Origin of the sequence: Pseudomonas sp. MYb327 (assembly GCF_040438925.1) — a bacterium.
Taxonomy (GTDB): domain Bacteria; phylum Pseudomonadota; class Gammaproteobacteria; order Pseudomonadales; family Pseudomonadaceae; genus Aquipseudomonas.
Window position 1 is genome coordinate 5,728,645 of record NZ_CP159258.1, and the last position, 226,792, is coordinate 5,955,436.

A 226,792-nucleotide genomic window follows, 5' to 3' on the forward strand; every position below is an offset into this window, starting at 1 on the left:
GAACAGCGACGCATAGTTGAAGGTGTACTCGCCGGTATCGAAGACTGGAATGTCTTCCTGGTCCTTCTCCGGGACATAGAGGTAGTACAGGCGCGGCTCAAGGGTCTGGCGATAGTTTTTGCCAAACCATTGAGTGTTGCGATCGAAGTACAGGCCGCTGTCGATGCTGGCGATCGGTACGCCACGGTTCTGGTCACGGCTATAGGTACCGTTGAGTCGGTCGCCCTCAGGACCCTGGGCTGCGATTTGATCTTTACCGAGACTGTCCAGATCCAACTGGTACTGCGTGTACTGGTACTTGAGCGTTGGTTTTACGAAACCGTACGTCCAGTCCAGCGGCAGGCTGACGGCTGGCGCAAGGTTGAGGCGATCGCCGGTGGCACGAGCCAGGCCTTGAACGTTAGTGTCCAGGCGTGGTTCCACTTCGCCGTCTTCATTGGTGAAGCTGCCTTTTTGCAGATCCCGGTCAAACCGTACGAGCTCGGTGTTGTACGCGAAATCCAGGCCACCCGGATGATAAGGCAGTGCACCATCGAAGGTAATCTGCGGCAAACGGTCATATGGCGTGATGTTCGACACGGTCGCCAGTTGGTAGGCCTGGGCGTTCACACGGGCGGTATAGTTGTCGCCACGGTAGGTGACGGCGCCCTGCTGGTTCACATAGTCAGTGCTTTTTACGCCAATCTGGTCTGTCTGCAGATCCTGGAAGTAGTAAGGATCGCTGATCTTGGTGTAATCGACTTGCGTCAGTACGCGCGAATCGAGACCGCCCTTGTGCTGCCAGTTGTACATGTATCGGGTTTTTTCGTAATCAGTCTGCTCTTTGCGATCGTCGTTCTCGTCGTTGAGGTACGCGGCACCGAACTGACCTTCGCTGGATTTGGTCAGGTAGCGGAACTCACCTTCCATCAACAAACCGCGATCGCTCATGTAGCGCGGGTACAACGTGGCATCGTAGTTCGGCGCCAGGTTGAAGTAGTACGGGGTGACCAGCAGGAAGCCGGTATCGCTGCCGGTGCCGATGGTCGGCGGCAGGAAACCGGACTGGCGACGGTCGTCGATCGGGAAATAGATGTACGGCGTGTACAGGACTGGAATGTCCTTGACCCGCAGTGTCACGTTGGTTGCGGTACCGAAGCCGGTCGCCGGGTTCAAGGTGATGTTGTTGCCCTTGAGTTGCCAGGCGTTGCTGTTCGGTTCGCACGTGGTGTACGTACCGTCCTTGAGGCGGATGATCGCGTTTTCGGCGCGTTTGGCGTACAGCGCGTTACCGCGGATACGGGATTTGTGCATCACGTATTCGGCGTTATCGACCTTGGCTTCGCCGGTGTCGAGTTGCACGTCGGCGTGGTCGCCCACAATCAGCGCACCATTGTCGCGAATACGGACGTTGCCGCTCAGTTCGCCACGGCTCTCGGCCTGGTACAAGCTGGCTTCGTCGGCTTCGACCTGCATGCTGCCCTGGCGCATGACGACGTCACCCGCCAAAGTCGCGACTTGCTCATCCTGCTTATAGCGGGAGGCTTTTGCGCCGATAAAGGTAGGTGCATCACTTTTATTCGTCTTGTCATTCATGCCAGGACGAATCGGTTCGATATAGGAGCCAGAGCAATAAGGACCGGTTTCTGCCAACTGGGCTGCGGTAAGCTGTTCGCGCGGAACCCAGTCGAGGTGACTGTAGTCTTCGCTACGAGACTTCATGCCGCGGCCTTTGGCTTCGGTGACCAGTGCAGGCTTGGCGCCAGTGTCTTCGCTGGAGCCAGCCTCGGATGAGGTCTCGCCGGTTGCGCTGACTGCGCTGCCCTCATGGACAGGGCGCGGTGGCAGTGCCGCCGCTGGCGATTTTGGGGCACAGTCCCAGGCACCCGAAGCAGAGACTGAGCAGTCATACTGTTCCGCGGCGACCACGTAGGAAGTGGCTAGAGGTTGCAAGGCCAGCAAACTGCCGGTTACCAACAACGGAAATTTTTTACGAAACGCGGGGGATTTCAATGCCATCTTATTAGTCCGGGCTTCCTGCGTGCCATCTGCCCGCGGTGTGGGCCGCACGCCTCTCGATGGTCTGAAAAAGATGCTGGATAATAAAGCATGACCCGCTTGACGGCTAGCGCCGTCGGAGACCCTTGCAATGCCTGACCAAGATGTACGTTTGCAACACCTGAAAGTTTGGCTCGATGAGCAATTGGCGATCCTTTTTGCAGAACAGGGTTGGGGTGCCATACCCCCGGCCACGTTGACCGCGGCCAGTAGCGACGCGAGTTTTCGGCGTTATTTCCGTTGGGAAGGCGCGGGCAGAAGTTTCATCGTAATGGATGCGCCACCGCCTCAGGAAAACTGTAAACCCTTCGTGGATATCGCTTTTTTGCTGGCGAAATCGGGAATAAATGTTCCGAAAATTTATGCCGAAGACCTTGAGCGCGGGTTTCTTTTGCTCAACGACCTGGGCAACAAGACCTATCTGGACGTAATCGACAGCGAAAATGCCGACGATTTGTTCAGTGATGCGCTGCAAGCACTGTTGGCTTTTCAGCAGTTGCCGATGGTTGCGCCACTGCCAAGTTATGACGTGGCGTTGTTGCGCCGCGAACTGGAACTGTTCCCCGAGTGGTACGTGAAGCGTGAACTGGGTATCGAGTTCGATGCGGCGCAGCAAGTGCTCTGGCAGCAAGTCAGCGATTTGCTGATCGACAGCGCCCTGGCGCAGCCGAAGGTCCTGGTGCACCGCGACTACATGCCGCGCAACCTGATGCTCAGCGAGCCGAACCCCGGCGTGCTGGATTTCCAGGACGCGGTCTACGGCCCGGTGACCTACGACGTCACTTGCCTGTTCAAGGATGCTTTCCTCAGCTGGCCCGAAGAGCGTGTGCGCGGTTGGCTGGAAAGCTACTGGCAACAGGCTTCGGCGCTGAATATTGCGGTGCAGCCAGACTTCGAAGATTTCCTGCGCGCCAGCGACTTGATGGGTGTGCAGCGTCACCTGAAGGTGATCGGTATATTCGCGCGCATCTGCCATCGCGACGGAAAACCGCGTTACCTGGGCGATGTGCCGCGTTTCTTTGCTTATATAGATGCAGTCATCGCCCGTCGTCCTGAACTGGCCGAGCTGGATGTGTTGCTGGCCAGTCTGCGCGCTGGAGTAAAGGCATGAAGGCGATGATTCTGGCGGCGGGCAAGGGTGAGCGCATGCGCCCGCTGACCCTGACCACGCCCAAACCGCTGGTTCGCGCCGGCGGGGTGCCGCTGATCGAGTATCTCCTGCGTGCGCTGGCCGCTGCCGGTTTTACCGAGATCGTGATCAACCATGCCTGGCTCGGTCAGCAAATCGAAGATTATCTGGGCGATGGCTCGCGCTATGGCGTCAGCATCCAGTACTCGCCGGAAGGGGAGCCGCTGGAAACCGGCGGCGGGATTTTCCGCGCGTTGCCATTGCTGGGTGATGAGGCCTTCGTGGTGGTCAATGGTGATATCTGGACCGATTACGACTTCTGCGTGCTGCATCAACCGCTAGTGGGCCTGGCTCACCTGGTGTTGGCGGACAACCCGGCCCATCACCCTGCCGGAGATTTCCAGCTGATCGACGGACTCGTTCGCGACGGCCAATCGGGAACAGCTACGCTCACCTACAGTGGCATCGCGGTGCTGCATCCGCAACTGTTCGAAGGTTGCTCGGCCGGGGCATTCAAGCTGGCGCCGTTGCTGCGGGCCGCGATGGCGAATGGGCAGGTATCCGGCGAGCGAATGAACGGGCTGTGGGTCGATGTCGGCACGCACGAGCGCTTGGCTGAAGCTGAAACTCTGATTGAAGCGAGACGCTGAAATGCTGTGGCCAGGGACTCTTGTTGGAGCCGGAGCGGGTTTTGCCATTGCCAGCATTCCGGGGGCCATGTTGGGTGCGTTGCTGGGGCAGGCGCTGGATCGGCGCATGCATCTGCAGAGTTGGGCGCACCTGCTGGAAAAGCTCGGTGGTCGCCCGGCGCTGCGCAACGATGAATTGCTGTTTGTGTTGCTCGGAAGGTTGGCCAAGTGCGACGGTCGGGTGATGGAAGGTCATATCCAGCAGGCACGCCAGGAAATGCGCGCGCTGGATATGAGCGAGTCAGCCCAGCGCCGGGCGATCGCCGCCTTCAACCGCGGCAAATCGGGCAATGACCGGCTGCGAGGATATTTGCGGCGCCTGAGTGCTCAACCCCATGCGGCCGAAGGCGTTCTACGCGCCTGCTGGCGGATGATCTGGGCAGACGGTCGGGCTGGCAATCGTGAGCGCGAGCTGATCATTCAGTGGGGCAAGTGGCTGGGTTGGTCGACGCATCAAGTGCGGGCATTGGCGACCGACTATGAGCCGCAGAAACGGTCCCTGGCCAACAAAGGCGCAACCTATCAAGACGCCATGCGGCTTTTGGGCGTGTCGGCCACCACGGAGCCGGTACAGATCAAACGCGCCTATCGCCGCCTGCTCAGTCGCCATCACCCGGACAAGATTGCCGGCAGTGGTGCGACGGATTCGCAAGTTCGCGAGGCCACCGAAAAGACGCGCGAACTGCACAGTGCGTATAAGTTGATTCGACAGCGGCGGGATTTTCGCTAGCCGGGAAGTGTTGTATTGCCAGTGATTAAGCTATCGCCGGCAAGCCAGCTCCTACAGGTTTTGTGTCGTGCTCGCCGCTTGCGGCAATCAAGGAACCTGTAGGAGCTGGCTTGCCAGCGATGGGCGCAACGGGTTCTGTCAGTCAGACGCATTCTGCGGATTCAACCAACCCCGCACCCGCCGAACCAACTGCTCCTGCTGGGCCTTGGAATTGCCCGGCAATGCCTTGAGTGAAACCTGGCTGAACGCCGACGCCTTCAAGCGTTTGCTGGCCTGTAGCCGGGCCAGCGCCGCGTTGCGATCCAGCGGTTTGTCCATGTAGAAAATGTCTGCAACAGGCAGCTTCAGCGTTGGCGTCAGTTCATCCAGTTCGGGCTTCGCTTGAACCGGTGTCTGCGCCGCGACCATGACAAATCGTTCGACCTGCGATGTCTGTTTTTCACTCAAATAACGCGCGGCCCAGTAAGCGCCAGTGCCATGCCCCAACACCACAATGCTGCGAGCACTTTGCTGTTCGGCGAATGCAATGGCCGCGTCGATGCGGGCGAAAATGCGCTCGGCATCAGCCTTGGACTGTTCTTCGCTGGTTTCGGCGACGGCCTTGTCGGCCACATCCGCTTCCCCGCCGGCTGCCTGCTCGATGGGCGCGGCGGTGGTCGAGTCCTTGGTGCTGACGTCCGGTGTTTTCGGCGCCGGTGGCGCTTCGACGACGCGGGGCGCAATGGCATCGCTTTGCAAGTCCGGCAAGGTGATACTCAAACTGCTCCATTCGGCGTCAGGCAAATTGCGCCGCAGCGGGCCGATTGCTTGAGGCCAGTCAACGGTTTCGCCAGCGCCGGGGATGATAATCACCGCACCTTTGGGTTCGGCGGTATTGGCCGGTTTCCACAAGGCCAGGAAGGTGTCGCTGCCTGCTTGCAGCTGTTGCTGTTCATTGGCCGGGATTTTTCGTTCGAGTGCTGTCGCTTCTTCCTGACTACGCTCAGGCAGCGGCTGGCGTTCGAGTGGTTTCTCTTCGGCAGTTTTTTCCGCGGCGGCAGGCGCCGGGGCGGCGGCCTCGACGGAAAAAGCGCATGGCAGGATCAGCGACAGGCACAATGCTGGCAGCGCCAGGCGGTAGACAAGGGGCATCGGTTATTCCAGGCCAGAAGTTATTCCGGCAGCCTAATGGGTTGGTCAGTATTTGTCAGTGTGTGAGAGTTCGATGATGCGTTTTCGCTGCCTGTGGGTTATCGGCTGTTTGTGGTTTCCCTTGATGGGCTGGGCGGCGGCCGTGCCCCCAGCGCACGTCGCAACGTTGTCGCCCAAGCAACAGCAATGGCTGGCGCAGCAGGGCGAATTACGCGTCGGGCTGGTGTTGCAAGCGCCTTATGCGCAATACGATCGGCGCTTGCAGCGTCTCTCCGGGGTCAACGTCGAGCTGATGAAATGGTTGGCCAAGGCGCTCAAGGTCGAGCTGAGCTGGCGTAACTTTCCTGACCTTGAACAACTGGAAGCCGCTGCGCGTGCAGGTGAAATCGACATTGCGCCGGGCATGACCCAAACCCCCGGTGGCCTTCGTCTCTGGCAGTTTTCCGATCCGTACATGCGCGTGCCGCAACTGGTGGTCAGCGACCAGAAAAGTACCGGTGCGGTTGAACTGGAAAAACTCGACAGCCAAACCCGCGTCGCCGTGCGCATGCCCAGCGCCACCGCCGATTACCTGCGCGGCAATTATCCGCACTTGAACCTTCAGGGCGTGCCTGTTGAGCGTCAAGCACTGCAACTGCTGTTGAGCCAGCAAGCCGGTTATGCCGTGGTCGATGAAGCGCAATTGGGGCGTCTGTCGGTCGAACCTGAGTTTGCCGGGCTGGTGGTGGTTGGCGATATCGGCTTGCCGCAATTGCTGCGGGTGGCCACTCGGCGTGACCGGCCGGAGCTGGCCGGTATTGTCGAAAGTGCATTGCGGGCGATCCCGGCCAAGGACCTGGAGCAACTGCACAGTCAATGGCTGCAACCCAAGTACCCACGACTCAGTGAGTCGCCGGGCTTCTGGCAAAACCTTTGCCTGCTGTTGTTGGTGCTGGCGCTGAGCAGCATGGCCATCGTGTTCTGGCAACGCCGCCAGCAGCACAGCCTGGAGCAGCGATTGGCGGCGGCACAGGAAGACATTGCCTTGCGTGCCGCCAGCGAAGAAGCGTTGCGACTGACGCAATTTTCCATCGATCAGAGCACCGTCGGCATTCTTTGGGTCAACTGGGACAGCCATGTGCGCTACGCCAACCGCGCTGCCGAAACCATGCTGGGCTATGGGCCAGGCGGGATCATCGATCGGCCATTGATCGACTTCGAACCGGGCCTGCACATGGATCGTTGGCTGAATCTGTGGAAAAGCGCCAGGGCCAGCGACGACACGCCGCAAAGTTTCGAAACCAACTGCGTGCGATTCGATGGCAGCATTCTCCCAGCAGATGTTTCGTTGAGCTTCCTGCGTTTTCGCGACGGCGAGTACCTGGTGGTTTACCTCACCGATGTCACCGACCGCCGCCGCGCCTTGGCCGCGTTGCAGGAAAGTGAAGCGCGGTTGCAGGGAATCGCGGCGAACGTGCCCGGCCTGGTTTTTCGGCTGGAGCGCGCGCCGGTGACAGGTCAGATCGACTTTGCCTACATCAGTGAGGGCAGCGAGAGCCTGGTCGGCTATGCGCCGGCAGTCCTGGCCCATCGCGACAAAGGCCTGCGCAGCCTGGTGCATCCTGACGACAAAGCCAGCTATCACCAGACCCAGGACCATGCGTTGGACACTGACAGCGACTGGTCCTGGCAAGGGCGAATCCTGACGCGCCAGGGCGAACAGCGCTGGGCGGAAATCAAGGCGATTACCCGGCGGCTGGAGGACGGTGCCTATGTCTGGGACGGCATTGTCTGGGACATCAGCGAGAGCAAACGCATCGAATTGGAGCTGGCCAGTTCCCGGGAGCAACTGCGTGAACTGTCCGCACACCTGGAAAGCGTGCGCGAAGAGGAAAAGGCCCGCATCGCCCGGGAAGTCCACGACGAGCTGGGTCAGATGCTGACCGTTCTCAAGTTGGAAACTTCCATGTGCGAATTGGCCTACGCGCAACTTGACCCTGGTCTGAACGAGCGATTGCACAGCATGAAGCGCTTGATCGCGCAGTTGTTCCAATTGGTGCGCGATGTGGCGACGGCATTGCGCCCGCCGATTCTGGATGCCGGGATCTCCTCGGCCATTGAATGGCAGGCCCGTCGGTTCGAGGCGCGCACGCAGATTCCTTGCCTGGTGCAGGTGCCGGACAATTTACCGGTGCTCAGCGATGCCAAGGCGATCGGCCTGTTTCGCATCCTTCAGGAAGCACTGACCAATGTCATGCGCCATGCCCAGGCGCATACTGTCGAACTGACACTGGCGCTGGAAGACAACGAGTTGTGTCTGACCATCAGCGATGATGGCGTAGGATTTGTCCCTGTTGCTGGCAGGACAACCTCCTTTGGGGTGGTCGGAATGCGCGAGCGTGTGTTGATCATGGGCGGGCAGTTGTCGCTTGAAAGTGAGCCGGGGGAGGGCACGACCCTGATTGTGCGCGTGCCGTTGGATGAGGAGAAGTAAGTGATCCGTGTACTGGTAGCCGAAGACCACACCATCGTCCGCGAAGGCATCAAGCAATTGATCGGCCTGGCCAAGGACTTGCTGGTGGTAGGGGAGGCGAGCAATGGCGAACAGTTGCTCGAAACCTTGCGCCACGTGCCCTGCGAAGTGGTGCTGCTGGACATCTCCATGCCCGGCGTTAACGGCCTGGAGGCGATTCCACGGATTCGTGCGCTGAACAATCCACCGGTGATTCTTGTGTTGTCGATGCACGACGAGGCGCAAATGGCGGCGCGAGCGCTGAAGGTCGGTGCTGCGGGCTACGCGACCAAGGACAGCGATCCGGCACTGTTGCTGACCGCCATCCGCCGGGTGGCAGCGGGCGGGCGCTATATCGATCCGGACCTTGCCGACCGCATGGTCTTCGAAGTCGGCCTGACCGATTCGCGGCCGTTGCACTCGTTGCTTTCGGAACGTGAGTTTTCGGTGTTCGAACGCCTGGCCCAAGGCGCAAACGTCAACGACATCGCCCAGCAATTGGCATTGAGCAGCAAGACCATTAGCACCCACAAGGCGCGGTTGATGCAGAAACTCAACATCACTTCGTTGGCTGAGTTGGTGAAATACGCGATGGAACACAAACTCCTCTGAGTACACTGAATCTCCCGTAGGAGCAGCTTGCTGGCGATGGCGTCATTGAGATCGCCATCGCCAGCAAGCTGGCTCCTTCAGGTTTCGTGGTGGCATATCCATTTGCGACACCTCAAGACATTGCTTTTGCCTGTGCTTGCGGCTTGTAGCTGCAAGCTTGCCACTGCCGTTATCCAATCCCGCCATCCTTGTAGGGCAATCCCTACCCCCAAACTTCCATCCTGCTGAGGCGATTCTCTCTTGCCCCCCGATTTGCGCGGTCGGCAGCGTCCACTAGGCTTAGTCCACAGCAGTCATCAATAACAAAGGTGTGGGTATGAGCCAGGTCGATTCAAGTGCAGGGGCCAATGATGTTCTGGTCAGCTTTCGTGGAGTGCAAAAGAGCTACGACGGCGAGAACCTGATTGTCAAAGACCTCAACCTGGACATTCGCAAAGGCGAATTCCTCACCTTGCTCGGGCCGTCCGGCTCGGGCAAAACCACCAGCCTGATGATGCTCGCCGGTTTCGAAACACCGACTGCGGGGGAAATCCTGCTGGCCGGGCGGGCCATCAATAACGTGCCGCCGCACAAGCGCGACATCGGCATGGTGTTCCAGAACTATGCGCTGTTCCCGCACATGACTGTCGCCGAAAACCTGGCGTTCCCGCTGACCGTACGCGGGCTTAACAAAAGCGACGTCAGCGCCAAGGTCAAAAAAGTCCTCAGCATGGTGCAGCTCGATACGTTCGCCCAGCGTTACCCGGCGCAACTCTCCGGCGGCCAGCAGCAGCGCGTTGCACTGGCCCGGGCGCTGGTGTTCGAGCCGCAACTGGTATTGATGGACGAACCTCTCGGTGCTCTCGACAAACAGCTGCGTGAACACATGCAGATGGAAATCAAACACCTGCACCAGCGTTTGGGCGTGACCGTGGTTTACGTGACCCATGACCAGGGTGAAGCGCTGACCATGTCCGACCGCGTAGCGGTGTTCCATCAAGGCGAAATCCAGCAGATCGCGCCACCGCGCACGCTCTACGAAGAGCCGAAAAACACCTTCGTCGCCAACTTCATCGGCGAGAACAACCGTCTCAATGGCCGTCTGCACAGCCAGACCGGCGACCGCTGCGTCGTCGAATTGGGCCGTGGTGAAAAAGTTGAAGCGCTGGCGGTGAATGTCGGCAAGACCGGCGAGCCCGTCACCCTGTCGATTCGTCCGGAACGCGTGAGCCTCAATGGTTCCAGCGAGTCCTGCGTCAACCGCTTCTCGGGAAGGGTGGCGGAATTCATCTATCTGGGCGACCACGTCCGGGTTCGCCTGGAAGTCTGTGGCAAGACCGACTTCTTCGTGAAACAACCGATTGCCGAGCTCGATCCCGGGCTGGCGGTGGGTGATGTGGTACCGCTTGGCTGGCAGGTCGAACACGTTCGCGCGCTCGATCCACTTCTAGAGGCGAACTGATCGCCCCGGCTTCAACAACACCAACCCTGCACGTGGAGAGAACAATAAATGTTGAGATCCCTGAAATTCACCGCTCTGGCACTGGGCATGATGGGGGCAGCCAGCGCAATGGCGGCTGGCCCGGACCTGACCGTGGTGTCCTTTGGCGGGGCGAACAAGGCTGCGCAAGTCAAAGCCTTCTACGCACCGTGGGAAGCGGCAGGCAACGGCAAAATCGTGGCAGGCGAGTACAACGGTGAAATGGCCAAGGTCAAGGCTATGGTCGACACCAAGAGCGTGTCCTGGGACCTGGTGGAAGTTGAATCGCCAGAACTGTCCCGTGGTTGCGACGAGGACATGTTCGAGCCACTCGACCCGGCGCTGTTCGGCAAAAACGAAGATTATGTCAAAGGCGCTATCCAGCCATGTGGCGTGGGTTTCTTCGTGTGGTCGACCGTGTTGGCCTACAACGCCGACAAGCTGAAAACCGCACCGACCAGTTGGGTGGATTTCTGGGACACCAAGCAATTCCCGGGCAAGCGTGGCCTGCGTAAAGGCGCGAAGTACACCCTCGAATTCGCTCTGATGGCCGACGGCGTTGCGCCGAAAGACGTCTACAAAGTGCTGGCCAGCAAGGATGGTCAGGACCGCGCGTTCAAGAAACTCGACGAACTCAAGCCAAGCATCCAGTGGTGGGAAGCCGGCGCGCAACCGCCGCAATACCTCGCTTCCGGCGACGTGGTCATGAGCTCGGCCTACAACGGCCGTATCGCTGCCGTGCAAAAAGAAAGCAACCTGAAAGTGGTCTGGAACGGCGGCATCTACGACTTCGACGCGTGGGCGATTCCGAAAGGCCTGGACAAGGCGCGGGCAGACGCGGCGAAAAAATTCATCGCCTTCTCGGTACAGCCACAACAGCAGAAGACCTACTCGGAAAACATCGCCTACGGCCCGGCCAACACTCAAGCCGTCCCGTTGCTGTCCAAGGATGTCCTGAAAGACATGCCGACCACCCCGGAAAACATCGCCAACCAGGTGCAGATCGATGTCAGCTTCTGGGCTGACAACGGCGAGCAACTGGAACAGCGCTTCAATTCCTGGGCTGCGAAGTAATAGAGGGCTCGCCCTCCTGTGAGGGCGGGCTTTTGTGGCGAGGGAACTTGGTCCCGCTTGAGTGCGCAGCACTCACAAAATGGGTATTGCCACCACACATTTGGGGCCGCTTCGCAGCCCAGCGCGAGCAAGCTCCCTCGCCACAAAGTTCGCACCCACATTATCGATTGATCAAAGATTTCCGGAGTACGCCATGGCTATCGCCGTTCCCGTGACCACGGGCACTGACCCCACCTTGAAGCAGCGGCTCAAGCACGCCGAGCGGGTCAACCGCTGGAAAGCCCAGGCCTTGATCGCGCCATTGGTGCTGTTCCTGCTGCTGGTGTTCCTGGTGCCGATTGCGGCGCTGCTCTACAAAAGCGTCGGTAACCCGGAAGTGGTCGGCGGCATGCCGCGCACCGTGACGGCCATTGCCAGTTGGGACGGCCGCGGCCTGCCCGCTGAACCGGTTTACAAAGCCGCCAGCGAAGACCTCGCTGAAGCGCGCAAGAATCAAACCCTGGGCGATTTGTCCAAACGCCTGAACATGGAGTTGGCCGGCTACCGCAGCCTGCTGACCAAAACTGCACGCGCCCTGCCGTTCGCTACTGAACCCACCTCTTATAAAGAAGCGCTGGAAGGTCTCGACGAACGTTGGGGCGACCCAGCCTATTGGCAAGCCGTACGCCGCAACACCAGCAGCATCACGCCGTACTACTTGCTGGCCGCCGTCGATCACCGCATTGATGACCTTGGCGAACTGGCCCCGGCGACACCGGATCAGGCGATCTACCTGGACATCTTCGCCCGCACCTTCTGGATGGGCCTGATCATCACCGTTATCTGCCTGGTGCTGGCGTACCCATTGGCTTATCTGCTGGCCAACCTGCCCTCGCGGCAAAGCAACCTGCTGATGATCCTGGTGCTGCTGCCGTTCTGGACCTCGATCCTGGTGCGCGTCGCAGCGTGGATCGTACTGCTGCAATCGGGAGGGCTGATCAACAGCGGCCTAATGGCCATGGGCATAATCGATAAGCCGATCGAACTGGTGTTCAACCGTGTCGGCGTCTACATCTCGATGGTGCACATCCTGTTGCCGTTCATGATCCTGCCGATCTACAGCGTGATGAAAGGCATCTCGCCGACCTACATGCGCGCCGCGATTTCCCTCGGCTGCCACCCGTTCGCCAGTTTCTGGCGGGTGTACTTCCCGCAGACCTATGCCGGTGTCGGCGCCGGGTGCCTGTTGGTGTTCATCCTCGCCATCGGCTACTACATCACCCCGGCGCTGCTGGGCAGCCCGAACGACCAAATGGTCAGCTACTTCGTCGCCTTCTACACCAACACCAGCATCAACTGGGGCATGGCGACGGCACTCGGCGGGCTGCTACTCCTGGCGACGGTCGTGCTTTATCTGATTTACAGCTGGCTGGTGGGCGCCAGTCGCCTGCGCCTGAGCTAAGGGGAGAACGAAATGCTGAGTCCTTACATGTCGCCCATTGAACGGGTGTGGTTCTACAGCTTGCGGATTCTCTGCGGCTTGATCCTGTTATTCCTGATCCTGCCGGTGCTGGTGATCATTCCGCTGTCGTTCAACTCTGGCAGCTTCCTGGTTTACCCGCTGCAAGGTTTCTCGCTGCAGTGGTATCACGATTTCTTCGCTTCGGCGGAGTGGATGCGCGCCTTGAAGAACAGCATCATCGTCGCCCCGGCGGCGACAGTGTTGGCCATGGTTTTCGGTACGTTGGCGGCCATTGGCCTGACTCGCGGCGACTTTCCCGGCAAGCCGTTGGTGATGGCGCTGGTCATTTCTCCGATGGTGGTGCCGGTGGTAATCATCGGTGTCGCCAGCTATCTGTTTTTTGCGCCGCTGGGGTTGGGCAACAGCTTCTTCTCGCTGATCGTGGTGCACGCCGTTTTGGGTGTTCCGTTCGTGATCATCACCGTGTCCGCGACCTTGCAGGGCTTTAACCAGAACCTGGTGCGCGCTGCGGCCAGTCTCGGTGCTTCGCCGCTGACGGCGTTCCGCCGGGTGACTTTGCCGTTGATCGCGCCTGGGGTGATTTCCGGTGCGCTGTTCGCCTTCGCCACGTCGTTCGATGAGGTGGTGGTAACCCTGTTCCTCGCCGGCCCCGAGCAAGCGACGTTGCCACGGCAGATGTTCAGCGGCATCCGCGAAAACCTCAGCCCGACCATCGCCGCTGCGGCGACGCTGTTGATCGCCTTCTCGGTGATCCTGCTGCTGACCCTGGAATGGCTACGCGGCCGCAGCGAAAAACTGCGTACCGCGCAGGTCTGACACCACACCCTGCAGGAGCCGGCTTGCTGGCGAAAGATGCAACGCGATGTATCAGGTGCACCGCGTTGCGCCATTCGCCAGCAAGCCGGCTCCTACAGGGGAGATGCGAAAGCCGGGCTGGGTCATTCATGCCCTGAATGGCAGACAACCCGCAATCCCCAGCTAATATTGTGCCCAGCTCCCACATCTATAAGAGGCTGCGCACATGAGTCTTTCCTCTTTCAAAATCGCTCACAAACTGATCACCGGCGCCGGGGCCATCGAGCAACTGGCGGCGGAACTGACACGCCTGGACATCGACAACCCGCTGATCGTCACCGACGCCGCCCTGGTCAAATCCGGCACGGTAGAGCTGGCGCTGGCGCAATTGGGTGGTCGCAGCTACGAAATTTTCGACCGCGTGTTGCCGGACCCGGAAATCGCCATCGTCGAAGACTGCATGCGGGTTTACCGCGACGGCGGTCATGACGGATTGATCGGCCTGGGTGGCGGAAGCGCCATCGACATCGCCAAAAGCGTGGCCGCGTATGCCGGTTACCACGGCGCTCTGGAGGATTTGTTCGGCATCGATCAGGTCCCGCGCAAAGGCCCACCGCTGATCGCCATCCCGACAACCGCCGGCACCGGCTCGGAAGTGACCAATGTGGCGATCCTCTCCGACAAGGTCGCGCAGTTGAAGAAGGGCATCGTCAGCGACTATCTGCTGCCGGACGTGGCGCTGGTCAGTCCGCAAATGACCCTGACCTGCCCGCGCGGTGTCACCGCCGCCAGTGGTGTTGATGCGCTGGTGCATGCCATCGAATCCTATCTGTCAGTCAATGCCTCGCCGATTACCGATTCCCTTGCCATTGGCGCGATCAAGCTGATCGCCAAGGCGCTGCCCAAGGCCTACGCCAATTCGTCCAACCTGCAAGCCCGCGAAGACATGGCCACCGCCAGCCTGATGGCCGGCATGGCGTTCGGCAATGCCGGGGTTGGCGCGGTGCATGCGCTGGCGTATCCACTGGGCGGGCGCTTCAACATTGCCCATGGCGTCAGCAACGCCTTGCTGCTGCCTTATGTCATGACCTGGAACAAGATGGCCTGCGTTGAACGCATGCAGGATATTGCCGAGGCCATGGGCGTAAAGACCGCTCATCTGAGCGCCAATGAAGCGGCCGACAAAGCCGTGGAGGCGATGACCGAATTGTGTGCGGCAGTGGAAATCCCCTTGGGCCTGCGCAGTTTCGGCGTTCCGGAGGATGCCATTCCGGCCATGGCTGTTGAAGCCGCCGGCATCGAGCGCCTGATGCGCAATAATCCGCGCAAACTGAGCGCTGTCGATATCGAGAAGATCTACCGAGCGGCCTACTGATCATCGCGGTCACAGTGCGCGCGACAAAGCATGAGGCTACAATGCGCGCCATCGTGATTCTGCTCAGAAAAGGTGCGTCATGCAGCCCTTCGTAATTGCTCCGTCGATTCTCTCCGCCGACTTCGCCCGCCTGGGCGAAGAAGTGGACAATGTCCTGGCCGCCGGCGCCGACTTCGTGCACTTCGATGTCATGGATAACCACTATGTGCCGAACCTGACCATCGGCCCGATGGTCTGCTCGGCGCTGCGCAAGTACGGCATCACCGCGCCGATCGACGCGCACCTGATGGTCAGCCCGGTGGACCGCATCGTCGGCGACTTCATCGAAGCCGGCGCGACCTACATCACCTTCCACCCGGAAGCCACGCAGCACGTCGACCGTTCCCTGCAACTGATCCGCGAAGGCGGCTGCAAGTCGGGCCTGGTGTTCAACCCGGCGACGCCGCTGGACGTACTCAAGTACGTGATGGACAAGGTCGACATGATCCTGCTGATGAGCGTAAACCCGGGCTTCGGCGGGCAGAAATTCATCCCGGGCACCCTCGACAAACTGCGTGAAGCACGGGCGCTGATCGATGCTTCCGGTCGCGACATCCGCCTGGAAATCGACGGCGGCGTGAACGTGAACAACATTCGTGAAATCGCGGCAGCAGGTGCTGACACCTTCGTCGCCGGTTCGGCGATCTTCAATGCGCCGAACTATCAGGAAGTCATCGAGAAGATGCGTTCCGAACTGGCGCTGGCTCGCCCATGAGTGGCTTTGAGCAGCTGTTCCCGGGGCGTTTGCCGCGTCTGGTGATGTTCGATCTGGATGGCACGCTGATCGATTCGGTCCCCGACCTCGCGGCGGCTGTGGATAACATGCTGCTCAAACTCGGGCGCCAACCTGCCGGCATCGAAGCGGTGCGTGAGTGGGTGGGCAACGGTGTGCACATGCTGGTGCGCCGGGCGTTGGCCAATCACATCGACGCCGAGGGCGTCGATGAGGTCGAAGCCGAGCATGCCCTGGAATTGTTCAACGGCTTTTATGGGGCCGGTCACGAACTCACGGTGGTTTACCCCGGCGTGCGCGACACCCTCAAGTGGCTGAACAAGCAAGGCGTGGAGATGGCGCTGATCACCAACAAGCCGGAGCGCTTCGTCGCGCCGCTGCTGGATCAGATGAAGATCGGCCGCTACTTCAAATGGATCATCGGTGGCGACACCCTGCCACAGAAAAAACCCGACCCGGCCGCGCTGTTTTTCGTGATGAAAATGGCCAACATCCCGGCGTCGCAATCGTTGTTCGTCGGCGATTCGCGCAGCGATGTGCTGGCGTCGAAGGCGGCGGGGGTCAAGTGTGTGGCCCTGAGTTATGGCTACAACCACGGTCGTCCGATTGCCGAAGAGTCGCCAGCGCTGGTGATTGACGATCTGCGCGAGCTAATTCGCGGTTGCCTGGACCCGGCCGCTGAGATAACGTTGGCCGACGCTGTTCAACTCCCTTCTGGAAACGCCATCGTGGTGGTCACTCGCAAACTCTGGATGAAAGTCATCAAGGCCCTGGCCCGCTGGCGTTGGCGCGCCTGACTTGATCCTGGCCGGTAAACCGGCGCGTTTGCATACCTGACTGTTACACCCTCAAGCCACGAGGCACCTCATGATCCGCGAAGAATTCCTGCGTTTGGCCGCTGCCGGCTACAACCGCATCCCGCTTGCCTGCGAAACCCTGGCCGACTTCGACACGCCGCTGTCGATTTACTTGAAGCTGGCCGACGAGCCCAACTCCTACCTGCTGGAATCCGTTCAGGGCGGCGAAAAATGGGGCCGTTACTCAATCATCGGCCTGCCATGCCGCACCGTGCTGCGGGTTCACGATCATCATGTCAGCGTGACCATTGATGGCATCGAAACCGAAAGCCTCGACGTTGAAGACCCGCTGGCGTTCGTCGAAGCCTTCAAGGCCCGCTACAACGTGCCGACCATCGCCGGCCTGCCGCGTTTCAACGGCGGCCTGGTGGGTTACTTCGGTTACGACTGCGTACGCTATGTGGAAAAGCGTCTGGGCAAATGCCCGAACCCGGATCCGCTGGGCGTTCCGGATATTCTGCTGATGGTTTCCGATGCGGTGGTGGTGTTCGATAACCTCGCCGGCAAGATGCACGCGATTGTCCTGGCCGACCCGGCGCAGGACGACGCCTTCGAGCAAGGTCGCGAACGCCTGGAAGAGCTGCTGGAAAAACTCCGTCAGCCGATCACCCCGCGTCGTGGCCTCGATTTCAGCAAGCAGCAAGCGGCTGACCCGGTGTTCCGCTCCAGTTTCACCCAGGACGATTACGAAAAAGCCGTCGACACCATCAAGGAATACATCCTCGCTGGCGACTGCATGCAGGTCGTGCCGTCCCAGCGCATGTCGATCGACTTCAAGGCTGCACCCATCGACCTGTACCGCGCACTGCGTTGCTTCAACCCGACGCCTTACATGTACTTCTTCAATTTTGGCGACTTCCACGTTGTTGGCAGTTCGCCGGAAGTGCTGGTGCGGGTCGAAGACAACCTGATCACCGTGCGCCCGATTGCCGGCACCCGTCCACGCGGGGCCAACGAAGAAGCTGACCTGGCACTGGAAAAAGACCTGCTGTCCGACGACAAGGAAATTGCCGAGCACTTGATGCTGATCGACCTGGGTCGCAATGACACCGGTCGTGTATCGGAAGTCGGATCGGTGAAGCTCACCGAGAAGATGGTCATCGAGCGTTATTCGAACGTGATGCACATCGTTTCCAACGTCACCGGGCAATTGAAGGAAGGGCTGACGGCGATGGACGCACTGCGGGCGATTCTGCCGGCGGGCACTTTGTCGGGCGCCCCGAAGATTCGTGCGATGGAAATCATTGACGAACTGGAGCCGGTCAAACGTGGCGTCTACGGCGGTGCCGTGGGTTATTTCGCGTGGAACGGCAACATGGACACTGCCATCGCGATTCGCACGGCGGTGATCAAGGACGGCGAACTGCACGTGCAGGCCGGTGGCGGCATCGTCGCCGACTCGGTGCCGGCGCTGGAATGGGAAGAAACCCTGAACAAGCGCCGCGCGATGTTCCGCGCCGTGGCACTTGCCGAACAAACCCCGGACAGCTGATTTCGCTGCTAACCCTGTGGGAGCGAGCCTGCTCGCGAAGAGGCCGGCACAGCCAACATTGGTGTAGCCTGATCCACCGCTATCGCGAGCAGGCTCCCACATTGGATTCACCAGCATAAAAAACGCGGCGCCCTTGAAGGCGCCGCGTTTTTTATTCCCGCTTCTTGCTGAATCAGAAGTCCAGCGCAACACCTACGTTGATGCCTTGCTGGGTAAAATCATCATCCTTGCGCAACGTATACCCGCCACGCAGGGCCAGATCGGCCGTCAACTTGTGGCTGACGCCAAGGCTCACGCGGTTCATGTGGGTTTGAGGGGTATAGCCATCCAGCGTGAAGTCGAGGGATGGCAGGCTGTTGAGCGCGATGTTCACGTCCTGAGTGTCATCGTCGTACTCGCGTTCGTAGGCGTATTCGCCAAACACTTGAGTCTGCGGGGTGATCTGGTATTTACCCTGCAGCCCGGCCCCCAGACGTTTTGAATCGCGCTTCTGGTCATCAAAGGTCAGCGCGGTGGAGCGACTGGAGTTTTCCGAGTAGCCGTCGACTTCCACTTTCGCGTAATCGGCGCTGATGAACGGCGACAGGTGCCATTCACTGCCCGGCTGCGCAATGTCATACCCGACGCGTGTGCTGAAAGCCCAGAGATAGCCGTCGGTATCGCCTTTCTCCGCAGCCTCGCCAGCGCCCAGGTCGAATTTGCGTTTGAGATTGTCGTAATCCAGCTTGCCGCCGGTCAGGGCGGCATCGGCCCACCAACGGTTCTGTTGGAACTGGGCGAATACGGTGGCCAGGTAGCTGTTGAGTTTGTAGTCCGAATCGTTGCTGCCTGCCTCTAGATTCTGACGGTAGAAACCTGCCGCAACGCCCACGCGCCAGGCTTCATTGAGGCGATAGCTGCCGCCGATATTCAAGCTATAGCCGTCGCCATCGGCATCGGCGCCGCTGCTTTGGTGATCGACATCCAGATGCTGGCCACCACCGGCGACAATGGCGCGCCATTGGCCAACAGCCTGCCAGTTTTCCCAGTCGGATTGCCATTGGCTGCGCAGTTCATCCTGATGCGCGCGTAATGTGGCGTGAGCCATTTCCGGCAGCAGCGTCAGCTCCCAAGGCGCGGCGAGCAGGGAATAGGCGTAGTCGGAAACCAGCTTTTGCCCAGCTTCGGTCGGATGCACCCCATCGTTGTAAATCAGCTGGCTGGGGTCCGGGGTGGCGCTGTTGATGCCGAAGGTCGCGTTTTCGACGCAGCCGTCACCGCTGAAGCAAGTCGCGGTCAGGTTCTGGCCGGTAGCAAAGCCGAATCGCGCTGGATCGGCGAAGGTTTCCTGCAACAACAGTGGAATGTTCAGCGGAATAATTTCGGCGTCGATCCCTGCGAGGCGCGTGACCAGTTGTCGATTGAACGCGGCGCTCAGTTGCGAGGTTGGCCCCTGCAGAGGAGTGCCATTAATGGCCGGCGTCAACCCCAGGTCAGGCAACAGCCAGACCATGATGTACCGGGCGCCGGCCGTTTGCAGGACCTGAACGCTGTTTGCCAGTCGATCCGCCGCGGCATTCGCCTGGGCACCGCTTTGCACGCGCCCCTGAAGAAAGTCGTTACCGCCGCCGGAGAGGTAATACAGCGCGTTTGGGTCGGCGTGAAAATTAGTGGCCGGCAAGTAACCTGCTCGCGCACGTTCACCAGTAGCGGATAAGGTCGTGATTGAATCGAGGATCTGGTCAGTGCGGTAGCCGCCGACAGCCCAATTGTTGCCATCCGGCAGGCCTTGGGCGGCGCGTGCCGCCGAAGTTGAAGCAGCGGTCTGGTCCGGTGAAAATCCAAGCCTGCCCCCAAGCAGTTGGGTTGAGTTGGCGGAATAGGCTTCGCCGCTGCCGTCCTGATAACTCGGCCCGGTACGGTTGGTGAAGCGCAGGGTTGAACCGGGAGGTCCGCCCGCGTCGGTAAACTGCCCCGCATCGTTGAGGCTGTCACCGAATACGATGAAGTTCGAATAAGGATTGGGTGCCGCGAGAGCCTGGGCGCAGGCCATGGCGAGCAGGCAACCGGCAAGCGGTGCAAACAGCGTCTGTCTGATCATGAGCAAGTCCGTTTGATTATTGTTTTAGTGAGTGAAACGACAGTGCCAAAAAACTATAGAGCCTGATGCCATTCGGCGCGAACCTGCCGAATGTTTCACTCGCTTCCATCACCCCATATTGCACGCTCTGCCCAGCTAAGTTACTGTGCCGAGACGCATAAATGAGACCTTCCCCGTGTTGATCGTCAGCAAACTTCTGGATCAAGTCATCAAGGCACACGCCCGCTGGCGTTGGCGCGCCTGAATCCTTCTGCCGGCCCGGCCGGATCTTTACCGCTTCGCCTTCATTTACTCGCAAGACAGCCCGCTTTGCTTCGCGATTACAGCGATCGCCAAAGTGCAGAACGCTGCGGGTAAATCATTCGAAGGCTGTATTAGTCAGTGAATTCAAGAGGTTCTTAACGCCATGTTGCTGATGATCGATAACTACGACTCTTTTACCTACAACGTTGTGCAGTACCTTGGTGAGCTGGGCTCCCAGGTCAAAGTCGTGCGCAACGATGAGCTCACCATTGCCGAAATCGAAGCCCTCAACCCCGAGCGCATCGTTGTTTCTCCTGGTCCTTGCACCCCGAATGAAGCCGGCGTCTCGATTGACGTGATCCAGCATTTCGGCGGCAAGCTGCCAATCCTCGGTGTGTGCCTTGGCCATCAATCGATTGGCCAGGCCTTTGGCGGCGATGTGGTCCGCGCCCGGCAGGTCATGCACGGCAAGACCAGCCCGGTGTTCCATGAGGACAAGGGGGTCTTCGCAGGCCTGAACAACCCGTTGACCGTCACCCGCTATCATTCATTGATCGTCAAGCGCGAAACCTTGCCTGACTGCCTCGAACTGACCGCCTGGACCCAGCTCGAAGACGGTTCGGTCGACGAGATCATGGGCCTGCGCCACAAGACCCTGAACATCGAGGGTGTGCAGTTTCACCCCGAGTCGATCCTCACCGAGCAGGGCCACGAGCTGTTCGCGAACTTTCTCAAACAAACCGGCGGCACGCGCTAAGGACTTTTCATGAATATCAAGACAGCCCTGAGCCGTATCGTCGAGCAGCTCGACCTCAGCACCGATGAAATGCGCGACGTCATGCGCGAAATCATGACCGGTCAATGCACGGACGCGCAGATTGGTGCCTTCATGATGGCCATGCGCATGAAAAGCGAAAGCATCGACGAAATCGTCGGCGCCGTGTCGGTGATGCGCGAGCTGGCAGACAAGGTCGAACTCAAGACCCTTGACGGCGTGGTCGATGTGGTCGGAACCGGCGGTGACGGTGCCAACATTTTCAACGTGTCGACCGCTTCCTCGTTCGTGGTCGCGGCGGCCGGTTGCACCGTGGCCAAGCACGGCAACCGTGCGGTCTCGGGCAAGAGCGGCAGCGCCGACTTGCTCGAAGCGGCCGGTATCTATCTGAACCTGACGCCGGTTCAAGTGGCGCGCTGCATTGACAACGTCGGCATCGGTTTCATGTTTGCCCAGACTCACCACAGTGCCATGAAGCACGCCGCCGGCCCGCGTCGGGATCTCGGCTTGCGTACCTTGTTCAATATGCTCGGCCCGCTTACGAATCCGGCTGGCGTGAAACATCAGGTGGTGGGCGTATTCACCCAAGCGTTGTGCCGGCCATTGGCCGAAGTCCTGCAACGTCTGGGCAGCAAGCACGTGCTGGTGGTGCATTCGAAGGATGGCCTGGACGAATTCAGCCTGGCAGCCCCGACTTTTGTCGCCGAATTGAAAAATGACCAGATCACCGAGTATTGGGTCGAGCCGGAAGATCTGGGCATGAAGAGCCAGAGCCTGCATGGCCTGGCGGTGGATAGCCCGGCGGCGTCCCTGGAGCTGATTCGAGATGCCCTGGGCAAGCGCAAGACCGAAAACGGTCAAAAAGCTGCCGAAATGATCATGCTCAATGCCGGTGCCGCGTTGTACGCCGCCGACCATGCGAGCAGTTTGAAAGAGGGTGTTGCCCTGGCGCACGATGCGCTGCACACAGGTCTCGCTCGGGAAAAACTCGAGGAGCTGGGTGCATTTACCGCGGTATTCAAAGTGGAGAATGAGGGATGAGTGTACCGACGGTTCTGGAAAAGATTCTGGCGCGCAAGGTTGAAGAAGTTGCCGAGCGCAGCGCTCGCGTCAGCCTCGCCGAGCTGGAAAGTCTGGCCAAGGCGGCCGATGCACCCCGTGGTTTCGCCAAGGCTTTGCTGGCCCAGGCCAAGCTGAAAGAGCCGGCAGTCATTGCCGAAATCAAGAAGGCTTCGCCAAGCAAAGGCGTAATTCGCGAGAACTTCGTTCCTGCCGACATCGCGAAAAGCTACGAGAGGGGCGGCGCGACGTGCCTGTCGGTACTCACCGACATCGATTACTTCCAGGGCGCAGACGCCTACCTGCAGCAAGCTCGGGCAGCGTGCAAACTGCCGGTGATCCGCAAGGACTTCATGATTGATCCGTACCAGATCGTCGAAGCCCGTGCGCTGGGTGCAGACTGCGTGCTGTTGATCGTCTCCGCGCTGGACGACGTGAAAATGGCCGAACTGGCCGCCGTGGCCAAAGGCGTCGGTCTTGATGTGCTGGTAGAAGTCCACGATGGCGATGAGCTGGAGCGGGCCTTGAAAACCCTCGACACCCCGTTGGTCGGCATCAACAACCGCAACCTGCACACTTTCGACGTTAGCCTGGAAACCACTCTCGACCTGCTGCCGCGTATCCCGCGTGATCGTCTGGTGATCACCGAAAGCGGCATCCTCAATCGCGCCGATGTCGAGTTGATGGAAATCAGCGACGTTTACGCGTTCCTGGTCGGCGAAGCATTCATGCGCGCTGAAAACCCGGGGACTGAGTTGCAACGCCTGTTCTTCCCTGAGCGTGGCATTCCGGTCAGCGGTTCTACACTCGACTGACGTCGTCTTCGCAGGCAACCCGACTCCCTGTAGGAGCGGGCTTGCCCGCGATGAGGCCTTCAAATTTCTCCATCACCTCGCGTCTGCCGGAGCAGTACATGCCACTGCCAACTTCCCTGACCATCGAAGCCGGCCTGCAAGCCGAACAGGATTTGCTGGCCTCGGTCTGTGCCGGCAATGCGGAGTTCGGCTTGCTGTTCTGGCAACCGAATGATCAGGCATTGGTGATGCCCCGTCGCCTGAACCGCTTGCCAGGCTTCGAAGCCGCCTGTGAAGTCTCGGCGGCAGCGGGTTGGCCTGTGTTGTTGCGCGATACCGGCGGCGAACCGGTACCGCAATCGGCCACCACGATTAACATCGCTCTGGTATACGCACCACCCCGCAGCGAGGGTGATCTCAATCGCATCGAATCTGGTTACCGTCGTCTGTGCGACCCGATTTGCCAGTTGCTGGATGAACTGGGCGGAACTTCGTCGCTGGGCGAAATCGAAGGCGCCTTCTGCGATGGTCGTTTCAACGTCAATCTCGATGGACGCAAGATGGTCGGCACTGCCCAGCGCTGGCGCCAGAGCCAGGGCGGTCAGCATCCGGTGGGGTTGGTTCATGGTGCGATGTTGATCGATAACGAACGTGAGTCGATGGTCGCGGCGGTCAATCGTTTCAACGAGGCTTGCGGTCTGGAGCAGCGGGTGCGCGTAGAAAGCCACATCGCCTTGCATGAGAAATTCACGGCGCCAGGTGCGCTGGAACGTCTCGATGAGCTTTACCGAAACATGCTGGCGCAGATGTTCAGCGGCTAAGCTTAGCGCGTACCAAAGACCACCATGGTCTTGCCTTTGACGCCCACCAGGTTCCGTTCTTCAAGATCCTTGAGCACGCGACCGACCATCTCCCGGGAACACCCGACAATCCGTCCGATTTCCTGACGGGTCACCTTGATCTGCATGCCGTCAGGGTGCGTCATCGCGTCCGGCTGCTTGCACAGTTCCAGCAGGCAGCGGGCGACACGCCCCGTCACGTCGAAGAATGCCAGGTCGCCGACCTTGCGCGTGGTATTCCGAAGACGTTGTGCGATTTGTCCGCTTAACACGTAAAGAATGTCTGGATCCTGCTGCGACAGTTCGCGGAATTTTGCATAGCTGATTTCCGCAACTTCGCATTCCACCTTGGCACGCACCCAGGCGCTGCGCTGCTGTTCCTGGCCTGCTTGCTCAAACAGCCCCAGCTCACCAAAAAAGTCCCCGTTGTTCAGGTAGGCGATGATCATTTCCCGACCGTCGTCATCCTCGATCAGGATGGTGACCGAGCCTTTAATGATGAAGAACAGGGTCTCCGAGCGGTCGCCGGCACAAATGATGTTGCTCTTGGCCTGATAGCGACGGCGCTGGCAATGCATCAACAGCTTGTCGAGATTCTTGATCTTGGGAGTTGGGGCAATAGCAACCATGGTTGTATCCCGAAAAGACTGCACGGTATGGTCTGGATTTTTATGAATAGCGCAAAACGCGCTAAAGCTGGCTAAGCGCCAGCGAATTGGCGTCAGCTTAACAGACACTTCCTGCAATATTCGAGCATTTACCTACAACGTCGTCGGTTATGTCCTAGGACGGCAAACGCTGTCAATCACGGGGCCTGTGCTAAGCTGGCGACCCTTTTTTATACAGTGGAGTCTTGGCGATGAAGGCACGCATCCAATGGGCTGGCGAAGCCATGTTCCTCGGCGAATCCGGTAGTGGTCATGTCGTGGTCATGGACGGTCCGCCTGATGCCGGTGGCCGTAACCTGGGTGTCCGACCGATGGAAATGCTCCTGCTGGGTGTCGGCGGTTGCAGCAATTTCGACGTGGTCAGCATCCTCAAGAAATCCCGCCAGGCCGTCGAAAGCTGTGAAGCCTTCCTCGAAGCCGAGCGCGCGACCGAAGATCCAAAGGTTTTCACCAAGATCCACATGCACTTCGTGGTCAAGGGGCGCGGGCTGAAAGAGACCCAAGTCAAGCGTGCCATCGAACTGTCTGCCGAGAAGTATTGCTCGGCCTCCATCATGCTCGGCGCCGCCGGTGTCGAGATTACCCACGACTACGAGATCATCGAGCTCGGTTGAATCGACATTCAACTATCATAAAAGCAGTGCAGACTCTGGCGATCCCAAGCTGACGTCTGCATAATGCGCCACTTTTTTCAGGGTAGTGGCTCGTCAGCCGACAGGCCGCGCACCCGAACAGACAACCAAAATCGCCATCGCGAAGAGGTGTTAACCGTCCTACGCAGGTGCGTCGTTCGCATCTGACGGGCATGCTTGATCACGCGGCCGGGCCGCAATACATAGAGAGTTTTTAACGGTGAAAAGCAAACTCAAGCTCCACGGGTTCAATAACCTGACAAAGACCTTGAGCTTCAACATCTATGACATCTGCTACGCGGAAACCCCGCAAGACCAACAGGCTTACGTCGAGTACATCAATAAAGAGTACAACGCCAAGCGCCTGACGCAGATCCTCACAGAAGTTGTCGATATCATTGGTGCCAACATCCTGAACATTGCCAGTCAGGACTATGAGCCGCAGGGCGCCAGCGTCACGATTCTGATTTCTGAAGAACCGGTGACCCCGACCGACAGCCAGATCGAAGAGTCCCCGGGCCCGTTGCCCGAAATCATCCTGGCCCACCTCGACAAGAGCCACATCACGGTGCACACCTATCCGGAAATCCACCCGGACGATGGTATTGCGACCTTCCGTGTGGATATCGACGTCTCGACTTGCGGGGTCATTTCACCGCTTAAAGCGCTCAACTTCCTGATCCATCAGTTCGATTCGGACATCGTGACCGTGGATTACCGTGTGCGCGGCTTCACCCGTGACGTTGAAGGCAAAAAGCACTTCATCGACCACGAGATCAACTCGATCCAGAACTACCTTTCGGAAGACACCCGCGACGCGTATCAGATGACCGACGTGAATGTGTACCAGGAAAACCTGTTCCACACCAAGATGCTGCTGAAGAACTTCGAACTGGATAACTACCTGTTCGGCGACGCCACCAGCAGCCTGTCCCCGGAGCAGCGTGCTCAGGTGACCGATCGCGTGAAACACGAAATGCTCGAAATCTTCTACGCGCGCAACATGCCGAACTAAGACTGCCGAGCACAAAAAAGGCGACTACCTCACGGCAGTCGCCTTTTTTATTCTTAAATGTGGCTCCATGTGGGAGCGAGCCTGCTCGCGAAGAGGCCAGATCAGGTGACCGAAAAGTCAGATCCGATAAGTGCTCTTGGTCATTACCTTGGCCAGCAAACTCATCCCGAACTTCACCGGCGCCGGAAAACGAAAACCGCCAGCCTCCAGCGCACTTTCGGCATGCTGCTCTTCATCGATGCGCATCTGCTCAAGAATTGCCCGGGACTTTTCGTCTTCGGCCGGCAATTGCTCAAGGTGTTCGTTTAAATGCTTGCACACCTGATCTTCGGTCGCGGCGACGAAGCCGAGGCTGACTTTGTCGCTGATCAAACCTGCGACCGCGCCAATCCCGAAGGACATGCCGTAGAACAGCGGATTGAGAATGCTGGTGTGGCTGCCCAATTGATGGATGCGTTGCTCGCACCAGACCAGATGATCGACTTCTTCTTCGGCGGCATGTTCCATGGCGGCGCGCACTTGTGGCAGCTTGGCGGTCAGGGCCTGCCCTTGATAGAGCGCCTGGGCACAGACTTCACCGGTATGGTTGATGCGCATCAGGCCGGCAACGTGCCGGGTGTCTTCGTCGCTCATTTTCGCATCAGGTTGCACGATGGCGGGCGACGGGCGGTACGGTTGGCCACTGAAGGGCAGCAAGGTACGCATCGCGGCATCGGCTTGCAGCAGTAGACGGTCAATCGGCGAGTAGTGACGTTGGGTAGTCATGCTGACCTCCGGGGGGGATCTCGGCGGCCAGTTTAACCCAGTCGGCCGGGGAAGGTTTGCGTTCGGTCATGTGTGAGGTCACCACCAAACCTGTAGGAGCCGGCTTGCTGGCGATGGCGATATCAATGACGCCATCGCCAGCAAGCTGGCTCCTACAAGGGCAGCCTGAGAATCAGCCCGGCGGCCAATGCATCTGGCGCTGACCCAGTACATGCATATGAATGTGATAGACAGTCTGCCCACCGTCTTCATTGCAGTTCATGACAACGCGGAAACCTTTTTCGCAACCCAGTTCCAGGGCCAGTCGCTGGGCTGTGAACAGAATATGCCCGGCCAATGCCTTGTCGTCCTCGCTGAGGTCGTTAAGGGTGCGCACATGTTTTTTCGGGATCACCAGAAAATGCACCGGTGCCTGTGGGGCGATGTCGTGGAAGGCCAGGACCTGGTCGTCCTCGTAAATGATCTTCGCCGGGATTTCCCGATTGATGATCTTGGTGAACAGAGTATCCACAGCTGTTTTCTCCGTTGTTTGGGCTGGCCTGAGTGTACCCATGGGGGAGGTACCAGCCCAGTGTTTTACGGTAGGACAATTCAGCGCGGACAGTGTGCCTTGATGACCATGCCGGCGATTGTCCGGGTCAGCCAGCGCGTACTGAACCGGGGCAGGGCGGCGAACCAGCGGTTACGTCGTCCCGGAATAATGATGGCGCGATTTTTCTCCAGGGCTCGCACGGTATAGAGCGCGACTTCCTCCGGGCTCATCAGCATTTTACTGTTGGCCAGTTTGTCGTTGTCCAATTGCGCGGTGCGGAAAAACGCCGTGCGCGTCGGGCCGGGGCAGAGCACCGATACCTTGACCGCACATTTCTTCAGCTCGACGCGCAGACCTTCGGAAAAGTGCAGCACATAAGCCTTGCTGGCGTAGTAGGTGCTCATCCACGGCCCCGGCTGGAATGCCGCGACCGAAGCGACGTTCAGAATCTGCCCGCCGCCCTGCAAGGCCATGCTGTTGCCGATGGCGTGGCACAAACGGGTCAGCGCCAGAATATTTACTTCGATCAAGTCCTGCTCGGTCATCCAGTCCTGCGCCAGGAATGGGCCGCAAGTACCGATACCGGCGCAGTTCACCAGCAGATCGATCTGCCGGTCACCTTCTTCCAGCTCCAGGAGGAATCCGGATAGCCGCAGTGGCTCGCCCAGGTCGCAGGCGCGGAACAACACTTCCACGCCAAAACGTTGGGTTAGTTCAATTGCAATACTTTCCAGCTGATCACGTTGTCGGGCCACCAGAATCAGGCTGCGGCCGCGCCGGGCCAACGCTTCGGCCATGGCCAGGCCGATACCGCTGGAGGCACCAGTGATCAGAGCGTAACGGGTCATGCAGTTCTCCATCGCAACAGCTCCGCGCCGCGACGCAAGTGTCACGGGCGGGGAGCGCTGTTCATTCTTTCGCAGAGTCTACAGGGGGCTGGGCTTCTTCGGCTGAATCGTCAACGGAATTTACTGGCGGATCGATCTCGACTTCGATCTCGTCGGTGGTGACCGAGCCGCTTTGGTAGCTGCTTTCAAGGGTGTTCTCGTATTCGTCCTGAATGGCCGAGATACCTCCCGCCATTGCGCCGGCGATCAGCAACGCGATCAATACGACCCACAACGACGACAGCACCTTGACCGCCGTGCTGTTGGGCGGTGGCGGGGCGCCATAGCGATTGGCGAGGTTGGTTCCCGGCATGAGCAACAGCAGCAACGGGAAGAAACTGCCCACGAACGGCACAAGGTTCAGTAACCAGAGCCAGCCGGACCAGCCGATATCATGCAAGCGTTGAACGGTGATCAGGATGCTGGCGATCAGGAAGACCACGCACAGGATGAAAGCCAGAATACCGCCGATGATCAGGCCGGCGGTCGAGTCGGTGCTGACGAGGGCCAGGCCGACCAAGGCGAAGACAGAAACCACAGCAATCGTCACCAGGCTCAACACCATCGACCATGCGAGGAAACGCAGGCGCCCTATACGGCCTTCGACATCGAATGGCTTGAGCGTTGCGTACTCGGGCAAGTGCTCGCCGACATTGGCTTGTGGCGGTGCATAGGGGGATTCGGATTGTGCTGCGATGGTAGCTGGAGCGTGTTCGTGAATATCGGACAGCTTTAGATCGATCGCGGGCTCGAGCTCTACACGGGCATCGATGCCGGTGTTCTTCAGTGCTTGAAGGTAGGTTTGTGCGTCGTCCTGTGACAGATCACGTTTGAGCGCGACCGATTTGCCGCTGAACAGTCGCTCGACGGCGGCGACATCGCTTTTGTACAACGCGGCGAGATTTAATTTGGCGGTGCCGATATCAACGCCTGGCAATAGCGTGCCGTCGAAGACGATCTTGAAACGGTTTTCGCTCATTGCCGAGGCATCCTTGTCGCGAGTGTTGAATCATTGAAGTGTAGGGCCAGTCAGGCGCACATGGCCCGGGTTTGTTTCAGCGAGGCCAGCGCTTGGGCAGTCGCGCCGCGTGCTCCAGTGCCTGACGGTATTCGGCGTCGAGGCGCGCCACCAACTGATCGACGCTCGGCAAGTCATCGATTTCACCGACACCCTGGCCCGCGGACCACACAGTTTTCCAGGCTTTGGCTTCATCACTGATGGGTTTGAGCTTGGAACCGAAATTGACCTCACCCTTGTTTTGCAGCGCTGCCATGTCGAAACCGGCGGCTTCCAGGCTCTGGCGCATGAAGCTCGCAGGTACACCCGACACGGCTGGAGTATGGATGATGTCTGCGGCTCTGGCCGTCAGCAGCATCTCTTTGTAGGCGTCAGGCGCATGACTTTCGGTGGTGCCGATAAAGCGCGTGCCGAAGTAGGCAAGGTCCGCACCAAGCAATTGCGCGGCGAGAATTTCGTGACCGTGATTCAGGCACCCGGCCAGCAGCAAAGTCTTGTCGAAGAACTGACGGATTTCGGCGATCAGCGAAAACGGGCTCCAGGTCCCCGCATGCCCACCCGCACCGGCGGCAACGGCGATCAAGCCATCCACGCCAGCTTCGGCGGCTTTTTCGGCATGACGACGGGTTGTCACGTCGTGGAATACAAGGCCGCCGTAGCTGTGGACCGCATCGACCAGTTCCTTTACTGCGCCGAGACTGGTGATCACGATCGGCACTTTGTGCTCGATACAGATCTCCAAGTCCGCCTGCAGCCGTGGGTTGCTGTTATGGACGATCAGGTTCACCGCGTACGGCGCGGGGTTCTCCAGTGTCGCCAGTCCCTCTTCGATCTCTTCCAGCCAGGCCTTGAAGCCACTGCTCTCGCGCTGATTCAGCGCGGGGAAACTGCCAACCACGCCATTACGACAGCAGGCGAGCACCAGTTGCGGATTGGAAATCAGGAACATCGGCGCTGCCACCACGGGCAAACGCAAACGTTGTTCAAGGAGAGCGGGCAGCGACATTGGAAGTACCCCGGTGAGTGGTGTCTATTGGATTTAGAACGGCCGAACGACGACCAGAATTACGATTGCCAGCAATATCAGAACCGGCACTTCATTGAACCAGCGATAAAAGACATGGCTGCGGGTGTTTTCGCCACGGGCAAAACGCTTCACCTGGGCGCCACACATGTGGTGGTAGCCGATCAGCAAGACCACCAGGGTCAGCTTGGCGTGCATCCAGCCACCCTGGCTGAAATAGGCGCTCGGGTTAAGGCTGATCAACCAGCCGCCGAAAATCAGCGTGGCGATCATCGAAGGGCCCATGATGCCGCGATACAGCTTGCGCTCCATGATGCTGAAGCGTTCTTTGCTGACAGTGTCTTCGCTTTGCGCGTGGTAAACGAAGAGTCGCGGCAAGTAGAACAGGCCGGCAAACCAGCAAACGATGCTGATGATGTGAAGCGCTTTGAGCCACAGAAAAAGCATTTTTAGTTATTCCCTAATTCACGGTAGCCCGAATAGTAGAGGCTTGAGCGCCCGCACGTCACCTTGACGGTTGTCGCAGGGGCGCGCGGCCCCTATTATCGACGGCTTTCCAGTGGGTTCGTTGAGGGCAGGTTTATGGTCAAGGTCGGTATCGTCGGCGGCACGGGTTACACAGGTGTCGAACTGCTGCGTCTGTTGGCACAGCATCCGCAAGCTGAAGTGGTGGTCATCACTTCCCGATCCGAGGCTGGCCTGGCTGTGGCTGACATGTACCCGAACCTGCGAGGCCACTACGATGGCCTGGCGTTTAGCGTTCCAGACATCAAGACATTGGGCGCTTGCGACGTGGTGTTCTTTGCCACGCCGCACGGTGTGGCCCACGCTCTGGCAGGTGAGTTGCTCGCAGCCGGGACCAAGGTCATCGACCTGTCGGCTGACTTCCGCCTGCAAGATGCTGATGAGTGGGCTAAATGGTACGGCCAGCCGCACGGTGCGCCGGAATTGCTGGACGAAGCGGTCTACGGCCTGCCTGAAGTCAATCGCGAGCAGATCAAGAAGGCGCGCCTGATTGCGGTGCCGGGTTGCTATCCGACCGCTACGCAACTGGGTTTCCTGCCTTTGCTTGAAGCCGGTCTTGCGGATACCAAGGTCTTGATTGCGGATTGCAAATCCGGTGTCAGCGGAGCCGGTCGTGGCGCTGCTGTAGGTTCGCTGTACTCCGAGACGTCGGAAAGCATGAAGGCGTACGCCGTGAAAGGTCACCGTCACTTGCCGGAAATTCGCCAGGGTCTGTGTCGCGCAGCGGGTAAGGATGTCGGCCTGACTTTCGTTCCGCACCTGACGCCGATGATCCGTGGCATTCACTCCACGCTGTATGCGACCGTTGTGGATCGCTCGGTGGATCTGCAGGCGTTGTTTGAAAAGCGTTACGCCAACGAACCGTTCGTCGACGTCATGCCTGCCGGCAGCCACCCGGAAACCCGCAGCGTGCGTGGCGCCAACGTGTGCCGTATCGCGGTGCATCGTCCGCAGGATGGGGATCTGGTGGTGGTGCTGTCGGTAATCGATAACCTGGTCAAAGGTGCTTCGGGTCAAGCGGTGCAGAATATGAACATCCTGTTTGGTCTGGATGAGCGCCTGGGTCTGTCCCACGCCGGCATGCTTCCATAAGGCGTCATCGCGCACAGCAAAAAGGCCCGTCGAACGGGCCTTTTTGCATTCCGGGTCGGCGATTGGATTGGTTGATATACCATAACAATAGTTGACCGCTTTTCTAGGAGAAGCGGATAATGCGCGTCATCACGCAATATGACGGCGTAACGCCGGGAGATAGTCAGCATGAGCGTCGAATCCTTCACCCCCACGGCTTTGCAATTCACCCACGGTGCCGCGCACAAGGTGAAGAGCCTGGTCGATGAAGAGGGGAATGATCGCTTGAAGCTGCGCGTATTTGTTACGGGCGGCGGTTGTTCAGGTTTTCAGTACGGCTTCACCTTCGATGAAGAAGTGGCCGATGACGACACCATCGTCGAGCGCGAAGGTGTGAGTCTGGTAGTTGATCCGATGAGCTTCCAGTACCTGGCGGGTGCCGAGGTGGATTATCAGGAAGGTTTGGAAGGTTCGCGTTTCGTCATCAAGAACCCGAATGCGACCACCACCTGTGGGTGCGGTTCTTCGTTCTCGATCTGATCAGCGAGTCCATACAACAAAACGCCGCATGGCTTTCGAGCTCTGCGGCGTTTTGCTGTCTGGCGGATTCAGGCGGGGTAGATGGCGCCGAGTACGCGCAAGCCGCGGGCGCCAGTAACGCTCGGGCGATTGGCTGCGATACCTTCGAGGCAGCAATGGGCCAGCCAGGCGAAGGCCATGGCTTCGACCCAGTCGGGGTCTACGCCGTACGTCGCTGTGCTGCTGACTTTCGCGTTCGGCAATAAGTCGCTCAAGCGCTTCATTAGCGTGGCATTGTGCGCGCCGCCGCCGCAGACGAGCAGTTCTCGAGTGTCAGATTGGGCGCTTTGTAGCGATTCGACGATGGTCAGTGCGGTCAGCTCCAGCAGCGTTGCCTGCACATTTTCGGCAGCGAAGCGGGGTAGCTGTGCCAGGTGTTGCGTCAGCCATGGCAGGTTGAACACTTCCCGGCCGGTACTCTTCGGGCCTTTAGTGACGAAGAATGGATCGCTGAGCAGTTCTTTCAGCAGGGCTGGTTCAACCTTGCCGCTGGCGGCCCATTGGCCGTCACGATCAAAGTTGTCGCCGCGTACCTGGTGAATCCATGCGTCCAGCAACACATTTCCCGGACCGCAGTCGAAGCCCGCAACCGGTTGGCCTGGTTCGATCAGGCTGAGGTTGCTGAAGCCACCAACGTTCAGAACGGCACGGTTGCCGGTGCGCTCTTCAAACAAGGCTTCGTGGAAGGCTGGGACCAGCGGAGCGCCTTGCCCACCGGCGGCGACGTCGCGACTGCGGAAGTCACTGACCACGGTGATGCCAGTCAGCTCGGTCAGCAGTGCCGGATTGCCAATCTGCACTGTGAACCCGCGTGCCGGTTCATGGCGAATGGTCTGGCCATGACTGCCAATCGCGCAAATGTCTTCGGCTTTGAGGTGCTGTTGATCAAGAAGGGTATGAATGCCCTGTGCGGCCAATTTCACCCAGTTTTGCTGGGCGATGGCGGAGCGGGCAATCTCGTCCGGACCGCTGGCGCACAAGCCAAGCAGCTCGGCGCGCAGGGATTCGGGCATGGGGATGTAATGTGTGGCGATCAACCTGATCGCCGGAGCTATCTCGACTAGCGCGATGTCCAGGCCATCAAGGCTGGTCCCGGACATCACACCGATATAGAGCGCCATGGCTAGCGCTTCGAAGCCAGCATGGTGGATTTTTCTTGATCCATGCGCGCCATAAGCGGCTGACTCTGTGCGAGGAAACGAGCGCGTTCGGCCTTGGAAATCGGATCGGCCATCGCCACTTTCTGGCCCAGTGGGTCGACGTGAACGCCGTTGACCTGGAACTCGTAGTGCAAGTGCGGACCGGTGGAAAGGCCGGTTGTGCCGATATAACCGATCACCTGGCCTTGCTTGACGTTGCTACCGGTCTGCACGCCTTTGGCGAAACCCTGCATGTGGCCATACAGCGTGCGGTATGTGCTGCCATGCTGGATGATCACAGTGTTGCCGTAACCGCCCCGACGCCCGGCCAGCAAAACCTTGCCGTCACCGGCAGCCTTGATTGGCGTGCCGCGTGGTGCTGCGTAGTCAACGCCTTTGTGGGCGCGGATCTTGTTCAGGATCGGGTGTTTGCGGCCCATGGAAAACTTCGAGCTGATTCGAGCGAAATCCACCGGAGTACGGATGAATGCCTTGCGCATGCTGTTTCCGTCAGCGGTGTAGTAACTGCTGTTGCCTTGTTTGTTGGTGTAACGCACTGCGGTGTACGTCTTGCCACGATTGGTGAAACGTGCGGACAGGATCGGGCCGTTGCCGACCGCTTTGCCATTGACGACTTTTTGCTCATAGATCACGTCAAACTCGTCACCTTGGCGGATGTCCTGGGCGAAGTCGACGTCATAGCCAAATACGCTGGCCATGTCCATGGTCAGGCTGTGCGACAGGCCGGCGCGAGCGGCGGACTGCGACAACGAGCTGTTGATCACGCCATGAACATAAGCGGAGCGAATGGTCGGCTTGGCGGTAATGCGGTTGAACGTATAGCCCTTGTCATTCTTGGTCAGAGTGATGGTTTCGACGTCGCTGACCTTGCTGTGCAGATTGGTCAACTGGCCGTCGGGACTCAGTTCGAATTCGAGTTTCTGCCCGTGCTTGAGCTGGCTGAACTGCTTGGCCTGCTTGTCGCTGGCCAACACTTCATGCACAGAAATGGCTGGAAGACCGACTTTCTCGAAGAGTGTGGAGAGGGTATCGCCCTTGGCGACGGCCACTTCCCTGTGGTTTGGCGCCTTCTTTTCTTCAGTGGCCGGTGCAGGTGTTAGTGCTGGTGTGGCTTGAGCGGTTTCCTGAGTGTCTACTGCGCTGTTGTCGATCTGCGCGAATGGAGAAGCAGCTGGCTCATTTGTGGCTTGGACAGCCTCAGCAGCGTCTTGATCTTGTGTCAGTTGTTCAGCAGGGCTTTCCAGTTCAAGACTCAGGGTCGTTTTTTTTGCTTCAACATCACTGGAAGGGAATACCAGAAGCGCCAGGCTCAGGAGGGCAGCAATGCCACTCGCTGCGAGCAGGTGGGTCTTCGGGTAAAGCGGAGGCGCTTTAGACGATTCTTTGGTCATAAGTAGTGTTTTGACTTTGAAAAAGGAATTGGAAAAGATGAATGACATGATGAAGATGAAATAACTGTATAAAATATAACCAAATCCTCCCTGAAGCAAGTCCGCGGACACTCTGCCGGCGGATTGGCGTCATTGCGCCGGCCAAACTTTGTATTTGACGCGTGATCTTGTATGGTTGGTCCCCTTTGAATTCGAGCCTTGCGGGTCTGTTATGAAGTCGGTTGAAGAGCAGCTAGCGCTGATTAAACGTGGTGCGGAAGAACTGTTGGTCGAGTCCGAGCTGATCGAAAAGCTCAAGCGTGGCCAGCCGCTGCGTATTAAGGCCGGCTTTGACCCGACCGCCCCGGATTTGCACTTGGGTCATACCGTGCTTATTAATAAGCTGCGTCAGTTCCAGGAGTTGGGTCACCAGGTAATCTTCTTGATTGGCGACTTCACCGGGATGATCGGCGATCCGAGCGGCAAGAGCGCGACGCGGCCTCCGTTGACTCGTGAGCAGGTTCTCGAAAACGCTGAGACCTACAAAACTCAGGTTTTCAAAATTCTCGATCCGACCAAGACCGAAGTGGCATTTAACTCCACTTGGATGGATCAGATGGGGCCGGCCGACTTCATTCGCCTGACTTCGCAGTACACCGTGGCCCGCATGCTCGAGCGCGATGACTTCGACAAGCGCTACACAACCAATCAGCCAATCGCCATTCACGAGTTCCTCTATCCGCTGGTACAGGGCTACGACTCGGTTGCCTTGCGCGCAGATGTCGAGTTGGGTGGTACCGATCAGAAGTTCAACCTGCTAATGGGGCGTGAGCTTCAGCGTGGTTATGGTCAGGAAGCTCAATGCATTCTGACCATGCCGTTGCTAGAAGGTCTGGATGGCGTGAAGAAGATGTCCAAGTCGTTGGGCAACTACGTCGGTATCCAGGAAGCTCCGGGCGTGATGTACAGCAAACTGGTCTCCATTCCGGATGCTCTGATGTGGCGTTACTTCGAGCTGCTCAGCTTCCGCTCCATGGATGAGATCAATGCGTTCCGCGCTGACGTAGAGGCGGGTGCTAATCCGCGTGACATCAAGATCAAGCTGGCTGAAGAGATTGTTGCTCGTTTCCATGGTGAAGAGGCTGCGGCTAACGCTCATCGTGCGGCGGGTAATCGCATGAAGGACGGCGAGCTGCCAGACGATCTGCCTGAGATTTATTTGACTGCTACTGAAGATATGCCGATCGCTGCTGTTCTTAATAAGGCGGGCCTTGTGAAGAACTCGGCTGTGGCTCGGGATCTGCTCGGTTCTGGTGGTGTGCGTATAGATGGTGAGGTTGTCGATCGCTCCTTTATATATGTGCTGGGCGCTACCCATGTTTGCCAGGCAGGGAAGAAGGCATTTGCGCGTATTACGCTCAAATCCGAATAAACCTGAAATAAGGGGTTGACGGCGAATTTTAGAAGCCTATAATTCGCCCCACTTCCGGCGCAGTAGAAACGGAAAACTCCTTGGTAAACAATGAGTTAGGCAGTTTTCGGCAGCAGGTTGCTTCAGGTCATCGAAGCCAAAAGGAAGTTGAAAAAGAGGTGTTGACAGCAGCGTGTAACGCTGTAGAATTCGCCTCCCGCTGACGAGAGATCGACAGCGCAAGTGGTTGAAGTTGTTAAGGATTCCTTGAAAACTTCTGAAAATAATCACTTGACAGCAAATGAGGCTGCTGTAGAATGCGCGCCTCGGTTGAGGCGAAAGCTCTTAACCAACCGCTCTTTAACAACTGAATCAAGCAATTCGTGTGGGTGCTTGTGGAGTCAGACTGCTAGTCAACAGATTATCAGCATCACAAGTTACTCCGCGAGAAATCAAAGATGTAACCAACGATTGCTGAGCCAAGTTTAGGGTTTTCTCAAAACCCAAAGATGTTTGAACTGAAGAGTTTGATCATGGCTCAGATTGAACGCTGGCGGCAGGCCTAACACATGCAAGTCGAGCGGATGAAGAGAGCTTGCTCTCTGATTCAGCGGCGGACGGGTGAGTAATGCCTAGGAATCTGCCTGGTAGTGGGGGACAACGTTTCGAAAGGAACGCTAATACCGCATACGTCCTACGGGAGAAAGCAGGGGACCTTCGGGCCTTGCGCTATCAGATGAGCCTAGGTCGGATTAGCTAGTTGGTGAGGTAATGGCTCACCAAGGCGACGATCCGTAACTGGTCTGAGAGGATGATCAGTCACACTGGAACTGAGACACGGTCCAGACTCCTACGGGAGGCAGCAGTGGGGAATATTGGACAATGGGCGAAAGCCTGATCCAGCCATGCCGCGTGTGTGAAGAAGGTCTTCGGATTGTAAAGCACTTTAAGTTGGGAGGAAGGGCAGTAAATTAATACTTTGCTGTTTTGACGTTACCGACAGAATAAGCACCGGCTAACTCTGTGCCAGCAGCCGCGGTAATACAGAGGGTGCAAGCGTTAATCGGAATTACTGGGCGTAAAGCGCGCGTAGGTGGTTCGTTAAGTTGGATGTGAAAGCCCCGGGCTCAACCTGGGAACTGCATTCAAAACTGACGAGCTAGAGTATGGTAGAGGGTGGTGGAATTTCCTGTGTAGCGGTGAAATGCGTAGATATAGGAAGGAACACCAGTGGCGAAGGCGACCACCTGGACTGATACTGACACTGAGGTGCGAAAGCGTGGGGAGCAAACAGGATTAGATACCCTGGTAGTCCACGCCGTAAACGATGTCAACTAGCCGTTGGGAGCCTTGAGCTCTTAGTGGCGCAGCTAACGCATTAAGTTGACCGCCTGGGGAGTACGGCCGCAAGGTTAAAACTCAAATGAATTGACGGGGGCCCGCACAAGCGGTGGAGCATGTGGTTTAATTCGAAGCAACGCGAAGAACCTTACCAGGCCTTGACATCCAATGAACTTTCCAGAGATGGATTGGTGCCTTCGGGAACATTGAGACAGGTGCTGCATGGCTGTCGTCAGCTCGTGTCGTGAGATGTTGGGTTAAGTCCCGTAACGAGCGCAACCCTTGTCCTTAGTTACCAGCACGTTATGGTGGGCACTCTAAGGAGACTGCCGGTGACAAACCGGAGGAAGGTGGGGATGACGTCAAGTCATCATGGCCCTTACGGCCTGGGCTACACACGTGCTACAATGGTCGGTACAGAGGGTTGCCAAGCCGCGAGGTGGAGCTAATCCCATAAAACCGATCGTAGTCCGGATCGCAGTCTGCAACTCGACTGCGTGAAGTCGGAATCGCTAGTAATCGCGAATCAGAATGTCGCGGTGAATACGTTCCCGGGCCTTGTACACACCGCCCGTCACACCATGGGAGTGGGTTGCACCAGAAGTAGCTAGTCTAACCTTCGGGAGGACGGTTACCACGGTGTGATTCATGACTGGGGTGAAGTCGTAACAAGGTAGCCGTAGGGGAACCTGCGGCTGGATCACCTCCTTAATCGACGACTCAGCTGCTCCATGAGCTCCCACACGAATTGCTTGATTCATTGAAGAAGACGAAAGAAGCAGCCCGAAATTGGGTCTGTAGCTCAGTTGGTTAGAGCGCACCCCTGATAAGGGTGAGGTCGGCAGTTCGAATCTGCCCAGACCCACCAATTTTGTGTGGGAAACGCCTGTAGAAATACGGGGCCATAGCTCAGCTGGGAGAGCGCCTGCCTTGCACGCAGGAGGTCAACGGTTCGATCCCGTTTGGCTCCACCACTACTGCTTCTGTTAGTAAGAAAGCTTAGAAATGAGCATTCCATCGCTGTGATGATGAATGTTGATTTCTAGTCTTTGACTAGTTCGTTCTTTAAAAATTTGGGTATGTGATAGAAAGATAGACTGGACGTTACTTTCACTGGTAACGGATCAGGCTAAGGTAAAATTTGTGAGTTCTCTTAGTTGAGAAATTCGAATTTTCGGCGAATGTCGTCTTCACAGTATAACCAGATTGCTTGGGGTTATATGGTCAAGTGAAGAAGCGCATACGGTGGATGCCTTGGCAGTCAGAGGCGATGAAAGACGTGGTAGCCTGCGAAAAGCTTCGGGGAGTCGGCAAACAGACTTTGATCCGGAGATGTCTGAATGGGGGAACCCAGCCATCATAAGATGGTTATCTTGTACTGAATACATAGGTGCAAGAGGCGAACCAGGGGAACTGAAACATCTAAGTACCCTGAGGAAAAGAAATCAACCGAGATTCCCTTAGTAGTGGCGAGCGAACGGGGACTAGCCCTTAAGTGGCTTTGAGATTAGCGGAACGCTCTGGAAAGTGCGGCCATAGTGGGTGATAGCCCTGTACGCGAAAATCTCTTAGTCATGAAATCGAGTAGGACGGAGCACGAGAAACTTTGTCTGAATATGGGGGGACCATCCTCCAAGGCTAAATACTACTGACTGACCGATAGTGAACTAGTACCGTGAGGGAAAGGCGAAAAGAACCCCGGAGAGGGGAGTGAAATAGATCCTGAAACCGTATGCGTACAAGCAGTGGGAGCCCACTTTGTTGGGTGACTGCGTACCTTTTGTATAATGGGTCAGCGACTTATTTTCAGTGGCGAGCTTAACCGAATAGGGGAGGCGTAGCGAAAGCGAGTCTTAATAGGGCGTCTAGTCGCTGGGAATAGACCCGAAACCGGGCGATCTATCCATGGGCAGGTTGAAGGTTAGGTAACACTGACTGGAGGACCGAACCGACTACCGTTGAAAAGTTAGCGGATGACCTGTGGATCGGAGTGAAAGGCTAATCAAGCTCGGAGATAGCTGGTTCTCCTCGAAAGCTATTTAGGTAGCGCCTCATGTATCACTGTAGGGGGTAGAGCACTGTTTCGGCTAGGGGGTCATCCCGACTTACCAAACCGATGCAAACTCCGAATACCTACAAGTGCCGAGCATGGGAGACACACGGCGGGTGCTAACGTCCGTCGTGAAAAGGGAAACAACCCAGACCGTCAGCTAAGGTCCCAAAGTTATGGTTAAGTGGGAAACGATGTGGGAAGGCTTAGACAGCTAGGAGGTTGGCTTAGAAGCAGCCACCCTTTAAAGAAAGCGTAATAGCTCACTAGTCGAGTCGGCCTGCGCGGAAGATGTAACGGGGCTCAAACCATACACCGAAGCTACGGGTATCACTTAGGTGATGCGGTAGAGGAGCGTTCTGTAAGCCTGTGAAGGTGAGTTGAGAAGCTTGCTGGAGGTATCAGAAGTGCGAATGCTGACATGAGTAACGACAATGGGTGTGAAAAACACCCACGCCGAAAGACCAAGGTTTCCTGCGCAACGTTAATCGACGCAGGGTTAGTCGGTCCCTAAGGCGAGGCTGAAAAGCGTAGTCGATGGAAAACAGGTTAATATTCCTGTACTTCTGGTTATTGCGATGGAGGGACGGAGAAGGCTAGGCCAGCTTGGCGTTGGTTGTCCAAGTTTAAGGTGGTAGGCTGGAATCTTAGGTAAATCCGGGATTCTAAGGCCGAGAGCTGATGACGAGTTACCCTTTGGGTGACGAAGTGGTTGATGCCATGCTTCCAAGAAAAGCTTCTAAGCTTCAGGTAACCAGGAACCGTACCCCAAACCGACACAGGTGGTTGGGTAGAGAATACCAAGGCGCTTGAGAGAACTCGGGTGAAGGAACTAGGCAAAATGGCACCGTAACTTCGGGAGAAGGTGCGCCGGTGAGGGTGAAGCATTTACTGCGTAAGCCCACGCCGGTCGAAGATACCAGGCCGCTGCGACTGTTTATTAAAAACACAGCACTCTGCAAACACGAAAGTGGACGTATAGGGTGTGACGCCTGCCCGGTGCCGGAAGGTTAATTGATGGGGTTAGCTAACGCGAAGCTCTTGATCGAAGCCCCGGTAAACGGCGGCCGTAACTATAACGGTCCTAAGGTAGCGAAATTCCTTGTCGGGTAAGTTCCGACCTGCACGAATGGCGTAACGATGGCGGCGCTGTCTCCACCCGAGACTCAGTGAAATTGAAATCGCTGTGAAGATGCAGTGTATCCGCGGCTAGACGGAAAGACCCCGTGAACCTTTACTATAGCTTTGCACTGGACTTTGAATTTGCTTGTGTAGGATAGGTGGGAGGCTTTGAAGCGTGGACGCCAGTTCGCGTGGAGCCATCCTTGAAATACCACCCTGGCAACTTTGAGGTTCTAACTCAGGTCCGTTATCCGGATCGAGGACAGTGTATGGTGGGTAGTTTGACTGGGGCGGTCTCCTCCTAAAGAGTAACGGAGGAGTACGAAGGTGCGCTCAGACCGGTCGGAAATCGGTCGTAGAGTATAAAGGCAAAAGCGCGCTTGACTGCGAGACAGACACGTCGAGCAGGTACGAAAGTAGGTCTTAGTGATCCGGTGGTTCTGTATGGAAGGGCCATCGCTCAACGGATAAAAGGTACTCCGGGGATAACAGGCTGATACCGCCCAAGAGTTCATATCGACGGCGGTGTTTGGCACCTCGATGTCGGCTCATCACATCCTGGGGCTGAAGCCGGTCCCAAGGGTATGGCTGTTCGCCATTTAAAGTGGTACGCGAGCTGGGTTTAGAACGTCGTGAGACAGTTCGGTCCCTATCTGCCGTGGACGTTTGAGATTTGAGAGGGGCTGCTCCTAGTACGAGAGGACCGGAGTGGACGAACCTCTGGTGTTCCGGTTGTCACGCCAGTGGCATTGCCGGGTAGCTATGTTCGGAATAGATAACCGCTGAAAGCATCTAAGCGGGAAACTAGCCTCAAGATGAGATCTCACTGGGACCTTGAGTCCCCTGAAGGGCCGTCGAAGACTACGACGTTGATAGGTTGGGTGTGTAAGCGCTGTGAGGCGTTGAGCTAACCAATACTAATTGCCCGTGAGGCTTGACCATATAACACCCAAGCAATTTGATCCTCCTCGTTGAAAAGACGAACGAGACCAGATTGCGGTGTGTGAAGACGAAACGAACCGAAAGTTCGACGCTTACAAAACACCGACCGCTGTCACATACCCAATTTGCTGAAGCGAGGCCATCTGGTCACGACTCAGTACCCGAATTTCTTGACGACCATAGAGCATTGGAACCACCTGATCCCATCCCGAACTCAGCAGTGAAACGATGCATCGCCGATGGTAGTGTGGGGTTTCCCCATGTGAGAGTAGGTCATCGTCAAGATTAAATTCCGAAACCCCAATTGCGAAAGCAGTTGGGGTTTTGTTTTGTCCGCAGGAAAAACTGACTCTCCGGTTTTCTATGCAACTGTCCGGGGCGTAGCTATCATGCGGGCCTCATTGTGAGGCGAGACTTGCATGCTGACGTTGTTAAAACTTCTTAAAGATGGCCGATTCCATTCGGGTCAGGCGCTGGGCGCTGCCCTGGGCGTCAGTCGCAGTGCTGTCTGGAAGCAACTCCAGCAGCTTGAGGCTGAACTTGGGTTGTCCATTCACAAGGTGAGGGGGCGGGGCTATCAATTGGCGGCGCCCTTGATGTTGCTGGATCCGCAGGAGATAGGCCGCCTAGCGCCATCCTGTAATTGGCCTGCCCTGGTTTTTGACTCGATAGACTCCACAAATGCAGAAGCACTGCGTGCCATAAATTATGGCCAGCCCTCGCCCTTTATCGTGGTTGCCGAGCGCCAGACGGCGGGTCGCGGGAGGCGTGGGAGGAGATGGGCGAGTCCATTTGCAGAAAACATCTATTACAGTCTGGTGCTGCGCATAGACGGTGGGATGCGTCAGCTGGAGGGGTTGAGTCTTGTTGTGGGGCTTGCTGTCATGCAAACGCTACGTGGGCACGGTGTCTCTGCAGCTGGATTGAAGTGGCCTAACGACGTTTTGGTGGGCCAGAAGAAGATTGCCGGAATTCTCCTTGAGTTGGTAGGTGATCCCGCTGATGTGTGCCATGTGGTGCTGGGTGTCGGAATCAATGTAAACATGCAGCTAACCGATGAGGTGGATCAGCAGTGGACTTCCATGCGGCTGGAGTCCGGCAAGATGTTCGATCGCAATAAGCTGGTCGCGGAGCTTGGACTGACGCTGCAGAAGTACCTGGAGCGCCATCAAGTGAGCGGATTTTCGGCAATCCAGTCAGAGTGGGAGCAAAATCATCTGTGGCAGGGGCGTCCGGTGTCATTGATCGCCGGCGTTAGCCAAATAGACGGTGAGGTGCTAGGCATCGATGGTCAAGGAGCCTTGCGCATGAAGGTGGATGGTGTGGAAAAAGTGTTCAGTGGTGGCGAGCTGAGTCTGAGGTTGCGCGATGATTCTTGAGCTCGATTGCGGTAATAGTTTTATTAAGTGGCGCGTGCTTGAGGCGAATGCTCATTCGGTGCTTGGTGAAGGCGTAGTCGATTCGGATCGAGCGTTGCTGGATGGCTTGAATGGGCTAAAAGGCCTTGCTCTGAAGTTTTGTCGATTGGTGAGCGTTCGGACTGCTGCAGAAACAGCTGAACTAACCGATTTGCTGAGGGCGTCCTTCAGTATTTCGGCAATCTGTGCGATCCCGGCGCAGGAAATGTCTGGCGTGCGCAATGGTTATGAGGAATTCGAGCGCCTGGGGTTGGATCGCTGGCTCGCGATGCTTGGTGGTTTTCATCTCGCTGGCGGTGCCTGCCTTGTGCTTGATTTCGGCACCGCTGTTACCGCTGACTTCGTTGCTAGGGATGGCGAGCACCTGGGAGGTTTCATCTGTCCTGGTATGCCGTTGATGCGCAATCAGCTGCGTACGCATACTCGCAAGATTCGTTACGGTGATCTCGCGGCCGAGCGCGCGCTGGAAAGTCTAGTTCCGGGTCGTACGACTGTCGAGGCGGTCGAGCGAGGCTGCCTTCTGATGCTTCAGGGCTTTGTGATAACTCAGCTGGAGCTTGCGCGCAGCTACTGGAGTGACGATTTCGCGGTGTTCCTTACCGGCGGCGACGCCGCTCTGGTTTCAGGCATCGTGCCGCAGGCGAGGGTGGTTCCGGACCTGGTATTCATTGGTTTGGCTATGGCGTGCCCTTTGTCTTGAGGTCCTTATGCGTTGGTTGTTTTTGCTTCTGCTGGTTCTCAACGTTTTTTATTACATCTGGCATCAGCAGGAAGCTCCGTTGCGCGCGAAAGACGTGACGCCTTTAAGTTTGTATCGGGGTTCCCAGCAGGATATTCGCCTGTTGAGCGAGGCGCCTGATTCAACTAAGGAAAAAGCCAAAGCTGCCCAGATTGATGCCGGTTGCCTTTATGTGGGTGGTTTAGCGAGGCAAGATGTAGCTCGGGGGCTTGAGCGCCGATTGACTGGCATGGATGTAAAATTTCAGTCGTTGCCCAAGGGCGGCTCTGAATCGGGCGGCTACTGGGTGCGCGTGGCCCCGGAAAGCAGGCGTTGGCTGGACGATTTGCAGTTGATAAACCTTTCTAAAGAATTCAATGAGTTAAAACATAAAATAATGCCTTGCGAGGGGGTTGCACCCATCGAATAGTTTGCATAGAATGGCGCCCGCTCCACAGCGAAGACCTGAAACGGTTAGCGGTGTGAGGCAAGGTCAATGCAGCTAAGCTCAGGTTTTTAATGAGAAAAATGCTTGACAGAAGGCTGGCATGATGTAGAATGCCGGCTCGCTTAGGAGGGGTTCCCGAGCGGCCAAAGGGATCAGACTGTAAATCTGACGTCTACGACTTCGAAGGTTCGAATCCTTCCCCCTCCACCATTTTTAGCGAGAGCTGCAAGCCTCGCGGGTATAGTTTAGTGGTAGAACCTCAGCCTTCCAAGCTGATGATGCGGGTTCGATTCCCGCTACCCGCTCCACGTTTGCAGGTTTTGCGCAGTGTTGCGCTCTTGTAGCTCAGTTGGTAGAGCACACCCTTGGTAAGGGTGAGGTCAGCGGTTCAAATCCGCTCAAGAGCTCCATATAACAAGGCAGATATGAAAATATCTGCCTTTGTTTTAGGTGGTTGTAGTTGCGCCTCATTGTGTTTTTGAGGTTCGCCGATGTCGTAAGTGGCGGTGTTGCAGCTAGGGTTGCCTAGTAAGTGTTGTAAAGTCTTTTTCGGGTCGGCATAATGGTCGGCCTGATTTTGTTTTAGGTCAGTAGCTCAATTGGCAGAGCGACGGTCTCCAAAACCGTAGGTTGGGGGTTCGATTCCCTCCTGACCTGCCAGATTCACTTGGTGTGTCTGGCTTTCTTTTCACAGGATCTTCATAGATGACTCCTAAAGCTGAAGCTCAAGGCTCTCGTTTCGATCTCCTCAAGTGGCTAGTAGTGGTCGCTCTGGTGGTTGTTGGCGTTGTTGGCAATCAGTACTTTTCTGCTTCGCCGATCCTGTACCGTGTACTCGCATTGCTCGTCATTGCTGCTGTAGCTGCCTTTGTAGGCCTGCAGACCGCCAAGGGCAAGTCTTTCTTTGTACTGGTTAAGGAAGCGCGCACCGAAATTCGTAAAGTCGTGTGGCCAACTCGCCAAGAAACCACGCAGACCACATTGATCGTAGTGGCTGTTGTTCTGGTTATGGCGTTGCTGTTGTGGGGTCTTGATTCCCTGCTCGGCTGGCTTGTCTCCTTGATTGTCGGCTAAGGGTGTCCCGTGGCTAAGCGTTGGTATGTTGTGCATGCTTACTCGGGTTACGAGAAGCATGTCATGCGTTCGTTGATCGAGCGCGTAAAGCTGGCTGGCATGGAAGATGGCTTCGGCGAGATTCTGGTTCCCACTGAAGAAGTGGTTGAAATGCGTAACGGCCAGAAGCGCAAAAGCGAACGCAAGTTCTTCCCTGGCTATGTGCTTGTCCAGATGGATATGAATGAGGGTACTTGGCACTTGGTCAAGGATACTCCGCGCGTGATGGGTTTCATCGGTGGTACCGCTGATAAGCCTGCGCCGATTACTGATAAAGAGGCAGAAGCGATTCTGCGTCGCGTCGCTGACGGTAGCGATAAGCCTAAGCCGAAGACGTTGTTCGAGCCGGGCGAGTCGGTACGCGTTAACGATGGTCCGTTTGCCGATTTCACCGGTACGGTAGAAGAAGTTAACTACGAAAAGAGCCGGATCCAGGTCGCAGTGCTCATTTTCGGACGCTCTACTCCGGTAGAGTTGGAGTTCAGTCAGGTCGAAAAGGTCTAGCTGAGCAAGCATCCCAACCCCGCAGCCTTAGGCTGTGGGGTTTTGTCGTCACTGGGATAAACGCGCAAGTAACCGGGGAGCCTTTCGAGGCGTTTGAACCCGTAATTGGAGTGCCTCATGGCCAAGAAGATTACCGCTTACATCAAGCTGCAAGTGAAGGCCGCTCAGGCTAACCCAAGCCCACCTGTTGGTCCTGCTTTGGGTCAGCACGGCGTGAACATCATGGAATTCTGCAAGGCTTTCAACGCCCGTACTCAGGGTCTTGAGCCAGGTCTGCCGACTCCAGTGATCATCACTGTCTACAGCGACCGTAGCTTCACTTTCGAAACCAAATCCACCCCTGCTTCGGTTCTGCTGAAGAAAGCGGCCGGTCTGACCAGCGGTTCCGCTCGTCCGAACACCGTTAAGGTTGGCACCGTGACTCGTGCTCAGCTGGAAGAAATCGCGAAAACCAAAAACGCGGATCTGACTGCAGCTGATATGGAAGCAGCCGTGCGTACCATCGCCGGTTCTGCTCGTAGCATGGGCCTTAACGTGGAGGGTGTGTAATGGCTAAGCTGACTAAGCGTCAAAAGGCTATCGCCGGCAAAATCGAAGCAGGCAAGGCCTACAACTTTGTAGACGCTGCTGCCCTGCTGGCTGAGCTGTCGACTGTCAAGTTCAGCGAGTCGTTCGACGTTGCTGTGAACCTGGGTGTTGACCCGCGTAAATCCGACCAGGTTGTTCGTAGCGCTACTGTGCTGCCACACGGCACTGGCAAGACCGTTCGCGTTGCTGTGTTCACCCAGGGTCCAGCTGCTGAAGCCGCTCTGGCTGCCGGCGCTGACCGTGTAGGCATGGACGACCTGGCTGCCGAAATGAAAGGCGGCGACCTGAACTATGACGTAGTTATCGCATCCCCGGATGCAATGCGCGTTGTAGGTCAGTTGGGTCAGATCCTCGGTCCACGTGGTCTGATGCCTAACCCTAAAGTCGGCACCGTAACTCCAGACGTAGCTACCGCGGTTAAAAACGCCAAGGCTGGTCAGGTTCGTTATCGCACCGACAAAAACGGCATCATCCACACTTCCGTTGGCAAGATCGGCTTCGACGCCGTCAAGCTGAAGGAAAACGTTGAAGCCCTGATCGCTGATCTGAAGCGTATCAAGCCAGCTTCCTCGAAAGGCATCTACGTTAAGCGCGTTACCCTGAGCACCACTATGGGCCCAGGTCTGGTCATCGACCAAAGCTCGCTCGACGCGTAAGACACCGATTGGCGCAAGCGATTGCGCCAATTGAAAAAATTGGGGTCCCTGCCTGGCGGGGGCTATCCAAGACCGTAGGCGACGAAAGTCTTAAACCACAAGCCTACGCAGATGGTGCTCCCGGTTCCTTACCGAATCAGACACCAAAACGACATCCGGTTTCGACCAGATGAAACGGTAACAAGCAGGAGTTAAACCCGTGGCAATTAAACTCGAAGACAAGAAGGCCATCGTCGCTGAAGTCAACGAGGCTGCCAAAGTCGCTCTGTCCGCTGTCGTGGCTGATGCCCGTGGCGTAACAGTAGGCGCGATGACCGGACTCCGTAAAGAGGCTCGTGAAGCTGGCGTTTACGTACGTGTTGTACGTAACACCCTGCTCAAGCGCGCTGTTGCTGACACTGAATTCAGTGTCCTCAACGACGTGTTCACTGGCCCTACCCTGATTGCATTCTCCAAAGAACATCCAGGCGCTGCTGCCCGGATCTTCAAAGAGTTCGCAAAGGGTCAGGACAAGTTCGAGATCAAGGCAGCTGCGTTCGAGGGCAAGTTCCTCGCAGCTAACCAAATCGACGTACTGGCAACTCTGCCGACCCGTGACGAAGCAATTTCTCAGCTGATGAGCGTGATTCAAGGCGCTACCAGCAAATTGGCTCGTACTCTGGCGGCAATTCGCGACCAGAAAGAAGCTGCTGCAGCCTAAGGCTCGTCAACTTCTCGCGTTTTTTGTTTTTTTCGATGGTCGCGTAGGCCGTCCCCAATATCAGGAATTAGATTCATGTCTATCTCTCAGAACGATATCCTTGAAGCAGTTGGCAACATGTCCGTAATGGAAGTTGTTGAGCTGATCAAAGCTTTCGAAGAAAAATTCGGTGTTACCGCTGCTGCTGCATCGGCTGGTCCAGCTGCTGCTGCCGCCGTTGTTGAAGAGCAAACTGAATTCAACGTCATGCTGACCGAAGCTGGCGAGAAGAAAGTTAACGTGATCAAGGCTGTACGTGAACTGACCGGTCTGGGCTTGAAAGAAGCCAAGGCTGTAGTTGACGGCGCGCCTGCCATGGTTCTGGAAGCTGTTGCCAAAGACGCAGCTGACAAAGCCAAAGCAACTCTGGAAGAAGCAGGCGCTAAAGTCGAGCTGAAGTAAGCATCGACTTTGCTCCTCCAGCCCGAGCGTTAAGCGACAGGCTGATGGCTGGTGGCTCTTGCCACCGGCCTTTTTCCGTTATTGGCAGCCGACTGGGTCGGTGCTGATAACGAGCTGTAACCACCCGATGTGGTGGCGCAAACCATGGGGTTTGCACGATTTTCTGGCTGCTCCCGTCGGGAGGGGCCAAACAAGCAGGTGACCAAGCTGGGGAACGCTGATGGCTTACTCATATACTGAGAAAAAACGTATCCGCAAGGACTTTAGCAAGTTGCCGGACGTCATGGATGTGCCGTACCTCCTGGCCATCCAGCTGGATTCGTATCGTGAATTCTTGCAAGCGGGAGCGACTAAAGATCAGTTCCGCGACGTGGGCCTGCATGCGGCCTTCAAATCCGTTTTCCCGATCATCAGCTACTCCGGCAATGCTGCGCTGGAGTACGTCGGTTATCGCCTGGGCGAACCGGCATTTGATGTCAAAGAATGCGTGTTGCGCGGTGTAACTTACGCCGTACCTTTGCGGGTAAAAGTGCGCCTGATCATTTTCGACAAAGAATCGTCGAACAAAGCGATCAAGGACATCAAAGAGCAAGAAGTCTACATGGGTGAAATTCCCCTGATGACTGAGAATGGTACCTTCGTAATCAACGGTACCGAGCGTGTAATCGTTTCCCAGCTGCACCGTTCCCCTGGCGTGTTCTTCGACCACGACCGTGGCAAGACGCACAGCTCCGGTAAACTGCTGTACTCCGCTCGCATCATTCCTTACCGCGGTTCGTGGCTGGACTTCGAGTTCGACCCGAAAGACTGCGTGTTCGTGCGTATCGACCGTCGTCGCAAGCTGCCTGCATCGGTACTGCTGCGCGCGCTCGGCTATACCACCGAGGAAGTGCTGGACGCGTTCTACACCACCAACGTATTCCACGTTAAAGGCGAGAGCCTGAGCCTGGAACTGGTGCCTCAGCGCCTGCGTGGTGAAATCGCGGTCCTGGATATCCAGGATGACAAAGGCAAGGTCATTGTCGAGCAGGGTCGTCGTATCACCGCTCGCCATATCAACCAGCTGGAAAAAGCAGGGATCAAAGAGCTGGAAGTGCCTCTGGACTACGTTCTGGGTCGCACCACCGCCAAGGTCATCGTGCATCCGGCTACCGGCGAAATCCTGGCAGAGTGCAACACCGAGCTGAACACCGAGATCCTGGCGAAAATCGCCAAGTCTGGCGTTGTTCGCATCGAGACTTTGTACACCAACGACATCGACTGCGGTCCGTTCGTCTCCGACACGCTGAAGATCGACTCCACCAGCAACCAACTGGAAGCGCTGGTCGAGATCTATCGCATGATGCGTCCTGGCGAGCCGCCAACCAAAGACGCCGCCGAAACCCTGTTCAACAACCTGTTCTTCAGCCCTGAGCGCTACGATCTGTCTGCGGTCGGCCGGATGAAGTTCAACCGTCGTATCGGTCGTACCGAGATCGAAGGTTCGGGCGTGTTGTGCAAGGAAGACATCGTCGCGGTACTGAAGACCCTGGTCGACATCCGTAACGGTAAAGGCATCGTCGATGACATCGACCACCTGGGTAACCGTCGTGTTCGCTGCGTAGGCGAAATGGCCGAGAACCAGTTCCGCGTTGGCCTGGTACGTGTTGAGCGTGCGGTCAAAGAGCGTCTGTCGATGGCTGAAAGCGAAGGCCTGATGCCGCAAGACCTGATCAACGCCAAGCCTGTGGCTGCGGCGGTGAAAGAGTTCTTCGGTTCGAGCCAACTGTCTCAGTTCATGGACCAGAACAACCCGCTGTCCGAGATCACCCACAAGCGTCGTGTCTCTGCACTCGGCCCTGGCGGTCTGACTCGTGAGCGTGCCGGCTTTGAAGTCCGTGACGTACACCCTACGCATTACGGTCGTGTTTGCCCGATCGAAACGCCGGAAGGTCCGAACATCGGTCTGATCAACTCCCTGGCTGCTTATGCGCGCACCAACCAGTACGGCTTCCTTGAGAGCCCGTACCGTGTGGTTAAAGACGCTCTGGTCACCGACGAGATCGTGTTCCTGTCCGCCATCGAAGAAGCTGATCACGTGATCGCTCAGGCTTCGGCCACGATGAACGACAAGAAAGTCCTGATCGACGAGCTGGTAGCTGTTCGTCACTTGAACGAATTCACCGTCAAGGCGCCGGAAGACGTCACTTTGATGGACGTATCGCCGAAGCAGGTAGTTTCGGTTGCAGCGTCGCTGATTCCGTTCCTCGAGCACGACGACGCCAACCGGGCGTTGATGGGTTCGAACATGCAGCGTCAAGCTGTACCAACCCTGCGCGCTGACAAGCCGCTGGTAGGTACTGGCATGGAGCGTAACGTAGCCCGTGACTCCGGCGTTTGCGTCGTGGCTCGTCGTGGCGGCGTGATCGACTCCGTCGACGCCAGCCGTATTGTGGTTCGTGTTGCTGATGATGAAGTTGAAACCGGTGAAGCCGGTGTCGACATCTACAACCTGACCAAGTACACCCGCTCCAACCAGAACACCTGCATCAACCAGCGTCCGCTGGTGCGTAAAGGTGATCGGGTTCAGCGTAGCGACATCATGGCCGACGGCCCGTCCACCGACATGGGCGAGCTGGCACTGGGTCAGAACATGCGCATCGCGTTCATGGCATGGAACGGCTTCAACTTCGAAGACTCCATCTGCCTGTCCGAGCGTGTTGTTCAAGAAGACCGCTTCACCACGATCCACATCCAGGAACTGACCTGTGTGGCCCGTGACACCAAGCTTGGCCCAGAGGAAATCACTGCGGACATCCCGAACGTGGGTGAGGCTGCACTGAACAAGCTGGACGAAGCCGGTATCGTTTACGTAGGTGCTGAAGTTGGCGCAGGCGACATCCTGGTTGGTAAGGTCACTCCGAAAGGCGAGACCCAACTGACTCCGGAAGAAAAACTGCTGCGTGCGATCTTCGGTGAAAAAGCCAGCGACGTTAAAGACACTTCCCTGCGCGTACCTACCGGTACCAAAGGTACTGTCATCGACGTACAGGTCTTTACCCGCGACGGCGTTGAGCGTGATGCTCGTGCACTGTCGATCGAGAAGTCCCAGCTGGACGAGATCCGCAAGGACCTGAACGAAGAGTTCCGCATCGTTGAAGGTGCTACTTTCGAGCGTCTGCGTTCCGCTCTGGTCGGCCACAAAGCCGAAGGCGGCGCCGGTCTGAAGAAAGGCCAGGACATCACCGACGAAGTTCTCGACGGTCTTGAGCATGGCCAGTGGTTCAAACTGCGCATGGCTGAAGATGCTCTGAACGAGCAGCTCGAGAAGGCTCAGGCCTACATCGTTGATCGTCGCCGTCTGCTGGACGACAAATTTGAAGACAAGAAGCGCAAACTGCAGCAGGGCGATGACCTGGCTCCAGGCGTGCTGAAAATCGTCAAGGTTTACCTGGCAATCCGTCGCCGCATCCAGCCGGGCGACAAGATGGCCGGTCGTCACGGTAACAAAGGTGTGGTCTCCGTGATCATGCCGGTTGAAGACATGCCGCACGATGCCAATGGCACGCCGGTCGACGTCGTCCTCAACCCGTTGGGCGTACCTTCGCGTATGAACGTTGGCCAGATTCTCGAAACCCACCTGGGTCTCGCGGCCAAAGGTCTGGGCGAGAAGATCAACCGTATGATCGAAGAGCAGCGCAAGGTTGCCGAGCTGCGTAAGTTCCTGCACGAGATCTACAACGAGATCGGCGGTCGTCAAGAAAGCCTGGATGACTTCTCGGACCAGGAAATCCTGGATCTGGCTCAAAACCTGCGTGGCGGCGTTCCGATGGCCACTCCAGTGTTCGACGGCGCCAAGGAAAGCGAAATCAAGGCCATGCTGAAACTGGCAGACCTGCCAGAAAGCGGCCAGATGCAGCTGACTGACGGCCGTACCGGCAACAAGTTTGAGCGTCCGGTTACCGTTGGCTACATGTACATGCTGAAGCTGAACCACTTGGTAGACGACAAGATGCACGCGCGTTCTACCGGTTCGTACAGCCTGGTTACCCAGCAGCCGCTGGGTGGTAAGGCACAGTTCGGTGGTCAGCGTTTCGGGGAGATGGAGGTCTGGGCACTGGAAGCATACGGTGCTGCTTACACTCTGCAAGAAATGCTCACAGTGAAGTCGGACGATGTGAACGGCCGTACCAAGATGTACAAAAACATCGTGGATGGCGATCACCGTATGGAGCCGGGCATGCCCGAGTCCTTCAACGTGTTGATCAAGGAAATTCGTTCCCTCGGCATCGATATCGATCTGGAAACCGAATAACACGTGACGCGAATCGAGAGCGGGGCAGGATTGCCCGCTCTCTGCTCCGCCAGGAGGAAAGGCCTTGAAAGACCTACTGAATTTGCTGAAAAACCAGGGTCAAGTCGAAGAGTTCGACGCCATCCGTATCGGATTGGCATCGCCTGAGATGATCCGTTCGTGGTCGTTCGGTGAAGTTAAAAAGCCGGAAACCATCAACTACCGTACGTTCAAACCTGAGCGTGACGGCCTGTTCTGCGCCAAGATCTTTGGCCCGGTAAAGGATTACGAGTGCCTGTGCGGTAAGTACAAGCGCTTGAAGCACCGTGGTGTGATTTGCGAGAAGTGCGGCGTAGAAGTTGCGCTGGCAAAAGTTCGTCGTGAGCGCATGGCGCACATCGAACTGGCCTCGCCAGTTGCCCACATCTGGTTCCTGAAATCGCTGCCGTCCCGTATCGGCTTGCTGATGGACATGACTCTGCGTGATATCGAACGCGTTCTCTATTTCGAGAGCTATGTCGTTATCGATCCAGGCATGACCACCCTTGAAAAAGGTCAGCTGCTGAACGACGAGCAGTACTTCGAAGCGCTGGAAGAGTTCGGCGACGATTTCGATGCCCGCATGGGTGCCGAAGCTGTTCGCGAGCTGCTGCACGCTATCGACTTGGAACACGAGATTGGCCGTCTGCGTGAAGAAATTCCGCAAACCAACTCCGAAACCAAAATCAAGAAGCTGTCCAAGCGTCTGAAGTTGATGGAGGCCTTCCAAGGTTCCGGCAACCTGCCAGAGTGGATGGTGCTGACCGTTCTGCCGGTTCTGCCGCCAGATCTGCGTCCACTGGTCCCGCTGGATGGCGGTCGCTTCGCGACTTCCGACCTCAACGATCTGTATCGTCGAGTGATCAACCGTAACAACCGTTTGAAGCGCCTGCTGGATCTGTCCGCTCCGGACATCATCGTGCGCAACGAAAAGCGTATGTTGCAGGAAGCTGTCGATGCACTGCTCGACAACGGTCGTCGTGGCCGCGCTATCACTGGTTCCAACAAGCGTCCTCTGAAATCCCTGGCTGACATGATCAAGGGTAAGCAGGGTCGTTTCCGTCAGAACTTGCTCGGTAAGCGTGTTGACTACTCTGGTCGTTCGGTAATTACCGTAGGCCCGACCCTGCGTCTGCACCAGTGCGGTCTGCCGAAGAAAATGGCTCTCGAGCTGTTCAAGCCGTTCATTTTCGGGAAACTGGAAATGCGTGGTCTCGCGACCACCATCAAAGCTGCCAAGAAGATGGTCGAGCGCGAACTGCCTGAGGTTTGGGACGTTCTCGCTGAAGTGATCCGCGAACACCCGGTTCTTCTCAACCGTGCACCGACCCTTCACCGTCTGGGCATCCAGGCGTTTGAACCGGTACTGATCGAAGGTAAGGCTATCCAGCTGCATCCTCTGGTCTGTGCTGCGTACAACGCCGACTTCGACGGCGACCAAATGGCCGTGCACGTACCGCTGACGCTGGAAGCCCAGCTGGAAGCGCGTGCGTTGATGATGTCGACCAACAACATTCTGTCGCCAGCCAACGGTGAGCCAATCATCGTTCCGTCGCAGGACGTTGTATTGGGTCTGTACTACATGACTCGTGAAGCGATCAACGCCAAGGGCGAAGGTCGTGTGTTCGCGGATCTGCAGGAAGTTGACCGTGTGTTCCGTGCCGGCGAAGCCGCACTGCACGCCAAGGTCAAAGTGCGGATCAACGAAACCGTCAACGACCGTGATGGCGGCAGCGTGACCAACACCCGTATCGTCGACACCACTGTCGGCCGTGCGCTGTTGTTCCAGGTTGTGCCAAAAGGTCTGTCGTACGACGTCGTCAACCTGCCGATGAAGAAAAAGGCGATCTCCAAGCTGATCAACCAGTGCTACCGCGTGGTTGGTTTGAAAGAGACCGTGATCTTCGCTGACCAGTTGATGTACACCGGTTTTGCTTATTCGACCATTTCCGGCGTTTCCATCGGCGTTAACGACTTCGTTATCCCGGATGAAAAAGCCCGCATCATCGGTGCTGCCACCGACGAAGTGAAAGAGATCGAAAGTCAGTACGCCTCCGGCCTGGTAACCCAGGGCGAGAAGTACAACAAAGTGATCGACCTTTGGTCCAAGGCGAACGACGAAGTTTCCAAGGCGATGATGGCCAACCTCTCGAAAGAGAAAGTCATCGACCGTCATGGCGTCGAAGTCGACCAAGAGTCTTTCAACTCGATGTACATGATGGCCGACTCGGGCGCACGGGGTTCTGCTGCGCAGATCCGTCAGCTGGCCGGTATGCGTGGCCTGATGGCCAAGCCGGACGGCTCCATCATTGAAACGCCGATTACTGCGAACTTCCGTGAAGGTTTGAGCGTACTTCAGTACTTCATCTCCACTCACGGTGCTCGTAAAGGTCTGGCGGATACCGCGTTGAAAACGGCTAACTCCGGTTACCTGACTCGTCGTCTGGTTGATGTTGCACAAGATCTGGTTGTAACCGAGATCGATTGCGGCACCGAGCACGGCCTGCTGATGACTCCGCACATTGAAGGCGGTGACGTTGTAGAGCCGTTGGGTGAGCGCGTATTGGGTCGTGTTATTGCCCGTGACGTATTCAAGCCAGGTACCGAGGACGTCATCGTTCCTGCCGGCACTTTGGTAGACGAGAAGTGGGTCGAGTTCATCGAGCTGAACAGCATCGACGAAGTGATCGTGCGTTCGCCGATCAGCTGCGAAACCCGCTACGGCATTTGCGCCAAGTGCTACGGCCGTGACTTGGCTCGTGGTCACCAGGTGAACATCGGTGAAGCTGTCGGCGTAATCGCTGCACAGTCGATCGGTGAACCGGGTACCCAGCTGACGATGCGTACGTTCCACATCGGTGGTGCGGCAAGCCGGACCTCCGCAGCTGACAGCGTTCAGGTGAAGAATGGCGGTACCGTCCGTCTGCACAACCTGAAGCACGTTGAACGAGTGGATGGTCACCTGGTTGCTGTGTCCCGTTCCGGTGAGCTGGCGATCGCTGATGACTTCGGTCGTGAGCGTGAGCGTTACAAGCTGCCGTACGGTGCTGTAATTTCGGTTAAAGAAGGTGACAAGGTCGACGCTGGCGCAATCGTGGCCAAGTGGGATCCGCACACTCACCCGATCGTTACCGAAATGAAAGGTACCGTGACCTACGTGGGCATGGAAGAAGGCATCACGATCAAGCGTCAGACTGACGAATTGACCGGTATGACCAACATTGAAGTACTCGACGCCAAAGACCGTCCAGCTGCCGGTAAAGACATCCGTCCTGCCGTGAAGATGGTCGACGACAACGGCAAGGATCTGTTGCTGCCAGGCACTGACGTTATCGCTCAGTACTTCCTGCCAGCCAACGCCCTGGTCGGTGTGGCGGACGGTGCGAAGATTGCGATCGGTGATGTTATCGCTCGTATTCCGCAAGAAACTTCGAAGACCCGTGACATCACCGGTGGTCTGCCGCGTGTTGCCGACTTGTTCGAAGCTCGTCGTCCGAAAGAAGCGTCGATTCTGGCTGAAGTCAGCGGCACCATCGCGTTCGGTAAAGAGACCAAAGGCAAGCGCCGTCTGGTTATCACCCCGAACGACGGTAGCGATCCGTATGAAGAGCTGATTCCGAAGTGGCGTCACCTGAACGTCTTCGAAGGCGAACAAGTGAACCGTGGCGAAGTTATCTCCGACGGTCCAAGCGATCCACACGACATCCTGCGTCTGCTGGGTGTGAGTGCGCTGGCCAAGTACATCGTTAACGAGATCCAGGACGTTTACCGTCTGCAGGGCGTGAAGATCAACGATAAGCACATCGAGACCATCCTGCGTCAGATGCTGCGTAAAGTTGAAATCGCTGAATCCGGCGATTCCAGTTTCATCAAGGGCGACCAGATGGAATTGACTCACGTTCTGGTAGAGAACGAGCGTTTGAGCGGCGAAGACAAATTTGTCTCCAAGTTCACTCGCGTTCTGCTGGGTATCACCAAGGCGTCGTTGTCCACCGAATCGTTCATCTCGGCGGCTTCCTTCCAGGAAACCACCCGCGTATTGACCGAAGCGGCGGTAACCGGCAAGCGCGACTACCTGCGCGGCCTGAAAGAAAACGTGGTCGTGGGTCGTCTGATCCCGGCTGGTACCGGCCTGGCTTATCACAGCGAGCGTAAGCGTCGTCGTGATGCAGACAAGCCGTTGCGCGTAAGCGCCAGTGAAGTGGAAGCTGCACTGACCGAAGCGCTGAACTCTAGCGGTAACTGAGTTCTGCGATAAATGAGCGTGGGGCCCTGGCAGCTCCGTTCATCGAATCGAGACAATTTGTCGAGGTTGGATGAACGGGGAGGTCGGGGCCTTGCCTTGACTGGGGACAAGATCCTCTTTAGACTCTTGTACCCCTAAATTTGGCAGGGATTCATTCCTGCCATTTTGCTTTTCTTGCAAGACAATAGCGTCGCAAGACAACAGTGGAGCTAGTAGATGGCAACTATCAACCAGCTGGTACGTCAGCCGCGTAAGCGTATCGTCGAGAAATCCGACGTACCTGCGCTGCAGAACTGCCCGCAACGTCGTGGCGTGTGCACCCGTGTGTACACCACCACGCCGAAAAAACCTAACTCGGCACTGCGTAAAGTATGCCGTGTGCGTCTGACCAACGGTTTCGAGGTTTCCTCGTACATCGGTGGTGAAGGCCACAACCTGCAAGAGCACAGTGTGGTACTGATCCGCGGCGGTCGTGTAAAAGACTTGCCAGGTGTTCGTTACCACACCGTTCGCGGTTCTTTGGATACTTCCGGCGTTAAAGGTCGTAACCAGGGTCGTTCGAAGTACGGTACCAAGCGTCCGAAGTAATGGCTGCTTGCTGTTAAAAACTGATTTCTATTTTTCTGAGTCGATAAGAGTAAGGTCGGAGGCGTCCCGTAATGGGCACCGATTCCGAGCGAACCTGAAGACCGTTTGAGGGCTTATCCATGCCAAGAAGACGCGTAGCAGCCAAGCGCGAAGTGCTTGACGATCCAAAATACGGAAGCCAAATTCTGGCCAAGTTCATGAACCACGTAATGGAAAGCGGCAAGAAAGCCGTTGCCGAGCGTATCGTTTATGGCGCGCTGGAAAAGGTTAAAGAACGCAAGAACAGCGACCCCCTGGAAATCTTCGAGAAAGCTCTCGACGCCATCGCTCCGCTGGTCGAAGTAAAGTCGCGCCGTGTAGGCGGTGCTACTTACCAGGTTCCGGTTGAAGTTCGTCCGTCCCGTCGTAACGCTCTGGCAATGCGCTGGTTGGTAGACTTCGCCCGGAAGCGTGGCGAGAAGTCTATGGCTCTGCGTTTGGCTGGCGAACTGTTGGACGCTGCCGAAGGTAAAGGTGCTGCAGTTAAGAAGCGTGAAGACGTGCACCGTATGGCTGAAGCTAACAAAGCTTTCTCGCACTACCGCTTCTAATTTTAGCGTCACTAATTTTGCGAGGGCTTTATGGCTCGTACTACACCGATTAATCGCTACCGTAACATTGGTATCGTTGCTCACGTGGATGCTGGTAAAACCACCACCACCGAGCGCGTCCTTTTTTACACTGGCAAAAGCCACAAGATGGGCGAAGTGCATGATGGCGCTGCGACCACCGACTGGATGGTTCAGGAGCAGGAGCGTGGTATTACCATTACTTCTGCTGCCATTACCGCCTTTTGGCAGGGTTCTGCGAAGCAGCACAAGGACCAATACCGCTTCAACGTTATCGATACCCCGGGCCACGTAGACTTCACTATTGAAGTTGAGCGTTCCCTGCGCGTACTCGACGGCGCGGTGGTAGTGTTCTGTGGTACTTCCGGCGTTGAGCCGCAGTCCGAAACCGTATGGCGTCAAGCCAACAAATACGGTGTTCCACGTATCGTTTACGTGAACAAAATGGACCGTGCCGGCGCGAACTTCCTGCGCGTGATCGCTCAGATCAAGCAGCGCCTGGGTCACACCCCGGTGCCTATCCAGTTGGCTATCGGTTCCGAAGATAACTTCCAGGGTCAGATCGATCTGATGACCATGGAAGCGGTTTACTGGAACGATGCTGATAAAGGCATGACTCCACGTCGCGAAGCTATCCCTGCTGAATTGCAGGAACTGGCTGAAGAGTGGCGCAGCAACATGGTTGAGGCTGCGGCTGAAGCCAGTGAAGAGCTGATGAACAAGTACCTCGAGGGCGAAGAGCTCTCCATCGAGGAAATCAAGGCCGCTCTGCGTCAGCGTACTATCGCTGGTGAGATCGTTCTGGCTGTTTGCGGCTCTTCCTTCAAGAACAAGGGTGTTCCCCTGGTTCTCGACGCCGTTATCGACTACCTGCCTGCTCCTGTCGACATTCCTGCTATCAAGGGTTCCAACCCTGATAACGAGGAAGAAGAGATGGAGCGTCATGCAGACGACAACGAGCCGTTCTCGGCTCTGGCGTTCAAGATCGCTACCGACCCATTCGTGGGTACTTTGACCTTCGTCCGCGTTTACTCGGGCGTGTTGGCATCCGGCGACGGCGTGATCAACTCGGTTAAAGGCAAGAAAGAGCGCGTGGGTCGTATGGTGCAAATGCACGCAAACGCCCGTGAAGAAATCAAGGAAGTACGCGCTGGTGACATCGCGGCCTTGATCGGCATGAAGGACGTCACCACTGGTGAAACTTTGTGCAACGCTGACAAGCCAATCATCCTGGTTCGCATGGACTTCCCGGAGCCGGTTATTTCGGTTGCCGTTGAGCCTAAGACCAAGGATGACCAGGAAAAAATGGGTATCGCTCTGGGCAAGCTTGCTCAGGAAGACCCGTCTTTCCGCGTCAAAACTGATGAAGAGACTGGTCAAACGATCATCTCTGGCATGGGCGAGCTGCACCTGGACATCCTGGTTGACCGGATGCGCCGTGAGTTCAACGTCGAAGCCAACATCGGTAAGCCTCAGGTTTCGTATCGTGAACGCATCACGAAGAATTGCGAAATCGAAGGCAAGTTCGTTCGTCAGTCCGGCGGTCGTGGCCAGTTCGGCCATTGCTGGATCCGTTTTGCTCCTGCTGACGAAGGTCAGGAAGGTCTGCAATTCGTGAACGAAGTAGTGGGTGGTGTGGTTCCTAAGGAATACATCCCGGCTATCCAGAAGGGTATCGAAGAGCAGATGAAGAACGGCGTAGTTGCCGGCTATCCGCTGATCGGCCTGAAGGCTACCGTGTTTGATGGTTCTTACCACGACGTCGACTCGAACGAGATGGCGTTTAAGGTGGCTGCTTCCATGGCGACCAAGCAACTGGCCCAGAAGGGCGGTGGTGAGTTGCTTGAGCCGATCATGGCGGTAGAGGTTGTTACGCCTGAAGACTATATGGGTGACGTGATGGGCGACCTGAACCGTCGTCGCGGCATGATTCTGGGTATGGAAGATACGGTTTCCGGTAAGGTGATCCGTGCTGAAGTTCCGTTGGGCGAGATGTTCGGTTATGCGACCGACGTTCGTTCGATGTCCCAGGGTCGCGCAAGCTACTCTATGGAATTCAAAAAATACAATACGGCTCCGTCGCACATCGTCGAAACCGTTACCAAAAAACAAGGCTGATTCAGTCCTTTAGGCAAGGAGTTAATTGTCGTGGCTAAAGAAAAATTTGATCGTTCCCTACCGCACGTCAACGTTGGCACCATCGGTCACGTTGACCACGGTAAAACCACTCTGACCGCAGCTCTGACTCGCGTTTGCTCCGAAGTTTTCGGTTCGGCAATCGTTGATTTCGATAAGATCGACAGCGCTCCAGAAGAAAAAGCTCGTGGTATCACCATCAACACCGCGCACGTCGAGTACAACTCGAAGATCCGTCACTACGCTCACGTTGACTGCCCAGGTCACGCTGACTACGTGAAGAACATGATCACCGGTGCTGCCCAGATGGACGGCGCGATCCTGGTTTGCTCGGCCGCTGATGGTCCGATGCCTCAAACCCGTGAGCACATCCTGCTGTCCCGTCAGGTAGGCGTTCCGTACATCGTGGTTTTCCTGAACAAGGCTGACCTGGTAGACGACGCTGAGCTGCTGGAACTGGTTGAGATGGAAGTTCGCGACCTGCTGTCCACCTACGACTTCCCGGGCGATGACACTCCAATCATCATCGGTTCGGCTCGTATGGCGCTGGAAGGCAAAGACGACAACGAAATGGGCACCACTGCCGTTCGTAAACTGGTTGAAACTCTGGACAGCTACATCCCAGAACCAGAGCGTGCTATCGACAAGCCATTCCTGATGCCAATCGAAGACGTATTCTCGATTTCGGGTCGTGGTACTGTTGTGACCGGTCGTATCGAGCGCGGTATCGTTCGCGTTCAGGATCCGCTGGAAATCGTTGGTCTGCGCGACACTACCGTCACCACCTGCACCGGTGTTGAAATGTTCCGCAAGCTGCTCGACGAAGGTCGTGCTGGCGAGAACTGCGGCGTTCTGCTGCGTGGCACCAAGCGTGACGACGTTGAGCGTGGTCAGGTTCTGGTTAAGCCAGGTTCGGTTAAGCCGCACACCAAGTTCACCGCAGAAGTTTACGTTCTGAGCAAGGAAGAAGGCGGCCGCCACACTCCGTTCTTCAAAGGCTACCGTCCACAGTTCTACTTCCGTACTACTGACGTGACTGGTAACTGCGAGCTGCCAGAAGGCGTTGAAATGGTAATGCCAGGTGACAACATTCAGATGACTGTTACGCTGATCAAAACCATCGCGATGGAAGACGGTCTGCGTTTCGCTATCCGTGAAGGCGGTCGTACCGTCGGCGCTGGCGTCGTAGCCAAAATCATCGAGTAATCTCTTTTTTGAGATGGCTTTGATGCTTTGAAGAAGCCCCCGCTCAGCGGGGGCTTTTTTATTGGGTTGACACCTATCTGGGGCGTCTATAGAATTGCGCCTCCTTTTAACGGGCGTATTGCGCCCGGTGGGAATAGCAGCCGGAGTCTGAAATCCAATGCAAAATCAGCAAATCCGTATCAGGTTGAAGGCTTTCGACCATCGCCTGATCGACCAATCAACCCAGGAAATCGTGGAAACCGCGAAACGTACTGGTGCTCAAGTGCGTGGTCCAATTCCACTGCCTACCCGTAAAGAGCGGTTCACCGTTCTGGTCTCCCCGCACGTCAACAAAGACGCGCGTGACCAGTACGAGATCCGTACTCATAAGCGCGTTCTGGACATCGTCCAGCCAACGGATAAAACCGTTGACGCACTTATGAAGCTTGATCTTGCGGCCGGTGTGGAAGTGCAGATCAGCCTCGGCTAAGACTCGGTCTTAGTCGTGTAACGCTCTGAAATGGGCGGCCATAGCGGGTGAAAGCCCCGTACACTCATGAGGTTTACAACATGACTATTGGTGTAGTCGGTCGTAAATGCGGTATGACCCGTATTTTCACCGAAGAAGGTGTCTCCATTCCGGTCACGGTCATTGAGATCGAGCCGAATCGCGTCACCCAGTTCAAAACTGAAGAGACCGATGGCTATCGTGCAGTGCAAGTCACTGTCGGCGAGCGTCGTGCTTCGCGTGTAACAGCAGCTCAGGCTGGCCACTTCGCTAAAGCGAACGTTGCCGCTGGTCGTACCGTAATGGAATTCCGCCTTGAAGAAGGCGAGTACCAGGCCGGCGATCTGATCAACGCTGAAATCTTCGCCGCTGGCCAACTGGTTGATGTAACCGGTCAGTCCAAAGGTAAAGGCTTCCAGGGTACGATCAAGCGTTGGAATTTCCGCGGGCAAGATAACACCCACGGTAACTCCGTATCCCACCGCGTTCCAGGCTCTATCGGCCAGTGCCAGACTCCTGGTCGTGTATTCAAGGGCAAAAAAATGTCCGGTCATATGGGCGCTGAGCGCGTGACCGTGCAGTCCCTCGAAGTAGTGCGCGTGGACGCTGAACGCAATCTGTTGTTGGTCAAGGGCGCTGTTCCTGGCGCTACTGGCGGCAACTTGGTTGTACGTCCAGCAGCCAAGGCTCGCGGTTAAGGGGAAGCTGACATGCAATTAAATGTAAATGACGCTCAAGCGATCGAAGTTTCCGAACTGACATTTGGCGGCGAATTCAACGAGACGCTGGTTCACCAAGCAGTCGTGGCCTACATGGCCGGCGGCCGTCAAGGTAGCAAGCAGCAAAAGACCCGTTCCGACGTTCGTGGTGGCGGTAAGCGCCCATGGCGTCAGAAAGGTACTGGCCGCGCTCGTGCCGGTACTATCCGTAGCCCAATCTGGCGTGGCGGCGGTACCACTTTCGCAGCTCGTCCTCAGGATCACTCTCAGAAGCTGAACAAGAAGATGTATCGCGCAGCAATGCGTTCCATCCTTGCTGAGCTGGTGCGTACTGATCGTCTGGTCGTGGTTCAGGATTTCGCCGTTGAAACGCCGAAAACCAAAGACCTGCTGGGCAAACTGAACAACATGAGCCTGACCGACGTTCTGATCGTGTCGGACGCTGTTGATCAGAACCTGTACCTGGCTGCTCGTAACCTGCCACACGTAGATGTACGTGACGTGCAAGGTTCCGATCCAGTTAGTCTGATCGCATACGACAAGGTGTTGATCACCGTGTCGGCCGTGAAGAAATTCGAGGAGCTGCTGGGATGAACCAGGAACGCGTATTTAAAGTTCTGCTTGGCCCGCACGTTTCCGAGAAGGCTACGGTTCTGGCAGACAAGAAAGGCCAGTTCGTTTTCAAGGTTGCTACTGACGCAACCAAGCTGGAAATCAAGAAGGCCGTCGAAAGCCTGTTCAGCGTGAAAGTAGAGCGTGTTACTACCCTGAATGTTCTGGGTAAGAGCAAGCGCACTGCTCGCGGTCTGGGCAAGCGTAATGACTGGAAGAAGGCAGTTATCTCCCTTCAGCCAGGCCAAGATCTCGATTTCAGCAGCAGTGCTGAGTAAGGAAGGGGTGCATCATGGCAATCGTTAAATGCAAACCGACTTCCCCTGGCCGCCGTTTTGTGGTCAAGGTGGTCAACCAGGAGCTGCATAAAGGCGCTCCTCACGCACCGCTGCTCGAGAAGAAGTCGAAGACTGGTGGTCGTAACAACAATGGCCGTATTACCACTCGTCACATCGGTGGTGGTCATAAGCAGCATTACCGTATGGTCGATTTCCGTCGCAACGACAAAGATGGCATCGTCGCCACTGTCGAGCGTATCGAATACGATCCAAACCGTACTGCTCACATCGCACTGCTCTGCTACGCAGACGGCGAGCGCCGCTACATCATCGCCCCTAAGGGTGTGAGTGCTGGCGACACGCTGATCGCAGGTGCCCTGGCTCCAATCAAGCCAGGCAACGCTCTGCAACTGCGCAACATTCCAGTCGGTTCTACCGTACACGGCATCGAACTGAAGCCAGGTAAGGGCGCACAGATCGCTCGTTCCGCTGGTGCTTCGGCTCAGCTGATCGCTCGTGAAGGCGTGTACGTTACCCTGCGTCTGCGTTCCGGTGAAATGCGTAAAGTCCTGGCTGAATGCCGTGCGACCCTGGGCGAAGTCTCGAACTCCGAGCACAGCCTGCGTTCGCTGGGTAAAGCTGGTGCCAAACGCTGGCGTGGCGTTCGCCCAACCGTTCGTGGTGTTGCCATGAACCCGGTTGACCACCCACATGGTGGTGGTGAAGGTCGTACCTCTGGTGGTCGTCATCCGGTATCGCCATGGGGCTTCCCGACTAAGGGCGCGAAGACTCGTGGTAATAAGCGTACCGACAAAATGATCGTCCGTCGTCGCAAGTAAATAGAGGGATACGACAGTGCCACGTTCTCTGAAAAAAGGTCCTTTTATCGATCTTCACCTACTGAAGAAGATCGAAGTGGCGGCGGAAAAGAATGATCGCAAACCGGTGAAAACCTGGTCGCGTCGTTCGATGATCCTGCCACAAATGGTCGGTCTGACCATCGCAGTACACAACGGTCGTCAACACGTCCCAGTTCTCGTTAACGAAGACATGGTCGGCCACAAACTGGGCGAGTTCGCCGGTACCCGCACTTATCGTGGGCACGTGGCAGACAAGAAAGCCAAGCGTTAAGGGGTTAGGAAATGGAAGTAGCCGCTAAGTTGTCGGGCGCTCGAATCTCCGCCCAGAAAGCCCGCTTGGTCGCCGACCAGATCCGCGGGAAGAAGGTGGGCGAAGCGCTCAACCTGTTGGCTTTCAGCAGTAAGAAAGCCGCCGAGATCATGAAGAAAGTGCTGGAGTCGGCCGTAGCCAACGCCGAGCATAACGAAGGCGCAGACGTTGATGACCTGAAGGTCAGCACCGTTTTCGTCAACGAAGGGCGTTCGCTGAAGCGCATCATGCCACGTGCCAAAGGCCGTGCTGATCGCATCGTCAAGCGGTCTTGCCATATCACTGTCAAGGTTGCTGACAAGTAACGGAGTCGAAGAGATGGGTCAGAAAGTACATCCCATTGGCATTCGCCTGGGAATCGTCAAGGAGCACACCTCCGTCTGGTACGCAGACGGTCGGACTTATGCGGACTACTTGTTCGCTGATCTGAAGGTGCGTGAGTATCTCCAAGACAAACTAAAAAGCGCGTCCGTAAGCCGTATCGATATCCATCGTCCGGCACAAACTGCACGTATCACCATCCACACCGCTCGTCCAGGTATCGTTATCGGGAAGAAAGGTGAAGATGTTGAGAAACTGCGTCAGGACCTGACCAAGCAAATGGGTGTGCCTGTGCACATCAATATCGAAGAGATCCGCAAGCCGGAACTCGACGGTATGCTGGTTGCGCAGAGCGTAGCTCAGCAGCTGGAGCGTCGCGTAATGTTCCGTCGCGCTATGAAGCGCGCTGTACAGAACGCAATGCGCATTGGTGCCAAAGGCATCAAAATCCAAGTGAGCGGTCGTCTCGGCGGTGCTGAAATCGCACGTACTGAATGGTATCGCGAAGGTCGTGTGCCATTGCACACCCTGCGTGCCGACATCGACTATGCCAACTACGAAGCTCACACCACTTATGGTGTGATCGGTGTAAAGGTTTGGATCTTCAAAGGCGAAGTAATTGGTGGTCGCCAAGAAGAACTGAAACCACAAGCACCAGCGCCTCGTAAAAAAGCTGCTAAGTAAGGGGTACGCCAAATGTTGCAACCAAAGCGTACGAAGTTCCGCAAGCAAATGACTGGTCACAACCGTGGCCTGGCATTGCGCGGTAGCAAAGTCAGCTTCGGCGAGTTCGCGCTGAAGTCTGTTGCTCGTGGTCGTCTCACCGCTCGTCAGATCGAGTCAGCGCGTCGTGCTCTGACCCGTCACGTAAAACGTGGCGGCAAGATCTGGATCCGTGTATTCCCGGACAAGCCGATCTCCAAGAAGCCTCTCGAAGTGCGGATGGGTAAAGGTAAGGGTAACGTGGAGTACTGGGTTGCCCAGATTCAGCCAGGCAAAGTCCTGTATGAAATCGAGGGTGTTTCTGAAGAGCTGGCGCGTGAGGCTTTCGCCCTGGCTGCTGCAAAGCTGCCGCTCGCCACCTCCTTTGTTAAACGGACGGTGATGTGATGAAAGCGAATGAACTTCGTGAAAAATCCGCACAGCAGCTGAACGAGCAACTGCTCGGCCTGCTGCGCGACCAGTTCAATCTGCGTATGCAGAAAGCAACTGGCCAGTTGGGGCAGTCTCATCTGCTCTCGCAAGTTAAGCGTGACATCGCTCGCGTGAAGACTGTGCTCAACCAGCAGGCAGGTAAGTAATCATGGCTGAAGCCGAAAAAACTGTCCGTACGCTGACTGGCCGTGTTGTCAGCGACAAGATGGACAAAACCATCACCGTTCTGATCGAGCGTCGCGTTAAGCACCCGATCTACGGTAAATACGTTAAGCGTTCGACTAAGCTGCACGCGCACGACGAAACCAATCAGTGCCACATCGGCGACAAAGTCACTATTCGTGAAACTCGTCCTTTGGCCAAGACCAAGTCTTGGGCGCTGGTTGATGTTCTCGAACGCGCTGTGGAAGTCTAAGGACTAGGGGTCGGAGAAATTATATGATTCAGACTCAATCCATGCTCGATGTGGCCGATAACAGCGGCGCTCGCCGCGTTATGTGCATCAAGGTGCTGGGTGGCTCCCATCGTCGTTACGCTGGTATCGGTGACATCATCAAAGTTACCGTGAAGGAAGCAATTCCTCGCGGTAAAGTGAAAAAAGGCCAAGTGATGACTGCTGTTGTAGTCCGCACTCGTCACGGCGTACGCCGTGCTGATGGCTCCATTATCCGCTTTGATGGCAACGCTGCTGTTCTTCTGAACAACAAGCAAGAGCCGATCGGCACCCGTATCTTTGGGCCAGTGACCCGTGAACTTCGTACTGAGAAGTTCATGAAGATCGTCTCGCTCGCCCCAGAAGTGCTGTAAGGAGATCCGACATGCAAAAGATTCGTCGTGACGACGAGATCATCGTGATCGCCGGCAAAGACAAAGGTAAGCGCGGTAAGGTGCTTAAGGTTCTCGCTAACAACCGTCTGGTTATTGGTGGTCTGAACCTGGTCAAGCGTCATACCAAGCCTAACCCGATGTCGGGCGTGCAGGGCGGTATCGTCGAGAAAGAAGCTCCGCTGGATGCTTCTAACGTCGCCATTTTCAACGGCGAAACCAACAAGGCTGACCGCGTTGGTTTCAAAGTAGAAGACGGCAAGAAAATTCGTGTCTTCAAGTCGACCCAAAAAGCGGTTGATGCTTGAACACTGCTAGGTAGATGAGACCATGGCACGACTAAAAGAGATTTACCGGAAGGAAATTGCTCCGAAACTTAAGGAAGAACTTAAGCTTTCGAACGTAATGGAAGTTCCGCGCGTTACCAAAATCACCCTGAACATGGGTCTGGGCGAAGCGATCGGCGACAAAAAAGTCATCGAGCACGCTGTTGCTGACCTTGAAAAGATCACCGGCCAGAAAGTCGTTGTGACCTACGCTCGGAAATCCATCGCTGGCTTTAAAGTCCGTGAAGGTTGGCCGATCGGTGTCAAAGTGACCCTGCGCCGTGAGCGTATGTACGAGTTCCTGGATCGTCTGCTGTCGATCTCCCTGCCTCGGGTTCGCGACTTCCGCGGCCTGAATGCCAAGTCCTTCGATGGTCGTGGTAACTACAGCATGGGCGTGAAAGAGCAGATCATCTTCCCGGAAATCGACTACGACAAGATTGATGCTCTCCGCGGTCTGGATATCACCCTGACCACCACTGCCAAGAACGATGATGAAGGCCGCGCTCTGCTGCGTGCGTTCAAATTCCCGTTCCGCAACTGATTGGAGTAGGACCATGGCCAAGATGAGCATGAAAAACCGCGAGCTGAAGCGTCAGCTCACGGTTGCCAAGTACGCCAAGAAGCGTGCAGCACTGAAAGCAATCATCGTTGATCTGAACGCAAGTCCAGAAGCACGTTGGGAAGCTACAGTAGCTCTGCAGAAGCAGCCACGTGACGCAAGCGCTTCGCGCATGCGTAACCGCTGCCGCCTGACTGGTCGTCCACACGGCGTTTACCGCAAGTTCGGCCTCGGCCGTAACAAACTGCGTGAAGCGGCAATGCGTGGTGACGTACCTGGTCTGGTTAAAGCCAGCTGGTAAGTACTGTCAAAGTCTCGGTGTTCAGGTTCGCAAGATCCTGACCACCGGTGGCCTTGAATCTGAATCAAGCCCCTTTTGGGGCTTGATTCATTTCTGGGGTGTGTCTAGAATACCCGGCTCGCCTGAGCCCGTGTTTTATACGCTCGGAGATTCTCGGCGACACGTAGTAGCCGCAAGGCTAATTTTTCTGTATTAGGAGCGTCTAGCCCATGAGTATGCAGGACCCGTTAGCGGACATGCTAACTCGAATCCGTAATGCCCAGATGGCTGAAAAGTCCGTCGTAAGCATGCCATCTTCTACTTTGAAGGTGGCTGTTGCCAAAGTCCTGAAGGACGAAGGTTACATTGCGGGTTATCAGATCAGCAGCGAAATCAAACCACTGCTGTCTATCGAGCTGAAATATTTCGAAGGCCGTCCGGTTATCGAAGAAGTGAAGCGCGTTAGCCGTCCAGGCCTGCGTCAGTACAAGTCCGTCGAAGATCTGCCGAAAGTTCGTGGCGGTCTCGGTGTGTCTATCGTCTCCACCAACAAGGGTGTGATGACTGATCGTGCTGCGCGCGCTGCCGGTGTCGGCGGCGAAGTTCTTTGCACTGTGTTCTAAGGGGGGATAAGCATGTCTCGCGTCGCTAAGAACCCCGTTAAGCTGCCAGCCGGTGTCGAAGTAAAATTCGCAGGCCAACAGCTTTCGGTGAAGGGTGCCAAGGGCACTCTCGAACTGAACATCCATTCGTCCGTTGAGATCGTTGAAGAAGCTGGTGAGCTGCGTTTCGCTGCTCGCAATGGCGATCAACAGACTCGCGCAATGGCTGGTACCACTCGTGCGTTGGTAAACAACATGGTCCAAGGCGTAAGCCAAGGCTTCGAGCGCAAGCTCCAGCTGGTCGGTGTTGGTTACAAAGCGCAAGCTAAAGGCACAGTGCTGAACCTGGCTCTTGGCTTCTCGCACCCAGTGGATTACGAACTGCCGGAAGGCATCACCGCTGAGACTCCTAGCCAGACCGATATCCTGATCAAGGGCATCGACAAGCAGCTGGTAGGTCAAGTGGCCGCCGAGATCCGCGACTTCCGTCCACCAGAGCCGTACAAAGGCAAAGGTGTGCGCTACGCGGACGAAGTCGTCCGTCGTAAAGAAGCCAAGAAGAAGTAGGGCATAGCAAATGACCGACAAAAAAGTTACTCGACTGCGTCGCGCTCGCAAAGCACGCCTGAAAATGCACGAACTCGAAGTCGTGCGTCTCTGCGTGTTCCGCTCTTCGCAGCACATCTACGCCCAGGTCATTTCGGCCGACGGCAACAAAGTCCTGGCATCTGCCTCGACTTTGGATAAAGAACTGCGTGATGGCGCCACTGGCAACATCGACGCGGCCACTAAGGTTGGCCAGCTGGTCGCTACGCGTGCTAAGGCCGCTGGCGTCTCGCAGGTGGCTTTCGACCGCTCTGGCTTCAAGTACCACGGCCGCGTTAAAGCGCTGGCTGATGCTGCTCGTGAAGCTGGGCTGGAGTTCTAAGTTATGTCAAATAACGACCAAAAGCGCGACGAAGGCTACATCGAGAAGCTGGTTCAAGTTAACCGCGTAGCCAAAACCGTTAAAGGCGGCCGTATCTTCACTTTCACCGCGTTGACCGTGGTTGGTGATGGTAAGGGCCGTGTTGGCTTCGGCCGTGGCAAGTCGCGTGAAGTGCCTGCTGCGATCCAGAAGGCAATGGAAGCTGCTCGCCGCAACATGATCCAGGTTGATCTGAACGGCACCACTCTGCAGTACGCAATGAAGTCCGCTCACGGCGCTTCGAAGGTGTACATGCAGCCTGCTTCTGAAGGTACCGGTATCATCGCTGGCGGCGCAATGCGTGCCGTTCTCGAAGTTGCTGGCGTTCAGAACGTTCTGGCCAAGTGCTACGGCTCGACTAACCCGGTAAACGTGGTTCACGCCACTTTCAAGGGTTTGAAAGCAATGCAGTCTCCTGAATCCATTGCCGCCAAGCGTGGCAAAAGCGTCAAGGAGATCTTCTGATCATGGCTACCGTTAAAGTAACGCTGATCAAAAGCATGACCGGCCGCATCCCTAACCACAAACTGTGCGTTAAGGGTCTGGGTCTGCGTCGCATCGGTCACACTGTAGAAGTCCAGGATACTCCCGAGAATCGCGGGATGATCAACAAGGCTTACTACATGCTGCGTGTCGAGGGTTAATCGATGAAACTCAATGATCTGAGTCCAGCGCCGGGTTCCCGTCGCGAAAAGCATCGTCCGGGCCGTGGTATCGGTAGTGGTTTGGGTAAGACTGGTGGCCGTGGTCACAAAGGTCAAACCTCCCGCTCCGGTGGCACCATTGCTCCAGGCTTTGAAGGCGGTCAACAGCCGCTGCATCGTCGCCTGCCGAAGTTCGGTTTCGTTTCCCTGAAAGCCATGGACCGCGCAGAAGTGCGTCTGTCCGAGCTGGCTAAAGTGGAAGGCGACATCGTCACCGTGCAGTCCCTGAAAGATGCCAACGTGATCAACGTCAACGTTCAGCGTGTGAAAATCATGCTGTCCGGCGAAGTTACTCGCGCTGTAACCATCGGAAAGGGAATCGGCGCCACCAAAGGTGCGCGTGCGGCTATCGAAGCAGCTGGCGGCAAGTTCGAGGAATAAATGGCTAAGCAAGGTGCTCTCTCTGCGCTCGGCAAAGGCGGTATGTCTGAACTCTGGGCTCGTCTGCGTTTTCTGTTCCTGGCGATTATCGTCTACCGAATAGGCGCACACATCCCGGTTCCAGGTATCAACCCGGACCGACTCGCGGACCTGTTTCGACAGAATGAGGGGACCATTCTTAGCTTGTTCAACATGTTTTCCGGCGGCGCGCTGGAGCGGATGAGCATCTTTGCGCTGGGGATCATGCCGTACATTTCGGCATCGATCATCATGCAGCTGATGACCGCCGTCAGCCCGCAGCTGGAGCAGTTGAAGAAGGAAGGTGAAGCTGGCCGTCGCAAGATCAGCCAGTACACCCGCTACGGCACTGTCGTCCTGGCTCTCGTCCAGGCCATTGGCATGTCCATTGGTCTGGCGGGGCAGGGCGTAGCGTTCACTGGTGACTTTGGCTTCCATTTCGTCGCGGTATCCACTTTTGTGGCTGGTGCGATGTTCATGATGTGGCTGGGTGAGCAGATTACTGAGCGTGGTGTTGGCAACGGTATCTCGATGTTGATTTTTTCGGGTATCGTCGCCGGTCTTCCGAGAGCGATCGGGCAGTCTTTCGAGTCTGCGCGTCAGGGTGATATCAACATCTTCGCCCTAGTTGCCATCGGTTTGCTGGCAGTAGCGATTATCGGTTTCGTGGTGTTCATTGAGCGTGGTCAGCGTCGTATTGCTGTTCACTACGCCAAGCGTCAGCAGGGCCGAAAGGTCTTCGCTGCGCAGACCAGCCACTTGCCGCTGAAGGTGAACATGGCCGGCGTTATTCCGGCTATTTTCGCGAGCAGCATTTTGCTGTTCCCGGCTTCGTTGGGTGCCTGGTTCGGCCAGTCTGAAGGTATGGGCTGGTTGCAGGACATCTCGCAGTCGATCGCTCCTGGTCAGCCGTTGAATATTCTGCTGTTTAGTGCAGGGATTATTTTCTTCTGCTTCTTCTATACGGCGTTGATGTTCAATCCGAAAGACGTAGCGGAAAACCTGAAGAAGTCCGGTGCCTTTATTCCGGGCATCCGTCCAGGTGAGCAGTCTGCGCGCTACATTGATGGCGTTCTGACTCGCTTGACCATGTTCGGTGCTCTTTACATGACGGCCGTGTGCCTGTTGCCCCAGTTCCTGGTGGTTGCAGCCAACGTACCGTTCTACCTTGGCGGGACCTCGTTGCTGATCGTCGTCGTGGTTGTGATGGACTTCATGTCCCAAGTACAATCGCACCTCGTTTCGCACCAGTACGAATCCCTGATGAAGAAAGCCAACCTGAAGGGTTACGGCAGCGGCATGCTGCGCTGACCCATAAGGTTCGAGGAGTTGGTGATGAAAGTTCGTGCATCGGTGAAAAAGCTGTGCCGTAACTGCAAGATTATTCGCCGCGAAGGTGTTGTTCGAGTAATTTGCAGCGCGGAACCGCGTCACAAACAGCGCCAAGGCTGAGTGTGATTGTGCTTCAAGCCCGGTAGCTAGTGCGCTACCGGGTTGATTATTTGTTATTACAGCGATATTATCTCGCGCCCTATTTCTTGGCTTCCGGGGCGTAGGTAGCTGTCAATTGGAGTCCCACTGAATGGCCCGTATTGCAGGCGTTAACATTCCAGATAACAAGCATACTGTTATCTCGCTGACCTACATCTATGGTGTTGGTCGCACTACTGCACAGAAAATTTGTGCAGAGACTGGGGTAAACCCAGCAGCAAAGATCAAAGATCTGAGCGACGAGCAAATCGAACAGCTGCGTGGCGAAGTGGCGAAGTTCACCACTGAAGGTGACCTGCGTCGCGAAATCAACATGAAAATCAAGCGCTTGATGGACCTCGGTTGCTATCGCGGTCTGCGTCATCGTCGTGGTCTTCCAGTACGCGGTCAGCGTACCAAGACCAACGCGCGTACCCGTAAAGGTCCGCGTAAGCCGATCCGCAAGTAATCGCCCCAGCGAATCGACAGGAAAATTATCATGGCAAAACCTGCTGCTCGTCCTCGTAAAAAAGTTAAAAAGACAGTGGTTGATGGCATCGCCCACATCCATGCATCTTTTAACAACACCATCGTGACCATTACCGACCGTCAAGGTAACGCTCTTTCCTGGGCTACCTCCGGTGGTTCGGGTTTCCGCGGTTCCCGCAAGTCCACCCCGTTTGCTGCTCAAGTAGCTGCTGAACGTGCTGGTCAAGCTGCGCTGGAATACGGCCTGAAAAACCTCGACGTAAACGTCAAAGGTCCAGGTCCAGGTCGTGAATCCGCAGTTCGCGCTTTGAACGGCTGTGGCTACAAGATCGCCAGCATCACCGACGTGACGCCAATCCCGCACAACGGGTGCCGTCCGCCGAAGAAGCGCCGCGTGTAATCCAGGAGATTGTAAAGAATGGCTCGTTACATTGGTCCAAAATGCAAACTCGCTCGTCGCGAAGGCACCGATCTCTTCCTGAAGAGCGGCGTGCGCGCGATCGAATCGAAGTGCAACATTGAAGCAGCACCTGGTATCCACGGCCAACGCCGCGGTCGCCAGTCCGATTACGGCACCCAACTGCGTGAAAAGCAGAAGGTCCGTCGTATCTACGGCGTTCTCGAGCGTCAATTCAGCGGCTACTACAAAGAAGCTGCTGGTAAGAAAGGTGCAACCGGTGAAAACCTGCTGCAACTGCTCGAATGCCGTCTGGACAACGTTGTATACCGTATGGGCTTTGGTTCGACTCGTGCCGAATCCCGTCAGCTGGTATCGCACAAGTCGATCAGCGTAAACGGTCAAACCGTTAACGTTCCGTCCTACCAGGTTCGTGCTGGTGACGTGGTTGCTGTTCGCGAGAAAGCAAAAAACCAACTTCGCATTGTCCAAGCTCTCGATCTGTGTGCCCAGCGTGGCCGCGTAGAATGGGTAGAAGTAGACACTGAGAAGAAGTCGGGCGTTTTCAAGAACGTTCCAGCTCGCAGTGATCTGTCCGCCGACATCAACGAAAGCCTGATTGTCGAGCTCTACTCCAAGTAAGGGCTAGAAAATAGGTGCATCCATGCAGATTTCGGTAAATGAGTTCCTGACACCTCGCCACATTGATGTGCAAGTTGTCAGTCCAACCCGCGCCAAGATCACTCTCGAGCCTCTCGAGCGTGGTTTTGGCCACACCCTGGGCAACGCGCTGCGCCGCATCCTGTTGTCCTCAATGCCCGGCTGTGCAGTAGTCGAGGCCGAGATTGACGGTGTGCTCCACGAGTACAGCGCCATCGAAGGTGTACAGGAAGACGTAATTGAAATCCTGTTGAACCTTAAAGGTCTGGCTATCAAGCTGCACGGTCGTGACGAAGTTACGCTGACCTTGTCGAAGAAGGGTTCGGGGGTGGTTACCGCTGCCGATATTCAGCTGGATCATGATGTCGAGATCGTTAACCCCGATCACGTAATCGCTAACCTGGCGTCTAACGGCGCCCTGAACATGAAGCTAGTAGTAGCTCGTGGTCGTGGTTATGAACCGGCCGACTCGCGTCAGAGCGATGAAGACGAAAGCCGCAGCATTGGTCGCTTGCAGCTTGACTCTTCGTTCAGCCCGGTTCGCCGTATCGCATACGTGGTGGAAAACGCCCGTGTCGAGCAGCGTACTAACCTGGACAAGCTGGTTATTGATCTGGAAACCAACGGTACTCTGGATCCTGAAGAGGCTATCCGCCGCGCTGCAACCATCCTGCAACAGCAGTTGGCTGCGTTCGTCGACCTCAAAGGTGACAGCGAACCAGTGGTAATCGAGCAAGAAGACGAGATCGATCCGATCCTGCTTCGCCCGGTTGACGATCTGGAACTGACTGTACGTTCGGCTAACTGCCTTAAGGCGGAAAACATCTACTACATCGGTGACCTGATTCAGCGTACCGAAGTAGAGCTGTTGAAGACTCCGAACCTTGGCAAGAAATCCTTGACTGAAATCAAGGACGTTCTGGCCTCCCGCGGTCTGTCCCTCGGCATGCGCCTCGACAACTGGCCGCCTGCAAGTCTTAAGAAGGACGACAAGGCGACTGCCTGATCGTCGTAATCACCGAACGTAGTGTTTGGTAAGGAATGAACCATGCGTCATCGTAAAAGTGGTCGTCACCTGAGCCGCACCAGCTCGCACCGCAAGGCCATGTTCCAAAACATGGCGGTGTCGCTGTTCGAGCACGAGCTGATCAAAACTACTCTGCCAAAAGCTAAAGAACTGCGCCGCGTTGCCGAGCCGCTGATCACTTTGGCCAAGACAGATAGCGTTGCTAACCGTCGTCTGGCTTTCGACCGTACTCGTTCGAAAGCTATCGTTGGTAAGCTCTTCAACGACCTGGGCAAGCGTTACGCTACCCGTGAGGGTGGCTACCTGCGCATCCTCAAGTGCGGTTTCCGCGCTGGCGACAACGCGCCTATGGCGTACGTCGAGTTGGTTGATCGTGCTACTGCTGGCGAAGCTGTATCCGCCGAGTAAGACGTCAGTCTGAAACAAAGGACCGGGCCTAGTGCCCGGTTTTTTGTGCCTGTTTGAAAAGCGATCAAACGTGCGTGCAGTTTAGTTTTTATCTATCGATTGACATTAGTCAATGAATTAGAGCATGTCATCTCGATCATCAATACTTCCTTTCAGCCGATTAGCCGGCAGTTCAAGACTGACAAAGGAAGAGATCGCATGAGCCAAAATAAAACGCTTACAACTGCCAGTGGCGCTCCTGTCGCCGATAACCAGAATTCCCGTTCCGCCGGCCCTCGAGGCCCCCTGCTCCTCGACGACTTCCACTTGATCGAGAAGCTCGCACACTTCAATCGTGAAAACATTCCTGAGCGTCGTGTACACGCCAAGGGTTCGGGGGCTTACGGTACGTTTACCGTGACTCGCGATATCACCCAATACACCAGCGCCAGGTTGTTTGAGTCTATCGGCAAGCAAACTCCAACCTTTCTGCGGTTCTCCACTGTCGGTGGCGAACGCGGCTCGGCTGATACCGAGCGCGATCCTCGTGGCTTTGCGCTGAAGTTCTACACCGAGGAAGGCAACTGGGACATTGTTGGCAACAACACGCCGGTGTTCTTCATTCGTGATCCGCTGAAATTCCCGGACTTCATACACACTCAAAAGCGCCTGCCGCAAAGCAACCTGAAAAGCGCCCAGGCGATGTGGGACTTCTGGTCGCACTCTCCTGAAGCGTTGCACCAGGTCACTATCTTGTTTTCGGATCGCGGCATTCCCGATGGCTACCGTCACATGCACGGGTTCGGCAGTCACACCTATAGCTTGATCAGCGCCAAAGGCGAACGTCACTGGGTCAAGTGGCACTACAAGACCCAGCAAGGGATCAAGAATCTGGCGCCAGCAGACGCCGCACGCTTGGCCGGTACAGATCCTGATTACGCACAGCGTGATCTGTTTGAGGCTATTGAGCGCGGCGACTACCCGAAGTGGCGTGTGTGCATACAGATCATGAGCGAGGCCCAAGCCGAAGCGCACTACGAGAATCCGTTCGACGTGACCAAAACCTGGTCGCAGAAAGAGTTTCCGCTGATCGAAGTCGGTGTGTTGGAGTTGAACCGTAATCCGCTCAATTACTTTGCCGAAGTCGAACAAGCTGCCTTTGGTCCGAGCAACATGGTGCCGGGTGTAGGACTGTCGCCAGATCGCATGTTGCAAGGTCGTGTTTTCGCTTACGCCGATGCGCACCGCTACCGTGTTGGCACCAACCACCAGCAACTGCCGGTGAACGCGCCTCGCAGTCCGGTAAACACTTACCAACGCGATGGCTCAATGGCGTTTGGTAGCAACGGCGGTGCGGCACCGAACTACGAGCCGAACAGCCACGTGGACTCGCCTAAGCAGGCGCCTCGTTATGCCGAGCCTGGGTTGGCTTTGAGCGGCGCTGCGGATCGCTATGATCATCGTGAGGATACCGACTACTACAGCCACGCCGGTGCACTGTTCCGGTTGATGAGCGATGATCAGAAAAAACTACTGGTCAGCAATATCTCCGGCGCAATGGCAGGCGTATCAAGCGATGTGGTCGACCGTCAGTTGCAGCATTTCTACAAGGCCGATCCGGCGTATGGAGAAGCAATCGCAACGCTGCTCAACGTACAGCTTAACGAAGTCTAAATGAGAAGCAGAACCGCCCTTATTTGGGCGGTTTTTACGTTATTTAAACTATTTTTCTCAGAATATCTTCGCTTTTATCGCGCAAACGAAGTGACCAATCCGTCGTCGTGGTTCAAACTACAGACTTTCAAGCAGGGAGATGTAGGGCGATGCAAGGCCACCCAGACGTAATCGATTACCTCAACACATTGCTGACCGGCGAACTGGCCGCGCGCGATCAATATTTCGTCCATTCGCGGATGTATGAGGACTGGGGTTTCACCAAGCTCTACGAACGAATCAACCACGAAATGGAAGAAGAAGCAGGGCACGCCGACGCGCTGATGCGCCGGATCCTCATGCTTGAAGGCACTCCGCGTATGCGTCCGGACGACCTTGATGTTGGGACTACGGTGCCGGAAATGCTCGAAGCGGATCTACGTCTTGAGTACAAAGTCCGAGCAGCGCTGTGCAAGGGCATCAAGCTCTGCGAGCAGCACAAGGACTATGTCAGTCGCGAAATGCTGCGGGTCCAATTACATGACACCGAAGAAGATCACACTTACTGGCTCGAGAAGCAGTTGGGCCTGATCAAGTTGATTGGTCTCGAGAATTACCTGCAATCCCACGCCTGATTGCTCGGATACAACAAAGCCCCTGTCACTGATGAGGTGACAGGGGCTTTTTCATGGCCTGGATTCAGGCCCTGTCGCGTTCCAGCAGCGGCTTGAGGTAGAAGCCGGTGTGAGATTGCTTCATCTCGGCGACTTCTTCCGGCGTGCCGACAGCAATGATCTGCCCGCCTTTGGAACCACCTTCCGGCCCGAGGTCCACCAGCCAGTCGGCGGTCTTGATCACGTCCAGATTGTGCTCGATGACCACCACCGTGTTGCCGTGGTCGCGCAGTCGATGCAGGACGTCGAGCAATTGCTGGATATCCGCGAAGTGCAGGCCAGTCGTTGGCTCGTCGAGGATGTATAAGGTCTTGCCGGTGTCGCGCTTGGATAGCTCGCGGGACAGTTTCACCCGTTGAGCCTCACCACCGGACAGTGTCGTCGCCGATTGTCCAAGCTTGATATAGGACAGGCCGACGTCCATCAGTGTCTGGAGCTTGCGAGCCAGTGCCGGTACCGCGTCGAAGAACTCCCGTGCTTCCTCGATAGTCATCTCGAGAGTTTCGTGGATGCTCTTGCCCTTGTATTTGATTTCCAGGGTTTCGCGGTTGTAGCGTTTGCTCTTGCACACGTCGCACGGCACGTAGATGTCCGGCAGGAAGTGCATTTCCACCTTGATCAGGCCATCACCCTGGCAGGCCTCGCAGCGTCCGCCCTTCACGTTGAAGGAGAAACGCCCCGGACCGTAACCCCGGGAACGGGATTCCGGCACGCCGGCGAACAGTTCGCGAATCGGCGTGAACAGCCCGGTGTAGGTCGCGGGGTTGGAGCGCGGTGTGCGACCAATCGGACTCTGGTCGATGTCGACGACCTTATCCAGATGCTCCAGGCCCTTAATGCTGTCGTGAGCGGCAGCCTCTAGCGTTGTGGCACCGTTCAGCGCCGTGGCACTCAGAGGAAACAGCGTGTTATTGATCAGCGTCGATTTGCCCGAGCCGGACACCCCTGTCACGCAGGTCAGCAGGCCGATCGGAATATCCAGGTCGACATTGCGCAAGTTGTTGCCGCGGGCGCCCTTGAGGGACAACGACAACTTTTTGTTGCGCGGTGTGCGCTTGGCCGGAACTTCGATCTTCACTCGCCCTGACAGGTACTTGCCGGTCAGCGAGTCAGGGTGTGCCATGACTTCTGCCGGCGTGCCTTCAGCAACGATATGTCCGCCGTGAACGCCGGCACCCGGGCCGATATCCACCACATAGTCAGCCAGGCGAATCGCGTCTTCATCGTGCTCGACGACGATCACCGTGTTGCCGATATCGCGCAGGTGCTTGAGGGTGCCAAGCAAACGGTCGTTATCGCGCTGATGCAGGCCGATGGAGGGTTCGTCGAGGATGTACAGAACGCCCACCAGGCCGGCGCCGATCTGACTGGCCAAACGAATACGTTGAGCCTCGCCACCGGACAAGGTGTCCGCGCTACGATCCAGCGACAGGTAATCGAGGCCGACGTTGACCAGAAACTGCAGGCGCTCGCGGATTTCCTTGAGGATCTTGTCGGCAATCTCGCCACGGCGGCCAGTGAGTTTCAGCCCGCCGAAGTAATCACACGCATCGCCGATGGGCAGGTTGGTCACTGCCGGCAGGGTTTTTTCCCCGACCCACACGTGCCGCGCTTCACGCCGCAGGCGGGTGCCGCGACAGTCAGGGCAAGCCTGGGTGCTGAGGAACTTGGCCAGCTCTTCGCGCACCGAGGCCGACTCGGTTTCGCGGTAGCGGCGTTCCAGGTTCGGCACGATGCCTTCGAACGGGTGCGAGCGTTTGACGATATCGCCGCGGTCGTTCAGGTATTTGAAATCAACGTTTTTCGAACCGCTGCCATGCAAGATTTGTTTCTGCTGATCGGCCGGCAGTTCATTGAATGGCACTTCCAGGCTGAATTTGAAGTGCGAAGCCAGCGAGCCAAGCATCTGGAAGTAATAGACGTTGCGCCGGTCCCAGCCGCGAATCGCGCCTTCGGCCAACGTCAGTTCGCCGTTGACCAGGCGCTTGATGTCGAAAAATTGCTTTACGCCCAGGCCATCGCAGGTCGGGCAAGCACCTGCCGGGTTGTTGAAGGAAAACAGCTTCGGTTCGAGCTCGCTGATGGCGTGGCCGCAAATCGGGCAGGCGAAGCGTGCGGAGAAGATCATTTCTTCGCCGGGCTCGTCGTCCATCGGCGCGACCAGAGCGATGCCGTCTGCCAGCTTCAGCGCGGTCTCGAAGGATTCGGCCAGACGCTGTTGCAGGTCAGCACGGACCTTGAAGCGGTCGACCACGACGTCAATCGTGTGCTTCTTCTGTTTGTCGAGCTTGGGCGCTTCGTCCAGCTCATACAGCTTGCCGTTGATCCGGGCACGCACAAAGCCCTGGGCTCGCAGTTCTTCGAAGACTGAAAGGTGTTCGCCTTTGCGCTCGCGGATTACCGGGGCCAGCAACATCAGTTTGCTGCCCTCCGGTTGCGCGAGGACCAGGTCAACCATTTGGCTGACGGTCTGCGCTTCCAGGGGAATGTCGTGATCCGGGCAGCGCGGAATGCCGACGCGTGCATAAAGAAGGCGCAGGTAATCGTAGATTTCGGTAATGGTGCCGACGGTCGAACGCGGGTTGTGCGAGGTCGACTTCTGTTCGATGGAGATCGCCGGCGACAGGCCTTCGATGGTGTCTACGTCGGGCTTTTCCATCATCGACAAGAACTGCCGGGCATAGGCCGACAGCGATTCAACGTAGCGGCGCTGGCCTTCGGCGTACAGCGTGTCGAATGCCAGGGAAGACTTGCCGGAGCCGGACAGGCCGGTGATGACGATCAGCTTGTCCCGTGGCAGGGTCAGGTCGATGTTCTTCAGGTTGTGGGTTCGAGCCCCACGAATCAGGATCTTGTCCAAGGTGGCCTCGCTCGGCGGGCGTCGAAAACGTAGGAGTATACGGCCAAATACTGGATGGATGCACACTATCGAATAATGTCATTACAGCCTTAGATGAAAGCTCTGTCATCTAGCGCGGCAAAGCGTCGCGATATACCCCGCCAATCGATGGGACTGGTAGAATCGCCGCCGGTTCACATGAGGTTTTTCCATGCACGATCCCCACAGCGAACGCATGAGTGGCAGCGAGACCCGCGCGGCGAGTGGTCTGGCCCTGGTGTTCGCCTTCCGTATGCTAGGCATGTTCATGGTGTTGCCGGTGTTGGCGACCTATGGCATGGACCTGGCGGGCGCGACCCCGGCCCTGATCGGGCTGGCGATTGGCGCTTATGGCCTGACCCAGGCGATTTTCCAGATTCCATTCGGCTTCATTTCCGACCGCATCGGCCGCCGCCCGGTGATCTACCTCGGTTTGATCGTCTTCGCCCTCGGCAGCGTGCTCGCGGCCAACGCCGATTCGATCTGGGGCGTGATCGCCGGACGAATCCTGCAAGGTGCCGGAGCAATTTCTGCAGCGGTCATGGCGTTGCTGTCAGACCTGACCCGTGAACAGCATCGGACCAAAGCCATGGCCATGATCGGCATGACGATTGGTCTGTCGTTCGCTGTCGCCATGGTTGTCGGACCGCTGCTGACTCGCGCGTTTGGCCTGTCCGGGTTGTTCCTTGCCACCGGCGGCATGGCCTTGTTTGGCATTGTGATCGTGATGTTCATGGTGCCGCGCTCCACGGGGCCGTTGCAGCATCGCGAATCCGGCGTGGCGCGCCAGGCTTTGATCCCGACGCTCAAGCATCCGGACTTGCTGCGCCTGGACCTCGGCATTTTTGTGCTGCACGCGATGCTGATGTCGAGCTTCGTCGCTTTGCCGCTGGCCCTGGTCGAAAAAGCCGGGCTGCCCAAGGAGCAGCACTGGTGGGTGTACCTGACCGCGCTGCTGATTTCTTTCTTCGCCATGATCCCGTTCATCATCTACGGCGAGAAGCGACGCAAAATGAAACGAGTTTTGCTCGGCGCCGTCGTGACGCTGATGCTCACTGAGCTATTCTTCTGGCAGTTCGGCGACAGCTTGCGGGCTCTGGTGATCGGTACGGTGGTGTTCTTTACCGCGTTCAATCTACTGGAAGCTTCGTTGCCATCGCTGATCAGCAAGGTTTCACCGGCAGGCGGCAAAGGCACGGCGATGGGGGTTTATTCCACCAGTCAGTTCCTCGGATCGGCACTGGGCGGGATCCTCGGCGGCTGGTTGTTCCAGCATGGCGGTTTGTCGGTTGTGTTCCTCGGTTGCGCCGGGCTGGCTGCACTTTGGCTGGTCTTTGCTGTTACCATGCGTGAACCTCCCTACGTGACAAGCCTGCGCTTGCCGTTGTCGCCCGAGGCAATCCGCGAAGCGGGTCTGGTCGAGCGCCTGAAGGCTGTCGTAGGGGTAACAGATGCAGTGATCGTCGCGGATGAAGCGGCGATTTACATCAAATTGGACACCGAACTATTGGATCGCACCACCCTTGAGCGCCTGGTGAACAACCCGGCCGAGGCAGCGTGCGTAGCCTAGGAGAACGTAATGGCCCGTGGGGTTAACAAAGTCATATTGGTCGGCACTTGCGGCCAGGATCCTGAAGTTCGTTACCTGCCGAATGGCAACGCCGTGACCAACCTGAGTCTGGCGACCAGCGAACAGTGGACCGACAAGCAAACCGGTCAGAAAGTCGAAAAAACCGAATGGCACCGTGTGTCGATGTTCGGCAAGGTTGCAGAGATCGCTGGCGAATACCTTCGTAAAGGTTCGCAGGTCTACATCGAAGGCAAACTGCAGACCCGCGAGTGGGAAAAAGACGGTATCAAGCGTTACACCACTGAAATCGTGGTCGACATGCAAGGCACCATGCAATTGCTGGGTGGCCGTCCTCAGGGCGAGCAACAGGGCCAGGGCGGTGGTAACTACCAGCAATCCGCTCCGCGTCCGCAGGCTCAGCGCCCAGCACCGCAACAGCAGCCACAGCGTCCAGCGCCTCAACAAGCCGCGCCGCAACCGGCTCCGGATTTCGACAGCTTTGACGACGATATTCCGTTCTAAGCAACTGCTTCCCCGAACGGCATAAAAAAGGCCCGTAGCGCTCAACCGCTACGGGCCTTTTGCTTTTTCAGATTCGATCAGCTTTTGGAAAACGCCAACATATCCGCATTTACCTGTTCCTTATGCGTATCCGTCAGTCCATGGGGTGCCCCGGGATAGACGATCAATTCGGCATGTTCGATCAGGCGTTTGCTCTCCAGCCCGGCCGCTTGGATCGGTACGATCTGGTCGTCATCGCCGTGGATGATCAGGGTCGGCACATCAAACTTCTTCAGGTCTTCGCGGAAATCGGTTTCCGAGAACGCCTTGATGCTGTCCAGGGTGTTCTTGTGGCCGCCCATCATGCCTTGCATCCAGAACGAGTCGATCAACCCTTGCGAGGCTTTGGCGCCTGGGCGGTTGAAACCGAAGAACGGGCCTCCGGCGATGTCTTTGTACAGCTGCGAGCGGTCGGCGATGGAGCCGGCGCGGATGCCGTCGAAGACTTCGATCGGCAGGCCCTTCGGGTTGGTATCGGTTTTCAGCATCAGCGGTGGTACGGCGGAGATCAGCCCTGCTTTCGCCAGACGGCCGGTGCCGTGACGGCCAATGTAGCGGGCAACTTCGCCGCCGCCCGTGGAGAAACCGAAGAGAATCACGTCCTTGAGGTCCAGATGCTCAATCAGTTCCGCCAGGTCATCGGCGTAGTGATTCATGTCATTGCCGTCCCACGGCTGGCTGGATCGGCCATGGCCCCGACGATCATGTGCGATGGCGCGGAAACCGTTGTTGGCGAAATGCAGCATCTGCGATTCCCAACTGTCGGCGCTCAAGGGCCAGCCGTGGCTAAACACCACCGGTTGTCCGCTGCCCCAATCCTTGTAGTAGAGGGTGTTGCCTTCGCGAGTCGTCAGAGTAGCCATGTCGATCATCTCCAATGAAGTAGCGTGAATGAGGCTTTTTAACGGGCAAGGAATTCGTCGGTGGACACCACGTTGGCGTAGGCAAAGCCCAAGGCCGACATGAAGGCCGCATGAACATGCGCCGCCGGAACGGTCACGCCGTTGAATTCCAGGTCACGGGAGGCACAGGCATCGTGTATCACCGTGACGCTGTAGCCGAAGTCGTTGCCGGCGCGGGTGATGCCATCGACGCACATGTGGCTCATGCTGCCGACGACCACCAGTTCCTCGATGCCTTGCTCGTCGAGAATGGACTTTAGTTCGGTTTCGCGGAAAGAGTTGACGAAGTGCTTGAGCACCACCGGCTCGTTGCCTTGATTGAGCACTTTGGGGTGCAGCTTGGCGCCGTCGGAGCCCGGAGTGAAAAAAGGTGCGTCTTCGGAGGTGAATTCGTGGCGGATGTGCACCACCGAATCACCTGCGTCACGAAAGGCTTTGAGCAGACGAACGGCGTTGTCTGCGGCGGCATCGGCGCCGACCAGCGGCCACTTGCCTTGAGGGAAGTAGTCTTTTTGGATATCGACTACGATGAGTGCTTGCTTGGCCATGACTGTTTCCTCGAAGTGCGGGTTGGTGTGGAATGAAGTATTGGCCCTGGCAAACCATCCGTGGATTGGCCGCACCGACAATAGAAGGGGGAAAACTGACAATGGACGCACAGAGGGCAGTCGCCGAGCTGGGCGTGTTGATCTATCCCGGCGCGCAGATGGCGGCGGTGCATGGGTTGACGGACCTGTTCGGGGTGGCCAACCGAATCGCCGCCGAGCATCAGGCGGCGCGCTTGCCGTTGTTGCGGGTCAGCCATTGGCAGGTCGATGGCGAGCAGACTCCGAGGCGGGTCTACGACAGCCATCCTGATAAGGACGGCGCATTGGTGGCGGTGCTGATTCCGCCGTCGATTGCCGGGTTCTCCGAAGGTCAGGCACCACAACCCCTGCTGGGCTGGCTTCGCCAACAACACGCCAGCGGGGCAACACTTGGTGGTGTCTGCGTGGGCTCGCTGTTGTTGGCCGAAAGCGGTCTGCTTGACGGTCGCAGCGCCACCACTCACTGGACGTCCGCGAAGACCTTTGCCGAGCGTTACCCGGCGATCAAGCTCAAGGCCGATACGCCCATCGTCGACGACGGCGACTTGATCACCACTGCTGGATTGATGGCGTGGTCCGAGTTGGGATTACGTTTGGTGGATCGTCTACTGGGGCCGAGCATCGCCACCGGCACTGCGCGGTTCCTGGTGGTGGAGCACAGCGACAGCGCCAGCGAATGCGGCAGCAACTTCGCGCCGATTCTCAGCCATGGCGACGCCTCGATTCTCAAGGTTCAACACTGGCTGCAAGGCACCGGGGCCACTGACGTTTCGCTGCCGGCCATGGCCGAGCGGGCAGGGTTGGAGGAGCGTACGTTTTTGCGACGCTTCCGCGCGGCGACCGGCCTCAAGCCCACCGAGTACTGTCAGCATCTGCGGGTCGGCAAGGCTCGGGAAATGCTCGAATTCACCAACGGCACTATCGACCACATCGCGTGGACCGTGGGCTATCAGGACCCGGGGGCGTTTCGCTCGACGTTCAAGAAAATCACCGGGCTGGCGCCGAGTGATTATCGGGCGCGGTTTGGGGTGATGCCGAGTGCATTGCCCCGATAGAGCCATCACCACAAATCCCCTGTGGGAGCGAGTCTGCTCGCGATGGCGGCGTGTCAGGCAACGTACATTGCTAATGTGTTGACCTCATCGCGAGCAGGCTCGCTGCCACACAAATGAAATAGCTTTGAATCGTGCAAAATGCCAGAACGTCCAAGGGGGTCGTGCAGAATAAAACAGGCGCGGTGCCACTACCTTTTCCGCAACTGACTGATTCGCCGTCCGTTTTCTTCGATAGGCGGTTGGCCTGAACCCTGCACCCCATCAGCTACATTCATTCAGCGATCATTGAAGGGGGACGCATGACCCCAACAAGCCGCAAGAAACTGGTTGTCGCCCATTCGGTGCGCCCCGGTGCACCGCAACACGAAGTCGAAACCAATCGCGCGCTGGCCCGCTGGCTGGCGCAAATCCTCGGGCTCAAATTCGGCGGCAGTTACGATCCGCAGCTGCATGGCGGACACGACATCTATCTGTTGCCAACCCAGACACTGGTAGGCGCCGTTGCTGCCCGCGAGTTGGGCGTCAAAGGGCCTGGGGATTTATGGGGCGGTTATGTCGAACATGACTTCATCTGCACCAAAGCCATCACCCACGGTTTATTGAACAGGCATGCCCACGCACCGCAAGGCTGGGCGCCTTTATTTTCCGAGCGGGTGCGCTTGGTGGTGCTCGACGGTCTCAGTGTTTTTTCCTACGAGGATGCGCGGCCAGCAGCGGAACATCTGCTCTACAGCGGTCCGATCCGAATGAAGCCGATCCATGCCTGCGCAGGGCGCGGTCAGGAAGTCATCAACAGCCTCGACGAGTTCGATGAAATTCTCGCCCGCCCCGAAGCGCAAACGCTGTTCAACGAAGGCGTAGTGTTGGAGCAGGACTTGGACCAGGTAATTACCCACAGCGTCGGGCAGAGTTTCATCGGCGATAAGGTGCTGAGTTACTGCGGTGATCAATACTTGACCAAAGACGCTCACGACGAAGAGGTCTATGGTGGTTCCAACCTGCTGGTGGTGCAGGGTGGCTACGATGATCTGCTGACGCTGGACCTGCCTGACGATGTACGCCTGGCGATTCAACAGGCCCAGGTGTTTGACGGCGCCGCCGATGAAGCCTATCCCGGTTTCTATGCCTCACGGCGCAATTACGACATCGCCCAGGGTGTCGCCAGCGACGGCCAGCAACGCAGCGGCGTGCTCGAACAATCCTGGCGCATGGGCGGTGCGAGCAGCGCTGAAGTGGCGGCCTTGCAGAGTTTCGTCAACGATCCGCGGATGCGCGCGATTCGCGTGTCTTCGGTGGAAACCTACGTCGATCAGCCGCTGCCGGCAGACGCCATCGAGGTATACCGCGGGCCGGCAGAAAACAGTGAATTCCTCCTCAAGTACGTAACGGTCAAATCCTATGACGGCTAGAAGCGAAAGCATTCAAATCGACATCGACGATGAACAAATGAGCGGGACGTTTCTCAGTCCAAAATCAAAAGTCCCCGGCGTGCTGTTCGTGCACGGTTGGGGCGGCAGCCAGGAGCGTGATCTGGAGCGGGCCAAAGGCATCGCCGGGTTGGGTTGCGTGTGTTTGACCTTCGACCTGCGCGGGCACACCGGCGGTACGGGTATTCCGCTGACCCGCGTGACCCGCGAAGACAACCTGCGCGACCTGCTGGCGGCCTACGACCGCTTGCTTGCGCACCCCGCGCTGGATACCTCGGCCATTGCTGTAGTCGGCACCAGTTACGGCGGTTATCTGGCTTCGATCCTCACATCACTGCGCCCGGTGCGCTGGCTGGCGCTGCGCGTGCCGGCGTTGTATCGCGACGATCAATGGCACACGCCCAAGCGTGATCTGGACAAGCTCGATCTGCGCGATTACCGCAGCACGCTGGTGCGCGCCGATAGCAATCGGGCGCTGCATGCCTGTTCGCAATTTACCGGGGATGTGTTGTTGGTGGAGTCGGAAACCGATGTCTACGTCCCCCATGCGACCATCATGAGTTACCGCGCGGCGTGTCAGCAGACGCACTCGCTGACGCACCGCATCATTGATGGGGCTGACCATGCATTGAGTGAACCCGTGTCACAGCAGGCCTACACCTCGATCCTGGTGGACTGGATCACGGAAATGGTGGTGGGCGAGCGGTTGAGCATCATTCAGTCCAAGTGATTTTGTGGTGTTCTTTTGGACACCTTCGCGAGCAGGCTCGATCCCACAAGGGCTCGGCGGAGTGTGTAGATCTTGAGTTCACTACTGGCCCAGTATTGGGAGCGAGCTTGCTCGCGAAGGCGTCAGATCAGGCACTGCTCATCACTTGGGTTTCTTCGAAATCCGCAACGACTTGGCCTTGGCCTCCACCAGCAGGTACATCACCAGCGTGATCAACAGCGGCAGCAGAAAATAGATCGCCCGATACGCCAACAACCCCGCCACCAGGCTGCCTCTTGATGCTTCGTGTTGCAGCAGCGCCACGAACACCGCCTCCAGTACACCGAGCCCGGCCGGAATGTGGGTAATGACCCCGGCAATCGCACTGATCAGCAACACGCCCAGCACCAGTGGATAGTCGAGTTTGCTCGGCAGCAAAGTGAAAATCACCGCCGCCATCAACGACCAGTTCAGCGCCCCGAGGGCCAGTTGCAGGATCGCCATGCGCAGCGACGGAAGGTTGATTTCAACCCCGCGAATCGCCCATTCCCGACGCTTGGAAAACTGGCACGCCGCCAGATACCCCGCACTCAGCAACAGCAGTAACACGCCCACCGCCTGCAACGCACCGCTGCTCAGTTTCCAGCCCGGCGGCATGCGCACCAACCCGCTGCTGAAAACCGCGCCGGCAATCATCATGTAGCCAAACCAGTTGGTCGCCAGGCTGAGGCCGAGGATCTTCGCAATGTTGGCTTTGCTCACTCCTAACCGAGAATACAGCCGATAACGCATGGCAATGCCGCCGACCCAGGCGCTCAGGTTGAGGTTGAAGGCGTAGCTGATGATGCCCACCGGCAAGATCTGTTTCCACGTCAGGTCCTGGCGGATGTAGGTGCGGCCAATCAGGTCGAAACAGGCATAGACCAGAAAACTCACCAGGGTCAGCCCGGACGCGATGATCAAGGTGCGCACCTTGAAATCGGCCAAGGTGTCGAACACTTCGTTCCATTCGATGCGCTGGGCGAACATCGTCAGCAGCACGATCAGCGCCAGGAAAAACAGCATTGTCAGCGGTCGTTTCCAGCGGCTCCAGCGCGACTTGGCCGGGTGCTCGGCGTGGGGCGCCGCGTGGGCTTCAGTGCGGCTCATGTTGTTTGCTCCGGGTCGGTGGGGTGAACGCTTTCAGACGTGGTTTGTGCGCGGGCAACCAACCGGCCCAGGCCGGAAAATGCCGCAGGAAGTGAAACACCAGAAAACCCACGGTCATGTGCCAGATTCGCCCGCGCGGAGCCTTGTCCACCGACATGGATTTGCAGTGGTTGTCACTGAGGTCTTCGAGGCGATCGAACAGTACCCGGTTGAACCCACGGTCGCGGATCAACACGTTGGCCTCAAGGTTCATCGACAGGCTCAACGGGTCGAGGTTACTGGAGCCGACGGTGCTCCAGTCTTCGTCCACCAGCGCGACTTTGCCGTGCAGCGGCCGCTCGCAATATTCGAAGATTTTCACCCCGGACTTGAGCAGGTAATCGTAAGTCATGCGCGCCGCCAGTTTGGCCACCAGCATGTCCGGCTGACCCTGCAGAATCAGGCGGACATCCACTCCGCGGCGCGACGCGTTGCGGATTTCCCGCAGCAAGCGATAGCCGGGGAAAAAGTAGGCGTTGGCGATGACCACGCGCCGCTGCGCCGTGCGCAACGCCAGGCGATAAACCTCTTCGATGTCGGTCGAGTGCTCGGCGTTGTCGCGGTACACCAGCCGCACCTGGCCATCGTGATCCGTCACGGCCAGTTCCGAGCGCCGTTGCCGACGCCGTTGCCACCAGTATTTGGCGCGCGCCGGGCGACCGCATTGCAGCAGGGCAAAGTGATGAATGTCGGCCACCGCCGGACCTTCTACTTCAACCGAATAATCCTGCTTGGCCTCGGGGCCGAAATCGGCCAAATGGTCGGCGGAAAAGTTGATCCCGCCGATGAACGCAATCGTTCCGTCTACGACCACGATTTTGCGGTGCAGGCGGCGGAACCAGTTGGTACGAATGCCCAGACGTTTCGGTGCCGGGTCGAACATCTGTAGATGCACGCCGGCACCGCTCAGGTCATTGAGATAAGCGGTGGTCAATTCTCCGCAACCAAATCCGTCGAAGCTGGCGGTGACCCGTACGCCCCGTTGCGCCGCTTCGATGAGCACTTGCTTCAATTCATCACCGACCTTGTCCTCGAACACAATGAAGGTTTCCAGGAGGATTTCGGTCTTGGCCTGGCGCATGGCCTCGAACACCCGGGGAAAATAGGCTTCGCCGTTTTCCAGCAGTTCGACCCGATTGTTGCCTTGCCAGCCGTACTCGACGTCAACCGGCGCCGGCTCGCTGATGGGCGGCGCGGCAATCGTTTCCACCGTGGTTTTTTCCATCGACGGGATACTCATAGTTCGATCTCCACCGACAACGGTGCGTGATCCGAAAGGTGGGACCAGGGTCGGGTCGTCAGCACTTGCGGACGGCTGGCCTTGAGGTTGCGCACGTAGATACGGTCCAGACGCAGTGCCGGCAATCGTGCGGGGAAACTGCGCGCCGGTTTGCCATGGTGTTCGGCGAACACTTCGCGCAAACCGCAGGGCTTGAGCAGGGCGTCGGCGCGCTGGCGCCAGTCGTTGAAATCACCGGCGATCACCACGGGGGCATCGCTCGGCAGTTCTTCCAGGCGACGGGCCAGCAGCTTGAGTTGTTCGGAACGGTGCGTTTCGCGCAATCCCAGATGGACGCAAATGGCATGCACCTCCGGACCATCGCCCGGCAGGCGCAACACGCAATGCAGGATGCCGCGATTCTCGTGGCCGCTGATGGACACATCGAGGTTGTCGTGGCGCACGATCTGGAATTTCGACAGCAATGCATTGCCATGATCGCCCGCCGGATACACCGAGTTGCGCCCATAGGCGAACTGCGGCCACAGCGTGTCGGCGAGGAATTCGTACTGCGGCATCGCCGGCCAATTGTCGTAGCGCTTTGGGTGCTGTTCGTGGGTGCCGTGGACTTCCTGCAAAAACACCACGTCGGCGGACACGCTGCGGACCGCTTCGCGCAGTTCCGGCAGGATGAAACGCCGGTTGAGTGCCGTGAAGCCCTTGTGGGTGTTGACGGTCAGGACCGTAAAACGGTGCACCGTGGTCTCGATGGACGCTTGCTCGTCGGTGGTGCCAACCGGCTCGGAAATGCTCATGGCAGCACTCCTTCGGCAACCGGCTTGCCGGGTGCGGTGAGCAGGTCTTTGTCGAGGTCGAAACGCTCCAGGAGACTCCGCGCATCAAAGGGCGCGCGGACCTTGATGTCGTTATCGAAATAGCAGAACACTTCTCGCGATTTGCGCACCCGGGGTTTCAGTCGAGGTGCTATCAGATGCGGGTCACCCGGTTGGCGCCCGTGGTGCCAGGCTTCAATCCGCTCGGCCCAGCGCTTCAGGGCCTGAGGGGTGTAGCCGCTGGCGTAGAGCTCCTCGGCGCCGTGCAGACGCAGATAGACGAAGTCGCTGGTGATGTCTTCGCGATACGGCCATTTACCGGCAGTGTCAGCGATCACCAGCGCTGTGTTGTAGCGTTTGAGCAGACGCACAAAGGCCGGGTCGATGAAGCTTTCGTGGCGGATCTCCACGGCGTGGCGCAGTGGCGTTTTCTTGCCCGCCTTCAGGCTGGCGTGGCCGTTTACGTGTGAATCGTGCTGGCGGGCGAGGGCGGCGGCTTGTGCAGTATCGTGGGGCAATTGTTCGAGGAAGGTTTCGAACAGCTCGGCATCGAATTTGAAGTTGGGCGGAAACTGCCAGAGGATCGGACCGAGTTTTTCCTTGAGTTCCAGCACGCCCGAGGCAAAGAAATTAGCCAGGGGTTTGTGGATGTCACGCAGACGCTTGATGTGGGTGATAAAGCGCGGGGCTTTGACGCTGAACACAAAGTGCGCCGGGGTTTCGGCGTACCACTGGGCGTAGCGTTCTGGCCGTTGCAGGGCGTAAAACGATCCGTTGATCTCAATGCTGTTGACCGCCCGCGAGGCGAATTGCAATTCGCGCTTCTGGGCCAGGCCCTTCGGGTAGAAATCCCCCCGCCAAGGCGTGTAGCGCCAACCTGAAATACCGATGTGAATCGCCGCCATGTCCCCTCCCGTCTGACCGCCCTGTGATCTTTTGATGACTGTGGGGCGGGGGCGAAAGTTTCGGCGAGGCTACGGACGGTACGTGTTTCAAATATCACCGCAAACCTTGTAGGAGCCGGCTTGCTGGCGATAGCGGCCTATCCGTAGCATCAATGTCGAATGTGCTGCCGCCATCGCCGGCAAGCCGGCTCCTACAGGGGATCAGTGGCCGGTGACGATGCGGGTTGAGCCTTGGGAATAGACCGGGCCGAGGCGATCCAGCCGACCGCTCCACGCGGTCAATGCCAACGCCACCAACACCACCAGTCCGCCGATCCAGGCGGTATGAATCAACCCCATGTGCGCGACGATCAAGCCGCCACCCCACGCTCCGCCAGCAATGCCGAGGTTGAACGCGGCGATATTCAGGCCGGAAGCCACGTCCACAGCCTGCGGCGTGTGATGTTCCGCCTGGCGCACCACATACACTTGCAGCCCCGGCACGTTGCCGAATGCCACGGCGCCCCAAACCAGCACGGTGGCCAGTGCCAGCCATGGGTTGGCGGCGGTGAAGGTCAGGACAAACAGCACGGCGGCGAGCAGGGCGAAGATGATTTTCAGGGCGCTGATCGGGCCGCGTTTGTCTGCCATTTTGCCGCCCCAGATGTTGCCGACAGCCACAGAAACGCCGTAGACCAACAGCACCAGGCTGACGGTGCCGGCGCTGAAACCCGAGATGTCCTGAAGGATCGGCGCCAGAAACGTAAACGCGATGAACGAACCGCCGTAACCGACCGCCGTCATGGCGTACACCAGCAACAGGCGGGGTTGTTTGAGTACTTGCAATTGCTGCAACAACGAAGCGGGTTTGCTGTGGGCGATGTTTTTCGGCACGTAGAGCAGGCTGCCGATAAAGGCGATTACACCCAGCGCCGACACGGCGAGGAAGGTTTCACGCCAGCCGAAATGCTGGCCGATAAAAGTGCCCAACGGCACGCCGGTGACCAGTGCCACGGTCAGGCCGGTGAACATGATGGCGATGGCACTGGCGGCTTTTTCCTTGGACACTAGACTGGTGGCGATTGTCGAGCCGATCGAGAAAAACACCCCGTGGGCCAGGCCAGTGACAATTCGCGCGAAGATCAGCGATTCGTAACCTGGCGCTTTCCAGGCCAACAGGTTGCCGAGGGTGAACAGCACCATCAGCGACAACAACAGCAATTTGCGCGGGACCTTGCCGGTCAGCGCGGTCAGCACCGGGGCGCCAACGGCGACGCCCAGGGCATACAGGCTGACCAAAAGGCCGGCGGACGGCAGGCTGACACCGAGGTCGGCGCCTATGGTCGGTAACAGGCCAACGATGACGAACTCGGTCGTCCCGATGGCAAAAGCGCTGAGGGTCAGCGCGAGCAAGGCAATGGGCATGGCTGCAACTCCGGTGGGTTGATTCGATGGAGCGCAGTGTCGAGGTTTGGGTTGTGCGGAAAAATACCGGGATGAGCATTTGATATTTGCGTTTAGATCAAATATTGCAGGGACGCTGGGAGTGCTGTGGCGATCGAACTTGCTCCCGCTGGGGTGCGAAGCGCCCCCAAATGAGTCTACTCAGACACACTGCATGCAATTGTTTTGCGACTGCTTCGCAGTCGAGCGGGAGCAAGCGCCCTCGCCACAAAAGGCCATGCCATCCGATCATCGGTGGGCTATCAGCGAACTTGCCCGGCATTTCCCGATCAGTTCCTTACAGTCTTGTCCAAAGGAGCGGGTACGTTGATCAAGCTCAAGACCGCAATGCTATTGGGAGCGCTGCTGTTTTTCGGCAGCGAGGAACTGGAAGCGGCGGCGATACCGGGAGTGCCGGCAGCCACCACCGCCGCGACACCGCCGGCTCATCCTGAACCGCTTGTACAAGGCGGGTTGCTGGGCGCCATCAGTTCGAGCATCGATGGCATCCAGAACAAATTCAATCTCAACAAGGACCTGCTCGACGCCTGGCGTTTGCGCGCTGACCGTGCGGCCGATGAGGTGGATCAACTGGTCAATCGTCCATCGACCCGTTCGAGCTGGAGCGTCGCCGGGGATTTCCTGCTGCTGACAGCGGTGTGGGTGGGTGTCTTCGGCCTGCTTTGGATGATCGGGAGATGGTTGGCCGAACGCCTGTGTCGCCATCGCCTGCTGCTCAGTCGAGAGCGTGGGCAGGCGCTGCTGGGTTACGTCTTGCCTTACAGCCTTCCTGCGGTAATCAGCCTGCCGCTGACGATTTATGCCAGTCAGTTTTTGCCTGTTTCGGCCGGTCGCGCGCTGGCGTTGTGTTTGGCTTATGCCACCAGCAGTGGCGTGTTCGCCGCGTCGTTGGTGATGTCACTGATGGTGCTGTTCAACGTCGGGCACAAGCGCCGGGCGGTGCAGATCATTCGCCAGGACAGCCCACGGCCGCTGTTCGCAATCGGCTTCCTCGTGGCCCTGAGCGATGCGCTGACCAGCCCGCAGATCGCCCATCAGTTGGGCAACAACCTCACCAGCAGCATCGCCGTGTTCACCGGGTTGGCCGCCTCGATTTCCTTTGGTTTGCTGGTGATCCGCATGCGCCGTCCGGTCGCCCATGTCATCCGGATTCTGCCGCTGGCCCAACGTCGATCGCAGCCAGCGCTGCGCGAAACCCTGCGGATTTTTTCCGGGCTCTGGTATTGGCCGATTCTGTTGATGGTGCTGGTCTCGATCATCAACCTGATCGGCATTGGCGACGACAACCAGCAAGTGCTGCGCAGCGCGTTGTTTACCACGGTGTTGCTGATTGCGACGGTGTTCCTCAGTACCACGCTGCACCACTTGTTCAGAACCCGCAACGAGTCCGACGTGCGCCGCAATGGTGCCTACAAAGAACGCTTTCTGAGCCTGTCCCACGCGTTGCTGCGCATCGCCATGGCCGTCGTATTCATCGATATTCTCGGGCGAATCTGGGGCGTGTCGTTGTTTGAATTCGCGGTAAGCAATGCGGTGGGCCGGGCGATCAGTGATTCCCTGAGTCATATCGGACTGATCTTTCTGGTGACCTGGATGGTTTGGGTCGTGCTCGACACGGCGATTCAGGAAGCCCTGAAACCGCCGGCCAACAAACGCTCGGCGCGCCAGCCGAGTACGCGGATAAAAACCATCCTGCCGCTGCTGCGCAACGCAATCAAAATCATCCTGGTGGTGATCTGTGCGATCACCACCATGGCCAATCTTGGGATCAACGTTGCGCCGTTCCTGGCCGGTGCCGGGGTCATCGGTCTGGCGATCGGTTTCGGTTCCCAGCAACTGGTGCAGGACGTGATTACCGGGTTGTTCATCATCATCGAAGACACCCTGTCCATCGGCGACTGGGTGGTGCTCGATTCCGGGCATGCCGGTACGGTCGAAGGCCTGACCATCCGCACCTTGCGCCTGCGCGACGGCAAGGGTTTCGTGCACTCGGTGCCGTTCGGTCAGATCAAGGCTGTCACCAACCAATCGCGGCAGTTTGCCTACGCGTTCTTTTCGGTGCAGTTCACCTACGACACCGATGTCGACAAGGCCATCGAACTGATTCGCGAGGCCGGGCACTCCATCAGCGACGACCCGTTTCTCAAGTACAACCTGCAAGGGCCGCTGGATGTGTTCGGCGTCGACAAAATGGACCTTAACGGCGTGGTGCTGACGGCGCAGTTCCGAACGGTGTCGGGCGGGCAATATGCGGTGAGTCGGGCGTTCAACCAGCGTTTGAAAAAGCTTGTGGATAACAGCCCGTGGGTGCATTTCGCGCAGACTTATCCACAGCAGGTTTTGATGCCGAGGCAGCATGAGCCGTTGCAGGATGGGGCGGCTGAGCCGGAGCATGGGGCGGTGTTGATGCCGGAGCGGCCACGTCCCCAATAACAACCCGATTCCTTTGTAGGCGCTGGCTTGCCAGCGATAGCGGTACGTCAGCGACATAAATGTCGAATGTGCCGACGCCATCGCTGGCAAGCCAGCTCCTACAGGTGATGGTGTTGAATCAGCTTGTTGCGTAAATCCAGGCTGGCCTGCTGATCCAGTTCCAGCCAAAAATGCGGCTGACCCGCAATCTGCGCAGCCGCCGGCAACCCATCGCGGTAGATCAGCCTATTACTCGCCAGCGCTGGCACTTTCACGCCGGGTAAAAGGGTTCCGGCAAGGTTCAACGGATCGACCCCGCACACCGCGATCAAACTCCCGTCATGGGGCCGACGGCGTACTTCGCGCAGCAGTGGAATCGCCTCGGGTAACGCGAATTGCTCGCCCGCCAAACCACTGACAAACCGCCCCCCGCGAATCTCACCTCGCGCCTCCAGTCGATGGAACGTGCGCAACAACTCGCGCCAGCTTGGTAGCCAGTCCGCCTCGCGCTCCAGCAAGCGCCAGAACACCACGCCGTAGCGGCGCAGCAGCGTCATCGCGATGTGTTCCAGGGTGTCGATGGGCGTGGGCGCCGGGCGTTGGTCATCCACAACCGGTGCGACAACACCGCGCCGCAACAACGCCCAGCGCCCGGCATCGTCCATGCCGCCGACAAACGCCCCGCGCCCACGTCGACTGCTTCGTTGCTGGCGTTTGCTGGCCGGCGTGATCAGCGCCCGCAGGCCGGCAAAGCTGTCGGCATTGACCAGCCCCGCACCCACCAGTTCCTGCAAGGCGATTTCCAGTTCCGCGCGCAACAGATGCGCCTCGTGAATCAACTCGTCAAAAAACAATGCACCGTGCTGGCTAAGCGCAGCGTGGACCTTTTGTGTTTTTGGCGACAACTCGCTGACCGGCGTCTGCTCGGTCAAATCGCTCCAGAGCCCGACCTGATTGCGCGGCAGCAACAGAATCGGCGTGCTGCGCAGGGCCGTGCCGGCACTTTTGTTGCGCGCGGTGAGGCGGGTCCAGACCAGTTTGCCGCTGCGGCACAGTTCATCCAGCCAGGTCGGCGAATAATCCTTGATTCGCGCCGGCAAGATGTCGCTGTCCCAGGCTGACGCGGCGGCAGGGAAGCCCTCGAACTGCGCAATGATCGCCGGCAACACCGCGTTGCCCTGGCCGCGCGTGGTGCTGGACAGGTGCTGCCAGTCGAACAGAAAACGCATGAAATCCTGCAACGCCACCGGCTCGATTTCCCGGCGCAGGCGCTTGACTGTGTAGCGGTGAATCCGCGCTAGCAGATGGCGTTCGCACCACTCATCTTCCTGGCTGCCCGGCGTGAAACGGCCGCGTAGCACATAGCCTTCGCGCTCAAGTTGAGCCAGTGTCCGGGTGACCTCTGTCGTCGGCAATTGCAGCGGTTCGGCAATCGCCTTCAGTGGCAGTGGACCAAACGCGCTGAGCCGGGCGCGAATCACTTCGAGCACGGCATCGTCCGCTTGCCAGGCTTCATCGAATCCCGGCAACGCCTCCAGCGGCGGCGACAAAACGTCCTGTGGATAAATCGCCCGCAGGCAAGTCAGCCGTTCCCGCGCCAACCAAAGTGAATGGTTGATGCGGCAGGCACGGCCGCTGTCGGCCAGGGTGTTCAACCAATCGAGCCAATGGACGTTGGCGCTTGCTTCGGCCTCGGTGATGCACGCCAGGCTCATCAACGCCTCGTGCATTTCATCGACACTGCTGGGCGCTGGCCAGGCTTCCTCGCGCACGGCGGCGATGGCATCGGCATCCAATGCGCCGAGGTCGTCGGTGGATTGCGGGTCGCTCCAGCGCCGGTTGATAACGGCTTGCGTCCGGCGCTCTTCCAGCGGCGCATCGTCAAGAAAGGTATAGGGCCGAGCGCTGAGGATTTCCGCCGCCAGCGGCGAAGGCGCGGGCAGGTCGCGGCTGATCAGCCGGACCTCGCCGCGCTCCATGCGCCGCAACAACGCCAGCCAGCCTTCGCTGTCCATCGCTTCGTGCAGGCAATCGTCGAGGGTTTGCTCCACCAACGGGTGGTCGGGAACCTCCCGTTCGCCGACGAGGTTTTCCACGCAGGCGATCTGATCGGGAAACACGCTGGCGATCAAGTCTTCGCTTTTCATCCGCTGGATCTGCGGCGCGACTTTGCGCCCGCCGGTGTAGCGCGGCAACGCCAGGGCCACGCCGGCATTCCAGCGCCAGCGCACGCCGAACAGCGGTGCGTCGAGCACAGCCTGGATCAGCGTGTGCTCGGCGCTGTTGCTGTGCAGGTAACGCCAGATGTCATCCAGTTCAAAGCTGTGGCTGGTGGAGAGCGACAGGACGATGGCGTCTTCGCTGGCGGCGGCCTGCAATTCGAAGTTGAAGGTGCGGCAAAAACGCTTGCGCAGGGCCAGTCCCCAGGCGCGGTTGATGCGGCTGCCGAACGGGCTATGGATGATCAATTGCGTACCGCCGGACTCGTCGAAAAAACGTTCCATCAGCAACGTGTCTTGCGAGGGCAGGGCGCCGAGGGTCTGGCGCGCACGGGCGAGGTATTCGACCAATTGTTCGGCGCTGGCCAGGTTCAGTCCGAGGGTTTCTGTCAGCCAATCGAGGCTGGGTTGCAAGTTGCCTGGCGTGGCACCCAGCAATTTATCGAGATGCGCTTGCAAGCGGGCCACGGCAAACGACAGCTCGGCACTGCGTCCCGGCGCTTCACCGAGCCAGAACGGAATGGTCGGCGGTTGACCGTGGGCATCTTCGACTCGAACCTTGCCGGTTTCGACCCGCAGGATCCGGTACGAGGTATTGCCCAACTGGAACACGTCGCCAGCGATGCTTTCCACGGCGAAATCTTCGTTGACGCTGCCGATGTTCAGCGCTTGCGGTTCCAGCAACACGCTGTAGTCGGCGTTGTCCGGAATCGTCCCGCCGCTGGTCACGGCCGTCAGTTTCGCGCCCCGGCGACCGCGCAGAGTGCGGCTTACGGCGTCGCGGTGCAGGTAAGCGCTGCGGATGCCCTGGCGCCCGTTGTAGCCCTCGGCGAGCATTTGTAGCAGCGCTTGATAGTGCTTTTCGTCGAGCGCGGCGTAGGGCGAGGCTTGGCGGAACAGTGCGAGCAGCGCGTCCTCCGGCCATTCCTGGCAACTCACTTCAGCGATGATTTGCTGCGCCAGTACGTCCAGCGGTGCTTCGGGAATCAACAGCGTGTCGAGTTCGCCCCGGCGCACGCAGTCGAGCAGGGCAGTGCACTCGATCAGGTCGTCACGGGTGGTGGCGAACAAACGGCCCTTGGGCGTGCCGCCGACCTGGTGACCGGAGCGGCCGACCCGTTGCAGAAATCCGGCAATTGAGCGCGGTGAGGCGATCTGGCAAACCAGGTCGACGTCGCCAATGTCGATGCCCAGTTCCAGAGACGCCGTGGCGATGAGCACTTGCAGATCGCCGCGCTTGAGCCGTTGCTCGGCGTCCAGGCGAAACTCCTTGGCCAGGCTGCCGTGGTGCGCGGCCACCGCTTCTTTGCCGAGGCGTTCGCTCAGGTGACGGCTCAGGCGCTCGGCGAGGCGGCGGGTGTTAACGAAAATCAGCGTTGTCTGGTGTTCGCGGGCGAGGGTGGCGAGGCGGTCGTAGACCAGTTCCCAGACATCGTTTGCCATCACCGCCGACAACGGCACGGGCGGCACTTCGATGCCCAGGTCTCGTGGTCGGGCGTGGCCGATGTCGATGATCTCGCAAGGGCGATCACGACCGACCAAAAAGCGTGAGACCGCTTCGATGGGTTTTTGCGTGGCCGACAGGCCAATGCGCACCAACGGTTCGGCACACAGCGCTTGCAGGCGTTCGAGGCTCAGGGCCAGGTGACTGCCGCGTTTACTGGCGGCGATGGCGTGGATTTCATCGACAATCACCGTTCGGGTGGTTTTGAGCATTTGTCGACCGGATTCCGAACCGAGCAGCACGTACAGCGATTCCGGGGTGGTGACCAGAATATGCGGCGCCGTCTTGCGCATCGCCGTGCGGTCTTTTTGCGGGGTGTCGCCGGTGCGCACGGCAGTGGTGATCTGCAAGGGCGGCAAGCCCATGCCGTGCAGTTGCCCGGTAATGCCGGCCAACGGATTTTGCAGGTTGATCCGGATGTCGTTGGACAGCGCCTTGAGCGGCGAAACGTAGACCACCAGGGTTTCGTCCGGTAATCCGTCAGGCTGATCTTCGGGATGGGCCAGGCCACGGTGAACCAGGTCGTCAATCACGGCGAGGAACGCGGTGAGGGTCTTGCCGGAACCGGTGGGAGCGGCGATCAGGGTCGAGCGTCGCTGGCGGATCAACGGCCACGCCCGGGCCTGCGCGGCGGTCACCGTCGCGAAGGTGGCGCTGAACCAGGCGCTGACGGCGGGGTGGAAGCCGCTCAGGGCACTGTCTGCGGGGATGGGCAGGTTCATGTGCTGATTTATGCGGGCGGGGGGCGCAAGTTGCAAGTACCGCTCGGTTGTCACAACTCACTCTCCACAGGGGCTGCATTGAAATCCCGCACATCTACACTTTACGGATGACGGTTGCGCACTAAACCCGCAAAATGCAACGATTCCGGCATCTATCAACGACAGCGCCCGCAAGCGTTGTCGACAAAGCCATTGTTTCAATCAGACTGGGCCTGCTGACTCTATGCGAATGCGCCTTATGTTACTGGGCGGCGGAAATGCCCTTGGGCAGGCGCTGATTCGCCTCGGTGCGGAGGAAGACATCGGTTTCCTCGCCCCCCGCCCGCCGCAAGACGGCTGGGATGCCGCGAGCCTGACGCAACTGCTCGACGACACCCGCCCGGACGCGTTGATCAACCTTGCCTACTATTTCGACTGGTTCCAGGCCGAGGCGGTCAGCGAACAGCGTCTGGCCGGGCAGGAGCGGGCGATCGAGCGTCTTGCCGAACTGTGCCAGCATCACAACATCGTTCTGCTGCAACCTTCGAGCTATCGCGTGTTCGACGGCTCCCGCGCGACCGCCTACAGCGAAAAAGACGAACCAGTGCCGCTGGGCCTGCGCGGTCAGGCCTTGTGGCGGATCGAACAGAGCGTGCGCGCCACATGCCCACAGCATGTGTTGCTGCGTTTCGGCTGGCTGCTCGATGACAGCCCCGACGGCACCCTCGGGCGTTTTCTCGGCCGGGCGGAAAATCCGGAAGAGCTGCTGATGGCCGACGATCGTCGCGGCAATCCGACTCCGGTGGACGATGCCGCCCGGGTGATCATTTCCGTGCTCAAGCAACTCGACTGCGCCGCGCCGTTGTGGGGCACCTATCACTACGCCGGGCATGAGGCGACGACGCCGCTGGCGTTGGGCCAGGCGATCCTCACAGAAGCGCGCGCCCTGCATCCGCTGGCCATCGAAGCGCCGACCGCCCAGGCCCACGCCGCGCGGCCGGACGCCTCCGAAGAACCGCAACACGCGGTGCTGGCCTGCAAGAAAATTCTGCATACTTTCGGGATCAAGCCGCGCGCCTGGCGTGCAGCGCTTCCCGGCCTACTGGACAGGTTCTATCGACATGGCTGAGCGCCCCGTTTTAATCACTGGCGGTGCCGGTTTCATTGGTTCGCACCTGACCGACGCCTTGCTTGCCAAGGGCCGTTCGGTGCGCATTCTCGATGACCTGTCGACCGGTAAGCGCAGCAATCTGCCGCTGGGCAATCCCAAGGTTGAACTGATCGTCGGCGACGTCGCCGACGCGGCGTTGGTCGCACAAGCGATGCTCGGCTGTAGCGCTGTGGCGCACCTGGCGGCAGTGGCCTCGGTGCAGGCTTCGGTGGACGACCCGGTCAAGACCCATCAGAGCAATTTCATTGGCTCGCTGAATGTCTGCGAGGCCATGCGCCAGACGGGTGTCAAGCGTGTGCTGTTCGCCTCCAGCGCGGCGGTCTATGGCAACAATGGCGAAGGCGAGTCGATCAACGAAGACACGCCCAAGGCGCCGTTGACGCCCTACGCGTCGGACAAGCTGGCCAGCGAGCAATACTTCGATTTCTATCGGCGCCAGCATGCACTGGAACCGGTGATTTTCCGCTTCTTCAACATCTTCGGCCCGCGCCAGGATCCTTCCTCGCCGTATTCCGGGGTGATCAGCATCTTCAGCGAACGCGCGCAGAAAGGCCTGCCGATCATTGTGTTTGGTGACGGTGAACAGACGCGGGACTTTGTCTACGTCGAGGATCTGGTCGATTTGCTGGTGCAAGCCATCGAGAAACCCCAGGTGGAAGAGGGCGCGGTCAACGTCGGCTGGAACCAGGCGACCAACCTCAAGCAAATGCTGGCAGCCCTTGAGGTAGTGGTCGGCAAACTGCCGCCGGTGAGCTACGGCCCGGCGCGCTCCGGGGACATCCGTCATTCGCGGGCGGACAACCGGCGTTTGCTGGAACGCTTTGACCGACCACAGCAGACGCCGATGAGTGTCGGGCTGGCGCGGTTGTTGGAAAAATAGAAAAAGGCGCCTGTTGCAGGCGCCTTTTTTGTTGCTGATCGTTCCTGCATTGAGCATGCAACGATCAATTCACCACCACGTGAATCCTTAGAACTTGTAACCCAGACCGACCATGTAGATGAACGGATCGACGTCCACGTTCACCCGTGCCCGAGTACCTGGTGCTACGGCGTCGTTTTCCACGGTCGCGCGGGTGTCGATGTCGATGTAGCGCATTTGGGCGTTGAGCATGATGTTATCGGTAATCATGTAGTCCGCACCAACCTGGAACGCCATGCCCCAGGAGCTTTCCGCCTTGAAGTTGCTGAAGCCGGCGGCGCTGGCTTCACTGCCGACGTGCTCGTCGTAGATCCAGGTGTAGTTGATACCGGCGCCGACGTACGGCTGGAACGCGGACTTGTGGTCCAGCGGGTAGTACAGAACGCTGAGGGTCGGTGGCAGGTGTTTCAGCGTACCCAATTTGCCGTTGGCCGCGCTCAGGGCGGTGCCCTTGAGTTTCACGTCATGCTCGAACGGCGTGGCCGCGAGCAATTCGATCCCCCAGTTGTTGGTGATCATGTAGGCCACGTTCAGACCCAGTTGCGTGTCGCTGCTCATTGTCGCCTTGCCACCCAGATCGGCTCCGCTCAGAGGACCTTGATCGACCTTGACGGTGGAGCTATCAGCTTTCGGGTTGACGGTAATGGCGCCGGCACGAAGGATGATGTCACCGGCCTCGTGGGCGTGCGCGAGCGGGGCCGCGAGCGCGAGGGAAAACAGCGCGGCACCGAGCAAGGACTTGTTCATGGGGGCTCCAAAGGACGTTAAAAATTTTGATGTCCAATGGTAAGGCTGCTAACGATTCGGTCTTTTGACCCAGCTCAATGAAAGTGGGATGGGCTGGATTTTATGGCGTTTCTGATGACCTCATCGCTAGCCTGATAAAACAACACATGACTGCCGGATTCACTCCGGCAATTCATACACGTAAATTTTGTCCGCCTCCATCTGATACCCGGCATCCGCCAACTCGCTGGTGGACGGTTTGACCTGCATCGCGCCTTCGATCCAGTACGGCTGATACAACTCGTCGAGCTTCACGCCGACTTCGCTTTTGACGTGCACGATCTGGTTCGACGGTGGTGGCGGTACGTGGATGCAGGCACCGAAATACGGCACCAGCAGAAACTCCGTGGTGCGACCTTCCTCGCTTACTTCCAGCGGCACGATGTAACCCGGCAAACGAATATTCTTGCCATCGAGAGCTTTGACCACCGGCGCATTGGGCATGTCCTGCCTGGCCGCTGGCGCCGATTCGGCGGACAGGGTGTCACTCATCTTTGACATGTCGTGCAGCGGCGTCATGTTCGGCACTTCCGCCGGGGCGTCCGGCGGGATCATTTCCGACCAGGTCAACTCTTTCGGCTCGGCCGCCCACAGGGGCAGGGCGACCAGCATCAACAGCGCGAGCAGAGCGCGGGGCATTTTCAGCGTCCTCATAAACGGATCGACAGGCCATCGGCCAAAGATTGGCGATACGCGCGCCAGGCCGGTACGCTGCCCATCAGCAGCGCGGCGATCAGGATGCCACCGAGCAGCGTCCATTCATATTCGCTGGGCCAGGCCAGCGGTAAAAACAGGCCGTAATTGGCTTGCACATAACCCTGGGCCGCCGCGATGCCGACATAGAGTAACGCCACGCCAGCGACCACGCCGGAGAGCGCCAGGGCAAACGCCTCCAGCACCAACAACGTCGCGATGTGCCACGGTCGCGCGCCCACTGAACGCAGAATCGCCATCTCGCGCCGACGTTCATTGAGGCTGGTGAGAATCGCCGTGAGCATGCCGATCAACCCGGTCAACACCACAAACAGCGAGACCACGAACAAGGCTTTTTCCGCGGTGCTCATCAAACTCCACAACTCTTGCAGCGCCACGCCGGGCAGGATCGCCAGCATCGGTTCGCCACGGAATTCGTTGATTTCGCGCTGCAGGGCAAAGGTCGAAATCTTGTTGTTGAGGCCGAGCATGAACGCGGTGATCGCTTGCGGCGTCAGGTCCATGTTGCGCGCCTGGTCGGCGCTGACCCGGCCCTCGCCTCGGGCCGGCACGCCGTTGTGCCAGTCGATGTGAATCGCTTCCATGCCGCCGAGGCTGATGTGCAGCGTACGGTCCACCGGCGTTCCGGTGCGTTTGAGAATGCCAACCACGGTGAACGGTTTGTCGTCGTGCTTGACCAGGCTGATCGCCGCCACGCCGTGGGCCAGCACCAGTTTGTCGCCGAGCTTGTAGTGCAATGCTTCGGCCACTTCGGCGCCGAGTACCACCTCGAACGGATCGGTGGCGAAGGCGCGACCATCGGCCAATGCCAGATGTTGCTGACGGCCATATTGGTAATGCTCGAAGTAGGCCTCGGTGGTGCCCATCACACGATAACCGCGGTGGGAATCACCGAGTGACATGGGGATCGCCCACTTCACTTTCGGGTTGTTGGCGAAGTGTTCGAAGCTGTCCCAACGGATGTTGTTGGTGGCGTTGCCGATGCGGAACACCGAGTACAGCAGCAGGTTGACCGAGCCGGAGCGGGCGCCGACGATCAGGTCGGTGCCACTGATGGTGCTGGCGAAACTGGCCTTGGCTTCGGTGCGCACACGCTCGACGGCCAACAGCAGGCAGACCGACAGCGCAATGGCGAATGCGGTGAGAATCGCGGTGAAGCGGCGGTTAGCCAGACTGGCCATGGCTAGACGAAACAAATACATCTCAGACCTCGGACGGGGTGGCGGCGCGATTGAGATCGGCCAGCGACAGGTGACGATCGAACAACGGTGCGAGGCTCTGGTCATGGCTGACAAACAGCAAACTCGACCCGGCTTCACGGCATTCGGCAAACAACAGGCGAATGAAGTTTTCGCGGGCGTCGTAATCCAGAGCCGAAGTCGGTTCGTCGGCGATCACCAGTTCCGGTTGGCCGATCAGTGCGCGTGCGGCGGCGACCCGTTGTTGCTGGCCGATGGACAGTGAATCGGCACGGCGGCTGAGGATGTCTTCATCTTTCAGGCCCAAATGGGCGAGCAGGGTGGCAGCGGCCTGCTCGATGCTGGCGTGGCGCTGGATCGCCCGTTTCGCCCGCAACTTGGAAAAGTGGCATGGCAGTTCAACGTTCTCCCGCACCGAGAGAAACGGCAGCAAATTGAACTGCTGGAAGATGTAGCCGGTGTGATCGACGCGGAAGTGGTCGCGGGCACCGGCGGAGAGTTCGGTCAGTTCCTGGCCGAGCAGGCGGATGCTGCCGCGATTGGGTTTCTGCACACCGCCGAGGAGGCCGAGCAGGGTGGTCTTGCCGCTGCCGCTGGGGCCTTTGAGGAACAGGGTTTCGCCCGGTTCCAGGCGAAACGCCGGGATGTCCAGCAACGGCGGGTGACCGGGCCAATTGAAGCCCAGGTCGGACAGTTCGATGAGTGCTTGGGTCATGGCGCGGTTTTCACAAATGTTGATGACCTGTGTAGGAGCCGGCTTGCCGACGATAGCTTCGACGCGGTCTGTACATTGAACTGCGTATCGTCCATCGCCAGCAGGCCGGCTCCTACGGGAGAGGGTGATTTCAGAATTTCAGGCTGGCAGCCTTTGATGTCACTTCAACACCCTGCTGCCCGCTCGGGCCGATCAGTTGTAGCTGAATTTTCTGAGTGGCCGGGAAAGTGTTGAAAATATTCGCCAGATCCAGGGTATTCAGCGCACCCGGCGTGGCGCAGGTGAAATGGTAATGGGCGTGGATTTCGCTGTGGTCGTGATGATGCTCATCCTTGGCATCTTCGTCGTGATCGTCATCGGCGTCCGGTTTGTCGCCGAACAGTGGGCTCTCCAGTTCCTGACTCGATACCACGCAACCAGCGGCCTTCGGCAGGTTGAACAGCGCCAATGGTTTCTCCAACTGCGCGCGAACGGCGGCGACCTTGGCTTGGTCGGCATCGCTGGTGGCGACGTGTTCGAAGCCCACCAGGTTCATCGCCGGGCTTTCCAGTTCAATTTCCAGGGTCTGACTGTCCAGCGCCGCGTTCAGGCGGCCGACGCCATGTTCATGGGCGCTAAGGCTGCCGTGCTCATGGTCGTGATCATGCTCGTCAGCGGCGTGGGCGACAGCCAGCGGCAACAAGGCAAATGGCAAAGCGAGCAGCAGACGGCGCATGGCGAATCTCCGGACATAAAATGAAAAAATTGTTATGTAATCTTATAACGTAAGTGCGGAGAGTTTGACCGTCTGCTTGGCGTTGCACAAGTCCCATGGGAGCATGCAGGTCAGAAATGTGCGGGAGCAGACCTATGTTGCGAATTCGCGGAAGCATCGGCGAGTGGCCGGTGGATTTGACACTGGAAATGGATGACGCCGACTGGGCGCGGTTCGGCGCACAGTTGCAGGTGGAAAAAACCGAAGTCAGTGCGACGCCAACACCCAAACCGTTGAATCAGGATGACGCGCTGTGGCAGATCGCCAGGGATTTGCTGCGCAAGGCGGGGCAGTTGAGCGGGCCGGATCTGCTTGATCAACTGGAAGGGCTGACCGGTAGCGCGGCGGCCGGCAAGCGGCTGTTGGTGCGTCTGCGCCACAGCCCGGACGTGAAGGTGGAAAGCGGCGCAGATACGCCGATCTACCGCTGGTTGTAGGAGCCGGTTTGCTGGCGATGAACGATGACGCGGTTCACCTGATGGAGCGCAGCGTCTGCATCGCCGGCAAGCCGGCTCCTACAGGTCACGATCAGTACAGCGCAGCAAACAACTTGCGACGGTACGTGGTCACCAACGGGTGGTCGTTGCCCAGCAGTTCGAACACCTGCAGCAAGGTCTTGTGCGGCAAGCCTTCGCTGTAACTGCGGTTGCGGATAAATAGCTTGAGCAAGCCATCCAGCGCGGCGTCGTACTGCTGGCGCGCCAGTTGCTGAACCGCCAGTTGATAGACCGCTTCATCGTCCAGTGGATTTTTCGCCAGACGCGCTTTCAGGTCGGCGGCATCCGGCAGATCCTTGGCCTGACCCAGAAACTTGATCTGCGCCTTGGCACCGGCCAATGCTGCCTTGTGTTCATCACTCTTGACCGCGTCGAGCACCGCTTGCGCCTCGCCCAGTTCACCGCGTTCGGTGAGGCAGCGGGCGTAGAGAATCAGCGCCTTGGCGTTGGTGTTGTCTTCGCCCAGCAGCACTTTGAGGATGGCTTCGGCGTCGGCAAAGCGACTGTCATCGAACAGTGCCTGAGCTTGTTCGAACGGATCGGCGGCGGCCGGTGGCGGCATCTGCACGTGAGGTTCAAGCAACGCCCGTACCGCCGATTCCGGTTGTGCACCGGCAAAACCGTCGACCGGCTGACCATCCTTGAACAACACCACGGTCGGCAGGCTGCGAATGCCAAAACGGGCGACGATGTCTTGCTCGACGTCACAGTTGACCTTGGCCAACAGCAACTCGCCCTGATAGCTCTCGGCGATGGTTTGCAGCATTGGCATCAGCACTTTGCATGGCGCACACCATTCGGCCCAGAAATCCACCAGCACCGGTTTGTGAAAAGAGTTCTCGATCACCGACTGGTCGAAATCGGCTGTCGTGGCGTCGAAGATGTACGGCGTTTCCTGACTCATGAGCAATCTCGTAAAAGCGTGAATGGGGCAACTATACGGCTAGCCGCGCCGCGCGTGGTAGAGGCTCACATGCCGAAACTCTTGCGGCTCGGCCAGATCCGGCAAGGTCATCGCTTCCAGCATTTCAATGCGTTGATATAGCGGATGGCGAAAATCCCTCACCCGCGAATCGGCCACCAAGGCTTCCTTGCCACGACTCAAGAATTCATCGAGTAACGGCAGGTTTGCCCGGTCGTACAAGACATCGGCCACCAGGATCAGATCAAAGCGATCGTCCTCGGCGAAAAAGTCACTCGAATAGCTGAACTGCACATCATTGAGTTCGGCGTTCGCCCGACACGCGGCAATCGCCAGTGGGTCGAGGTCGCAGGCCACTACTTCCAGTGCGCCAGCCTTGACCGCAGCAATTCCCGCGACGCCGGAACCGGCACCGAAATCCAGCACCCGTTTGCCTTTGACCCATTCCGGGAATTCGGCGAGATAACGCGCCACCGCCAAACCACTGGCCCAGCAGAAAGCCCAGTACGGCGGCTCATGCAGAATCCGCCGGGTTTCTTCCGGGCTGAAGGCGCGGTCCATGTTGTCACCGTCGATCAGCCACAATTTCAAGTCGGTCCCCGGCAGCTCACATGTCACCAGCCGTGCATCGCCGAGCAATTCACCCAAGGCCTGTTGCAGGTCGAGCGGTGCACTCATGGGGCTTTGACGAATTGCAGTTGGCCCAGGGCCTGGGTGGTCGGTTGGCTGATCACCTGCGACGGCAGGTGCAGGATCAACTGGCCGGACTGGCTGGCGCGGCCACGCAGTTCTACGCGGGCACCGGCCGGGAAGGATTCCGGGTTGAAGCGCAGGTGGAACGGCAGAATCTGATTGGTGCCGATCAGGCTGGAGCTGGCGAGCAATTGTTGCGGGCGGTCTTTTTCGTCGATCACCAGCAATGCCAGTTCGACTTCGGCACCGGCCGGCACGCCTTGCAAGCTGCCGCTCAATTCACGCTGATACGCCGGCAGCGGACCGAGGTTGGCCGATTCCCTGGCTTTCTTTTGCGCCTGTTCCGGCGCGGGGCCTGGTTTCGGCGGCTGAGGCTTGGGTGCATCGCTGCTGCAGGCCACCAGCAGGCTGAATACGCTGAGCAAAACGAGCGGTCTTAGGGACATTTGCGGCTCCGGCAAGACATGATCCATATATAGCCAGTCTGTATACCGCAAACCCTATGGCTTGTCTTGCCACGGGGATGCGCTACCATGGCCCTCCCTTTTTTTGTTGCCTGCCACCATGCACTGTCCCTTCTGCGGTGCCAACGACACCAAGGTCATCGACTCGCGTCTGGTCGCCGAGGGCGAACAGGTGCGCCGCCGGCGTGAATGCCTGGCCTGCGGCGAGCGTTTCACGACGTTCGAAACCGCTGAACTGGTGTTGCCGCGCCTGATCAAAACCGACGGCAGTCGCCAGCCGTTCGACGAAGAAAAACTCCGCGCCGGCATGCAGCGTGCGCTGGAAAAGCGCCCGGTGAGTGTCGAGCGCCTCGAATCGTCGCTGGTGCACATCAAACACAAACTGCGCGCCACTGGCGAACGCGAGGTCAAATCCCTCGTGGTCGGCGAATTGGTGATGGCCGAGCTGCAAAAGCTCGATGAAGTCGCCTATATCCGCTTCGCTTCGGTGTATCGCCGCTTCCAGGACCTCAATGAGTTCCGCGAAGAGATCGATCGCCTGGCCCGTGAACCGGTGAAAGAATGACCACCTCCCCGGAACAATCCATCCTCGATGCCCATTACATGGCCCGCGCGCTGGAACTGGCGCGCAAAGGTCATTACACCACGCACCCTAACCCTCGGGTCGGATGTGTGATTGTGCGTGACGGGCAGATCGTCGGTGAAGGCTGGCACGAGCGCACCGGTGAACCCCATGCCGAAGTCCATGCCTTGCGCGCCGCTGGCGACAAGGCGCGGGGCGCCACGGCCTACGTGACGCTGGAACCTTGCAGCCACCACGGCCGCACGCCGCCCTGCGCCGATGCACTGGTGAATGCCGGCGTGGCACGGGTGGTGGCGGCGATGCAGGACCCGAACCCGGAAGTCGCCGGTCGTGGTCTGCAACGCCTGGAACAGGCCGGCATCGCCACCGAAAGCGGCGTGCTGGAAGGTGAGGCGCGCAAGCTCAATCAAGGCTTCCTCAAACGCATGGAACACGGTTTGCCGTTCGTGCGGGTCAAGTTGGCCATGAGCCTCGACGGTCGCACGGCCATGGAAAGCGGCGAAAGCCAATGGATCACCGGTTCGGCCGCGCGTTCGGCGGTACAACGCCTGCGCGCCCAGGCGAGTGTGGTGCTGACCGGCGCCGACACGGTGCTGGCGGACAACGCCCGTTTGACCGTGCGTGCCGATGAACTCGGACTGGATCCCGAGCAAACCGCCCTGGCCATGAGCCGACCGCCGTTGCGCGTGCTGATCGACGGCCGCCTGCGCGTGCCGCTGGATGCGCCGTTCTTCAAGGCCGGTCCGGCGCTGGTCGCCACTTGTGTCGCGGTGGAAGAGCAGTACGCCAACGGCCCGGAATGCCTGATCGTGCCTGGCTACGACGGCCAGGTCGATCTGCATCAACTGCTGATTGCACTTGCCTCCCGAGGGGTCAACGAAGTGCTGGTCGAGGCCGGTCCGCGTCTGGCCGGTGCGTTTGCCCAGCTCGGGTTGGTGGACGAGTTCCAGATTTTCATCGCCGGCAAGTTTTTGGGCTCCTCGGCGCGACCGTTGCTGGATTGGCCGCTCGCGCAAATGAAGGATGCGCCGGAACTCAAAATCACCGAAATTCGTGCGGTTGGCGATGACTGGCGAGTCATCGCCATTCCTGTGCCAGTAGCGAGCGTATAATTCCCGGCCATCGCTACAGCGCTGGCTTTGTTCTCGAGGAGAACCTCATGTTTACCGGCATCATCGAATCCATCGGCAGTATTCGTGCATTGACCCCAAAGGGCGGTGATGTACGGGTTCACGTCGAAACCGGCAAGCTCGACCTGAGCGACGTCAAATTGGGCGACAGCATTGCGGTCAACGGCGTGTGCCTGACCGCTGTTGAATTGCCGGGCAACGGCTTTGCGGCGGACGTCAGCCGCGAAACCCTCGATTGCACCGCCATGAACGACCTGAAAAGCGGCAGCCCAGTCAACCTCGAAAAGGCTTTGACACCGACCACTCGCCTCGGCGGGCATCTGGTCAGCGGTCACGTCGATGGCGTGGGCGAAGTGGTTGCCCGCACCGAGAACGCCCGTGCCGTGGAATTTCGCATCCGTGCGCCGAAAGAACTGGCCAAGTACATCGCCCATAAAGGCTCGATCACCGTCGACGGCACCAGCCTGACCGTGAACGCGGTCGATGGCGCCGAGTTCCTGCTGACCATCATTCCGCACACCTTGAGCGAAACCATCATGGCGTCGTACCAGCCAGGTCGCCGGGTGAACCTGGAAGTGGACTTGCTGGCCCGTTACCTGGAGCGCCTGTTGCTGGGCGACAAGGCCGCAGAGCCGACTGCCGGCAGCACCATTACCGAAAGCTTTCTGGCCGCCAACGGCTACCTCAAATCCTGACTCCAAGGGGGTGCCTAGTGGCGCTCAATAGCATCGAAGAACTGGTTGAAGACATCCGCCAAGGCAAGATGGTCATCCTCATGGATGACGAAGACCGCGAGAACGAAGGCGACCTGATCATGGCCGCCGAGTGCTGCAAACCCGAGCACATCAACTTCATGGCCAAGCACGCCCGTGGCCTGATCTGCATGCCGATGAGCCGCGAGCGCTGCGAACTGCTCAAGCTGCCGTTGATGGCGCCGCGCAACGGTTCCGGTTTCGGCACCAAGTTCACCGTATCGATCGAAGCGGCCACCGGTGTGACCACCGGCATCTCCGCCGCCGACCGTGCGCGCACGGTGCAGGCCGCTGCCGCCCGTGATGCCAAGGCTGAAGACATCGTCAGCCCTGGCCACATCTTCCCGCTGATGGCCCAGGCTGGCGGTACGCTGGCTCGCGCCGGTCACACCGAAGCCGCCTGCGATCTGGCGCGCATGGCCGGTTTCGAGCCGAGCGGTGTGATCTGCGAAGTGATGAACGACGACGGCACCATGTCCCGTCGCGCCGAACTGGAAGCGTTTGCTGCCGAACACGACATCAAGATCGGCACCATTGCCGACCTGATTCACTACCGGATGATCCACGAACGTACCGTTCAGCGGATTGCCGAGCAGCCACTGGACAGCGAACTGGGCCAATTCAACCTGGTGACCTATCGTGATTCCGTGGAAGGCGACGTGCACATGGCGCTGACCCTGGGCAATGTCTGCGCCGAAGAACCGACCCTGGTTCGCGTGCACAACATGGACCCGCTGCGCGACTTGCTGATGGTCAAGCAACCGGGTCGCTGGAGCCTGCGCGCCGCCATGGCTGCGGTCGCCGAGGCGGGCAGCGGCGTGGTGTTGTTGCTCGGTCACCCGCTTGACGGCGACGTGTTGCTGGCGCATATCCGCGAAACCGCCGACCACGCTGCTGTGAAAAAACCGACTACCTACAGCATTGTCGGTGCCGGTTCGCAGATCCTGCGTGACCTCGGTGTGCGCAAAATGCGTTTGATGAGCGCACCGATGAAATTTAATGCGATATCCGGTTTCGATCTGGAAGTTGTAGAATACGTGCCCTCCGAATAATGACCGGTTGTTTCCAGCATTGTTGACATAGATTTATTGTGGCGAGGGAGCAAGCTCCCTCGCCACAGTTTGTAATCAGGCAGCAATGCGGATTTTTCCGGCCGTGAATTCGTGGCTAATATCACTGAGGGACGCGTACGAGACGCGTCCCGGCTCTTTAAGAGATCTAACGAATGACCCTGAAGACCATCGAAGGTACCTTCATCGCCCCTAAAGGCCGCTACGCTTTGGTAGTGGGCCGTTTCAACAGCTTCGTCGTTGAAAGCCTGGTCAGCGGTGCAGTTGATGCCCTGGTTCGCCATGGCGTGAGCGAAAGCGACATCACCATCATCCGTGCGCCTGGCGCCTTCGAAATCCCGCTGGTTGCGCAGAAAGTCGCTCAGAAGGGTGAGTTCGCGGCGATCATCGCTTTGGGCGCAGTCATTCGTGGCGGTACTCCGCACTTCGAATACGTCGCGGGCGAATGCACCAAGGGCCTGGCCCAGGTGTCCATGGAGTTCGGCGTTCCGGTCGCTTTCGGCGTCCTGACCGTTGATTCCATCGAGCAAGCCATCGAACGTTCCGGCACCAAGGCCGGTAACAAAGGTGCCGAAGCTGCCCTGTCCGCTCTGGAAATGGTCAGCCTGCTGGCGCAGTTGGAGGCCAAGTGATTAGCGACGAAAGCGATCGTTTCAACCCGCGCGATCCAAAGCCTGCGGACGCCGGCAAGCCATCGAAAAGCGTCAAGCGTCGCGAAGCCCGTCAGCTCGCGACTCAAGCGCTGTACCAATGGCACATGGCCAAGCAGTCGCTGAACGAAATTGAAGCGCAGTTCCGGGTCGATAACGATTTCAGCGATGTCGATGGCGCTTACTTCCGCGAAATCCTTCACGGGGTTCCGCAGTTCAAGACTGAAATCGACACCGCGCTCACGCCATGCCTGGACTTGACCATTGAAGAGCTGGACCCGGTTGAACTGGCGGTTCTGCGCCTGTCGACCTGGGAACTGCTCAAGCGCGTCGACGTGCCGTACCGCGTTGTGATCAACGAAGGTATCGAACTGGCCAAGGTCTTCGGTTCCACCGATGGCCACAAGTTCGTCAACGGCGTACTCGATAAGCTGGCCCCGCGTCTGCGTGAAGCTGAAGTGAAGGCGTTCAAGCGCTAACTTGCGCTTGAACTGCCATTGCCATGGGCGAGTTTGAGCTGATCCGCAATTTCTTCGCCGCCGCGCCTTGTGCGCAGGGCGGCGAAGGCGTTGCCCTCGGGATTGGCGATGACTGCGCCTTGCTGGCTGTTCCTCCCGGGGAGCAGTTGGCGATTTCCACCGACACCCTCGTGGCCGGTGTGCATTTCGCAGATCCTTGCGACCCGTTTCTGCTCGGTCAGCGCTCGCTGGCCGTGGCCGTCAGCGATCTCGCCGCCATGGGCGCCACTCCCGTTGCCTTTACCCTTGCCCTGACCTTGCCGACGGTGACCGCCGAATGGCTGGATGCCTACGCCCGTGGGTTGAACCGCATGGCGCAAAGTTGCGGCGTGGCATTGGTGGGTGGCGACACCACTCGGGGGCCGTTAAGCCTGACCATGACTGTTTTCGGCCGAGTGCCGTCCGGGCAGGCACTGACTCGTAGCGGTGCGCAACCAGGCGACTTGCTGTGTGTCGGTGGCGAACTGGGCAATGCTGCCGGCGCGTTGCCGCTGGTGCTCGGTGAGCGCAGTGCCGAAGCCGCCATCGCCAATCCGCTGTTGGCGCATTACTGGTCGCCGCAACCGCAACTGGGCCTCGGCCAGGCGTTGCGCGGCAAGGCGACTTCGGCGCTGGATATCTCCGACGGCTTGCTCGCGGACTGCGGGCATATCGCGCTCGCGTCGAAGGTCAGCCTTCAGGTGGACATTGAGCGCTTGCCGTTGTCGAAAGCGTTGGTTGCCTTCCTCGGCCACTCGGGCGCACAAATCGCAGCCCTGAGTGGTGGCGACGATTACGTGCTGGCCTTTACCTTGCCATCCGTCGAGCTCCCGTCGTTGCTGGTTAATGGCTGGCCCGTTCATGTGATCGGGCGGGTAGTCAGCGGGCAGGGCGTGACACTGTTGGACGCCGCTGGACAAGACATCACCCCGCAAACCCGGGGCTATCAACATTTTCGGGAGACACCGTGACAGATCATCCCAAACAGGTCCCGGCGGAATTTGTACCGCCGTCGGTCTGGCGCAATCCATGGCATTTCCTGGCGTTTGGCTTCGGCTCGGGCATCTTGCCAAAGGCACCGGGCACCTGGGGGTCGTTAGTTGCGCTACCCTTCATCCCGTTGTGGCAGATGTTGCCCGATTGGGGCTATTGGCTGATGCTGGGCATCACCATGCTGTTCGGCTTCTGGCTGTGCGGCAAGGTCGCCGATGATTTGCGTGTGCACGACCATGAAGGCATCGTCTGGGACGAAATGGTCGGAATGTGGATTACCCTGTGGCTGGTGCCGGAAGGTTGGCAGTGGTTGCTCGCGGGATTCCTGGTGTTCCGCTTCTTCGATATTCTCAAGCCATGGCCGATTCGCTGGATCGACCGGCATGTGCACGGCGGTGTCGGGATCATGCTCGATGACGTATTGGCCGGAGTGTTCGCATGGTTGGCGATGCAAGGGCTGGTGCGGATTTTCGCCTGACCAGAGAGGGTTTGGGGCGTTAAGTGGGAGAACTAGGGATGGCTCTACGCGGTTTGATGGTGATGGTGTTGGCCTTGTTTTGCTTCTTCGCTCAGGCGAGGGATGTCGCGCCGACGCCTTCCGTGATTCACCTGGCCAGCGAGGACTGGGAAGACTACACCGCTGCCGACGGTCATGGACTGGCCTGGGACGTGCTGCGGCAAGTTTTCGAGCCGGCGGGCGTCAAGCTGGATATCCGCACTGAGCCCTACGTGCGCTCCATGGGCCTGGCCGAGCGCGGCGAAGTGGATGCCTGTGTCGGTTCCTATCGTGACGAGTCGGATGAGTTGCTCTACCCGCACTGGAACTTCGACACCGATCACATCTATGCCCTTGGCCTGTCCACAGGTCCGGTGCCGACCCCGGAAACCCTGGGTAATTATCGACTGGCCTGGGTGCGCGGCTACGATTACCAGCATTACCTGCCCAACATTCGCCGCTATAACGAAGTGCTGCGGCGTACCGGCATTGTCTCAATGCTGATGCAAAATCGCGCCGATTTTTACATTGATGCGTTGACTGAAGTCGATTACGTCGTCAATCGGGCGAAGGATCCATCGCAATTGCGTCGAACCCATATCGCTGAATTGCCGCTGTATCTGTGCTTTGCCAAGACCCCGCAGGCCCGCACGCTGATGGCGATGTTCGACCAGCGCATGGAGGAATTGGTCAAAAGCGGCGAGCTGAAGCCGATTTTCGAACGCTGGAAACAACCCTATCCATTTGAAGAGCATTAACGCGGATTTTGTGGTCGTCGGCGATTACCCTTCGTGGGAGCGAGCGGACATCAAACTTTTTGATAGTTATCGCCGATAATTCAGCCTAAGCGTCGTCAGGAACCTGCTGTTACAATGCCGGCCTGCGAATCTTCAGACTCTTTAGATCAGGAGCACACCGGTGCCTGTCGTTTTTGTCGCCGCTTCCAAGCTGCCAACGCCTTTTGCGCAATTCACCATGCACGGCTTTCTCGATGAAGCCACCGGCCGCGAGCACGTTGTGCTGAGCCTGGGTGAGATCGCCGACGGTGCCCCGGTACTCGGCCGATTGCACTCCGAATGCCTGACGGGCGATGCCTTGTTCAGCCAGCGTTGCGATTGCGGCTCGCAACTCGAAGCTGCGTTGCAGGCCATTGCCCGTGAAGGTCGTGGCGTATTGCTGTACTTGCGTCAGGAAGGCCGTGGCATTGGCTTGCTGAACAAAATCCGTGCCTATGAATTGCAGGATGGCGGTGCCGACACCGTTGAAGCCAACGAACGTCTGGGCTTTGCCGCCGACCAGCGCGACTACGCCATGTGCCTGCCGATGCTGGAGCACCTGGGCGTGAAGTCCCTGCGTCTGATGACCAACAACCCACGCAAGGTCAAAGCCTTGACCGATATGGGTATCGTGGTCGCCGAGCGTGTGCCGCTGCACACCGGCCACAACCCGCACAACAAACTCTACCTGGCGACCAAGGCCAGCAAACTCGACCACATGATGGGCAACGAACATCAGGGCGAGGTAGGCCGGGCGTGACCCGTGGTCAGGTGCGGCGGCGACTGTCCGTCAACTGGTGGCAATACCTGGCGCTGGCCTTGTTGCCGCTGTTCGTGATCAACGGTGTGTTCGGCCAGGGCGAAGCCATTTTGCCGGTGCTGGCGATGCCGTTGTTCATCGCCGGTGTCGCTTCGATGTTTGTCAGCCTGAAGTTTTTCGGTGGCTACAAGCATGCGCTGATCACCACTCAGAAAGCCCTCGATACCCCTGATGAACCCGCCGCGTGGATCAGCCTGGCGGCCAAGCGGCGCACGGCGTTCCTGGCTGCCGGTTTGCCGGCGTGGATCGGTGCGCTGGCGGTGTTTGTCGGCCTTGAAGCGGTGCCATTGTTCTTGCTGGCGCTGTCGACCACGGTGCTGTTCTACCTCTACCGTATTCCGCGTCAACTCGGTTGATGCGTCCCGTCTGGCTGGCGGTTTTGCTGCTGGCCCTCAGCGGCTCGGCAGCCGCGGTCGAACGGGTGGTCAGCCTCGCGCCTTCTCTCTCTGAAATCGTCGTTGAACTGGGTTCGGCCGACCTGTTGGTGGGCGTGCTGGATGCCGGTGAACGTCCTGCACAACTGAACAACCTGCCTTCCGTTGGTCGTTACGGTCAATTGGACATGGAGCGGCTGCTTAGTCTGAAGCCGGATTTGCTGTTGCTCTGGCCCGGCAGCGTCGGACCGGCTCAGCGTGAACAACTCAAGCGCTTGAATATTCCGACCTACGTCGCCGAGCCGCACAACTTCGAACAGCTCACAGCACAGATCGAGGCGATAGCCGCGCAGCTCGGACGGGCCGAGCGTGGGACTTCACTGGCGACGGATTTGCGTCAGAGGCTGGATGAACTGCGGCAGCGCTATCGTCGGGATCAGCCGGTGCGGGTGTTCTATCAGGTCTGGGATCGGCCGCTGTACACCGTTGGCGGCGGACAGATCATCAGTGATGCGCTGGAAGTGTGCGGGGCAAAGAATGTGTTTGCCGATCTGACGTTGCCGGCACCCCAGGTCAGTGTGGAGGCGGTGTTGCAGCGCAATCCCGAGCTGATTCTGGCCAGCGACCAGACCCAGCTCGATACGTGGAAAGCCTGGCCGCAGGTGGCGGCGGTGAAGCAACAGCAATTGCGTTTAGTGACGGACAAAGGACTGGAGCGGCCGAGTGGGCAGATGGTAGAAGCGACTGCCAAGCTTTGCCAGTTGATTGCGCCCGATCGCTGAGACCCAGGCGCCTGCTCGCGATGACGTCTGTCGAGACACCGCAAATTTCAACTTAAAGCTCCGGCGTCCACGTCACCCCGAACATCCACGCCCGACCTTCCTCGCGATACCCATACTGGCTGCCTTCATGGCTGTACAGCGCCCGGCTGTATTCCTTGTCCAGCAGATTGTCGACCTTGAGCTCCAGGCTGATCTCACGGTTGAGTTCCCAGCTGCTGCGCAAACCCAGCAACCCATAACCACCCAATGGTTGCTGATTGTTCAAGTCGTCATAGCTGCTGCTCACCGCTTGCCAACTGGCGCCGAGGCCCAGCCGGTCGAACTGTCGATCCAGGTCCCAGCTCAATGTACGACGTGCACGACGGGCCAGGGTATGGCCGGTGTCGCGGTCCCGAGGGTCGATGATCGCCACGCCAAGGTTGCTCTGCCAGCCGAGCAGTTCCTGCTTCAACGCCGCTTCGAAGCCATTGATCCGTGCCGAGGCAACGTTCTGCGGGCGTGAGTTGCTGCCGAAGATGATCGCGTCTTCCAGATCCGTTCGGTACAGCGAGGCTTCCAGGCGACTGTTTTCGGTCAACTGGCTGCGCCATTGCAGCTCGTAACTTTTCGAGGTTTCAGGTTTCAGGTCGGGGTTGCTGAAGTCCGGGTAATACAAATCGTTGAATGTCGGTGCACGGAAGCCTTCGCTGTAGCTCAGCAGTACGTCGTTGTTCATGTTCAGTGGCAGGGTGAGCGTGCCACTCCAGCTATTCTGGCCGCCGAACTGCTGGTTCTGATCGCGGCGCAGACCCAGTTCGGTGGAGAAGCTTTCCGCCTGATAACGATGCTGGATAAACGCCGCGCGGTTCCAGCGGCTGTCCTCGTCGAAGTCCGTGGTGCTGTTGACCCGGTCTTCGTACCAGTCGCCGCCGAGGATCAAGCTGTTGCTTTCGTTGAGCGTCAGATCGTTCTGCCACGTCACCGAGTCGCGGTAGGTGTCAAACACGCTGCGCTCATCGCTGAGCTTGTCGAGGGTCTTTTCGCGGTTTTCGCTGTGGCCGAGTTCGATACGCGATTTCCACGCGTCGTTGATGCGGGCATCGACGTAGCTGCTGACGCTGCTCACGTCGAACTCGCTATAGGGCTGCTGCTGGACGGACTCGAAGGTGTCCAGGTCGAAGCGCCCGAACGGGTTGTCGAACTCGCTTTTGCCGCGGTTATCCAGCAGGTTGGCGCCGATTTCGATGTCATCGCTGAGTGCATGACTCAGGCTCAGGCTCAGCGACTTGTTGCGGTACGCGTCGTGGTCGCCGTCGCTGGGGTACGACTCGTGGGTGCGATCGATGCCGGCGGTTTCATCGAGGCTGGCGCCGAGGTTGAACCGGGTCTGCTCATCGCCACCGGACAAACCAAAGCTGCGTTCCCAAGTCTGGTTGCTGCCAAATCCTATATGCAGACGTGGTTGCAGGCCTTGTTCGCCGCCACGCCGGGTGAAAATCTGGATCACCCCGCCAATCGCATCGCTGCCGTAAATCGCCGAACGGGAACCGCGCAACACTTCCACGCGCTCGACTTGTTCGATGTTGATGTGTTGCAGGTTGCTGTCGCCCGACGTCGAATTGCCGATCCGCTGGCCGTCCACCAGCACCAGGCTTTGGGCTGACTGAGTGCCACGGATATAAACCCCGGGCAGGCTGCCACGGCCACCGGTTTGCGCGACTTGCACACCCGGGACTCGACGCAGCAGATCCGTGACGCTGTTCGGTTGCAGGCGGTCGATGTCTTCGCGGGTGAACACGGTGTTGGCGGCGCTGCTGTCGTTGCGAGCTTCGACCTGGCGGTTGGCGCTGATCAGCACGTCCGGCAGCTTCAGGGCCTGGTCGCGTTCGAAGGTGTCGGCCAGCAGTGGACCTGACGGCAGAAGGGTCAGCGTCAAGACGATGCGAAGGAAATTCATAGTTTTATCGTAAAAGCGAAAGAGTACATCGTCCCTGTAGGAGCTGGCTTGCCAGCGATGGGGCCCTTGAAGACGCCATCGTCGGAACGCCGCCCGCAGCAAGCCGGCTCCTACAGGTGTGAAATCGGGTTTACAAGTTGAGCAGTTGCAGACGTTCGCGAATCGAGGCTTCGATTCCGGCCTCATCCAGCCCGCACTCGGCCAGCATCTGCGCAGGTTTGGCGTGCTCGACATAGAGGTCCGGCAAGCCCAGGTGCAGCATCGACTTGAGTATGTTTTCGCGAGCAAGGAACTCGCTGACCGCGCCACCCGCACCACCCATGATCGCGTTCTCTTCGACCGTCACCAGCAACTCGTGGTTGGCGGCCATTTGGCGAACGAGCTCTTCATCCAGCGGTTTGACGAAGCGCATGTCGACCACGGTCGCATCCAGCGTCTCGGCGACTTTCAGCGCTTCGGCCAGTTGCACGCCGAATACCAGCAGGGCGACTTTGCTGCCCTGACGGCGAACCACGCCTTTGCCGATCTCGATTGGCTCGAGGTTTTTCTCGATAGTCGCGTTTGGACCGTTGCCTCGCGGATAACGCACAGCCGCTGGACCTTCGTACAGGTGACCGGTGGTGAGCATTTTGCGCAGTTCGTTTTCGTCGCTCGGGGTCATCACCAGCATGCCGGGGATGCAGCGCAGGAACGACAGATCGAAGCTGCCGGCGTGAGTCGGGCCGTCTTCGCCCACCAGACCGGCGCGGTCGATGGCGAACAGCACATCGAGGTTTTGCACCGCCACATCGTGAACAAGCTGGTCGTAGCCGCGTTGCAGGAACGTCGAGTAAATCGCCACTACCGGTTTTGCACCTTCGCAGGCCATGCCGGCGGCGAGGGTCACGGCATGTTGCTCGGCAATCGCCACGTCGAAATAGCGCAACGGGAACCGTTCGCTGAAGGCCACCAGGTCGGAGCCTTCTTTCATCGCCGGAGTGATCCCGACCAAGCGCGGATCGGCGGCTGCCATGTCGCACAGCCATTCGCCAAACACGCCTGAATATTTCGGCCCGCTGGCCTTTTTCGGCGCGGCGGCAGGAGCGTCCAGCGGTTCGAGTTTGGTAATCGCGTGGTAACCGATCGGGTCGACTTCTGCCGGGGCGAAGCCTTTGCCTTTCTTGGTGACGATGTGCAGGAATTGCGGGCCTTTCAGATCGCGCATGTTGCGCAAGGTGGCGATCAGGGTCGGCAGATCGTGGCCGTCGATCGGGCCGATGTAGTTCCAGCCCAGTTCTTCGAACAGGGTGCCGGGAACCAGCATGCCTTTGGCGTATTCTTCGGTGCGACGGGCGATTTCCCAGGCGCCGGGCAGGCGCGACAGCACTTTCTTGCTGCCTTCGCGCATGCTCGCGTAGGTGCGGCTGGAAAGAATCTTCGCCAGGTAGTTCGACAAACCGCCGACGTTGCGTGAAATCGACATGTCGTTGTCGTTGAGGATCACCAGCATGTTGGCGTTCACTTCCGGCGCGTGGTTCAGCGCCTCGAAGGCCATGCCGGCCGTCAACGCGCCGTCGCCGATCACCGCGATGGCCTTGCGATCACTGTTTTGCAGGCGGGCGGCAATGGCCATGCCCAGCGCTGCACTGATCGAAGTGCTGGAGTGGCCGACGCCAAAGGTGTCGTACTCGCTCTCGGAGCGACGCGGGAAAGCGGCAATGCCGTCCTTCTGGCGCAGGGTGCCCATGCGCTCGCGACGACCGGTGAGGATCTTGTGTGGATAAGCCTGATGGCCGACGTCCCACACCAGCCGGTCGTCCGGCGTGTCGAAGACGTAATGCAACGCGATGGTCAGCTCGATCACGCCCAGGCCGGCGCCGAAATGCCCACCGGTCTGGCCGACCGTGTAGAGCAATTCCAGGCGCAGCTCATCGGCCAGGGTTTCCAGCTCGGCTTCGCCTAACCGGCGCAGGCCGTCCGGCGTGTTCGCGCGGTCGAGCAGGGGCGTGGTCGGGCGCTTGCGGGGAATCTCATGAAACGTCGTGGGCATCAGGCGAATCGTTATAGGTATAAAAGATGCGGCAGTTTACCTGATGGATCGCACCCTGCCCACGCATAGGTCTTTTTTGGCGGATACGCCGTCAGCTGCGGCGCTCGACGATATACCGGGCCAGATCGCGCAACGGCTCGGCCGCCGCGTCAAACGGTCGCAGCGCGTGCAACGCCTGGTCGCGCAGTTCCAGGGCGTAGGCCTTGGCAGCGTCGAGGCCGAGCAGGGCCGGGTAGGTCGGTTTGTCCCGGGCGATGTCGGCGCCCTGGCGTTTGCCGAGGGTTTCGGTATCGCTTTCGACGTCGAGAATGTCGTCCTGGACCTGGAACGCCAGACCGATGGCCTGTGCATAACTCTGCAGGGATTTCAGTTCGTCTTTCTCGGCACGGCCGCTGGCCAGGGCGCCGAGTTTGACGCTGGCCTCGATCAATGCGCCAGTCTTGTGCCGGTGCATGTATTCGAGTGCCTTCTGATCAAGCTTCAGACCAACCGAACCCAAGTCGATGGCCTGACCGCCCACCATGCCCGCCGGGCCGGCCGCCAACGCCAGCGCACTGACCATTTGCAGGCGAATCTCCGCGTCCGCATTGCTCAGGCGCGGGTCGAGCAGGGCGCTGAACGCCAGGCTCTGCAAGCCGTCACCGGCGAGGATCGCGCAGGCTTCATCGAATTTTTTGTGGGTGGTGGGCTGGCCGCGACGCAAATCGTCATCGTCCATTGCCGGCAAATCGTCGTGAACCAGAGAATAGGCGTGGATCAGTTCCACTGCGCAGGCTGCGCCGTTGGCTTGCTCGGCCTTGCCACCCAGCGCTTCGCACGCGGCATAGGCCAGCAACGGACGCACGCGCTTGCCGCCGTTCATCACGCTGTAGCGCATGGCTTCGTACAGGCGCGCCAGCTCAGGGCCCGGCGCGGTGAACAGGGTTTCCAGGGCCGCATTGACGCGGGCCTGGCTGGTCGCCGAATACGCTGCAATCATTCTGGCTGGTCCGCGTCGAAGGGTTCCTCGGCCAACTCGCCATCACGCTCGAGCAGCACCTGAACCTTTTGCTCGGCCTGAGCCAGCGCCGCCTGGCAATCGCGGGTCAGACCGATGCCTTGCTCGAAAGCGGTCAGCGAGTCTTCCAGCGACAATTCACCATTCTCCAGACGCTCGACCAGCGTTTGCAGGTCAGCGAGGGATTGTTCGAAATCCAGTGCAGCTTTTTTGCGGGCCATGGCGGCGATTTCCGGTTGACGTTAAACCGGCGCGACACTAGCAGATAGGGGGTTTATGGGCAAATGAGCGGGGTGATTTGGCGGCTAAACCCTGTGGCGAGCGTTGCCCGCGATTATGGTGTCGAGTCATCTGGATAGTGGATTTCATAGCGCGTACTGCGCCCACCACCTGGCAGGCGTTGCAGGCATCCCTTATCCAGCAGTTCGGCCAGATGACGGGTCGCGGTTGCCTTGGATACCTTCGCCACGGCTTGATACTGAGCCGCGCTGATCCCGCCTTCGAATCCGCGCTCCCCGCCATCCAGCAGGCGATTGAGTACTTTGGTCTGCTCGATCGACAGTTCAGATTCGCGGTGCGCTTGCCAGAATCGCGCTTTGCCCAGCACCGACTCGATCCGCACCATTGCCTGTTGCAGGCTGCTTAGTAGGGTTTGCAGAAACCATTCGAGCCATTCAGTAGCGTCCAGATCGGCTTTTTGGCTGCGTTCAAGTACACGGTAATAACCGGAACGATCATCGAGAATGCTCGCCGACATGGCGCAGAAGCGAATCGCCTGGGCCTCGCCTTGTGCCAATGCCAGGTCGGTGATGGTGCGCGTCAGGCGTCCGTTACCATCATCGAAGGGGTGCAGCGTAACGAACCAGAAATGCGCGATACCTGCGCGCAACAGGGGATCGAGTCCTGCTGCATTGCGGCTGTTCTCGAACCACGTGAGGAAGGTGTCGAGTTGTCGCTCAAGGCCCTTGCGAGGCGGCGCTTCGAAGTGCACGGTCGGCCTGTCCAGACGGCCGGAGACCACTTGCATCGGCTCTTCGCCACGCAAAGCACCAACACGGATGCTGCGCGCAGCGAGATCGGAATTTTGTTCTGGGAACAGCCACTCATGCCAGTCCAGTAATCGGTCAAGCGTCAGCGGGGCGGCGAAATGCTGCGTGGCATCTAGCATCAGTTGCGCGAGGCCCTCGCTGCGTTTGCTGACGTTGTCTGCCTCGTTGAGTTCCAGCCCCAATCGCCGAGCCAATGAAGAGCGAACCGAACCGACATTCAGCTGTTCACCTTCGATCGCGGACGAAGTGACGATGTTTTGCAGCAACGCATCCAGTTCACTTTGCGCGCTCAGCGAACTGCCCACAGAACGGGCCATACCCATTAATCGCCCTTGCGCTTGGATGCACTCGCGCAGCAAGGGTGCCAAGCGCTCGGCATTCCAGGTGAAGTCCGGCCAGTCAGGCTGCTGCCATATCCATTGATGTGTCATGAACGGGATGCTCTTAAAGGTTGAGCCGATTGGAAAGTCTATTCGGCTCATTTTGTGAGCCGAATATGACGCTTATTCGGCTCACCGTCCACCACGCGTCGTGAAACCCTACGCACTTTGAGGCACCCGCGATTGTTAAAAAACACCCGACTGGCTAACCTTCGCGCCAACGACGACCCGACAGTCACGGGTCTTTCAGACGAAACGCAGTAGTCGCATCTGTAACGCGCCGAGGATCGGGCGCAAGGTTTCGTCAGGCATGGCAGGAGGCATCACATGCGCTCATTTCTTTTGCTGCTGATCGGGTTGGCTTGCATGCCGGTTCTGGCCGAGCCGAGCACCGATATGTCGGAACCGGTAGGCGGCTGGCGCTACAACGGCCTGCTGGATCGCACGGAGAACCCGCGAGTCGCCTATCCCACGCCGCCCATCGACCGGGGCGTACAGCGCAATCGCACGATGATCGAAGGGCAGCTCAAGGCCATCGGCCCTCAACGTGGCCCCCATACGCTGGCGGTCAACGGCAATCCGCTGAACCTGTACACCGACGACCAGGGGCGTTTCGCCCGGCCGTATGCGTTCGGTGCCGGTTCCAATAGTGTCGAAGTGCGCAGCGCAGAAGGCCAGTCGCTCAAGCGGGTTCAATTCTATGAAGCCAACAACCTGCGCACGCCTGCGCGGATTCGCGTGGTGCTGGGTTGGGACGACCCCAAGGCCGAGCTCGACCTGCACATCGTTACGCCTGACGGCCAGCATGCGTTCTGGGCTCATTCGGCGCTGACCAACGGCGGCGGCCTCGATCCGGACGGCGTCGATGGTCCCGGCCCGGAAATGTTCACCATGACCGCGCCGTTGCATGGCACCTATCTGGTTTACGTCAACTACTGGGGCAACTTTGGCAGCGGCGGCTATAACTTCGATGAGACCAGCAACCAGAACGAGGTCATCACCTCGCAGATCAACCTGGTGCTCAACGAAAACACCGTCGACGAAAAACGCGAAACCTTCATCGTGCCCCTGCGCGCGATCGGTGATCTGCTGCTGGTCAAGACTTTCAACTATTGAGCATCCCGCACCACGGATGACATCGGGTTTTGTGAAATGAGCGATAACACTGTTTCCCCGGCTGCCGAAACACCGAGCGCCAAACCGTCCCGCCGTTGGCCGGCCATTGTGATCGGGCTGTGTCTGGTCGCGGGCGTGGCCGCTGGCATGGGCTGGCTGATGCAAAAAAGCAAGGCGCCGGCTCCACAACTGGCGGCGGAAAAACTCGGCATGCGCCGCCCCGATGGCTTGCTCGAAACCCACTCCTTGAGCCAATTGCCCAAGGACTTGCTGGCGGTGCCGTTCCTTAAGGAAACCCTCACCGAAGATTTCGTCTTCTATTACGAAACCCACGCCGATCGCCTCGGGCTGATCGGCAGTCTGCGACGGATCATCTACGAGCATGACTTGAAGCTGCAGGACAGTCTGATCGAGCAGCTCTTCGATCAACCGGCGGACGTGGCGCTGTGGCGTGGCGCGGATGGACGGCTCAAGGATTTCCTGCTGGTGATGGATCGCGGCGGGCTGGCCAAGGTTTTGGAGCCGCTGGCGAAAGTGGCGCTGGATGATTCGCAACTCAGCAAAGTCGCTGACGTCAAAGTCGGCGCCGATGACGTGCCGCTCTATCAACTCACCTACAACGCCAGCAAGGCGCTGCTGTTTGCCTCCCATGGCGACAAACTGGTGGTGCTGTCGAATCCGACCAAACTCTACGACCCGCAAAGTGGCGCGACGCAGGAGTCGGGCAGCGTCTCGACTCAGGCCATCGCCGCGTTGCTCAACGGCGACAAACTATTCCCCGAAGCCTTTGGCCTGCAACCCCGTGCGCCAGAGGTGAAGCAACGGCTGTCGGTCAACGCCAGTGTATTGGCCATGGGTTACCAACGCTTCATCCCGAACTTCGCCGGCCTGCGTTTCGACATGGACGACAAAGGCTGGCACAGCTACCTCGCCATGGATGAACTGGATGATCAACCGGACTTCGATTTCAAACCGATCTGGCAAGCCATGCCCATGGGGGCCAGCGCTTGCGTGGCCCTGCCGCTGGCCGCTGAACAACAGAAGCCGCTGCTGGTGAAGCTCGGTGCGCAAGAGCCCGTGGCCCAGGCGCTGACCGCTCACATGGCCGGTGCTGCCGGTCTGTGCTGGTACGCCGATTCGCGGCTGTACACGCCGCTGTTGGTGGCCAGCCTGAATGACAAGGACAGCGCCAGACTCGATGGCGATCTGGGCCAGTTGTTCGGCTCGATGGTCGGCGCCTATGAAGCCAAGGTTGATGACCATGCGTTTCCGGTGATCGAGAAGCAGGACGGAGAAAATCATCAATGGCAGCGTCAGGTCAGTTCGAATTTCGGCCCTTACAAAGCCGTGGATGCTGAGAGTCCCGACGCAATTACCGGCAAGGCCTTCATGCGTGTGAGCCTGGCGCGCCACGGTTCGACGCTACTGTTTTCCCTCGACGACAAGCTTGTCGACAAAGCCCTCGGCACCCTCGACAAACGCTTCCCGCCGATGGCCGACGTGGTGCCGAAAGACCTGCTGATGCCGGTCTACTTCGGCCCGGATTCCATGGCGCAGTTGATGCAGCAGGAAACCCTCGACAGCCTGCCCCAGGACATGGAACCGGTGTTCTACAACGCCGCGCAAACCTACCTGATCCCGAAATTGCGCAAGCTCGGCGGTTACGGCAAATACGCCCTGACCTTGCCCGAAGGCAGCGAGCCGGATGGTCATTGGCAATGGCTGCCGCTGGAATGGAAAGCGCTGTGAAGGCACTGATCCGAAGCCTCGGCCTGTTGGCGTTGCTGCTGGGCAGCCGCGCGTTTGCCGTGGATACGCCAGCGCTTGACCCGCAGCAGTCCCAGGTGTTCCGCGCCTGGTTCGTGCGCATCGCCCAAGAGCAACTGAGTCAGGGCCCGAGCCCGCGCTGGTATCAGCAGGACTGCGCGGGTCTGGTGCGCTTCGCCGCCAACGAAGCGCTGAAAGTGCATGACGATAAATGGCTGCGCAGCAATGGCCTGTCCAATCGCTACCTGCCGCCAGAGCTGCAACTGAGCGACACCCAGCGCGGCCTCGCCCAGCAATGGCAGCAGGGCGGCGGCAAGGTCGGGCCGTATGTCAACGCGATCAAATTGATCCAGTTCAACAGTCATCTGGTCAGCCGTGATGTCTCTCAAGCACGGCCTGGCGACCTGATGTTTTTCGATCAGGGCGACGACCAGCATCTGATGATCTGGATGGGCCGCTACATCGCCTATCACACCGGCACCACCACACCCACCGACAACGGCATGCGCTCCGCAAGCCTGCAACAACTCATGACATGGAAGGACACCCGATGGATACCCGATGCAGCCAACCCCAACTTCATCGGCGTTTATCGACTGAATTTTCTCTCCCAATGATCGGTGCCCGCATGTTGCGTTTCCTGCCTCTGCTGCTGGTTTTGCTGCTGCCATTTTCGACGGTCAGCGCCGAAGACACGGTCGAGCCGAGCGGCTACACGCCGGTGGCCGGTGAAAGTTTTTTCCTGCTGGCCGACAGCAGTTTCGCCAGCGACGAACAGGCGATGGTGCGCCTCGAAGCACCGGGTCGCGACTACCGCCGATTCCGCATGGAACCCTATGGCGGCGCCGACATCCGGGTGTATCGCATCGACAAACCGCTGGACTTTCTCAAGCGTCAGAAGAACTTGCACCGGGTGGTCAGTGACGGCCAGTTCAAGGGCGAAGGCCTGTCCAACACACTGGCGTATCTGTGGGACAACTGGTACCGCAAATCCCGTCGGGTGATGCAGCGGGCGTTTAACTACGAGTCGCGCAAACAGGTCACCGAAGAAGTGCCTGAGCTGAAGATGGGCGCCGCCATGGCTGCGCCAACACCTTACGATGCGCAGCCACAATTCGCGTTGATTCCGGGCCTGCCGGTGGTCAGTCAGTTCCGCTATCCGCTGTGGCAAGCCAAACCGATCCAGCCGCCCGAAGGCGTGAACCTCGCCGGGTCTTCCAGTGAGTTCGTCAGCGCCGCGCCGGGCAACGTCTACATCCCGTTGGGCAACCTGAAACCCGGTCTGTACCTGGTGGAAGCGCTGATCGGCAAGTACCGCGCGACCACCATGGTCTTCGTCTCCAACACCGTGGCCGTAAGCAAGATTGCCGGTGATGAACTGCTGGTGTGGGCCGCGCGTAAACACGAAGGCAGCTCGGTGCCGAAGGTCAATGTGCTGTGGACCGATGGCCTCGGCGTAATGAGCAGCGGCGCCACCGATACCGATGGTTTGCTGCGCCTGAAACATGTCAGCCCAGAGCGTTCGTTCGTGATCGGCGAGGATGAAGAGGGCGGGGTTTTCGTCTCGGAAAACTTCTACTACGACAGCGAAATCTACGACACCAAACTCTATGCCTTCACTGACCGGCCGCTATATCGGCCGGGGGATTGGGTATCGCTGAAAATCGTCGGGCGCGAATTCAAGAACGCCCGCGACTCGGTACAGCCAGCCGCTGCCGACGTCAATGTCACGGTGCTGGACGCGACCGGCACGGCACTGCAATCGCTGGCGCTGAAACTCGATTCCAAGGCCGGCGCTCAAGGTCGTTTCCAGTTGCCCGACAATGCGGTGGCGGGCGGTTATGAGCTGCGTTTCAACTACAAGGATCAAGCCTACAGCAGCGCCTTTCGCGTGGCCGAGTACATCAAGCCGCACTTTGAAATTTCCCTGAACCTGGCCAAGCAGGATTACCGCACCGGCGAACCGCTCAAGGGCAGCCTGGTACTGCTATACCCGGACGGCAAACCGGTGGCCAACGCCAAGTTGAGCCTGAGCCTGCGCGCCCAACAACTGTCGATGGTCGACAACGAATTGCAATATCTCGGGCAGTTTCCGGTGGAGCTGACCAGCACCGAACTGACCACAGACGTCAAAGGCAACGCCACGCTCGATCTGCCGGCTGCGGAGAAGCCGAGCCGCTACATGCTGACTGTGTTCGCCAGCGATGGCGCGGCGTATCGGGTCAAGACCACCAAGGAAATCCTCATCGATCGCGGTGCGGCGAATTTCCGCTTGAGTGCGCCGCAGCGCTTCAGTGCGGTGGGCGACAAGGTTGCGTTCAGCTACGTCGGCGAAGGTGAGAATCTAGCGGTCAGGCCGGGAAGCTACGGCTGGGTACGCCTGGAGGACCAGAGCACGGGTGAAGGCAAACTGGCGGCGACCGATAAAGGCTTCACACTGGCTTTCGATCGCCCCGGCACGTACAACCTGACGCTCAGGGATGAACACGGCCGAACCCTTGGTGCGACCGGTCATTCAGTCACCGGCGACGGCGTCAAAGCGGTACCCGGCACGGTAGAAATCGTCTTCGACAAACCCGAGTACAAGACCGGCGGCGAAGCGCTGGCGCTGATCACGTTCCCCGAGCCGATCAGCGACGCATTGCTGTCACTGGAGCGCGACAAGGTCGAGGCCACGGCGCTGCTGTCCAAGGGCGGCGACTGGCTGAAGATGGAAAAACTCAGTGACACTCAGTACCGCGCACGCATCCCGGTGAAGGACAGCTTCGCACCGAACCTGACGTTTTCGGTGCTGTACACCAAGGGCGGCCAGTACAGCTTCCAGAACGCCGGGATCAAGGTGGTCACGCCGCAAATCGACGTAGCCATCGCCACTGATAAAGAGACCTATCAACCAGGCGACACCGTGTCGGTGGACCTGACCACGCAGTTCGCCGGCAAACCGATCCCGGCGCACCTGACGGTCAGCGTGGTCGACGAAATGGTCTACGCGTTGCAACCGGAAGTCGCGCCGACCATCGACCAGTTCTTCTACCATCCGCGCCGCAACAACGTGCGCACCAGCGCCAGTCTGTCGTTCATCAGCTACGACGTCGCACTGCCGGGCAGTCCCGGCGCACCGGGCAAAGCCAACCGCAGTGAGCGCGGTGTGAAGGTGCTGGAGCGGCCGCGTCGCGAAGACGTCGACACCGCCGCGTGGCAGCCAGAGCTTGTAACCGACGCCAATGGCAAAACCCGTTTCACCTTCAAGATGCCGGACTCGCTGACCCGCTGGCGCATCACCGCGCGAGCCATCGCCGATGACGGGCAGGTCGGGCAGAAGAAGCAGTTCGTGCGCTCGGAAAAGCCGCTGTATCTGAAGTGGAGCGGGCCAGGAAAATTCCGCTCCGGCGACAAACCGGACCTCGGTGTGTTCGCTTTCAGCCAGGCGCAAAACCCGGTCAAGGCTGAGCTGGTGATTCATTACGCGGGCAATGAACAACGTGTCCCTGTCACGCTCAACGGCGGCATCAACTACATCCCTCTACCGGCGTTTGCATTGACCAGTGGCGAGTGGACCGCCGAACTGGTGCAGGACGGCAAAACCGCCGATGCCCTGGCCGTGCACCTGACCGCGACCGGCGAAGGTTGGCAGGTCACGCAAAGCCAGAGCCTGGACGTGGGCAGCGGTGATACGCCGCTGACGTTGCCGGCGGACGCCTCGGACATTCGCCTGCGACTGGATGACAGCCCGCAAGCGCTGTTCCGTTCCGCCCTCGATGATCTGCTGAGTTACCCCTATGGCGGTGTCGAACAAACCGCCAGTCGTTTGCTGCCGTTGAGCATCGCCTATCCAGCCTTGTCGTCGAACCCGCAAATCCGCGACCGCTTGCGCCTGATCATTCAGAACAGCCGCTTGCGTCTGGTGCAAATGGCCGGGCCGTCGGCGAGTTTCACCTGGTGGGGCATGGACGGCGAGCCGGACGCGTTCCTCACCGCTTACGCCTACTATGCCGACTGGCACGCCAGCCAAGTGCTGGAACTGAACCTGCCGCCGGAGCATTGGCATCGGGTGCTGGAGGTCTATGCGAAACAGGCGAAGAACACGCCGCTGTTGCAGAGGGCGCTGATCCTGTCGTTCGCCAAGCAGATGCAATTGCCGGTGAACACTTTGCTCAGCGGATTGATGGACGACCTGGCGAAAGCAGGCGAGGGTAATGCTGCGAATCTGATGGACGATGGCGACGACAGTCTCGTCATGAGTGATCCGGATTCTGCGCTGGGTCTCGCCGCTGCCCATATGTTGACGGCGTCCTTGGCCAGGCAGTCGAAGGTCGCTCTGCCAGAGGCGTTCAACCGGCAACTGGCCGATGCCCAACAGCGTTTGGCCGTCAGCTCGCAGCCGTTTGCCGAGGCCTTGAACCTGTCCCTGCAACCTTTCGATCAGGCCCGTGCGCAAGCGTTGCTACAACGCTTGCTGCCGCAGCAATCGACGCTGGAACGTGCGTTGGCACTGACGTGGTTGCAACGCAGCATCGAACAGGCTTCACCCACCATCGCACTGGCGCCGGGCGCCAGCTGGAAGAAAAACTATGGCGATACCGGCGAGATGTATTGGACCTGGCAAGGGGCTGAGCCTGTACCAGCGATGTTGTCGCTGACCGGTGTGCAGGAGCGTCCATTGCGTGCCGCGTTGAGCTACAAGACCCGGCAACCACCGGTTGATCCGATGGCCGTGACCATCACCCGTCGCCTGTCGCGTCTGGTGCCGGGCGATGAAGCCTTCACCTTCAAACTTGAAGCGGTCGGCACTCAGCCGTTGTCCAGCGACAGCCTGTATCTGGACGAAGTGATCCTCACCAGCAAAGCCGCAAAACCGCTGCGCTATGGCCTGCTCGAAGTGCCGCTGCCACCGGGTGCCGACGTTGAGCGAACCACTTGGGGTATCAAACTGATGGGCAAGGCCGGCACCGAACCGACCGCACTCGAGAAAGCGCGATTCGAGCCGGGGCAACTGGCCTATGCCGTGCCGGTGGATGCGCTGAGCGGCGAGTTGCGATTGCGGCATCTGGTGCGTTTCTCGCAGAAAGGTCAGTTCAACCTGCCACCGGCGCGCTTCACGCAGGTCTACGCGCCACAGCATCAGGCGCAGGAACAGAAACCGGCGCTCGGTCAGGTCACGGTTCACTGACATGATCCGGCCTCTGGTCTGTTTGCTGCTGTGTTTGATCCCTGCGCTGGCCACCGCGCAGGACGAGCCGCTGCGACTCGGCTTTAAAGGTGAGCTGCTGTCGTTGAGCCGAACCCAGGTGATTTCACGCGAGCCGTTGCCTGCTGACTTGCAGGCGCCGTTGGGCAGTTTGTGGAAATTGTTTGTGTACGGTTGGCTGGTGGATAGCGGCGCCCATGAGCAGCCTTACGAATGTCGCGGCCAGTCCAGGGAAGAGGTTTATTGCTGCACCGCGGGTGGCAAGATTGAGCGCGATCAGGCGTTAGTGAAATCCTGCGGGTTGTATTTTGAGCCGGCACGTTTGGGCATTACCGACGCTGGCTGGCGCACGTATTGGCAAGCGCGACAGGCGCCGGAGTGGTTGCAGGATTTGCTTTCGTTGCAGCCTTCGACGCGCGTGTCGGTGGCTGACTTGTTACAGGCGCTGGCGTTGATGCCCGCCCAGGATCAGGCGCGACGCGTATTGCTCGATGTGGTGTTGAACGCCGCTGACGGCAATGTCGTCGGCGAACTCGGTGGCCGATTACGGGTGAAGACCTGGAGCTGGTTGGGGGATCAGGATTCATCGTCGCGTCAGGGCGGCTTTGCCGGTTGGACAACGGATGGCACTCCGATATGGGCGGGAGGGCGCGGAACCAGTCAAATGGTGCTTCGTCATTATGCTGCTGCGTTGGCAACGGTGTTGCCGACAGATTGGCCAGCGGATACGGGGCGTTGTGTCGAAGTCGGACTGTTTTCCCGCTATCCGGTTCAGCGCGTTCTGGCAGGAGAGCGTGTGGTTTCTAACGGGCCATTGCAGGGCGACTATCGCGTCGAGTTCGCCAACGGTAACCGGCTCGATATCCACAGCAGCGGCGAGCTGTATTTGTTGAATGACAAGCTCGTCGCCCGGCTGGACCGCGAAGAGTACGTTGCCCGCGTGCTCCAGCGCGAAGCCAGACCGGTACCTGCCGAAGCCGCCAAAGCCCTGGCCGTGGCCATTCGCACCTACCTCCAGCAAAACGCTTCACGCAGCGGCGAATGCCTGAGCATCGACGACAGCAGCAGCCGTCAGCGCGTCGCTCCACGCCCGGCCAGCGCCGAAGCCCGAAACATCGCGGCATGGACCAGCGACCTGGTCCTTGCCGGCAGCACCGTCACCTATCACTCCGACCAACCGGCCCCGGACAAACTGTCCTGGCAGCAAGCAGTCGAACAAGCCAGCGCCGGTCAACGCTACGACGCCATCCTCCTGCACGCTTATCCGCGCGCGAGCCTCAGCCGCTGGGACAATCCTGTCGCCTCCTGCGAAGCACTGCCCAGCGCGCAAGACTGGCTGAAAAAGCAGCGTCGGAGCTGGCGCCCACGGCTGGACATCGAAACCGGTTACAACGAAGTCCGCACCTTCGCCGTATGCCGCCTGACTTTTGGACGCCCCTATGTCGACCGCGAACGCCAGCGCATTTACGTGCGCGGCGTGCTCTCGCTGCAAGACCGCCTCGACCTGACTCACGAATACCTGCACCTGGCCTTCGAGGCACACCCCAACGGCCAGGATGAAACCTACATCGAAGGGCTCGCCCGCCACCTTTTGCTGGAATAGACCATGACACTTCGTTATCCACCGGTCTTGCTGTTGCTTTGCACGTTCGCAGTGTTATCGCCGGCAATGGCCGCCGACAGCGTCAAGCTCGATACGCCTTTAGGCGGCTGGCGCACCGGTGCGGCCGAAGGTGAAGGCGAAAACTTCCGCCAGACCGTCAACTACCCTGCCTCGTCCGTGAACACCCCGGCAGGCCAGGCCAACACCGCGCGCATCGCCGGACAGATCAAGGCCTTGCCCAAGGCTGAAGAGCCCGGTCGGTTGATTGTGAACGGTGTCAGCATGCCGCTGAAAATCGACCCGGCGGGCCGCTTTGATCGCCCGTTTTCATTCCCCAGCGGCAGCAACAGCGTCGAAGTCCGCAGCGCCGATGGCCAACAACGCCGTCGTGTTCAGTTCCTCAATGCCAGCGGTGGCGCAACACCGGCCAAATTACGCGTACTGCTGGCCTGGGACAGCGATGGTACTGATCTGGATCTGCACCTGATCACCCCCGACGGCGCCCACATCTGGTACGGCGACCGCGTCGCGCCAAATGGCGCAGCACTCGATGTCGACGTCACCACCGGCTACGGCCCTGAAATCTTCGCCATGCCCGCGCCGATCAAGGGGCAGTATCTGGTCTATGTAAACTACTTTGGGGGTGGCTATCGCAGTGATGAAGAGGGGCAGGAAGAGGCGGTACAACCGCTGACCACCGCGCAGGTGACGGTGATCACCGAGGAAGGGACGCCGAACGAGAAGATGCAGACGTTTCTGGTACCGATGCGAGCGGTGGGGGAGTTGACGTTGGTTAAGGGGTTTAGTTATCCGTGAGGGTAACTGACGGGTCACTTTTCTGTGGGCATTAAAAAGCCGGCTTGTGGCCGGCTTCTCGGGGACTGGCTTGGTTCATTTTTGGTAAACCGCGCCAGCCTTCAAAACGTACACCCGGATCTTGCGTCCGGCTGTGGGACTCGGCGAGAAAATCATCTGCCTTGTCGGTGCGATCGGAGCCGCGGGGCGGGTCGATGCAAATGTGGGGCGCAGCATACTGATTTTTTGGGGGAATTCCCAGCTTGGCGTGCGATGAACACGGCTCGGTACTACAGGAATGGCACCTCGGGCCTGCGTTTGTTCAGCGTCGACCACCAGAACACCCAACCCAATACCCTGATGTTTTCTTCCTCAATTTGTGCGGGTCTAAAGACCTCATCCGGGTATTCAGCATTATTGTGGCTGCGCATGCGCAGCGAGTTGCCCGGTACGCGGTGCAGGTATTTGATCCGCAGCATGCCGTCATGCTCGATGGCATAGATCTCGCCGTCGATAATTTGCGTAAGTCCGCGATCAATGGCGAGTATTGAACCATCTTCAATTTTTTCCGCCATGCTGTTGCCGATCATGCGGGCGCAGATGGCGTCTGCGTGGTTGATTTCCAGGGAGTCGAGGTCTCTGCGGGGGAGGCGGATGGACTGTCCGGGGTCTTTGATGACATGGGTTTTGTTGGAATCGGGTGTGATGACTGTTTCTTTATAGAAGGGCAATTCGACGTCGGTCGGTTCGATGACCCTGTAGTTGCCGCGGATTGCCTGGGCGTCGAAGGTGTTGCCGGCATCGTCGAGCAGGCGCAGTTCTTTCGAATTCCTCGGACCTTCACCAACTTTCAGCCACTCACTGTTTACAGATAGGCGTCTGGCGACCTCTTCCATTTGGTAGTGGGGCACGCCTCGGGTGTACCAGTTGTGGACGTTTTGTGGCTTCTTGATTTTCAAGAACTCGGCAAATTCCGTCGTCGTGATATTCGCCTCTTCGAGGAGCATTTTGAATCGCGCACCGCAGGTTTTGTTCTTTTTCATAAACGCGAGTCTACCCGCGCGGCATAAGGCTTTGATTCAACGAGCCGTTCAAATTTCGAGGGAAATTTAAGACTGGATGTAAGACGCCAAGGTCGGAAATTAAACAAGAAAAAACCAGTACGACCCGGGGTTAAACGCAGTGTTTATGATGCTTTCCAGGCGCCCACAAAAAACCCCGGATAAACCGGGGTTTTTCTTTAGGCTTATAGCTTGAAGCTAGCCGCTGCTTAACCTTTATAGGCAGCAACCGACTTGGTGATCGCTTCGCGGGCGGCGTCTGCGCCGGCCCAGCCTTCGATCTTCACCCATTTGCCTTTTTCGAGATCTTTGTAGTTCGCGAAGAAGTGCTCGATCTGCTGAATCAGCAGCGGCGGCAGGTCAGTGTATTCCTTCACGTCGACGTACAGCTGGGACAGCTTGTCGTGTGGAACGGCGATGACTTTGGCATCGCCGCCGCCGTCGTCGGTCATGTTCAGGATGCCGACTGGACGGGCGCGGATCACGGAACCTGGGGCAACCGGGTAAGGGGTCACGACCAGTACGTCGAGGGGGTCACCGTCGTCAGCCAGGGTGTTCGGGATGTAACCGTAGTTGGCCGGGTAGAACATTGGGGTGGCCATGAAACGGTCAACGAACAGGCAATCGCTGTCTTTGTCGATTTCGTATTTGATCGGCGCGTGGTTGGCCGGAATCTCGATCGCGACGTAGATGTCGTTCGGCAGGTCTTTGCCAGCCGGAATCTTGCTGTAGCTCATTGGGCGTTGCCCCCGTTAGTTGACCAGAAACACTTGGCCGGATTGACCAAAAAGTGGCGGCGATTATAGGCATATTCCTACGTCGACGCCACGTACCAGAGGTCGTGTAGACCTTAGTCCTGTGCCTGATAGACCGGGTTCTCGGCGAGAAGTTGCCGTAGCCTCGCCAACGGGTCCTGGCGATAGAACAGCTTCAGTTGCTCATAGACCTGTGGATAAGTCTCGTGCAGCAGATCCGGGGCGCTGAAGAAGTATTCGCTGGTCACCGCGAAGAACTCTGCAGGGTTTTCGGCGGCGTAGGGGTCGATGGCCGTCTCGGCGTCCGGATTGCGGTCCAGTTGCCGGTCAAGATCGTCGTAGGCTTCTTGCATGACTTTGGCCCAGTCGCTGACCCGCATGTCGGCGTGCAGCGGCGGCAGGCCGTTCGCATCGCCGTTGAGCATGTCGAGTTTGTGCGCCAGTTCATGAATAACGAGGTTGTAGCCTTCCCAGCTGCCGCTGGCCATCACACCCGGCCAGGCCAGGATGATCGGACCCTGCTGCCAGGCTTCACCGCTATGCTCGCCGTCCCATTCGTGCTCGACGCCGCTGGCGTCACGATGACGCTGGGGGCTAAGGAAGTCGTCGGGGTAAAGGACGATTTCGTGAAACCCCTGATACCAGTTCAAATCACCGAGATGCAGCAGGGGTAATTGCGCTTGGGCCGCCAGCAACAGGCGTTGCTCCTGATGCAGTTCGACGCCGGGCAGGGCGGTCAGGTGTTTGTCTTGCAGGAACAGCACGCACGCTTCGCGCAGCCATTGGTCTTCGGCGGCGGTGATGCCATCAAGGAAACTCAGGTGCTGGCGCACCCGTTGCCACGTGTCGTCGGCAATCGGGTGTTTGGCCAGGGTGCGCTGGCGGCGCCAGGCGCTCAGAGACCACATGGTGAATCAGCGGGATTCGGCTTTGGAGTTCGAGCCGCCGAAGCGGCTGCGGATCACGCCGATGATCATCGGCACCAGTGACAGCAGGATGATGCCAACGACCAGCAGCGACAGGTTGGACTTGATGAACGGTACGTTGCCAAAGAAGTAACCGAGGGTGACCAGCCCGCCGACCCACAGAATGGTGCCGAGGATGCTGAATGCGAAGAAACGCGGATAGGGCATTTTCGCTACGCCGGCGACGAACGGTGCAAAGGTTCGAATGATGGGCAGGAAGCGCGCGAGGGTTACAGTTTTGCCGCCGTGCTTTTCATAGAAGTCGTGAGTTTGTTGCAGGTAATCGCGGCGGAAGATTTTCGAATTGGGATTGCTGAACAGACGTTCGCCGGCCGTTCGTCCGACGACGTAATTCGTACTATCACCGAGAATCGCCGCCAGCATCAGCAGGCCGCCGAGTAATACCGGGTCCATGCCACCGCCGGCCGCTACGGCACCGGCGATAAACAGCAGCGAGTCACCCGGGAGGAACGGCATGACTACCAGGCCGGTTTCACAAAAAATCACCAGAAACAGAATGGCGTAGATCCATGGCCCGTAGTTGGTGACCAGCAAATCGAGGTAAACATCGAGATGCAGGACGAGATCGAGCGGGTTGAAATCCATGGAGGAGCACCTGTGATGACGGCCCGACTCGGCAGGCCTGTGCGGATGACTTCGAGTAAGCCTACAGACGGGTGTAGTTTTTCTTACAAGCCGGGAAGGTCGGCATTATACGGGGAGGCTAGTGAAAAGCGCGTCGAGTTTGTAGCGGGGAATGTCACTCGGATCGACGGTGGGCATCGCGTGTTTTGTAGGAGCAAGCTTGCTCGCGAAAGCGGTCTTGCATTCAACAGGTGTGCTGTGTGACATACCGCAATCGCGAGCAAGCGTGCTGCTACCGCTTGATGTGGATCAGAGTTCGTCGCTGATCGGCAACACGTAGTTTTTGAATTCGGTATCTTCCTTGAACCCGATGGATTCGTAGGTTTTCTGAGCGACTTCGTTATTGCTGCTGGTGGAAACGCGCATGCGCACGGCATTGGTTTCCTTGGCCATTTTCTTCGCGGTGCGGATCAGGTTGTCGGCCACCAATTGGCGGCGGGCGTCTTCGGCGACGTAGATGTCGTTGAGAATCCACACGCGTTTGAGCGAAAGCGACGAAAAGCTCGGGTACAACTGACAGAAACCCATCAGTTTATTGCTGTCGTCATCGGACAATGCCAGGTAGATCACCGATTCCTTGCGACGCAGGCGTTTCTCGAGGAATGCCCGGGACGAGTCCGGATACGGCAGGGAGCCATAAAACTCGCGATATTTGACGAACAACGGGGTCAGCAGGTCCAGGTGTTCGAGGGTCGCTTGAATAATCCGCATGGTAGGTCTCGTCTCAAGTGGCTGTCTTCACGTGCTCTGACGGCAATAGGTACTCACTGGCAGCCGTGCGTCGATCCTGCCTGAAAGTGGAACGAAAGTGCAATGCGGAAGCGATTCACACATCCGGCGGACTGAGTAGGAAATTACCTTTCATGTCTGCACCTGCGTCTGACTCCAGCGTCTGAACCTGCGCTTCGTCTTTCAAATTGACCCCAGACAGCTGACGCCGACAGGCTTCTCGCATCAAATACAGCAAGCGGTGTGTCGCCATGCCATAACTCAGGCCTTCGAGGCGTACATTGGAAATGCAGTTGCGGTAGGCATCCGTCAGTCCGACCTTGGGATTGTAGGTGAAATATAAACCCAGGCTGTCCGGCGAACTGAGGCCCGGGCGTTCACCGATCAGGATCACCGTCATTTTTGCGCCCAGCAGTTCGCCAACCTCGTCGGCGACCGCAACGCGGCCCTGCTCGACCAATATAATCGGGGCCACGGACCAGTGTTCGGCGCCAATCTGTTCCTCCAGACGCGCCAGAAATGGCAGCGTATGGCGATGAACGGCCAGCGCGGACAAACCATCGGCGACCACGATAGCCAGATCGACCCCGCCAGGATTGGCAGAGGCGTATTCGCGCAGGGCTTGTGCCGACGCAGCGCTTAACTTTCGCCCCAGATCGGGGCGCTGCAGGTAACTGTTCCGATCTATCGCCGCACTGTGCAGCAAAATGCTTTGCCGACCGCGTTCGGCCAGTTGTGCGCTGAGTGCCACGTGATCGAACGGCAAATGCACCGCATCCCGCGCCTGGGCGTGGGCGTACTGGAAATCCAATTGGGCGCGGGTGGGCATGCTGGTGCCGGTGCGTCCCAAGGCAATTCGCGCGGGTGTCAGGCGTCGCAGTTCCAGCCATGGGTTGTGCGGATCGAAAGGCGGCTTATCCATGTCAACACTCATCCCAGTTGTGCCAAGGCCTGGCGGAAGGCCGGTGGCAGGTTATTGCCAAACAGAACCTTGCCGTCCGCCTGAGTGAAAATGCCCATTTTCGCCAGCCACTGTTCGAACTCCGGCGCGGGCTTCAGCCCCAGCGTTTGCCGGGCATAGAGCGCATCGTGGAACGAAGTTGTCTGGTAGTTGAGCATGATGTCGTCGGAGCCGGGGATGCCCATGATGAAGTTGATACCGGCCACGCCCAGCAGGGTCAGCAGGGTGTCCATATCATCCTGGTCGGCTTCGGCGTGGTTGGTGTAACAGATGTCGCAACCCATGGGCACACCGAGCAATTTGCCGCAGAAGTGGTCTTCGAGGCCGGCGCGGATGATTTGTTTGCCGTTGTAGAGGTATTCCGGACCGATAAATCCTACGACGGTGTTTACCAGGAACGGGTTGAAATGTCGTGCGACAGCGTAGGCCCGGGTTTCGCAGGTTTGTTGGTCTACGCCGTGGTGGGCGTTGGCTGACAGGGCGCTGCCCTGGCCGGTTTCGAAATACATCAGGTTGCGCCCGAGGGTGCCGCGATTGAGGCTTAAACCGGCATCGTAACCTTCCTTCAGAATGTTCAGATTGATGCCGAAACTGGCGTTGGCCGCTTCGGTACCCGCGATCGACTGGAATACCAGGTCCAGCGGAACGCCGCGATTCACCGCTTCAATCGACGTGGTGACGTGAGTCAGCACGCAGGCCTGTGTAGGGATTTCGTAGCGCTGAATGATCGCGTCGAGCATTTCCAGCATGGCGCAGATCGAAGCAATGCTGTCGGTGGCCGGGTTGATCCCGATCATGGCATCGCCATTGCCGTGCAGCAGGCCGTCGAGAATGCTCGCAGCGATACCGGCCGGTTCGTCGGTTGGGTGATTGGGTTGCAGGCGGGTCGAGAGCCGGCCACGCAGGCCCAGGGTGCCGCGAAATTGCGTGACCACACGGATTTTCTGCGCCACCAGCACCAAATCCTGTACGCGCATGATCTTTGAAACGGCAGCGACCATTTCCGGGGTCAGGCCGGAGGCGAGCGCACGCAGGACCTGTTCGTCGGCGGCATCGCTGAGCAGCCAGTCGCGAAAGCCACCGACAGTGAGGTGGCTGACCACGGCGAAAGCGTGATGGTCGTGGGTGTCGATGATCAGTCGGGTAACTTCATCGGCTTCGTAAGGAATCACCACTTCTTCAAGGAAATGGCTCAGTGGAATGTCGGCCAACGTCATCTGCGCGGCTACCCGCTCGCCATCGTTGAGTGCGGCGACACCGGCCAGAAAGTCTCCCGAACGCGCGGGGCTGGCCTTGGCCATGACGTCCTTGAGGCTCTCGAAACGGTAGGTCTGAGCGCCGATGGAATGGGCAAATACGGCCATGGGGTGGCGTCCTTCTGGTCTGTTTGCATGTGGTGAAACCAAGGAGTGTCTGTTGCGATCATGCAGAGCCTGTGCCAGAGCGGACAACTATCCTGGTTCTGTTACTTGAAACGACATCGCCGGCAAGCCGGCTCCTACAGGTTTTCGCGGTCTGTAGGAGCTGGCTTGCCAGCGATGGACTCACCTCATTCCAAGAGGGGTTTAGAAGAAGCCCAGCGGATTGATGTCGTAGCTCACCAGCAGGTTTTTGGTCTGCTGATAGTGATCAAGCATCATTTTGTGGGTTTCACGGCCGACGCCGGACTTTTTGTAACCACCGAACGCGGCATGTGCCGGGTACAGGTGATAGCAGTTGGTCCACACACGACCGGCCTTGATGGCGCGGCCCATGCGATAGGCGCGGTTGATGTCGCGGGTCCAGAGGCCGGCGCCCAGGCCGAACTCGGTGTCGTTGGCAATGGCCAGGGCTTCGGCTTCGTCCTTGAAGGTGGTGATGCTCACCACCGGGCCAAAGATTTCTTCCTGGAACACACGCATTTTGTTGGTGCCCTTGAGCAGCGTCGGCTGGATGTAATACCCGCTCGCCAGATTGCCCTCGAGTTTTTCCACCTTACCGCCGGTCAGCAACTCGGCGCCTTCGCCCTTGGCAATTTCCAGGTACGAAAGAATTTTGTCGAATTGCTGCTCGGACGCCTGGGCGCCAACCATGGTGTCGGTGTCCAGCGGGTCGCCGCGTTTGATCGACAGGACTTTTTTCATGACCTCTTTCATGAAGTCGTCGTAGATCGACTCTTGCACCAGCGCACGGGAAGGGCAGGTGCAGACTTCACCCTGGTTGAAGAACGCCAGCACCAGACCTTCGGCCGCTTTCTCGATGAAAGACGGTTCGGCCTTCATGATGTCTTCGAAGAAGATGTTCGGCGACTTGCCACCCAGCTCTACGGTGGACGGAATGATGTTTTCGGCCGCGCATTTCATGATGTGCGAGCCGACCGGGGTCGAGCCGGTGAAGGCAATCTTGGCGATGCGTTTGCTGGTGGCTAGCGCTTCGCCGGCTTCTTTGCCGAAGCCTTGCACAATGTTCAGCACGCCCGGTGGCAGCAGGTCGCCGATCAGTTCGATCAGCACGGTTATGCCCAGCGGGGTCTGCTCGGCAGGCTTGAGCACCACGCAGTTCCCGGCAGCCAGGGCCGGGGCAAGTTTCCAGGCGGCCATCAGGATCGGGAAGTTCCACGGGATGATCTGCCCGACCACGCCCAGCGGTTCATGAATGTGATAGGCCACGGTATTGCCGTCGATTTCGGCAGCGCTGCCTTCCTGGGCACGGATGCAGCCGGCGAAGTAGCGGAAGTGGTCGGCGGCCAGCGGAATGTCGGCGTTGAGGGTTTCACGCACGGCTTTGCCGTTGTCCCAGGATTCGGTGATCGCCAGCAGCTCCAGATTCTGTTCGATGCGGTCGGCGATTTTCAGCAGCACCAGCGAGCGTGCCTGGGCGGACGTGGCGCCCCAGGCATCTGCCGCCGCGTGGGCAGCGTCCAGGGCCTTGTCGATGTCTTCGGCCGTGGAGCGGGGGAATTCCGCAATCGGTTGACCATTCACTGGCGAGGTATTGGTGAAGTACTGACCTTTGACAGGCGCGACGAACTCGCCGCCGATGTAGTTACCGTATTTGGCTTTGAACGAAACGATAGCGCCTTCAGTACCGGGGTGAGCGTAACGCATGATGTTTTTCTCCTTGGCTTTTGTACTTATAAGAGAGGCGCATGTGCGCTTGCTATAAGCGTAGAGCAAAGGTTGGGCCACTGCCGTGCAGGTCAGGCAAATCAAGGCGTTACACGGTTTTTGTCGGACCGGCGGGCGACGCCTGTGACGGTTTCGGTACAGCCCATGTGACACTTTGTACCGTTTGTGGAACAACCCGTGACCGGGCGGTCCGTCGAGCATTGCAATGCGCGCCGGGCTGGAGGATGCTCGGCATCACCTCATGCACGGGTCGCCCAGCCCCGGGGAGAATAATAAGAAATGCACGACAACCATTTGAGTCGCCATGCCCGGCAAGTGTTGACCGTGACGCAGGGGAAAACCCACCTGCACGGGCCTGGCAGTGACCCGTCCATCGCCCGCTCGTGGCTGCGCTGTCTCGAGGATTATCACCTCGACCCGGCGCTGACCATGGCGCCTACGGTGTTGGAGCACGGGCGCGTCCTCGAAAGCCGCGAACGCCTGCAGCAAGTGCTGCACATCGCCGGCCATGAAATGACTAGCCTGCATCAGCAGCTTTCCGGCGCCGGACACGCGGTGCTGCTGACCGATGCACGTGGCGTGATCCTCAATTGTGTAACCGCGCCCGCCGAGCGGAAGATTTTCGAGCGTGCCGGGCTCTGGCTCGGCGCTGACTGGAGTGAGGCCTGCGAAGGCACCAACGGCATCGGTACTTGCCTGGTGGAGCGCCAGGCACTGACCATCCATCAAGACGAACACTTCCGTGGACGCCACACCGGCCTGACCTGCTCGGCGAGCCCGGTTTTTGATCCCCATGGCGAATTACTGGCGGTGCTCGACGTGTCCTCGGCGCGGCATGACGTATCGCGTCAGAGTCAGTTCCACACCATGGCCCTGGTCAACCTGTCGGCGAAGATGATCGAGAGTTGCTACTTCCTGCGTTGCTTCGAGAATCAATGGTTGCTGCGTTTTCATTTGCAGGCCGAATCGGTCGGGCTGTTTAGCGAAGGGTTGCTGGCGTTTGATGGGGAAGGGCGGATTTGCGCGGTTAACCAGAGTGCACTGAACTTGTTGGGACACGTTCGCGGCGGATTGTTGGGTCAACCGGTGGTGGGGTGTTTCGACTGCTCGCTGGACGAATTGCTCGGCCGCGCCAGCGTGAATGCCAGCGCCAGTTGGCCGCTGCGTACCCGGGACGGGCGAGGATTGTTCGCTGTCTTGCGCGGACAACCGCGGCGTGTGCCGGTACCGGTGGTGCCGAGCCCGGTGGTTGAAGAGCCTGCGCCGCTGTCAGGGATTTGCTTGGGTGATGCCGCGCTGCAGGCGGATTTCCGCAAGGCCCTGCGCGTGTATGAGCGGGATGTGCCCTTGCTGATCAACGGCGAAACCGGTTCAGGCAAAGAGGCCTTCGCCAAAGCCGTGCATCGCGCCAGTCAGCGGTCCGCAAAAGCCTTTGTTGCCCTCAACTGCGCGGCCATCCCGGAGAGCTTGATCGAGAGCGAGCTGTTCGGCTATCGCGGTGGCAGCTTCACCGGCGCGCGCAAGGAAGGCATGCGCGGCAAGTTGCAGCAGGCCGATGGCGGGACGTTGTTCCTCGACGAAATCGGCGACATGCCCCTGGCCTTGCAAACGCGGCTGTTGCGGGTGCTGGAGGATCGTCAGGTGGTGCCGATTGGCGGCGAGCCGGAGTCGGTCAATGTGCGAATCATCAGCGCCACGCACCGCAATCTGCTGGAGCGGGTGCAGGGCGGCAGTTTCCGCGAGGATCTGTATTACCGGCTCAACGGGTTGGAGGTTGCGTTGCCGGCGTTACGCGATCGCGGCGATAAGTCGCAGTTACTGGATTTCTTGCTCGCGCAAGAGGCGGGCGGGGAAACGGTGCTGATCGACGGGCCGGCGCGGCAGGCGTTACTGGGATTTGCGTGGCCGGGGAACGTGCGGCAATTGCGTAATGTGCTGCGCACACTGGCGGCGTTGTGTGACGAAGGGCGGGTCGGGCTGGATGATTTGCCGGTGATGATTCGGCAGTTGCGGCCCCTGACCGAGGTGGACACTCCTGTGACTGAACATCCACTGGAGGATGCCGAGCGGCTGGCGTTGCTCAATGCGCTGGAGCAGACGCGCTGGCACATGACGAATACGGCTGAGCAGCTCGGCGTGAGCCGCAATACCCTCTATCGAAAGCTGCGCAAACACGGTATCGCTCGGTAAACCGCGTCGCGGCCATCGCTAGCAGGCTAGCGATGGCGCCGGTATGGGCGAAACAAAGGTGCGAATTTTCCCACCCTAAGCTAACCTGCGGCCATGTTTTACGAGGTCGACTATGCACATTCATATTCTTGGTATCTGCGGCACTTTCATGGGTTCGATGGCGGTTCTGGCCAAAGAGCTGGGCCATCACGTGACGGGCTCCGATGCCAACGTCTATCCGCCGATGAGTACTCAGCTTGAGGCTCAGGGCATCGAGTTGACCCAAGGTTATGATCCGGCGCAACTCGACCCGGCGCCGGACCTGGTGGTGATTGGCAACGCCATGTCGCGTGGCAACCCGGCGGTTGAATACGTGTTGAACAAGGGCTTGCCTTACGTCTCCGGTCCGCAATGGCTGGCCGACCACGTGCTGCAAGGTCGCTGGGTACTGGCTGTGGCCGGTACGCACGGCAAGACCACCACCAGCAGCATGCTCGCCTGGGTGCTGGAGCACGCGGGTATGAGCCCGGGCTTCCTGATCGGTGGCGTACCGCAGAATTTCTCGGTGTCGGCGCGTCTTGGTGGCACGCCGTTCTTCGTTATTGAAGCCGACGAATACGACAGCGCCTTTTTCGACAAGCGCTCCAAGTTCGTTCACTACCGCCCGCGCACGGCGATCCTGAACAACCTGGAGTTCGATCACGCCGATATCTTCCCGGACTTGCCGGCGATTGAGCGGCAATTCCACCATTTGGTACGGACCATCCCGAGCGAAGGCCTGGTGATCCATCCGACCACCGAACCTGCGTTGCACCGCGTGATCGAGATGGGCTGCTGGACCCCGGTGCAAACCACCGGTGCCGGTGGTCAATGGCAAGTCAAATTGCACAGCGAAGACGGCTCGACGTTCGAAGTGATGTTCGAGGGTGTTTCCCAAGGTGTCGTCGAGTGGGACATGACCGGTCAGCACAACGTCGCCAACGCACTGGCCACGTTGGCTGCGGCGCGCCACGTCGGCGTCGTGCCGTCCATGGGCATCGCCGCATTGAGCGCGTTCAAAAGCGTGAAGCGCCGGATGGAGAAGGTCGCGGAAGTCCGTGGCATCACCATTTATGACGATTTCGCCCATCACCCGACGGCCATCGCCACCACCCTTGATGGCTTGCGCAAACGTATTGGTGACGCCCCGTTGATTGCGATCATTGAGCCGCGCTCCAATTCCATGAAGCTGGGCGCTCACCGCGACGGTCTGCCGGAAAGCGTGGTCGATGCCGATCAGGTGATCTGGTACGCACCGGCCAATCTCGGCTGGGATCTGGCGGGCACGGCGGCGCTGTGCACCGTGCCGTCGATAGTCAGCGACTCGCTCGAAGGCATCATCGAGCGCGTAAAAAGCCAAGCCCAGCCGGGCACTCACGTGGTGATCATGAGCAACGGCGGCTTCGGCGGCCTGCACGGCAAGCTCGCCGAGGCGCTGAAATGAACAACGGTCCGGACCGCATCACGCTGGCGATGACCGGCGCTTCCGGCGCTCAGTACGGCTTGCGCCTGCTCGATTGCCTGGTGCGTGAAGACCGCGAAGTGCACTTCCTGATATCCAAAGCCGCGCAACTGGTGATGGCCACTGAAACCGACGTCACCCTGCCGGCCAAGCCGCAGATGATGCAGGCGTTCCTCACCGAATACACCGGCGCCACTGCGGGGCAGATTCGCGTGTATGGCAAGGAAGACTGGATGTCGCCGGTTGCCTCGGGCTCCGGTTCGCCAGCGGCGATGGTGGTGGTGCCGTGTTCCACCGGCACCCTGTCGGCCATCGCCACCGGCGCCTGCAACAACCTGATCGAGCGCGCCGCCGACGTGACGTTGAAAGAGCGCCGACAGCTGATTCTGGTGCCGCGTGAAGCGCCGTATTCGAGTATCCATCTGGAGAACATGCTCAAGTTGTCGAACATGGGCGTGACGATTCTTCCGGCATCGCCTGGCTTTTATCATCAACCGCAAACCATCGACGACCTGGTCGACTTTGTAGTGGCGCGGATTCTCAACCTGTTGAACATTCCCCAGGACATGCTGCCGCGTTGGGGCGAACACCATCTGACCAGCGATGAATAAGCTGCTGATCATTCTGCTGGCGCTACAGCTGGCAGGGTGTGCCACCGCGCGCACACTTGATGCTGCCAAACCGGGGGCGCCAGTGGTGTATTCGGGGACGCGGCTGGATTTGTATGCCATGAACGGCGGCTGTTGCGCCATGGACCGCTTCGGTGCCGAAGCGCCGAGCTATCCGGGTGTCGATCTGCCGGCGAGTGCCTTGCTCGACACGTTGCTGTTGCCATTGTCTTTGCTGACGGTGATTGGCGTGAGTTTTCAGGCGACGGGCGGTTTGTAGCGGCGAACCTGGCTTTTTGTGGAGAGGGAGCTTGCTCCCGCTGGACTGCGCAAGCAGGCCCTCTTTGGGGCGGCTTCGCCACCCAGCGGGAGCAAGCTCCCTCGCCACAAGGTTCGCCGATTATTTGCCTAGTTTCCTGAGCTCATCTGACTCGACAACCCGCATCCCATCCTGTTCTTCCAGCGCCAGCCGCCACATGGCGCGGGCCAGTTGGCAGGCTTCGATGCCGCGATATTTGCCGGGAATCAGGCGGGACAATGGCCCGGCGAACTGCTCACCCAGACGCGGTTCGAGACGATCACCCAGCAGCAGCGACGGACGGCAAATGGTCAGCTGCGGCCAGTTTTGCGCGCGCAAGGCATGTTCCATCTCGCCTTTGACCTTGTTGTAGAAAATCGAGGATCGGCGATCGGCCCCCAGGGCGCTGATCACGATCAGGTGCCTTGCGCCCATCTCCCGGGCGCGTTTGGCGAAAGCCACTACCATGTCCAGGTCCACCGCACGAAACGCCTGTTCCGAACCCGCCCGCTTGATGGTAGTGCCCAGGCAGCAGTAGGCGATATCGACGCGGCCGTTCAGTTGCGGCAGAAATACCGCCGGGTCGCCAACCGGGTTTTCGAGGTGGGGATGTGCGGCCAACGGCCGGCGTGAAGGGGCCAGTACCCGCGAGATCGTGGGCTCGTTGAGCAGGCGATCAAGCAGGTGTTCACCGGTCAAACCGGTGGCTCCTGCAAGCAGTACGTGCTGAGGCGTCAAGTACATAGTGTTTCTCCCTTGATACTGTCAGCTTAGATGTTCTTTGTATCCTTGCCGTCAATGGAGACACTTTGTAGTGCTTTTCGTGCCTGCTGTTTACGCAAAAGCTGCCAGTGGGAGATGACGGTTTTGGGTGCCCATATCTGCGGCTCGGAGGCTTCGAAATTGTCCGCCAGTTCGCGCTCGGCGACATTGGCCCGGGCCAGTTTGAAGGCTTGTTCCAGGTCGTCGGTCTGGTTCAGTGCCTGTGCGAACAGCGCATCGCCGAAGTAGGTGAAATTGGCTTCCTCCGAACAGCCGAAGGACACGCGATCGGCCCGCGAGGCGGTCATGATAAGGGTGCGTTCGTCCTTGAGGGCGGGGATAAAACCACCGGAGTAGCAAGCCGAGATCACGATGATCTTGTCTCGGTTTTTCAGCGGGGCGAGGACCGCTGCGAGTTCGTCGGCCGGCAAGTCGGCCAGTTCCATGCGTGGCTGATCGAGCACCAGTTCGTGTTCGCTGGTGCCGTGGCTGGTGAGGTAGATGAATATCAGGTCTTCCGGGCCGCTGCGTTCCGCCAGGGTCACGGCGGCGCGACGCAGGTTTTCCCGGGTGGCCATCGGGCGGTCGCCGATGTGATCGCGATGATTTACCAGGCGGATCTGGCCAAAGGCGCCGAAGCGGCTGGTGAGCATGTTGGCGACGTAGTCGGATTCGCGCAGGAACACGCTCTGTTTGCCATCGCCGCCCAGGGTCAAGGTGTACAGCTCTACTGCCGGGGTCGACGCGGGCACATTGCTCAGGGCGGTTTCGAGCAATCGGCCCTGGGCCAGCAAACCGAGTTCGAGGGTGTCGGGCAGCAGCTTGCCATCGGCATCGCGCACCCGCTGGCCGTTGACCCACGTACCGCTTTGCACCGTCCCGTCAGTCAGTACCAGGGTGCCGCGCCCGGAATAGCTATCGTTGTCGAACTGGCCGACGTAGAAACTGCCGTCCGCCAGGTTCAGGCGGCCGTGACCGCTGAAGCGCCAGTCGTTGAAGTTACCGATGTAATGACTGCCGTCGGCGCCGATCAACTCGCCCTTGCCGTTTAGCGAGCCTTCCTTGAATTGGCCCAGCCAGACATCGCCGTCCGCGTTCTCGTAGCGACCTTTTCCGTGCAGTTGATTGTTCTTGAAGCTGCCAACGTACATGTCGCCGTCGGCACTGTTGAAGGTTCCGTTGCCTTCCAACTGGCCGTCTACGAAACGCCCGGTGAACTGATTGCCGTTGCCGTCGCTGCGCTGGCCTTCGCCATTCGGTTTGCCGCGGGTGAACTGGCCTTGATAGGCGCTTCCGTCTTCGAGTTCCAGGCGACCGAGTCCTGAATATTGATCGGCCTTGAACTCGCCGCGATAGGTCATGCCGTTTTCTTTGAGGGTGCCTTCGCCGTCACGACGACCGAGTTTGAAGCCGCCGGTGTAACTGCTGGCGCTGGTGGTCAGGCTGCCCTGACCGTCGAACAGGCCCTGATTGAACTGCCCGCGATAGATCTCGCCGTTGCTGCCGTGCCATTCGCCCTGTCCATGCCATTGGCCTTTGTCGAACTCACCGGCGTACCAGCTGCCGTTCGGGTAATCGATACGGCCCTGGCCTTGCAGCAACCCGTTGACCAAGTCACCACGATAGCGTCCGCCGTCCGGCAGGCGGGCGTCGGGGGGCAAGGGCGATTCGCCGTCGCCGCAAGCGGTGAGCATCAGGGTCAAGGCAAGGAGTGCAAGTGAGCGCATAGCGGGATCCGGGCAATTAGGCGACGGAGTATGCCGCAGCTATGTGTCCTTATATAGCCGGTAGAAAGGAAGCAGGCGCGAAACAGCGTGAGCTGTTTCGCAATCAGGCAGGTATCAGACGAAGCAAAGGGACAGCGGCTCAGCAATGTAAGCCGGTTTTTCCGACCCTTCGATTTCGAGGGTGGCGGTGGCCTTGAGCAGCCATTGACCGGGTTTCTTCTCGAAGACTTCAGTCAGCTCGACCTTGAGGCGTACTTTTGAATTGACCTTGACCGGCTGAATGAAGCGAACGCTGTCGAGGCCGTAGTTGACCACCATCTTCAAACCTTCGGGCATGACCAGGATGTCTTCCATCAGCTTTGGAATCAGCGACAACGACAGGAAGCCATGGGCAATAGTGCCGCCAAAAGGGGTTTGCGCGGCTTTGACCGGGTCGACGTGGATGAACTGGAAATCCCCTGTGGCCTCGGCGAACAGGTTGATGCGCTCCTGATCGATGGTGAGCCATTCGGAACGTCCAAGTTCCTTGCCGACATAATCATTGAGCTCTGCAACTGGAACATAGGGCATTGAGACTCTCCTTGGATTCATCGCTTTTATAGTTTTGAGGTGGGGGATTTGACCGCCCGATTTACCACTTTAGATCAACATGGCAAATGGCTCCGGTCAACCGACCATGCTTTTGGCGAATGCCGATCTATAGGGCAGGCGTGCTTATAATGCCCGGGCTAATGCGGGTGACGGTTTTTGCGGGAGACGAAGGATGTTGTTACGAGGTTTGACCTGGCTGGTGCTGTTCCAATTGCTCGGCACGGCGCTCAACCATTTGTTTTTGCCGGTGCTGCCCGGACCGATCATCGGCCTGCTGCTGTTGCTGGTGTACCTGATCAGTCGTGGCCAGGTCGGTGAACCGTTGAGCCTCGCGGCCAGTAGCCTGTTGCGCTACTTGCCCTTGTTGCTGGTGCCACCGGCGGTGGGCGTGATGGTTTACGCCAAGGACATTGCGGCGGATTTCTGGGCCATCGTCGGCGCGTTGGTGCTGTCGCTGTTGCTGTCGATGGCATTCGCGGGAGTGCTGATGCAGCGCATGATCAAGCGCCACGCTCACCATCCCGAGGACAACCAATGATCCTCGACTGGCACGGCGCCTGGACGTCGGTAATTCATCATCCGCTATTCGGTATCGGCATTACCCTCGGCGCATATCAACTGGTGCTGGCGGCATTCGAGAAAACCCGCTGGATCTTTTTGCAACCGGTGCTGGTCTCCATGTTGCTGGTGATCGGTGTGCTGGTGGGCTGCGGGCTGACCTACGTCGAGTACCGCAAAAGCACGGAAATCCTCAGCATCCTGCTCGGCCCGGCCACGGTCGCGCTGGCCGTGCCGCTTTACCTCAATCTGCGGCGGATTCGGCAGTTGTTCTGGCCGATATTTACTACGCTGGTGATAGGTGGCGTGGTCGCCACGGGCATGGGCGTGTTGTTGGGCTGGTGGTTCGGAGCCGAGCACATGATTCTGATGACCATGGCGCCGAAGTCGGTGACCTCGCCGATTGCGATGTTGGTGGCCGAGCAGATCGGTGGTGTCGCAGCGCTGGCGGCGGTGTTCGTGTTGATTACCGGCGTGATCGGGGCGATCTTCGGTCCGAGCCTGCTGACTCGGCTCGGTGTCCACAGTCCCGAGGCCCGAGGCATGGCCCTGGGGATGACCGCCCATGCGGTCGGCACGGCGGTGGCCATGCAGGAAAACGAAGAGTGCGGCGCCTTCGCGGCGCTGGCGATGAGTCTGATGGGTGTGGCCACGGCGGTGTTGCTGCCGTTGGCGGTATCGATGGTGGTGTAAGGGAAATGTCTATGAGTCTGCCGCTTTTTCCGCTGAACACGGTGCTGTTTCCGGGCTGCATCCTCGACTTGCAGATTTTCGAGGCGCGTTACCTGGACATGATCGGCCGCTGCATGAAACAGGGCGGCGGCTTCGGCGTGGTGTGCATCCTCGAAGGCGACGAAGTCGGGATCGCCCCGGCAGGTTATGCGTTGGTCGGGTGCGAGGCGCTGATCACCGATTTCAAGCAGCAGGACAATGGGCTGCTGGGGATCCGGGTGCAGGGCGGTCGGCGCTTTAACGTATTGAGCACTGCGGTACAGCGCGATCAGTTGACCGTCGCCGAGGTCGAGTGGCTGGAGGACGAGCCGGAGCAGCCGCTTCAGGACGAGGATGCCGATCTGGTGGCCTTGCTCAAGGCCTTGGCCGAACATCCGATGGTCGAAGCGCTGAACATGGGCACCGAAGCGGCCGGGCAACAGTCACTGGCCAATCAGTTGGCGTACCTGTTGCCCTTCGCCGAGCTGGACAAGATCGATCTGCTGCAGCTTGATGATCCGCAACAGCGGCTGGATGCCATTCAGGCATTGCTGGATGAGTTGCAGGGGGAGTTGTTTGCCTGAGCAGCATTTGGCAAACATTGAATTGACTGGCCAGCATTGCTGGAAACCGGTGATTTATTTAGTTTGCAGATGCCCACATGAAGTGGCGAATTTCATTGACTAAAAGGAATTAGATTCATGACTCTCTACACCACTGAACGCGCCGCATGGGAAGCCGCTGCGATTGGCTACCTGCTGAAGCACGCCAGCATTGGCCAGTCTTTCGAGGACACTGCAGTCGTCGCGGGTCAGTTAGCTGATGCCCTGATTCTGGAAATGCGTAAGCGTCGCAACGCTTGATCAGCTTTTAGCTTGGCGTGTTTCGATCAAAAAACCCGGCCGATTTGGTCGGGTTTTTTTGTTTTTAACCAAGTCCAATGGTTTCTAAACCGATCGTTAGTAGGCATACCGCAACATCGTATGGGGCAAATGCCGCAATACAAAGAAACCAAACAACGCTACTAACGATGGCAGCACCAACCACCAAACCCGGGGCGGCATGGCATTAAGCGAAGTTTGACGCTGACTCAGCCAGAGGCACGCCGCACAGATACACGCCGCCAGCATCGCCCCCGCCAACACATCCGTCGGCCAGTGCGCACCCAGGTATACACGGGACAGGGCAATCGCAAGCGCCGGCAGGCAGCCCACCAGCAACCAGGTCAAGCGCATCCGTGGCGGTTGTCCGCGACCGGCCAGTACGGCGAGGGTCAGGAACAGTGCGAAAGCACCGGAAGCATGACCGCTGGGCATGCTGTAAGTGGTCAGCGGGTCGCTCAACACTTCAGGACGAACCCGGGCGAAAAAGTGTTTGGTCACGGTGTTGCCAAGCGCGGTGCACAGCAAGGTGCTGCAAGCGAAGATCGCCTGGCGCCATTGGCACGTGATCAGCAGCACTGCGACCAGTAGCGCACTCAATAACAGCATGTTGCGGAACTCGCCGATCAGCGTGAAGACCACGGCCACTTCATCGAGCATTGGACTGCGGTGCTCCTGCACCAGCGTCATCACGCCTTGATCAAGGGCGCTGAGGTGCGAGTAGCCGATAAACAGGCCTGCCAGAATCAGAAAACTCATGCCGGCAATGAACATCGTGGCTTTACGATGCCGACGCAGGCTGCTGGTTGCGCTCAGCCCGATCATTAGCGCGATGCTGGCCGCGACAATCCCGGCTTGCGGCCAGAAACCCTCGGGTAGCGGCAAGCGAATCGCGGCGCCGGTGGCCCAGCCCGGTAGTAGATACGCCACCGACCATCCGGCCCCGGCCAGCAGGCTGACGGCGAAAAAGCGTGGGAAGGGCATGTCGAACATCCCGGCCACCATCGGCAGCATCGGTCGCAGCGGACCGATGAACCGCCCGACCAGCAGGCTGGCGATGCCGTAGCGCTGGAAATACGACTCGGCTCCGGCGATCCATTCCGGGTGATGGCGCAGCCCTGGCAGGCGCCGGATGTTTTGATGGAAATGCCGCCCCAGGAAGTACGAAACGACGTCGCCCAGCACCCCGGCGACAAACCCCAGCAACAGCGTTTCACTCAGTGACAGCGCACCGCTGCCGGCCAGTACCGCCACGGCGAACAGCAATACCGTGCCCGGTACGATCAGCCCGGCAATCGCCAGGCATTCGATGAAAGCCACTATGAATACCGCCGCCGCCAGCCATTGCGGGTTGACCGTCAGCCAACCGGTCACGCTATCGAGCCATGGGCCCATAAAAACAACTCCATTGAATGTTCGATTGGCCTTTGTGGGAGCGAGCCTGCTCGCGATGGCGCAGCTTCAGTCAGTAATGATGCTGAATGTACTGGCCTCATGGCGAGCAGGCTCGTTACCACAGGGGGACCTTGAGCTTCGAGTACCGGGCATTGTCAGGACAGCACAAAATAATCGCGACCTTCGACCTGGCCCCGTCGCACCGGGTTCCGCGTGCAATAGGCGGCGTAAGTCGCGTCGACGAAACGGTACATCAGGTGTTCGTCGCGCCCATGGGGAATGCCCAGGCGCGTGGTCTGGAGGATATGCGCTGGTGTCTGGCCGACGTCTTCTACCAGCAAAATATCATGGTCGAAACGCTTGGCGTCCCAGGCCGGCACCTTCAGGCCCAAGGATTTGCACAACAAGGTTTGCCCGGCACAGAGCTTTTGCGACGGGCGCGGGTGGCCTTGGGCGTTGGGGTTATTCAGCAGCATCTGCGCCAGGCTCGCCGGACCGCTCAATTCGTCGACCCAAGGGTAGGCGGATTTGATCAGCACAGCGTTGCCCGGGCCTTGGGCGCTGAAGTTCAGGGAATCGCCGCCCCGCGCGTAATACATATAGATGTGGCCACCATCCAGAAATAAAGCCTTACGTTTTTCTGTGTAACCGAGCGACGCGTGGCTGCCTTTTTCTGCGCAGTAATAGGCTTCGGTCTCGATGATCCGGGCGCTTAGCCACAGGTCGCCGACCCGGTGGCGGATAACTTTGCCCAGTAAATCCCGGGCCAGAACTTGCGCGTCTCGGTCGAAAAACGCGTCCGGAAGGCCCGTGGGCAGGCTCGTGGCGGACGCTCGAACAGTCAGGTTGGACATGATGAACGGCGTTTGTCAGGGCTGATTGAGTTGTGATGATAACAATTTGCAGCTTAATCACGGCTGAACCTCGGCTAATTGACCTCCATTTCGACCATCCGCCCGTCACCGCTGTTAGTCAGTGGACGCGACAGCTATAATCTGCCGCTTTACTCTTTACCACGACTTGGAAAAGACCACGCCAGATCATGACTGAGCCCGTTCTTGACTACATGACCCGTCTGGGTCGCGCTGCCCGCGAAGCGTCCCGCGTCATAGGCCGTGCCAGCACTGCGCAGAAAAACCGCGCGCTGCAGGCGGCTGCCAACGCGCTGGACGCGGCACGCGCCGAGTTGACCGCTGCCAATGAACTGGATCTGGCGGCTGGCCGCGCCAATGGTCTGGAGCCGGCCCTGCTCGAACGTCTGGCACTGACTCCGGCGCGTATCGACGGCATGATCGTTGGTCTGCGCCAAGTTGCGGCATTGCCAGACCCGGTCGGCGCGATCTGCGACATGAGCTATCGGCCGTCGGGTATCCAGGTCGGCAAGATGCGCGTGCCGTTGGGCGTGATCGGTATCATCTACGAGTCGCGGCCGAATGTGACCATCGACGCGGCCAGTCTTTGTCTGAAGTCCGGCAACGCGACCATCCTCCGGGGCGGATCCGAAGCCATTCATTCCAACCGTGCTATCGCCGCCTGCATCCAGCGCGGCCTGGCCGAGGCTGATCTGCCGGCCGCCGTGGTGCAAGTGGTCGAAACCACCGATCGTGCTGCCGTTGGCGCCCTGATCGCCATGCCCGAATACGTCGACGTCATCGTGCCCCGTGGAGGCCGTGGCCTGATCGAGCGGGTCAGCCGAGACGCCCGCGTGCCGGTGATCAAGCATCTGGACGGTATCTGCCACGTTTACGTGAGTGCGCACGCCGATCTGGCCAAGGCCCAGCGCATCGCGTTCAACGCCAAGACTTACCGCTATGGCATCTGCGGGGCGATGGAAACGCTGCTGGTCGATCAAACCATTGCCAAAGATTTCCTGCCTTCGATGGCTGCCCAGTTCCGCGAAAAAGGCGTCGAGCTGCGCGGTTGCGAACGCACCCGGAAGATTATCGATGCGCGGCCGGCCACTGAAGAGGACTGGAGCACCGAGTACCTGGCGCCGATTCTGTCGATCCGTGTGGTCGACGGGCTGGACCAGGCCATCGAACACATCAACCATTACGGCTCTCACCACACCGATTCGATTGTCAGCGAACACCAGGGCGACACCCGGCGTTTCATGGCTGAAGTCGACTCTTCGTCGGTGATGATCAACACCCCGACGTGCTTCGCCGATGGCTTTGAATACGGATTGGGTGCCGAGATCGGCATTTCTACTGATAAGCTGCACGCCCGCGGCCCGGTGGGCCTCGAAGGTTTGACCTGCGAGAAGTACATCGTGGTCGGTGATGGCCAGCTGCGCGGACAGGAGCCAGTCTGACTTGGGCGACCTCGACCCGTCAGCCCCGGTAACCGCCAGCGCGCTTCGACCTCGACGCATCGGCGTACTGGGCGGGACTTTCGACCCGGTGCACATCGGCCATCTGCGTGGTGCGCTGGAAGTCGCCGAATCGCTGGCGCTCGATGAGCTGCGTCTGACACCCAGTGCCAGGCCGCCTCATCGGAATACGCCGCAGGTGTCGGCGAAAGACCGACTGGCGATGGTCGAGTGCGCGGTGGCCGGTGTGGCGCCGTTGGTGGTGGACGCCCGCGAATTGCAGCGGGACAAGCCGTCCTACACCATCGATACCCTGGAGTTGATGCGTGCCGAAATGGCCGCCGAGACCCAGGTTTTTCTGCTTTTGGGCTGGGACGCATTTTGCGGCCTGCCCACTTGGCACCGCTGGGAAGAGTTGCTCCAGCATTGCCATATCCTGGTGTTGCAACGCCCGGATGCCGACAGCGAACCGCCGGATGCCTTGCGCAACCTGCTGGCAGCGCGCTCGGTGAGCGACCCGCTGGCCCTCAAAGGGCCGAGTGGACAGATTGCATTCGTCTGGCAGACGCCGCTCGCGGTATCCGCCACCCAGATCCGTCAACTGCTGGCCAGCGGTAAGTCGGTACGTTTCCTGGTGCCCGACGCGGTCCTGGCCTACATCGATGCGCACGGACTTTACCGTGCGTCGAACTGAATAGGAGTGCCTCAAGGCACGTGGCAACAACGTGTATTGAAGCGCCCGAACATACGAGCAAAACGAGTTTTTTATGACGAACAACGAAGTAAACAAAGTTAAGCGCAAAGGCACGTTCAAGAGTGCTCCGCTGCCGGAAAAGGTGCTCGCTGCCGAGCCGCCTAAAGGCGACGAGCTGGTCAAGATCGCTGTAGCGGCCCTGGAAGACGTCAAGGCCCAGGACGTGCTGGTCATCGACGTTCGTGACAAGCAGAGCATCACTGACTATATGATCATCGCCACCGGTACCTCCAACCGCCAGATCGGCGCGATGCTGGACAAGGTCCGTGAAGCGGTCAAAGCCCTGGGCATCAAGCCGCTGGGTGAAGAAGGCAAGGGCGACAGCGACTGGGTGCTGTTGGACATGGACGACGTGATCGTCCACATGATGACCTCCAACGCCCGTCAGTTCTACGACCTGGAGCGCCTGTGGAAAGGTGCCGAGCAGAGCCGTGCCGCCGATGGCAAACACCACAGCCCTGAAGTTGGTCACGAGCATTTCAACAAGCTCAACAAAGACCAGGAATAAGGAACGGCTGTGCGACTGCGACTGATCGCCGTCGGTTCACGCATGCCCAAATGGGTGGAAGAGGGCTGGCATGAATATGCCAAGCGTCTTCCGTCCGAGCTGGCGCTTGAACTGGTGGAAATTCCGCTCAACACGCGTGGCAAGAACGCCGACGTGGCGCGCTTCATCCGTCAGGAAGGCGAAGCCATGCTGGCCAAGGTCGGGCCGAATGAGCGCGTTGTCACCCTCGAAGTCCACGGCAAGCCCTGGAGCACCGAGCAACTGGCGGTCGAACTCGATCGCTGGCGGCTGGACTCGCGCACGGTGAATTTCATGGTCGGCGGCCCCGAAGGGCTGGCGCCTGAAGTCTGTGCCCGTGCCGATCAGCGCTGGTCGTTATCGCCCTTGACGTTGCCGCACCCGCTGGTGCGAATCCTCATCGGGGAACAGCTGTATCGTGCCTGGACAGTGCTGTCCGGCCACCCTTACCACAAGTAGTTCTGCTCTCATGTCCCAACCGATCCGCATCAAGGACCACGAAAAAGACGCCCGTCTGGTGCGTGGCCGCGTCGTGTTCGGGGCAATTGCAGTTGTGACGCTGATTGGCGTGTTGATTGCCCGTCTGTATTTCCTCCAGGTGATCCAGTACGAGTACCACTCGACCCTGTCGGAAAACAACCGTGTGCATGTGCAGCCGATTCCGCCGACCCGCGGGTTGATTTTCGACCGTAACGGCGTGGTGATTGCCGATAACCGGCCGAGTTTCAGCCTGAGCATGACCCGCGAGCGCTCCGGTGACTGGCAACAAGTGCTCGACGTGATCGTCGAAGTGCTGGAGCTGACGCCCGAGGACCGGGTGGTTTTCGAGAAGCGCATGCGCCAGGGACGTCGGCCGTTCGAGCCGGTGCCGATCCTGTTTGAATTGACCGAAGAGCAGATCGCCCGCATCGCCGTGAACCAGTTCCGGTTGCCGGGGGTGGAAGTGGTCGCACAACTGGTTCGTCACTATCCGCAGGGTGCGCATTTTGCGCATTCGGTGGGTTACATGGGGCGGATCAACGAAAAAGAACTCAAGTCTCTCGATCCAGTGAGTTACAGCGGCACCCACCAAATTGGCAAAACCGGCATCGAACGCTTTTATGAGCCGGAGCTGCACGGTCAGGTGGGTTACGAAGAAGTCGAGACCAACGCTCGGGGCCGCGTATTGCGGGTGCTCAAGCGTACCGAACCGATTTCCGGCAAGGACATTGTCCTGAGCCTGGACATCAAACTGCAGGAAGCCGCCGAAGCCGCGCTCGGTGGTCGTCGTGGTGCAGTGGTGGCGCTGGACCCGAAAACCGGCGAGGTGCTGGCGATGGTCAGTCAGCCGAGTTTCGACCCGAACCTGTTCGTCACCGGCATCAGCTCCAAGGCTTATTCCGAACTGCGCGACTCGATCGATCGACCGCTGTTCAACCGCGTGCTGCGCGGTCTGTACCCACCGGGTTCGACCATCAAACCAGCGGTGGCGATTGCCGGGCTGGACGCTGGTGTCGTGACGGCTTCGACCCGAGTGTTCGACCCCGGTTATTACATGCTGCCCAACTACGATCACAAATATCGCAACTGGAACCGCACCGGTGACGGTTTCGTCGACCTCGACACGGCGATCATGCGTTCCAACGACACCTACTTCTATGACCTGGCCCACAAGCTGGGGATCGATCGGTTGTCGGCGTACATGACCAAGTTTGGCATTGGTCAGAAAGTCTCCTTGGACATGTTCGAAGAGTCGCCCGGTTTAATGCCTACTCGCGAGTGGAAGCGTGCGACGCGCCGCCAGGCGTGGTTCCCCGGCGAAACGCTGATTCTCGGTATCGGCCAGGGCTACATGCAGTCGACCCCGTTGCAACTGGCCCAGGCCACCGCGCTGGTGGCCAACAAAGGCATCTGGAACCGTCCGCACCTGGCCAAGACCATCGAAGGCGAGAAGCCGGTGGATGAAAACCCGATGCCGGACATCATCCTGCGTGACCCGTCCGACTGGAGCAAGGTCAACCACGGCATGCAGCAAGTGATGCACGGCGCCCGCGGTACGGCGCGCAAAGCCTCGATCGGTGCGCAATACCGCATCGCCGGCAAGAGCGGTACGGCCCAGGTCGTCGCAATCAAGCAGGGCGAGAAATATGACCGATCCAAGGTTCAGGAGCGCCACCGCGACCACGCCTTGTTCGTTGGTTTTGCACCGGCTGACGACCCGAAAATCGTGGTCTCGGTGATGGTCGAGAACGGTGAATCCGGTTCTGGTGTCGCCGCGCCGGTGGTGCGACAGGTCATGGACGCCTGGCTTCTGGGCCCGGACGGCCGGTTGAAGCCCGAATACGCCAGCCCTATCAGTGCAGAGGCAACCGCCCGTGATGAATAACTTTGATCGCATGCTCTCCAGCGAGGATGTGATGCGTCGACGTGCGACGCTGCTGCAACGTCTGCACATCGACGGCCCGTTGCTGATTTTGCTGCTGACTCTCGCCGCCGGCAGCCTGTTCGTGCTGTATTCCGCCAGTGGCAAAAGCTGGGATCTCTTGGCCAAGCAAGCCACGTCGTTCGGTATTGGCCTGGTGTCGATGATCGTCATCGCTCAGTTCGAACCGCGCTTCATGGCCCGCTGGGTGCCGGTTGGCTATGTGATTGGTGTGCTGTTGCTGGTGGTGGTGGACGTCATGGGGCACAACGCCATGGGCGCTACGCGCTGGATCAACATCCCCGGCGTGATCCGCTTCCAGCCTTCGGAGTTCATGAAGATCCTGATGCCAGCGACCATTGCCTGGTACTTGTCAAAACGTACGTTGCCACCGCAGCTCAAGCACGTCGGCATCAGCCTCATGCTGATTGGCATCCCGTTCATTCTGATCGTGCGGCAACCGGACCTCGGCACTTCGCTGCTGATCCTTGCCGGCGGCGCGTTCGTGTTGTTCATGGGCGGCCTGCGCTGGCGCTGGATTCTCAGCGTGCTTGCCGCTGCCGTGCCGGTCGCCGTGGCGATGTGGTTCTTCATCATGCACGACTACCAGAAGCAGCGGATCCTGACGTTCCTCGACCCGGAAAGCGATCCGCTGGGTACTGGCTGGAACATCATTCAGTCGAAGGCAGCCATCGGCTCCGGCGGCGTGTTCGGCAAGGGTTGGTTGCTCGGCACTCAGTCGCACCTGGACTTCCTGCCGGAAAGCCACACCGACTTCATTATTGCGGTCATGGGCGAAGAGTTCGGTCTGGTGGGCATCTGCGCACTGCTGCTGATCTACCTGCTGTTGATCGGTCGTGGCCTTGTAATTACTGCTCAGGCCCAGACATTGTTCGGCAAATTGCTGGCAGGCAGCCTGACCATGACGTTTTTTGTATATGTTTTCGTCAACATCGGTATGGTCAGTGGCCTGTTGCCGGTGGTGGGGGTGCCGTTGCCATTCATTAGCTACGGAGGAACTTCGCTGGTGACGCTGCTGTCAGCGTTTGGGGTTTTGATGTCGATCCATACCCATCGCAAGTGGATCGCGCAGGTTTGAATAAGGTGAAGAGTTCAATGCAAGTAATGCGTGGCTGGGCGACTCGATACGCGCCATGGGTCGGCCTGGTAAGCATCCTTGGCACCGCGCAGGAAGCGTTGGCCGGCGATTACGAGGGCTCGCCACAGGTGGCCGAATTCGTCGGTGAAATGACCCGCGACTACGGTTTCGCCGGTGAACAGCTGATGGGCGTGTTCCGCGAAGCCGAGCGCAAGCAGTCGATTCTGGACGCGATTTCAAAACCCGCAGAACGGGTCAAGCAGTGGAACGAATATCGCCCGATGTTCATCACCGATGCGCGCATTGCCCGTGGCGTGGACTTCTGGCGTCAGCACGAGGCGGTCCTGGCGCGTGCCGAGCAAGAGTACGGTGTGCCGGCCCAGGTAATCGTCTCGATCATCGGCGTTGAGACCTTTTTCGGACGTAATACCGGCAATTTCCGGGTAGTCGATGCTTTATCGACCCTGGGTTTCGACTATCCTCCCCGTGCCGAATTTTTCCGCAAGGAATTACGTGAATTCCTGCTGTTGGCCCGTGAAGAGCAGGTTGATCCGTTGACCCTCAAAGGTTCCTACGCCGGTGCCATGGGCTTGCCACAGTTCATGCCGAGCAGCTTTCGCGCCTATGCGGTGGATTTCGACGGTGACGGCCACATCAATATCTGGACCAATCCGGACGATGCCATTGGCAGCGTTGCCAGTTACTTCAAACGTCACGGCTGGGTCGCCGGTGAGCCGGTAGTCAGTCGCGCCGATGTACGCGGCGATCAGGCGGATGAAGGTTTGACCACGGGCATCGAGCCGACTAAAACCGTCGGAGAGTTGCGGGCTCTGGGCTGGTCAAGTCATGATGCGCTGCGCGATGATATGCCGGTTACCGCTTTCCGGCTGGAAGGCGACAATGGCCCCGAATACTGGATGGGCCTGAAGAATTTTTACGCAATCACGCGTTATAACCGCAGCGTGATGTACGCCATGGCTGTACATCAACTGTCTGAACAGCTGGTCCAAGCACGGGGCGTCAAGTAATGCGGGCATTGCCTATGAATAAACCCCTGAAGCTGATGGCATTGGCCGCGCTGGCAGTGCTGGTCGCCAGTTGCTCGACCAGTCGCGCGCCGACACAGAAATCCACCACCGCCGTGCGCTCGGCGCCGGGGCTGGACATCAACCGTGCCCACAAGGATGGCGCGCCATGGTGGGACGTCGATGTATCGCGTATCCCGGATGCCACGCCGACCCTGCACACCGGCCCGTACAAGGCCAACCCGTACACCGTGCTGGGCAAGACGTACTTCCCGCTTCAGGAGTCCAAGACCTACGTGCAGTCAGGCACTGCCTCCTGGTACGGCACCAAGTTCCACGGTCAGAACACCGCCAACGGCGAAGTGTATGACTTGTACGGCATGAGCGCCGCGCACAAGACTTTGCCACTGCCAAGTTACGTTCGGGTGACTAACCTGGACAACAACAGGACAGTTATCCTGCGGGTCAACGACCGTGGTCCGTTCTATTCGGACCGGATCATCGATTTGTCCTATGCCGCGGCCAAGAAACTTGGCTATGCCGAAACCGGCACGGCGCGGGTCAAGGTCGAAGGTATCGATCCGCAGCAATGGTGGGCAGCCAAGGGCCGTCCGGCGCCTTTGATGCTCAACGAGCCGCAAGTCGCGCAGAATAGCGCCCCGGTGATCACGGCTTCGGCCGGTACGGTCGAGCAATGGACGCCACCGCCGCAGCAACACGCCGCCGCTGTTGTGCCTGTTCAGATCGATACAAAAAAACCATCCACAGCAGCCTCTGGCCAGTACCTTCAGGTGGGCGCGTTCGCCAACCCGGACGCTGCCGAACTGCTGAGATCCAAGCTCAGCGGGATGGTGAGCGCCCCGGTGTTCATCAGCTCGATCGTGCGCAATCAACAAACGCTGCATCGGGTACGCCTGGGGCCGATTGGTTCGCCGGGTGAAATACAGCAAGTGCAGAACAGTGTGCGCCTGGCCAATCTTGGTTCGCCGAGCGTGGTCACCGAGTAATACGTAGGACTTGTTTGACGGTTCATCTGCGGTCGGGGATGAACCAGGTTGTTGGCTCGTCGAAGAACAAAAGCCCGGCAAGGGTTGCAGAGTGAACGACTGAACACGCGATAACCCGTTAGAGGTTATTTGATTAGTTTTTGCCTTCGGGCAAGTTTCCATTAGCGATTTCGAGAGACGGATGAACATCACCACCTTTGCCAAACGCCTGTGCCTTCTAGTCCCGCTGCTCCTCTCGCCTGCCGCATTCGCGGTCGAGATGATGCCGTCGCCACCGCAACTGGCCGCCAAGGCCTACGTGCTCATGGACGCCAGCAGCGGCAACGTGCTGGTCGAAAACAATGGTGACCAGCGTCTGCCGCCAGCCAGTCTGACCAAGCTGATGACGGCTTACATCGCGACCCTGGAAATCCGTCGTGGCCAGATCGGTGAAAACGATCCGGTAACCGTGAGCGAAAACGCCTGGCGTACCGGCGGTTCGCGGATGTTCATCAAGGTCGGCTCGCAAGTGACTGTCAGCGACCTGCTGCACGGCATCATCATCCAGTCGGGCAACGACGCCAGTGTTGCGCTCTCCGAGCACATCGCCGGCAGCGAAGACGCGTTCGCCGACATGATGAACAAAACCGTTGGCGACCTGGGCATGACCAACAGCCACTTCATGAACCCGACCGGCCTGCCGAACCCTGAGCACTACTCGTCGGCTCACGACATGGCTGTGCTGGCTCGCGCGATCATCCACGAAGATCCGGCTCACTACGCGATCTACTCGCAGAAAGAGTTCTTCTGGAACGGCATCAAGCAACCTAACCGCAACCTGCTGCTGTGGCGCGACAAGACTGTCGACGGCTTGAAAACCGGCCACACCGACGAAGCAGGCTACTGCATGGTGTCTTCGGCCGTGCGTGATGGCATGCGCCTGATCGCCGTGGTGTTCGGCACCAACAGTGAAGTGGCTCGCGCCGCCGAGACCCAGAAGCTGCTGACTTACGGTTTCCGTTTCTTCGAAACCCAGACCTTCTACCAGAAGGGCGCCGAGCTGGCTCAGGCTCCTGTCTGGAAAGGTGCGACCAATCAAGTCAAAGCCGGCCTGGCTGAAGACCTGACCATGACCCTGCCGAAAGGCCAGCTGAAAAAGCTTGCTGCCAGCATGACCATGAACCCGCAACTGGTTGCGCCAATCGCCAAGGGCGACGTGATCGGTAAAGTCGAAGTCAAACTGGACGACAAAGTGGTGCACAGCGCCGACCTGATCGCTCTGGATGGCGTCGAAGAGGGTGGTATCTTCCGCCGCATGTGGGATAGCATCCGTCTATTCTTCTACGGCTTGTTCAACTGATAGTGTGCACCTGCATGGCCCCGCGCTCATCCGGCGTGGGGTTATGCCCGTCGCCACGGCTTACGCTTACGAGGCCGTTACGCCATGACCGATACCGAAGTAAAGGCGCCTAAGATCGAATTCCCCAACGTTGATTACCCGGTTAAGGTGATCAGCGATACCGGCGTAGGCAACAAAGACAAGATCATCGAGATCGTCAAGAAACACGCGACGATCAACCATGACCGTGTGGATGAGCGCCAAAGCACCAACGGCAAATACACCACTATTCAGTTGCACATCGTCGCCACCGACCAGGACCAGCTGTACAACATTAACAGCGAACTGCGGGCTACCGGCTTCGTGCACATGGTGCTGTGATGTCTGGCACGCTGGGCTTTCGCGAGCTCGGCCAGATGGCTTACGAGCCGGTCTGGCATGCCATGCAGCGCTTTACCAACGAACGCGGCAGCGATGCCGCCGACGAGATCTGGCTGGTCGAACACGCGCCGGTTTTTACCCAAGGTCAGGCCGGCAAGGCCGAACACTTGTTGCTGCCGGGAGATATTCCGGTGGTGCAAGTCGATCGCGGTGGTCAGGTGACGTATCACGGGCCCGGGCAACTGGTGGCTTATCTGCTGCTGGATGTGCGCAAGCTGGGATTTGGCGTGCGCGACCTGGTGAGCCGTATGGAGTCGTGCCTGATCGAGCTGCTCTCCAGCTATGGCGTGACTGCGGCGGCCAAGCCGGATGCGCCGGGTGTCTACGTCGATGGCGCGAAAATCGCTTCCCTGGGTCTGCGGATCCGCCACGGTTGTTCCTTTCATGGCCTGGCCCTGAACGTGGACATGAACCTGGAACCGTTTCGACGGATTAATCCCTGCGGCTACGCCGGGCTGGCGATGACCCAGCTGAGCGATCATGCAGGATCGATTGAATTTGCCGAGGTAAGTGCCCGGCTGCGCGCGCAGCTCGTCAAACACCTCGACTATGCTGAGCAGACGACCCTAACGGGCGGAATCGACTGATATGACTACTGATGCAGTGCAAACCATGATCCCGACGCAGGATGTCACCGAGCGTCCGGCCCCGCGTGCCAAGGTTGAAGCCGGCGTAAAGCTGCGCGGCGCCGAGAAGGTTGCACGCATCCCGGTGAAGATCATTCCGACCACTGAACTGCCGAAAAAGCCTGACTGGATTCGTGTGCGCATTCCGGTGTCTCCGGAAGTCGACCGCATCAAGGCGCTGTTGCGCAAACATAAGCTGCACAGTGTCTGCGAAGAAGCCTCCTGCCCGAACCTGGGCGAGTGCTTCTCCGGTGGCACCGCGACCTTCATGATCATGGGTGACATCTGCACCCGTCGCTGCCCGTTCTGCGACGTCGGTCACGGTCGGCCGAAACCACTGGACGTCAACGAGCCGGAAAGCCTGGCCATCGCCATTGCCGACTTGCGCCTGAAGTACGTGGTGATCACCTCGGTAGACCGCGACGACCTGCGTGATGGCGGTGCCCAGCACTTTGCCGACTGCATCCGCGAAATCCGCAAGCTGTCGCCGAACGTGCAGCTCGAAACCCTGGTTCCGGATTACCGTGGCCGCATGGACATTGCCCTGGAAATCACCGCCGCTGAGCCACCGGATGTGTTCAACCACAACCTGGAAACCGTACCGCGCCTGTACAAGGCTGCGCGTCCGGGTTCGGATTACCAGTGGTCGCTGACCCTGCTGCAACGCTTCAAGCAGATGATGCCGCACATTCCGACCAAGTCCGGCCTGATGCTGGGTCTGGGCGAGACCGACGACGAAGTGATTGAAGTCATGAAGCGCATGCGCGAACACGACATCGATATGCTGACCCTGGGTCAATACCTGCAACCGTCCCGCAGTCACTTGCCGGTGCAGCGTTTCGTGCATCCGGACACCTTCGCCTGGTTCGCCGAGGAAGGTTACAAAATGGGCTTCAAGAACGTCGCTTCCGGCCCTCTTGTACGTTCGTCGTACCACGCTGACGAGCAGGCGAAGCTGGTCAAGGCCGAGCTGATGTCGTCCTGATCCACGGCGCGACATGAAAACGCCCGCACGGCTTTAGGCCTTGCGGGCGTTTTTTTGTCCTGGATACGACAACTACCGTATTTTTTGTAATCACCTGGACAACAAACCCTCTTCTGTTTATTCCCGTTCCTGATTACTGTGTGCAGAGGTTTTACGCCAGGGAGATATGGATGACCGCTCGACCGACCCACACCCTTTGCCCTCATGCACCGGTCCCGCTATTGCCGTCAGAAGGGCAGATTGGCGTTATTGCACCGGCCGGTCCCGCTGCGCTGGACACTCGCAAAGCCGTGCAATGGATGCGCGCGCGGGGCTATTCGCTGAAAGTGTTTCCAGGCGTCTATGAGACAAGTGGCTACCTGGCGGGTAGTGATGAAGTGCGACTCAATGACTTGCATGCCGCCTTCGCCGACAGTGAGGTCGATGCGATCATCTGCCTGCGCGGGGGTTATGGCACGCCACGACTGCTCGACCAAATCGACTTCGATCTGCTGCGCAACAACGCCAAGCCTTTCATCGGTTACAGCGATATCACCGCGTTGCACCTGGCAATCAGCCGCTACGCCGGCTTCGTGACGTTCCACGGTCCGCTACTCAACGCCGATTTGTTGGGAAACCGCCAGCCGCCCACCGAGTTTTCTTTCTTCAACATGCTGAGTGGAGAAGTGAAGGCGGGTAGTGTTCTCGCGCACCCGAAGGCTTACCCGTTGACCACTATCGAGCCCGGCATCGCCCATGGGCGCTTGTTGGGGGGCAATCTGTCGATGATCGCCGCGACCATGGGCACGCCTTACGAGATCGATGCCGAAGGCGTGATCCTGTTTATCGAAGACATCAACGAGCCGCTGTATCGCATCGACCGATTGCTGACCCATCTGCGGCTGGCTGGCACGCTGCACAAGCTGCGGGGCGTACTGGTGGGGGATGTGGCGGGTGTAGAAGTGACGGCGCTGGAGCGATTGCTCAAGCAGACGTTCGAGCCGTTGCAGATTCCGGTGCTGTCGGGGTGGCGCAGCGGGCATTGCGACCCGAACCTGACTTTGCCGATGGGGGCGTTAGTGAGGCTGGATGCGGGGAGTAAGGAATTGGTGTTGGAGCAGGATGTTGTTACCCGGTAAATAGCAAAAAAGATCGCAGCCTGCGGCAGCTCCTACAGGGATTCGTGTTCCTCTGTAGGAGCTGCCGCAGGCTGCGATCTTTTGCTTTTAACGGTTACGCAGGCCTTCCAGCAACTTATGCGTTGGATAACCATCCGCCGGCCAGCCAAATGATTGCTGGGCGCTGCGGATCGCCTTGCGCGTATTGGCGCCGATGATGCCGTCGGCGTTGCCCGCGTCGTAGTGCTGGGCGCTCAGCAGGTTTTGCAATTCAATCCGCTCGGTGCGGCTCAACGGCAAATCATCTTTCGGCCAGGTGCCGCTGATCAGGCCCCCGCCGTTGAAACGCTCGGACAACAGGCTCACCGCCAGGGCGTATGAAGACGAGTTGTTGTACTTGAGGATCGCCCGGAAGTTGTCGAGTACCAGGAACGCCGGACCACGATAACCGGCCGGCAGCAGCAACGCTGCGGAGAGTTGCTCGGTGCCTGGCGGAACTTGGCCGCCGTCAGGCATCATCACGCCCAGTTGCCGCCACTCGGCGACACTCTTGCGGATCGTGCCATCGGCCAGCACGTAGTTGAAGCTGCTTGGCAGTTGCACTTCGAAGCCCCACGGCTGGCCTTTCTGCCAGCCGGAGCTTTGCAGGTAGTGCGCGGTCGAGGCCAGCGCATCAGCGGTGCTGCCCCAGATATCGCGCCGACCGTCACCATCGAAGTCCACTGCGTGAGTGTTGTAGGTGGTAGGAATAAATTGGGTCTGGCCCATGGCGCCAGCCCAGGAGCCAAGCATTTTCTCGGGTTCGATATCGCCTTGCTGCAGGATCTGCAGGGCGGCGATCAATTGCGCGTGGGCGAAACCGGGACGCCGGCCTTCGTAGGCCAGGGTCGCCAACGAATTGATCACCGACTTGCTGCCCTGGAACTGGCCGAAATTACTCTCCATGCCCCACACCGCGACCAATGCCTGACGGTCGACACCATAGCGCTGTTCGATGCTTTGCAGAATGCCATCGTATTGGCTGACCAGCGCCTGGCCTTTGCGAACCCGCAGGGGGGACAGCGCGCCATCGAGGTATTCCCACACCGGTTTTGCGAATTCCGGTTGGCTGCGGTCGGCGCGGATCACGCTCGGGTCAAAGCTGACATTGGCAAAGGCCCGGTCGAACAGATCGGCCCGGATGCCGGCCGCGAGGGCGTCCTTGCGGAAACCTGCCTGCCATTCGGCGAAGGTTTGAGTCGGCTGGATATCGAGGTTTTCGCCGTTTGGAACCACAGGCGGGATGACCGCTGGAGCGGTGGCGACGGGAAGTGACTGAATCGGCTGGGCGTCGGCGGCGGTGGGTTTTTCCGCGCAGGCGACTAGCAATATGAGGCTGGAGGCAGCAATCAATTGGCGCACGGGCCAACGATGGGAAAGACTAAAGGGCATGCACGGGTCCAGGAAATACGTATCAAGTACAGACCTTAACATGTTGAGCGTTCGCATGCCTTTCAGGCTGCCAGAAAGTAAGAAGCCTCCCAGCTATTAGACTGGAAGGCTTCGCGGCGGTAGCTGACTTTGCCTTTGCCGGCTCGTTCCTGACGGCTGCGGAACAGTGGCTGGGCGATGATGGATTTGGCCTTGTTGGGGCCGTGTTTGGACGGCTTTTTGCTCATGATGATCTCTCGCAATTGAGGGTTTTTTGCGGGGTAAATCTTCGGCTGAAGTTGGGGTTCTGTCCAGCCCCACGATGTGTAGGAATGCTGATTTGTGGCGAGGGAGCTTGCTCCCGTTCGGCTGCGAAGCAGTCGTAAACTTGTAAGCGCGTTTGACAGAAAATGCTCGGCGTCTGGTTGGGGTTGCTTCGTAACCCAGCGGGAGCAAGCTCCCTTGCCACAAAAAGCCTTATTCGGCAGGTAATGTCAGACGCTGACCAGCCATCAACAACGACAACCGACTCAAACTCATCCACGGCGAACCGGCCGCCTGGCCCTTGATTTGCGCGTCGATGCGCTGCGCTTCGAGAAGCAACTGCGCCCAGCGTTGCGCCGAATAGCGTTGCAGGGCCTTGCTCATCAGTGGTTTGCGCTTGTCCCAGACCGGCGGTCGGGCCTGGCTGAAGGCTTTATCCAAGGGCACACCTTGGCTGTACTGCAGCGACAAATTAGCCAGAAGGCGCAGTTCCCTGGCCAGGGCCCAGAGAATGACCGGTGGCTCGACACCTTCACCGCGCAACCCTTCGAGCATGCGCAGGGCGTGGGCGGCTTCACCGTTGAGAATCGCGTCGGTCAGCCCAAAGACATCGAAACGCGCACTGTCGGCTACCGCCGCCTGCACGGTTTCCACCGTGATCTGACCTTCTTCGGCCATCAGCTTGAGCTTTTCGATTTCCTGGGCCGCCGCCAGCAGGTTGCCCTCGACCCGTGCGGCGATCAGCTCGACAGCGTCCTGGGTGGCGGAAAGTCCTGCCTGGGATAAGCGCTGCCGGATCCAGCTCGGCAGCTGGCTGATATCCACCGGCCAGATCTGCACGAACTGGGTCTGCTGGCCTTCGACCAGCGCCTTGCCCCACTTGGTTTTCTGTGCACTGCCGTCGAGTTTCGGCAGGCTGATCAGTAGCAACGTGTCTTCGGCCGGTCGCGAGCAGTATTCGATGAGCGCAGCAGCACCTTTGTCACCGGGCTTGCCGGATGGCAAACGCAGCTCCAGCAGGCGCTTCTCGGCGAACAGCGACATGCTGGCGCCGGCTTGCAGCAATGTACCCCAGTCGAAACTGGCGTCGGCGGCAAAGACCTGGCGCTCGTCGAAACCCTGTTGACGGGCGGCGCTACGAATAGCGTCCGCAGCTTCCTGGCACAGCAAGGGATCGTCGCCACTGATGACGTAGACCGGCGCGAGGGCGCCTTGCAGGTGTTTGGCGAGTTGGGCGGGAGCGAGCTTCATAAGAGAGGGCGAACGGGGCGCCTGAGCGCCCCGTAAGTCTTATTGCTGCGGCAGTTCGATAGGCGACTGACGCGGCGTTTCCGCTTCAGCCTTTCGCGCCGCTTCCATTGCCGCGGCTTCAGCCTTGGCCTTGGCATCGGCGGTCTGCTGCAGCTGATCCAGTTGGGCTGGGGTCAGTTGTTGCAGGCGCAGCATCATGCGCTGTACCAGTTCGCGACGGGTTTCCCGGCGGGCGTCGGCGGCTTCCTGGTCGGAACCTACAAGGTTGTTGCCGTCATGGATGAAAATCTTCTGCACTTCAAGCTTGTCGCTCAACAGGTCAAGGTCGCCCTGACCACGAATGTCGTAGTTGAGGACTGTGGTCACCTGGTACTCGCCAGTACGACCGGCGCCGGCATAGCTGAGGATGCGCTGGCTTTCCTGTTCGTCGGTCAGCACCAGTTTGTACGGAGCGCCGGTGTAGACCTTGACGCCGCTGCTTTCCAGCACCTGACGCAGTTGCGTCACGGTTTCGCCGTAGGCGTTGCGCGCGCTCAGATCGAGTTCCTTGATCGCCAGTTCGGTGGTGCCGGTGCCGCGCAGATGGAAACCGCAGGCGCTTAACAGGACCGCAAGGCCCATCACCAGCAAGTTGCGTTTGATCATTGTGTTGCTCCCCTTGAAACCAGGTGGGCCGATCAGGCGGCCCGAAAGGTTTTACGCGGCGCCGGGCATGACCTGGCGCCTGATCCAATTAGCTGGCGACGATGTTGACCAGTTTCCCGGGCACCACGATCACTTTTCGAATAGTCAGGCCATCGACGAAACGCAGCACGTTGTCGTTGGCGCGGGCAGCGGCTTCGACTTGTTCACGCGTCGCGCCGGCAGGCATTTCGATCTGGCCGCGCAGCTTGCCGTTGACCTGGATGACCAGCGTCAGGCTGTCCTGCACCAGCGCGCTGTCGTCCAGCACCGGCCAGCCAGCGTCGATCACCGGATCGGCGTGACCCAGTTGATTCCACAGCTCGTGGCTGATGTGCGGCGTGATCGGGGCCAGGAGCAGCGTCACGGTTTCCAGGCCTTCCTGAACCAGTGCGCGATCCTGTTCGGTGCCTTGCGGTGCTTTTTCCAGCACGTTCATCAGCGTCATCACTTGGGCGATGGCGGTATTGAATTTGTGGTTCTGGCCGACGTCGTGGCTGGCCTGTTTGATGGCCTGGTGGATCGAACGGCGAATGGCTTTCTGCTCGTCGTTCAGGTTGGCGACGTCCAGTTTGCCCGGCAGGCCCTGAGTGACGTGCGCTTGAGCCAGACGCCAGACGCGCTTGAGGAAACGATGCGAACCCTCTACGCCGGAGTCGGACCACTCCGCGCTCATGTCAGGTGGCGAGGCGAACATCATGAACAGGCGGCAGGTATCGGCGCCGAACTGATCAATCATCGATTGTGGGTCAACACCGTTGTTCTTCGACTTGGCCATCTTCTCGGTGCCACCGATTTCCACCGGCAGGCCGTCCGCGATTAGCTTGGCGCTGATGACCTTGGCCTTGCTGTCGCGTTCGAGTTCTACGTCCGCCGGGTTGAACCAGGTGTAGGCACCGTTGGCTTCACGACGGTAGTAAGTCTCGGCGATCACCATGCCTTGGGTCAGCAGGTTCTTGAATGGCTCGTTGGAGCTCACCAGGCCTTCATCGCGCATCAGCTTGTGGAAGAAGCGCGCGTAGAGCAGGTGAAGAATCGCGTGTTCGATACCGCCGATGTACTGGTCCACCGGCAACCAGTGGTCGGCCGCCGATTTTTCTACCAGGCCACCTTCAAAGTGCGGCGAGGCGTAGCGGGCGTAGTACCACGAGGACTCGACGAAGGTGTCCATGGTGTCGGTTTCACGCTTGGCAGGCTGGCCGCATTTCGGGCAGCTGCACTCGTAGAACTCGGGCATGCGTGCCAGCGGCGAGCCGGCGCCATCGGGAACGACGTCTTCCGGCAGTACCACAGGCAGTTGGTCTTCCGGCACCGGTACGTCACCGCAGCTGGTGCAGTGGATGATCGGGATCGGGCAGCCCCAGTAGCGCTGGCGGCTGATGCCCCAGTCGCGCAGGCGGAACTGGGTGCGCGAGGCACCGAGGTTTTTCTTGATCAGGGCGACTTCGATGGCATCGAAGGCGCCTGCGAAATCGAGACCGTCGAACTCACCGGAGTTGATCAGCGTGCCGTGCTCGCCGTAGGCGTCTTGCCATGGCGCCGGGTTGGTGTCACCGGAGCTGGTGCGCACCACGGATTTGACCGGCAGGTTGTACTTGAGGGCGAATTCGAAATCGCGCTCGTCGTGGGCCGGAACAGCCATCACCGCACCGTCGCCGTAATGCATCAGCACATAGTTGGCGACCCAGACTGGCAGTTTTTCGCCGGTCAGTGGATGTTCGACGAACAGGCCGGTTGGCAGGCCTTTTTTCTCTTGAGTGGCGACGTCGGCTTCGGCGACGCTGCCGCCCTTGCATTCAGCGATGAACGCTTGCAGCTCGGGATTGTTCTGCGCGGCCAGGCTGGCCAGATGGTGCTCGGCGGCCACAGCGACGTAGGTCGCGCCCATCAGGGTGTCCGGACGGGTAGTAAAGACTTTCAGTGCACCGGTTTCGCCGATGGAATCGACGTCGTACGGGAACTGCACTTCCATGCCGCGGGATTTGCCGATCCAGTTGCGCTGCATGGTCTTGACCTGTTCAGGCCAGCCAGTCAGTTCGTCGAGGCTCTCCAGCAGCTCATCCGCGTAAGCGGTGATCTTGAAGTAGTACATCGGGATTTCGCGCTTTTCGATCAGCGCGCCGGAACGCCATCCGCGACCGTCGATCACCTGTTCGTTGGCCAGGACGGTCTGGTCGACCGGGTCCCAGTTCACGGTGCCGCTTTTTTTGTAGATCACGCCTTTTTCGAACAGGCGAGTGAACAGCCATTGTTCCCAGCGGTAGTAATCAGGCTTGCAGGTGGTCACTTCACGCGACCAGTCCACTGCCAGGCCCAGGCTGCGCAGCTGGGATTTCATGTAGGCGATGTTTTCGTAGGTCCACTTGGCGGGCGCTACGTTGTTCTTCATCGCGGCGTTTTCCGCCGGCATGCCGAAGGCGTCCCAACCCATGGGTTGCAGGACGTTCTTGCCTTGCATGCGCTGATAGCGGGAGATCACGTCGCCGATGGTGTAGTTGCGCACGTGCCCCATGTGTAGCTTGCCGCTGGGGTAAGGGAACATCGACAGGCAGTAGTAAGTCTCCTTGCCTGGCTGTTCACTGACTTCAAAGGACTTTTGCTCGTCCCAGAATTTCTGGGCGGCGGCTTCGATCTCACGGGGCTGATATTGTTCGTGCATGGCTACTTTTGAACTGAATAGGGGTGGCCTAATCCTCTTCAATGCGACGCTGGACGGTGAACGCGCCAATTCGGCGTTTCGGTGTCCAGACGAGCTGGAAGTGGAGTTACAGGAAGCGCCGTAGCATACATGACCGCACTCTATCGAGGGAAACCCTGATTACGGCCGCGCGTCTCGCGAAAACGGCTGCGAGGGCCGTTGGTCGCGGCGTTCAGCCGGTTTGTTCATGGAAGCTAAGCTCTAACTGGGGAGTAGGTCTTATCTTCCAATGAGGTGAGGGATGGTTGAGTCACGGCAAAAAGCTACTAAACCGGAGTTGTACGAAAGACTGATCGATCGTCTTGGAATGGCCCTTGACGCGGCAAAAACCGCTGGCCGTCTGCGTGATGAACGCCCGCTTGAGCTTGAATTGCGTGGCTTGAGCCCCGCAGAGTTTGCCCTGGTCAAGGCGTATCTGGATCGTTGTGAGCGTGAGACGCACGGATGCTTGTCTGAAGCAGTGAAGCAACTCGACGCACCACGTTCGGCCAAGATTATCTGGCTCAAGGACAAAGTACCCGGCAGAGACGCGGTAAAGGTCCGGTCCCTGCAATTCAAGTGAGGGCATAGAGCCGCGCACCATGGGCTTTTTGAAGCATAGTCCTTCCGTATTTATTGTCGCATCGCTTCAACCCACTTAGGCTTCGAGCATCTTCATGGAGATGCTCGATGCCTTTTCGTTATTTCGTGAAACAACTTCTCTTGCCCCCCGGCATTCTGTTGCTTTTGTTGGCGCTTGCCTGGTGGTTGCGTCGCTCGCGTCCGAGGCTCGCCGGTTTGTGCTTTGCTCTGGGGCTGGGCGGTTTCTGGCTGATGAGCCTGCCTGTCGTGGTGCAGTGGAGTGCCAAACTGCTGGAGCGAGAGCCACCGCTCGCGTTGAACGAATGGGCAACGCTGGGGCAGCGCGCTGATGCCATCGTGATTCTGGGCTCGGGACGCGAGAGAGGCGATCCGGCATGGGGCGCCGATCAACCGACCGGGATAGGCCTGGAACGGGAGCGCTATGCGGCGCGCCTGGCCAAGGCTTCGGGCCTGCCGATTCTGACCAGTGGCGGCCTGCATTACGGTACGCCGCCGAGCGAAGCAAAATTGATGGCCGATTCACTGCGCGATGATTTCGGCGTGAACGTGCGTTGGCAGGAAGCACGCAGCCGCACGACCTGGGAAAATGCGCAGTTCAGCGCCGAAGTGTTGTTGCCTGAAGGAATCAAGCGTGTGGTGGTGGTTACGCAAGCCCGGCATATGCCGCGGTCGGTCTGGAGTTTCCGCAAGGCCGGATTTGAAGTAGTGCCTGCGCCGATGGGCTTTCTAGGCGTGGATAACGCCCGGCCGCTGGGTGGCTGGTTGCCAGAGTTCAAGGCGATCTGGCAGAGCGGGCAGTTGTTGAATGAGGCGGTGGGGCAGGTCGGGTATTCGTTGTTTTATCGATAGCCATGGCTGGCAGGCTTTTGTGGCGAGGAAGCAAGCGCCCTCGCCACAAAAGCTCATTCCCTTAGGGGTTGAAAGTCAGACCGTTTTAGCCATCCGGCTCGCAATCAGTGCCCAACCAAACAACAGCACGCAAACAATGATCAGCGGCCACGAACGCCATTGCAGATAAGGCGTCAGGTTGTGCATCGGCACCACTTCGCCATAAAGAATGCCGCGTTCGAACTGCGGAATCTGCGTGGTGATCTGCCCGAACGGGTTGATCAGGCCGGTCACGCCGTTATTGGTGGCGCGGATCATCCAGCGCCCTGCCTCCAGGGCTCGCATCTGAGCCATCTGCAAATGTTGCAGCGGGCCGATGGAGGTGCCGAACCAGGTGTCGTTGCTGATCGTCAGCAGCAGATCGCTCTGGGCGGCGAGGCTCGCGGCAAACTCCGGATACACCACTTCGTAGCAGATGAACGGCGCAATCTGATAGCCCTTGGCTTGCAGCATAGGCTGATCGGCAGGGCCTCGGGCAAAGTCCGACATCGGCAAGTCGAAGAAGGCGATCAGCCCGCGCAGCATATCCTGCAACGGCACGTATTCGCCAAATGGCACCAGTTTTTGCTTGAGGTAAGTGCCATCGCCTTCGCCAACCACAGTGATGCCATTGAAGAAGCGCTTTTCGTGACGCACGACTTCGCGGATCGGTACGCCGGTGATGAATGCCGAATCCCGCTCGGAAGCGAACTTGCCCATCATGCCCAGGTAGCCCTCGGCGGACTCCTTGAGTATCGGGATTGCGGTTTCCGGCCAGATCAACAGGTCGACGCGCTTGGAGCTGAAACTCATGTCGCGGTACAGCGCCAGTTGCGCATTGAGCTGCGCCGGATCCCATTTCATGCTTTGTTCGACGTTGCCCTGAATCGCCGCGACACTCAGCGGTGCGCCCGCAGGGCTGGTCCAGGCGTGGTGCTTGAGTGCCAGGCCGGCGACCCAGGGACCCACCAGTAGCAGGGCACCCATCGCGATGAAAACCTTGCGACCTGTGCGAACCAGGCGCATGCCGTTGTAGATCAGTGCGGCAGTCAGGGCCAGGGTGAAGGAAATCAGCCACATCCCGCCGACAGGTGCGAGCCCGGTCAGTGGGCCGTCGAGTTGGCTGTAACCGGAGTAGAGCCACGGAAAACCCGTGAGGAACCAGCCACGGAATGCCTCTTGGCCGACCCACAGCGCCGCGAAAGCCAAGGCATCGGCCAGCGGCGCTTCGTTACGACGCAGCCAGCGTGCCCAAAGCCAGGCGGGCAGGGCAAAGAACCAGGCGATCGCGGCCGTGAAGATCAGCATCAGGAACCCGGCCAGCAGCACTGAAGCGCCGCCGAAGTGGTGAATGCTGTAATAAATCCAGCTCGTGCCGGCGCCAAACAGGCCGAAACCGAAACACCATCCACGACCCAAGGCCTGACGAGGGCTCAGTTCACGCAAGCCGGCATAGAAAAGCCCGACCGCCAGCAATGCCAGCGGCCAGATGTCGAATGGCGCCAGGGCCAGGGTGGTGATTGCACCGGCCGCCACGGCCAGCAGGTTACCGGGCCAGCCGGGGCGGGTTGTCCAGCGCATTTCAATCCTTAGGTTTTACCGGGCGATAGGTGTCAGTCGCAGCAAATGAATGCGACGACTGTCGGCATTCAGGATGCGGAAGCGATAGGCGCCGATTTCAGTGATTTCGTTGCGTTTTGGCAAGTGCCCGAATGCGCTCATCACCAGGCCGCCGACGGTGTCGAACTCATCGTCGGAGAACTCGCTGTCGAAGAACTCGTTGAAGTTCTCGATCGGCGTCAGGGCCTTGATCAGGAAATCACCGCTTGGCAGCGGCTTGATGTAGCTGTCTTCCTCGACGTCATGCTCGTCTTCGATATCGCCGACGATTTGCTCCAGCACGTCTTCAATGGTCACCAGGCCGGCCACGCCGCCGTATTCGTCGATGACGATGGCCATGTGGTTGTGGTTGGCGCGGAACTCACGCAGCAGCACGTTCAATCGCTTGGACTCCGGCACGAAAGTGGCCGGGCGCAGCAGATCCTTGATGTTGAAGCTGTCGCCGTTCTCCTTGAGGATCAACGGCAGCAAATCCTTGGCCAGCAACACGCCCATCACGTCATCGTGGCTTTCGCCGATCACCGGGTAGCGGGAGTGTGCCGAGTCGACCACGGCAGGCAGGAACTCGCGGGGTGTCTGGGTCGCCTTGATGCTGACCATCTGCGAGCGCGGGACCATGATGTCCCGAACTTGCAGGTCAGCGACCTGGATGGCGCCTTCGACGATGGCCAGCGCTTCGCTGTCCAACAGTTTGTTCTGGTGTGCGTCGCGCAGCAGCTCCAGCAGCTCCTGGCGGTTTTTCGGCTCGTGGGCAAAAGCCTGGGTGAGCTTACCCAGCCAAGACTTCTGCCCGTTGCTCGATCGATCTTCGCTCATAGCGATTACTCTGAATCCTTTGTTATTTCGGTAAGGGGGACTTCAATTTCGTCATCCGCGTACGGATCGGGATAGCCCAGTTCTGCAAGCAACGTTCGTTCCAGTGCTTCCATCTCTTCGGCTTCGTCATCATCAATATGGTCGTAACCCAGCAGATGCAAGCAGCCGTGAATCACCAGATGCGCCCAATGGGCCTTGAGTTCCTTGCCCTGTTCGGCGGCTTCACGCTCGACCACCGCCACGCAGATCACCAGATCGCCCAGCAGAGGGATGTCGAGAAACTCGTCCGGCACATCGGCGGGGAATGACAAGACGTTAGTGGCGTAATCCTTTTGCCGCCAGGTGTTATTCAGCTCGCGGCCTTCGGCTTCGTCGACCAGGCGAATGGTCATCTCGGAGTCGGCGGTACGCTGGCGCAGAGCCAGTTCGCACCATTGGCGGAACTCGGCTTCGCTGGGGGCGGGCGCTTCGGTCGCGATTTGCAGATCAAGCTCAAGCATCGCGGCGGCTGTCCTTGGCGGCAGCATCATCGGCCGCTTTGGTTTCGAAGCGCTCGTAGGCCTCGACAATCCGCTGCACCAATGGATGGCGCACAACGTCCTTGGGCTGGAAGTGCGTGAAGCTGATACCCGGCACATCTTTCAAGACTTCGATCACGTGGTGCAGCCCGGACTTGGTGCCGCGAGGCAGGTCGACCTGGGTGATGTCACCGGTGATAACCGCAGTCGAGCCGAAGCCGATCCGGGTCAGGAACATTTTCATTTGCTCGACGGTGGTGTTCTGGCTTTCGTCGAGAATGATGAAGCTGTTGTTCAGCGTCCGGCCGCGCATATAAGCCAGTGGAGCAACTTCGATCACTTGGCGTTCGATAAGCTTGGCCACGTATTCGAAGCCGAGCATTTCGTAGAGCGCGTCGTAGAGCGGGCGCAGGTACGGGTCGATCTTCTGGCTCAGGTCGCCGGGCAGGAAACCTAGTTTTTCGCCGGCCTCGACCGCCGGACGAACCAGCAGGATGCGACGGATTTGCTCGCGTTCCAGCGCATCCACCGCGCAGGCAACGGCCAGATAGGTCTTGCCGGTACCGGCCGGGCCAATGCCGAAGTTGATGTCGTTACCGAGGATTTCCTTCACGTAGCGCAGCTGATTCAAGCCGCGAGGGCGAATCATGCCTTTCTTGGTGCGCAGGGCGACGGACGGTTCGGCGGGCGAGTGGTTTTCGAGTGCCTCGACGGCGGATTCCTGCAGGAACAGGTGAACCATGTCCGGCGACAGCTCGGTACCCTTGGTTTCCCGGTACAGGCGGCGCAGAAGGTTTTCCGCGGAGGTGGTGTGTTTGGGCTCGCCAATCAGCTCGAACTGGTTTCCGCGGTTGCGGATCTCGATGGTCAGGCGTTGTTCGATCAAGCGCAAATGCTCGTCGAATTGCCCGCACAGATTGGCGAAGCGGCGAGCCTCAAAAGGCTCGAGGATGAAACGATGTGGTTCGATGGGTGCGTTCAAGGTCGTATTTAGCCGCCCTGGGGCAATAGTGATGAGTTCAAGGATAGCGCCAGTGGCGTGGGTGCGAAAGCTCTTAAATGGATCAACCCATTCTCAAGAACAATGCATTTCACTGTGGGAGCTGGCTTGCCAGCGATGGCGATGTAACTGGCGACATCACTGTCGGGCTTGCTGGCCCAATCGCTGGCAAGCCAGCTCCCACAGGGATCGGTGTTATTGAATCAGCGAGCCGCGCAGCGAGTGCGGTTGTGCGGCATCGATGTGCACATCGGCGAACTGGCCGATCAAGGTCGGATTGTCGCAGCGGAAATTGACGATACGGTTATTCTCGGTCCGGCCTTGCAACTCGCCCGGGTCTTTTTTCGAATAATCGGTCACCAGAATCCGCTGGATCGAACCGACCATTTGTCGGCTGATCTCGAAACCTTGCTGGTTCAGGCGATGTTGCAGGGCGTTCAGTCGCTCTTTTTTCAGTTCTTCCGGCGTTTCGTCGGCCAGATCGGCGGCTGGTGTGCCCGGGCGCTGGCTGTAGACGAACGAGTAGGAGAAGTCGAAACCCACGTCCTGAATCAGCTTCATGGTCTGTTCGAAGTCTTTCTCGGTTTCGCCGGGGAAGCCGACGATAAAGTCCGAACTGATGCAAATGCCCGGCACGGCAGCCCGCAGCTTGCGCAGTTTGGATTTGTATTCCAGTGCGGTGTGATTGCGCTTCATCGCCGCGAGGATGCGGTCCGACCCCGATTGCACCGGCAAGTGCAGGTGTTTGACCAACTCCGGCACTTCGGCGTGGGCCTGGATCAGGCTGTCGGAAAATTCCAGCGGGTGCGAAGTGGTGTAGCGGATGCGGTCGATGCCATCGACGGCGGCGACCACCCGGATCAGCTCGGCCAGATCGGCCAGGCGACCGTCGTGGGTGGTGCCACGATAACCGTTGACGTTCTGCCCCAGCAACGTCACTTCGCGCACGCCGTGTTCAGCCAGGTGGATGATCTCGGCGATCACGTCGTCGAACGGTCGGCTGACTTCTTCGCCGCGGGTGTAAGGCACCACGCAGAACGTGCAGTACTTGCTGCAACCTTCCATCACCGAAACGTAAGCGCTAGGGCCGTCGATGCGCGGCTCTGGCAGGTGGTCGAATTTTTCGATTTCCGGGAACGAGACGTCGACTTGCGGCAATTTGCTGCTGCGTGCGGCGTCGATCATTTCCGGCAGACGGTGCAGCGTTTGCGGGCCGAACACCACGTCAACATAGGGGGCGCGATCACGAATGGCGGCGCCTTCCTGGCTGGCCACGCAGCCGCCGACGGCGATAACCATGTCCGGGTTAGCCAGTTTCAGCTCGCGCCAGCGGCCGAGTTGCGAGTAGACACGGTCCTGGGCGCGCTCGCGAATCGAGCAAGTGTTGAGCAGGATCACGTCGGCGTCTTCAGCGCGGGCGGTCACTTCCAGGGCCTGGTGTTCGCCCAGCAGATCGACCATGCGCGAGCTGTCGTACTCGTTCATCTGGCAACCGTGGGTTTCGATGTAAAGCTTCTTGGCCATGGAAAGAGTCATCACGTGATTCAAAGAACCGCGCATTATAGGGAACATGTACCCAGGTTCCTACCGCTGCGCGTCCGACGGCTATGCTATAGTTCGCGCCCTCTTTTTTATCCCTCGATGTGTTACCCGCCCACCATGACCAAACGTGAAGCTCCAATCTACAAGGTGATTTTCCTCAACCAGGGCCAGGTGTTCGAAATGTACGCCAAGCAGATCTATCAAAGTGATCTGTGGGGCTTTCTGGAAGTGGAAGAGTTCGTCTTTGGCGAGCGCACGCAAGTGGTCGTCGATCCGAGCGAAGAAAAGCTCAAGGCTCAGTTCGAAGGCGTGGTACGCAGTTTTGTGCCGATGCATTCGATCGTGCGCATCGATGAAGTCGAGCGCCTGGGCACGCCAAAAATCAGCGAAGCCCGCGGTGCGGTCGGCAATGTCATGCCGTTTCCGATGCCGATGCCTGAGAAGTAAAACGCTACAGCGCTTTCTGTGGCGAGGGAGCTTGCTCCCGCTGGGCTGCGCAGCAGTCGTAAAGCCAGGCAATGCGGTGTATCAGATGAGCCGTAGTTGCAGCAATCAGGGCCGCTTCGCGCCCCAGCAGGAGCAAGCGCCCTCGCCACAGGGGACGGCTATCAATTCAGGGTAATGGCGAGAACGGCGTGCGCCCATCGGCGCTCTGCAATTCCATCAGGTATTTGCGGAAAATTTGCCCGAGCACCTGGGTGGCAACTTCGAGTTCTTCGCGGGGCATTTTCTCGGTGACTTCATCGGCGGTGTCCAGCGCATCTTCGGCACCATTGACCGCTGCCATTTTCAGCAGGATGTATGCCTGAATGTTATTGGCCGGTACGCCTTCGCCGTGAAAAAACATGCTGCCGAGTTTGAATTGCGCCTGGGCGTGGCCTTGCAATGAGGCCTTTTCGAAATAGCTCAGGGCTTGATTGAGGTCGCGCGGGGTGTTTTTGCCTTCGTAGTAGAACTCACCCAACTCGTATTGTGCTTGCGCATCCCCTTCATCCGACGCTTTTTGGCAGGCGGCGAGCGCCTGTGCCAGGTCTTGCGGCTGGGTATTGAGGGTGCAACGACCCATCGCTGGGATTAACAACGAGTTACCGCCTGCTTGTGCGAGCGCGAGCAGGGGCTGAAGGAGCAACAGGCAGCCCAGTGAAAGGGCGCGGCCGGTGCGGTTCATGGGAATCGACTTACCTCTGAAGGGCGCGCGGACCCATCGAGGGGATCCAATAAGCGCGCATTATGAAATAAGCAGGGCCAACCTTACAAAGTCTTTACTCGTTTTTCTGCTGCGCGGGAAATATATCGCCCACTTTGCGGGAGATTACAGGCAGATGAGTAAGAAAAAACGCGGGAATGCAGGTGAAAGCTGACGCTGGCCATGGCCAACGTCAGCATGACAGCGTTATTTCAGTGCGGCGAATGCGCGCTCGGCGGCATCCAGAGTCAACTTCAGTTCGGCGTCGCCGTGGGCGATCGAGGTGAAGCCGGCTTCGAATGCGCTCGGTGCCAGGTACACACCGCCTTCCAGCATCAAGTGGAAGAAACGACCGAAGAGGGCTGCGTCGCTGGCCATCACATCATCGAAGGTCACGATGTCGTCGGCGCCGCTGAAGTACAGACCGAACATGCCGCCGGCCTGAGTGGTCACGAACGGAATGCCCGCGGCATCGGCACGTACTTGCAGGCCGTCGAGCAGGCGGGTGGTGTAGTCGGTCAGATCGTCGTGGAAACCTGGGCGGCTGATCAGGCGCAGGGTGGTCAGGCCGGCCGCCATCGCCAACGGGTTACCCGACAACGTACCGGCCTGATAGACCGGACCCAGCGGCGCGATGCGCTGCATGATTTCGCGTTTGCCGCCGAAGCAGCCGACCGGCATGCCGCCACCGATGATCTTGCCGAAGGTGGTCAGGTCAGGCGTGACGCCGTAGTGCGCCTGGGCACCGCCGAGGGCGACACGGAAACCGGTCATCACTTCGTCGAAGATCAACACCACGCCGTGCTTGTCGCACAGGGTCCGCAGGCCTTCGAGGAAACCCGGTGCTGGCGGGACGCAGTTCATGTTGCCGGCCACTGGCTCGACAATGATGCAGGCCACGTCCTGACCGACTTCGGCGAGCATGGCTTCAACGGCGTCGATGTCGTTGAACGGCAGGGTCAGGGTGTGCTTGGCAAACGCCGCCGGCACGCCGGCCGAGCTCGGCACGCCTTGGGTCAGGGCGCCGGAGCCGGCCTTGACCAGCAGGCTGTCGGAGTGGCCGTGGTAGCAGCCTTCGAATTTGATAATGCTGTCGCGGCCGGTGAAACCACGGGCCAGGCGGATGGCGCTCATGGTTGCTTCGGTGCCGGAGCTGACCATGCGCACCATTTCCATCGACGGCACGAGCGAGCACACCAGATCAGCCATCTGGGTTTCCATCTCGGTCGGCGCACCGTAGGACAAACCGTGTTCCAGTTGCTTGCGTACCGCATCCAGCACGTCTGGATGGCTGTGGCCGAGGATCATTGGGCCCCAGGAGCCGACGTAATCCACGTAGCGCTTGTTGTCTTCGTCGGTAACATAGGCACCTTCGGCGTGCTTGAAGAACAACGGCGTGCCGCCAACGCTCTTGAACGCGCGGACCGGCGAGTTCACACCACCGGGAATGTGTTTCTGGGCATTGGCAAACAGGGTTTCGGAACGAGACATGATCGGGCTCTCAGACTTTTAGTAATTCGTTGAATGCGCGAGCGCGGCGGGTCACTTCAGCCGTACTCTCGGCGCCAAACAGGCCATGTACCACGGCTAGCAGATCGACGCCGTGGGCCACCAGCGGGGCGGCGTTTTCCAGGGTGATGCCACCGATTGCGCAAACAGGCAGGTGCAATTTGCTGCGGGCCTGATCGAGCAGTTCGAGGCTGCAAGTCGGCGCGCCGGGTTTGGTGTTGGAGTTGAAAAAGCGGCCGAAGGCGACGTAAGTGGCGCCTTCTCTGGCGGCTTGCTCGGCCAGTTCGACTTGCGCGTGGCACGTCGAGCCGATGATGGCTTTGGAGCCGAGCAGCGCACGAGTCGGGGACAACGGACCATCGGTTTGGCCCAAGTGCACGCCAACGTTCAGGCGTGCCGCCAGTTCGGCATCGTCATTGATGATCAGCTGCGTTTTGTAGCGTTCGCACAAATCGCGCAAGGCTTCGGCCTCGCGCAGCCGACGGGCCTCATCGCTGCTCTTGTCGCGGTACTGGAGCAGGGTGACGCCGCCTTCCAGCGCCGCCTCCACGTACGAAAGAAATTTACCGGCCAGCAACTGGCTGTCGGTAATGGCGTACAGGCCACGTAGTTTCATCAAGCAAGCCTCACCGCAGTGCTAATGGAAAGTTACGAACAGAAGTCCAGCGGCAGGCGGCGTGGCACGAATTGGCCTTTGCCCAGCTGCTCGGCATCGCGCAGGGTGCGCCACGTGTAGTTAAGCGCGGTCTGAACGGCACTGGCGAGGTTTTCACCCTGGGCCAGACGACCGGCAAGCGCACTGGCCAGCGTGCAGCCCGAACCGTGATAACTGCCCGGCAAGCGCTGGCAGGTGAAGGTGTCGCGGTGACCATCGCGGCTGTAGAGGCGATTGTGAATTTCGGTTTCGTCGCCATGGCCGCCGGTGATCAGCAGGTGTTTGACGAAGGGCAGGAGCTTTTCAGCGCACTCGTCCGCGGTGCCTTCGGGCAGTTCGGCGAGGATGCGGGCTTCAGGAAGGTTGGGGGTGGCGATGATCGACAGCGGCAGCAGGCGTTCGCGCATGGCGTAACCCACTTCGTCCTTGCCCAGGCGTCCGCCGCCGCCGGCGCGCAGCACCGGGTCGCAGACCACTGGCAAATGCGGGTGCGCTGAAAGCAGTTCGACCACGGTGTCGACCATTTCCAGGGAACCGAGCATGCCCAGTTTGACCGCTGCGACTTCGGAATCGTTGAGCACGGCGTTGGCCTGGGCCAACACCCACTCACGGTCGAGGACACGGAAGTCAGTGACATTGACCGTGTCTTGCACGGTCAGGGCGGTGACGGCCGGAGCCGCATGGCAACCCTGCGCGAGCAGGGCTTCGATATCTGCCTGCAAGCCGGCGCCACCACTTGGGTCGTGGCCGGAAAGACAGAGGACAACGGGGCGAGAGCTGTAGATATTCATGGTGCGCGAGCTTACCACCAAACATGTTTTTTCGGGTGTAACGACAAGCAGTCCGGGCGATACATTGTGGCGAGGAAGCTTGTCGAATCGTCGCCCCGTCCCGCTCGGCGGCGAAGCAGTCGTAAAGTCAGGCGACGTGGTAATGCTGACAGAGTGTATTGGGGCCGCTTCGCAGTCCAGCGGGAGTACGCTCCCTCGCCACAGGTGCTTCCTGTCCGTGATGCGTTTGAAGAATCTCATCAAGTCAACCGCTCTATCTCAATAATCTCCGCTGTAACGCCCGTTCTAGAGCCTTTGTAGGAAAAATTTCTGTAGTGCTCATTAGCCATCAGCGGCTATGCTAGAGTGGATCCAAACCAATAACAGGTACCACCGGTTTTACGTCTACTCAAAAGGAATGGGGGGCTTCCTGACAGGACCGGACAGGCCACGCTGGGGCATAAATGCGCTATTTGCTGATGTTGATGTTGTGTTTGCCCTATTTGGCCAACGCCGTCGAATTCGATGAGTTCACCCAAAGCCTTCCCCTGGGTCGCTCCCTGCAAGTGTTCGAAGACGTGAGCGGTCAGGCCTCCGTCGCCGATGTGCGCGCGCAAGCCGCGGCTGGCAATTTCAAATCCCACGATAAAGCCACCCTCAACGCTGGTTATTCGCGCTCGGTGTTCTGGCTGAAAATCGACCTGCATTACCGCCCGACCAACCCGGCGGCGCAACGGACCTGGTTGCTGGAACTGGCCTATCCGCCCCTCGATCACCTTGATCTTTACCTGCCCGATGCTTCCGGCAACTATCAATTGGTTCGGCAAACCGGCGATGCCTTGCCGTTTGCCAGCCGCGAGATTCGTCAGAACAATTACCTGTTCAATCTGGATTTCACCCCTGACCAAACGCAAACCGTTTTCTTGCGCTTGCAAAGCCAGGGGTCGATCCAGGCGCCCGTCACCTTGTGGTCGAGCACCGCGTATCTCGAAGAGCAACCGGTGCGCCTCTATGTATTGGGACTGATCTACGGTGTGTTGCTGGGGATGCTGGTCTACAACCTGTTCATCTACCTCAGCGTGCGTGATACCAGCTACCTCTATTACATCGTCTACATCGCTTCGTTTGGCTTGTATCAGCTGTCGGTGAACGGTGCGGCCGTGCAGTATTTCTGGCCGGACAATCCCTGGTGGGCCAACGCCGCGACGCCGTTTTTCATCGGTTGCGCAGGGTTGTTCGGCAGTCAGTTCGCCCGCAGTTTCTTGCAGACCGCGACGCACAGTCGACGTTTGGATTGGGTGCTGCTGGCCTTGGTCGCGTTCAGCGCAGTCGTGGTCGCTTTGTCGTTGATGACCAGTTACGCCCTGGCTTTGCGCCTGGCAACAGCCCTGGCGTTGACCTTCACGGTGGTGATTTTTGCCGCGGGGATTTTTGCCTGGCTGCGTGGCCTGCGGGTGGCGCGATATTTCATCATTGCCTGGTCGGCGTTCTTGCTGGGCGGCATAGTCAATACGCTCATGGTCCTGGGTTATCTGCCGAACATTTTCCTCACCATGTATTCCAGCCAGATCGGCTCGGCCATTGAAGTGGCGCTGTTGTCCCTGGCCTTGGCCGACCGCATCAACGCCATGCGTGAGCAGCAGGCGCAAACCCTGCTCGACGCCGGGCAAAAGCTTGAGGTGCTGAACCAGCAACTGGCGCGCAGTAACAAGCTCAAGGACGAATTCCTCGCCACCCTGACTCACGAATTGCGCACCCCGATGAATGGCGTGATCGGTTCATTGGAGCTGATGCAAACCGTCGATATGGACCCGGAGCTCGAGCAATATCAACAAACAGCCGCTGGGTCGGCACGGGACATGATGCGCATGGTCAACGGCATTCTGACCCTGACCGAATTGCAGGCCGGCAAGCTCAGGGTCGCTCAATCGAATTTCAGCCTGCGCGGTGTGGTCGAGGCGTTGCGCGTGCAGTTCGACGGCAATGCGGCGAGCAAGTCGCTGGACTTTAAGGTCGACGTCGCGCCCGGTGTTCCGGACCGCTTGCACGGCGACAGCGCCAAGTTGGCGCAATGCCTGGAGTGCCTGTTGGACAACGCCATCAAGTTCACCCGGGTGGGTGGACTGGCGCTGCGGGTGAGCGGGAAAACGCTGGATAACGATCGTATGGCGTTGTCCTTTGCGGTGATCGATACGGGTATCGGTTTCACCGATCTGGGTGAGGCGACGATGTATCAGCGGTTCTTCCAGCTCGACGGTTCGATGACCCGCGAATACGGTGGACTGGGCGTCGGCCTGGCGATCTGTCGCCAGTTGGTCGAGTTGCTCGGCGGGCGCCTGACGCACCGCTCGGAGCCTGGGAGTGGCAGCCGCTTTCAGCTGGATGTGGAATTCGAAGTGCCCGCGCTGGAGCGCCCGCCTGTGTCCTTCATGGCCGGCGACTTTGCGCGCCTGCGATTGCCACAGGACTGCACCGTGTTGCTGGTGGATGAAAACAACATCAATCAGTTAGTGATGCGCGGTATGTTGCTCAAACTCGGTTTTCGGGTGCGCACCGCTGACAGTGGTGCCGCCGCACTCGATTGCTTGCAACGTGAAACCTTTGACGCGGTGCTGATCGATGGTCAGTTGCCGTCGTCGGATGGTGTATCGGTCTGCTGCCAGATTCGCGCCTTGCCGGGCTGTGCTGACTTGCCCTTGTTCATGATTGCCCAAGGTGCTGATCGAGAACGCTGCCCGACCGGCGCGCTGATTGATCATCTGAGCAAACCGGTGAAATTCGAGGATTTGCAGGCGGCGCTCTATCGCCGTGTGCTCTGCTCGCAACAGGGCGAAAGCGCCGACAGTTAGGCAGATATGACACTTTGATCGCCCCGGGGGCAGTGCTTAACTGAAACCCCTTGGCTGACCAAAGGAGCCCCTGTCATGAACCTGCATCAGTTCGCCGAAACCCACGAAGTCACTAACCAGCCACCGTCCCTGGACGGTGCCAACCTGTATCGCATCGACTTGCCTTTGCAGGAGTGGTCGCGGCGTTTCGGGGCTGGTTGGGCCGAATCGCGGATCGACGCTTACGGCGCGCTGGCTGGCGGGCCGTTGATGGCAGCGGGATTTCTGGCTAATCAGAACAAACCGGTGTTCAGCAGCCACGATCGTTATGGTCACCGCATCGACCTGGTGGAGTTCCATCCGGCCTATCACGAGCTGATGCGCACGGCGATCGAGCACGGCTTGACCTCGTTGCCCTGGGCGCATCCGCAGGACGGCGCCCACGTCGCTCGCGCCTCCATGACCTACTTGCACAGCCAGGCCGAAGCCGGCAGTGGCTGTCCGTTGACCATGACCTTCGCCAGTGTTCCGGCGCTGCGTCTGCAACCGGACCTTGCGGAAAAATGGTTGCCTAAAATCCTTGCCACGGAATACGACCCGCGCAACGTCGGCATAGCCCACAAGGCCGGTGTCACCATCGGCATGGCGATGACCGAAAAGCAGGGCGGCACCGATGTGCGGGCCAACACCACCAAGGCCTATCCGGTGGGTGCCAGCGGTCCGGGCCAGGCTTACGAACTGGTGGGGCACAAGTGGTTCTGTTCGGCGCCGATGTGCGATGCATTCCTGACCCTGGCCCAGACGGACAAAGGACTGACCTGTTTCCTGCTGCCGCGCCATCGCCCGGACGACACGCGCAATCAGTTCTACATCCAGCGCTTGAAGAACAAACTCGGCAACTGCTCCAACGCGTCCAGCGAAGTGGAGTTTCGCGGCGCGCTGGCGTGGATGGTCGGCGAGGAGGGGCGCGGCGTGCCGACCATCATCGAGATGGTGGCGATGACCCGTTTCGATTGCATGGTCGGCTCCAGCTCACTCATGCGCCAGGCGCTGACCCAAGCGAGTCATCACTGCGCTCATCGCGCGGTGGGCGGTAGATTGCTCAGCGAACAACCCTTGATGCAAAACGTGCTGGCCGACCTCGCGCTGGAAAGCGAAGCCGCCCTGGCCTTGAGCTTGCGCATGGGCCGGGCGCTAGATCACCTGGATGATTCCCAGGAAGCCAAATTCGCCCGACTGGTGACGGCGGTGGGCAAGTATTGGATCTGCAAACGTGCGCCGGGGATGATCAACGAAGCGGCGGAATGCATAGGCGGCGCGGGGTACGTCGAAGACAGCATCCTGCCGCGCCTCTACCGCGAAGCGCCAGTGAACTCGACGTGGGAAGGTTCCGGCAACGTGCAATGCCTCGACGTGCTGCGCGCGCTGTCGAAAGAGCCGGGCGTGCTGGATGCATTGTTTAGCGAATTGGGCGATGGCCATGGCGACAAGCGTCTGGCCGCACACATCAGTCAATTGCACGCGGCTTTTAAAGACACCAGCGACATTCAATATCGGGCGCGGCAGTTGACTGAAGACATTGCACTGGGCCTTCAGGCCAAGCTGTTGCTTGAGGCGGGGAATTCGGCGGTCAGTGATGCTTTTATCGCCAGTCGTCTAAGTGGTGGTGGCCGGGTGTACGGCGCATTGCCGCGGGGGCTGGATGTTGAAGCGATAGTCGCCCGCGCCAATCCACAGAACTACTGACCACAACTAAAACGTGTGGGAGCGGTGTTCATGGCAATTGTGTTGTGGCCACTGTTCCCGTGAAGCTTTGATGCAGGCAAGATGAAGCTCTGCAAGTCAGAACACAGGATGCTGATCGTGACCGAAGCTTTTATTGTCGTTCAAACCGCCGAGCAAGCCGTGGATCGGCTTGCGCTCTTGCACAATCGTGCGACCACAGCGCTGAACCAGGCGCTCAAGCGTTACCTCAAGGATCGTGTCGAGCCGGACGCCGAGCAGCGTGCGCTGTTCCGTTATCCCGAACTGCGCCTGACCTACCATTGCCAGGGCGAAGTCCCGCAGACCACTCGCGCCTACGCCAAGGTCCAGTTGCCGGGCACCTACAGCGTCACCGTCACCCATCCGTCGGCTTTCCGTAAATACCTGCTGGAACAGCTGGTGCCCTTGATGCACGACTTCACCGTGACCGTGGAAGTGGGTGTCAGCCAGCAGAACATTCCTTACCCATACGTGGTCGAGCAGGGCGATGAACTGGCCGGTTCCGGCGTCACCGCAGCCGTGCTGGCGCGAGTGTTCCCGAGCACCGACCTGTCGGCGGCGACCGATGGCATTGCCGATGGTTTGTACGATTGGGAAAACACCGATCCGCTCCCTCTGGCGCTGTTCGACGCCGCGCGAGTGGATTTCTCCCTGCGCCGCTTGGTGCATTACACCGGCAGCGACTGGCGGCATGTTCAGCCGTGGATTTTGCTGACCAACTACCACCGTTACGTCGACCAGTTCATCGTCCATGGCCTGGAACAACTGCGCAGCGATCCGCGTTTCGTGCGCATGGTGTTGCCGGGCAACGTAATCATTGAAAAGAGCATGGACCACGGCGAAGCCTCGGCGATTGCTGCGGGCGTGGTCTGGCACCGTTACCAGATGCCGGCCTATCACCTGATCGCCAGCGATGGCCACGGCGTGACGTTGGTGAACATCGGCGTCGGCCCGTCCAATGCCAAGAACATCACTGACCACCTGGCCGTATTGCGCCCGCATTGCTGGCTGATGATCGGCCATTGCGGCGGCTTGCGTCAGTCGCAGACCATTGGCGACTACGTGCTGGCTCACGCCTATATGCGCCGCGACGGGATCCTTGATCGCGTGGTGCCGCCGAACATTCCGATCCCGGCCCTGGCCGAAGTGCAGATGGCCTTGCAGCAAGCAGCGGCGAACATCACCGGTGAGAAGGGCGACGAGCTGAAGAAACGCCTGCGCACCGGCACAGTGTTGACCTACGACGACCGCAACTGGGAGCTGCGCTGGGCTCAGGAGCGCCCGCTGATCAACCTGTCTCGCGCCGTGGCAGTGGACATGGAAAGCGGCACGATTGCGGCCCAGGGTTATCGCTTGCGAGTGCCATACGGCACGTTGCTCTGCGTATCGGACAAACCGCTGCACAGCGAGATCAAATTGCCGGGTTCGGCCAACGCCTTCTATGAACGTGCGGTCAGCCAGCATCTGAAAATTGGTATCGAGGCAGTGGATCTGTTGCGCACCGAACTCAACTCGCTGCACTCGCGCAAACTGCGCAGCTTCGACGAGCCGCCGTTCCGCTAACGGTTGTCATGGTCATTTGGCGGTCAGGGCACTAGCATTAGCAGCCCTGACCGCTAGATGTTTTTTTCGCCATGTCCCGTCCTCCACGTCCCGTTTCCCGCCGCCCTGGCGCGAAGCCAGCCCCTTCAGCCCCGCGCCGTATCGCCAAGGCACCACCGGCCGAGCCGAGGCTGATCCTGTTCAACAAACCGTTCGATGTGCTGACGCAATTCAGCGACGGCGAAGGGCGCGCGACGCTCAAGGATTACATCGAGATTCCCGGAATCTACCCGGCAGGACGACTCGACCGCGACAGCGAAGGCTTGCTGCTGCTGACCAATGACGGCCAGCTTCAGGCACGCATCGCCGACCCGAAACACAAACTGGCCAAGACGTATTGGGTGCAGGTAGAAGGCGAACCGAGCGCCGAGCAATTGCAGCGTTTGCGTGATGGCGTGGAGTTGAACGACGGCATGACCTTGCCTGCCGAGGCGCGGCAACTGGAAGAGCCAGAGTTGTGGCCGCGCAACCCACCCGTACGATTTCGCAAAAGCGTGCCGACCAGTTGGCTGGAATTGGTGATTCGCGAGGGGCGCAATCGGCAGGTGCGGCGCATGACGGCGGCGGTCGGGTTGCCGACATTGCGGCTGGTGCGGGTCAGGATCGGCGACTGGACCATCGAAGGGCTCGAACAGGGCCAGTGGAAAGAAGTGCCGGCGCGCTTATAAAGTGCCGGACTCGATCAGGCCGATCACTACGCTCTTGATCACAAACGCCGCCACGCCAAGGCCCAGCACGAAGAACAGAATGAACGAGCCAAAGCGCCCGGCCTTGGACTTCTTCGCCAGATCCCAGACGATGAAGCCCATGAAAATGATCAGGATGCTGACCAGTCCGGTCATCATCCACTCTTCGAAAACTGCAGGATCCATCGAACTTCTCCAGCGCGGGCGAGGCTAAAAGGGCGCGGGGAGTATACGCCTTGCAGATTGCGCGCAGTATTGACCTGCGGCGGTGTGTCGCAGCTATTCGTCGCCTGTGCCGGCCCCCTCGCTGGCAAGCCAGCTTCCACAGGATTGCGAACGATACAAAATCTGTAGGAGCTGGCTTGCCAGCGATGAGGGCCTCAGCTGCGAAGATGCGTCAAAGGCAATTCAGTGCTATTCAAAACCTGATTCAACACAAAGCTCGACCGCACGCTGGTCACGCCTTCAATCCGCGTCAAATGGCCCAGCAGCAGTTTCTGGTAGTGATCCATGTCCGGCACCACAACCTTGAGCTGGTAGTCAGCATCCATCCCGGTCACCAAACTGCATTCCAGCACCTGCGGCAACGTTCGAATCGCCGCTTCGAAATTCTCGAATCGTTCCGGGGTATGTCGATCCATGCCGATCAGCACGTAGGCCGTCAGGCTCAGGCCGAGCATTTTGCGGTCGAGCAGGGCGACCTGGCGGGAGATGTAGCCGTCGTCTTCCAATTGCTTGACTCGACGTGAGCAGGGCGAAGGGGACAAGCCGATGCGTTCGGCCAGCTCCTGGTTGGAGATGCGCGCATCGCGCTGCAATTCAGCCAAAATGCTCAGGTCGTAACGGTCGAGTTTGCTCATCAAACGGTCCCTTGTCGTAACTATTGCGACAGATTATCTATCCAGGGTTAAAAATTGCGCAAGTGATGTTTATTTCAGCAATCTTCGCAATCCTCTGCCAGCGCCGCGAGCCTATTCTTATCACCAGAATCACTGCTCGGACAAACAGTCCAGTGCGACTCGCCCAATCAGGTCAGTCGCGGCCGCCCTCCCCAACCGGGGATGTGCAGGCCCCCGAGCTACACACTGTCCAGAAGACGGCGTGAGGTGAGCCGACGTCAAAAGCGTCGAGCACGGACGAAGTTCTCAAGGGGAGGCCGACGGGTCTCCCCTTTTCTTTGCCCGCAATGTGACCCCCGCCCTCAATAAATAAGTTTCGCGACTGATAACCTGTTGCAGAACCGGCCTGTGCTTTCCAAGTCTTACGTACAGGCCCTAACCCGCAGTGAGGAAAAGCATGAAGTCGCACATCTGGCGTTTGGCCGGTGTTGGTTTGCTGTGTGTCAGTGTCACTGCGCAATCGCTCGCCGATGAGCCGCAGAACCGGGGTCCCGATGGCGGTCAGCACGGGGAGGGCGGTCATCAGGGCAACAATAATCAGGGCCATGGCAACAATCAGCCGCGCCCGCAGAACAACGATGTCATTCGTGGCGACAACAGTCGCCAGTTCGAGCACAGCGGCCAGAATCAGAACAATGGCCATTACCAGCCTCGTCAACAACCCGACTTCAACAGTCCGGTTCGGTCGCCTCCGCCATCGCCACAACTGCCGGCCAATGATTTGCCGATCCAGCCTCGGCCCGACGCCGTGCGCCAGACCCAGACGCCGCAGCGTGGTTACTACCAGGACACGCCGCGTCGCAACGACAACAATCAGCACTGGAACGGCTACATAGGCGCGCCGTCGAATAACAATCAGTGGCAGGGCCGTCCGAGCGGGCACGGCAATGGCTGGGGCCCCGGCCCGCAGTATCGCCCTGGGCACGTGATCGATCGCTTCCCGGACCGTGAGTACCGCGTGCCTTACCGAGGCATGGATTATTTCTATTCCGGCGGTTACTGGTATCGCCCGCTGGGCCCACGTTATGTGGTGGTCGAACCACCGCGCGGGATTCGGGTGCGCTACTTGCCGGATTACGCCGAGCAAGTCTTGATCGGCGGGTCGGTGTTGTTCCTGGCGGCGGGCGCGTATTACGCCTATCAGGAGAGCACCCAGGATTACGTCGTGGTCGAGCCGCCGGTGGGCAACTTGCAACCGCAACCGCAACCGCAACCGCAAGCCGCCAGCAGTGGCTATGACGTGGAGGCGTATCCGGCCAACGGCCAGTCTCAGGAACAGGTCAATCAGGACGGTTTCGAGTGCTATCAATACGCGGTGCAGCAGAGTGGCTTCGACCCGCGAACCGCGACCTATCAACCGGACCCTTCAGTGGTACAGAACTATCGTCAGGCCCAAGGTAACTGCCTGAGCAGTCGCGGCTATCAGGTGAGTTTCTGAGCCCTGACGGCTTTCACCACTTCCTGCGGGTCGGCGTGCACCAGCACTTCGGCTCGCGGGTAGGCCGCGTGAATCGCATCGGCGGCCTGATCGCTGATGCCGTGGGCGACTGACAGCGTCAATTCCCCCGGCAGTTCCAGATGCAACTGCACAAACCACTGATTGCCAGAAATCCGCGTGCGCAAGTCATGCGCGCCCAAAACCCCCGGCACGCTGCAGGCCAGTTCCAGCATGTGCTGGCTGACATCCGGCGGCAGCTCTTCATCCATTAACACCGCAAAGCTTTCCCGAGCGATAGTGACCGCGCTCCAGAGGATGTAAGCGGCGATCCCCAAACCAAACCAGGCGTCGACCTGATGCCAGCCAAATCCCGCCAGCAGCAGCGCGACCAGAATGCTGCCGTTGAGCAGCATATCCGAGCGGTAATGCAGGGAGTCGGCGCGCACCGCGTTGGAGCCGGTGGCCTTGACCACCCGATGCTGCAACGCCAGCAGTGCCAGGGTCAGGCACAGGGAAAACACGATCACTGCGATGCTGATCCACGGCGCGCCCACCGGTTCCGGATGCTTGAGCCGGTCGAACGCCTGTAACGCGACCAGCACCGCACTGCCACCAATGAACAGCGCCTGCGCCATACCGGCCAGTGATTCAGCCTTGCCATGCCCGTAGCGATGATCGTCATCGGCGGGGCGCAAGGCGTAGTGCACGGCCAGCAGGTTAAGCAGCGAAGTGACGCCATCGAGTGCCGAGTCGGTCAACCCGGCGAGCATGCTCACCGAACCGCTCAGCCACCAGGCGATACCTTTGGCGATGATCAGCGTACAAGCCACCGCCACCGAGGCACGGGTCGCCAGCCGCAGCAGGCGGGCGTGTTCGACGCTTGAGATCATGGGTGCGGAGTTTCCTTGTCGTGCCCCGATTACGCGGCGGGTTGCAGGCCGAACATGGCCAGTTGCTGAGTGCTGCCCTTGTGCTGGATCAGGCGCGGATCGTCCAGCGGCAGGCTGCGGCCCAGCTCACGTTGCAGAATAGTCTGCAACTTGAGGTTATCGACCTTGCCGTCGGCACCGATGGCTTCCTTGAGTTTTTCCGGGTCGACCTGGGCCGTCTTGCCCGGTTCAAAGTAAATCGCGCCAGTAGCGAAGTCCACGGCGAACGCGATCAGGCCGGGGATGATGTAAAACAACAGGCCCACGGCATCGAGCACGGCGATGGCCGGGTCGATCTTGCCGTCGATCTGGCCGCGACGATCCGGATAGAAAATCGAACCGCACGCGGTGACCTGGGTCAGCAGGGTCGCGACCAAAACACCGCCGATCAGGCGAAAGGGAACACGCATATGAAATCTCCTGAGTCTTCTGGAAAACGAAACGTCGTCGGTACGAATTAAGACCCCGACTAACGCCCGGCAGTTCGCCGTTATACTCGCCCCTCTGTTTGGGAGCCAGCATGATTTCTTTGCCGATTGATGAAGTTTTACCCGCCCTGCGTGAAGCACTCGCCACGCGTCATGAAGCCGTGCTCGAAGCACCGCCCGGCGCCGGTAAAACCACCCGCGTGCCTTTGGCCTTGCTCAATGAGACGTGGCTGGCCGGGCAGACCATCCTGATGCTCGAACCGCGTCGTTTGGCGGCGCGGGCGGCGGCGGAACGTCTGGCGAGTGAGTTGGGTGAGAAGGTCGGCGAAACCGTGGGGTATCGCATTCGGCTCGACAGCAAGGTCGGCCCCAAGACGCGTATAGAGGTTGTCACCGAAGGCATTCTGACCCGGCGCTTGCAGGATGACCCGGCACTGGAAGGCGTGGGGCTGCTGATCTTCGACGAATTTCACGAACGCAGTCTCGACGCCGACCTGGCGTTGGCCCTAAGCCTGAATGGCCGGGAACTGTTCCGTGACGATCAACCGCTGAAAATTCTCTTGATGTCGGCCACGCTCGAAGGCGAACGCCTGGCCGGGTTGCTCGACGACGCGCCGATCCTGCGCAGCGAAGGCCGCATGTACCCGGTGGCGATGCGTTGGGGGCGACCGTTCCAGGCTGGGGAATTCATCGAACCGCGACTGGTGCAGACCATCCTCGAAGCCTTGAACGACGAAACCGGCAGCGTGCTGGTGTTCCTGCCGGGGCAAGCGGAAATTCGGCGCGTGCATCAACAACTGGCCGATGCACTGGGCGATAGCCCTCAAGTTTTGCTTTGCCCGTTGCACGGCGAAATGGACCTGGCCGCGCAACGTGCGGCGATCGATCCAGCGCCACCTGGCAAGCGCAAAGTCGTGTTGGCCACCAACATCGCCGAGACCAGCCTGACCATCGACGGCGTGCGCGTGGTGATCGATGCCGGGTTGGCGCGGGTGCCGCGTTTCGATCCTGGCAGCGGCATGACCCGCCTCGATACCCAGCGTATTTCCAGGGCGAGTGCCACCCAGCGCGCGGGCCGGGCCGGGCGACTGGAACCGGGCATGTGTTATCGCTTGTGGTCGCAGGATCAGCACGAACAACTGGCGGCCTACGGCAGTGCGGAAATTCTTTCGGCGGACCTCGCCGGGTTGGCATTGCAACTCGGTCGCTGGGGTGTGACGCCGGGCCAGTTGGTTTGGTTGGACGTACCACCGTCAGCTGCTTATGCACAGGCTCAGGATTTGCTCGAGCGCTTGGGCGCGCTCGAAGGCGAAGCGCTGACCCGCCACGGTCAGGCCATGGCTGAACTGCCGGCGCATCCGCGTATCGCCCATTTGTTGTTGCGCGGGCAAGCGCTGGGCTTGGCGGACATGGCTTGTGAGGTCGCGGCACTGCTCGGCGAGCGCGATATCTTGCGTGGCGCTGGCGCTGATTTGCACAGCCGATTGGTGCTGTTGTCCGGTGAAGAACGTGCCGCTCGCGGTGCTCAGGGCGGGGTGCAGCGGGCGCGACAATTGGCGCGGCAATATCGCGGATATTTGCGCGGTAAAGCATCGGAGCCCGTCAGCGATCCCGATCATCCGCGCTGGCTCGGCGCGCTGCTGGCGTTGGCCTATCCGGATCGCGTGGCCCAGCAACGCCGTGCCGGTGGTGCCGAGTATCGCCTGGCCAACGGGCGTGCCGCGTTGTTCGCCGAAGCGGACAGCCTGATGAAACAACCGTGGCTGGTGATCGCCGATCTCGGCAGTCGTCAGGGGCAGCGTGAAGAGCGGATTTATTTGGCGGCGGATTTTGATCCGGCGCTGTTCGATTCGGTGCTGGCCGAGCAGGTGCGCTGTGTCGATCAACTGGATTGGGACGAACGCGAAGGCGTGTTGCGCGCCGAGCGCCAACGCAAGGTCGGCGAGCTGATCCTCAGCCGCGAACCGTTGACCGGCCTCGACGAAACGGCTCGCAGTCAGGCATTGGTGAATCTGGTGCGACGCAAAGGTCTGGAGTTGTTGCCGTGGACGCCGCAGCTGCGTCAGTGGCAGGCGCGGGTAGCGTTGCTGCGTCAGTTGGACATGAGCGGCAAGGGTGAAAGTGAATGGCCGGATGTCAGTGATACCGCGCTGCTCAAAAACCTCGAACACTGGCTGATGCCGTATCTGGGCAAAGTCTCGCGGCTCAGTCACTTCGCCAACCTCGACCTGTCGAGCATCGTCCACAACCTGCTGCCGTGGCGGCTGCCGCAACGGCTCGACGAGTTGGCGCCGCATCATCTGAGCGTGCCGTCGGGTTCGTCGATTCGCCTGGACTACAGCGAGCAACCGCCGATTCTCGCGGTGCGTTTGCAGGAGTTGTTTGGGCTGGCCGAGACCCCGCGCATCGCCGGTGGCCGGCAAGTGGTGAAGCTGCATCTGCTGTCCCCCGCGCGACGGCCGGTGCAGGTGACGCAGGATCTGGCGAACTTCTGGCGTAGTACTTACGCCGAAGTGAAGAAGGATTTGAAGGGGCGGTATCCGAAACATTATTGGCCGGATGATCCCTTGGTGGCCGAGGCGACCGCGCGCATCAAGCCGCGTAAGTAGACCTCTTCACCGGCAAACCCTGTGGGAGCGAGCCTGCTCGGGCGGTGATTCCGGACGATTGGCAGGCGAAGTGAAAATGCCTTGGTTCAAGGCGCGGCGGGCAGGAGGAACCGTGCAATCACTGGCAAATGATCGGAGATGCGCAAGGTGTCGTCCTGCCGCACCGTCGCCTCGACCCGTTTGACGTGCGGGCTGTAGAACAGATAGTCGACGGTGCGGTCCGGGCCGTTGAGACCTGAATCGTTCGGGTAATGGGTCAGCCAGCGTGCGCGGTCGACCCCGCCAGCTTCGTTGTTGGTCGGGATCATCGGGTATTTGTCCCACAGGAGATGCAGCGCGCTGTCGGCGGAATAGGGCGTGCGTTGTTCGTCGGGCAGGCGCTGATATTGCCCCAGCGGCAGCAAGTTGAAATCACCACCGATCAACCACGGCGTGCCACGGCTTTCAAATTTGTCGAGGACTTTGGCCACGGCTGAGATTTGCGTGCTCACGCTATCGTCGGGTTGCGATACTCGGTCCAGATGGGTGTTGAGAATCGCCATTTGGCCGCCGTCGCTCAACGGCAGGTAAGTGACCAGCAGGGCATTTCTCGGGCTGAATTGGCGGCTGACCAGGTTGCCCTGGACGATCGGCAATTGCAGGCGCTCGGCGTGTTCGATCTGGTAGCGGCTGAGGGTCGCCAGTTGCCGGCCAACGCTGCCGAAGATGTGCAGATTGGGTACGAAGTCCGCTTTCCAGTCGAACGCGTGGGCACTGCATGGATAAAGGTCGGCGACCCGCTCCTGGAGCAATTTGAGCTGATTCTGATAAGCGCTGGCCTTGGCGCCGTCGTCGAGTTCCTGCAGCAGCACCACGTCCGGCTGCTCATCACGAATGACCCGCGCCACTTCATCGAGACTGAAGGCCATGTCCTCCTGGGTGGGGGATTCATCGGATCCGGCAGCCTGGTCATTCCAGAACACGTAACGCTTGCCCGCCAGGTATTGGACGTTCCAGGTCATGACCTTCAGCGCCTGACCGGGAGCCAGGGTCGGCGCCTGAGTGCTGCAACTGACCGGCAACACTTCCTTGGCGTCGGGGCGCCAGGTCAGGCTGTAAATCATCACGACGATCAGGCCGATGACGATCAACGATGCCAGCAGGGTGTAGCGCAGTAGTCGGGTCATGGCTCGGCTTATAGCGTTACGAAAGTTGACCCCGAGCATACCCGACTGACGGGCGGTCGCCCACGGTCAACGTGGGCCGTCGATTTTTTCCGGTACTTCGCTGATCAGCATGAACAGCCGGAACAGCACCACACTGGTGAACAGTTGCAGGAAGCTGTGGGCACTGTCGATCAACAGCGAGACCACCGGGTTCTGCGGCTCAGGGTAGACCGCCAGCGTCGCGCCCTTGAGCAGCCACAACGGCCCCATCACACACAAAATGCACACCAGGATGCGCAGGAAATGCCCACGGGTCAGGCGCAGGCTTTGCTTCATCGCCGCCAGCGGGGCGAGGCCGCGCAACACCAACAGGTATTCGCCGAACGCCAGGGTCACCATCAGGTAGATACCCGGCAGGAAGTACAGCGACAGGCCGAGCAGAATCAGCAACGTATTGAGCGCCGTCAGCAGGGCAAAGCGCGGCCACAGGTATGCGGATCTCGACAGCAGGGCGCGATTGCTCGGCGATTCGCCACGGCTGCGGGCGTCGAGGAACAGAATCAACGCAGCGGTGTACAGCGGATAAACCAGCAGGCCGACCATTACGCTGATGCCGGGAAAACTGTCCGGCTCGGTGGAACGGTCAACCACTTGCTGCAACAGCGCCTCGATAATCACCAGCGGCAGGCATAGCTGCACGATCTGGCCCAGATTGCGCTTGAAGAAATACAAGGAGTCACGCAGTACATCTAACGGATTCATCAGTCGGTATCGCTGGTCATAAGCAGTTACACACTGTAACCGATGATGTACCGCTCGGAGCAAACGTAAACGATCGGTAAAGGGCATTGAAACGACTTGTTTCAGCCTCCATTAAGGTCGGGCACCTTATCCTCTATGGATAAAGGCAACGATTTCCCCGGCAATCTACGAGGTCGCCATGAACAGCGAAGAACAAACCCTGATCGATGGACTGTTTTCCCGGCTGCAACAGGCCGAAACGGACTCAGCCCCGCGCGACGCCCAGGCCGAGGCGCGGATCAAGGAACACCTGACACGCCAACCGGCGGCAGGCTATTTCATGACCCAGGCGATTCTGGTGCAAGAGGCAGCGATCAAGAGCCTCGACGAACAGAACAAACAACTGACCGCGCAAGTCCGGCAATTGCAGACCGACCTGCAACAGGCCAAAACGCAAGCGGCTCCGGCAGCGAGCAGCGGTGGTTTCCTGTCGAGCATCTTTGGTGGCGGCAGCCGTGATCCGCAGCCTGCGCCTGCGCAAAGTGCGCAGGTGTCGAATGGCGGTGGCTGGCGTGAGCCGGCGCGTCCTGCGTTCAACTCGCAACCGCCACAACAAAACTTCGGCGCGCCGCAACAAAACTACGCACCGCAACAGCAGGCCGCGGCGGGCAGCAGTTTCCTCGGTGGTGCACTGAAAACCGCGGCCGGCGTCGCGGGTGGCGTGATGCTGGCGCAAGGCATCAGCAGCCTGTTCCATCACAATCAGCAACCGGAAGAAATCGTCGAAGTCATCAAGGAAGAACCGGCCCAGGTCAACGACCAGAGCAACAACGGCTGGGGCGACGACCAGCGCATGGCTGGTAACGATTCCTACGGCAACGACCAGGGCGGTTTTGCCGACGCCGACTACAGCGATGACAGTTCATCGTTCTTTGGTGGTGACGACGACTCCTACGTCTGACAACCCCGAACCTGTGACGAGCGAGCTTGCTCGCGCTGGGTCGCGAAGCTGCCCCAAAAAAACGGGTCTGCTGCGCAGGCCAGCGGGAGCAAGCTCCCTCGCCACAGGTTGCGATTTCACCGGTGCCATTCGTCTGAGGCCGCCTGCGGCTTCAGGCCGATTATTCGCGGAACCTTCCTCCAGGCTGGCATACTGGCGACTTTTCGGGCCTTGTGCCTGATCTTGCCTGCACCCGAGGGGATTTCCGGTGAAAAAAATCGCAGTGTTCGCCGATGTCCAGAACCTCTATTACACCGTGCGCCAGGCTTATGGCTGCCACTTCAACTATGCCGCGCTGTGGGCCGAGATCAGCAAGCAGGGGCAGATCGTCGAGGCCTATGCCTACGCCATCGACCGTGGCGACAGCAAACAGCAGCAGTTCCAGCAGATCCTGCGCAACCTCGGTTTCACCGTGAAGCTCAAGCCGTACATCCAGCGCAGCGACGGCTCGGCCAAGGGCGACTGGGACGTAGGCATCACCCTCGATATCATGGACGCCGCCGACCACGTCGACGAAATCGTGCTGGCCTCCGGCGACGGTGATTTCGACATGCTGCTCGAACGCATCATCAGCAAACACGGGGTGCAAGCGGTGGCCTACGGCGTGCCGGGCCTGACCGCCAACTCGCTGATCCGCGCCGCCAGCCGCTACGTGCCGATCGAAGGCGCGTTGCTGCTCAAGAATTGATTTTTACGGAGTTGAACCAGGTTTGGAACGCATTGCAGTCATCGACTTTGAAACCACCGGGATCTCCCCGAGCAGCAGCTGCCGGGCCACGGAAATCGCCGTGGTCATCCTCGAACAAGGGCGCATTGTCGAGCGTTACCAGAGCCTGATGAATGCCGGCGTACGCGTCCCGGCCTTCATCGAACAACTCACCGGCATCAGCAACGCCATGCTGCGCACCGCGCCCTCGGCCGAGCAGGTGATGAACGAAGTGAATGAATTCGTCGGCATCACGCCTTTGCTGGCGCATAACGCCGCATTCGACCAAAAGTTTTGGGACTTCGAACTGGGCCGGATCAAACGCACCCGCCTGCAAAACTTTGCCTGTTCGCTGCTACTGGCCCGCCGTCTGATGCCCGCCGCGCCGAATCACAAGCTCGGCACCCTTACCACATTCGCCAACTTGCCACACACCGGCAAGGCTCACCGGGCGATGGCTGATGCGGAAATGGCGGCTAACCTGACCTCGCATCTGGCCGAAGAGCTGCGCCACAAGCACGGCTTGCGCGACCTGTCTCATGACTTGCTGTGCAAGTTGCAGAAAGTGCCAGCGGCGAAGATCAATGAGCATTTGAAACGGCATCGCGGATTCTGAAATCACCGCAGTTCCCCTGTAGGAGCCGGCTTGCTGGCGATAGCGGTTCATCATCCAACATTCATGTCGACTGATATGCCGAAATCGCCAGCAAGTCGGCCCCTACAGGGTTTGTGTCGAATCAGAGCTTTCCATTCCCTTCCAACGCCCCCAACGGCACGCGTTTTTCGATGGCACTCGACAACACAATCGACGTCTTGCTGAACCCGAACGTGGCAATCCGGTTGATCAGATCCTCCAGTTCCGGCATCGAACCCACCGCCGCCTGCATGATCACGCACGGATCGCCGGTTACACGGTGGCATTCGGTCAGCTGTGGGATTTTGATCAGGTCGTCGTAGGCTTTCTGGTTGCCGTGCTGGTTCAGGCGCAGTTCGATCACGCACTGGATCGGAAGGCCAAGCTTGGCCATGTCGACTTTGGCCTGGTAACCAGTGATCACGCCGCAGGCTTCCAGTTTGGCCACGCGTTCGGCCACGGCCGGGGCAGACAGGTTGACCTTGCGCGCGAGGTCGGCGTAGGACGCGCGACCGTTTTCCAGCAGGGCGCTGAGCAGCATGCGGTCGTACTTATCCATCGGGCAGACTCCTGAACATCACTGACTTTCGAAAACACGGTTTATAGCGCCGAACTCCGTGTTTTGAAAAGTGTACCGATGCTTTAAACAGGTTTTGTAACTTATTTTTCCGCGCCAGCCTTTCTAGAATAGCCCTTCACTCGTCTTGCCTGTGAGCTGCCCGCCATGCCTGGTCCACGTCGCTTTCCCTTACCGTTAATCGCTGCCTTTTTCGCGTTGTACGTGATTTGGGGCTCGACCTACCTGGTGATTCGTATTGGCGTGGAGTACTGGCCGCCGTTGCTGCTGGCGGGGATCCGTTTCGTGATTGCCGGGACCTTGATGTACGCCTTCCTGCGTTGGCGCGGGGCGCCGGCACCGACCTGGGCGCAATGGAAAGCCGCGGGCATCATCGGTGTGTTGCTGCTGGCTTGTGGCAATGGCGCGGTCAGTGTGGCTGAGCACACCGGGGTTGCTTCCGGGGTAGCGGCGTTGGCGGTGGCGACGGTGCCGCTGTTTACCTTGCTCTTTGGCTATTTCTGGGGTGCGCGCAATACCCGTCTCGAATGGGCCGGAATTGCTCTCGGGCTCATCGGCATCGGCATGCTCAACCTCGGCTCCAACCTGCAATCGAGCCCGCTGGGCGCGGCGTTGCTGATCTTTGCGGCGGCGACCTGGGCCTTCGGTTCGGTCTGGAGCAAACACCTGCCATTGCCTCAGGGCGCGATGGCCAGCGCCGTGGAAATGCTGGTCGGCGGGGTGGTGTTGCTGATCGGCAGCGCAGTCAGCGGTGAGCACCTGGAAAAAATGCCGCCGATCGAAGGTTGGGCCGCGCTGGCGTACCTGACCTTCTTCGGCTCGATCATCGCGTTCAACGCCTACATGTACCTGTTGAAACACGTGCGTCCTGCGGCGGCCACCAGTTATGCCTACGTCAACCCGGCGGTGGCGGTGTTGCTGGGCATCGTGTTTGTTGGCGAGACCATCGGCATCGAGGAAGCGCTGGCCATGTTGGTAATCATCAGCGCCGTGGTGTTGATCGGCTTGCCGCAGTGGCGTCGTGCTCCGGCGCTGCCGAAGGTGAAGGTGGTGCCGACAGAATCTCGTGTGAATTAGGGTAAACTGCGCGGCATTGCACACTTGTTCCGCACAACCGCGCTGAATTTTCCTACGGTATTCCCATGACTTTCGCCACCCTTGGCCTGATCGAACCCTTGCTGCGCTCCCTTGAGACGCTCGGCTACCAGACTCCGACGCCGGTTCAGGCGCAAGCCATTCCGGCAGTGCTGGCCGGTCGCGACCTGATGGCCGCCGCCCAGACCGGCACCGGCAAGACTGCCGGTTTCGCGCTGCCGCTCCTGCAATTGCTGGCGATGGGAGGGCCGAAAGTCACCGCCAACTCGGTGCGCGCGCTGATCCTGGTGCCGACCCGTGAACTGGCCGAGCAGGTCCACGAAGCCGTGCGTCAGTATGCCGAGAACTTGCCGTTGCGCACTTACGCGGTGTACGGCGGCGTCAGTATCAACCCGCAAATGATGAAACTGCGCAGCGGCGTCGATCTGCTGGTGGCGACCCCGGGCCGTTTGCTCGATCTGTTCCGCCAGAACGCGCTGAAGTTCAACCAGCTGCAAACCCTGGTGCTGGACGAAGCCGACCGCATGCTCGACCTGGGCTTTTCCGAGGAGCTGGCGAACATTTACCGCGCGCTGCCGAAGAAACGTCAGACGCTGCTGTTCTCCGCGACCTTTTCCGACGACATCCGCCTGCTGGCCGGGCAAATGCTCAACGACCCACTGACGGTTGAAGTCAGCCCGCGCAACGTCGCTGCCAACACCGTCAAGCAGTGGATCGTGACGGTGGACAAGAAGCGTAAACCAGAGCTGTTTGTGCACTTGATGCGCAAGGGCAAGTGGAAGCAGGTGCTGGTGTTCGCCAAGACCCGTAATGGCGTGGACGCGCTGGTGGAAAAGCTTCAGGGCCTGGGCATCAACGCCGACGGCATCCACGGCGACAAGCCGCAGGCGACCCGTCAGCGTGCGCTGGATCGTTTCAAGGCGAGTGAAGTGCAGATCCTGGTCGCCACTGACGTCGCGGCCCGTGGCCTGGATATCGAAGACTTGCCGCTGGTGGTCAATTTCGACTTGCCGATCGTGGCCGAGGACTACATCCACCGCATTGGTCGTACCGGCCGCGCGGGCTCGACTGGCGAGGCCATTTCGCTGGTTTGCGCGGATGAAGTGAATCTTCTGTCGGCCATCGAGATGTTGACCCGTCAGACGTTGAAGCGTCAGAACGAACCGGATTTCGAGCCTGAGCATCGGGTGCCGGATACCGATGCCAGCGGGCAGGTCGTCAAGAAGCCGAAAAAACCGAAGAAGCCCAAGGCTTCGGGTGGCGGCGGCAAGCGCAACCTGGGTAAGTGGGTTGATAGCGGTGAAGTTGCGCCGGCTGAACCTTCGGTCAAGCCTGTGCGCAAAGTACCGGTGTTTAACACTGGGCCGCGTAAGCGCAAGCCTTAAGGCGCGTCAAGATTTGAGCTGCAAGCGGCAAGTTCACAGCGGTTAACTTGTAGCTTGCTGCTTATAGCTTGCCGCTGTTCCTAAGCCACTCCACCATCCCCATCCCCGCCGCCCGTCCACTGGCAAAACACGCGGTTAGCAGATAGCCGCCCGTCGGCGCTTCCCAATCCAGCATTTCCCCTGCGCAGAAAACCCCAGGCAATGGCTTGAGCATCAAGCGCTCATCCATTGCTTCGAACCTAACACCGCCTGCGCTGCTGATGGCTTCGTCCAGTGGACGGGTTTTCACCAGCGTCATCGGCAGCGCCTTGATCGCCTTGGCTAGCAATGACATGTCGCTGAAGGTCTCGGCAGGTGTCAGCTCTCGCAGCAGTGCCGCTTTTACCCCGTCGATCCCCAACTGACTGTGCAGATGCTTGGCCATCGAGCGTGAGCCGCGTGGTTTGCTCAATGCGGCCTGGATTTTATCCACAGGCCGACCGGGCAGGAGATCCAGGTGAATGGTCGCCGAACCATGCTGGTTGATCGCCTCGCGGATCGGCGCCGACAGGGCGTAGATCAGACTGCCTTCAATCCCCGTGCCGGTGATCACGCATTCACCGAGCCTCGGAACGTCGTCGTTGAGGCCGATGGCGATGTTTTTCAGCGGTGCTCCGGCGAATTTGCTGACCATCAATTCGCTCCAGGCCTGCACCTCGAAGCCGCAATTACTTGGCTGCAAGGGCGCAAGTCCTACACCGCGTTGCTCCAGTGGCAGCATCCACGCACCGTCCGAACCCAGGCGTGACCAGCTGCCGCCACCGAGGGCGAGCAAGGTGGCGTCGGCGTGTACGGTTTTTTCGCCTTCGGGGCTGGCAATGCGCAAATCACCTTGATCATTCCAGCCAAGCCAGCGATGCCGGGTGTGGATAACTACGCCGCTGTCGCGCAAGCGCTTGAGCCAGGCACGCAATAGCGGCGCGGCTTTCATGTCGGTGGGAAACACCCGACCGGAGCTGCCAACAAAGGTTTCGATACCCAGGTCATGTATCCACTGGCACAACGCGTCGGCGCCGAAGCTGCGCAACAGCGGCGCAATCTGCGGTGCCCGTTCGGCATAGCGGGCGAGGAACGCCGGGTAGGCTTCGGAATGGGTAATGTTCATGCCGCCGACGCCAGCCAGAAGGAATTTTCTTCCTACGGAAGGCATGCCGTCGTACAGATCGACCTTGATCCCGGCCTGGCTCAACACTTCAGCGGCCATCAGCCCGGCGGGGCCACCACCGATGATGGCGACTTGAGGGGGAAGGGCTGGCGAGGATTGGGTCATGGAATGAACTGCGGTCTGGCGGAATTGAGGCGGGCATTCTATCAGCCAAAATCTCTCTGGGAGCGGGCTTGCCCGCGATAGCGGACTGGCAGTCAGCAAAATGTTGAATGTGCTGGCGTCATCGCGGGCAAGCCCGCTCCTACAGGGAATGTGGTGGATTTGAACGCGTGATTAAAAAATGATCACAGTTCTGTAGCCCATGCCCCGTATGGCCTGTAGTCCGTTTCACTCAGGTTATCCACAGGCAGTTCCACAGGCATTGTGGGTAAAGCATCCACAACTCAGTGACAGCCTGATGACTGCCAGACCCGCTGCGCGCTGTGATGCAGGATGCCGTGGCGGCGGGCGAGGGCCTTGCGGTCCTTGCTGTAGCCGCCGCCGATCACGCCGACTACCGGAATGTCACGACCCAGGCAATGGCGCATGACGCTTTCATCGCGGGCGGCGACGCCTTCGTCTGTCAGCTTCAGATAACCGAGTGCGTCGTCCTTGTGCACATCGACACCGGCGTCGTACAGCACCAGGTCCGGCTGATAGAGCGGCAGCAAGTAGTTGAGCGCATCATCGACCACTTTCAAGTAATCGGCATCGCCCATGCCGTTGGGGAGTGGAATGTCCCAGTCGCTTTCAGCTTTGCGCGCGGGAAAATTCTTTTCGCAATGCAGGGAAACGGTGATGGCTTCCGACGTGTTTTGCAGGATGCGTGCAGTCCCGTCGCCCTGATGCACATCGCAGTCGAAGATCAGCACCCGGTTGACGCGACCGCTTTCCAGCAGGAAATGGCTGATCACCGCCAGGTCGTTGAAGATGCAGAACCCGGCCGGGTGGTCGTAGTGCGCGTGGTGAGTGCCGCCGGCCAAGTGACAGGCCAGACCATGTTCCAGCGCCTGCTCGGCCGCCAGCAACGAGCCGCCGACTGCCCGCACCGTACGCCGGGCCAGCGCTTCGCTCCAGGGCAGGCCGAGGCGCCGTTGGTCCTCGCGGGACAATTCGCCGCCCATGTAGCGTTCGATATACGCAGGGTCATGTGCCAGGGCGAGAATCTCTGGCGGGCAGAGCTCCGGGCGCAGCAAGTCGGCGTCGCGGGTCAGGCCGCTGTCCACCAGGTGATCGCGCAGCAGGCGAAATTTGTCCATGGGGAAGCGGTGATCCGCCGGGAACTCGGGGCTGTAGTCTTCGTGATAAATCAGCGGCAGCGGCATGATGATTTCGTACGGGAATGAGTGAAGGATCCTACCAGCGATGTAGACTTGCGGCACGGAAACGGGGGAATACGATGGAGCCGATATTGGAGCTTGCGAGCGCTCGACTGCTGTTGCGTCAGTGGCGCGATGAGGATTTGCCGGAGTTTGCGGCGATGTGTGCCGACCCTCAGGTCATGCGATATTTTCCGGCAGCCTTGAGTCGACTGGAAAGCGCTTCGCTGATCGGCCGGGTTCGCGGTCATTTTGCCGAGCACGGTTTTGGCCTGTGGGCGCTGGAGCGCAAGGACACCGGGCAGTTCATCGGCTTTACCGGGCTCGGCGTGGTCGGTTTCGACGGGCATTTCACTCCAGCCATCGAAATCGGCTGGCGCCTGGCGCGCAAACATTGGGGCCTGGGTTACGCCAGCGAAGCGGCATGGACCGCTCTGCGCTGCGGGTTTGATCGTTTGGCCCTGAATGAAGTCGTGTCCTTCACCGCTGACAGCAATTTGCCGTCGCAGAAAGTCATGCAAGCCATCGGCATGCACCATGACCCGGCCGATGACTTCGAACACCCGAATCTTGCCGTCGACCATCCCCTGCGGCATCACGTGCTGTATCGCATCAGCCGTGAACAATGGCTGCAAACCTTGCATGGATAACCTGGGCCGGACGTTTACAATAGCCCTCATGTTGGCCCGGGCCAGAAACTGAATCGACCGACGCAGCCAAGACTGCGCGGCATTGCGTTGTTTGAGGAGAGTCTGAATGAGCCAAGTGTTGGAAGATCTGGTCGACCTGCTGACCCTGGAGCCGATCGAAGAGAACCTCTTCCGTGGTCGCAGTCAGGACCTGGGTTTTCGGCAGCTGTTCGGTGGTCAGGTGCTCGGCCAGTCGCTGTCGGCGGCCAGTCAGACGGTCGAAGAGACGCGCCATGTGCATTCGATGCACGGCTATTTCCTGCGTCCGGGCGATGCCGGGTTGCCGGTGGTGTATCAGGTTGACCGGGTGCGTGACGGCGGCAGTTTCAGCACGCGCCGCGTAACGGCGATCCAGAAGGGCCACCCGATTTTCACGTGCAGCGCTTCGTTTCAGTACGACGAAGAAGGTTTCCAGCACCAGAGTGAAATGCCGCAGGTTGTCGGCCCGGAAAACCTGCCGTCGGAGCTGGAGATCACCCAGCAACGCGCACACCTGATTCCCGAGAAAATGCGCGAAAAGCTGCTGTGCCCGAAGCCGATCGAGTTCCGGCCGATCACCGAAAAAGATCCCTACAACCCACAACCGTCTGACCCGATCAAGTACGTGTGGTTTCGCGCCGACGGTGCCTTGGCCGACTCCCCGGCGCTGCATAAGTATTTGCTGGCCTACGCCTCGGATTTCGGTCTGCTGACCACCTCGATGCAGCCTCACGGCAAGTCGGTCTGGCATAAGGACATGCAGGTCGCCAGCCTTGATCACTCGTTGTGGTTCCACGCCGATCTGCGTGCCGATGACTGGTTACTGTACGCGATGGACAGTCCGTGGGCGGGTAACTCTCGCGGCTTTTCCCGTGGCAGCGTGTTCAACCGCGCCGGGCAACTGGTGGCGTCGGTGACGCAGGAAGGCTTGATTCGTCATCGCAAGGATTGGGCATGAGCCTGGCCGACGTGCGTCACTGGGTGTTCGACATGGACGGCACCCTGACGGTGGCCGTGCATGATTTCGCCGCGATTCGCGTGGCGTTGGCGATTCCCGCCGAAGACGACATCCTGACTCACCTCGCCGCGCTGCCGCCCGACGAAGCGGCGGCCAAACATGCCTGGTTGCTGGAGCATGAACGGGACCTGGCGCTCGGTTCGAAACCGGCACCGGGTGCCGTGGAATTGGTGCGTGACCTGGCCGCTCGCGGTTATCGCCTGGGCATCCTCACGCGCAATGCCCGCGAGTTGGCGCATGTCACGCTGGAGGCGATTGGCCTGGCCGATTGCTTCGCGGTTGACGATGTATTGGGGCGCGACGAAGCACCGCCAAAACCCCATCCCGGTGGTTTGCTGAAATTGGCGCAAGCCTGGGACGTGCCAGCGAGTGAGTTGGTGATGGTCGGTGATTACCGTTTTGATCTGGATTGCGGGCGAGCGGCGGGCGCGCGGACGGTGTTGGTGAATTTGCCGGATAATCCGTGGCCGGAATTGACCGATTGGCATGCGGCGGATTGTGTTGAGTTGCGGCAGATGCTGTCGGCTTGAGGCCCTTTCGCGAGCAGGCTCGCTCCCACAGTTGATCGCATTCATTGTGGGAGCCTGCTCGCGAAGGCATCGGACCTGACAACGCAGGTTATTGAGCAAACAACGCCTTCTGCCCCTCCGGCGACGTAAACATCCCATTCCCGTCATGCCCCACACCGGGCACCTCGATCAGCCGCTGATTCAACCCCTGCGGTTGCAGCCGCTTTAGATAATCAAAGTAAAAACGCCCACGGGCCAATCGATTCGCGCCCTGGGCCTTGGCTTCGCAACTTTTATCCAGTGCCGGATGATTCGGGTCGTTGTCCTGCTGCCCCAGCAGATAAACGATGTCGCGCTTGAGGTATTTTTCCTGCAATTGCGCGGGCGTTTGTCCTTCGGCGTAGGCAGGCAAGTCTGTCAGCCCGTACTTCCAGCGATTGAATTGCGGACATCCGGCGTGGTTGAAGGCCACCGGCCGGCGCTCATCGAAGTAGGCGTATGACGACGGATTGGCGATCACGTAGCGCACCTTCACACCCGCGGCTTCGAGTGCCGACAGATCGTGGCCGAGCAAGGCGTAGCGTTGCACCACCTGAGCGCCGCCGGAGTGCCCGGCGATGATGATTTGCTTCACATCCGAAAACTGCTGGCGATCACTCAGTCGAGCGATGATTTCGTCCAGCGCCTCGTAGGAACTCAAACGAAACGGCGCGGTGGATTCGCCCCCGGCCATCCATTCATTGCCCTGCCAGCGCAAAACCGTGTCAGACACCGGATGCAGCGCAACGTCGGTTTCATTGAGAAATTGCGGAGCGATCACCAGGGTCGTCGCACTTTGTCCGGCCAGTTCGACCGCGTGTTCGCCGGTTTGCAGATAGGTTTGTGCATTGCGCGGGCGGCCGTGGATGATGATCAGCACGCGTTCGATTTTCGCCGGGGCGGGACTGATGCCCACCGCCATTTCACCTGATTTCAACAACAGGCGCCCGGGGCTGATGTCCTTGACCCCCGGCTCGGCAGCCTGGGTACTTGCGCAAGTGATCAGCAACGCCAACAGCCATTTTTTCATTTACAGATTTTTCGCCGAAAAGGTATCGCACTGGCCAACCTGGCCTTGGGCGAATCCGGTTTTGAACCAGCGCACCCGTTGCGCCGACGTACCATGGGTAAACGAGTCAGGCACCACGCGACCCTGACCCTGTTGCTGCAAACGATCGTCGCCAATGGCATTGGCGGCGTTCAGCGCTTCTTCGATGTCGCCCGGTTCGAGCCAGTTCAGCCGTTGCTGCGCATTATTGGCCCAGACCCCAGCCAGGCAATCAGCCTGCAACTCCTGACGCACCAGCAAACCACCGTCGCCTTCCATTTGCCGGCCTTGTTGGCGGGCTGTCTGAATTTTCGCGGAAACGCCGAGCAACGTCTGAACGTGGTGTCCGACTTCGTGAGCGATCACGTAGGCCTGGGCGAAGTCACCGGCGGCGGCAAAGCGCTGTGACATCTCCTGGAAGAAACTCGTATCCAGGTAGACCTTCTGGTCCGCCGGGCAATAGAACGGGCCGGTGGCCGACGTCGCCAAGCCGCAAGCCGAATTCACGCGGTTGCTGAACAACACCAGGGTCGGGTCTTTGTATTGTTTGCCGGCCTGCTGGAAAATCTGCCGCCAGGTGTCTTCGGTATCGCCGAGGATCGAACGCACGAATTCGGCCCCTTCATCATTGGCCGGTGGTGCCTTGCGGGTCTGGTTGGTGGCGGGCGCCGACTGCTCGCTCATCTGGCCCGTCAACTGACCGAGGATCTGCAGCGGGTCCTGGCCGGTGATCCAGCCGATCCCGACAATCAGGATGATCGCGGTCAGGCTCAGGCCTTTGCCGCCACCAAAACGCATCCCGCCGCCACCGCCGCCAACATCATCGCCACGGGCGTCGACCACGTTGTCGCTGCGTCGGCCTTTTTTCCATAGCATGTGGGAATCCTCAGGTTGTCCGTGCGATGAGTGTTGCTGCCAAGTGGGAGCGGCGCCAGTCCGGTCGTCCGGCTTTTCCTGCGCATGCTGTTGTTCCCGACAACCCCTGACGGAGTGCCGAGAACGATTCAGGCTTGTATTGAACACGGATTCCCCATCGAATTCCGTCGCACGATGGGTTTTTATACGGGGCCTTACTTGTCGAACGCGTCCCACACAGGCGCAAAGTCCGGGCTGACCTGACGCTCGCGCTTGGACAGGTTGGCAATCATTGCACGATCATCGTCATCCAGTTGCACTTGCAGCGCCGCCAGGTTGGCCAACTGATTGGCCTCGCTGCTGGCCTTGGGAATGGCAGCCACGTTTGGCTGATCCAGCAGCCATTTGAGTGCGACCTGGGTCGGCAGCACGCCGTGTTTGGCGGCGATCTGCAGGATTTCCGGGACATCCGAAACCTTGTTGCGTGCCAGCGGCGTGTAGGCCGTCAGCGCCAGATCGTGTTGACGGGCGTAATCGAGCAAGGCGTTTTGTCCGAGCAGTACGTGGTATTCGACCTGAATGGCTGACAGCGGCGCGCCCAGTTCTTCGACGACTTTGCGCAACAGTGGCAGTGGAAAATTCGCCACGCCAATGTTGCGCGCCAGGCCTTGCTCCTTGAATGACACCAGGGTTTCGATGGTCTTCGGCAGGTCCCAGTCGGTGGTCGGCCAATGGATCATGAATAAATCGACGTAATCGCTGCGCAAGGCCTTGAGGCTGCGGTCCATGGAATGGCGCATGGCGTCAGGGTGCAACTGGTCCCACCAAACCTTGCTGGTGACGTGAATTTGCTCGCGCGGCGTAGGACTGTTCACTAGCGCCTGACCGACCGCGTCTTCGTTGTTGTAGGCCGCCGCCGTATCGATGTGTCGATAGCCGAGTGCGAGGGCCTGTTCCACGGCGCGTGTGCATTCCTCACCGAGCATTGGCCAAGTGCCGAGGCCCAGCTTGGGCATGTTCAAACCCTGTGCATTAACGATGTGCTGCATGGTCGATCTCCTTTTCATAAGCGCTGATACCGGCGATATGGCGCGCGGCGATGAAGCCGAAGGTCAGCGCCGGGCCGATGTTGATGCCGCCGGCGGGGTAGTGCCCGCCCATGATGCTGGCCATATCGCCGCCCGCCGCGTACAGCCCGGCGATGGCCTGGCCGGTTTCGTCGAGGGCTTGGGCGTGCGCGTTGACCTTGAGACCGGCGAAGGTGCCGAAGCAGCCGGGCTGGACCTTCACGGCATAGAACGGACCGTGTTCGATGGGCGCGACGCAGGGGTTGGGGTGCTGTAACGCGTCACCTTGTTTGCGGTTGTAAGGCGTCGAGCCGCGACCGAACTGTGGATCTTCGCCGTGGCTGGCGTGGCGGTTGTAGTCCGCCACGGTGGTGCGCAAGCCGATGGGGTTGATGCCGCAGACCGACGCCAGTTCCTCGAGGGTATTGCCGGTTTTCAGATACCCGCTGCGGATAAAGGACGACACCGGGAGCGGAAACGGCCGAGAGATGCCCAGGCCATAACGACGCTGAAACCCATGGCTGCAAATCAGCCACGAGGCGACTTCTTCCCCCGGCGGGGCGGCGGCGACCATGGCCGTGACGTAGTCGTAGTAGCCGTTGGCTTCGTTGACGAAACGCTGGCCGTTGCTCAATACGCCGATGATCCCTGGCTTGCCGCGTTCGATAATGTGCGGGAAATGGCCCGTGCTGCCGTCGCTGTGTGGTACCTGCGAAACCGGCGCCCAAGCGACTGGGGACGCCAGGTCGGTATTCACTTGGGCGCCTGCGCTTTCTCCCAACCGCAGCCCGTCGCCGGACACCGCCAGCGGCGGCAAGGCGAGATGTTCGTTGCCGGTGGGCGTGCGCGGGAACAAGGCTTTGCGCCGCTCGATGTCATTGGCGAAACCGCCAGCCGCGAGCACCACGGCTTTACGCGACTTAATGCTCACCGGCCCTTTGGCGGTGTTGACCACCGCGCCGCACACCTGATTGTTCTCGCGCAGTAGTTCGGTGACCGGCGCCGATTCCCAGAGCAATACACCAAGGTCTTCGGCGGATTTCGCCAACCGTGCCACCAGCGCAACACCGTTGACCAAGTGCATCGCCCGACCATGGATGGCAAGGTCGAGCAGGTGGCGAGTGAAACGCCGGGTGACGTGCCAGGCCGCCGACAGTGAACGTGTCAGGTTGAGAAATGCGGTGAGGTCCGCGCCCGCCATGATCGGCATGCCCATGAAAGACGTTTCCCGCATGGTTTTGCGAAGACGCTTAAGCAATTTGCCGACTTTTCGCCCGTCGTAGGGCGCGGCGATCACCGAGCGTCCACCGGTGCCAGCGCCGGGCGTGTCGCCATGTATATCGGCAATGGCGTTGCCGTCGGCGAATTGCAGCGACGTGTATTCCTCGAAGAACGCAACCATTTGCGGGCCGGCTTCGAGGAAGGCGTCGATCATCGCCGGGTCATAGTGCTCGCCCAATTCGTGTTTCAGATAAGTGCGCGGCAGTTCCACGTCCTCGACGATGCCGGCGCGACGAGCCAACGGGTTGCAGGGCACCCAGGCCCAACCACCGGACCAGGCGGTTGCACCGCCAAACACCGGGTCCTTTTCTACAACGATGACTTTCAAGCCATGCCACGCCGCGGTAACCGCTGCGGACAGCCCGGCCGCACCGGAGCCGACGATCAGCACATCGCAATCGACGTCGGGGAGAAGGTGCGGTTCGGCAGACATGGTATGAGCTCCAGCGGATTATTGTTTTGGAATCGGGTTCCAAAAAATATAAGAGTCTGTCTTTGCCGGGCAAGCTTGAGCCGAATAAAACGGGCGGTTATCGGACATTCAGTTCCAGATTTCGCATTCGTGCGGTTGTCTTCTAGAATCGACAAAATTTTGCGGAAACCTCCCCATGGCCGGCAGTCAGATCGAACGTGTTTTCAGTGTGCTTGAAAGCCTCACCAGCGACCCGCGTGGCCTGCCGATGCAGGCCTTGGCGGAGCAACTGGACATCCCTAAAAGCGCAACCCACCGGCTGCTCGCCGAGCTGATCCGGCTGGGTTATGTGCGGCAGAATCCGGAGAACCTGCGTTACCACTTGTCGACCAAACTGGTGGCGATGGGGTTCCGTTATCTGTCGAGTAGCGGCGCCGATATCGTGCAGCCGGTGCTCGATCGCCTGGCTCAGGAGACCGGCGAATTGGTGCGTCTCGGAGTGATCGAAGGCGAGAGGCAGACGTGGATCGCCAAGTCCCAGGGTGCCCGATCCGGCCTGCGTTACGACCCGGACATGGGCCGCGATGCGCCATTGTTCTATACCGCTTCGGGCCATGCGTGGCTGGCGTGCATGAGCGATGCCGAGGCCTTGTCGCTGGTCGAGCGCCAAGCGGCGGACCGGCCGCTGGAGCTGGGACCGAATGCGCCGCGTTCCAATATTGAGCTGCTTGAACGCCTGCGCCTGGCACGGGAGCAGGGTTACGCCTGTGTTGAGGAAAGCTCGGCGGTGGGTACTTCGGCCATTGCCGCAGTGGTGCGCCATCCAGGGGATGGGCGGGTGATCGGCGTGCTCAGCATCGCCGGGCCGAGTGCGCGGATGCCGGGGGCGAGGCTGCATGAATTGGCGCCGTTGTTGTTGGCGTTTACGGATGAATTGTCGGCGGCGAGTCTGGCTTCAGAGCTATTCAGCTGAGGCCTGCATAAAAGCCCGCTCCTAGAGTAGATTTTCATTTGCCTACGAAGCTGTGCGCTGTTCGAACAGTTTCAGTCCATGCTTGTGTAAGAATCTGGAACCAGGTTCTAAATTATTGGAATTCACCCTTCCAACAATAACCACAAGAGGACCGCGACATGAATTCGCCCCTTCACATCGCCCTGATCGGTGCCGGCAACATGGGTCAGCAGCATTACCAGCATTTGAAAACCCTGACCGAAGCAGCCCTGTGCGCAGTGGCCGATCCCGGGCCGCAAGCGGCTGCTCTTGCGGCCGAATGGGGTGTGGCGTATTTCGCCGATCACCGTCAGATGTTGCAGCAGGCGAGGCCGGATGCGGTCATCGTTGCCAATCCGAACACGCTGCACGTCAGCACCGCCCTCGATTGCCTCGCGGCGGGCGTGCCGGTGCTGCTGGAAAAACCGGTGGGCGTGCACATAGATGAAGTCCGCGAGTTGGTGGCGGCTTCGAAGGCCACGGGTGTGCCCGTGCTGGTGGGCCATCACCGTCGGCACAATCCCTTGATCGTCCGCGCCCATGAACTTGTCCACAGCGGCGCCCTGGGCCGATTGACCACGGTCACGGCGCTCTGGCAGTTGCGCAAGCCCGACAGCTATTTCGAGATTCCCTGGCGTCGCGAGGCCGGTGCGGGAATGTTGCTGACCAATCTCATCCACGACCTCGATCTGCTGCGGCATTTGTGCGGCGAAGTGCGTCAGGTCCAGGCCATCACCAGCAATGCGATTCGCGGGTTCGCCAATGAAGATTGCGCCGCGGTGTTGCTGCAATTCGACAACGGCGCGCTGGGCAGTCTGACCGGTTCCGATGCGGTGGCGGCACCCTGGAGTTGGGAGTTGGACTCAGGGGAAAACCCGGTGTATCCGCGTCAGGCTGATCAGCCTTGCTACTTGCTGGCCGGGACGGGCGGGGCACTGAGCATTCCGCAACTCAAGCGCTGGCAGTACACGGAAGCCGACGGTGGCTGGCATGAGTCGTTGGTGCAGACGGAAGAAACGTTCAGTGCCGATGAAGCCTTGCGTTTGCAATTGCAGCACTTCGTGCGCGTCGCGCGCCGGCAAGTCGAACCCTTGGTGAGCGTCGCCGATGCCGCCCGCACACTGGCGTTGATCGAAGCCATCCGCGAGGCCGCCGAAACCGGCCGCGCTTGCGCACCATCCTTGATCGAGGGCTAACCATGAGCGAACGAATCTTTTCCCTGGCCAGCCTGACCGTGCTGGAGCTTTCACCCCCCAACATGGTCGAAGTCGCGGCGCGGGCCGGTTACAGCCATGTCGGTTTGCGCCTGGTGCCGGCGACACCGGAGGAACACCATTTTGCGTTGGTGGCCGATGGCGAATTGCGCCGTCAGACTTTGGCGCGACTGCGTGATACCGGCGTTCGCGTGCTGGATGTTGAAATCCTGCGGCTGAAACCGGAAACCGTTGTCGCCGACTTCGAGAACATTCTGGCTGTCGGCGCGGAATTCGGTGCCACTGAATTGCTGGTGGCCGGTAACGATTCTGACGAACAGCGCATGACGGAAAATTTTGCCGCGCTCTGTGATCTGGCGGCGCCTTACGGGTTGCATCCGCATCTAGAGTTCATGCCCTGGACTGATGCGCGCAATCTTGTGCAAGCCGAGCGCATCGTCGAAAACGCCGGGCGCGAAAATGGTGCGGTGCTGGTGGACGCGTTCCACTTTGATCGCTCGGGTTCACGGCTGGAAGATCTGGTCAGGGTTGCCCCTTCACGGTTACGGTATGCGCAGTTGTGTGATGTCGCCGGGCCGAAGCCTGCGGACATGGCCGAGATCTTGCGTCAGGCCCGTAACGAGCGACGTTTTCCGGGTGACGGTGATTGTGATCTGGCAGGACTGTTGCGCGGTTTGCCGGCTAACATTCCATTGAGCCTGGAGATTCCCACCATACGACTGCTGGAGCAGGGCGTGAGCGGGTTGGATCGGGCGCAGATGGCGTTGGATAAAACCCGGGAATTGTTGGCGCGGCTTTGACCTGATCTTGTGGCGAGGGAGCTTGCTCCCGTTCGACCGCGAAGTGGTCGCCAATTACGTTGCTTTGGGACTGCTGCGCGGTCCAGCGGGAGCAAGCTCCCTCGCCACATATTGATTTCACTCAGAGGCTTTCATGACCGTCAGCACCCCGCTTTCCGGCGTCAACAAACCCTTCAAGGGGATCCTGCTGATCGTTGTTGCCACTTTCCTGTTTTCCAGTCATGACGCGATATCGAAATACCTTTCCGGGTTTTATCCGATCGTCATGGTGGTGTGGGCGCGTTATGTGGTTCACACCTTGTTGATGGCGGGGATTTTCCTGCCGCAATCCGGGCTGCGGGTGTTGCGGACCAAGCGGCCATTGCTGCAACTGATCCGGGCGTTATGCCTGTTGGGCACCAGCCTTTTTTTCACCACCGGATTGATGTACATCCCGCTGGCGGAGGCGACGTCGGTCAACTTCCTGGCACCGGTGCTGGTCACGGCACTGTCAGTGCCGCTGCTTAAAGAACGAGTGACGCGAGGGCAATGGCTGGCGGTGATTTTCGGTTTTATCGGCGTGCTGATCATCGTCCATCCCGGTGGAGATTTGTTCACGCCAGCAGTGTTGCTGCCATTCTGCTCGGCGCTGTTTTTCTGCTTTTACCAACTGTTGACCCGCAAGCTCAGCGAGATCGACAGCCCGACCACCAGCAATTTCTTCGCCGGGCTGTGCAATACCTTGGTGATGAGTGCGTTGGTGCCGTTCTTCTGGCAGGTGCCTACCTTGGCGCATGGCGCGTTGATGTTGGCGCTGGGGGCCTGCGGGATGACGGCACACCTGTTTCTGACCCAGGCATTTCGCCTGGCGGCGCCGGCCTTGCTGGCGCCTTTCAGTTATTGCCAGATCGTGTTTGCCGGTTTGTTGGGGTGGCTGTTGTTTTCCCATACGCCGACCCTGACCACCGTCATCGGGATCGCCGTGATTTGCTGCAGTGGCCTGGCGGCGGCGTGGCAACAAAGCCGCCGCTGAGGTCACTCAGAACCTGAAACGCAGCACCAGGTTTTGCAGGCCTGCGGCCAATTGCGTTAGCTCCTGGCTGGTGGCACTGGTGCGGGTGGAAGCATCGGCGCTTTGCAGCGACAGGTCACGGATGTTCAGCAGATTCCTGTCCACCTCACGGGCCACGGCGGCTTGCTCTTCCGAAGCGCTGGCGATCACCAGGTTGCGCTCGTGGATCTGCTCCATGGCCCGGGTAATTTCCGCCAATGCGAGGCCGGCCTGTTCGGCAATCGACAGGGTTTCGGCGACGCGCTGACTGTTGCCGTGCATCGACAGCACCACACTCTCGGTATCGCCCTGCACCCGGCCGATCATCTGTTCAATTTCCCGGGTCGATTGCTGGGTGCGATGGGCCAGTGCGCGGACTTCATCGGCGACCACCGCAAAACCACGCCCGGCTTCCCCGGCCCGGGCAGCTTCGATGGCGGCATTGAGCGCCAGCAGGTTGGTCTGCTCGGCGATGGCGCGAATCACGTCCAGCACCTTGCCGATTTCCCGGGATTGTTCGGCCAGGGTTTGCACTTGTTGCAGGGCCGTGCCGGCGTCGGCGCTCATGGCCTGGATCGAGTCGAGTGTTTCGATGACTCGCGCCTGACCCTGACTCGCCTGCTGTGTCGACTGGCGCGTGCTGTCAGACGTCGAGACCGCATTGCGTGCGACTTCTTCCACGGCAACCGTCATCTCATTCACCGCAGTGGCGGCTTGTTCGATTTCATTGTGTTGCTGTTGCAGGCGCCCCGAATCCTGATGGGTGCTGTGGTTCATTTGCTCGGCGGCTGCAGCCAGTTGAGTGGAAGCGTCGCTGATCCGTTGCAGGGTTTCACGCAGGCTGGTCTGCATGATCGACAGGGCGGTGAGCAGGCGCGCGGTTTCGTCGGCACCATGGCTTTGAATCGGTGTTCCGAGATCGCCAGCGGCGACTTGCTCGGCCACCGCCACGGCCTGGCGGATCGGCAGCACGATGCTGCGAATCAACAGCCAGGCGAGGAAAACGGTCAGCAACGACACAGCGATCAAGGCACCGATTACTGTGACCTTTACCTGGTTGTAGAGCGTGTCGGCCTGCTGTGCAGACTGGCCGACTTGGTTGGCGGTGAGCGCCACCAGTTCGGCGAACTGGTCACCGGTCTGGGTCGAATAATCCTGGATCTGGCCGTTGAGCAGCACGGTCATTTCTTCCAGGCGATTGGCCTGCGACAGCGTCTCGTATTGCGCCAGCGCCTGACGGTAACTTCTGACCGTCGCGACGAATTTTTCGTACGGCGCGCGATTGTAGTCGCCTACGAGCGGGGTGAATTTTTCCAGGGATTGTTCGAGCCAACCCTGAACCTGATGCAGGCGCGTGACGGTGGCGTCGAGCACTGTTGGTTCGCGGTTCAGCGCCATGCGCAGGCTGAGTACGCGAATGCTCAGCACGTAGTCACGGATTTCACCCAGATAGCGAGTGCTGGGCAGGGAGACGTTCTCGGTGTGCTGGCCGGTGGCGCGTACTTCGGCGACTTGCTTGAGGGCGAACAAGCCTTGCAGCAGGACCAGCAGGGCGATGAGGCCGAAGCTGATCACGGCGCGTTTGGCGATGCTCAGGTGACCGGGTGACATGGTTGAGTTCCTTGGCGTTGAGCGAAAAGGGTGAGTTCATAAAACGCAGGCACAAAAAAAGCGCAGGCCCGAAACCGGGCCTGCGCCGAGGGAACATCAGACGTCTACTTTCGGAATCTTGCGCGGTGCCATGAAGTACATCCAGATCAGCGCGATGAAGTACATCGCCGGAATCATGGTGAACAGCACGGTGTAGTTGTTGTTGGTGATGGTCAGGATGTGGCCGACCAGTTGGGTCATGAACATCCCGCCAATCGCCGCACACATGCCGCCGAAACCGAACACCGTACTCATCATGTGTTTGGGCGTGTAGTCCATCACCAGGCTCCAGATGTTCGCAGTCCAGGCCTGGTGCGCACCGATGGCCAGGGAGATGGCGGCCACCGCGACCCACAGGTTGCTGGAACCGGCCGCCATGATCACGCCGATGATGCAGCAGGCAAACAGGAACATGGACATCAGCCGCGCCTTGATCGGGTTCACGCCGCGACCGATCAGGAACGAGGACAGAATCCCGCCACCGACACTGCCGAAGTCGGCGGTGAGGTAAATGATGATCAGCGGGATACCCATTTGGGTCACGTTGATGCCCAGGTTGTATTGCTGATTGAGGAACGGTGGCAGCCAGTACAGGTAGAACCAGAACACCGGCGCGGTGATCGAGTAGGCGAGGGCGAAGGCCCAGGTGCCGCGCATGCGCAGGATTTTCGAGAACGGAACGCGGGTTTGTTCCGGTTCGACTTCGTTCTGGATGTAGTCCAGTTCCGACTGTTTAACGCTCGGGTGATCTTCCGGGTTGAAGTATTTCAGGCCCCAGAACAGCAACCAGATCCCGCCCAGTGCCGACATGCACAGGAACGCAGCCTGCCAGCCCCACACGTGGAGGATCAACGGCAACAGCATCGGGGTGAACATCGCGCCGACGTTGGTCCCGGCGTTGAAAATACCGGTGGCCACCGCTCGTTCACCGGCCGGGAACCACAGGCGCGTGGTTTTCACGCAGGCCGGGTAGTTGGCGGCTTCGGTCAGGCCGAGGATGAAACGGCAAACCATGAAGCCGACCGCCGAAGTGGCCAGGCCATGGGCACCGGTCGCCAGGCTCCAGAGCAGCACCGCGCAGAAGAACACGCGCTTGACGCCGACACGGTCGATCAAGCGGCCTTGCAGCACGAAACCGATGGCGTAGCCGACCTGGAACCAGAAGTTGATGTTGGCGTAGTCCATCGCCGTCCAGCTCATCTCCTTGGCCAGGATAGGCTGCATGACGCCGAGGGCGGCGCGATCGATGTAGTTCAGGGTGGTGGCGAAGAACACCAGCGCCAGCATGCCCCAACGGGTCTTGCCGACCGCCATGGCGCCGCGGATTTTGTCACCGATGCCGCCAGTAGCAGTAGTCATGGAGGCGCGCTCCACGGGAGAACTTTGAGAAGGAGTCATGTAGTCCACCGATTATTTTTATGTGGTGTTCTGGGTCTTGTTAACTGGAACCGGTGATTCACGACCGGACCCAATGTGGTGTTGATGTTGCGCAGTGGACGAAAAATCGTCAATTCGCCAAAGGCCATTCTGTTCGATAATCGCACGCAAAACTAACCGGGTAGTACACTTTGAATTGCCGTAAGGGATCGTCGGGCCAATAATTCAATCAAAGCTAAACACAATTCTTGTAGGAGCCGGCTTGATGGCGATGGCGCCCGCGAAATCGCCATCGCCAGCAAGCCGGCTCCTCCAAAGAGCCAAGCGTGCGATATCCCTAACAAGATTGCCTCCACCACCGGGAGTCGAAATATGCAGCGTTCCATTGCCACCGTGTCCTTGAGCGGTACCCTGCCGGAAAAACTCGAAGCCATTGCTGCCGCAGGTTTCGACGGCGTCGAGATCTTCGAGAACGACCTTCTCTACTACGACGGCAGCCCGCGGGAAATTAAACAGATGTGCGCCGATCTCGGGATCGCCATCACCCTGTTTCAACCGTTCCGGGATTTCGAAGGCTGCCGCCGTGACCGTTTGTCGCGAAATCTCGAACGGGCCGAGCGCAAATTCGACCTGATGCAGGAACTGGGCACCGACCTGGTGCTGGTGTGCAGCAACGCCTCGGCCGATTCCATCGGTGATGAACAGATTCTAGTTGATGACTTGCGCCTGCTGGCTGAACGCGCCGGCGCGCGAGGCCTGCGGATCGGTTACGAAGCGTTGGCCTGGGGTCGTCACGTAAACACGTATCAACAGGTGTGGAACATCGTCCGTCAGGCGGATCACCCGAACCTCGGCGTGTTGCTCGACAGCTTTCACACCTTGTCGCTCAAGGGCGACCCAAGTGCCATTGCCGATATTCCTGGCGACAAGATCTTCTTCGTGCAAATGGCCGATGCGCCGATCCTGGCCATGGATGTGCTGGAGTGGAGCCGGCATTTCCGTTGCTTCCCGGGCCAGGGCGAATTCGATTTGCCGGGTTTCCTCGCGCCGATCATCAAGAGTGGCTACACCGGGCCGCTGTCGCTGGAAATCTTCAATGATGGCTTCCGCGCCGCACCGCCACGGGCCAATGCCGCCGACGGTTTGCGTTCGTTGCTGTACCTCGAAGAGAAAACCCGCGAGCGTCTGGCGCAGGAAGCCAAACCTGCCGGCCATCCCGAAATTTTGTTTGAGACGCCAACAGCCAGCGAATACAACGGCATCGAATTTCTCGAATTTGCCGTGGACGAAAGCCTCGGCGCCAAGCTTTCCCATTGGCTGGAACGCCTGGGCTTCGTCAAGGCCGGCCAGCATCGCTCCAAGAGCGTCAGCCTGTTGCGCCAGGGTGATATCAACCTGATTCTCAACTCCGAGCCTTACTCGTTCGGCCACAGTTTTTTCGAGGCGCACGGTCCATCGCTATGCGCCACCGCCGTGCGGGTCAAGGACAGCGCCAGTGCTCTGGCACGCGCCGTGGCTTATAAAGGTCAGCCTTATCGCGGTCTGGTCGGCCCCAATGAACTGGAACTCGCCGCCGTGCGTGCGCCGGATGGCAGCCTGATTTACCTGGTGGATCAGAACGCCGACGTCTACGGCACCGACTTCAATCTGCAGCCGGACGCGGTGAGCACTGGCGGCCTCAAGCGCATCGACCACATGGCCATGGCGTTGCCGGCCGACAGCCTCGACAGTTGGGTGCTTTTCTATAAGAGCCTGTTGGATTTCGAGGCCGACGACGAAGTGGTTCTGCCCGACCCCTACGGCTTGGTGAAGAGCCGCGCATTGCGCAGTCGAGACAGCTCGATCCGCCTGCCACTGAACATTTCCGAGAACCGCAACACCGCGATCTCACACGCGCTGTCGAGTTATCGCGGTTCGGGTGTGCATCACATCGCATTCGATTGTGACGACATCTTTGCTGAAGTCAGTCGCGCGAAAGAGGCGGGGGTACCGCTGCTGGATATCCCGCTCAATTACTACGACGACCTGGCCGCACGCTTCGATTTCGATGACGAGTTCCTGAGTGAACTGGCCTATTACAACGTGTTGTACGACCGTGATGCCCAAGGCGGCGAACTGTTCCACGTTTACACCGAGCCGTTCGAGGGACGTTTCTTTTTCGAGATCATCCAGCGCAAAAACGGTTATGCCGGATACGGTGCGGCCAACGTAGCGGTAAGACTGGCGGCCATGGCCAAATCCCGCAGTGGTGCCGTCCGTCAGACAAAGTTGTAGGAAATTCGTAATCGCGGGGGTAATCCGATGCCGCACGGCTTCCTTCAGTGTGCGGCGCAGCCCATAATCGCCAGCCTGTGCAGTGATGGCCGTGAGCCCGCAATGACAACAACTTCAGAACTCTCGATAACGTCCGACGAACCGGTTGCCGAGCCGCGCAAGAGTCGCAAGAACAACCCGGAAAAGACCCGCGAAAATATCCTGCAGGAAGCGATCGTGGAATTTGTGCAGCAGGGGCTTTCCGGTGCTCGCGTCGATGCGATCGCTGAGCGCATCCACACGTCCAAACGCATGATCTATTACTATTTCGGCAGTAAGGAACAGCTTTACGTCGAGGTGCTCGAGAAGCTCTACGGCGACATTCGCACCACTGAAAACCGACTGCACCTGGCCGAACTGGCGCCGCTGGAAGCAATTCGGCGACTGGTGGAATTCACCTTCGATCACCATGACCGCAACGTCGATTTCGTGCGCATCGTCAGCATCGAGAACATTCACAACGCCGAGTATGTGAAGCGCTCCGATGCGATCAAGGCGATGAACAACACCGTACTTGATTCACTGGGCGTGATTCTGCGTCGCGGTGCAGAAGAAGGGCTGTTCCGCACCGGGCTTGATCCGCTGGACGTGCATTTGTTGATCAGCTCGTTCTGCTTCTATCGCGTCTCGAACCGCCATACCTTTGGTGAGATTTTTCAGATCGACTTGCCGGACGAAAGCATCAAGCAGCGTCATCGGGAGATGATTTGCGAGTCCGTTCTGCGGTATCTTCAGGCGTAATTCAGCTGTGTGAACCGCCTTTGTAGGAGCCGGCTTGCTGGCGATTGCGTTTGTACTATCGTCATCGCCAGGAAGCCGGCTCCTACACGTTGCGTCAGCCATTCATGCTCTGAAAATGCGCCAGCATTCGCTGCGCATCCGGCACCACGCCGCTGAACAATTCAAACGCCTTCACCGCCTGAAAAACCGCCATGTTGCCGCCATCCAGCGTGCGGCAACCCAGGGCTCGGGCGTTGCGCAGCAGTTCGGTTTCCAGCGGGAAGTAGACAATCTCTGCTACCCACAACTCAGATCGAAGCAACTCCACCGGCACAGGCATGCCCGGCAGTTTTTTCATGCCCATAGGCGTGGTGTTCACCAGGCCGTCAGCCTCGGCCAGCGTGAGCGCCAAATCATGAGCGGCCACCGCGCGGCCGCTGCCGAAATGCTGATTGAGGTTGTCCGCCAGGCTTTGGGCGCGGCTGATCTCCACGTCGAAAATGCTCAGCTGTTGTACGCCTTCGCTCAATAACGCGTGGGCCACCGCTGCACCAGCGCCACCGGCGCCCATCTGTACGACACGCTCAACGGCGACGCCCTGCAAGCCCCGGCGAAAACCCTCGGCAAAGCCCAGGCAATCGGTGTTGTGGCCGATGCGTTTGCCGTCCTTCAACACCACGGTGTTCACTGCACCGATACCCCGTGCTTCCGGCGACAACTCGTCGAGCAACGGAATAATCGCCTGCTTGCACGGAAACGTGATGTTCAAGCCGGTGAAGTTCATGCGCTCGGCGGCCGTCAGCAGGTCGGGCAGGGCGTTGCTGTCGAGTTTCAATTGATCGAGATCGATCAGGCGATACAAGTAACGCAAACCCTGGGCATCGCCTTCGTGCTCGTGCAGCGCAGGAGTGCGGGAAGCCTGGATGCCGGCACCGATCAGTCCGGCCAATACCGTTTGGTTCTGGTTCATGGCACTCACCCCTTCAGGCGTTGGCTGAAATGCTCCAGTGCCAGGCGATAGCCATGGCTGCCGAAACCGGCCATTACCGCGGTGGCAATGCCCGAGACGAAGGAGTGATGACGGAACGGTTCACGGGCGTGGACGTTGGACAGGTGCACTTCGATCACTGGCAATTCACTGGCAACCAGCGCATCACGGATTGCCACCGAAGTGTGGGTCCAGGCTGCCGGGTTGATCACGATCCCGGCGCAGCGCTTGCGGGCGGCGTGAATCCAGTCGAGCAATTCGCCTTCGTGGTTGGTCTGGCGAAACTCCACCGCCAGGCCAAACTCTTCGGCGGCGCGGCCGCACATGGCGGAAATGTCAGCCAGGGTTTCGTGGCCGTACGTCGCCGGTTCACGGGTGCCGAGCAGGTTCAGATTCGGGCCGTTGAGCACCAGAATGATGGGGGACATCGAATTTTCTCCACTTATTATTTTTGGCATCGGCCAAGATTTCAGCCTGTGGAGATAAATTGTACTAGCTGGTTAATTAGGTCAATTGTAGAGCCGGTTCGTGGGCGTATTGTGTGCGGTGATCGGACGCTTTCAACGTCAGCGCGGCAAATGCTCGACCAAAAAATCGATGAACGCGCGCAGCCGCAACGGCATATGCCGGCTCTGCGGATAGAGCAATGTAAACGGTCGCGAACGTCCGCCGTACGGCTTGAGCACTTCCACCAGCGATCCAACGGCCAATTCCTTCTCGACGATGAAGCGATAGGTCTGAAACAGCCCCGCCCCGTGTTTCGCCAGGGTCACGCCACCCAATACATCGTCAGAACAACTGAAATTGCCCTCGGCCAGAATTTCCCTCTCAACGCCGTTGTCATGGAACAACCAGGCAATGCGCCGGCCACTGCT

217 protein-coding genes, 6 tRNA genes and 3 rRNA genes (2 of these 226 running past the window's edge) are annotated in these 226,792 nt (G+C 59.1%); 147 read left to right on the top strand and 79 right to left on the bottom strand.

What is annotated here, in order from left to right:
- Positions 1-1,998, bottom strand: the 5' portion of a protein-coding gene (locus tag ABVN21_RS25850) for an LPS-assembly protein LptD (protein ID WP_339554815.1). It extends 801 nt beyond the left edge of the window; the window shows 1,998 of its 2,799 coding nt (coding positions 1-1,998); the start codon lies at positions 1,996-1,998; its stop codon lies off the left edge, out of view.
- A 130-nt stretch (positions 1,999-2,128) separates the two neighbouring features.
- On the opposite strand from ABVN21_RS25850, the gene ABVN21_RS25855 reads away from it, so the two are divergent.
- From ABVN21_RS25855 to ABVN21_RS25865, 3 genes are read left to right on the top strand one after another with little or no spacing between them, the layout of a single operon-like run.
- A complete protein-coding gene (locus ABVN21_RS25855) occupies positions 2,129-3,148 on the top strand; it encodes a phosphotransferase (protein ID WP_339554814.1) in 1,020 nt (339 codons plus the stop codon).
- Positions 3,145-3,816: an N-acetylmuramate alpha-1-phosphate uridylyltransferase MurU gene (murU, locus tag ABVN21_RS25860; protein WP_339554813.1), complete on the top strand. Its 672-nt coding sequence runs from the start codon at positions 3,145-3,147 to the stop codon at positions 3,814-3,816. Before ABVN21_RS25855 ends, murU begins: the two co-directional genes overlap by 4 nt.
- Position 3,817: 1 nt before the next feature.
- Positions 3,818-4,585 (top strand): DnaJ domain-containing protein, encoded by a 768-nt coding sequence (locus ABVN21_RS25865; protein ID WP_339554812.1) that lies wholly within the window; start codon positions 3,818-3,820, stop codon positions 4,583-4,585.
- Positions 4,586-4,723: 138 nt separating this feature from the next.
- On the opposite strand, the gene ABVN21_RS25870 is transcribed toward ABVN21_RS25865, so the two are convergent.
- Positions 4,724-5,716: an alpha/beta hydrolase family protein gene (locus ABVN21_RS25870; protein WP_339554811.1), complete on the bottom strand. Its 993-nt coding sequence runs from the start codon at positions 5,714-5,716 to the stop codon at positions 4,724-4,726.
- Positions 5,717-5,789: 73 nt separating this feature from the next.
- On the opposite strand from ABVN21_RS25870, the gene ABVN21_RS25875 reads away from it, so the two are divergent.
- The 10 genes from ABVN21_RS25875 to trpE all read left to right on the top strand — a co-directional run bounded on the left by ABVN21_RS25875 (position 5,790) and on the right by trpE (position 18,105).
- Positions 5,790-8,189 carry a transporter substrate-binding domain-containing protein gene (locus tag ABVN21_RS25875; RefSeq protein ID WP_339554810.1) on the top strand — a complete coding sequence of 800 codons (2,400 nt, stop codon included), beginning with the start codon at positions 5,790-5,792 and terminating at the stop codon, positions 8,187-8,189.
- Positions 8,190-8,819, top strand: a complete 630-nt coding sequence (locus ABVN21_RS25880; RefSeq protein WP_020798801.1) for a response regulator transcription factor — start codon at positions 8,190-8,192, stop codon at positions 8,817-8,819.
- A 316-nt stretch (positions 8,820-9,135) separates the two neighbouring features.
- Positions 9,136-10,260: an ABC transporter ATP-binding protein gene (locus ABVN21_RS25885; protein WP_339554809.1), complete on the top strand. Its 1,125-nt coding sequence runs from the start codon at positions 9,136-9,138 to the stop codon at positions 10,258-10,260.
- Between the two features lie 48 nt (positions 10,261-10,308).
- Positions 10,309-11,352 carry an ABC transporter substrate-binding protein gene (locus tag ABVN21_RS25890; RefSeq protein ID WP_339554808.1) on the top strand — a complete coding sequence of 348 codons (1,044 nt, stop codon included), beginning with the start codon at positions 10,309-10,311 and terminating at the stop codon, positions 11,350-11,352.
- A gap of 193 nt (positions 11,353-11,545) precedes the next feature.
- Positions 11,546-12,793, top strand: a complete 1,248-nt coding sequence (locus ABVN21_RS25895; protein WP_339554807.1) for an ABC transporter permease — start codon at positions 11,546-11,548, stop codon at positions 12,791-12,793.
- 12 nt (positions 12,794-12,805) lie between these two features.
- A complete protein-coding gene (locus ABVN21_RS25900) occupies positions 12,806-13,630 on the top strand; it encodes an ABC transporter permease (protein WP_008061581.1) in 825 nt (274 codons plus the stop codon).
- Positions 13,631-13,835: 205 nt separating this feature from the next.
- Positions 13,836-14,984, top strand: coding sequence for an iron-containing alcohol dehydrogenase (locus ABVN21_RS25905; protein ID WP_339554806.1), 1,149 nt, complete (start codon positions 13,836-13,838; stop codon positions 14,982-14,984).
- Between the two features lie 79 nt (positions 14,985-15,063).
- Positions 15,064-15,738: a ribulose-phosphate 3-epimerase gene (gene rpe, locus ABVN21_RS25910; RefSeq protein WP_034147362.1), complete on the top strand. Its 675-nt coding sequence runs from the start codon at positions 15,064-15,066 to the stop codon at positions 15,736-15,738.
- On the top strand, positions 15,735-16,553 hold the full coding sequence (locus ABVN21_RS25915; RefSeq protein WP_339554805.1) for a phosphoglycolate phosphatase: 819 nt from the start codon (positions 15,735-15,737) through the stop codon (positions 16,551-16,553). Before rpe ends, ABVN21_RS25915 begins: the two co-directional genes overlap by 4 nt.
- A 70-nt stretch (positions 16,554-16,623) precedes the next feature.
- Complete coding sequence (trpE, locus tag ABVN21_RS25920; protein ID WP_339554804.1) at positions 16,624-18,105, top strand: anthranilate synthase component I; 1,482 nt, start codon at positions 16,624-16,626, stop codon at positions 18,103-18,105.
- Positions 18,106-18,277: 172 nt separating this feature from the next.
- Here trpE and estP read toward each other — a convergent pair whose 3' ends face one another.
- Entirely contained in the window at positions 18,278-20,185 is a 1,908-nt protein-coding gene (gene estP / locus ABVN21_RS25925) for an esterase EstP (RefSeq protein ID WP_339554803.1), read from the bottom strand.
- A 406-nt stretch (positions 20,186-20,591) separates the two neighbouring features.
- Between estP and ABVN21_RS25930 the strand changes: the two genes are divergently transcribed.
- From ABVN21_RS25930 to ABVN21_RS25945, 4 genes are all read left to right on the top strand, one after another.
- A complete protein-coding gene (locus tag ABVN21_RS25930; protein WP_339554802.1) occupies positions 20,592-21,185 on the top strand; it encodes an aminodeoxychorismate/anthranilate synthase component II in 594 nt (197 codons plus the stop codon).
- A 9-nt stretch (positions 21,186-21,194) separates the two neighbouring features.
- A complete protein-coding gene (trpD, locus tag ABVN21_RS25935; protein WP_339554801.1) occupies positions 21,195-22,244 on the top strand; it encodes an anthranilate phosphoribosyltransferase in 1,050 nt (349 codons plus the stop codon).
- Complete coding sequence (gene trpC, locus ABVN21_RS25940) at positions 22,241-23,077, top strand: indole-3-glycerol phosphate synthase TrpC (RefSeq protein WP_339554800.1); 837 nt, start codon at positions 22,241-22,243, stop codon at positions 23,075-23,077. The genes trpD and trpC overlap by 4 nt, the downstream gene beginning before the upstream one ends.
- Positions 23,078-23,175: 98 nt before the next feature.
- Complete coding sequence (locus tag ABVN21_RS25945; protein WP_339554799.1) at positions 23,176-23,877, top strand: lipoate--protein ligase family protein; 702 nt, start codon at positions 23,176-23,178, stop codon at positions 23,875-23,877.
- 2 nt (positions 23,878-23,879) lie between these two features.
- On the opposite strand, the gene crp is transcribed toward ABVN21_RS25945, so the two are convergent.
- Entirely contained in the window at positions 23,880-24,524 is a 645-nt protein-coding gene (gene crp / locus ABVN21_RS25950) for a cAMP-activated global transcriptional regulator CRP (protein ID WP_339554899.1), read from the bottom strand.
- Positions 24,525-24,754: 230 nt separating this feature from the next.
- Here crp and ABVN21_RS25955 point away from each other — a divergent pair, with 230 nt between their 5' ends.
- Both ABVN21_RS25955 and speD read left to right on the top strand, forming a co-directional pair.
- The gene (locus ABVN21_RS25955) at positions 24,755-25,177 is read left to right on the top strand and encodes an OsmC family protein (RefSeq protein ID WP_339554798.1); all 423 of its coding nucleotides are present in this window, start codon (positions 24,755-24,757) and stop codon (positions 25,175-25,177) included.
- Positions 25,178-25,415: 238 nt separating this feature from the next.
- A complete protein-coding gene (gene speD, locus ABVN21_RS25960; RefSeq protein WP_150703816.1) occupies positions 25,416-26,210 on the top strand; it encodes an adenosylmethionine decarboxylase in 795 nt (264 codons plus the stop codon).
- 117 nt (positions 26,211-26,327) lie between these two features.
- Here the strand turns inward: speD and coq7 are convergent, their stop codons facing one another.
- From coq7 to hemJ, 6 genes are all read right to left on the bottom strand, one after another.
- Positions 26,328-26,975: a 2-polyprenyl-3-methyl-6-methoxy-1,4-benzoquinone monooxygenase gene (gene coq7 / locus ABVN21_RS25965; protein ID WP_034147352.1), complete on the bottom strand. Its 648-nt coding sequence runs from the start codon at positions 26,973-26,975 to the stop codon at positions 26,328-26,330.
- Positions 26,976-27,147: 172 nt separating this feature from the next.
- Positions 27,148-27,486, bottom strand: a complete 339-nt coding sequence (locus ABVN21_RS25970; RefSeq protein ID WP_339554797.1) for a histidine triad nucleotide-binding protein — start codon at positions 27,484-27,486, stop codon at positions 27,148-27,150.
- 80 nt (positions 27,487-27,566) lie between these two features.
- The gene (locus ABVN21_RS25975; RefSeq protein WP_223503978.1) at positions 27,567-28,355 is read right to left on the bottom strand and encodes an SDR family oxidoreductase; all 789 of its coding nucleotides are present in this window, start codon (positions 28,353-28,355) and stop codon (positions 27,567-27,569) included.
- 61 nt (positions 28,356-28,416) lie between these two features.
- Entirely contained in the window at positions 28,417-29,373 is a 957-nt protein-coding gene (locus ABVN21_RS25980; RefSeq protein ID WP_339554796.1) for a DUF805 domain-containing protein, read from the bottom strand.
- A gap of 76 nt (positions 29,374-29,449) precedes the next feature.
- Positions 29,450-30,418 carry a nitronate monooxygenase family protein gene (locus ABVN21_RS25985; protein WP_339554795.1) on the bottom strand — a complete coding sequence of 323 codons (969 nt, stop codon included), beginning with the start codon at positions 30,416-30,418 and terminating at the stop codon, positions 29,450-29,452.
- 33 nt (positions 30,419-30,451) lie between these two features.
- Entirely contained in the window at positions 30,452-30,883 is a 432-nt protein-coding gene (gene hemJ / locus ABVN21_RS25990) for a protoporphyrinogen oxidase HemJ (RefSeq protein ID WP_339554794.1), read from the bottom strand.
- Between the two features lie 135 nt (positions 30,884-31,018).
- Between hemJ and argC the strand changes: the two genes are divergently transcribed.
- The gene (argC, locus tag ABVN21_RS25995; RefSeq protein ID WP_339554793.1) at positions 31,019-32,053 is read left to right on the top strand and encodes an N-acetyl-gamma-glutamyl-phosphate reductase; all 1,035 of its coding nucleotides are present in this window, start codon (positions 31,019-31,021) and stop codon (positions 32,051-32,053) included.
- 168 nt (positions 32,054-32,221) lie between these two features.
- Positions 32,222-32,572 (top strand): iron-sulfur cluster insertion protein ErpA, encoded by a 351-nt coding sequence (gene erpA / locus ABVN21_RS26000; protein WP_007906865.1) that lies wholly within the window; start codon positions 32,222-32,224, stop codon positions 32,570-32,572.
- 68 nt (positions 32,573-32,640) lie between these two features.
- Here erpA and ABVN21_RS26005 read toward each other — a convergent pair whose 3' ends face one another.
- Both ABVN21_RS26005 and ABVN21_RS26010 read right to left on the bottom strand, forming a co-directional pair.
- Positions 32,641-33,732 carry an anhydro-N-acetylmuramic acid kinase gene (locus tag ABVN21_RS26005; protein ID WP_339554792.1) on the bottom strand — a complete coding sequence of 364 codons (1,092 nt, stop codon included), beginning with the start codon at positions 33,730-33,732 and terminating at the stop codon, positions 32,641-32,643.
- A gap of 2 nt (positions 33,733-33,734) precedes the next feature.
- Positions 33,735-35,162 carry a peptidoglycan DD-metalloendopeptidase family protein gene (locus ABVN21_RS26010; protein WP_339554791.1) on the bottom strand — a complete coding sequence of 476 codons (1,428 nt, stop codon included), beginning with the start codon at positions 35,160-35,162 and terminating at the stop codon, positions 33,735-33,737.
- A gap of 211 nt (positions 35,163-35,373) precedes the next feature.
- Between ABVN21_RS26010 and tyrS the strand changes: the two genes are divergently transcribed.
- The 55 genes from tyrS (at position 35,374) to bfr (ending at position 77,814) form a co-directional block, all read left to right on the top strand.
- Entirely contained in the window at positions 35,374-36,573 is a 1,200-nt protein-coding gene (gene tyrS, locus ABVN21_RS26015; protein ID WP_339554790.1) for a tyrosine--tRNA ligase, read from the top strand.
- Positions 36,574-37,067: 494 nt separating this feature from the next.
- A 16S ribosomal RNA gene (locus tag ABVN21_RS26020) occupies positions 37,068-38,604 on the top strand.
- A gap of 80 nt (positions 38,605-38,684) precedes the next feature.
- Positions 38,685-38,761 (top strand) — tRNA-Ile (locus ABVN21_RS26025).
- A 30-nt stretch (positions 38,762-38,791) separates the two neighbouring features.
- Positions 38,792-38,867: transfer RNA gene (locus tag ABVN21_RS26030), tRNA-Ala, on the top strand.
- 248 nt (positions 38,868-39,115) lie between these two features.
- Positions 39,116-42,007 (top strand): 23S ribosomal RNA (locus tag ABVN21_RS26035).
- A gap of 169 nt (positions 42,008-42,176) precedes the next feature.
- Positions 42,177-42,292 (top strand): 5S ribosomal RNA (gene rrf, locus ABVN21_RS26040).
- Together the 16S, 23S and 5S rRNA genes with 2 tRNA genes alongside form the textbook arrangement of a ribosomal RNA operon.
- Positions 42,293-42,426: 134 nt before the next feature.
- Positions 42,427-43,386, top strand: coding sequence for a bifunctional biotin--[acetyl-CoA-carboxylase] ligase/biotin operon repressor BirA (gene birA, locus ABVN21_RS26045; RefSeq protein ID WP_339555507.1), 960 nt, complete (start codon positions 42,427-42,429; stop codon positions 43,384-43,386).
- Positions 43,376-44,125, top strand: a complete 750-nt coding sequence (locus ABVN21_RS26050) for a pantothenate kinase (RefSeq protein WP_339555506.1) — start codon at positions 43,376-43,378, stop codon at positions 44,123-44,125. The genes birA and ABVN21_RS26050 overlap by 11 nt, the downstream gene beginning before the upstream one ends.
- 7 nt (positions 44,126-44,132) lie before the next feature.
- Positions 44,133-44,573, top strand: a complete 441-nt coding sequence (locus ABVN21_RS26055; RefSeq protein WP_339555505.1) for a hypothetical protein — start codon at positions 44,133-44,135, stop codon at positions 44,571-44,573.
- 143 nt (positions 44,574-44,716) lie between these two features.
- Positions 44,717-44,801: transfer RNA gene (locus ABVN21_RS26060), tRNA-Tyr, on the top strand.
- A 24-nt stretch (positions 44,802-44,825) separates the two neighbouring features.
- Positions 44,826-44,899 (top strand) — tRNA-Gly (locus ABVN21_RS26065).
- 26 nt (positions 44,900-44,925) lie between these two features.
- Positions 44,926-45,001 (top strand) — tRNA-Thr (locus tag ABVN21_RS26070).
- A gap of 174 nt (positions 45,002-45,175) precedes the next feature.
- Positions 45,176-45,251, top strand: a tRNA-Trp gene (locus ABVN21_RS26075).
- Positions 45,252-45,296: 45 nt separating this feature from the next.
- The gene (gene secE, locus ABVN21_RS26080) at positions 45,297-45,665 is read left to right on the top strand and encodes a preprotein translocase subunit SecE (RefSeq protein ID WP_007970411.1); all 369 of its coding nucleotides are present in this window, start codon (positions 45,297-45,299) and stop codon (positions 45,663-45,665) included.
- Between the two features lie 9 nt (positions 45,666-45,674).
- Complete coding sequence (gene nusG, locus ABVN21_RS26085; protein WP_007933727.1) at positions 45,675-46,208, top strand: transcription termination/antitermination protein NusG; 534 nt, start codon at positions 45,675-45,677, stop codon at positions 46,206-46,208.
- A 117-nt stretch (positions 46,209-46,325) separates the two neighbouring features.
- A complete protein-coding gene (gene rplK / locus ABVN21_RS26090; protein WP_007933726.1) occupies positions 46,326-46,757 on the top strand; it encodes a 50S ribosomal protein L11 in 432 nt (143 codons plus the stop codon).
- Positions 46,757-47,452, top strand: coding sequence for a 50S ribosomal protein L1 (gene rplA / locus ABVN21_RS26095; RefSeq protein ID WP_003186095.1), 696 nt, complete (start codon positions 46,757-46,759; stop codon positions 47,450-47,452). The genes rplK and rplA overlap by 1 nt, the downstream gene beginning before the upstream one ends.
- A gap of 199 nt (positions 47,453-47,651) precedes the next feature.
- Positions 47,652-48,152 carry a 50S ribosomal protein L10 gene (gene rplJ / locus ABVN21_RS26100; protein WP_007970413.1) on the top strand — a complete coding sequence of 167 codons (501 nt, stop codon included), beginning with the start codon at positions 47,652-47,654 and terminating at the stop codon, positions 48,150-48,152.
- Between the two features lie 75 nt (positions 48,153-48,227).
- Positions 48,228-48,593, top strand: a complete 366-nt coding sequence (gene rplL / locus ABVN21_RS26105; RefSeq protein ID WP_034148078.1) for a 50S ribosomal protein L7/L12 — start codon at positions 48,228-48,230, stop codon at positions 48,591-48,593.
- A gap of 220 nt (positions 48,594-48,813) precedes the next feature.
- Positions 48,814-52,887: a DNA-directed RNA polymerase subunit beta gene (rpoB, locus tag ABVN21_RS26110; RefSeq protein WP_339555504.1), complete on the top strand. Its 4,074-nt coding sequence runs from the start codon at positions 48,814-48,816 to the stop codon at positions 52,885-52,887.
- Between the two features lie 64 nt (positions 52,888-52,951).
- On the top strand, positions 52,952-57,151 hold the full coding sequence (rpoC, locus tag ABVN21_RS26115; RefSeq protein ID WP_007984408.1) for a DNA-directed RNA polymerase subunit beta': 4,200 nt from the start codon (positions 52,952-52,954) through the stop codon (positions 57,149-57,151).
- Positions 57,152-57,367: 216 nt separating this feature from the next.
- Positions 57,368-57,739, top strand: a complete 372-nt coding sequence (rpsL, locus tag ABVN21_RS26120) for a 30S ribosomal protein S12 (RefSeq protein WP_003186084.1) — start codon at positions 57,368-57,370, stop codon at positions 57,737-57,739.
- A 119-nt stretch (positions 57,740-57,858) separates the two neighbouring features.
- On the top strand, positions 57,859-58,329 hold the full coding sequence (gene rpsG, locus ABVN21_RS26125) for a 30S ribosomal protein S7 (protein WP_002555493.1): 471 nt from the start codon (positions 57,859-57,861) through the stop codon (positions 58,327-58,329).
- Positions 58,330-58,359: 30 nt separating this feature from the next.
- Positions 58,360-60,465, top strand: coding sequence for an elongation factor G (gene fusA / locus ABVN21_RS26130; protein ID WP_150704930.1), 2,106 nt, complete (start codon positions 58,360-58,362; stop codon positions 60,463-60,465).
- Between the two features lie 30 nt (positions 60,466-60,495).
- Positions 60,496-61,689, top strand: coding sequence for an elongation factor Tu (gene tuf / locus ABVN21_RS26135; RefSeq protein WP_338583422.1), 1,194 nt, complete (start codon positions 60,496-60,498; stop codon positions 61,687-61,689).
- 157 nt (positions 61,690-61,846) lie between these two features.
- The gene (gene rpsJ / locus ABVN21_RS26140; protein WP_003186070.1) at positions 61,847-62,158 is read left to right on the top strand and encodes a 30S ribosomal protein S10; all 312 of its coding nucleotides are present in this window, start codon (positions 61,847-61,849) and stop codon (positions 62,156-62,158) included.
- A gap of 80 nt (positions 62,159-62,238) precedes the next feature.
- Complete coding sequence (gene rplC / locus ABVN21_RS26145; protein ID WP_003186059.1) at positions 62,239-62,874, top strand: 50S ribosomal protein L3; 636 nt, start codon at positions 62,239-62,241, stop codon at positions 62,872-62,874.
- Positions 62,875-62,886: 12 nt separating this feature from the next.
- Positions 62,887-63,489 carry a 50S ribosomal protein L4 gene (rplD, locus tag ABVN21_RS26150; protein WP_003228735.1) on the top strand — a complete coding sequence of 201 codons (603 nt, stop codon included), beginning with the start codon at positions 62,887-62,889 and terminating at the stop codon, positions 63,487-63,489.
- Complete coding sequence (gene rplW, locus ABVN21_RS26155) at positions 63,486-63,785, top strand: 50S ribosomal protein L23 (RefSeq protein WP_002555488.1); 300 nt, start codon at positions 63,486-63,488, stop codon at positions 63,783-63,785. The genes rplD and rplW overlap by 4 nt, the downstream gene beginning before the upstream one ends.
- Positions 63,786-63,799: 14 nt before the next feature.
- Positions 63,800-64,624 (top strand): 50S ribosomal protein L2, encoded by an 825-nt coding sequence (rplB, locus tag ABVN21_RS26160; RefSeq protein ID WP_008018194.1) that lies wholly within the window; start codon positions 63,800-63,802, stop codon positions 64,622-64,624.
- Positions 64,625-64,640: 16 nt separating this feature from the next.
- Entirely contained in the window at positions 64,641-64,916 is a 276-nt protein-coding gene (gene rpsS / locus ABVN21_RS26165; RefSeq protein WP_002555486.1) for a 30S ribosomal protein S19, read from the top strand.
- Positions 64,917-64,927: 11 nt separating this feature from the next.
- Positions 64,928-65,260, top strand: coding sequence for a 50S ribosomal protein L22 (gene rplV / locus ABVN21_RS26170; RefSeq protein ID WP_003103908.1), 333 nt, complete (start codon positions 64,928-64,930; stop codon positions 65,258-65,260).
- A 13-nt stretch (positions 65,261-65,273) separates the two neighbouring features.
- Positions 65,274-65,960: a 30S ribosomal protein S3 gene (gene rpsC / locus ABVN21_RS26175; RefSeq protein WP_003176422.1), complete on the top strand. Its 687-nt coding sequence runs from the start codon at positions 65,274-65,276 to the stop codon at positions 65,958-65,960.
- A gap of 12 nt (positions 65,961-65,972) precedes the next feature.
- Positions 65,973-66,386: a 50S ribosomal protein L16 gene (rplP, locus tag ABVN21_RS26180; RefSeq protein ID WP_003228729.1), complete on the top strand. Its 414-nt coding sequence runs from the start codon at positions 65,973-65,975 to the stop codon at positions 66,384-66,386.
- Positions 66,386-66,577, top strand: a complete 192-nt coding sequence (rpmC, locus tag ABVN21_RS26185; RefSeq protein WP_002555481.1) for a 50S ribosomal protein L29 — start codon at positions 66,386-66,388, stop codon at positions 66,575-66,577. The genes rplP and rpmC overlap by 1 nt, the downstream gene beginning before the upstream one ends.
- A 2-nt stretch (positions 66,578-66,579) precedes the next feature.
- On the top strand, positions 66,580-66,846 hold the full coding sequence (gene rpsQ / locus ABVN21_RS26190) for a 30S ribosomal protein S17 (RefSeq protein WP_003176419.1): 267 nt from the start codon (positions 66,580-66,582) through the stop codon (positions 66,844-66,846).
- A gap of 23 nt (positions 66,847-66,869) precedes the next feature.
- Complete coding sequence (gene rplN, locus ABVN21_RS26195; RefSeq protein WP_002555479.1) at positions 66,870-67,238, top strand: 50S ribosomal protein L14; 369 nt, start codon at positions 66,870-66,872, stop codon at positions 67,236-67,238.
- Positions 67,239-67,249: 11 nt separating this feature from the next.
- A complete protein-coding gene (rplX, locus tag ABVN21_RS26200) occupies positions 67,250-67,564 on the top strand; it encodes a 50S ribosomal protein L24 (protein ID WP_003176416.1) in 315 nt (104 codons plus the stop codon).
- A gap of 22 nt (positions 67,565-67,586) precedes the next feature.
- On the top strand, positions 67,587-68,126 hold the full coding sequence (gene rplE / locus ABVN21_RS26205; protein ID WP_003210069.1) for a 50S ribosomal protein L5: 540 nt from the start codon (positions 67,587-67,589) through the stop codon (positions 68,124-68,126).
- 13 nt (positions 68,127-68,139) lie between these two features.
- On the top strand, positions 68,140-68,445 hold the full coding sequence (gene rpsN, locus ABVN21_RS26210; RefSeq protein WP_003176414.1) for a 30S ribosomal protein S14: 306 nt from the start codon (positions 68,140-68,142) through the stop codon (positions 68,443-68,445).
- Positions 68,446-68,654: 209 nt separating this feature from the next.
- On the top strand, positions 68,655-69,047 hold the full coding sequence (gene rpsH, locus ABVN21_RS26215) for a 30S ribosomal protein S8 (protein WP_017848802.1): 393 nt from the start codon (positions 68,655-68,657) through the stop codon (positions 69,045-69,047).
- A 12-nt stretch (positions 69,048-69,059) separates the two neighbouring features.
- Positions 69,060-69,593 (top strand): 50S ribosomal protein L6, encoded by a 534-nt coding sequence (gene rplF / locus ABVN21_RS26220; RefSeq protein WP_003176412.1) that lies wholly within the window; start codon positions 69,060-69,062, stop codon positions 69,591-69,593.
- 10 nt (positions 69,594-69,603) lie between these two features.
- Positions 69,604-69,954 carry a 50S ribosomal protein L18 gene (gene rplR, locus ABVN21_RS26225; protein WP_003186037.1) on the top strand — a complete coding sequence of 117 codons (351 nt, stop codon included), beginning with the start codon at positions 69,604-69,606 and terminating at the stop codon, positions 69,952-69,954.
- 3 nt (positions 69,955-69,957) lie between these two features.
- The gene (gene rpsE / locus ABVN21_RS26230) at positions 69,958-70,458 is read left to right on the top strand and encodes a 30S ribosomal protein S5 (protein ID WP_003186035.1); all 501 of its coding nucleotides are present in this window, start codon (positions 69,958-69,960) and stop codon (positions 70,456-70,458) included.
- A gap of 2 nt (positions 70,459-70,460) precedes the next feature.
- Complete coding sequence (gene rpmD / locus ABVN21_RS26235; protein WP_003176408.1) at positions 70,461-70,637, top strand: 50S ribosomal protein L30; 177 nt, start codon at positions 70,461-70,463, stop codon at positions 70,635-70,637.
- 3 nt (positions 70,638-70,640) lie between these two features.
- Positions 70,641-71,078 carry a 50S ribosomal protein L15 gene (gene rplO, locus ABVN21_RS26240; RefSeq protein ID WP_003228720.1) on the top strand — a complete coding sequence of 146 codons (438 nt, stop codon included), beginning with the start codon at positions 70,641-70,643 and terminating at the stop codon, positions 71,076-71,078.
- Entirely contained in the window at positions 71,079-72,407 is a 1,329-nt protein-coding gene (secY, locus tag ABVN21_RS26245; RefSeq protein WP_003228718.1) for a preprotein translocase subunit SecY, read from the top strand.
- Positions 72,408-72,431: 24 nt separating this feature from the next.
- Complete coding sequence (gene rpmJ, locus ABVN21_RS26250) at positions 72,432-72,548, top strand: 50S ribosomal protein L36 (RefSeq protein ID WP_002555468.1); 117 nt, start codon at positions 72,432-72,434, stop codon at positions 72,546-72,548.
- 130 nt (positions 72,549-72,678) lie between these two features.
- A complete protein-coding gene (gene rpsM / locus ABVN21_RS26255; protein ID WP_009045849.1) occupies positions 72,679-73,035 on the top strand; it encodes a 30S ribosomal protein S13 in 357 nt (118 codons plus the stop codon).
- A 30-nt stretch (positions 73,036-73,065) separates the two neighbouring features.
- Complete coding sequence (gene rpsK, locus ABVN21_RS26260) at positions 73,066-73,455, top strand: 30S ribosomal protein S11 (RefSeq protein ID WP_002555466.1); 390 nt, start codon at positions 73,066-73,068, stop codon at positions 73,453-73,455.
- Between the two features lie 18 nt (positions 73,456-73,473).
- Positions 73,474-74,094, top strand: a complete 621-nt coding sequence (gene rpsD, locus ABVN21_RS26265) for a 30S ribosomal protein S4 (protein ID WP_003176404.1) — start codon at positions 73,474-73,476, stop codon at positions 74,092-74,094.
- A 22-nt stretch (positions 74,095-74,116) separates the two neighbouring features.
- The gene (rpoA, locus tag ABVN21_RS26270) at positions 74,117-75,118 is read left to right on the top strand and encodes a DNA-directed RNA polymerase subunit alpha (protein WP_007924176.1); all 1,002 of its coding nucleotides are present in this window, start codon (positions 74,117-74,119) and stop codon (positions 75,116-75,118) included.
- Between the two features lie 42 nt (positions 75,119-75,160).
- Entirely contained in the window at positions 75,161-75,547 is a 387-nt protein-coding gene (rplQ, locus tag ABVN21_RS26275; RefSeq protein WP_007970429.1) for a 50S ribosomal protein L17, read from the top strand.
- Between the two features lie 198 nt (positions 75,548-75,745).
- Complete coding sequence (locus tag ABVN21_RS26280; protein WP_339555503.1) at positions 75,746-77,200, top strand: catalase; 1,455 nt, start codon at positions 75,746-75,748, stop codon at positions 77,198-77,200.
- A 149-nt stretch (positions 77,201-77,349) separates the two neighbouring features.
- Positions 77,350-77,814 (top strand): bacterioferritin, encoded by a 465-nt coding sequence (bfr, locus tag ABVN21_RS26285; RefSeq protein ID WP_339555502.1) that lies wholly within the window; start codon positions 77,350-77,352, stop codon positions 77,812-77,814.
- Between the two features lie 64 nt (positions 77,815-77,878).
- Here the strand turns inward: bfr and uvrA are convergent, their stop codons facing one another.
- Complete coding sequence (uvrA, locus tag ABVN21_RS26290) at positions 77,879-80,713, bottom strand: excinuclease ABC subunit UvrA (protein WP_339555501.1); 2,835 nt, start codon at positions 80,711-80,713, stop codon at positions 77,879-77,881.
- A 190-nt stretch (positions 80,714-80,903) separates the two neighbouring features.
- Here uvrA and ABVN21_RS26295 point away from each other — a divergent pair, with 190 nt between their 5' ends.
- Positions 80,904-82,301, top strand: coding sequence for an MFS transporter (locus tag ABVN21_RS26295; protein ID WP_339555500.1), 1,398 nt, complete (start codon positions 80,904-80,906; stop codon positions 82,299-82,301).
- A gap of 9 nt (positions 82,302-82,310) precedes the next feature.
- Entirely contained in the window at positions 82,311-82,823 is a 513-nt protein-coding gene (locus ABVN21_RS26300; protein WP_339555499.1) for a single-stranded DNA-binding protein, read from the top strand.
- 77 nt (positions 82,824-82,900) lie between these two features.
- Here the strand turns inward: ABVN21_RS26300 and ABVN21_RS26305 are convergent, their stop codons facing one another.
- Together ABVN21_RS26305 and ABVN21_RS26310 are read right to left on the bottom strand one after the other, a co-directional pair.
- The gene (locus tag ABVN21_RS26305) at positions 82,901-83,725 is read right to left on the bottom strand and encodes an alpha/beta hydrolase (RefSeq protein ID WP_339555498.1); all 825 of its coding nucleotides are present in this window, start codon (positions 83,723-83,725) and stop codon (positions 82,901-82,903) included.
- Between the two features lie 38 nt (positions 83,726-83,763).
- Positions 83,764-84,312 carry a cysteine hydrolase family protein gene (locus ABVN21_RS26310; RefSeq protein WP_339555497.1) on the bottom strand — a complete coding sequence of 183 codons (549 nt, stop codon included), beginning with the start codon at positions 84,310-84,312 and terminating at the stop codon, positions 83,764-83,766.
- A 101-nt stretch (positions 84,313-84,413) separates the two neighbouring features.
- On the opposite strand from ABVN21_RS26310, the gene ABVN21_RS26315 reads away from it, so the two are divergent.
- From ABVN21_RS26315 to ABVN21_RS26325, 3 genes are all read left to right on the top strand, one after another.
- A complete protein-coding gene (locus ABVN21_RS26315; protein WP_339555496.1) occupies positions 84,414-85,406 on the top strand; it encodes a GlxA family transcriptional regulator in 993 nt (330 codons plus the stop codon).
- A 299-nt stretch (positions 85,407-85,705) separates the two neighbouring features.
- The gene (locus ABVN21_RS26320) at positions 85,706-86,815 is read left to right on the top strand and encodes a DUF3182 family protein (protein ID WP_339555495.1); all 1,110 of its coding nucleotides are present in this window, start codon (positions 85,706-85,708) and stop codon (positions 86,813-86,815) included.
- Positions 86,805-87,563 carry an alpha/beta fold hydrolase gene (locus ABVN21_RS26325; protein WP_339555494.1) on the top strand — a complete coding sequence of 253 codons (759 nt, stop codon included), beginning with the start codon at positions 86,805-86,807 and terminating at the stop codon, positions 87,561-87,563. The genes ABVN21_RS26320 and ABVN21_RS26325 overlap by 11 nt, the downstream gene beginning before the upstream one ends.
- 141 nt (positions 87,564-87,704) lie before the next feature.
- Here ABVN21_RS26325 and ABVN21_RS26330 read toward each other — a convergent pair whose 3' ends face one another.
- From ABVN21_RS26330 to ABVN21_RS26350, 5 genes are all read right to left on the bottom strand, one after another.
- On the bottom strand, positions 87,705-88,691 hold the full coding sequence (locus ABVN21_RS26330) for a lysylphosphatidylglycerol synthase domain-containing protein (RefSeq protein ID WP_339555493.1): 987 nt from the start codon (positions 88,689-88,691) through the stop codon (positions 87,705-87,707).
- Complete coding sequence (gene clsB / locus ABVN21_RS26335; RefSeq protein ID WP_339555492.1) at positions 88,678-89,970, bottom strand: cardiolipin synthase ClsB; 1,293 nt, start codon at positions 89,968-89,970, stop codon at positions 88,678-88,680. Before clsB ends, ABVN21_RS26330 begins: the two co-directional genes overlap by 14 nt.
- Entirely contained in the window at positions 89,967-90,764 is a 798-nt protein-coding gene (locus ABVN21_RS26340) for an endonuclease/exonuclease/phosphatase family protein (protein WP_339555491.1), read from the bottom strand. The genes clsB and ABVN21_RS26340 overlap by 4 nt, the downstream gene beginning before the upstream one ends.
- Positions 90,761-91,687 (bottom strand): DUF72 domain-containing protein, encoded by a 927-nt coding sequence (locus ABVN21_RS26345; protein WP_339555490.1) that lies wholly within the window; start codon positions 91,685-91,687, stop codon positions 90,761-90,763. The genes ABVN21_RS26340 and ABVN21_RS26345 overlap by 4 nt, the downstream gene beginning before the upstream one ends.
- Positions 91,688-91,888: 201 nt before the next feature.
- A complete protein-coding gene (locus ABVN21_RS26350) occupies positions 91,889-93,091 on the bottom strand; it encodes an MFS transporter (protein WP_339555489.1) in 1,203 nt (400 codons plus the stop codon).
- 345 nt (positions 93,092-93,436) lie between these two features.
- On the opposite strand from ABVN21_RS26350, the gene ABVN21_RS26355 reads away from it, so the two are divergent.
- The gene (locus tag ABVN21_RS26355; protein WP_339555488.1) at positions 93,437-95,563 is read left to right on the top strand and encodes a mechanosensitive ion channel family protein; all 2,127 of its coding nucleotides are present in this window, start codon (positions 93,437-93,439) and stop codon (positions 95,561-95,563) included.
- Between the two features lie 98 nt (positions 95,564-95,661).
- On the opposite strand, the gene ABVN21_RS26360 is transcribed toward ABVN21_RS26355, so the two are convergent.
- Positions 95,662-99,987: a DEAD/DEAH box helicase gene (locus ABVN21_RS26360; RefSeq protein ID WP_339555487.1), complete on the bottom strand. Its 4,326-nt coding sequence runs from the start codon at positions 99,985-99,987 to the stop codon at positions 95,662-95,664.
- 223 nt (positions 99,988-100,210) lie between these two features.
- Here ABVN21_RS26360 and ABVN21_RS26365 point away from each other — a divergent pair, with 223 nt between their 5' ends.
- Together ABVN21_RS26365 and ABVN21_RS26370 are read left to right on the top strand one after the other, a co-directional pair.
- Entirely contained in the window at positions 100,211-101,095 is an 885-nt protein-coding gene (locus tag ABVN21_RS26365; protein WP_339555486.1) for a sugar nucleotide-binding protein, read from the top strand.
- Positions 101,088-102,017 (top strand): NAD-dependent epimerase/dehydratase family protein, encoded by a 930-nt coding sequence (locus ABVN21_RS26370; protein WP_339555485.1) that lies wholly within the window; start codon positions 101,088-101,090, stop codon positions 102,015-102,017. Before ABVN21_RS26365 ends, ABVN21_RS26370 begins: the two co-directional genes overlap by 8 nt.
- Positions 102,018-102,104: 87 nt before the next feature.
- Here the strand turns inward: ABVN21_RS26370 and ABVN21_RS26375 are convergent, their stop codons facing one another.
- From ABVN21_RS26375 to ABVN21_RS26395, 5 genes are all read right to left on the bottom strand, one after another.
- The gene (locus ABVN21_RS26375) at positions 102,105-102,803 is read right to left on the bottom strand and encodes an OmpW family outer membrane protein (RefSeq protein WP_339555484.1); all 699 of its coding nucleotides are present in this window, start codon (positions 102,801-102,803) and stop codon (positions 102,105-102,107) included.
- 159 nt (positions 102,804-102,962) lie between these two features.
- The gene (locus tag ABVN21_RS26380; RefSeq protein WP_339555483.1) at positions 102,963-103,481 is read right to left on the bottom strand and encodes a DUF3299 domain-containing protein; all 519 of its coding nucleotides are present in this window, start codon (positions 103,479-103,481) and stop codon (positions 102,963-102,965) included.
- A gap of 11 nt (positions 103,482-103,492) precedes the next feature.
- On the bottom strand, positions 103,493-104,758 hold the full coding sequence (locus ABVN21_RS26385; RefSeq protein ID WP_339555482.1) for an ABC transporter permease: 1,266 nt from the start codon (positions 104,756-104,758) through the stop codon (positions 103,493-103,495).
- A gap of 1 nt (position 104,759) precedes the next feature.
- Positions 104,760-105,470, bottom strand: coding sequence for an ABC transporter ATP-binding protein (locus ABVN21_RS26390; protein WP_339555481.1), 711 nt, complete (start codon positions 105,468-105,470; stop codon positions 104,760-104,762).
- Between the two features lie 130 nt (positions 105,471-105,600).
- Entirely contained in the window at positions 105,601-106,185 is a 585-nt protein-coding gene (locus ABVN21_RS26395) for a DUF2796 domain-containing protein (RefSeq protein WP_339555480.1), read from the bottom strand.
- Positions 106,186-106,319: 134 nt separating this feature from the next.
- On the opposite strand from ABVN21_RS26395, the gene ABVN21_RS26400 reads away from it, so the two are divergent.
- Positions 106,320-106,661, top strand: a complete 342-nt coding sequence (locus ABVN21_RS26400) for a hypothetical protein (protein WP_339555479.1) — start codon at positions 106,320-106,322, stop codon at positions 106,659-106,661.
- A 91-nt stretch (positions 106,662-106,752) separates the two neighbouring features.
- On the opposite strand, the gene trxA is transcribed toward ABVN21_RS26400, so the two are convergent.
- The 3 genes from trxA to ABVN21_RS26415 are packed head-to-tail and all read right to left on the bottom strand — an operon-like array spanning position 106,753 to position 108,782.
- Positions 106,753-107,625: a thioredoxin gene (gene trxA, locus ABVN21_RS26405; RefSeq protein WP_339555478.1), complete on the bottom strand. Its 873-nt coding sequence runs from the start codon at positions 107,623-107,625 to the stop codon at positions 106,753-106,755.
- Positions 107,626-107,664: 39 nt separating this feature from the next.
- On the bottom strand, positions 107,665-108,321 hold the full coding sequence (locus ABVN21_RS26410; RefSeq protein WP_339555477.1) for a 50S ribosomal protein L11 methyltransferase: 657 nt from the start codon (positions 108,319-108,321) through the stop codon (positions 107,665-107,667).
- Positions 108,318-108,782 (bottom strand): YbaY family lipoprotein, encoded by a 465-nt coding sequence (locus tag ABVN21_RS26415; protein ID WP_339555476.1) that lies wholly within the window; start codon positions 108,780-108,782, stop codon positions 108,318-108,320. The genes ABVN21_RS26410 and ABVN21_RS26415 overlap by 4 nt, the downstream gene beginning before the upstream one ends.
- Before the next feature lie 118 nt (positions 108,783-108,900).
- On the opposite strand from ABVN21_RS26415, the gene nrdR reads away from it, so the two are divergent.
- The 12 genes from nrdR to ABVN21_RS26475 all read left to right on the top strand — a co-directional run bounded on the left by nrdR (position 108,901) and on the right by ABVN21_RS26475 (position 117,723).
- Entirely contained in the window at positions 108,901-109,365 is a 465-nt protein-coding gene (gene nrdR, locus ABVN21_RS26420) for a transcriptional regulator NrdR (protein WP_003228656.1), read from the top strand.
- The gene (ribD, locus tag ABVN21_RS26425; protein WP_339555475.1) at positions 109,362-110,495 is read left to right on the top strand and encodes a bifunctional diaminohydroxyphosphoribosylaminopyrimidine deaminase/5-amino-6-(5-phosphoribosylamino)uracil reductase RibD; all 1,134 of its coding nucleotides are present in this window, start codon (positions 109,362-109,364) and stop codon (positions 110,493-110,495) included. Before nrdR ends, ribD begins: the two co-directional genes overlap by 4 nt.
- A gap of 47 nt (positions 110,496-110,542) precedes the next feature.
- The gene (locus ABVN21_RS26430) at positions 110,543-111,208 is read left to right on the top strand and encodes a riboflavin synthase (RefSeq protein WP_008059524.1); all 666 of its coding nucleotides are present in this window, start codon (positions 110,543-110,545) and stop codon (positions 111,206-111,208) included.
- 17 nt (positions 111,209-111,225) lie between these two features.
- The gene (ribBA, locus tag ABVN21_RS26435; protein WP_090325554.1) at positions 111,226-112,317 is read left to right on the top strand and encodes a bifunctional 3,4-dihydroxy-2-butanone-4-phosphate synthase/GTP cyclohydrolase II; all 1,092 of its coding nucleotides are present in this window, start codon (positions 111,226-111,228) and stop codon (positions 112,315-112,317) included.
- Positions 112,318-112,490: 173 nt separating this feature from the next.
- Positions 112,491-112,967 carry a 6,7-dimethyl-8-ribityllumazine synthase gene (gene ribE / locus ABVN21_RS26440; protein WP_003228649.1) on the top strand — a complete coding sequence of 159 codons (477 nt, stop codon included), beginning with the start codon at positions 112,491-112,493 and terminating at the stop codon, positions 112,965-112,967.
- A complete protein-coding gene (nusB, locus tag ABVN21_RS26445; protein WP_003185935.1) occupies positions 112,964-113,464 on the top strand; it encodes a transcription antitermination factor NusB in 501 nt (166 codons plus the stop codon). Before ribE ends, nusB begins: the two co-directional genes overlap by 4 nt.
- Positions 113,465-113,487: 23 nt before the next feature.
- Entirely contained in the window at positions 113,488-114,453 is a 966-nt protein-coding gene (thiL, locus tag ABVN21_RS26450) for a thiamine-phosphate kinase (protein ID WP_339555474.1), read from the top strand.
- Positions 114,450-114,953 carry a phosphatidylglycerophosphatase A gene (locus ABVN21_RS26455; RefSeq protein ID WP_339555472.1) on the top strand — a complete coding sequence of 168 codons (504 nt, stop codon included), beginning with the start codon at positions 114,450-114,452 and terminating at the stop codon, positions 114,951-114,953. Before thiL ends, ABVN21_RS26455 begins: the two co-directional genes overlap by 4 nt.
- Before the next feature lie 38 nt (positions 114,954-114,991).
- Complete coding sequence (locus ABVN21_RS26460; protein WP_339555471.1) at positions 114,992-115,729, top strand: transporter substrate-binding domain-containing protein; 738 nt, start codon at positions 114,992-114,994, stop codon at positions 115,727-115,729.
- Positions 115,730-115,889: 160 nt separating this feature from the next.
- Positions 115,890-116,507, top strand: coding sequence for a GTP cyclohydrolase II (gene ribA, locus ABVN21_RS26465; protein WP_034148042.1), 618 nt, complete (start codon positions 115,890-115,892; stop codon positions 116,505-116,507).
- Complete coding sequence (locus ABVN21_RS26470; protein ID WP_339555469.1) at positions 116,504-116,923, top strand: MFS transporter; 420 nt, start codon at positions 116,504-116,506, stop codon at positions 116,921-116,923. Before ribA ends, ABVN21_RS26470 begins: the two co-directional genes overlap by 4 nt.
- Positions 116,923-117,723, top strand: coding sequence for a cobalamin-binding protein (locus tag ABVN21_RS26475; RefSeq protein WP_339555468.1), 801 nt, complete (start codon positions 116,923-116,925; stop codon positions 117,721-117,723). Before ABVN21_RS26470 ends, ABVN21_RS26475 begins: the two co-directional genes overlap by 1 nt.
- A gap of 52 nt (positions 117,724-117,775) precedes the next feature.
- Here ABVN21_RS26475 and ABVN21_RS26480 read toward each other — a convergent pair whose 3' ends face one another.
- From ABVN21_RS26480 to ABVN21_RS26500, 5 genes are all read right to left on the bottom strand, one after another.
- On the bottom strand, positions 117,776-119,659 hold the full coding sequence (locus ABVN21_RS26480) for a TonB-dependent receptor (RefSeq protein ID WP_339555467.1): 1,884 nt from the start codon (positions 119,657-119,659) through the stop codon (positions 117,776-117,778).
- 130 nt (positions 119,660-119,789) lie between these two features.
- Positions 119,790-121,688, bottom strand: coding sequence for a 1-deoxy-D-xylulose-5-phosphate synthase (gene dxs / locus ABVN21_RS26485; protein ID WP_339555466.1), 1,899 nt, complete (start codon positions 121,686-121,688; stop codon positions 119,790-119,792).
- Positions 121,689-121,779: 91 nt separating this feature from the next.
- On the bottom strand, positions 121,780-122,667 hold the full coding sequence (ispA, locus tag ABVN21_RS26490) for a (2E,6E)-farnesyl diphosphate synthase (protein WP_339555465.1): 888 nt from the start codon (positions 122,665-122,667) through the stop codon (positions 121,780-121,782).
- Positions 122,664-122,906 carry an exodeoxyribonuclease VII small subunit gene (locus ABVN21_RS26495; protein WP_007894317.1) on the bottom strand — a complete coding sequence of 81 codons (243 nt, stop codon included), beginning with the start codon at positions 122,904-122,906 and terminating at the stop codon, positions 122,664-122,666. The genes ispA and ABVN21_RS26495 overlap by 4 nt, the downstream gene beginning before the upstream one ends.
- Before the next feature lie 113 nt (positions 122,907-123,019).
- On the bottom strand, positions 123,020-124,165 hold the full coding sequence (locus ABVN21_RS26500; RefSeq protein WP_339555464.1) for a Fic family protein: 1,146 nt from the start codon (positions 124,163-124,165) through the stop codon (positions 123,020-123,022).
- Positions 124,166-124,441: 276 nt separating this feature from the next.
- Here ABVN21_RS26500 and ABVN21_RS26505 point away from each other — a divergent pair, with 276 nt between their 5' ends.
- From ABVN21_RS26505 to ABVN21_RS26530, 6 genes are read left to right on the top strand one after another with little or no spacing between them, the layout of a single operon-like run.
- Positions 124,442-125,230, top strand: coding sequence for a DUF2135 domain-containing protein (locus tag ABVN21_RS26505; RefSeq protein ID WP_339555463.1), 789 nt, complete (start codon positions 124,442-124,444; stop codon positions 125,228-125,230).
- A gap of 36 nt (positions 125,231-125,266) precedes the next feature.
- The gene (locus ABVN21_RS26510; protein ID WP_339555462.1) at positions 125,267-126,979 is read left to right on the top strand and encodes a DUF2138 domain-containing protein; all 1,713 of its coding nucleotides are present in this window, start codon (positions 125,267-125,269) and stop codon (positions 126,977-126,979) included.
- Entirely contained in the window at positions 126,964-127,614 is a 651-nt protein-coding gene (locus ABVN21_RS26515) for a DUF1175 family protein (RefSeq protein WP_339555509.1), read from the top strand. The genes ABVN21_RS26510 and ABVN21_RS26515 overlap by 16 nt, the downstream gene beginning before the upstream one ends.
- Positions 127,611-132,167, top strand: a complete 4,557-nt coding sequence (locus tag ABVN21_RS26520) for an alpha-2-macroglobulin (protein ID WP_339555461.1) — start codon at positions 127,611-127,613, stop codon at positions 132,165-132,167. Before ABVN21_RS26515 ends, ABVN21_RS26520 begins: the two co-directional genes overlap by 4 nt.
- A 1-nt stretch (position 132,168) precedes the next feature.
- Positions 132,169-133,788: a DUF2300 domain-containing protein gene (locus tag ABVN21_RS26525; protein ID WP_339555460.1), complete on the top strand. Its 1,620-nt coding sequence runs from the start codon at positions 132,169-132,171 to the stop codon at positions 133,786-133,788.
- 3 nt (positions 133,789-133,791) lie between these two features.
- Complete coding sequence (locus ABVN21_RS26530; protein WP_339555459.1) at positions 133,792-134,604, top strand: DUF2135 domain-containing protein; 813 nt, start codon at positions 133,792-133,794, stop codon at positions 134,602-134,604.
- A gap of 269 nt (positions 134,605-134,873) precedes the next feature.
- Here the strand turns inward: ABVN21_RS26530 and ABVN21_RS26535 are convergent, their stop codons facing one another.
- The 8 genes from ABVN21_RS26535 to ABVN21_RS26570 form a co-directional block, all read right to left on the bottom strand.
- The gene (locus tag ABVN21_RS26535; RefSeq protein ID WP_339555457.1) at positions 134,874-135,626 is read right to left on the bottom strand and encodes a S24 family peptidase; all 753 of its coding nucleotides are present in this window, start codon (positions 135,624-135,626) and stop codon (positions 134,874-134,876) included.
- A 227-nt stretch (positions 135,627-135,853) separates the two neighbouring features.
- The gene (gene ppa, locus ABVN21_RS26540) at positions 135,854-136,381 is read right to left on the bottom strand and encodes an inorganic diphosphatase (RefSeq protein ID WP_003205933.1); all 528 of its coding nucleotides are present in this window, start codon (positions 136,379-136,381) and stop codon (positions 135,854-135,856) included.
- A gap of 113 nt (positions 136,382-136,494) precedes the next feature.
- The gene (locus ABVN21_RS26545) at positions 136,495-137,307 is read right to left on the bottom strand and encodes a zinc-dependent peptidase (protein ID WP_339555455.1); all 813 of its coding nucleotides are present in this window, start codon (positions 137,305-137,307) and stop codon (positions 136,495-136,497) included.
- Between the two features lie 6 nt (positions 137,308-137,313).
- A complete protein-coding gene (locus ABVN21_RS26550; protein WP_339555454.1) occupies positions 137,314-137,970 on the bottom strand; it encodes a DedA family protein in 657 nt (218 codons plus the stop codon).
- Positions 137,971-138,258: 288 nt separating this feature from the next.
- Positions 138,259-138,720 (bottom strand): GNAT family N-acetyltransferase, encoded by a 462-nt coding sequence (locus ABVN21_RS26555; protein WP_007990572.1) that lies wholly within the window; start codon positions 138,718-138,720, stop codon positions 138,259-138,261.
- Positions 138,721-138,835: 115 nt separating this feature from the next.
- Positions 138,836-139,660, bottom strand: a complete 825-nt coding sequence (eutC, locus tag ABVN21_RS26560; protein WP_339555452.1) for an ethanolamine ammonia-lyase subunit EutC — start codon at positions 139,658-139,660, stop codon at positions 138,836-138,838.
- A gap of 8 nt (positions 139,661-139,668) precedes the next feature.
- Positions 139,669-141,063, bottom strand: coding sequence for an ethanolamine ammonia-lyase subunit EutB (locus ABVN21_RS26565; RefSeq protein WP_339555450.1), 1,395 nt, complete (start codon positions 141,061-141,063; stop codon positions 139,669-139,671).
- A gap of 201 nt (positions 141,064-141,264) precedes the next feature.
- Positions 141,265-142,785, bottom strand: coding sequence for an aldehyde dehydrogenase family protein (locus ABVN21_RS26570; protein ID WP_339555449.1), 1,521 nt, complete (start codon positions 142,783-142,785; stop codon positions 141,265-141,267).
- Positions 142,786-143,085: 300 nt separating this feature from the next.
- Here ABVN21_RS26570 and ABVN21_RS26575 point away from each other — a divergent pair, with 300 nt between their 5' ends.
- From ABVN21_RS26575 to ABVN21_RS26590, 4 genes are all read left to right on the top strand, one after another.
- The gene (locus ABVN21_RS26575; protein WP_339555448.1) at positions 143,086-144,996 is read left to right on the top strand and encodes a sigma-54-dependent Fis family transcriptional regulator; all 1,911 of its coding nucleotides are present in this window, start codon (positions 143,086-143,088) and stop codon (positions 144,994-144,996) included.
- A 112-nt stretch (positions 144,997-145,108) separates the two neighbouring features.
- Entirely contained in the window at positions 145,109-146,458 is a 1,350-nt protein-coding gene (gene mpl, locus ABVN21_RS26580; protein ID WP_339555447.1) for a UDP-N-acetylmuramate:L-alanyl-gamma-D-glutamyl-meso-diaminopimelate ligase, read from the top strand.
- Positions 146,455-147,087, top strand: coding sequence for a flavin prenyltransferase UbiX (ubiX, locus tag ABVN21_RS26585; protein WP_034148111.1), 633 nt, complete (start codon positions 146,455-146,457; stop codon positions 147,085-147,087). The genes mpl and ubiX overlap by 4 nt, the downstream gene beginning before the upstream one ends.
- Complete coding sequence (locus tag ABVN21_RS26590) at positions 147,080-147,364, top strand: YceK/YidQ family lipoprotein (RefSeq protein ID WP_008009029.1); 285 nt, start codon at positions 147,080-147,082, stop codon at positions 147,362-147,364. Before ubiX ends, ABVN21_RS26590 begins: the two co-directional genes overlap by 8 nt.
- A gap of 120 nt (positions 147,365-147,484) precedes the next feature.
- On the opposite strand, the gene ABVN21_RS26595 is transcribed toward ABVN21_RS26590, so the two are convergent.
- The 3 genes from ABVN21_RS26595 to ABVN21_RS26605 all read right to left on the bottom strand — a co-directional run bounded on the left by ABVN21_RS26595 (position 147,485) and on the right by ABVN21_RS26605 (position 150,441).
- Complete coding sequence (locus tag ABVN21_RS26595; protein ID WP_339555446.1) at positions 147,485-148,126, bottom strand: oxidoreductase; 642 nt, start codon at positions 148,124-148,126, stop codon at positions 147,485-147,487.
- A 26-nt stretch (positions 148,127-148,152) separates the two neighbouring features.
- Positions 148,153-149,871, bottom strand: a complete 1,719-nt coding sequence (locus ABVN21_RS26600) for a C13 family peptidase (protein ID WP_339555445.1) — start codon at positions 149,869-149,871, stop codon at positions 148,153-148,155.
- Between the two features lie 114 nt (positions 149,872-149,985).
- A complete protein-coding gene (locus ABVN21_RS26605; protein WP_339555443.1) occupies positions 149,986-150,441 on the bottom strand; it encodes a MaoC family dehydratase in 456 nt (151 codons plus the stop codon).
- Positions 150,442-150,634: 193 nt separating this feature from the next.
- Here ABVN21_RS26605 and ABVN21_RS26610 point away from each other — a divergent pair, with 193 nt between their 5' ends.
- From ABVN21_RS26610 to ABVN21_RS26625, 4 genes are all read left to right on the top strand, one after another.
- Positions 150,635-151,000 carry a CidA/LrgA family protein gene (locus tag ABVN21_RS26610; protein WP_339555441.1) on the top strand — a complete coding sequence of 122 codons (366 nt, stop codon included), beginning with the start codon at positions 150,635-150,637 and terminating at the stop codon, positions 150,998-151,000.
- Positions 150,997-151,713, top strand: coding sequence for an LrgB family protein (locus ABVN21_RS26615; RefSeq protein WP_339555440.1), 717 nt, complete (start codon positions 150,997-150,999; stop codon positions 151,711-151,713). The genes ABVN21_RS26610 and ABVN21_RS26615 overlap by 4 nt, the downstream gene beginning before the upstream one ends.
- Positions 151,714-151,724: 11 nt before the next feature.
- Complete coding sequence (locus ABVN21_RS26620; RefSeq protein ID WP_339555439.1) at positions 151,725-152,315, top strand: LON peptidase substrate-binding domain-containing protein; 591 nt, start codon at positions 151,725-151,727, stop codon at positions 152,313-152,315.
- Positions 152,316-152,432: 117 nt separating this feature from the next.
- Complete coding sequence (locus tag ABVN21_RS26625) at positions 152,433-152,594, top strand: hypothetical protein (RefSeq protein ID WP_339555438.1); 162 nt, start codon at positions 152,433-152,435, stop codon at positions 152,592-152,594.
- 96 nt (positions 152,595-152,690) lie between these two features.
- Here the strand turns inward: ABVN21_RS26625 and ABVN21_RS26630 are convergent, their stop codons facing one another.
- Both ABVN21_RS26630 and ABVN21_RS26635 read right to left on the bottom strand, forming a co-directional pair.
- A complete protein-coding gene (locus ABVN21_RS26630) occupies positions 152,691-154,007 on the bottom strand; it encodes a bifunctional DedA family/phosphatase PAP2 family protein (protein ID WP_339555436.1) in 1,317 nt (438 codons plus the stop codon).
- A 155-nt stretch (positions 154,008-154,162) separates the two neighbouring features.
- On the bottom strand, positions 154,163-154,861 hold the full coding sequence (locus ABVN21_RS26635; RefSeq protein ID WP_339555435.1) for a DNA-3-methyladenine glycosylase: 699 nt from the start codon (positions 154,859-154,861) through the stop codon (positions 154,163-154,165).
- 188 nt (positions 154,862-155,049) lie between these two features.
- Here ABVN21_RS26635 and ABVN21_RS26640 point away from each other — a divergent pair, with 188 nt between their 5' ends.
- The 13 genes from ABVN21_RS26640 (at position 155,050) to ABVN21_RS26700 (ending at position 167,618) form a co-directional block, all read left to right on the top strand.
- The gene (locus ABVN21_RS26640) at positions 155,050-156,321 is read left to right on the top strand and encodes a glutamate-5-semialdehyde dehydrogenase (RefSeq protein ID WP_339555434.1); all 1,272 of its coding nucleotides are present in this window, start codon (positions 155,050-155,052) and stop codon (positions 156,319-156,321) included.
- A gap of 1 nt (position 156,322) precedes the next feature.
- On the top strand, positions 156,323-157,012 hold the full coding sequence (nadD, locus tag ABVN21_RS26645) for a nicotinate-nucleotide adenylyltransferase (protein WP_339555433.1): 690 nt from the start codon (positions 156,323-156,325) through the stop codon (positions 157,010-157,012).
- 73 nt (positions 157,013-157,085) lie between these two features.
- Positions 157,086-157,580 (top strand): ribosome silencing factor, encoded by a 495-nt coding sequence (gene rsfS, locus ABVN21_RS26650; protein ID WP_056855808.1) that lies wholly within the window; start codon positions 157,086-157,088, stop codon positions 157,578-157,580.
- Positions 157,581-157,589: 9 nt separating this feature from the next.
- The gene (gene rlmH / locus ABVN21_RS26655) at positions 157,590-158,057 is read left to right on the top strand and encodes a 23S rRNA (pseudouridine(1915)-N(3))-methyltransferase RlmH (protein WP_007937439.1); all 468 of its coding nucleotides are present in this window, start codon (positions 157,590-157,592) and stop codon (positions 158,055-158,057) included.
- A gap of 10 nt (positions 158,058-158,067) precedes the next feature.
- On the top strand, positions 158,068-159,963 hold the full coding sequence (gene mrdA, locus ABVN21_RS26660; protein WP_339555431.1) for a penicillin-binding protein 2: 1,896 nt from the start codon (positions 158,068-158,070) through the stop codon (positions 159,961-159,963).
- Positions 159,964-159,994: 31 nt separating this feature from the next.
- Positions 159,995-161,098 (top strand): rod shape-determining protein RodA, encoded by a 1,104-nt coding sequence (gene rodA / locus ABVN21_RS26665; protein WP_339555508.1) that lies wholly within the window; start codon positions 159,995-159,997, stop codon positions 161,096-161,098.
- A gap of 17 nt (positions 161,099-161,115) precedes the next feature.
- Positions 161,116-162,126, top strand: coding sequence for a lytic murein transglycosylase B (gene mltB, locus ABVN21_RS26670; RefSeq protein WP_339555430.1), 1,011 nt, complete (start codon positions 161,116-161,118; stop codon positions 162,124-162,126).
- Positions 162,126-163,130 carry a septal ring lytic transglycosylase RlpA family protein gene (locus ABVN21_RS26675; protein ID WP_339555429.1) on the top strand — a complete coding sequence of 335 codons (1,005 nt, stop codon included), beginning with the start codon at positions 162,126-162,128 and terminating at the stop codon, positions 163,128-163,130. The genes mltB and ABVN21_RS26675 overlap by 1 nt, the downstream gene beginning before the upstream one ends.
- A 181-nt stretch (positions 163,131-163,311) precedes the next feature.
- Positions 163,312-164,469 (top strand): D-alanyl-D-alanine carboxypeptidase family protein, encoded by a 1,158-nt coding sequence (locus tag ABVN21_RS26680; RefSeq protein WP_034148128.1) that lies wholly within the window; start codon positions 163,312-163,314, stop codon positions 164,467-164,469.
- Positions 164,470-164,553: 84 nt separating this feature from the next.
- On the top strand, positions 164,554-164,829 hold the full coding sequence (locus ABVN21_RS26685; protein WP_003215438.1) for a DUF493 domain-containing protein: 276 nt from the start codon (positions 164,554-164,556) through the stop codon (positions 164,827-164,829).
- Positions 164,829-165,476 (top strand): lipoyl(octanoyl) transferase LipB, encoded by a 648-nt coding sequence (gene lipB / locus ABVN21_RS26690; RefSeq protein WP_339555428.1) that lies wholly within the window; start codon positions 164,829-164,831, stop codon positions 165,474-165,476. The genes ABVN21_RS26685 and lipB overlap by 1 nt, the downstream gene beginning before the upstream one ends.
- Before the next feature lie 25 nt (positions 165,477-165,501).
- The gene (lipA, locus tag ABVN21_RS26695) at positions 165,502-166,500 is read left to right on the top strand and encodes a lipoyl synthase (protein WP_162493947.1); all 999 of its coding nucleotides are present in this window, start codon (positions 165,502-165,504) and stop codon (positions 166,498-166,500) included.
- Between the two features lie 170 nt (positions 166,501-166,670).
- The gene (locus tag ABVN21_RS26700; protein ID WP_339555427.1) at positions 166,671-167,618 is read left to right on the top strand and encodes an LD-carboxypeptidase; all 948 of its coding nucleotides are present in this window, start codon (positions 166,671-166,673) and stop codon (positions 167,616-167,618) included.
- A gap of 87 nt (positions 167,619-167,705) precedes the next feature.
- Here the strand turns inward: ABVN21_RS26700 and ABVN21_RS26705 are convergent, their stop codons facing one another.
- The 5 genes from ABVN21_RS26705 to leuS all read right to left on the bottom strand — a co-directional run bounded on the left by ABVN21_RS26705 (position 167,706) and on the right by leuS (position 173,862).
- Positions 167,706-169,028, bottom strand: a complete 1,323-nt coding sequence (locus tag ABVN21_RS26705; RefSeq protein ID WP_339555897.1) for a lytic murein transglycosylase — start codon at positions 169,026-169,028, stop codon at positions 167,706-167,708.
- Between the two features lie 62 nt (positions 169,029-169,090).
- Positions 169,091-169,255, bottom strand: a complete 165-nt coding sequence (gene arfA / locus ABVN21_RS26710) for an alternative ribosome rescue factor ArfA (RefSeq protein ID WP_339555898.1) — start codon at positions 169,253-169,255, stop codon at positions 169,091-169,093.
- A gap of 229 nt (positions 169,256-169,484) precedes the next feature.
- On the bottom strand, positions 169,485-170,522 hold the full coding sequence (gene holA, locus ABVN21_RS26715; RefSeq protein ID WP_339555899.1) for a DNA polymerase III subunit delta: 1,038 nt from the start codon (positions 170,520-170,522) through the stop codon (positions 169,485-169,487).
- A gap of 39 nt (positions 170,523-170,561) precedes the next feature.
- Positions 170,562-171,167: an LPS assembly lipoprotein LptE gene (gene lptE / locus ABVN21_RS26720; RefSeq protein WP_339555900.1), complete on the bottom strand. Its 606-nt coding sequence runs from the start codon at positions 171,165-171,167 to the stop codon at positions 170,562-170,564.
- Positions 171,168-171,255: 88 nt separating this feature from the next.
- Complete coding sequence (gene leuS, locus ABVN21_RS26725; protein WP_339555901.1) at positions 171,256-173,862, bottom strand: leucine--tRNA ligase; 2,607 nt, start codon at positions 173,860-173,862, stop codon at positions 171,256-171,258.
- A gap of 280 nt (positions 173,863-174,142) precedes the next feature.
- On the opposite strand from leuS, the gene ABVN21_RS26730 reads away from it, so the two are divergent.
- Together ABVN21_RS26730 and ABVN21_RS26735 are read left to right on the top strand one after the other, a co-directional pair.
- Positions 174,143-174,463 (top strand): hypothetical protein, encoded by a 321-nt coding sequence (locus ABVN21_RS26730; protein WP_339555902.1) that lies wholly within the window; start codon positions 174,143-174,145, stop codon positions 174,461-174,463.
- Between the two features lie 107 nt (positions 174,464-174,570).
- Complete coding sequence (locus ABVN21_RS26735) at positions 174,571-175,332, top strand: YdcF family protein (RefSeq protein ID WP_339555903.1); 762 nt, start codon at positions 174,571-174,573, stop codon at positions 175,330-175,332.
- 75 nt (positions 175,333-175,407) lie between these two features.
- Here the strand turns inward: ABVN21_RS26735 and lnt are convergent, their stop codons facing one another.
- From lnt to miaB, 5 genes are all read right to left on the bottom strand, one after another.
- Positions 175,408-176,931, bottom strand: coding sequence for an apolipoprotein N-acyltransferase (lnt, locus tag ABVN21_RS26740; RefSeq protein WP_339555904.1), 1,524 nt, complete (start codon positions 176,929-176,931; stop codon positions 175,408-175,410).
- A 15-nt stretch (positions 176,932-176,946) separates the two neighbouring features.
- Positions 176,947-177,786 (bottom strand): HlyC/CorC family transporter, encoded by an 840-nt coding sequence (locus ABVN21_RS26745; RefSeq protein ID WP_016773041.1) that lies wholly within the window; start codon positions 177,784-177,786, stop codon positions 176,947-176,949.
- A gap of 5 nt (positions 177,787-177,791) precedes the next feature.
- Complete coding sequence (ybeY, locus tag ABVN21_RS26750; RefSeq protein ID WP_339555905.1) at positions 177,792-178,286, bottom strand: rRNA maturation RNase YbeY; 495 nt, start codon at positions 178,284-178,286, stop codon at positions 177,792-177,794.
- Positions 178,279-179,286 (bottom strand): PhoH family protein, encoded by a 1,008-nt coding sequence (locus ABVN21_RS26755; protein ID WP_339555906.1) that lies wholly within the window; start codon positions 179,284-179,286, stop codon positions 178,279-178,281. The genes ybeY and ABVN21_RS26755 overlap by 8 nt, the downstream gene beginning before the upstream one ends.
- A 213-nt stretch (positions 179,287-179,499) precedes the next feature.
- On the bottom strand, positions 179,500-180,828 hold the full coding sequence (gene miaB / locus ABVN21_RS26760; RefSeq protein WP_339555907.1) for a tRNA (N6-isopentenyl adenosine(37)-C2)-methylthiotransferase MiaB: 1,329 nt from the start codon (positions 180,826-180,828) through the stop codon (positions 179,500-179,502).
- A gap of 135 nt (positions 180,829-180,963) precedes the next feature.
- Here miaB and ABVN21_RS26765 point away from each other — a divergent pair, with 135 nt between their 5' ends.
- A complete protein-coding gene (locus tag ABVN21_RS26765; protein ID WP_003185742.1) occupies positions 180,964-181,293 on the top strand; it encodes a DUF1820 family protein in 330 nt (109 codons plus the stop codon).
- Between the two features lie 166 nt (positions 181,294-181,459).
- Here ABVN21_RS26765 and ABVN21_RS26770 read toward each other — a convergent pair whose 3' ends face one another.
- From ABVN21_RS26770 to ABVN21_RS26785, 4 genes are all read right to left on the bottom strand, one after another.
- A complete protein-coding gene (locus ABVN21_RS26770; RefSeq protein ID WP_034148142.1) occupies positions 181,460-182,014 on the bottom strand; it encodes a tetratricopeptide repeat protein in 555 nt (184 codons plus the stop codon).
- Positions 182,015-182,239: 225 nt separating this feature from the next.
- Positions 182,240-183,523 carry a glutamate-1-semialdehyde 2,1-aminomutase gene (hemL, locus tag ABVN21_RS26775; protein ID WP_339555908.1) on the bottom strand — a complete coding sequence of 428 codons (1,284 nt, stop codon included), beginning with the start codon at positions 183,521-183,523 and terminating at the stop codon, positions 182,240-182,242.
- Positions 183,524-183,533: 10 nt separating this feature from the next.
- On the bottom strand, positions 183,534-184,157 hold the full coding sequence (thiE, locus tag ABVN21_RS26780; RefSeq protein WP_339555909.1) for a thiamine phosphate synthase: 624 nt from the start codon (positions 184,155-184,157) through the stop codon (positions 183,534-183,536).
- A 32-nt stretch (positions 184,158-184,189) separates the two neighbouring features.
- Complete coding sequence (locus ABVN21_RS26785) at positions 184,190-184,987, bottom strand: hydroxymethylpyrimidine/phosphomethylpyrimidine kinase (RefSeq protein ID WP_034148145.1); 798 nt, start codon at positions 184,985-184,987, stop codon at positions 184,190-184,192.
- Between the two features lie 443 nt (positions 184,988-185,430).
- On the opposite strand from ABVN21_RS26785, the gene ABVN21_RS26790 reads away from it, so the two are divergent.
- From ABVN21_RS26790 to ABVN21_RS26805, 4 genes are all read left to right on the top strand, one after another.
- The gene (locus tag ABVN21_RS26790) at positions 185,431-187,815 is read left to right on the top strand and encodes a 7TM diverse intracellular signaling domain-containing protein (protein WP_339555910.1); all 2,385 of its coding nucleotides are present in this window, start codon (positions 185,431-185,433) and stop codon (positions 187,813-187,815) included.
- Positions 187,816-187,890: 75 nt separating this feature from the next.
- Positions 187,891-189,540: an acyl-CoA dehydrogenase family protein gene (locus ABVN21_RS26795; protein ID WP_339555911.1), complete on the top strand. Its 1,650-nt coding sequence runs from the start codon at positions 187,891-187,893 to the stop codon at positions 189,538-189,540.
- A gap of 81 nt (positions 189,541-189,621) precedes the next feature.
- Positions 189,622-191,121 carry an AMP nucleosidase gene (amn, locus tag ABVN21_RS26800; RefSeq protein WP_339555912.1) on the top strand — a complete coding sequence of 500 codons (1,500 nt, stop codon included), beginning with the start codon at positions 189,622-189,624 and terminating at the stop codon, positions 191,119-191,121.
- A gap of 140 nt (positions 191,122-191,261) precedes the next feature.
- A complete protein-coding gene (locus ABVN21_RS26805; RefSeq protein ID WP_339555958.1) occupies positions 191,262-191,828 on the top strand; it encodes a pseudouridine synthase in 567 nt (188 codons plus the stop codon).
- On the opposite strand, the gene ABVN21_RS26810 is transcribed toward ABVN21_RS26805, so the two are convergent.
- Positions 191,823-192,032 (bottom strand): DUF2788 domain-containing protein, encoded by a 210-nt coding sequence (locus tag ABVN21_RS26810; RefSeq protein WP_007937369.1) that lies wholly within the window; start codon positions 192,030-192,032, stop codon positions 191,823-191,825. The genes ABVN21_RS26805 and ABVN21_RS26810 overlap by 6 nt on opposite strands.
- Before the next feature lie 194 nt (positions 192,033-192,226).
- A complete protein-coding gene (locus ABVN21_RS26815) occupies positions 192,227-192,706 on the bottom strand; it encodes an Lrp/AsnC family transcriptional regulator (RefSeq protein ID WP_007937367.1) in 480 nt (159 codons plus the stop codon).
- A gap of 436 nt (positions 192,707-193,142) precedes the next feature.
- On the opposite strand from ABVN21_RS26815, the gene ABVN21_RS26820 reads away from it, so the two are divergent.
- On the top strand, positions 193,143-194,183 hold the full coding sequence (locus ABVN21_RS26820) for a DUF6515 family protein (RefSeq protein WP_339555913.1): 1,041 nt from the start codon (positions 193,143-193,145) through the stop codon (positions 194,181-194,183).
- Here ABVN21_RS26820 and ABVN21_RS26825 read toward each other — a convergent pair.
- Both ABVN21_RS26825 and ABVN21_RS26830 read right to left on the bottom strand, forming a co-directional pair.
- Positions 194,168-195,073: a cation diffusion facilitator family transporter gene (locus tag ABVN21_RS26825; RefSeq protein ID WP_339555914.1), complete on the bottom strand. Its 906-nt coding sequence runs from the start codon at positions 195,071-195,073 to the stop codon at positions 194,168-194,170. The two genes, ABVN21_RS26820 and ABVN21_RS26825, sit on opposite strands and share 16 nt — an antisense overlap.
- A 29-nt stretch (positions 195,074-195,102) precedes the next feature.
- Positions 195,103-195,522, bottom strand: a complete 420-nt coding sequence (locus ABVN21_RS26830) for a polyribonucleotide nucleotidyltransferase (RefSeq protein WP_339555915.1) — start codon at positions 195,520-195,522, stop codon at positions 195,103-195,105.
- A 110-nt stretch (positions 195,523-195,632) separates the two neighbouring features.
- Between ABVN21_RS26830 and hrpB the strand changes: the two genes are divergently transcribed.
- Entirely contained in the window at positions 195,633-198,149 is a 2,517-nt protein-coding gene (hrpB, locus tag ABVN21_RS26835; RefSeq protein ID WP_339555916.1) for an ATP-dependent helicase HrpB, read from the top strand.
- 86 nt (positions 198,150-198,235) lie between these two features.
- Here hrpB and ABVN21_RS26840 read toward each other — a convergent pair whose 3' ends face one another.
- A complete protein-coding gene (locus tag ABVN21_RS26840; protein WP_339555917.1) occupies positions 198,236-199,315 on the bottom strand; it encodes an endonuclease/exonuclease/phosphatase family protein in 1,080 nt (359 codons plus the stop codon).
- Between the two features lie 66 nt (positions 199,316-199,381).
- Positions 199,382-200,056 carry a YciC family protein gene (locus ABVN21_RS26845; protein WP_339555918.1) on the bottom strand — a complete coding sequence of 225 codons (675 nt, stop codon included), beginning with the start codon at positions 200,054-200,056 and terminating at the stop codon, positions 199,382-199,384.
- Positions 200,057-200,234: 178 nt separating this feature from the next.
- Between ABVN21_RS26845 and ABVN21_RS26850 the strand changes: the two genes are divergently transcribed.
- From ABVN21_RS26850 to ABVN21_RS26860, 3 genes are all read left to right on the top strand, one after another.
- Positions 200,235-200,996, top strand: coding sequence for a DUF2076 domain-containing protein (locus tag ABVN21_RS26850; RefSeq protein WP_339555919.1), 762 nt, complete (start codon positions 200,235-200,237; stop codon positions 200,994-200,996).
- A 247-nt stretch (positions 200,997-201,243) separates the two neighbouring features.
- Positions 201,244-201,723 carry an NYN domain-containing protein gene (locus ABVN21_RS26855; protein ID WP_150701560.1) on the top strand — a complete coding sequence of 160 codons (480 nt, stop codon included), beginning with the start codon at positions 201,244-201,246 and terminating at the stop codon, positions 201,721-201,723.
- 22 nt (positions 201,724-201,745) lie between these two features.
- Positions 201,746-202,357, top strand: coding sequence for a 3'-5' exonuclease (locus ABVN21_RS26860; RefSeq protein ID WP_339555920.1), 612 nt, complete (start codon positions 201,746-201,748; stop codon positions 202,355-202,357).
- A gap of 121 nt (positions 202,358-202,478) precedes the next feature.
- On the opposite strand, the gene ABVN21_RS26865 is transcribed toward ABVN21_RS26860, so the two are convergent.
- Positions 202,479-202,934, bottom strand: a complete 456-nt coding sequence (locus ABVN21_RS26865; protein ID WP_339555921.1) for an Lrp/AsnC family transcriptional regulator — start codon at positions 202,932-202,934, stop codon at positions 202,479-202,481.
- A 165-nt stretch (positions 202,935-203,099) separates the two neighbouring features.
- On the opposite strand from ABVN21_RS26865, the gene yedA reads away from it, so the two are divergent.
- Together yedA and ABVN21_RS26875 are read left to right on the top strand one after the other, a co-directional pair.
- A complete protein-coding gene (gene yedA / locus ABVN21_RS26870) occupies positions 203,100-204,029 on the top strand; it encodes a drug/metabolite exporter YedA (protein WP_339555922.1) in 930 nt (309 codons plus the stop codon).
- A 65-nt stretch (positions 204,030-204,094) separates the two neighbouring features.
- Complete coding sequence (locus tag ABVN21_RS26875; protein ID WP_339555923.1) at positions 204,095-205,432, top strand: DEAD/DEAH box helicase; 1,338 nt, start codon at positions 204,095-204,097, stop codon at positions 205,430-205,432.
- 61 nt (positions 205,433-205,493) lie between these two features.
- On the opposite strand, the gene ABVN21_RS26880 is transcribed toward ABVN21_RS26875, so the two are convergent.
- Positions 205,494-206,741, bottom strand: a complete 1,248-nt coding sequence (locus ABVN21_RS26880; RefSeq protein WP_339555924.1) for a TIGR03862 family flavoprotein — start codon at positions 206,739-206,741, stop codon at positions 205,494-205,496.
- A 281-nt stretch (positions 206,742-207,022) separates the two neighbouring features.
- Complete coding sequence (locus ABVN21_RS26885) at positions 207,023-207,943, bottom strand: histone deacetylase (protein WP_339555925.1); 921 nt, start codon at positions 207,941-207,943, stop codon at positions 207,023-207,025.
- A 74-nt stretch (positions 207,944-208,017) separates the two neighbouring features.
- Between ABVN21_RS26885 and ABVN21_RS26890 the strand changes: the two genes are divergently transcribed.
- From ABVN21_RS26890 to ABVN21_RS26900, 3 genes are all read left to right on the top strand, one after another.
- A complete protein-coding gene (locus ABVN21_RS26890) occupies positions 208,018-208,587 on the top strand; it encodes a GNAT family N-acetyltransferase (protein ID WP_339555926.1) in 570 nt (189 codons plus the stop codon).
- Positions 208,588-208,693: 106 nt separating this feature from the next.
- Entirely contained in the window at positions 208,694-209,563 is an 870-nt protein-coding gene (tesB, locus tag ABVN21_RS26895) for an acyl-CoA thioesterase II (protein ID WP_339555927.1), read from the top strand.
- Positions 209,560-210,153: an HAD family hydrolase gene (locus tag ABVN21_RS26900; protein WP_339555928.1), complete on the top strand. Its 594-nt coding sequence runs from the start codon at positions 209,560-209,562 to the stop codon at positions 210,151-210,153. Before tesB ends, ABVN21_RS26900 begins: the two co-directional genes overlap by 4 nt.
- 88 nt (positions 210,154-210,241) lie before the next feature.
- Here ABVN21_RS26900 and ABVN21_RS26905 read toward each other — a convergent pair whose 3' ends face one another.
- From ABVN21_RS26905 to ABVN21_RS26920, 4 genes are all read right to left on the bottom strand, one after another.
- The gene (locus ABVN21_RS26905) at positions 210,242-211,201 is read right to left on the bottom strand and encodes an alpha/beta hydrolase (protein WP_339555930.1); all 960 of its coding nucleotides are present in this window, start codon (positions 211,199-211,201) and stop codon (positions 210,242-210,244) included.
- A complete protein-coding gene (locus ABVN21_RS26910; protein WP_339555931.1) occupies positions 211,202-212,095 on the bottom strand; it encodes a neutral zinc metallopeptidase in 894 nt (297 codons plus the stop codon).
- 194 nt (positions 212,096-212,289) lie between these two features.
- The gene (locus ABVN21_RS26915) at positions 212,290-213,123 is read right to left on the bottom strand and encodes an aldo/keto reductase (RefSeq protein ID WP_339555932.1); all 834 of its coding nucleotides are present in this window, start codon (positions 213,121-213,123) and stop codon (positions 212,290-212,292) included.
- Positions 213,107-214,855 carry an FAD-dependent oxidoreductase gene (locus ABVN21_RS26920; protein ID WP_339555933.1) on the bottom strand — a complete coding sequence of 583 codons (1,749 nt, stop codon included), beginning with the start codon at positions 214,853-214,855 and terminating at the stop codon, positions 213,107-213,109. Before ABVN21_RS26920 ends, ABVN21_RS26915 begins: the two co-directional genes overlap by 17 nt.
- 175 nt (positions 214,856-215,030) lie before the next feature.
- Here ABVN21_RS26920 and ABVN21_RS26925 point away from each other — a divergent pair, with 175 nt between their 5' ends.
- The 4 genes from ABVN21_RS26925 (at position 215,031) to ABVN21_RS26940 (ending at position 218,851) form a co-directional block, all read left to right on the top strand.
- A complete protein-coding gene (locus tag ABVN21_RS26925) occupies positions 215,031-215,807 on the top strand; it encodes an IclR family transcriptional regulator (protein WP_339555934.1) in 777 nt (258 codons plus the stop codon).
- A 158-nt stretch (positions 215,808-215,965) separates the two neighbouring features.
- Positions 215,966-217,021, top strand: coding sequence for a Gfo/Idh/MocA family oxidoreductase (locus tag ABVN21_RS26930; RefSeq protein ID WP_339555935.1), 1,056 nt, complete (start codon positions 215,966-215,968; stop codon positions 217,019-217,021).
- A gap of 2 nt (positions 217,022-217,023) precedes the next feature.
- On the top strand, positions 217,024-217,839 hold the full coding sequence (locus ABVN21_RS26935) for a sugar phosphate isomerase/epimerase (protein WP_339555936.1): 816 nt from the start codon (positions 217,024-217,026) through the stop codon (positions 217,837-217,839).
- Between the two features lie 133 nt (positions 217,840-217,972).
- A complete protein-coding gene (locus ABVN21_RS26940; RefSeq protein WP_339555937.1) occupies positions 217,973-218,851 on the top strand; it encodes a DMT family transporter in 879 nt (292 codons plus the stop codon).
- A 6-nt stretch (positions 218,852-218,857) separates the two neighbouring features.
- Here the strand turns inward: ABVN21_RS26940 and ABVN21_RS26945 are convergent, their stop codons facing one another.
- On the bottom strand, positions 218,858-220,480 hold the full coding sequence (locus ABVN21_RS26945; protein WP_339555938.1) for a methyl-accepting chemotaxis protein: 1,623 nt from the start codon (positions 220,478-220,480) through the stop codon (positions 218,858-218,860).
- Positions 220,481-220,576: 96 nt separating this feature from the next.
- Entirely contained in the window at positions 220,577-221,878 is a 1,302-nt protein-coding gene (locus tag ABVN21_RS26950) for an MFS transporter (protein WP_339555939.1), read from the bottom strand.
- A gap of 390 nt (positions 221,879-222,268) precedes the next feature.
- On the opposite strand from ABVN21_RS26950, the gene quiC reads away from it, so the two are divergent.
- Together quiC and ABVN21_RS26960 are read left to right on the top strand one after the other, a co-directional pair.
- Complete coding sequence (gene quiC, locus ABVN21_RS26955; RefSeq protein WP_339555940.1) at positions 222,269-224,170, top strand: 3-dehydroshikimate dehydratase QuiC; 1,902 nt, start codon at positions 222,269-222,271, stop codon at positions 224,168-224,170.
- Between the two features lie 102 nt (positions 224,171-224,272).
- On the top strand, positions 224,273-224,950 hold the full coding sequence (locus ABVN21_RS26960; protein WP_339555941.1) for a TetR family transcriptional regulator: 678 nt from the start codon (positions 224,273-224,275) through the stop codon (positions 224,948-224,950).
- 94 nt (positions 224,951-225,044) lie between these two features.
- On the opposite strand, the gene ABVN21_RS26965 is transcribed toward ABVN21_RS26960, so the two are convergent.
- The 3 genes from ABVN21_RS26965 to ABVN21_RS26975 form a co-directional block, all read right to left on the bottom strand.
- A complete protein-coding gene (locus tag ABVN21_RS26965) occupies positions 225,045-225,899 on the bottom strand; it encodes a shikimate dehydrogenase (RefSeq protein WP_339555942.1) in 855 nt (284 codons plus the stop codon).
- Between the two features lie 5 nt (positions 225,900-225,904).
- A complete protein-coding gene (gene aroQ, locus ABVN21_RS26970; protein WP_339555943.1) occupies positions 225,905-226,345 on the bottom strand; it encodes a type II 3-dehydroquinate dehydratase in 441 nt (146 codons plus the stop codon).
- 138 nt (positions 226,346-226,483) lie between these two features.
- A protein-coding gene (locus ABVN21_RS26975; RefSeq protein ID WP_339555944.1) for a LysR family transcriptional regulator crosses the window boundary here: on the bottom strand, positions 226,484-226,792 show its final stretch. It continues 603 nt past the right edge of the window; only the last 309 of its 912 coding nucleotides appear in the window; its start codon lies off the right edge, out of view; the stop codon is at positions 226,484-226,486.

Coding starts and splice junctions, on each gene's coding strand:
- rpsG (WP_002555493.1), top strand. CDS start 57,859: ATGCCAAGAAGACGCGTAGCAGCCAAGCGCGAAGTGCTTGACGATCCA.
- ABVN21_RS26675 (WP_339555429.1), top strand. CDS start 162,126: ATGCGGGCATTGCCTATGAATAAACCCCTGAAGCTGATGGCATTGGCC.
- ABVN21_RS26575 (WP_339555448.1), top strand. CDS start 143,086: ATGCACGACAACCATTTGAGTCGCCATGCCCGGCAAGTGTTGACCGTG.
- ABVN21_RS26825 (WP_339555914.1), bottom strand. CDS start 195,073: ATGATCTCAAGCGTCGAACACGCCCGCCTGCTGCGGCTGGCGACCCGT.
- ABVN21_RS26340 (WP_339555491.1), bottom strand. CDS start 90,764: ATGAGCATTTCCGAGCCGGTTGGCACCACCGACGAGCAAGCGTCCATC.
- ABVN21_RS26630 (WP_339555436.1), bottom strand. CDS start 154,007: ATGGGCCCATGGCTCGATAGCGTGACCGGTTGGCTGACGGTCAACCCG.
- erpA (WP_007906865.1), top strand. CDS start 32,222: ATGAGCGTCGAATCCTTCACCCCCACGGCTTTGCAATTCACCCACGGT.
- rpsM (WP_009045849.1), top strand. CDS start 72,679: ATGGCCCGTATTGCAGGCGTTAACATTCCAGATAACAAGCATACTGTT.
- ABVN21_RS26515 (WP_339555509.1), top strand. CDS start 126,964: ATGGAAAGCGCTGTGAAGGCACTGATCCGAAGCCTCGGCCTGTTGGCG.
- ribE (WP_003228649.1), top strand. CDS start 112,491: ATGACCCTGAAGACCATCGAAGGTACCTTCATCGCCCCTAAAGGCCGC.
- ABVN21_RS25895 (WP_339554807.1), top strand. CDS start 11,546: ATGGCTATCGCCGTTCCCGTGACCACGGGCACTGACCCCACCTTGAAG.
- ABVN21_RS26910 (WP_339555931.1), bottom strand. CDS start 212,095: ATGCTATGGAAAAAAGGCCGACGCAGCGACAACGTGGTCGACGCCCGT.
- ABVN21_RS26610 (WP_339555441.1), top strand. CDS start 150,635: ATGTTGTTACGAGGTTTGACCTGGCTGGTGCTGTTCCAATTGCTCGGC.
- rpoA (WP_007924176.1), top strand. CDS start 74,117: ATGCAGATTTCGGTAAATGAGTTCCTGACACCTCGCCACATTGATGTG.
- hrpB (WP_339555916.1), top strand. CDS start 195,633: ATGATTTCTTTGCCGATTGATGAAGTTTTACCCGCCCTGCGTGAAGCA.
- lptE (WP_339555900.1), bottom strand. CDS start 171,167: ATGATCAAACGCAACTTGCTGGTGATGGGCCTTGCGGTCCTGTTAAGC.
- rplF (WP_003176412.1), top strand. CDS start 69,060: ATGTCTCGCGTCGCTAAGAACCCCGTTAAGCTGCCAGCCGGTGTCGAA.
- dxs (WP_339555466.1), bottom strand. CDS start 121,688: ATGCCCACGACGTTTCATGAGATTCCCCGCAAGCGCCCGACCACGCCC.
- lipB (WP_339555428.1), top strand. CDS start 164,829: ATGTCTGGCACGCTGGGCTTTCGCGAGCTCGGCCAGATGGCTTACGAG.
- rpmJ (WP_002555468.1), top strand. CDS start 72,432: ATGAAAGTTCGTGCATCGGTGAAAAAGCTGTGCCGTAACTGCAAGATT.
- ABVN21_RS26395 (WP_339555480.1), bottom strand. CDS start 106,185: ATGCGCCGTCTGCTGCTCGCTTTGCCATTTGCCTTGTTGCCGCTGGCT.
- ABVN21_RS26965 (WP_339555942.1), bottom strand. CDS start 225,899: ATGAACCAGAACCAAACGGTATTGGCCGGACTGATCGGTGCCGGCATC.
- ABVN21_RS26280 (WP_339555503.1), top strand. CDS start 75,746: ATGAGCCAAAATAAAACGCTTACAACTGCCAGTGGCGCTCCTGTCGCC.
- ABVN21_RS26595 (WP_339555446.1), bottom strand. CDS start 148,126: ATGTACTTGACGCCTCAGCACGTACTGCTTGCAGGAGCCACCGGTTTG.
- ABVN21_RS26620 (WP_339555439.1), top strand. CDS start 151,725: ATGAGTCTGCCGCTTTTTCCGCTGAACACGGTGCTGTTTCCGGGCTGC.
- ABVN21_RS26005 (WP_339554792.1), bottom strand. CDS start 33,732: ATGGCGCTCTATATCGGTGTGATGTCCGGGACCAGCCTTGATGGCCTG.
- rpsH (WP_017848802.1), top strand. CDS start 68,655: ATGAGTATGCAGGACCCGTTAGCGGACATGCTAACTCGAATCCGTAAT.
- ABVN21_RS26815 (WP_007937367.1), bottom strand. CDS start 192,706: ATGAGCAAACTCGACCGTTACGACCTGAGCATTTTGGCTGAATTGCAG.
- ABVN21_RS26570 (WP_339555449.1), bottom strand. CDS start 142,785: ATGCGTTACGCTCACCCCGGTACTGAAGGCGCTATCGTTTCGTTCAAA.
- ABVN21_RS26055 (WP_339555505.1), top strand. CDS start 44,133: ATGCGTTGGTTGTTTTTGCTTCTGCTGGTTCTCAACGTTTTTTATTAC.
- ABVN21_RS26875 (WP_339555923.1), top strand. CDS start 204,095: ATGACTTTCGCCACCCTTGGCCTGATCGAACCCTTGCTGCGCTCCCTT.
- ABVN21_RS26410 (WP_339555477.1), bottom strand. CDS start 108,321: ATGAGTGCACCGCTCGACCTGCAACAGGCCTTGGGTGAATTGCTCGGC.
- ABVN21_RS26885 (WP_339555925.1), bottom strand. CDS start 207,943: ATGCCGCTGCCGCTGATTTATCACGAAGACTACAGCCCCGAGTTCCCG.
- rpmC (WP_002555481.1), top strand. CDS start 66,386: ATGAAAGCGAATGAACTTCGTGAAAAATCCGCACAGCAGCTGAACGAG.
- ABVN21_RS26930 (WP_339555935.1), top strand. CDS start 215,966: ATGAATTCGCCCCTTCACATCGCCCTGATCGGTGCCGGCAACATGGGT.
- crp (WP_339554899.1), bottom strand. CDS start 24,524: ATGGTTGCTATTGCCCCAACTCCCAAGATCAAGAATCTCGACAAGCTG.
- ABVN21_RS25855 (WP_339554814.1), top strand. CDS start 2,129: ATGCCTGACCAAGATGTACGTTTGCAACACCTGAAAGTTTGGCTCGAT.
- ABVN21_RS26900 (WP_339555928.1), top strand. CDS start 209,560: ATGAGCCTGGCCGACGTGCGTCACTGGGTGTTCGACATGGACGGCACC.
- ABVN21_RS25870 (WP_339554811.1), bottom strand. CDS start 5,716: ATGCCCCTTGTCTACCGCCTGGCGCTGCCAGCATTGTGCCTGTCGCTG.
- ABVN21_RS26925 (WP_339555934.1), top strand. CDS start 215,031: ATGGCCGGCAGTCAGATCGAACGTGTTTTCAGTGTGCTTGAAAGCCTC.
- ABVN21_RS26845 (WP_339555918.1), bottom strand. CDS start 200,056: ATGAATCCGTTAGATGTACTGCGTGACTCCTTGTATTTCTTCAAGCGC.
- nrdR (WP_003228656.1), top strand. CDS start 108,901: ATGCACTGTCCCTTCTGCGGTGCCAACGACACCAAGGTCATCGACTCG.
- hemL (WP_339555908.1), bottom strand. CDS start 183,523: ATGTCTCGTTCCGAAACCCTGTTTGCCAATGCCCAGAAACACATTCCC.
- ABVN21_RS26415 (WP_339555476.1), bottom strand. CDS start 108,782: ATGTCCCTAAGACCGCTCGTTTTGCTCAGCGTATTCAGCCTGCTGGTG.
- ABVN21_RS26375 (WP_339555484.1), bottom strand. CDS start 102,803: ATGAACAAGTCCTTGCTCGGTGCCGCGCTGTTTTCCCTCGCGCTCGCG.
- leuS (WP_339555901.1), bottom strand. CDS start 173,862: ATGCACGAACAATATCAGCCCCGTGAGATCGAAGCCGCCGCCCAGAAA.
- ABVN21_RS26790 (WP_339555910.1), top strand. CDS start 185,431: ATGCGCTATTTGCTGATGTTGATGTTGTGTTTGCCCTATTTGGCCAAC.
- ABVN21_RS26615 (WP_339555440.1), top strand. CDS start 150,997: ATGATCCTCGACTGGCACGGCGCCTGGACGTCGGTAATTCATCATCCG.
- ABVN21_RS26390 (WP_339555481.1), bottom strand. CDS start 105,470: ATGACCCAAGCACTCATCGAACTGTCCGACCTGGGCTTCAATTGGCCC.
- ABVN21_RS26840 (WP_339555917.1), bottom strand. CDS start 199,315: ATGACCCGACTACTGCGCTACACCCTGCTGGCATCGTTGATCGTCATC.
- ABVN21_RS26600 (WP_339555445.1), bottom strand. CDS start 149,871: ATGCGCTCACTTGCACTCCTTGCCTTGACCCTGATGCTCACCGCTTGC.
- aroQ (WP_339555943.1), bottom strand. CDS start 226,345: ATGTCCCCCATCATTCTGGTGCTCAACGGCCCGAATCTGAACCTGCTC.
- ABVN21_RS26785 (WP_034148145.1), bottom strand. CDS start 184,987: ATGAATATCTACAGCTCTCGCCCCGTTGTCCTCTGTCTTTCCGGCCAC.
- ABVN21_RS26730 (WP_339555902.1), top strand. CDS start 174,143: ATGGTTGAGTCACGGCAAAAAGCTACTAAACCGGAGTTGTACGAAAGA.
- rplX (WP_003176416.1), top strand. CDS start 67,250: ATGCAAAAGATTCGTCGTGACGACGAGATCATCGTGATCGCCGGCAAA.
- ABVN21_RS26365 (WP_339555486.1), top strand. CDS start 100,211: ATGCGAATGCGCCTTATGTTACTGGGCGGCGGAAATGCCCTTGGGCAG.
- ABVN21_RS26830 (WP_339555915.1), bottom strand. CDS start 195,522: ATGCGTGTTCCCTTTCGCCTGATCGGCGGTGTTTTGGTCGCGACCCTG.
- ABVN21_RS26945 (WP_339555938.1), bottom strand. CDS start 220,480: ATGTCACCCGGTCACCTGAGCATCGCCAAACGCGCCGTGATCAGCTTC.
- ispA (WP_339555465.1), bottom strand. CDS start 122,667: ATGATTGCAGCGTATTCGGCGACCAGCCAGGCCCGCGTCAATGCGGCC.
- bfr (WP_339555502.1), top strand. CDS start 77,350: ATGCAAGGCCACCCAGACGTAATCGATTACCTCAACACATTGCTGACC.
- eutC (WP_339555452.1), bottom strand. CDS start 139,660: ATGGATAAGCCGCCTTTCGATCCGCACAACCCATGGCTGGAACTGCGA.
- ABVN21_RS26430 (WP_008059524.1), top strand. CDS start 110,543: ATGTTTACCGGCATCATCGAATCCATCGGCAGTATTCGTGCATTGACC.
- ABVN21_RS26765 (WP_003185742.1), top strand. CDS start 180,964: ATGACCAAACGTGAAGCTCCAATCTACAAGGTGATTTTCCTCAACCAG.
- ABVN21_RS26525 (WP_339555460.1), top strand. CDS start 132,169: ATGATCCGGCCTCTGGTCTGTTTGCTGCTGTGTTTGATCCCTGCGCTG.
- ABVN21_RS26300 (WP_339555499.1), top strand. CDS start 82,311: ATGGCCCGTGGGGTTAACAAAGTCATATTGGTCGGCACTTGCGGCCAG.
- estP (WP_339554803.1), bottom strand. CDS start 20,185: ATGATCAGACAGACGCTGTTTGCACCGCTTGCCGGTTGCCTGCTCGCC.
- tyrS (WP_339554790.1), top strand. CDS start 35,374: ATGAAGTCGGTTGAAGAGCAGCTAGCGCTGATTAAACGTGGTGCGGAA.
- ABVN21_RS26555 (WP_007990572.1), bottom strand. CDS start 138,720: ATGCGGATTATTCAAGCGACCCTCGAACACCTGGACCTGCTGACCCCG.
- thiE (WP_339555909.1), bottom strand. CDS start 184,157: ATGAAACTACGTGGCCTGTACGCCATTACCGACAGCCAGTTGCTGGCC.
- rpsK (WP_002555466.1), top strand. CDS start 73,066: ATGGCAAAACCTGCTGCTCGTCCTCGTAAAAAAGTTAAAAAGACAGTG.
- ABVN21_RS26705 (WP_339555897.1), bottom strand. CDS start 169,028: ATGCCCTTTAGTCTTTCCCATCGTTGGCCCGTGCGCCAATTGATTGCT.
- ABVN21_RS26500 (WP_339555464.1), bottom strand. CDS start 124,165: ATGACACATCAATGGATATGGCAGCAGCCTGACTGGCCGGACTTCACC.
- rplK (WP_007933726.1), top strand. CDS start 46,326: ATGGCCAAGAAGATTACCGCTTACATCAAGCTGCAAGTGAAGGCCGCT.
- ABVN21_RS26520 (WP_339555461.1), top strand. CDS start 127,611: ATGATCGGTGCCCGCATGTTGCGTTTCCTGCCTCTGCTGCTGGTTTTG.
- thiL (WP_339555474.1), top strand. CDS start 113,488: ATGGGCGAGTTTGAGCTGATCCGCAATTTCTTCGCCGCCGCGCCTTGT.
- ABVN21_RS26380 (WP_339555483.1), bottom strand. CDS start 103,481: ATGCCCCGCGCTCTGCTCGCGCTGTTGATGCTGGTCGCCCTGCCCCTG.
- rpsQ (WP_003176419.1), top strand. CDS start 66,580: ATGGCTGAAGCCGAAAAAACTGTCCGTACGCTGACTGGCCGTGTTGTC.
- ABVN21_RS26550 (WP_339555454.1), bottom strand. CDS start 137,970: ATGGATTTCAACCCGCTCGATCTCGTCCTGCATCTCGATGTTTACCTC.
- rplO (WP_003228720.1), top strand. CDS start 70,641: ATGAAACTCAATGATCTGAGTCCAGCGCCGGGTTCCCGTCGCGAAAAG.
- lipA (WP_162493947.1), top strand. CDS start 165,502: ATGATCCCGACGCAGGATGTCACCGAGCGTCCGGCCCCGCGTGCCAAG.
- ABVN21_RS26505 (WP_339555463.1), top strand. CDS start 124,442: ATGCGCTCATTTCTTTTGCTGCTGATCGGGTTGGCTTGCATGCCGGTT.
- holA (WP_339555899.1), bottom strand. CDS start 170,522: ATGAAGCTCGCTCCCGCCCAACTCGCCAAACACCTGCAAGGCGCCCTC.
- ABVN21_RS26590 (WP_008009029.1), top strand. CDS start 147,080: ATGAATAAGCTGCTGATCATTCTGCTGGCGCTACAGCTGGCAGGGTGT.
- ABVN21_RS26890 (WP_339555926.1), top strand. CDS start 208,018: ATGGAGCCGATATTGGAGCTTGCGAGCGCTCGACTGCTGTTGCGTCAG.
- ABVN21_RS26330 (WP_339555493.1), bottom strand. CDS start 88,691: ATGAGCCGCACTGAAGCCCACGCGGCGCCCCACGCCGAGCACCCGGCC.
- ABVN21_RS26635 (WP_339555435.1), bottom strand. CDS start 154,861: ATGTCCAACCTGACTGTTCGAGCGTCCGCCACGAGCCTGCCCACGGGC.
- ABVN21_RS26565 (WP_339555450.1), bottom strand. CDS start 141,063: ATGGCCGTATTTGCCCATTCCATCGGCGCTCAGACCTACCGTTTCGAG.
- ABVN21_RS26640 (WP_339555434.1), top strand. CDS start 155,050: ATGACTGAGCCCGTTCTTGACTACATGACCCGTCTGGGTCGCGCTGCC.
- ABVN21_RS25915 (WP_339554805.1), top strand. CDS start 15,735: ATGAGTGGCTTTGAGCAGCTGTTCCCGGGGCGTTTGCCGCGTCTGGTG.
- birA (WP_339555507.1), top strand. CDS start 42,427: ATGCTGACGTTGTTAAAACTTCTTAAAGATGGCCGATTCCATTCGGGT.
- rplV (WP_003103908.1), top strand. CDS start 64,928: ATGGAAGTAGCCGCTAAGTTGTCGGGCGCTCGAATCTCCGCCCAGAAA.
- murU (WP_339554813.1), top strand. CDS start 3,145: ATGAAGGCGATGATTCTGGCGGCGGGCAAGGGTGAGCGCATGCGCCCG.
- tesB (WP_339555927.1), top strand. CDS start 208,694: ATGAGCCAAGTGTTGGAAGATCTGGTCGACCTGCTGACCCTGGAGCCG.
- rpsJ (WP_003186070.1), top strand. CDS start 61,847: ATGCAAAATCAGCAAATCCGTATCAGGTTGAAGGCTTTCGACCATCGC.
- ABVN21_RS26320 (WP_339555495.1), top strand. CDS start 85,706: ATGACCCCAACAAGCCGCAAGAAACTGGTTGTCGCCCATTCGGTGCGC.
- ABVN21_RS26680 (WP_034148128.1), top strand. CDS start 163,312: ATGAACATCACCACCTTTGCCAAACGCCTGTGCCTTCTAGTCCCGCTG.
- ABVN21_RS26810 (WP_007937369.1), bottom strand. CDS start 192,032: ATGGATCCTGCAGTTTTCGAAGAGTGGATGATGACCGGACTGGTCAGC.
- rplQ (WP_007970429.1), top strand. CDS start 75,161: ATGCGTCATCGTAAAAGTGGTCGTCACCTGAGCCGCACCAGCTCGCAC.
- ABVN21_RS26315 (WP_339555496.1), top strand. CDS start 84,414: ATGGACGCACAGAGGGCAGTCGCCGAGCTGGGCGTGTTGATCTATCCC.
- ABVN21_RS26745 (WP_016773041.1), bottom strand. CDS start 177,786: ATGAGCGAAGATCGATCGAGCAACGGGCAGAAGTCTTGGCTGGGTAAG.
- lnt (WP_339555904.1), bottom strand. CDS start 176,931: ATGCGCTGGACAACCCGCCCCGGCTGGCCCGGTAACCTGCTGGCCGTG.
- clsB (WP_339555492.1), bottom strand. CDS start 89,970: ATGAGTATCCCGTCGATGGAAAAAACCACGGTGGAAACGATTGCCGCG.
- ABVN21_RS25975 (WP_223503978.1), bottom strand. CDS start 28,355: ATGACCCGTTACGCTCTGATCACTGGTGCCTCCAGCGGTATCGGCCTG.
- fusA (WP_150704930.1), top strand. CDS start 58,360: ATGGCTCGTACTACACCGATTAATCGCTACCGTAACATTGGTATCGTT.
- rpsN (WP_003176414.1), top strand. CDS start 68,140: ATGGCCAAGATGAGCATGAAAAACCGCGAGCTGAAGCGTCAGCTCACG.
- quiC (WP_339555940.1), top strand. CDS start 222,269: ATGCAGCGTTCCATTGCCACCGTGTCCTTGAGCGGTACCCTGCCGGAA.
- rplP (WP_003228729.1), top strand. CDS start 65,973: ATGTTGCAACCAAAGCGTACGAAGTTCCGCAAGCAAATGACTGGTCAC.
- ubiX (WP_034148111.1), top strand. CDS start 146,455: ATGAACAACGGTCCGGACCGCATCACGCTGGCGATGACCGGCGCTTCC.
- ABVN21_RS26915 (WP_339555932.1), bottom strand. CDS start 213,123: ATGCAGCACATCGTTAATGCACAGGGTTTGAACATGCCCAAGCTGGGC.
- ABVN21_RS26370 (WP_339555485.1), top strand. CDS start 101,088: ATGGCTGAGCGCCCCGTTTTAATCACTGGCGGTGCCGGTTTCATTGGT.
- rpe (WP_034147362.1), top strand. CDS start 15,064: ATGCAGCCCTTCGTAATTGCTCCGTCGATTCTCTCCGCCGACTTCGCC.
- ABVN21_RS26295 (WP_339555500.1), top strand. CDS start 80,904: ATGCACGATCCCCACAGCGAACGCATGAGTGGCAGCGAGACCCGCGCG.
- ABVN21_RS26050 (WP_339555506.1), top strand. CDS start 43,376: ATGATTCTTGAGCTCGATTGCGGTAATAGTTTTATTAAGTGGCGCGTG.
- ABVN21_RS25875 (WP_339554810.1), top strand. CDS start 5,790: ATGATGCGTTTTCGCTGCCTGTGGGTTATCGGCTGTTTGTGGTTTCCC.
- ABVN21_RS26850 (WP_339555919.1), top strand. CDS start 200,235: ATGAACAGCGAAGAACAAACCCTGATCGATGGACTGTTTTCCCGGCTG.
- secY (WP_003228718.1), top strand. CDS start 71,079: ATGGCTAAGCAAGGTGCTCTCTCTGCGCTCGGCAAAGGCGGTATGTCT.
- ABVN21_RS26460 (WP_339555471.1), top strand. CDS start 114,992: ATGGCTCTACGCGGTTTGATGGTGATGGTGTTGGCCTTGTTTTGCTTC.
- argC (WP_339554793.1), top strand. CDS start 31,019: ATGGTCAAGGTCGGTATCGTCGGCGGCACGGGTTACACAGGTGTCGAA.
- ABVN21_RS26495 (WP_007894317.1), bottom strand. CDS start 122,906: ATGGCCCGCAAAAAAGCTGCACTGGATTTCGAACAATCCCTCGCTGAC.
- trpD (WP_339554801.1), top strand. CDS start 21,195: ATGAATATCAAGACAGCCCTGAGCCGTATCGTCGAGCAGCTCGACCTC.
- rodA (WP_339555508.1), top strand. CDS start 159,995: ATGCGTCGACGTGCGACGCTGCTGCAACGTCTGCACATCGACGGCCCG.
- ABVN21_RS25955 (WP_339554798.1), top strand. CDS start 24,755: ATGAAGGCACGCATCCAATGGGCTGGCGAAGCCATGTTCCTCGGCGAA.
- ABVN21_RS26625 (WP_339555438.1), top strand. CDS start 152,433: ATGACTCTCTACACCACTGAACGCGCCGCATGGGAAGCCGCTGCGATT.
- ABVN21_RS26935 (WP_339555936.1), top strand. CDS start 217,024: ATGAGCGAACGAATCTTTTCCCTGGCCAGCCTGACCGTGCTGGAGCTT.
- ABVN21_RS26735 (WP_339555903.1), top strand. CDS start 174,571: ATGCCTTTTCGTTATTTCGTGAAACAACTTCTCTTGCCCCCCGGCATT.
- ABVN21_RS26510 (WP_339555462.1), top strand. CDS start 125,267: ATGAGCGATAACACTGTTTCCCCGGCTGCCGAAACACCGAGCGCCAAA.
- ABVN21_RS26350 (WP_339555489.1), bottom strand. CDS start 93,091: ATGCCCATTGCCTTGCTCGCGCTGACCCTCAGCGCTTTTGCCATCGGG.
- rpsD (WP_003176404.1), top strand. CDS start 73,474: ATGGCTCGTTACATTGGTCCAAAATGCAAACTCGCTCGTCGCGAAGGC.
- arfA (WP_339555898.1), bottom strand. CDS start 169,255: ATGAGCAAAAAGCCGTCCAAACACGGCCCCAACAAGGCCAAATCCATC.
- rplN (WP_002555479.1), top strand. CDS start 66,870: ATGATTCAGACTCAATCCATGCTCGATGTGGCCGATAACAGCGGCGCT.
- ABVN21_RS26880 (WP_339555924.1), bottom strand. CDS start 206,741: ATGACCCAATCCTCGCCAGCCCTTCCCCCTCAAGTCGCCATCATCGGT.
- mrdA (WP_339555431.1), top strand. CDS start 158,068: ATGTCCCAACCGATCCGCATCAAGGACCACGAAAAAGACGCCCGTCTG.
- ABVN21_RS26795 (WP_339555911.1), top strand. CDS start 187,891: ATGAACCTGCATCAGTTCGCCGAAACCCACGAAGTCACTAACCAGCCA.
- secE (WP_007970411.1), top strand. CDS start 45,297: ATGACTCCTAAAGCTGAAGCTCAAGGCTCTCGTTTCGATCTCCTCAAG.
- ABVN21_RS26305 (WP_339555498.1), bottom strand. CDS start 83,725: ATGGCTACTCTGACGACTCGCGAAGGCAACACCCTCTACTACAAGGAT.
- ABVN21_RS26950 (WP_339555939.1), bottom strand. CDS start 221,878: ATGACTACTGCTACTGGCGGCATCGGTGACAAAATCCGCGGCGCCATG.
- rpsC (WP_003176422.1), top strand. CDS start 65,274: ATGGGTCAGAAAGTACATCCCATTGGCATTCGCCTGGGAATCGTCAAG.
- rpsE (WP_003186035.1), top strand. CDS start 69,958: ATGTCAAATAACGACCAAAAGCGCGACGAAGGCTACATCGAGAAGCTG.
- mltB (WP_339555430.1), top strand. CDS start 161,116: ATGCAAGTAATGCGTGGCTGGGCGACTCGATACGCGCCATGGGTCGGC.
- rpoB (WP_339555504.1), top strand. CDS start 48,814: ATGGCTTACTCATATACTGAGAAAAAACGTATCCGCAAGGACTTTAGC.
- ABVN21_RS26010 (WP_339554791.1), bottom strand. CDS start 35,162: ATGACCAAAGAATCGTCTAAAGCGCCTCCGCTTTACCCGAAGACCCAC.
- ABVN21_RS26475 (WP_339555468.1), top strand. CDS start 116,923: ATGCGTCCCGTCTGGCTGGCGGTTTTGCTGCTGGCCCTCAGCGGCTCG.
- ABVN21_RS26865 (WP_339555921.1), bottom strand. CDS start 202,934: ATGGATAAGTACGACCGCATGCTGCTCAGCGCCCTGCTGGAAAACGGT.
- ABVN21_RS26310 (WP_339555497.1), bottom strand. CDS start 84,312: ATGGCCAAGCAAGCACTCATCGTAGTCGATATCCAAAAAGACTACTTC.
- ABVN21_RS26770 (WP_034148142.1), bottom strand. CDS start 182,014: ATGAACCGCACCGGCCGCGCCCTTTCACTGGGCTGCCTGTTGCTCCTT.
- rplC (WP_003186059.1), top strand. CDS start 62,239: ATGACTATTGGTGTAGTCGGTCGTAAATGCGGTATGACCCGTATTTTC.
- amn (WP_339555912.1), top strand. CDS start 189,622: ATGAAGCTCTGCAAGTCAGAACACAGGATGCTGATCGTGACCGAAGCT.
- ABVN21_RS26960 (WP_339555941.1), top strand. CDS start 224,273: ATGACAACAACTTCAGAACTCTCGATAACGTCCGACGAACCGGTTGCC.
- rplR (WP_003186037.1), top strand. CDS start 69,604: ATGACCGACAAAAAAGTTACTCGACTGCGTCGCGCTCGCAAAGCACGC.
- ppa (WP_003205933.1), bottom strand. CDS start 136,381: ATGAGCTACAGCAAGATTCCGGCTGGCAAAGACCTGCCGAACGACATC.
- rplB (WP_008018194.1), top strand. CDS start 63,800: ATGGCAATCGTTAAATGCAAACCGACTTCCCCTGGCCGCCGTTTTGTG.
- trpC (WP_339554800.1), top strand. CDS start 22,241: ATGAGTGTACCGACGGTTCTGGAAAAGATTCTGGCGCGCAAGGTTGAA.
- ribD (WP_339555475.1), top strand. CDS start 109,362: ATGACCACCTCCCCGGAACAATCCATCCTCGATGCCCATTACATGGCC.
- ABVN21_RS26480 (WP_339555467.1), bottom strand. CDS start 119,659: ATGAATTTCCTTCGCATCGTCTTGACGCTGACCCTTCTGCCGTCAGGT.
- ABVN21_RS26545 (WP_339555455.1), bottom strand. CDS start 137,307: ATGTGGTCTCTGAGCGCCTGGCGCCGCCAGCGCACCCTGGCCAAACAC.
- ybeY (WP_339555905.1), bottom strand. CDS start 178,286: ATGCTTGAGCTTGATCTGCAAATCGCGACCGAAGCGCCCGCCCCCAGC.
- miaB (WP_339555907.1), bottom strand. CDS start 180,828: ATGGCCAAGAAGCTTTACATCGAAACCCACGGTTGCCAGATGAACGAG.
- ABVN21_RS26385 (WP_339555482.1), bottom strand. CDS start 104,758: ATGTATTTGTTTCGTCTAGCCATGGCCAGTCTGGCTAACCGCCGCTTC.
- rplD (WP_003228735.1), top strand. CDS start 62,887: ATGCAATTAAATGTAAATGACGCTCAAGCGATCGAAGTTTCCGAACTG.
- rplW (WP_002555488.1), top strand. CDS start 63,486: ATGAACCAGGAACGCGTATTTAAAGTTCTGCTTGGCCCGCACGTTTCC.
- ABVN21_RS25980 (WP_339554796.1), bottom strand. CDS start 29,373: ATGAGCGAAAACCGTTTCAAGATCGTCTTCGACGGCACGCTATTGCCA.
- ABVN21_RS26920 (WP_339555933.1), bottom strand. CDS start 214,855: ATGTCTGCCGAACCGCACCTTCTCCCCGACGTCGATTGCGATGTGCTG.
- ABVN21_RS26820 (WP_339555913.1), top strand. CDS start 193,143: ATGAAGTCGCACATCTGGCGTTTGGCCGGTGTTGGTTTGCTGTGTGTC.
- ABVN21_RS26360 (WP_339555487.1), bottom strand. CDS start 99,987: ATGAACCTGCCCATCCCCGCAGACAGTGCCCTGAGCGGCTTCCACCCC.
- ABVN21_RS26325 (WP_339555494.1), top strand. CDS start 86,805: ATGACGGCTAGAAGCGAAAGCATTCAAATCGACATCGACGATGAACAA.
- ABVN21_RS25900 (WP_008061581.1), top strand. CDS start 12,806: ATGCTGAGTCCTTACATGTCGCCCATTGAACGGGTGTGGTTCTACAGC.
- rplA (WP_003186095.1), top strand. CDS start 46,757: ATGGCTAAGCTGACTAAGCGTCAAAAGGCTATCGCCGGCAAAATCGAA.
- ABVN21_RS25885 (WP_339554809.1), top strand. CDS start 9,136: ATGAGCCAGGTCGATTCAAGTGCAGGGGCCAATGATGTTCTGGTCAGC.
- ABVN21_RS26605 (WP_339555443.1), bottom strand. CDS start 150,441: ATGCCCTATGTTCCAGTTGCAGAGCTCAATGATTATGTCGGCAAGGAA.
- ABVN21_RS26685 (WP_003215438.1), top strand. CDS start 164,554: ATGACCGATACCGAAGTAAAGGCGCCTAAGATCGAATTCCCCAACGTT.
- coq7 (WP_034147352.1), bottom strand. CDS start 26,975: ATGACTACCCAACGTCACTACTCGCCGATTGACCGTCTACTGCTGCAA.
- rpsL (WP_003186084.1), top strand. CDS start 57,368: ATGGCAACTATCAACCAGCTGGTACGTCAGCCGCGTAAGCGTATCGTC.
- mpl (WP_339555447.1), top strand. CDS start 145,109: ATGCACATTCATATTCTTGGTATCTGCGGCACTTTCATGGGTTCGATG.
- ABVN21_RS26345 (WP_339555490.1), bottom strand. CDS start 91,687: ATGGCGGCGATTCACATCGGTATTTCAGGTTGGCGCTACACGCCTTGG.
- rsfS (WP_056855808.1), top strand. CDS start 157,086: ATGACGAACAACGAAGTAAACAAAGTTAAGCGCAAAGGCACGTTCAAG.
- ABVN21_RS26700 (WP_339555427.1), top strand. CDS start 166,671: ATGACCGCTCGACCGACCCACACCCTTTGCCCTCATGCACCGGTCCCG.
- hemJ (WP_339554794.1), bottom strand. CDS start 30,883: ATGCTTTTTCTGTGGCTCAAAGCGCTTCACATCATCAGCATCGTTTGC.
- rplL (WP_034148078.1), top strand. CDS start 48,228: ATGTCTATCTCTCAGAACGATATCCTTGAAGCAGTTGGCAACATGTCC.
- ABVN21_RS25945 (WP_339554799.1), top strand. CDS start 23,176: ATGCCACTGCCAACTTCCCTGACCATCGAAGCCGGCCTGCAAGCCGAA.
- ABVN21_RS26530 (WP_339555459.1), top strand. CDS start 133,792: ATGACACTTCGTTATCCACCGGTCTTGCTGTTGCTTTGCACGTTCGCA.
- trpE (WP_339554804.1), top strand. CDS start 16,624: ATGATCCGCGAAGAATTCCTGCGTTTGGCCGCTGCCGGCTACAACCGC.
- ABVN21_RS25890 (WP_339554808.1), top strand. CDS start 10,309: ATGTTGAGATCCCTGAAATTCACCGCTCTGGCACTGGGCATGATGGGG.
- ABVN21_RS25865 (WP_339554812.1), top strand. CDS start 3,818: ATGCTGTGGCCAGGGACTCTTGTTGGAGCCGGAGCGGGTTTTGCCATT.
- ABVN21_RS25985 (WP_339554795.1), bottom strand. CDS start 30,418: ATGTCGCTGCCCGCTCTCCTTGAACAACGTTTGCGTTTGCCCGTGGTG.
- rpmD (WP_003176408.1), top strand. CDS start 70,461: ATGGCTACCGTTAAAGTAACGCTGATCAAAAGCATGACCGGCCGCATC.
- rplE (WP_003210069.1), top strand. CDS start 67,587: ATGGCACGACTAAAAGAGATTTACCGGAAGGAAATTGCTCCGAAACTT.
- ABVN21_RS26940 (WP_339555937.1), top strand. CDS start 217,973: ATGACCGTCAGCACCCCGCTTTCCGGCGTCAACAAACCCTTCAAGGGG.
- ABVN21_RS26905 (WP_339555930.1), bottom strand. CDS start 211,201: ATGAAAAAATGGCTGTTGGCGTTGCTGATCACTTGCGCAAGTACCCAG.
- ABVN21_RS26400 (WP_339555479.1), top strand. CDS start 106,320: ATGTTGCGAATTCGCGGAAGCATCGGCGAGTGGCCGGTGGATTTGACA.
- ABVN21_RS25905 (WP_339554806.1), top strand. CDS start 13,836: ATGAGTCTTTCCTCTTTCAAAATCGCTCACAAACTGATCACCGGCGCC.
- ABVN21_RS25930 (WP_339554802.1), top strand. CDS start 20,592: ATGTTGCTGATGATCGATAACTACGACTCTTTTACCTACAACGTTGTG.
- trxA (WP_339555478.1), bottom strand. CDS start 107,625: ATGAGTCAGGAAACGCCGTACATCTTCGACGCCACGACAGCCGATTTC.
- yedA (WP_339555922.1), top strand. CDS start 203,100: ATGCCTGGTCCACGTCGCTTTCCCTTACCGTTAATCGCTGCCTTTTTC.
- ABVN21_RS26535 (WP_339555457.1), bottom strand. CDS start 135,626: ATGAAAAAGAACAAAACCTGCGGTGCGCGATTCAAAATGCTCCTCGAA.